General features: G+C 41.9%; 187 protein-coding genes and 3 tRNA genes (2 of these 190 running past the window's edge). 104 read left to right on the forward strand and 86 right to left on the reverse strand.

Annotated features, from left to right (window positions below; all coding sequences use genetic code 11):
* Together G4D82_RS01015 and G4D82_RS01020 are read right to left on the reverse strand one after the other, a co-directional pair.
* A protein-coding gene (locus G4D82_RS01015; RefSeq protein WP_166333508.1) for a zinc metallopeptidase crosses the window boundary here: on the reverse strand, positions 1 to 348 show its 5' portion. Its footprint begins 324 nt before the window's first position; only the first 348 of its 672 coding nucleotides appear in the window; it begins with the start codon at positions 346 to 348; its stop codon lies beyond the left edge, outside the window.
* Between the two features lie 89 nt (positions 349 to 437).
* On the reverse strand, positions 438 to 3,491 hold the full coding sequence (locus G4D82_RS01020) for a leucine--tRNA ligase (protein ID WP_166333510.1): 3,054 nt from the start codon (positions 3,489 to 3,491) through the stop codon (positions 438 to 440).
* A gap of 488 nt (positions 3,492 to 3,979) precedes the next feature.
* Between G4D82_RS01020 and G4D82_RS01025 the strand changes: the two genes are divergently transcribed.
* From G4D82_RS01025 to truB, 4 genes are all read left to right on the forward strand, one after another.
* Positions 3,980 to 4,855 (forward strand): cell division protein FtsX, encoded by an 876-nt coding sequence (locus G4D82_RS01025; RefSeq protein ID WP_166333512.1) that lies wholly within the window; start codon positions 3,980 to 3,982, stop codon positions 4,853 to 4,855.
* A gap of 13 nt (positions 4,856 to 4,868) precedes the next feature.
* Positions 4,869 to 5,117 (forward strand): DUF3098 domain-containing protein, encoded by a 249-nt coding sequence (locus tag G4D82_RS01030; RefSeq protein WP_166333515.1) that lies wholly within the window; start codon positions 4,869 to 4,871, stop codon positions 5,115 to 5,117.
* A gap of 116 nt (positions 5,118 to 5,233) precedes the next feature.
* Complete coding sequence (locus tag G4D82_RS01035; RefSeq protein ID WP_166333517.1) at positions 5,234 to 6,019, forward strand: undecaprenyl-diphosphate phosphatase; 786 nt, start codon at positions 5,234 to 5,236, stop codon at positions 6,017 to 6,019.
* Entirely contained in the window at positions 6,019 to 6,717 is a 699-nt protein-coding gene (truB, locus tag G4D82_RS01040) for a tRNA pseudouridine(55) synthase TruB (protein WP_166333519.1), read from the forward strand. Before G4D82_RS01035 ends, truB begins: the two co-directional genes overlap by 1 nt.
* On the opposite strand, the gene G4D82_RS01045 is transcribed toward truB, so the two are convergent.
* The gene (locus G4D82_RS01045) at positions 6,677 to 7,300 is read right to left on the reverse strand and encodes a thioredoxin family protein (protein ID WP_166333521.1); all 624 of its coding nucleotides are present in this window, start codon (positions 7,298 to 7,300) and stop codon (positions 6,677 to 6,679) included. The genes truB and G4D82_RS01045 overlap by 41 nt on opposite strands.
* 220 nt (positions 7,301 to 7,520) lie before the next feature.
* On the opposite strand from G4D82_RS01045, the gene pyrH reads away from it, so the two are divergent.
* From pyrH to G4D82_RS01060, 3 genes are all read left to right on the forward strand, one after another.
* Positions 7,521 to 8,228 carry a UMP kinase gene (gene pyrH / locus G4D82_RS01050; RefSeq protein ID WP_166333523.1) on the forward strand — a complete coding sequence of 236 codons (708 nt, stop codon included), beginning with the start codon at positions 7,521 to 7,523 and terminating at the stop codon, positions 8,226 to 8,228.
* Between the two features lie 83 nt (positions 8,229 to 8,311).
* Complete coding sequence (frr, locus tag G4D82_RS01055; RefSeq protein WP_166333525.1) at positions 8,312 to 8,875, forward strand: ribosome recycling factor; 564 nt, start codon at positions 8,312 to 8,314, stop codon at positions 8,873 to 8,875.
* A 97-nt stretch (positions 8,876 to 8,972) separates the two neighbouring features.
* Positions 8,973 to 11,465: a DUF5686 family protein gene (locus G4D82_RS01060; protein WP_166333527.1), complete on the forward strand. Its 2,493-nt coding sequence runs from the start codon at positions 8,973 to 8,975 to the stop codon at positions 11,463 to 11,465.
* Here G4D82_RS01060 and G4D82_RS01065 read toward each other — a convergent pair.
* Together G4D82_RS01065 and G4D82_RS01070 are read right to left on the reverse strand one after the other, a co-directional pair.
* Entirely contained in the window at positions 11,462 to 11,788 is a 327-nt protein-coding gene (locus G4D82_RS01065; RefSeq protein WP_166333529.1) for a DMT family transporter, read from the reverse strand. The genes G4D82_RS01060 and G4D82_RS01065 overlap by 4 nt on opposite strands.
* Positions 11,788 to 14,058 carry a cation:proton antiporter domain-containing protein gene (locus G4D82_RS01070; RefSeq protein ID WP_166333531.1) on the reverse strand — a complete coding sequence of 757 codons (2,271 nt, stop codon included), beginning with the start codon at positions 14,056 to 14,058 and terminating at the stop codon, positions 11,788 to 11,790. Before G4D82_RS01070 ends, G4D82_RS01065 begins: the two co-directional genes overlap by 1 nt.
* A 183-nt stretch (positions 14,059 to 14,241) precedes the next feature.
* On the opposite strand from G4D82_RS01070, the gene G4D82_RS01075 reads away from it, so the two are divergent.
* The 4 genes from G4D82_RS01075 to G4D82_RS01090 all read left to right on the forward strand — a co-directional run bounded on the left by G4D82_RS01075 (position 14,242) and on the right by G4D82_RS01090 (position 20,851).
* Entirely contained in the window at positions 14,242 to 16,617 is a 2,376-nt protein-coding gene (locus G4D82_RS01075) for an efflux RND transporter permease subunit (RefSeq protein WP_166333533.1), read from the forward strand.
* Positions 16,618 to 16,809: 192 nt separating this feature from the next.
* Positions 16,810 to 18,243, forward strand: coding sequence for an asparagine--tRNA ligase (asnS, locus tag G4D82_RS01080; protein ID WP_166333535.1), 1,434 nt, complete (start codon positions 16,810 to 16,812; stop codon positions 18,241 to 18,243).
* 524 nt (positions 18,244 to 18,767) lie between these two features.
* Entirely contained in the window at positions 18,768 to 20,231 is a 1,464-nt protein-coding gene (rpoN, locus tag G4D82_RS01085; protein ID WP_166334264.1) for an RNA polymerase factor sigma-54, read from the forward strand.
* A gap of 8 nt (positions 20,232 to 20,239) precedes the next feature.
* Positions 20,240 to 20,851, forward strand: a complete 612-nt coding sequence (locus tag G4D82_RS01090; RefSeq protein ID WP_166333537.1) for a hypothetical protein — start codon at positions 20,240 to 20,242, stop codon at positions 20,849 to 20,851.
* Here the strand turns inward: G4D82_RS01090 and G4D82_RS01095 are convergent.
* Positions 20,846 to 21,541 (reverse strand): porin family protein, encoded by a 696-nt coding sequence (locus G4D82_RS01095; protein WP_166333539.1) that lies wholly within the window; start codon positions 21,539 to 21,541, stop codon positions 20,846 to 20,848. The genes G4D82_RS01090 and G4D82_RS01095 overlap by 6 nt on opposite strands.
* Positions 21,542 to 21,649: 108 nt before the next feature.
* Here G4D82_RS01095 and G4D82_RS01100 point away from each other — a divergent pair, with 108 nt between their 5' ends.
* The 4 genes from G4D82_RS01100 (at position 21,650) to porT (ending at position 23,999) form a co-directional block, all read left to right on the forward strand.
* Positions 21,650 to 21,973 (forward strand): 2TM domain-containing protein, encoded by a 324-nt coding sequence (locus tag G4D82_RS01100; protein WP_166333541.1) that lies wholly within the window; start codon positions 21,650 to 21,652, stop codon positions 21,971 to 21,973.
* The gene (locus G4D82_RS01105; protein WP_166333543.1) at positions 21,973 to 22,458 is read left to right on the forward strand and encodes a dihydrofolate reductase; all 486 of its coding nucleotides are present in this window, start codon (positions 21,973 to 21,975) and stop codon (positions 22,456 to 22,458) included. The genes G4D82_RS01100 and G4D82_RS01105 overlap by 1 nt, the downstream gene beginning before the upstream one ends.
* A gap of 94 nt (positions 22,459 to 22,552) precedes the next feature.
* On the forward strand, positions 22,553 to 23,287 hold the full coding sequence (gene ubiE, locus G4D82_RS01110; RefSeq protein ID WP_166333545.1) for a bifunctional demethylmenaquinone methyltransferase/2-methoxy-6-polyprenyl-1,4-benzoquinol methylase UbiE: 735 nt from the start codon (positions 22,553 to 22,555) through the stop codon (positions 23,285 to 23,287).
* A gap of 7 nt (positions 23,288 to 23,294) precedes the next feature.
* Positions 23,295 to 23,999, forward strand: a complete 705-nt coding sequence (gene porT / locus G4D82_RS01115; protein ID WP_166333547.1) for a type IX secretion/gliding motility protein PorT/SprT — start codon at positions 23,295 to 23,297, stop codon at positions 23,997 to 23,999.
* On the opposite strand, the gene G4D82_RS01120 is transcribed toward porT, so the two are convergent.
* Complete coding sequence (locus G4D82_RS01120; protein ID WP_166333549.1) at positions 23,986 to 24,717, reverse strand: RNA methyltransferase; 732 nt, start codon at positions 24,715 to 24,717, stop codon at positions 23,986 to 23,988. The genes porT and G4D82_RS01120 overlap by 14 nt on opposite strands.
* A 39-nt stretch (positions 24,718 to 24,756) precedes the next feature.
* Between G4D82_RS01120 and tamL the strand changes: the two genes are divergently transcribed.
* From tamL to G4D82_RS01150, 6 genes are all read left to right on the forward strand, one after another.
* Complete coding sequence (gene tamL / locus G4D82_RS01125; protein WP_166333552.1) at positions 24,757 to 27,303, forward strand: translocation and assembly module lipoprotein TamL; 2,547 nt, start codon at positions 24,757 to 24,759, stop codon at positions 27,301 to 27,303.
* 104 nt (positions 27,304 to 27,407) lie between these two features.
* The gene (gene fbaA, locus G4D82_RS01130; protein WP_166333554.1) at positions 27,408 to 28,475 is read left to right on the forward strand and encodes a class II fructose-bisphosphate aldolase; all 1,068 of its coding nucleotides are present in this window, start codon (positions 27,408 to 27,410) and stop codon (positions 28,473 to 28,475) included.
* 37 nt (positions 28,476 to 28,512) lie between these two features.
* Positions 28,513 to 29,367, forward strand: a complete 855-nt coding sequence (gene accD / locus G4D82_RS01135; RefSeq protein ID WP_166333557.1) for an acetyl-CoA carboxylase, carboxyltransferase subunit beta — start codon at positions 28,513 to 28,515, stop codon at positions 29,365 to 29,367.
* A 144-nt stretch (positions 29,368 to 29,511) separates the two neighbouring features.
* The gene (locus tag G4D82_RS01140; RefSeq protein ID WP_166333559.1) at positions 29,512 to 30,555 is read left to right on the forward strand and encodes a T9SS type A sorting domain-containing protein; all 1,044 of its coding nucleotides are present in this window, start codon (positions 29,512 to 29,514) and stop codon (positions 30,553 to 30,555) included.
* Positions 30,556 to 30,622: 67 nt separating this feature from the next.
* Positions 30,623 to 31,984: a tail fiber domain-containing protein gene (locus G4D82_RS01145; RefSeq protein WP_166333561.1), complete on the forward strand. Its 1,362-nt coding sequence runs from the start codon at positions 30,623 to 30,625 to the stop codon at positions 31,982 to 31,984.
* Between the two features lie 5 nt (positions 31,985 to 31,989).
* Positions 31,990 to 34,062, forward strand: coding sequence for a hypothetical protein (locus tag G4D82_RS01150; protein WP_166333563.1), 2,073 nt, complete (start codon positions 31,990 to 31,992; stop codon positions 34,060 to 34,062).
* A 66-nt stretch (positions 34,063 to 34,128) separates the two neighbouring features.
* On the opposite strand, the gene G4D82_RS01155 is transcribed toward G4D82_RS01150, so the two are convergent.
* Positions 34,129 to 35,385 (reverse strand): ABC transporter permease, encoded by a 1,257-nt coding sequence (locus G4D82_RS01155; RefSeq protein WP_166333565.1) that lies wholly within the window; start codon positions 35,383 to 35,385, stop codon positions 34,129 to 34,131.
* Between the two features lie 161 nt (positions 35,386 to 35,546).
* Here G4D82_RS01155 and purH point away from each other — a divergent pair, with 161 nt between their 5' ends.
* The 6 genes from purH (at position 35,547) to rodA (ending at position 42,756) form a co-directional block, all read left to right on the forward strand.
* Positions 35,547 to 37,073 carry a bifunctional phosphoribosylaminoimidazolecarboxamide formyltransferase/IMP cyclohydrolase gene (gene purH, locus G4D82_RS01160; protein ID WP_166333567.1) on the forward strand — a complete coding sequence of 509 codons (1,527 nt, stop codon included), beginning with the start codon at positions 35,547 to 35,549 and terminating at the stop codon, positions 37,071 to 37,073.
* Between the two features lie 56 nt (positions 37,074 to 37,129).
* On the forward strand, positions 37,130 to 38,158 hold the full coding sequence (locus G4D82_RS01165) for a rod shape-determining protein (RefSeq protein WP_166333569.1): 1,029 nt from the start codon (positions 37,130 to 37,132) through the stop codon (positions 38,156 to 38,158).
* A gap of 72 nt (positions 38,159 to 38,230) precedes the next feature.
* Positions 38,231 to 39,058 carry a rod shape-determining protein MreC gene (gene mreC, locus G4D82_RS01170; protein ID WP_166333571.1) on the forward strand — a complete coding sequence of 276 codons (828 nt, stop codon included), beginning with the start codon at positions 38,231 to 38,233 and terminating at the stop codon, positions 39,056 to 39,058.
* Entirely contained in the window at positions 39,051 to 39,557 is a 507-nt protein-coding gene (locus G4D82_RS01175; protein WP_166333573.1) for a rod shape-determining protein MreD, read from the forward strand. Before mreC ends, G4D82_RS01175 begins: the two co-directional genes overlap by 8 nt.
* Positions 39,554 to 41,494 (forward strand): penicillin-binding protein 2, encoded by a 1,941-nt coding sequence (mrdA, locus tag G4D82_RS01180; protein ID WP_166333576.1) that lies wholly within the window; start codon positions 39,554 to 39,556, stop codon positions 41,492 to 41,494. The genes G4D82_RS01175 and mrdA overlap by 4 nt, the downstream gene beginning before the upstream one ends.
* Positions 41,495 to 41,499: 5 nt before the next feature.
* Positions 41,500 to 42,756: a rod shape-determining protein RodA gene (gene rodA / locus G4D82_RS01185; protein WP_166333578.1), complete on the forward strand. Its 1,257-nt coding sequence runs from the start codon at positions 41,500 to 41,502 to the stop codon at positions 42,754 to 42,756.
* Positions 42,757 to 42,832: 76 nt separating this feature from the next.
* On the opposite strand, the gene G4D82_RS01190 is transcribed toward rodA, so the two are convergent.
* Positions 42,833 to 45,055, reverse strand: a complete 2,223-nt coding sequence (locus G4D82_RS01190; RefSeq protein WP_166333580.1) for a carboxy terminal-processing peptidase — start codon at positions 45,053 to 45,055, stop codon at positions 42,833 to 42,835.
* Between the two features lie 270 nt (positions 45,056 to 45,325).
* Between G4D82_RS01190 and surE the strand changes: the two genes are divergently transcribed.
* The 5 genes from surE to G4D82_RS01215 are packed head-to-tail and all read left to right on the forward strand — an operon-like array spanning position 45,326 to position 50,264.
* Positions 45,326 to 46,108 carry a 5'/3'-nucleotidase SurE gene (gene surE, locus G4D82_RS01195; RefSeq protein ID WP_166333581.1) on the forward strand — a complete coding sequence of 261 codons (783 nt, stop codon included), beginning with the start codon at positions 45,326 to 45,328 and terminating at the stop codon, positions 46,106 to 46,108.
* A gap of 4 nt (positions 46,109 to 46,112) precedes the next feature.
* On the forward strand, positions 46,113 to 46,385 hold the full coding sequence (locus G4D82_RS01200; protein WP_166333584.1) for a hypothetical protein: 273 nt from the start codon (positions 46,113 to 46,115) through the stop codon (positions 46,383 to 46,385).
* An 11-nt stretch (positions 46,386 to 46,396) separates the two neighbouring features.
* On the forward strand, positions 46,397 to 47,518 hold the full coding sequence (gene lpxB, locus G4D82_RS01205; RefSeq protein WP_166333586.1) for a lipid-A-disaccharide synthase: 1,122 nt from the start codon (positions 46,397 to 46,399) through the stop codon (positions 47,516 to 47,518).
* Positions 47,519 to 47,549: 31 nt separating this feature from the next.
* The gene (locus G4D82_RS01210) at positions 47,550 to 48,191 is read left to right on the forward strand and encodes a C40 family peptidase (RefSeq protein WP_235924279.1); all 642 of its coding nucleotides are present in this window, start codon (positions 47,550 to 47,552) and stop codon (positions 48,189 to 48,191) included.
* 42 nt (positions 48,192 to 48,233) lie between these two features.
* Positions 48,234 to 50,264, forward strand: a complete 2,031-nt coding sequence (locus G4D82_RS01215) for a ComEC/Rec2 family competence protein (RefSeq protein ID WP_166333590.1) — start codon at positions 48,234 to 48,236, stop codon at positions 50,262 to 50,264.
* Here G4D82_RS01215 and G4D82_RS01220 read toward each other — a convergent pair whose 3' ends face one another.
* The 6 genes from G4D82_RS01220 to G4D82_RS01245 all read right to left on the reverse strand — a co-directional run bounded on the left by G4D82_RS01220 (position 50,265) and on the right by G4D82_RS01245 (position 59,079).
* Complete coding sequence (locus G4D82_RS01220) at positions 50,265 to 50,729, reverse strand: thioredoxin family protein (protein ID WP_166333592.1); 465 nt, start codon at positions 50,727 to 50,729, stop codon at positions 50,265 to 50,267.
* Positions 50,730 to 50,785: 56 nt separating this feature from the next.
* Entirely contained in the window at positions 50,786 to 52,303 is a 1,518-nt protein-coding gene (locus G4D82_RS01225; protein WP_166333594.1) for a peptide MFS transporter, read from the reverse strand.
* Positions 52,304 to 52,310: 7 nt separating this feature from the next.
* A complete protein-coding gene (locus tag G4D82_RS01230) occupies positions 52,311 to 53,969 on the reverse strand; it encodes a peptide MFS transporter (RefSeq protein ID WP_166333596.1) in 1,659 nt (552 codons plus the stop codon).
* Positions 53,970 to 53,979: 10 nt separating this feature from the next.
* Positions 53,980 to 55,656 carry a peptide MFS transporter gene (locus G4D82_RS01235; protein WP_166333598.1) on the reverse strand — a complete coding sequence of 559 codons (1,677 nt, stop codon included), beginning with the start codon at positions 55,654 to 55,656 and terminating at the stop codon, positions 53,980 to 53,982.
* Positions 55,657 to 55,693: 37 nt separating this feature from the next.
* Positions 55,694 to 57,865 (reverse strand): S9 family peptidase, encoded by a 2,172-nt coding sequence (locus G4D82_RS01240; RefSeq protein WP_166333600.1) that lies wholly within the window; start codon positions 57,863 to 57,865, stop codon positions 55,694 to 55,696.
* 134 nt (positions 57,866 to 57,999) lie between these two features.
* Entirely contained in the window at positions 58,000 to 59,079 is a 1,080-nt protein-coding gene (locus tag G4D82_RS01245; RefSeq protein WP_166333602.1) for a PA0069 family radical SAM protein, read from the reverse strand.
* Positions 59,080 to 59,222: 143 nt separating this feature from the next.
* Here G4D82_RS01245 and G4D82_RS01250 point away from each other — a divergent pair, with 143 nt between their 5' ends.
* The 3 genes from G4D82_RS01250 (at position 59,223) to G4D82_RS01260 (ending at position 63,799) form a co-directional block, all read left to right on the forward strand.
* On the forward strand, positions 59,223 to 60,545 hold the full coding sequence (locus G4D82_RS01250; protein ID WP_166333604.1) for a hydroxymethylglutaryl-CoA reductase, degradative: 1,323 nt from the start codon (positions 59,223 to 59,225) through the stop codon (positions 60,543 to 60,545).
* 92 nt (positions 60,546 to 60,637) lie between these two features.
* Positions 60,638 to 62,737: a T9SS type B sorting domain-containing protein gene (locus G4D82_RS01255; RefSeq protein WP_166333606.1), complete on the forward strand. Its 2,100-nt coding sequence runs from the start codon at positions 60,638 to 60,640 to the stop codon at positions 62,735 to 62,737.
* A gap of 150 nt (positions 62,738 to 62,887) precedes the next feature.
* Positions 62,888 to 63,799, forward strand: coding sequence for a GYDIA family GHMP kinase (locus G4D82_RS01260; protein ID WP_166333609.1), 912 nt, complete (start codon positions 62,888 to 62,890; stop codon positions 63,797 to 63,799).
* A gap of 59 nt (positions 63,800 to 63,858) precedes the next feature.
* On the opposite strand, the gene G4D82_RS01265 is transcribed toward G4D82_RS01260, so the two are convergent.
* The 6 genes from G4D82_RS01265 to G4D82_RS01290 all read right to left on the reverse strand — a co-directional run bounded on the left by G4D82_RS01265 (position 63,859) and on the right by G4D82_RS01290 (position 70,099).
* Positions 63,859 to 65,955 (reverse strand): peptidylprolyl isomerase, encoded by a 2,097-nt coding sequence (locus G4D82_RS01265; RefSeq protein ID WP_166333611.1) that lies wholly within the window; start codon positions 65,953 to 65,955, stop codon positions 63,859 to 63,861.
* 109 nt (positions 65,956 to 66,064) lie between these two features.
* Positions 66,065 to 67,324, reverse strand: coding sequence for a hemolysin family protein (locus G4D82_RS01270; protein WP_166333613.1), 1,260 nt, complete (start codon positions 67,322 to 67,324; stop codon positions 66,065 to 66,067).
* A gap of 3 nt (positions 67,325 to 67,327) precedes the next feature.
* Positions 67,328 to 67,519 (reverse strand): hypothetical protein, encoded by a 192-nt coding sequence (locus tag G4D82_RS01275; protein ID WP_166333615.1) that lies wholly within the window; start codon positions 67,517 to 67,519, stop codon positions 67,328 to 67,330.
* Between the two features lie 15 nt (positions 67,520 to 67,534).
* Complete coding sequence (lptC, locus tag G4D82_RS01280) at positions 67,535 to 68,092, reverse strand: LPS export ABC transporter periplasmic protein LptC (RefSeq protein WP_166333617.1); 558 nt, start codon at positions 68,090 to 68,092, stop codon at positions 67,535 to 67,537.
* 35 nt (positions 68,093 to 68,127) lie between these two features.
* The gene (locus G4D82_RS01285; RefSeq protein WP_166333619.1) at positions 68,128 to 69,372 is read right to left on the reverse strand and encodes a hypothetical protein; all 1,245 of its coding nucleotides are present in this window, start codon (positions 69,370 to 69,372) and stop codon (positions 68,128 to 68,130) included.
* Positions 69,365 to 70,099 (reverse strand): type III pantothenate kinase, encoded by a 735-nt coding sequence (locus tag G4D82_RS01290; protein WP_166333621.1) that lies wholly within the window; start codon positions 70,097 to 70,099, stop codon positions 69,365 to 69,367. The genes G4D82_RS01285 and G4D82_RS01290 overlap by 8 nt, the downstream gene beginning before the upstream one ends.
* Before the next feature lie 101 nt (positions 70,100 to 70,200).
* Here G4D82_RS01290 and G4D82_RS01295 point away from each other — a divergent pair.
* A tRNA-Phe gene (locus G4D82_RS01295) sits at positions 70,201 to 70,273 on the forward strand.
* 55 nt (positions 70,274 to 70,328) lie between these two features.
* Here the strand turns inward: G4D82_RS01295 and G4D82_RS01300 are convergent.
* From G4D82_RS01300 to G4D82_RS01315, 4 genes are all read right to left on the reverse strand, one after another.
* A complete protein-coding gene (locus G4D82_RS01300) occupies positions 70,329 to 71,249 on the reverse strand; it encodes a carbohydrate kinase family protein (protein WP_166333623.1) in 921 nt (306 codons plus the stop codon).
* A complete protein-coding gene (locus G4D82_RS01305) occupies positions 71,246 to 72,427 on the reverse strand; it encodes an amylo-alpha-1,6-glucosidase (RefSeq protein WP_166333625.1) in 1,182 nt (393 codons plus the stop codon). The genes G4D82_RS01300 and G4D82_RS01305 overlap by 4 nt, the downstream gene beginning before the upstream one ends.
* A complete protein-coding gene (locus tag G4D82_RS01310; protein WP_166333627.1) occupies positions 72,424 to 73,809 on the reverse strand; it encodes an MFS transporter in 1,386 nt (461 codons plus the stop codon). Before G4D82_RS01310 ends, G4D82_RS01305 begins: the two co-directional genes overlap by 4 nt.
* Before the next feature lie 82 nt (positions 73,810 to 73,891).
* On the reverse strand, positions 73,892 to 76,516 hold the full coding sequence (locus G4D82_RS01315) for a TonB-dependent receptor (RefSeq protein WP_166333630.1): 2,625 nt from the start codon (positions 76,514 to 76,516) through the stop codon (positions 73,892 to 73,894).
* Positions 76,517 to 76,663: 147 nt separating this feature from the next.
* Between G4D82_RS01315 and G4D82_RS01320 the strand changes: the two genes are divergently transcribed.
* From G4D82_RS01320 to G4D82_RS01330, 3 genes are all read left to right on the forward strand, one after another.
* Entirely contained in the window at positions 76,664 to 77,692 is a 1,029-nt protein-coding gene (locus G4D82_RS01320; RefSeq protein WP_166333632.1) for a LacI family DNA-binding transcriptional regulator, read from the forward strand.
* A gap of 162 nt (positions 77,693 to 77,854) precedes the next feature.
* The gene (locus G4D82_RS01325; protein WP_166333634.1) at positions 77,855 to 78,334 is read left to right on the forward strand and encodes a T9SS type A sorting domain-containing protein; all 480 of its coding nucleotides are present in this window, start codon (positions 77,855 to 77,857) and stop codon (positions 78,332 to 78,334) included.
* The gene (locus G4D82_RS01330) at positions 78,331 to 81,042 is read left to right on the forward strand and encodes a beta strand repeat-containing protein (protein WP_166333636.1); all 2,712 of its coding nucleotides are present in this window, start codon (positions 78,331 to 78,333) and stop codon (positions 81,040 to 81,042) included. Before G4D82_RS01325 ends, G4D82_RS01330 begins: the two co-directional genes overlap by 4 nt.
* 65 nt (positions 81,043 to 81,107) lie before the next feature.
* Here G4D82_RS01330 and G4D82_RS01335 read toward each other — a convergent pair whose 3' ends face one another.
* From G4D82_RS01335 to G4D82_RS01385, 11 genes are all read right to left on the reverse strand, one after another.
* Positions 81,108 to 81,782 carry a VanZ family protein gene (locus tag G4D82_RS01335; protein ID WP_166333638.1) on the reverse strand — a complete coding sequence of 225 codons (675 nt, stop codon included), beginning with the start codon at positions 81,780 to 81,782 and terminating at the stop codon, positions 81,108 to 81,110.
* A 45-nt stretch (positions 81,783 to 81,827) separates the two neighbouring features.
* Positions 81,828 to 82,751, reverse strand: a complete 924-nt coding sequence (gene queG, locus G4D82_RS01340; RefSeq protein ID WP_166333640.1) for a tRNA epoxyqueuosine(34) reductase QueG — start codon at positions 82,749 to 82,751, stop codon at positions 81,828 to 81,830.
* A 131-nt stretch (positions 82,752 to 82,882) separates the two neighbouring features.
* Entirely contained in the window at positions 82,883 to 83,905 is a 1,023-nt protein-coding gene (gene ruvB, locus G4D82_RS01345; protein WP_166333642.1) for a Holliday junction branch migration DNA helicase RuvB, read from the reverse strand.
* Between the two features lie 82 nt (positions 83,906 to 83,987).
* Positions 83,988 to 85,796: a cytochrome c oxidase subunit I gene (locus G4D82_RS01350; RefSeq protein WP_166333644.1), complete on the reverse strand. Its 1,809-nt coding sequence runs from the start codon at positions 85,794 to 85,796 to the stop codon at positions 83,988 to 83,990.
* Positions 85,797 to 85,825: 29 nt separating this feature from the next.
* Entirely contained in the window at positions 85,826 to 86,986 is a 1,161-nt protein-coding gene (locus G4D82_RS01355) for a cytochrome c oxidase subunit II (RefSeq protein ID WP_166333646.1), read from the reverse strand.
* A gap of 18 nt (positions 86,987 to 87,004) precedes the next feature.
* Complete coding sequence (locus G4D82_RS01360) at positions 87,005 to 88,537, reverse strand: quinol:cytochrome C oxidoreductase (protein WP_166333648.1); 1,533 nt, start codon at positions 88,535 to 88,537, stop codon at positions 87,005 to 87,007.
* 31 nt (positions 88,538 to 88,568) lie between these two features.
* Positions 88,569 to 89,111 (reverse strand): c-type cytochrome, encoded by a 543-nt coding sequence (locus G4D82_RS01365; protein ID WP_166333650.1) that lies wholly within the window; start codon positions 89,109 to 89,111, stop codon positions 88,569 to 88,571.
* Positions 89,112 to 89,115: 4 nt separating this feature from the next.
* A complete protein-coding gene (locus tag G4D82_RS01370; protein WP_166333652.1) occupies positions 89,116 to 89,643 on the reverse strand; it encodes a DUF3341 domain-containing protein in 528 nt (175 codons plus the stop codon).
* Positions 89,636 to 91,039, reverse strand: a complete 1,404-nt coding sequence (nrfD, locus tag G4D82_RS01375) for an NrfD/PsrC family molybdoenzyme membrane anchor subunit (RefSeq protein WP_166333654.1) — start codon at positions 91,037 to 91,039, stop codon at positions 89,636 to 89,638. The genes G4D82_RS01370 and nrfD overlap by 8 nt, the downstream gene beginning before the upstream one ends.
* Before the next feature lie 27 nt (positions 91,040 to 91,066).
* Complete coding sequence (locus tag G4D82_RS01380; protein WP_166333656.1) at positions 91,067 to 94,126, reverse strand: TAT-variant-translocated molybdopterin oxidoreductase; 3,060 nt, start codon at positions 94,124 to 94,126, stop codon at positions 91,067 to 91,069.
* Between the two features lie 34 nt (positions 94,127 to 94,160).
* Positions 94,161 to 95,504: a c-type cytochrome gene (locus tag G4D82_RS01385; protein ID WP_166333658.1), complete on the reverse strand. Its 1,344-nt coding sequence runs from the start codon at positions 95,502 to 95,504 to the stop codon at positions 94,161 to 94,163.
* A gap of 216 nt (positions 95,505 to 95,720) precedes the next feature.
* Here G4D82_RS01385 and G4D82_RS01390 point away from each other — a divergent pair, with 216 nt between their 5' ends.
* Positions 95,721 to 96,110, forward strand: coding sequence for an SPOR domain-containing protein (locus tag G4D82_RS01390; protein ID WP_166333660.1), 390 nt, complete (start codon positions 95,721 to 95,723; stop codon positions 96,108 to 96,110).
* 145 nt (positions 96,111 to 96,255) lie between these two features.
* Here the strand turns inward: G4D82_RS01390 and infB are convergent, their stop codons facing one another.
* The 3 genes from infB to rimP are packed head-to-tail and all read right to left on the reverse strand — an operon-like array spanning position 96,256 to position 100,712.
* Positions 96,256 to 98,943 (reverse strand): translation initiation factor IF-2, encoded by a 2,688-nt coding sequence (gene infB, locus G4D82_RS01395; protein ID WP_166333662.1) that lies wholly within the window; start codon positions 98,941 to 98,943, stop codon positions 96,256 to 96,258.
* A 45-nt stretch (positions 98,944 to 98,988) separates the two neighbouring features.
* A complete protein-coding gene (gene nusA, locus G4D82_RS01400; protein ID WP_166333665.1) occupies positions 98,989 to 100,233 on the reverse strand; it encodes a transcription termination factor NusA in 1,245 nt (414 codons plus the stop codon).
* 14 nt (positions 100,234 to 100,247) lie between these two features.
* On the reverse strand, positions 100,248 to 100,712 hold the full coding sequence (gene rimP / locus G4D82_RS01405) for a ribosome assembly cofactor RimP (RefSeq protein WP_166333667.1): 465 nt from the start codon (positions 100,710 to 100,712) through the stop codon (positions 100,248 to 100,250).
* 175 nt (positions 100,713 to 100,887) lie between these two features.
* Between rimP and G4D82_RS01410 the strand changes: the two genes are divergently transcribed.
* Positions 100,888 to 101,712 (forward strand): universal stress protein, encoded by an 825-nt coding sequence (locus tag G4D82_RS01410; protein WP_166333670.1) that lies wholly within the window; start codon positions 100,888 to 100,890, stop codon positions 101,710 to 101,712.
* 54 nt (positions 101,713 to 101,766) lie between these two features.
* On the opposite strand, the gene G4D82_RS01415 is transcribed toward G4D82_RS01410, so the two are convergent.
* Positions 101,767 to 101,837: transfer RNA gene (locus G4D82_RS01415), tRNA-Gln, on the reverse strand.
* A gap of 211 nt (positions 101,838 to 102,048) precedes the next feature.
* On the opposite strand from G4D82_RS01415, the gene G4D82_RS01420 reads away from it, so the two are divergent.
* Positions 102,049 to 105,270, forward strand: a complete 3,222-nt coding sequence (locus G4D82_RS01420; RefSeq protein ID WP_166333673.1) for a glycosyltransferase family 117 protein — start codon at positions 102,049 to 102,051, stop codon at positions 105,268 to 105,270.
* 64 nt (positions 105,271 to 105,334) lie between these two features.
* Entirely contained in the window at positions 105,335 to 105,988 is a 654-nt protein-coding gene (locus tag G4D82_RS01425) for a polysaccharide deacetylase family protein (protein ID WP_166334267.1), read from the forward strand.
* On the opposite strand, the gene G4D82_RS01430 is transcribed toward G4D82_RS01425, so the two are convergent.
* Entirely contained in the window at positions 105,985 to 106,281 is a 297-nt protein-coding gene (locus tag G4D82_RS01430) for a thioredoxin family protein (RefSeq protein ID WP_091143626.1), read from the reverse strand. The two genes, G4D82_RS01425 and G4D82_RS01430, sit on opposite strands and share 4 nt — an antisense overlap.
* Before the next feature lie 72 nt (positions 106,282 to 106,353).
* Positions 106,354 to 107,586, reverse strand: coding sequence for a metallophosphoesterase (locus tag G4D82_RS01435; protein ID WP_166333675.1), 1,233 nt, complete (start codon positions 107,584 to 107,586; stop codon positions 106,354 to 106,356).
* Between the two features lie 236 nt (positions 107,587 to 107,822).
* On the opposite strand from G4D82_RS01435, the gene G4D82_RS01440 reads away from it, so the two are divergent.
* The 5 genes from G4D82_RS01440 (at position 107,823) to polA (ending at position 118,234) form a co-directional block, all read left to right on the forward strand.
* Entirely contained in the window at positions 107,823 to 109,526 is a 1,704-nt protein-coding gene (locus G4D82_RS01440; protein WP_166333678.1) for a tetratricopeptide repeat-containing sensor histidine kinase, read from the forward strand.
* A 3-nt stretch (positions 109,527 to 109,529) separates the two neighbouring features.
* The gene (locus tag G4D82_RS01445) at positions 109,530 to 110,243 is read left to right on the forward strand and encodes a LytR/AlgR family response regulator transcription factor (protein ID WP_166333680.1); all 714 of its coding nucleotides are present in this window, start codon (positions 109,530 to 109,532) and stop codon (positions 110,241 to 110,243) included.
* Between the two features lie 104 nt (positions 110,244 to 110,347).
* On the forward strand, positions 110,348 to 110,548 hold the full coding sequence (locus tag G4D82_RS01450; RefSeq protein ID WP_166333682.1) for a hypothetical protein: 201 nt from the start codon (positions 110,348 to 110,350) through the stop codon (positions 110,546 to 110,548).
* A gap of 11 nt (positions 110,549 to 110,559) precedes the next feature.
* Positions 110,560 to 115,290 carry a tail fiber domain-containing protein gene (locus G4D82_RS01455; RefSeq protein ID WP_166333684.1) on the forward strand — a complete coding sequence of 1,577 codons (4,731 nt, stop codon included), beginning with the start codon at positions 110,560 to 110,562 and terminating at the stop codon, positions 115,288 to 115,290.
* Positions 115,291 to 115,390: 100 nt separating this feature from the next.
* Positions 115,391 to 118,234: a DNA polymerase I gene (gene polA, locus G4D82_RS01460; RefSeq protein WP_166333686.1), complete on the forward strand. Its 2,844-nt coding sequence runs from the start codon at positions 115,391 to 115,393 to the stop codon at positions 118,232 to 118,234.
* On the opposite strand, the gene G4D82_RS01465 is transcribed toward polA, so the two are convergent.
* The gene (locus G4D82_RS01465) at positions 118,231 to 120,864 is read right to left on the reverse strand and encodes a DUF5916 domain-containing protein (protein ID WP_166333688.1); all 2,634 of its coding nucleotides are present in this window, start codon (positions 120,862 to 120,864) and stop codon (positions 118,231 to 118,233) included. The genes polA and G4D82_RS01465 overlap by 4 nt on opposite strands.
* A gap of 223 nt (positions 120,865 to 121,087) precedes the next feature.
* Here G4D82_RS01465 and G4D82_RS01470 point away from each other — a divergent pair, with 223 nt between their 5' ends.
* Genes G4D82_RS01470 through G4D82_RS01495 form a run of 6 tightly spaced genes read left to right on the forward strand, consistent with a single transcriptional unit; the run spans position 121,088 to position 128,331 of the window.
* Positions 121,088 to 121,990 carry a nucleotidyltransferase domain-containing protein gene (locus G4D82_RS01470; protein ID WP_166333690.1) on the forward strand — a complete coding sequence of 301 codons (903 nt, stop codon included), beginning with the start codon at positions 121,088 to 121,090 and terminating at the stop codon, positions 121,988 to 121,990.
* Positions 121,983 to 123,443, forward strand: a complete 1,461-nt coding sequence (locus G4D82_RS01475) for a B12-binding domain-containing radical SAM protein (RefSeq protein ID WP_166333692.1) — start codon at positions 121,983 to 121,985, stop codon at positions 123,441 to 123,443. The genes G4D82_RS01470 and G4D82_RS01475 overlap by 8 nt, the downstream gene beginning before the upstream one ends.
* A complete protein-coding gene (locus tag G4D82_RS01480; protein ID WP_166333694.1) occupies positions 123,433 to 124,215 on the forward strand; it encodes a class I SAM-dependent methyltransferase in 783 nt (260 codons plus the stop codon). Before G4D82_RS01475 ends, G4D82_RS01480 begins: the two co-directional genes overlap by 11 nt.
* The gene (locus G4D82_RS01485) at positions 124,212 to 125,588 is read left to right on the forward strand and encodes a B12-binding domain-containing radical SAM protein (protein ID WP_166333696.1); all 1,377 of its coding nucleotides are present in this window, start codon (positions 124,212 to 124,214) and stop codon (positions 125,586 to 125,588) included. The genes G4D82_RS01480 and G4D82_RS01485 overlap by 4 nt, the downstream gene beginning before the upstream one ends.
* On the forward strand, positions 125,585 to 127,288 hold the full coding sequence (locus G4D82_RS01490; protein WP_166333698.1) for an ATP-binding cassette domain-containing protein: 1,704 nt from the start codon (positions 125,585 to 125,587) through the stop codon (positions 127,286 to 127,288). Before G4D82_RS01485 ends, G4D82_RS01490 begins: the two co-directional genes overlap by 4 nt.
* A gap of 5 nt (positions 127,289 to 127,293) precedes the next feature.
* Positions 127,294 to 128,331 carry a glycosyltransferase gene (locus tag G4D82_RS01495; RefSeq protein ID WP_166333700.1) on the forward strand — a complete coding sequence of 346 codons (1,038 nt, stop codon included), beginning with the start codon at positions 127,294 to 127,296 and terminating at the stop codon, positions 128,329 to 128,331.
* Here the strand turns inward: G4D82_RS01495 and G4D82_RS01500 are convergent.
* Positions 128,304 to 129,425 (reverse strand): glycosyltransferase family 4 protein, encoded by a 1,122-nt coding sequence (locus tag G4D82_RS01500; protein WP_166333702.1) that lies wholly within the window; start codon positions 129,423 to 129,425, stop codon positions 128,304 to 128,306. The two genes, G4D82_RS01495 and G4D82_RS01500, sit on opposite strands and share 28 nt — an antisense overlap.
* Before the next feature lie 74 nt (positions 129,426 to 129,499).
* On the opposite strand from G4D82_RS01500, the gene G4D82_RS01505 reads away from it, so the two are divergent.
* From G4D82_RS01505 to G4D82_RS01515, 3 genes are all read left to right on the forward strand, one after another.
* Entirely contained in the window at positions 129,500 to 130,579 is a 1,080-nt protein-coding gene (locus tag G4D82_RS01505) for a radical SAM protein (protein WP_166333705.1), read from the forward strand.
* 3 nt (positions 130,580 to 130,582) lie between these two features.
* A complete protein-coding gene (locus tag G4D82_RS01510) occupies positions 130,583 to 132,100 on the forward strand; it encodes a B12-binding domain-containing radical SAM protein (RefSeq protein WP_166333707.1) in 1,518 nt (505 codons plus the stop codon).
* Between the two features lie 98 nt (positions 132,101 to 132,198).
* Positions 132,199 to 132,858 (forward strand): methyltransferase, encoded by a 660-nt coding sequence (locus G4D82_RS01515; RefSeq protein ID WP_166333709.1) that lies wholly within the window; start codon positions 132,199 to 132,201, stop codon positions 132,856 to 132,858.
* Here G4D82_RS01515 and G4D82_RS01520 read toward each other — a convergent pair.
* Positions 132,853 to 133,878 carry a LacI family DNA-binding transcriptional regulator gene (locus tag G4D82_RS01520; protein ID WP_166333711.1) on the reverse strand — a complete coding sequence of 342 codons (1,026 nt, stop codon included), beginning with the start codon at positions 133,876 to 133,878 and terminating at the stop codon, positions 132,853 to 132,855. The two genes, G4D82_RS01515 and G4D82_RS01520, sit on opposite strands and share 6 nt — an antisense overlap.
* A 319-nt stretch (positions 133,879 to 134,197) precedes the next feature.
* Here G4D82_RS01520 and rplM point away from each other — a divergent pair, with 319 nt between their 5' ends.
* The 12 genes from rplM to G4D82_RS01580 all read left to right on the forward strand — a co-directional run bounded on the left by rplM (position 134,198) and on the right by G4D82_RS01580 (position 143,402).
* The gene (gene rplM, locus G4D82_RS01525; RefSeq protein ID WP_166333713.1) at positions 134,198 to 134,653 is read left to right on the forward strand and encodes a 50S ribosomal protein L13; all 456 of its coding nucleotides are present in this window, start codon (positions 134,198 to 134,200) and stop codon (positions 134,651 to 134,653) included.
* A complete protein-coding gene (rpsI, locus tag G4D82_RS01530; protein ID WP_166333715.1) occupies positions 134,653 to 135,039 on the forward strand; it encodes a 30S ribosomal protein S9 in 387 nt (128 codons plus the stop codon). The genes rplM and rpsI overlap by 1 nt, the downstream gene beginning before the upstream one ends.
* Before the next feature lie 190 nt (positions 135,040 to 135,229).
* Positions 135,230 to 136,045, forward strand: coding sequence for a 30S ribosomal protein S2 (gene rpsB, locus G4D82_RS01535; protein ID WP_166333717.1), 816 nt, complete (start codon positions 135,230 to 135,232; stop codon positions 136,043 to 136,045).
* A gap of 135 nt (positions 136,046 to 136,180) precedes the next feature.
* Positions 136,181 to 137,005, forward strand: coding sequence for a translation elongation factor Ts (tsf, locus tag G4D82_RS01540; RefSeq protein WP_166333719.1), 825 nt, complete (start codon positions 136,181 to 136,183; stop codon positions 137,003 to 137,005).
* 312 nt (positions 137,006 to 137,317) lie between these two features.
* Positions 137,318 to 137,896: a porin family protein gene (locus tag G4D82_RS01545; protein WP_166333721.1), complete on the forward strand. Its 579-nt coding sequence runs from the start codon at positions 137,318 to 137,320 to the stop codon at positions 137,894 to 137,896.
* Between the two features lie 11 nt (positions 137,897 to 137,907).
* Entirely contained in the window at positions 137,908 to 139,128 is a 1,221-nt protein-coding gene (locus tag G4D82_RS01550; RefSeq protein WP_166333724.1) for a hypothetical protein, read from the forward strand.
* A 19-nt stretch (positions 139,129 to 139,147) separates the two neighbouring features.
* A complete protein-coding gene (locus tag G4D82_RS01555) occupies positions 139,148 to 139,666 on the forward strand; it encodes a hypothetical protein (protein WP_166333726.1) in 519 nt (172 codons plus the stop codon).
* Between the two features lie 11 nt (positions 139,667 to 139,677).
* Positions 139,678 to 140,160, forward strand: coding sequence for a hypothetical protein (locus G4D82_RS01560; protein ID WP_166333728.1), 483 nt, complete (start codon positions 139,678 to 139,680; stop codon positions 140,158 to 140,160).
* 13 nt (positions 140,161 to 140,173) lie between these two features.
* Complete coding sequence (locus tag G4D82_RS01565) at positions 140,174 to 141,133, forward strand: DUF6175 family protein (protein ID WP_235924280.1); 960 nt, start codon at positions 140,174 to 140,176, stop codon at positions 141,131 to 141,133.
* A gap of 11 nt (positions 141,134 to 141,144) precedes the next feature.
* Entirely contained in the window at positions 141,145 to 142,116 is a 972-nt protein-coding gene (locus tag G4D82_RS01570; protein WP_166333730.1) for a hypothetical protein, read from the forward strand.
* 78 nt (positions 142,117 to 142,194) lie between these two features.
* Entirely contained in the window at positions 142,195 to 142,839 is a 645-nt protein-coding gene (locus G4D82_RS01575; RefSeq protein WP_166333732.1) for a queuosine precursor transporter, read from the forward strand.
* Positions 142,839 to 143,402 (forward strand): DNA-3-methyladenine glycosylase I, encoded by a 564-nt coding sequence (locus G4D82_RS01580; RefSeq protein WP_166333734.1) that lies wholly within the window; start codon positions 142,839 to 142,841, stop codon positions 143,400 to 143,402. The genes G4D82_RS01575 and G4D82_RS01580 overlap by 1 nt, the downstream gene beginning before the upstream one ends.
* Here G4D82_RS01580 and aat read toward each other — a convergent pair.
* The 3 genes from aat to G4D82_RS01595 form a co-directional block, all read right to left on the reverse strand.
* A complete protein-coding gene (gene aat / locus G4D82_RS01585; RefSeq protein ID WP_166333736.1) occupies positions 143,395 to 144,039 on the reverse strand; it encodes a leucyl/phenylalanyl-tRNA--protein transferase in 645 nt (214 codons plus the stop codon). The genes G4D82_RS01580 and aat overlap by 8 nt on opposite strands.
* Positions 144,040 to 144,131: 92 nt before the next feature.
* Positions 144,132 to 144,506 carry a DUF3127 domain-containing protein gene (locus G4D82_RS01590; protein WP_166333738.1) on the reverse strand — a complete coding sequence of 125 codons (375 nt, stop codon included), beginning with the start codon at positions 144,504 to 144,506 and terminating at the stop codon, positions 144,132 to 144,134.
* Positions 144,507 to 144,536: 30 nt separating this feature from the next.
* Entirely contained in the window at positions 144,537 to 145,415 is an 879-nt protein-coding gene (locus tag G4D82_RS01595; RefSeq protein WP_166333740.1) for a flavin reductase family protein, read from the reverse strand.
* Between the two features lie 341 nt (positions 145,416 to 145,756).
* Between G4D82_RS01595 and G4D82_RS01600 the strand changes: the two genes are divergently transcribed.
* Both G4D82_RS01600 and G4D82_RS01605 read left to right on the forward strand, forming a co-directional pair.
* Complete coding sequence (locus G4D82_RS01600) at positions 145,757 to 148,663, forward strand: starch-binding protein (RefSeq protein WP_166333741.1); 2,907 nt, start codon at positions 145,757 to 145,759, stop codon at positions 148,661 to 148,663.
* 123 nt (positions 148,664 to 148,786) lie between these two features.
* Positions 148,787 to 149,932 (forward strand): sensor histidine kinase, encoded by a 1,146-nt coding sequence (locus tag G4D82_RS01605; protein WP_166333743.1) that lies wholly within the window; start codon positions 148,787 to 148,789, stop codon positions 149,930 to 149,932.
* Positions 149,933 to 150,003: 71 nt separating this feature from the next.
* Here the strand turns inward: G4D82_RS01605 and G4D82_RS01610 are convergent, their stop codons facing one another.
* Entirely contained in the window at positions 150,004 to 150,393 is a 390-nt protein-coding gene (locus tag G4D82_RS01610) for an HIT family protein (RefSeq protein ID WP_166333745.1), read from the reverse strand.
* 1 nt (position 150,394) lies between these two features.
* Positions 150,395 to 150,868, reverse strand: coding sequence for a transcription elongation factor GreA (greA, locus tag G4D82_RS01615; RefSeq protein ID WP_166333747.1), 474 nt, complete (start codon positions 150,866 to 150,868; stop codon positions 150,395 to 150,397).
* 159 nt (positions 150,869 to 151,027) lie between these two features.
* On the opposite strand from greA, the gene G4D82_RS01620 reads away from it, so the two are divergent.
* Positions 151,028 to 151,456 (forward strand): hypothetical protein, encoded by a 429-nt coding sequence (locus G4D82_RS01620; RefSeq protein ID WP_166333749.1) that lies wholly within the window; start codon positions 151,028 to 151,030, stop codon positions 151,454 to 151,456.
* On the opposite strand, the gene G4D82_RS01625 is transcribed toward G4D82_RS01620, so the two are convergent.
* The 6 genes from G4D82_RS01625 to G4D82_RS01650 all read right to left on the reverse strand — a co-directional run bounded on the left by G4D82_RS01625 (position 151,453) and on the right by G4D82_RS01650 (position 158,434).
* Positions 151,453 to 153,567 (reverse strand): TonB-dependent receptor, encoded by a 2,115-nt coding sequence (locus G4D82_RS01625; protein ID WP_166334271.1) that lies wholly within the window; start codon positions 153,565 to 153,567, stop codon positions 151,453 to 151,455. The two genes, G4D82_RS01620 and G4D82_RS01625, sit on opposite strands and share 4 nt — an antisense overlap.
* Positions 153,568 to 153,972: 405 nt before the next feature.
* Positions 153,973 to 154,374: an alternative ribosome rescue aminoacyl-tRNA hydrolase ArfB gene (gene arfB, locus G4D82_RS01630; RefSeq protein WP_166333751.1), complete on the reverse strand. Its 402-nt coding sequence runs from the start codon at positions 154,372 to 154,374 to the stop codon at positions 153,973 to 153,975.
* Entirely contained in the window at positions 154,374 to 156,488 is a 2,115-nt protein-coding gene (locus G4D82_RS01635; protein ID WP_166333753.1) for a DUF4301 family protein, read from the reverse strand. Before G4D82_RS01635 ends, arfB begins: the two co-directional genes overlap by 1 nt.
* Positions 156,443 to 157,069: a nicotinamide riboside transporter PnuC gene (pnuC, locus tag G4D82_RS01640; RefSeq protein WP_166333755.1), complete on the reverse strand. Its 627-nt coding sequence runs from the start codon at positions 157,067 to 157,069 to the stop codon at positions 156,443 to 156,445. Before pnuC ends, G4D82_RS01635 begins: the two co-directional genes overlap by 46 nt.
* 3 nt (positions 157,070 to 157,072) lie before the next feature.
* Positions 157,073 to 157,789 carry a geranylgeranylglyceryl/heptaprenylglyceryl phosphate synthase gene (locus tag G4D82_RS01645; protein ID WP_166333757.1) on the reverse strand — a complete coding sequence of 239 codons (717 nt, stop codon included), beginning with the start codon at positions 157,787 to 157,789 and terminating at the stop codon, positions 157,073 to 157,075.
* A gap of 15 nt (positions 157,790 to 157,804) precedes the next feature.
* Positions 157,805 to 158,434: a 4'-phosphopantetheinyl transferase family protein gene (locus G4D82_RS01650; protein WP_166333759.1), complete on the reverse strand. Its 630-nt coding sequence runs from the start codon at positions 158,432 to 158,434 to the stop codon at positions 157,805 to 157,807.
* Positions 158,435 to 158,720: 286 nt separating this feature from the next.
* Between G4D82_RS01650 and ahcY the strand changes: the two genes are divergently transcribed.
* The 3 genes from ahcY to G4D82_RS01665 all read left to right on the forward strand — a co-directional run bounded on the left by ahcY (position 158,721) and on the right by G4D82_RS01665 (position 162,612).
* On the forward strand, positions 158,721 to 160,037 hold the full coding sequence (gene ahcY, locus G4D82_RS01655; protein WP_166333761.1) for an adenosylhomocysteinase: 1,317 nt from the start codon (positions 158,721 to 158,723) through the stop codon (positions 160,035 to 160,037).
* A gap of 78 nt (positions 160,038 to 160,115) precedes the next feature.
* Positions 160,116 to 160,520 carry a hypothetical protein gene (locus G4D82_RS01660; RefSeq protein ID WP_166333763.1) on the forward strand — a complete coding sequence of 135 codons (405 nt, stop codon included), beginning with the start codon at positions 160,116 to 160,118 and terminating at the stop codon, positions 160,518 to 160,520.
* Between the two features lie 85 nt (positions 160,521 to 160,605).
* Positions 160,606 to 162,612: an endo-beta-N-acetylglucosaminidase gene (locus tag G4D82_RS01665; protein ID WP_166333765.1), complete on the forward strand. Its 2,007-nt coding sequence runs from the start codon at positions 160,606 to 160,608 to the stop codon at positions 162,610 to 162,612.
* Positions 162,613 to 162,731: 119 nt separating this feature from the next.
* Here the strand turns inward: G4D82_RS01665 and rpmA are convergent, their stop codons facing one another.
* Together rpmA and rplU are read right to left on the reverse strand one after the other, a co-directional pair.
* Positions 162,732 to 162,992: a 50S ribosomal protein L27 gene (gene rpmA / locus G4D82_RS01670; RefSeq protein ID WP_166333767.1), complete on the reverse strand. Its 261-nt coding sequence runs from the start codon at positions 162,990 to 162,992 to the stop codon at positions 162,732 to 162,734.
* A 24-nt stretch (positions 162,993 to 163,016) separates the two neighbouring features.
* Positions 163,017 to 163,391: a 50S ribosomal protein L21 gene (gene rplU / locus G4D82_RS01675; RefSeq protein WP_166333769.1), complete on the reverse strand. Its 375-nt coding sequence runs from the start codon at positions 163,389 to 163,391 to the stop codon at positions 163,017 to 163,019.
* 341 nt (positions 163,392 to 163,732) lie between these two features.
* Between rplU and G4D82_RS01680 the strand changes: the two genes are divergently transcribed.
* Both G4D82_RS01680 and G4D82_RS01685 read left to right on the forward strand, forming a co-directional pair.
* A complete protein-coding gene (locus G4D82_RS01680; RefSeq protein WP_166333771.1) occupies positions 163,733 to 165,055 on the forward strand; it encodes a M16 family metallopeptidase in 1,323 nt (440 codons plus the stop codon).
* A gap of 6 nt (positions 165,056 to 165,061) precedes the next feature.
* Positions 165,062 to 167,101, forward strand: a complete 2,040-nt coding sequence (locus G4D82_RS01685; RefSeq protein ID WP_166333773.1) for an insulinase family protein — start codon at positions 165,062 to 165,064, stop codon at positions 167,099 to 167,101.
* A gap of 7 nt (positions 167,102 to 167,108) precedes the next feature.
* Here the strand turns inward: G4D82_RS01685 and G4D82_RS01690 are convergent, their stop codons facing one another.
* Positions 167,109 to 167,972 (reverse strand): DMT family transporter, encoded by an 864-nt coding sequence (locus G4D82_RS01690; RefSeq protein WP_166333775.1) that lies wholly within the window; start codon positions 167,970 to 167,972, stop codon positions 167,109 to 167,111.
* A gap of 129 nt (positions 167,973 to 168,101) precedes the next feature.
* Here G4D82_RS01690 and G4D82_RS01695 point away from each other — a divergent pair, with 129 nt between their 5' ends.
* The gene (locus G4D82_RS01695; protein WP_166333777.1) at positions 168,102 to 168,473 is read left to right on the forward strand and encodes a heavy-metal-associated domain-containing protein; all 372 of its coding nucleotides are present in this window, start codon (positions 168,102 to 168,104) and stop codon (positions 168,471 to 168,473) included.
* Between the two features lie 85 nt (positions 168,474 to 168,558).
* On the opposite strand, the gene gldD is transcribed toward G4D82_RS01695, so the two are convergent.
* From gldD to mutY, 4 genes are read right to left on the reverse strand one after another with little or no spacing between them, the layout of a single operon-like run.
* Positions 168,559 to 169,122, reverse strand: a complete 564-nt coding sequence (gene gldD, locus G4D82_RS01700; protein ID WP_166333779.1) for a gliding motility lipoprotein GldD — start codon at positions 169,120 to 169,122, stop codon at positions 168,559 to 168,561.
* A 3-nt stretch (positions 169,123 to 169,125) separates the two neighbouring features.
* A complete protein-coding gene (locus tag G4D82_RS01705) occupies positions 169,126 to 170,421 on the reverse strand; it encodes a gliding motility-associated protein GldE (protein ID WP_166333781.1) in 1,296 nt (431 codons plus the stop codon).
* Positions 170,422 to 170,445: 24 nt separating this feature from the next.
* Positions 170,446 to 170,865 carry a single-stranded DNA-binding protein gene (locus G4D82_RS01710; RefSeq protein ID WP_166333783.1) on the reverse strand — a complete coding sequence of 140 codons (420 nt, stop codon included), beginning with the start codon at positions 170,863 to 170,865 and terminating at the stop codon, positions 170,446 to 170,448.
* Positions 170,866 to 170,914: 49 nt separating this feature from the next.
* Positions 170,915 to 171,955 carry an A/G-specific adenine glycosylase gene (mutY, locus tag G4D82_RS01715; protein ID WP_166333785.1) on the reverse strand — a complete coding sequence of 347 codons (1,041 nt, stop codon included), beginning with the start codon at positions 171,953 to 171,955 and terminating at the stop codon, positions 170,915 to 170,917.
* A gap of 130 nt (positions 171,956 to 172,085) precedes the next feature.
* Here mutY and G4D82_RS01720 point away from each other — a divergent pair, with 130 nt between their 5' ends.
* The gene (locus G4D82_RS01720) at positions 172,086 to 172,376 is read left to right on the forward strand and encodes an HU family DNA-binding protein (protein ID WP_166333787.1); all 291 of its coding nucleotides are present in this window, start codon (positions 172,086 to 172,088) and stop codon (positions 172,374 to 172,376) included.
* A gap of 347 nt (positions 172,377 to 172,723) precedes the next feature.
* Complete coding sequence (locus G4D82_RS01725) at positions 172,724 to 174,265, forward strand: Rne/Rng family ribonuclease (protein ID WP_166333789.1); 1,542 nt, start codon at positions 172,724 to 172,726, stop codon at positions 174,263 to 174,265.
* Between the two features lie 247 nt (positions 174,266 to 174,512).
* Here the strand turns inward: G4D82_RS01725 and G4D82_RS01730 are convergent, their stop codons facing one another.
* Entirely contained in the window at positions 174,513 to 174,956 is a 444-nt protein-coding gene (locus G4D82_RS01730; RefSeq protein WP_166333791.1) for a nucleoside deaminase, read from the reverse strand.
* A 38-nt stretch (positions 174,957 to 174,994) separates the two neighbouring features.
* On the opposite strand from G4D82_RS01730, the gene G4D82_RS01735 reads away from it, so the two are divergent.
* Positions 174,995 to 176,764 (forward strand): 1-deoxy-D-xylulose-5-phosphate synthase, encoded by a 1,770-nt coding sequence (locus G4D82_RS01735; RefSeq protein WP_166333793.1) that lies wholly within the window; start codon positions 174,995 to 174,997, stop codon positions 176,762 to 176,764.
* A 54-nt stretch (positions 176,765 to 176,818) separates the two neighbouring features.
* Here G4D82_RS01735 and G4D82_RS01740 read toward each other — a convergent pair whose 3' ends face one another.
* The 6 genes from G4D82_RS01740 to G4D82_RS01765 form a co-directional block, all read right to left on the reverse strand.
* Positions 176,819 to 179,545: a T9SS-dependent M36 family metallopeptidase gene (locus G4D82_RS01740; protein WP_166333795.1), complete on the reverse strand. Its 2,727-nt coding sequence runs from the start codon at positions 179,543 to 179,545 to the stop codon at positions 176,819 to 176,821.
* Positions 179,546 to 179,622: 77 nt separating this feature from the next.
* The gene (locus tag G4D82_RS01745) at positions 179,623 to 180,966 is read right to left on the reverse strand and encodes a deoxyguanosinetriphosphate triphosphohydrolase (RefSeq protein ID WP_166333798.1); all 1,344 of its coding nucleotides are present in this window, start codon (positions 180,964 to 180,966) and stop codon (positions 179,623 to 179,625) included.
* A 249-nt stretch (positions 180,967 to 181,215) separates the two neighbouring features.
* On the reverse strand, positions 181,216 to 183,630 hold the full coding sequence (locus tag G4D82_RS01750) for a ribonucleoside-diphosphate reductase subunit alpha (protein ID WP_166333807.1): 2,415 nt from the start codon (positions 183,628 to 183,630) through the stop codon (positions 181,216 to 181,218).
* A 323-nt stretch (positions 183,631 to 183,953) separates the two neighbouring features.
* Positions 183,954 to 184,931 (reverse strand): ribonucleotide-diphosphate reductase subunit beta, encoded by a 978-nt coding sequence (locus G4D82_RS01755; protein ID WP_166333810.1) that lies wholly within the window; start codon positions 184,929 to 184,931, stop codon positions 183,954 to 183,956.
* 271 nt (positions 184,932 to 185,202) lie between these two features.
* Positions 185,203 to 185,790 carry a DUF3109 family protein gene (locus G4D82_RS01760; protein WP_166333812.1) on the reverse strand — a complete coding sequence of 196 codons (588 nt, stop codon included), beginning with the start codon at positions 185,788 to 185,790 and terminating at the stop codon, positions 185,203 to 185,205.
* A gap of 65 nt (positions 185,791 to 185,855) precedes the next feature.
* Positions 185,856 to 187,460 (reverse strand): T9SS type A sorting domain-containing protein, encoded by a 1,605-nt coding sequence (locus G4D82_RS01765; protein ID WP_166333814.1) that lies wholly within the window; start codon positions 187,458 to 187,460, stop codon positions 185,856 to 185,858.
* Positions 187,461 to 187,608: 148 nt separating this feature from the next.
* Here G4D82_RS01765 and G4D82_RS01770 point away from each other — a divergent pair, with 148 nt between their 5' ends.
* Genes G4D82_RS01770 through G4D82_RS01780 form a run of 3 tightly spaced genes read left to right on the forward strand, consistent with a single transcriptional unit; the run spans position 187,609 to position 189,036 of the window.
* Complete coding sequence (locus G4D82_RS01770; RefSeq protein ID WP_166333816.1) at positions 187,609 to 188,184, forward strand: MarC family protein; 576 nt, start codon at positions 187,609 to 187,611, stop codon at positions 188,182 to 188,184.
* Between the two features lie 36 nt (positions 188,185 to 188,220).
* Positions 188,221 to 188,421: a hypothetical protein gene (locus G4D82_RS01775; protein WP_166333818.1), complete on the forward strand. Its 201-nt coding sequence runs from the start codon at positions 188,221 to 188,223 to the stop codon at positions 188,419 to 188,421.
* Positions 188,422 to 189,036 carry an FAD-dependent oxidoreductase gene (locus G4D82_RS01780; protein ID WP_166333820.1) on the forward strand — a complete coding sequence of 205 codons (615 nt, stop codon included), beginning with the start codon at positions 188,422 to 188,424 and terminating at the stop codon, positions 189,034 to 189,036.
* Here the strand turns inward: G4D82_RS01780 and G4D82_RS01785 are convergent.
* The 3 genes from G4D82_RS01785 to G4D82_RS01795 are packed head-to-tail and all read right to left on the reverse strand — an operon-like array spanning position 189,033 to position 191,630.
* The gene (locus tag G4D82_RS01785) at positions 189,033 to 190,610 is read right to left on the reverse strand and encodes a S41 family peptidase (RefSeq protein WP_166333822.1); all 1,578 of its coding nucleotides are present in this window, start codon (positions 190,608 to 190,610) and stop codon (positions 189,033 to 189,035) included. The two genes, G4D82_RS01780 and G4D82_RS01785, sit on opposite strands and share 4 nt — an antisense overlap.
* Position 190,611: 1 nt before the next feature.
* Positions 190,612 to 191,040 (reverse strand): deoxycytidylate deaminase, encoded by a 429-nt coding sequence (locus G4D82_RS01790; protein ID WP_166333824.1) that lies wholly within the window; start codon positions 191,038 to 191,040, stop codon positions 190,612 to 190,614.
* A complete protein-coding gene (locus tag G4D82_RS01795) occupies positions 191,040 to 191,630 on the reverse strand; it encodes a HupE/UreJ family protein (protein WP_166333826.1) in 591 nt (196 codons plus the stop codon). Before G4D82_RS01795 ends, G4D82_RS01790 begins: the two co-directional genes overlap by 1 nt.
* A 169-nt stretch (positions 191,631 to 191,799) precedes the next feature.
* Here G4D82_RS01795 and G4D82_RS01800 point away from each other — a divergent pair, with 169 nt between their 5' ends.
* A complete protein-coding gene (locus tag G4D82_RS01800; protein WP_166333828.1) occupies positions 191,800 to 192,231 on the forward strand; it encodes a tellurite resistance TerB family protein in 432 nt (143 codons plus the stop codon).
* 66 nt (positions 192,232 to 192,297) lie between these two features.
* Here the strand turns inward: G4D82_RS01800 and fbp are convergent, their stop codons facing one another.
* Positions 192,298 to 193,305, reverse strand: a complete 1,008-nt coding sequence (fbp, locus tag G4D82_RS01805) for a class 1 fructose-bisphosphatase (RefSeq protein WP_166334273.1) — start codon at positions 193,303 to 193,305, stop codon at positions 192,298 to 192,300.
* 256 nt (positions 193,306 to 193,561) lie between these two features.
* Here fbp and G4D82_RS01810 point away from each other — a divergent pair, with 256 nt between their 5' ends.
* From G4D82_RS01810 to G4D82_RS01835, 6 genes are all read left to right on the forward strand, one after another.
* Entirely contained in the window at positions 193,562 to 194,035 is a 474-nt protein-coding gene (locus G4D82_RS01810; protein ID WP_166333830.1) for a GNAT family N-acetyltransferase, read from the forward strand.
* 66 nt (positions 194,036 to 194,101) lie between these two features.
* A complete protein-coding gene (locus G4D82_RS01815) occupies positions 194,102 to 195,364 on the forward strand; it encodes an aspartate kinase (RefSeq protein WP_166333832.1) in 1,263 nt (420 codons plus the stop codon).
* A 100-nt stretch (positions 195,365 to 195,464) separates the two neighbouring features.
* Positions 195,465 to 196,901 carry a T9SS type A sorting domain-containing protein gene (locus tag G4D82_RS01820; protein ID WP_166333834.1) on the forward strand — a complete coding sequence of 479 codons (1,437 nt, stop codon included), beginning with the start codon at positions 195,465 to 195,467 and terminating at the stop codon, positions 196,899 to 196,901.
* A 6-nt stretch (positions 196,902 to 196,907) separates the two neighbouring features.
* Positions 196,908 to 197,636: a T9SS type A sorting domain-containing protein gene (locus G4D82_RS01825; protein ID WP_166333837.1), complete on the forward strand. Its 729-nt coding sequence runs from the start codon at positions 196,908 to 196,910 to the stop codon at positions 197,634 to 197,636.
* Positions 197,637 to 197,756: 120 nt separating this feature from the next.
* A complete protein-coding gene (locus tag G4D82_RS01830) occupies positions 197,757 to 201,164 on the forward strand; it encodes a hypothetical protein (protein ID WP_166333839.1) in 3,408 nt (1,135 codons plus the stop codon).
* Between the two features lie 64 nt (positions 201,165 to 201,228).
* Positions 201,229 to 201,708 carry a hypothetical protein gene (locus G4D82_RS01835; RefSeq protein ID WP_166333841.1) on the forward strand — a complete coding sequence of 160 codons (480 nt, stop codon included), beginning with the start codon at positions 201,229 to 201,231 and terminating at the stop codon, positions 201,706 to 201,708.
* 61 nt (positions 201,709 to 201,769) lie between these two features.
* Here G4D82_RS01835 and G4D82_RS01840 read toward each other — a convergent pair.
* The 3 genes from G4D82_RS01840 to G4D82_RS01850 all read right to left on the reverse strand — a co-directional run bounded on the left by G4D82_RS01840 (position 201,770) and on the right by G4D82_RS01850 (position 204,011).
* Positions 201,770 to 201,843, reverse strand: a tRNA-Ala gene (locus G4D82_RS01840).
* 20 nt (positions 201,844 to 201,863) lie between these two features.
* Complete coding sequence (locus G4D82_RS01845; RefSeq protein WP_166333843.1) at positions 201,864 to 203,531, reverse strand: DUF6029 family protein; 1,668 nt, start codon at positions 203,529 to 203,531, stop codon at positions 201,864 to 201,866.
* A gap of 3 nt (positions 203,532 to 203,534) precedes the next feature.
* Entirely contained in the window at positions 203,535 to 204,011 is a 477-nt protein-coding gene (locus tag G4D82_RS01850) for a TlpA family protein disulfide reductase (protein WP_166333845.1), read from the reverse strand.
* Between the two features lie 94 nt (positions 204,012 to 204,105).
* Here G4D82_RS01850 and G4D82_RS01855 point away from each other — a divergent pair, with 94 nt between their 5' ends.
* The 3 genes from G4D82_RS01855 (at position 204,106) to G4D82_RS01865 (ending at position 206,236) form a co-directional block, all read left to right on the forward strand.
* Positions 204,106 to 204,939 (forward strand): Omp28-related outer membrane protein, encoded by an 834-nt coding sequence (locus G4D82_RS01855; protein ID WP_166333847.1) that lies wholly within the window; start codon positions 204,106 to 204,108, stop codon positions 204,937 to 204,939.
* A 76-nt stretch (positions 204,940 to 205,015) separates the two neighbouring features.
* The gene (locus G4D82_RS01860) at positions 205,016 to 205,468 is read left to right on the forward strand and encodes a 6-pyruvoyl trahydropterin synthase family protein (protein WP_166333849.1); all 453 of its coding nucleotides are present in this window, start codon (positions 205,016 to 205,018) and stop codon (positions 205,466 to 205,468) included.
* Between the two features lie 15 nt (positions 205,469 to 205,483).
* Positions 205,484 to 206,236 carry a UDP-2,3-diacylglucosamine diphosphatase gene (locus G4D82_RS01865; protein ID WP_166333851.1) on the forward strand — a complete coding sequence of 251 codons (753 nt, stop codon included), beginning with the start codon at positions 205,484 to 205,486 and terminating at the stop codon, positions 206,234 to 206,236.
* Here G4D82_RS01865 and recJ read toward each other — a convergent pair whose 3' ends face one another.
* Positions 206,237 to 207,931, reverse strand: coding sequence for a single-stranded-DNA-specific exonuclease RecJ (gene recJ, locus G4D82_RS01870; RefSeq protein ID WP_166333853.1), 1,695 nt, complete (start codon positions 207,929 to 207,931; stop codon positions 206,237 to 206,239). It abuts the gene before it with no gap.
* A 114-nt stretch (positions 207,932 to 208,045) separates the two neighbouring features.
* On the opposite strand from recJ, the gene ade reads away from it, so the two are divergent.
* Complete coding sequence (gene ade, locus G4D82_RS01875; protein WP_166333855.1) at positions 208,046 to 209,665, forward strand: adenine deaminase; 1,620 nt, start codon at positions 208,046 to 208,048, stop codon at positions 209,663 to 209,665.
* On the opposite strand, the gene G4D82_RS01880 is transcribed toward ade, so the two are convergent.
* The 3 genes from G4D82_RS01880 to G4D82_RS01890 all read right to left on the reverse strand — a co-directional run bounded on the left by G4D82_RS01880 (position 209,666) and on the right by G4D82_RS01890 (position 213,031).
* Positions 209,666 to 211,027: a TlpA family protein disulfide reductase gene (locus G4D82_RS01880; protein WP_166333857.1), complete on the reverse strand. Its 1,362-nt coding sequence runs from the start codon at positions 211,025 to 211,027 to the stop codon at positions 209,666 to 209,668.
* Positions 211,028 to 211,248: 221 nt separating this feature from the next.
* Positions 211,249 to 211,920, reverse strand: a complete 672-nt coding sequence (rsmI, locus tag G4D82_RS01885) for a 16S rRNA (cytidine(1402)-2'-O)-methyltransferase (RefSeq protein WP_166333859.1) — start codon at positions 211,918 to 211,920, stop codon at positions 211,249 to 211,251.
* Positions 211,921 to 212,008: 88 nt separating this feature from the next.
* Positions 212,009 to 213,031 (reverse strand): hypothetical protein, encoded by a 1,023-nt coding sequence (locus G4D82_RS01890; RefSeq protein WP_166333861.1) that lies wholly within the window; start codon positions 213,029 to 213,031, stop codon positions 212,009 to 212,011.
* Positions 213,032 to 213,230: 199 nt separating this feature from the next.
* Between G4D82_RS01890 and G4D82_RS01895 the strand changes: the two genes are divergently transcribed.
* The 7 genes from G4D82_RS01895 to G4D82_RS01925 all read left to right on the forward strand — a co-directional run bounded on the left by G4D82_RS01895 (position 213,231) and on the right by G4D82_RS01925 (position 221,385).
* Entirely contained in the window at positions 213,231 to 213,860 is a 630-nt protein-coding gene (locus G4D82_RS01895) for a thymidine kinase (RefSeq protein ID WP_166333863.1), read from the forward strand.
* A 2-nt stretch (positions 213,861 to 213,862) separates the two neighbouring features.
* Positions 213,863 to 216,307 (forward strand): bifunctional UDP-N-acetylmuramoyl-tripeptide:D-alanyl-D-alanine ligase/alanine racemase, encoded by a 2,445-nt coding sequence (locus G4D82_RS01900; RefSeq protein ID WP_166333865.1) that lies wholly within the window; start codon positions 213,863 to 213,865, stop codon positions 216,305 to 216,307.
* A gap of 93 nt (positions 216,308 to 216,400) precedes the next feature.
* Positions 216,401 to 216,778 carry a large conductance mechanosensitive channel protein MscL gene (gene mscL, locus G4D82_RS01905; protein WP_166333867.1) on the forward strand — a complete coding sequence of 126 codons (378 nt, stop codon included), beginning with the start codon at positions 216,401 to 216,403 and terminating at the stop codon, positions 216,776 to 216,778.
* 130 nt (positions 216,779 to 216,908) lie between these two features.
* Positions 216,909 to 217,898, forward strand: a complete 990-nt coding sequence (locus G4D82_RS01910; protein WP_166333869.1) for an aspartate-semialdehyde dehydrogenase — start codon at positions 216,909 to 216,911, stop codon at positions 217,896 to 217,898.
* A gap of 99 nt (positions 217,899 to 217,997) precedes the next feature.
* A complete protein-coding gene (locus G4D82_RS01915; protein ID WP_166333871.1) occupies positions 217,998 to 218,345 on the forward strand; it encodes a hypothetical protein in 348 nt (115 codons plus the stop codon).
* 65 nt (positions 218,346 to 218,410) lie between these two features.
* Positions 218,411 to 220,798, forward strand: coding sequence for a TonB-dependent receptor (locus G4D82_RS01920; protein ID WP_235924282.1), 2,388 nt, complete (start codon positions 218,411 to 218,413; stop codon positions 220,796 to 220,798).
* Between the two features lie 11 nt (positions 220,799 to 220,809).
* The gene (locus G4D82_RS01925) at positions 220,810 to 221,385 is read left to right on the forward strand and encodes a type 1 periplasmic binding fold superfamily protein (protein ID WP_166333873.1); all 576 of its coding nucleotides are present in this window, start codon (positions 220,810 to 220,812) and stop codon (positions 221,383 to 221,385) included.
* An 87-nt stretch (positions 221,386 to 221,472) separates the two neighbouring features.
* Here G4D82_RS01925 and G4D82_RS01930 read toward each other — a convergent pair whose 3' ends face one another.
* On the reverse strand, positions 221,473 to 222,288 hold the full coding sequence (locus G4D82_RS01930) for an SDR family NAD(P)-dependent oxidoreductase (RefSeq protein ID WP_166333875.1): 816 nt from the start codon (positions 222,286 to 222,288) through the stop codon (positions 221,473 to 221,475).
* A 179-nt stretch (positions 222,289 to 222,467) separates the two neighbouring features.
* On the opposite strand from G4D82_RS01930, the gene G4D82_RS01935 reads away from it, so the two are divergent.
* On the forward strand, positions 222,468 to 222,842 hold the full coding sequence (locus G4D82_RS01935) for a DoxX family membrane protein (protein ID WP_166333878.1): 375 nt from the start codon (positions 222,468 to 222,470) through the stop codon (positions 222,840 to 222,842).
* Between the two features lie 40 nt (positions 222,843 to 222,882).
* Here the strand turns inward: G4D82_RS01935 and mtgA are convergent, their stop codons facing one another.
* Entirely contained in the window at positions 222,883 to 223,560 is a 678-nt protein-coding gene (mtgA, locus tag G4D82_RS01940; protein ID WP_166333880.1) for a monofunctional biosynthetic peptidoglycan transglycosylase, read from the reverse strand.
* Positions 223,561 to 223,565: 5 nt separating this feature from the next.
* Positions 223,566 to 224,678: an NAD(P)/FAD-dependent oxidoreductase gene (locus G4D82_RS01945; protein ID WP_166333882.1), complete on the reverse strand. Its 1,113-nt coding sequence runs from the start codon at positions 224,676 to 224,678 to the stop codon at positions 223,566 to 223,568.
* A 234-nt stretch (positions 224,679 to 224,912) separates the two neighbouring features.
* Between G4D82_RS01945 and G4D82_RS01950 the strand changes: the two genes are divergently transcribed.
* Entirely contained in the window at positions 224,913 to 228,845 is a 3,933-nt protein-coding gene (locus G4D82_RS01950; protein WP_235924283.1) for a reprolysin-like metallopeptidase, read from the forward strand.
* Between the two features lie 186 nt (positions 228,846 to 229,031).
* Here the strand turns inward: G4D82_RS01950 and accC are convergent, their stop codons facing one another.
* Together accC and accB are read right to left on the reverse strand one after the other, a co-directional pair.
* Complete coding sequence (gene accC, locus G4D82_RS01955; RefSeq protein WP_166333885.1) at positions 229,032 to 230,378, reverse strand: acetyl-CoA carboxylase biotin carboxylase subunit; 1,347 nt, start codon at positions 230,376 to 230,378, stop codon at positions 229,032 to 229,034.
* A gap of 89 nt (positions 230,379 to 230,467) precedes the next feature.
* Positions 230,468 to 230,686: the 3' portion of an acetyl-CoA carboxylase biotin carboxyl carrier protein gene (accB, locus tag G4D82_RS01960; protein WP_166333887.1), read on the reverse strand. It continues 270 nt past the right edge of the window; the window shows 219 of its 489 coding nt (coding positions 271-489); the start codon falls outside the window, past its right edge — the gene reads right to left on this strand; its stop codon occupies positions 230,468 to 230,470.

Here is a 230,686-nt window from a genome sequence, read left to right on the forward strand (position 1 = left end):
AACCAATTTTGAACGCATCTCAAGCCAACTGTAAGCCGTGGCATGTTGTACCGCGTGACCACATTCGTGAGCCGCTACTGCAGCAGCCGCAGCATTCCGTTGGTTGTAAACGGCTTCACTCAAGTTGACTGTTTTATCGGCCGGATTGTAGTGGTCGGTGAGTTGCCCTTCGACCGAAATGACTTTCACATCGTAAATTCCGTGGTCGGCGAGCATTTTCTCGGCAATCTCTTTTCCGGACATGCCATTTTGCAATTGCAGTTTCGAATACAGTTCAAATTTGCTTTTGAGTCGGTTGCTGACCAACCAGCTCACCAACATAATCGATCCAATTAATATCCAATACATAGTTTGTTTTTTAAAATTTAAAAGTACGAATCGCTTGTCAATTTACAAGCCAATTTGATTTTTCTTAACCTTCGTGCAATTTTGTCAGGTTAACCCACCAAATTGATGATTTTACCTGGCACAATAATCACTTTATTCGGCGTTTTGCCATCGAGTTGCTTGATCGTGCGCTCGTCTTTCATCACGATTTCTTCAATCTGAGCAGCAGTTAAATCCAGTGGCAATTCTAAAGTAAAGCGCATTTTTCCGTTGAACGAAACCGGATATTCCTTGCTGCTTTCCACCAAATGTTGCGCATCGAACTCGGGAAAAGCTACTGTTGAAATTGATCCTGAATGGCCCAATTGGTTCCACAATTCTTCTGCGATGTGTGGCGCGTATGGCGAAATCAGAACCGCCAACGGTTCTAGAATCGCGCGCTCATGACAATTTTGTGCAGAAAGCTCGTTCACGCAGATCATAAACTGGCTTACTGAAGTATTGAACGAGAAATTCGAAATATCTTCATTGACCTTTTTGATGGTCTTGTGCAAAGTTTTCAAACTGTCTTTCGATGGCGCATTGTCGGTTACAATCAAACCGTTGTCGTCGAAATACAAACGCCACAGTTTTTTCAGAAACCCGAAAACGCCTGTGATTCCGGCAGTATTCCAAGGCTTGGCTTGCTCGAGCGGGCCGAGGAACATCTCGTACAAACGCAAAGTGTCGGCGCCATATTCGTTGCAGATGTCATCCGGATTAACGACATTATATTTGGATTTGGACATTTTCTCGACTTCGCGCCCTACAATGTATTTGCTGTTTTCACCCTTCAAAAAGACTGCATTTGAATACTCTTTGTATAGATTATGTTTTGTGAATTCAGTCTCGTTCAATTCGTCAGTAAGATTAACTAAGGACACATCAACATGGATTTTATCGACCTTGACGAGTATTCCGTCCATTAAAGTTTCTAAGTACGGAAATCTCTTTACTAACGCCTTTTCCAAATTGGGAAATTTCGATATTATAGTTAGTTCTCCGCTTCCAAAATCAGCATTCTGATGCATCGCATTTGAAAGAAGCGTCTTCGAAGCAAAAATATTATTGTTATAACTATCAATAAATCCCTCAATTATTCCTTTCTCCTCATTCGTAAATTCCTTGCCAATTATTTGATTAGCTACAGATTCAATAAAGTCTGAAAAACTTAATCTATATATAAAAGCGCTCATCCCTAAAATCATCCCTTGATTGATCAGCTTTTTGAACGGTTCTTCTGTTGGCGCAAAACCTTTGTCTTTCAAAAACTTGTTCCAGAAACGCGAGTACAACAAATGCCCGGTCGCGTGCTCGCTGCCGCCGATATATAGATCGACGTTTTGCCAGTAGTCAAGCGCTTTTTTGCTCGCGAATTCTTCGGTATTGTGCGCGTCCATATAACGCATCCAGTACCAAGAGCTTCCCGCCCAACCCGGCATGGTGTTGAGCTCCAAAGGAAATACGGTTTCGTGGTCAATCAAATCGTTGGAAACAACTTGATTTGCTTTGGTATCCCAAGCCCAAACGGTGGCATTTCCCAGTGGCGGCTGGCCGTCTTCGGTCGGTAAATATTTTTCTACTTCGGGCAGAACGATGGGTAAATATTGTGCCTCAATCATCTGCGGCAATCCGTTTACATAATACACCGGAAACGGTTCGCCCCAATAACGTTGGCGGGAAAATACGGCATCGCGCAAACGGTAGTTGGTTTTGCCTTTTCCATGGTGGATTTTTTCGAGTTCGGCAATGACTTTTTGCGTGGCTTCTTTGTAACCTAAGCCATTCAGGAAATCAGAATTGACGAGTTCAAAACCACCTTTTTCTCCGAAGGCGGCCTCTGAAATATCTTGATTGAATATATTCTTAATTTCAGGCATTCCGAGTTGTCCTTTGAAGAAATTCGCGAACGCATAATCGCGCTCATCACCCGCCGGTACTGCCATCACCGCTCCTGTTCCGTAACCTGCCAGCACATAATCGCCAATCCAGACCGGAATCAATTCTTTGGTAAACGGATGTTCGGCATAAGCGCCGGTAAAGACGCCGGAAATCGTTTTGACATCGGCCATGCGTTCGCGTTCGGAGCGTTTGGCGGTTTTCTCGATATACGCTTCGACTGCCGCTTTTTGCTGGTCGGTCGTGATTTGCGAAACCAATTCGTGCTCGGGCGCGAGTGTCATGAACGTCACGCCGAAAATGGTGTCAGGCCGCGTAGTGAAAACTTCGATATGACTGTAATGCTCTTTTACTTTGAACGTCACCATTGCCCCGACCGATTTCCCGATCCAATTGCGCTGGCTTTCCTTGATGCTTTCACTCCAATCGATCGTGTCGAGGCCTTGCAGCAAGCGTTCTGCGTAAGCCGAGATGCGCATGCTCCATTGGGTCATTTTTTTGCGGATCACCGGATGGCCGCCGCGTTCTGATACGCCGTTGACAATTTCGTCGTTGGCCAGTACGGTTCCGAGCGCCGGGCACCAATTGACTTCGGTTTCGGCGAGATAAGTCAAGCGGTATTGGAGCAATATTTTTTGCTTTTCTTCGTCGGTGAAAGCGTTCCATTCTGACGGAAAAAAAACAGCTACATTGTCGTCGCAAACTGCATTGACTGTGGCATTCCCGGCTTTTTCAAAAATGGAAACCAGTGTGGAAATATCTTCGGCGCGATCGGTCTCTTTGTTGTACCAGGAGTTGAACAATTGGATGAAAATCCACTGTGTATGTTTATAGTAATCGGCGTTGGAAGTGCGCACTTCGCGGTCCCAATCGAACGAAAAACCGATTTTATCGAGTTGCTCGCGGTAACGGGCGATGTTTTCCTTGGTGGTTTTGTCCGGATGTTGCCCGGTTTGGATTGCGTATTGCTCAGCCGGCAAACCAAAGCTGTCGTAGCCTTGCGGATGCAGCACATTGAAACCCTGATGGCGTTTGAAGCGCGCATAGATATCCGAAGCGATATAGCCCAGCGGATGCCCGACATGCAGACCGGCGCCCGAAGGATAAGGAAACATATCCAGCACGTAATATTTTGGTTTTTGTGAATCGTTGCTTGCGGCAAAGGTTTTTTGCTCTGCCCAGTATTGTTGCCATTTGGCTTCGATCTCGTTTGGAAAGTATTTCATTCGGGTTTAATATTGTTTTGTTTAAGGTCTCATGCAGTCGCTGTCGCTCGTGTCATTTTTTAGTGCCTGAGTGCCTGAGTTGCTGAAGTCGGTTCGCACGGTCGATGCCATTTTGTTTTCTCGCAAAGGCGCAGAGACGCAAAGTTTTTTTGTTATTAAAATTGGAATTCTGAACGGAAAGCCTAGCCCCGATAATTTGATATTAAGAGGAGAATGCCTGATGGACATCCGGTTTTACCAGAAGTCCTAGCACAAGATCCTTCAATTTTGAAAACCCAACATCAAATATTCCGGAAAGGCCTAGCCCCGATAGTAATGGAAATCCTTTTGCGGCGGGGTTCGCCGTGAAAGATTGCGATGAATAGCGGGAATAGCTTCTAAAAATCCGAACGCAAATTTACGTTTATTGACCGAACGGCAAAACTTTGGCTGGCAGAAACTGTGATTAACCAATTTCTTTTTTATTTTTACGCCAAATTACAACCGCTATGAGTTCTTCTTTTGAAAAATTTCAAAAACGCCGCTTGCTTTCTTCTTATTTTTCGGTGGTTTTGAGTATGTTTCTCGTACTTTTCCTGTTGGGCATTTTGGGTTTTTTCGTGATCAATTCGAAAAGGCTTTCGGATGATTTCAAGGAAGAAATCGTGATGACCGTATTTTTCAAAGCCGAAGCCACAGACAGCGTAACGACCGCTTTTGCGCAAGAACTCAAGGCCGCGCGTTTCGTGAAATCGAGCGAATTTGTGACCAAAGAACAAGCGGCCAAGCAACACACTGAAGTGATTGGCGAGGATTTTATGACTTTTTTGGGCGCGAATCCGCTGCTGAACTCATTCGATATTCATTTGAAAGCCGATTATATCGATACAGAAAATATCAGAAAAATTGAGAGCAGTTTCCGCACCAACGAAATGGTCGCCGACGTGGTTTATGACAAACAATTGGTGAGTTTGGTGAACGACAACATCAAGAATATCAGTATGTGGATGCTCATTATCAGCGGTATTCTGGCGCTCATTGCGATGCTGCTGATCAACAGTTCGATGCGTTTGTCTATTTATTCGCACCGCTTCATCATCAAGACGATGCAAATGGTGGGCGCGACCAAATCGTTCATCAGAAAACCATTCATCTGGCAAAGTATCAAGTTAGGTTTTATTGCAGCGGTTTTGGCGGTTTTGGCCTTGATTGGAACTTTGTTCTACGTGAATACGAATTTCCCCGGATTGCACATTATGGAAGACCAATTGCTCATCGGCGCGGTACTTTTGGGCGTTTTGTTGTTGGGCATTTTGCTGTCGTGGATTAGTACATTCTTCGCGACACAGCGCTTTTTGAATTTGAGAACCGACGATTTATACTAAAAGGATTCTAGTTATGAAAGAGAAAGAAACACAAAAACAGGAATTCCTTTTCGATAAAGGCAATTATACTATTTTACTCATTGGCATTGCCGTGATTATTTTGGGTTTTATCTTAATGTCGGGCGGCGGCAGCGACGATCCGAACGTGTTCAATGAAAGTGTTTTCGATTTCAGACGGATTCGTTTGGCGCCAACTACGGTTTTGATCGGCTTCGGCATTACCATTTATTCGATTCTAAAAAGCCCGAAGAAAAGCCAATAGTTTTTTGGATTGTAAGACGGTAAGACTATCGGACTATAAGATAAAATCTTAAAATCCTAAAATTCTACAGTCCTAAAATCCTACAATCACATAGTTCTCACCATCTAAAACCCCCAATGAATACACTCCAAGCACTCGTTCTGGCCATTATTGAAGGCATTACCGAATTTTTACCGATTTCCTCTACCGGCCACATGATTATCGCGAGTTCGTTTTTTGGAATCGAGCACGATGAATTCACCAAACTTTTTACAATCGTGATCCAGCTCGGCGCGATTTTGTCGGTCGTCGTATTGTACTTCAAACGATTCTTTCAGACGTTGGAATTTTACTTCAAGCTGTTCGTTGCGTTCCTTCCGGCGGTGGTTTTTGGTTTGTTATTTAGTAAAAAAATCGATGCTTTACTGGAAAATCCTGTAACCGTGGCCGTTTCGTTATTGCTCGGCGGGATTTTACTTTTGAAAGTAGATGATTGGTTCGGCAATTCCAAGAATACGGAAATCACTTACGCCAAAGGTTTGAAGATTGGTTTGTTTCAATGTTTGGCGATGATTCCCGGCGTGTCGAGAAGCGGTGCGAGTATCGTGGGCGGTATGTCGCAAAAACTATCGCGTACGGCAGCGGCGGAATTCTCTTTCTTTTTAGCGGTTCCGACGATGTTGGGCGCTACGGTCAAAAAATGCTACGATTATTATAAAGAAGGTTTGGTGCTTACAGACGACCAAGTGAATTTACTCATCATTGGAAACATCGTAGCTTTTATCGTTGCGCTGTTGGCCATTAAAGGTTTTATCGGCTATTTGAGCAAGAACGGCTTTCAAGTATTTGGCTATTACCGGATTATTGTCGGGGTAGTGTTGTTGCTGATTCATTTTTTTATTCACCCGCTTAGTGTAATCTGATGACGGCCGAAGATTTTCAAAACGGGCAAGTATTGCTCATCGACAAACCTTTGCATTGGACTTCTTTTCAAGCGGTCAACAAAATGAAATGGGTTTTGAAGAGCAGGCTTGGGTTGAAGAAAATCAAAATCGGACACGCGGGAACACTCGACCCTTTAGCCACCGGATTACTGCTGGTTTGCACCGGAAAATTCACCAAAAAAATACCGGAACTCCAAGGCCAAATCAAAGAATACACCGGCACTTTTTTTATCGGAGCCACCACACCATCGTATGATTTGGAAACTGAAATTGACCAAAGATTTCCTACTTCGCATCTTACGGAAGAATTGATCCACCAAACTTTGAATCATTTCCTTGGTGAAATTGACCAGAAACCACCTATTTTTTCTGCCATAAAAAAAGAAGGCGTGCGCTTATACGAACATGCGCGTGCGGGTGAAACGGTTGAAATCGCTTCGAGAAAAACTACCATCCACGAATTTGAAATCACACGCATCGCTTTGCCGGAAGTGGATTTCCGCGTGGTTTGCAGCAAAGGCACTTACATTCGCTCGCTGGCTTTTGATTTCGGGAAAGCATTGCAGTCTGGCGCGCATTTGACAGTTTTGCGCCGTACCAAGATTGGCGATTACGATGTTCGAGATGCCCAAGCAATCACGGCGTTTGAAGATTCAATTGTTCGCAGTGCAACATAAGATCGACGAGTTCTCTTTGAGTGCTCAAACCTTGATCGTGCAAATACCATAGTTGCAATTCTTTTTTGGCAGTTTCATCAATTACTCCGTATTGTTGTTTGTAGCTTTTGATTAAATCTGCAGCGCCTTTGGGTCGAGCGCCCCAGCTTCCGAGCACTTTCTCGGTGGCGGTGTCCAGCACAATCAGTTTGGGAATGGCCCTGCTGCCGTTGGTCAAGAACTGATTCATCAAGTTTTCATTCTCGTCGCGGAAAGCAATCTTTAAATGAAGGTTCGGGCTGAATTCGGCCATTTTGTTCATAATGGGCAATAGCTGCGCGGCATCGCCACACCAACCTTCGGAGAGCACTAGCCAAATGTATTGCTTCTTCAAATTCAGCAACTTCTGAATGTACTCTGGCGCAATCACCATTTTTTTGTCTAAACGGTTCATTCGGGCTTGGTTCAAGTTCGTGTAGGCGAGCAAATCTTCACTTTGGATGTTGCCTGAAACCTTGCCCTGATCAAACAATTCAGAAACGATAGCGCGGTATTTAGAATAGGAATGACTGTTGACCAAACCTTGTGCGACAGCAATTTTCATGAGCTTGAAATTAAAGCGTAAAGTTAGCGATATTAACGTCATTTAGGGCTGATTTATATCATCAGAATCACGTTAAAAATGTCTTTAATTCGGGCCATCTTTTTTTGAACGGATATTTCACGGAAAAAGAATATGACTATATTTGCACCACTTAACCACAACACAGATGACTCGAGCGCAGCGACAGCATTTGACCCTTGAAAAACAGTAAATGCGACAAATGAAATACAAAAGAATCCTCCTGAAATTAAGCGGCGAAGCACTCATGGGCGACCGTCAGTACGGAATTGACCCGGCGCGTTTGGCCGAATACGCAGACGAAATCAAGCAAATTCACGACCAAGGTGTAGAAATCGCAATTGTAATCGGAGGCGGAAATATTTTCAGAGGAGTAGCCGGCGCCAGCAACGGTATGGATCGGGTTCAAGGCGATTATATGGGGATGTTGGCCACGGTAATTAACGGAATGGCGCTCCAAGGAGCACTCGAAGACAAAGGCATGTTGACCCGTTTGCAAACGGCTTTAAAAATTGAAGCGATTGCTGAACCTTATATCAAAAGACGCGCAGTAAGACACTTGGAAAAAGGCCGTATCGTGATATTCGGAGCCGGAACCGGAAACCCGTATTTTACTACAGATACAGCGGCGGTTTTGCGCGGAATTGAAATACATGCCGATGTGATTCTAAAAGGTACAAGAGTAGATGGCGTTTACACTTCAGATCCGGAGAAAGATCCAACGGCCACCAAATTCGATTACATTTCTTTTGAAGATGTAATTAAAAAAGGCCTCAATGTAATGGACACTACCGCTTTTACTTTAAGTCAGGAAAACAAACTGCCGATTTTAGTTTTCGATATGAACCAACGCGGCAATTTGCTTAAAATCTGCAACGGAGAAAACATCGGAACTGTAGTGAATGTATAATAAAATGGATTGTAAGACTGTAAGATCACATGACTGTAAGACGTCTTGAAATCTTAAAATCCTAAAATCTTAAAATCATAAAAATGACTGAAGAAATTGAATTTATCCTAGACAGCACCAAAGAATCCATGAACGGTTCGATTGCGCATTTGGAAAAATCATTCCTGAACATCCGCGCCGGAAAAGCTTCTCCTGCCATGTTGGGCAGCGTATTTGTAGATTATTACGGATCGCAAACCCCACTGTCGCAAGTCTCGAATATCAACGTTCCCGATGCCAGAACCCTGACGATACAACCCTATGAGAAAAGCATGTTGCAACCCATTGAAAAGGCCATCATGGTCGCCAATTTAGGTTTCAACCCGATGAACAACGGCGATGTAATTATTATTACAGTTCCGCCACTAACCGAAGAACGCCGCCGCGATTTGACCAAACAAGCCAAAGCGGAAGCCGAAGATGCAAAAATCAGTATTCGCAATGCTAGAAAAGATGCCAATACGGATATCAAAAAGTTAGAAAAAGAAGGCACTTCAGAAGATATTTGCAAAAGCGCCGAAGACGAAATTCAGAACCTGACCAACGCTTTCATTAAAAAAATCGACGAGCACCTGGCCATTAAAGAAGCCGAGATTATGAAAGTTTAAGTTCTTTCGAAATCATATTCAAGAATCCGTCACGTTAAATAACAGGGCGGATTTTTTATTTGCCTATCTTTAACCCGTTTCATCCGTTCAATCTTACATGAAAAAACTCTGCTGGCTACTGTTGTTGTGCTGCTTGGTGAGCCAGGCCCAATTTCACCTCAACGGAATCGTCAAAGACAACCTGAGTGGTGCGCCGCTGGCTTTTGCATCAGTTTTTTACGCCGGAAAACAAAGCCTCTGCGATGTAGACGGAAAATTTTCAATCACTACTTCAACAAAAGCTCCAAGTTTCAAAGTAGCTTACTTAGGCTACCAATCGCTGGAAATTACTACCAACGAACTCACAAAATTCTATCCGGTTTGCTTAATGCCCGAAACTGAACGCTCCGATCGAAGTGCCAATGCTCATGGCGATGCCGCTTTGAAAATCATCCGAGAAGTGATTGCCAAAAAATCGAGAAACAACCCGTTGCAAAAACTACAAAGTTTCGAATTCAAAGCCTACAACAAACTACTGATTACCGCAAATCCGGATTCTATCGACGGTCGGATCGATACCATCGAAGTGCGCAAAGCTTTTGGAAGAAAGAAAACCAAAATCGATTCTTCAGATTACAAATTCAAGAAAATCATCACCAAACAACATTTGTTTCAAACCGAGAAAATTTCGCAATTTCAATACAACGACAAAGGCTTCAAAGAAACGGTACTCGGCTCTAAAATGGCTGGTTTCAAGAAACCCATATACGAAATACTAGCTTTCAACTTGCAGTCTTTTTCGGTGTATGACCGCCATTACGAGCTTTTTGAAACCTACTACAAAAGCCCAATTTCAAAGCACACATTCAATCAATACCGATTTAAAATCCTAGATACCGTCTCGATTCAGCAGCGTCGCACTTACGTGATTCACTTCAAAAACAAACACAACCGAAAGGCCGCCGGACTCGAAGGTTTGCTTTATGTTGACACGGAAAGTTTTGCCATCGCCAAAGCCGTGATGCGCTCTAAAGGCCTGCTGGATGTAAGTGGTACGCATGAATTTGAATATCTCGACTCTGAGAAAATCTGGTTTCCGTCTCACAAAATTTTCAAAATCGTCAAAGGAAAAAACAACTATGACATTAGGGTTTTGGGCGAAACCATTCCGCTCGACGCCGATGATGACACGCGCGATTCTAGAAAAAAAGTGGCTTCAGATTTCACTTACTTGCTTTCAGAAAGCTATTTTTCAGACATTCACTACAACCAACCGGTCAAAATCCGTAATCCTTTCTTGTCTCTTGAAGTAACTAAAGAAGCTGCGCAAAAAGACGATACCTTCTGGAACCAATACCGCAAAGATACGCTCGACACACGCAGCACCCGAACTTATATTGCACTAGACAGTTTGGTAATGAGTAAAAAAATAGAGAAACGCATTTTCGTAGGCCGCAAAGTACTCAATGGCTATGTGCCTTTCGGGCCTGTCGAACTAGATTTGCGCTCGCTGGTAAGTTTCAACAACTATGAAGGTTTTCGCTTGGGTTTGGGCGGAAAAACGAGCGAGAAATTTTCACATATTTTCAGAATCGATGGCTATACAGCTTATGGCGTGAAAGACGGACGCTATAAATACAACCTCGGTGCAGCCATACGCATCGGCAATCGTTCCGGCACCTGGATTGGCGGTGCTTATACCGATGATGTTCGCGAAATTGGTAGTACTTCATTCGCCGTAGATAAAAGGGTCTTCAAAATCTACGATCCGCGGCCCATCAACGTCAGTACTTTTTATGGCTATAACAGTTGGCGGGGTTATTTCGAAACGAAGATTATTCCGAAAACCGAAAGTATTGGGCAGCTCAACTACAGTCGCATCGATCCGAAATTCGATTATTTATATCGTGTGAACGGACGAGATTATGAAGTTTTCAACATGACTACTGCACAATTTTCGTTGCAATGGAACCCTTTCAGCGATTATATGCAAACTGAAGACGGCCGTCTGGAAGCCAAAAAAAGATTTCCAAGGTTCACTTTTCAGTACACGCAAACCGTTCCGAAATGGCTTAAGAATGATTTTGATTTTGGCAAGTTCGACTTCCGCAGCGAATATGAAAAAACGTTTATCAATGGGCAGAAAACTTCTGTATTGCTGCAAGCCGGTTTTGCTTTTGGCGATGTGCCGCTAACGCATCTATACAGTACTTCGCCCAACAGCCTGACCAACGAAAAAGTAATGCAACGCTTTACTATAGCCGGGAAAAATAGTTTCGAAACGATGTATTTCAATGAATTTTTCTCCAGCGAATATATAACCCTACAAGGCAAACACGCTTTTCGAAAGGTGCGTTTTTCAAGAAAAATAAAACCGGTTTTTGTGTTGGTAACGCGTATGGCTTGGGGCGATATGAAACAAAAAGCCCAACACCAATTTTTTGCTTACAAAACCTTAGACCAAGGTTATTTTGAGTCTGGACTTGAAATCAACCAAATTTATAGCGGATTGGGCATTGTCGGATTTTACCGTTACGGCCCGAACCAATTGCCGCGCTTTGAAGACAATTTGGCGCTGAAACTTTCCTTCGTTTGGGATTTAGGATTTTAATTGGAAACGTATTTGAGCCCAATAATCGAAGCAATCAGAGTACTCAAGAAAAAAATTCGCCAGAAAGTAGCCGGTTCTTTAAAAACGAAAACCCCGACGATAACCGTTCCTACTGCGCCAATTCCGGTCCAGACGGCATAAGCGGTACCGATGGGCAGCACTTGCGTGACTTTATAAAGCAGCGTCATACTGATGCTAAGGCACACGAAAAATCCAAACAGCCAAAGGTTAGCAATAGTTCCTGAAGTTTCTTTTGCCTTGCCCAGACAAGTAGCAAATCCGACTTCAAAGAATCCAGCGATGATCAGCAAAAGCCAATTCATTAGGGTTTGAGGATTAATACCGACGGTACGTTCGTGAGCCAAACGCTTTGTGAATCTACAAGGTTTTTCCAGCTCTCCAAACTAATAATCATCAGGTCTTGTTTAGCGAGAAATTCGCGTTTCATGATGCGGTCTTGCAGCAAACTGATGTGGTCCGGGTATTTGTCTTCAAGCGAATTAAAAGCGCTTTCTAAAACAAAATGGTTTCCGATGATACTGTTACTGTCTAGTACTGAAATCTTAGAGTTGCTGTTGTAAATCAGCTTTTGGCAATAGTCCATTAAGAAAGTATCTTCAGGGAAAAACAAAGGCACAAAAACATTTCGAACTTGTTGTAAATCTTTATCTATGAGAACCCCAAGTGGCATTTTGCTTTTCGATATAATCTGACGGGTGCGCTCATCAAACGGCGAATTCTCGAACAAACCTTCTTTACCGGTGAACTTGTCAATCAGACGGTCTGGATTAATAATTCTTGTGGTAAATCCGAGTACTTTACCGAGTAGTGTGCCTTCAAAAATCGATTTCCCCAAACCGACCAAGAGTAAATCGTAATCGCCTTGATTGGCCATATCGGCGATATCGGTTTCTATATCGACAGTGGCTTTGAAAATCGTCGTTATTTCCTGCTGCAAAGCTTTTGATTCTTCGAGAATTGGCGTGAAGCGTTTGCGTTCTTGTTCCTCTAAATTATAGGCGTGCATTTCATCACTCAATGACAAATGCATCGCAGTAATACTGGAGTTTTCTTTTTGTTTTTGTGTCAGACTGTGTGCCAACCGCAGCAATGATTTCCCTTTTTCATTGTTGCCGAAAGAAATCAAGATTTTGTATTTGTTGCCGTTTTGAATTTCGTGTTCCATGAAAGCATCCTTGCTCTTGAATACATAATTGATTAAATCGAGCGCCGGACCTGTCATGAAAGTAGTCACCAAAGCCATAATCACCATCATCGTGAAAATTTCCGAGGTCAGCACACCAAGGTCAAAACCGATGTTGAGCACCACGAGTTCCATTAGCCCGCGAGTGTTCATCAACGCTCCAATAGTCAAGCTATCTTTCCAACTCTGCCCGACGAACTTTGCCGCAATAGCACTTCCGAAGAATTTTCCGGCGACGGCTACTAATATGATAAATCCGGTAATTTTCCATAGATACGGATCATTAATCAGCCCGATTTGAGTTCGCAATCCGGTAAACACAAAGAACAACGGCAAGAGCAAAATCACCGACACATCTTCGACTTTATTAATGAAAATTGCGCGAAATTTAGCAATATCGGGCATAATCGCTCCGGTCATGAAAGCGCCGAACAACGCGTGAATGCCGATAACCTCAGTAGCATAAGCCGACATAATTAAGGTCAGAAAAAAAATAGCGACCACAGGTTTGTTGAGTTTGCTTTTGGTGCTGTACAAATCGCCTATACGCTTAAGAAAAGGCTTGACCACAAAAATCATAATCGCAACATAGGCCATGGCAAGCCCGATAATGTAGAGTGAACTCACAAACGAACCTGCTTTGACAATGGCAATAACCGCAGCCAAAATACACCAAGCAGTAATATCATCGGTCGCTGCGCAAGTAATGACAATCGTTCCTATTCGGGTTTTGTGGATGCCGCGTTCCTGAACAATTCTGGCCAATACCGGAAAAGCTGTGATGCTCATCGCGATGCCCAAAAAAAGACTGAAAGAAAGAAACTCTACACTCGCAGGAGCAAATCGGTAGTAAACAAAATAAGCCAACCCAATACCAAGGGCAAACGGAATGATAATACTGGCGTGGCTGATCACGAGTGCTTCGTTGGCTTTGTTCTTCAGTACTTTCAAATCGAGTTCCATCCCGATGACGAACATGAAAAGAATCAACCCGATTTGGCTTAGAAACTGCAAATTTCCCAAGGACGCCACCGGAAACAAAACATTGGAAAACTCTGGAAAATACATACCCAATAAGGACGGCCCTAGCACAATACCGGCAATGATTTCCCCAATAACCGTCGGTTGTCCAATCTTGCGGAACACCCAGCCAAAGAATCTGGCGACGATAATAATGGTGATAATCTGCGCCAATAAAATCGCCAGCGGATGTTGCAAGTTGTGTTGCATCGAACTCAAGAACTCCGCCCATTGCGACTTATTCGAATTCACCGAAATGATCTGTCTTCCGGATTCGAGTAATTTCCCTTGGGAAAGAATCAGGTAAATCATCACGGAAAAACCACCGGTGACTAAAACATAAAAAATAGAATTCTTAAAGTTCCTCATAAATCTGTGCAATCATACTTAGGCTTTTGTTCTAGCAAAGATGCGAATCCAAATATAGAAATTATAACCGCAAAAAAAAGCGTAACCCAAATTTAATATGGCCAAAAAAACGCATAAATCTGTGGTGTTTATCAAAGTTTTTTTCTGTGGTTTTATTTACCTTTGCGACCACTTTTAGCATTTATGAAAAACTCTATCAAAGTCGGGTTTTGGGAAAAACTCGCCCGGATTATCCTCAAGAACAGAATTGCCATTCTCGTGGCTATTGGGTTGATTACTGTGTTCTTGGGTTTTCAGTGGCGCCACCTGAGCATGACTTATACCGAGGCCAACTTGTTGCCCGAAAAACACATTGTAAACCAACAGTACGCAGATTTCTTAGGCAAATTCGGCGAAGAAGGCAATCTGATTGTCATTGGTTTTCAAGACCAACAAGTTTTTAACCCGAAAGCTTTCGCCGCTTGGGATAAGCTGATGACAGACCTTAAAAATGCGCCTGAAGTAGAGCTAGTGGTGTCGCTGAGTGATTTGAAAAAACTCGAAAAAGACACGATCGCGCAAAAATTCCAACTCGTGCCTTTGATTGATAAAAAACAAACACACGACGCGGCTTACCTACAAAAAATCAAATACGAGCTTTTCCACAACCTGCCTTTTTACGAGGGTTTGCTGTTCAATAAAAAGTCGGGCAGTATTCGGTCGGCAATTTATTTGAAGAAAAATATCGTCAACACCGAAAGGCGAAAAACATTCATTTTGCAAACCTTGGTTCCGGCCATTGACCAATTCGAGAAAACCAATAACATCGATTTAAAAGTTTCCGGTATGCCTTACATCCGGACGATTAATGCCGAAGACATGAAAGGCGAAATCGGCTTGTTTATTGGCGCGGCACTCGGTGTGGTTTCACTGATTTTCTTTTTGTTTTTCAGGTCTTGGCGCGCGACGTTTATTTCGATTTTTATCTTAATTTTTGGGGTAATGTGGTCTTTCGGGACGCTCGGATTGTTCCACTACCGGATTACCATTTTGACTGCTATCATTCCGCCGCTGATTATCGTTATCGGAATTACCAATTGCATTTTCCTGATCAACAAATACCAGCAGGAAATCAAGCTGCATAAAAATCAAGCTAAGGCTTTACAACGGGTGATTTCTAAAATCGGGGTTTCGACCCTGATGACCAACATGACCACAGCAATTGGGTTTGCCACGTTCATGATCGCCGGAAACGATTTGTTGTTCGAGTTCGGTTTGGTGACTTCGATTAACGTAATTACGGTGTATTTACTGACTTTGTTGGTGGTGCCAATCATGTACAGTTTCATGCCGATGCCCAAAGAAAAGCACTTGTACCATTTGAGCAAGAATTATATTTCGTCGCTGTTGGATTTGGTAGAGAAAATCGTAAAAACCAAGCGCACAAGAGTGTATGTTGTGTACGCGCTATTGCTAGTGTTCAGTGTAATTGGCGTTTCACAGATGAAAGTGTCGGGTAGTTTGATCGGCGAAATGCCTAAATCGGCTTCGTTTTTCAAGGATATTCTTTTTTATGAAAAGCAGTTCAGCGGTGTGATGCCACTAGAAATCATGATCGATACGCACCGTAAAAAAGGCGTGATGAAACTCTCGACCATGAAACGAATGGATGAATTGCAGGAAGCCATTTTGAAAATCCCGGAATTGTCTAAACCGGTTTCGGTGGTGAACTTGGTGAAATATTCCAAGCAGGCTTTTTACAACGGAAACCCGGAATATTACGATTTGCCGACTTCTCAGGAACAAGCGTTCATTTTGTCGTATGCGAAAAACGCCACCAAGAACACCAAGGACAACCTGATGAAAAGCTACGTCGATTCTACGGGGCAATACGCGAGAATCACGACTTTCATGAAAGACATCGGCACCGAGGAAATGGCTCGCGTGGAAAAGCAGCTCAAAACCGAAATCGAGCAGATTTTCCCGGCCGACCGTTATACGGTAACACTCACCGGAAAGGCGCTCGTATTCCAAAAAGGCACTTCGTATTTGGTGGAAAACCTCATCGAATCGTTGATTTTTGCGATTTTGTTGATTGCTGGATTGATGGCCTATTTGTTCCGTTCGGTGAAGATGGTAATGGCCTCGGTGATTACCAATGTCTTGCCGCTTTGCATTACATCAGGGCTCATGGGTTATTTCGGGATTCCGCTCAAACCCTCGACGATATTAGTGTTCAGTATTGCGTTCGGGATTTCGGTAGATAATGCGATTCAGTTTATGGCCAAGTACCGTCATGATTTGATTATGAACAAAGGCGTTGTGCTGAAATCAGTGATCAGTGCATTGCGCGAAACGGGCATCAGTACGTTTTATACTTCGGTGGTGTTGATTTTCGGTTTTGCGATTTTCACTTTGTCGAGCTTCAGTGGAACTATTGCCCTGGGCGGATTGATTTCTTGTACTTTGCTTTTCGCGATGTTTGCCAATTTGGTCGTTTTGCCTTCTTTGGTATTGACCTTTGAGAAGAAGAAGTTGAAGGTAGAAGAAATCCACGATGACGGAATCGTGAAAGATTGACGATTGCCCTAGCCCGGATAGCAGCGGCATCCTTTTGTGGTGCAGCGCCAGCGAAGCCAGAAAAGATATAGCGGATAGCCGGATCAGCTTCGAGAAAACAAAAAAAATTATATTTGCACGGTTTTAACCTCAGAACCATAGAAACTCAGAGCCTTAGAACCTAAAAATCAAAGCACCTTAGAACCTAAAAATATGAAACATACAAAAGTTAAAGACCTACTGCAGAGCAACACAACCCTTACTGAAGTGAACGCCAAAGGCTGGGTGCGTACCTTCCGCAACAACCAATTTATTGCTTTGAATGACGGTTCGACTTTGAATAATATCCAGTGCGTGGTGGATTTTGAGAACACGCCCGAGGAAACTTTGAAAAGAATTACGACCGGCGCGGCGATTTCGGTCGTTGGTGCTTTGGTGGAAAGCCAAGGTGCAGGGCAGAAATATGAAATCCAAGTTTCTAAGCTGGAGATTTTGGGCGATTCTGATGCCGAGAAATTCCCAATGCAACCCAAGAAACACTCTTTGGAATTCCTGCGTGAAAATGCGCATTTGAGGGTTCGTACCAATGCGTTCGGGGCAATCATGCGCGTGCGTTCGGTATTGGCTTTTGCGGTGCACCGTTACTTTCAGGAAAAAGGTTTCGTGTATGTGAACACGCCGATCATTACCGGCGCCGATGCAGAAGGCGCTGGGGAAATGTTTCAAGTGACTTCGTTGCCGCTCGATAATTTACCGAGAACCGAAGATGGAAGCATCAACTACCGCGAGGATTTCTTCGGAAAACACACCAATCTGACGGTTTCAGGACAGCTCGAAGGGGAAACTTTTGCGATGGCTTTAGGACAGATTTACACGTTCGGCCCAACGTTCCGCGCGGAGAATTCCAATACTTCAAGACACTTAGCCGAATTTTGGATGATTGAACCTGAAGTAGCTTTCAATGACTTGGACGACAACATGGATTTGGCTGAGGATTTCATCAAATACGTAGTGAAATATGCGGTTGAGAACTGTGCCGATGATTTGAAATTTCTCGAAGGCAGATTGGCCGACGAAGAAAAACAAAAACCGCAAGCCGAAAGAAGCGAAATGACCTTATTGGAGAAATTGCGTTTTGTGTTGGAGAACGATTTCAAACGCGTTTCTTATACCGAAGCCATTGATATCTTAAGAGATTCGACACCGAACAAAAAGAAAAAATTCAGCTACATCATTGAGCAATGGGGCGCAGATTTGCAATCTGAACATGAGCGTTTCTTGGTAGAGAAACATTTCAAATGCCCGGTAATTTTATACGACTATCCGGCTAATATCAAAGCCTTCTACATGCGACTCAACGAAGACGGCAAAACCGTACGGGCAATGGATATATTATTCCCAGGAATCGGAGAAATCGTTGGCGGTTCGCAAAGAGAAGAGCGTTATGATGTATTGGTAGAAAAAATGCGGGCTTTAGGCATTGATGAAGAAGAATTGTGGTGGTATCTCGATACGCGCCGCTTTGGGTCTGCGGTTCACTCTGGTTTTGGGTTGGGATTTGAGCGATTGGTTTTGTTTGTCACTGGAATGACGAATATTCGGGATGTGATTCCGTTTCCTAGGACGCCGATGAATGCGGAGTTTTAAAAACTTCGTTTTTGAAATACTTTAAAAGTCCAACTTCGTTGGACTTTTTTGTTCTGCTTCTTCTTCTTTGTCTTGATACAAAGAAGCAAAAATCAAGGCTAGCATAAAATCAGCTAAAAATTAAGTCCAAAACCTAAACGGAAAAAACTCGCCTTCGGCTCAAACAGTTTTCCGTTCTTAACGGTTTTGGACTTAATTTTCTTAACGCTGATTTTATGAAGGCCAAACGCGAAGACGATTTATCTAACTAGGCATTTTTTCCCTTCGCGTATCATTTTGGCGCTGCGGGCGAGCCAAAAGCTAAAATGGCATTCCGCTTTTCGGCCTTCATAAAAACAGGCGTTAAAAAAATTAAATTGGAGAGCGTTAAAAACCAGGTTCTGTTTGAGCCGAAGGTGAGTTAAGCTGGTTTAGCTTTCCAATTTAATTTTTAGCCTGTTTTTATGCGAGCCTTGATTTTTTGCTTCTTTTGTATCAAGACAAAAGAAGTCTTTGTAAATTTGACCATCAAATTAAAATACGAAATGCTCAAGCAATCCCTCAACCTCAAACTTTCCCAAAAACTCTCCCCGCAACAAATCCAGCTCATGAAGCTGATCCAGTTGCCAACGCAGGCTTTTGAGCAACGTCTGAAAGAGGAAATGAACGAAAACCCAGCACTCGAAGCCGGAAAAGAGGAAGACGAAAACTACGAGAAAGACGAATTTGACAATGAAGACGAATTCGATGATTTTGATGACAATGAAACCATCGAAGCCGAAGACATCAACATCGATGAATACCTCAGCAACGACGAAACACCCGATTATAAAACCCAAACCAACAACTATAGCGACGAAGAACGCCGTGAATCTCCGCTGGCTTCGCCGGTGAGTTTTCACCAAGATTTAATCAATCAACTGAACACTTTTATGCTCAGTGAAGAAGACCGCGAAATTGCCGAGTTCCTTGTGGGCAGTATTGACGACACGGGCTATATCCGGCGCAGCATTGCCGATATTGTAGACGATATGGCATTTACTCAGGCCATCTACACCGATGAGAAAACTGTCGAAAGAATCTTGCACATCATTCACGAACTAGAACCGGCTGGTGTGGGCGCGCGCGATTTGCAGGAATGTTTGCTCTTGCAACTCAAGCACAAAACTCCTTCGGAATATGTGGCCTTGGCAACCGACATCATCGAACACCAATTCGACGCCTTTACCAAAAAGCATTACGAAAAACTGCAACAGAAATTCAATGTTTCCAACGAACAGCTCAAGAAAGCAGTTCACGAAATAGAGAAACTGAACCCTAAACCCGGCGGTTCTTTTTCCGGGAATTCGCGCATTACCGAGAATGTGGTTCCCGATTTCACCATTCGGATTGTCGACGGTGAATTAGAATTGACCTTGAACGGCCGAAATGCCCCAACCCTTCACGTTTCGCGCGACTATCAGGAAATGTTGCAGACTTACAAAGTGTCCAAAGAAAAATCGGCGGCGCAGAAAGATGCGGTACAATTCATCAAGCAAAAACTCGATGCGGCCAAATGGTTTATCGACGCCATCCGCCAACGACAAGAAACGCTGCTGGTGACTATGACTGCAATCATGGAGTACCAAAGGGAATATTTCCTCGATGGTGAAGAAACCAAACTGCGCCCGATGATTCTTAAAGACATTGCTGACCGTGTGGGCTTGGATATTTCTACGATTTCGCGGGTAGCCAACAGCAAATATGTCGAAACGCCTTACGGAACCAAACTCATCAAAGAATTTTTCTCTGAAGCGATGAAAAACGATCAGGGCGAAGATGTTTCGACTTTGGAAATCAAGAAAATCCTCAAAAATATTCTGGAAGAAGAAGACAAACACAAACCTTATCCAGACGATCAACTCGCCGAACTACTCAAGGAAAAAGGTTATCCGATTGCCCGACGCACAATTGCCAAATACCGCGAACAGCTTGATATTCCGGTGGCGCGGCTCCGCAAAAAAATGTAACCCAACTGATGGCGCTCAAAAAAATCCTGCCGCTTTTTTCGTATTTGTTCCATCCGATATTGATTCCGCTTTTTGGGACTTTACTTTATCTGTTCGGTTACGACAATGGCTTCGCTGGTTTGGCTAAGTTCCTGATTCTGGCGCAAGTGGTGCTGATTACGATTTTGCTGCCCATTACCCTGCTCTATTTTCTGAAAATTACCGGCAAAGCAGATTCGATGATGCTTCCCGATATCAACCAGCGAAAAATTCCTTTGTTAATTCAATTGGTTTTGGTTGGCATTTTACTCTCGCGGAGTTTCACCACCGATAACGTTCCGGAATTGTTTTACTTCTTTCTGGGCGGAATGATGAGCACAACCTTGGCGCTTTTACTAGTGTTTTTAAAATTCAAAGCCAGCCTTCACATGATTGGAATTAGCGCACTTACCGCATTTGTTATTGGTATGAGTATCCACCATTTTGATCATGCCTTGTTGGAAATTTCCGGATTGTTTATCGTTAGCGGTTTGGTGGGTTCTTCGCGGTTGCAGATGAAAGCCCACAGCGGAATCGAACTCGCAATTGGCTATGCCATAGGTTTTGTTCCGCAATTGGCATTATGGGTATTTTGGTTATAAAATGTAGAACATCAGCCCAAAGTGCAAAGCGCGCAGTTTGATGCTCTGGTCTTCTACTTTCGCCGAAGATTTGAAAATCGGTAGAATTCCGTAATAGGCATAGACATTCCAACTGTTGTGTCCGGCAGCCAAATATGCTCCGGCTTGAAATTTATTGAAATCTTTGTTGTTGTAGATTCTTACCCGATACAAATCATCTTCATAAACCGATTTGTTGAATAGCAAATAACTGAATTGCAAACCAGTATAAACGCGCCAAAACTTATGACTTTCCGGGCCCGAAGTACGCCAACGGAACTCAATAGGAAAATCTATGAAAACCTGTTCAAACTTATTTTTGGAATAGCTGCCACCCAGCGCAGTCGTGCTGTAAAAAGGATCGCCATTGACCTCGGTAATGAACAGATTTTGGAAATATTTGTTGTAAGACAAACCCAGACCCGGAGCAATCGCTTTGTTGCGCTGCTTGTTAATAGGAAAATCCCGCAAAAAACCAAGTTTGAAACCCGAGGAGAATTTCTTCTGAGAAACCCCAGCCGGTGCATTAGCTAGCGTATTATAGGTAAAGGTGAAATAAAATTGGTCTTCGCGGTAGAGCGAATCGATTGCAATCATCGGTGCAGGCAATTTGGTGTCTTGAGCCCACACATTCAAAGTAATGAGAAGCAGCCCGATAAAGGAGTAACGCATCGTATCGATTTTGTGGTTTAAAGGTAAAAAAACTGTGCTAAAGTTTGATATTAAAATGTAAATTTGTGTGGCTTAACCCCAATATTATTCTTCCTAGAAAATCAATTTATGGATAAAGAGCAACAAGAACTATACGAAAACGCCCGACGCAGATTGCGCCAGAAAAAGCGGGTATATTTTCATTTTGTATTGTTGATTATTGGTAGTTTGTTTCTGTTTATTTCCAATATTTATTTGGGTTACGGATTGCCAAACCACTGGTATATTTGGGTAGTGACCTTATGGGTTTTCTTGTTTGTGCTACATTTCATTAAGGTTTTCATTACCGACCGATTCATGAACAAAGAATGGGAACACGAACAAATTGCGCGCTTGGTCGAGAAGCAACAACAGCGTATCGAAGCTTTAAAATCTAAAATCCAGAATCCGTAATGATTATCCTGATTGCGGCCGTAGCCGAGAACCTTGCCTTGGGCAAAAACAATGAATTGCTGTGGCATTTACCGGACGACTTCAAACGTTTCAAGCAACTCACCACGGGCCACTACATCATCATGGGACGAAAAACTTTTGAGAGTTTCCCCAAACCATTGCCCAACCGCACACACATTATCATTACGCGACAAAAAGATTACCTCGTTCCTGAAGGTTGCTTTGTAGTTGCTAGTTTAGCCGAAGCCTTAGCAATGGTTCCTGAAAATGAAGACACTTACGTAATTGGCGGCGGGGAAATTTACCAACTGGCTTTGCCTGAAGCAGACGCGATTGAACTCACCAAAGTCCACGCTAGTTTACCGGCGGATACTTTTTTCCCCGAGGTTGATTTGAAGCATTGGAAACTTATTGCCTCCAAGTACCATCCGAAAGACGAAAAACACCAATATGATTTCACATTCGAGACCTACCTTCGGATTTAAAAACTCCGGCAGCGATTAAAGTTTCCAGATTCTTCAGTTTATAGTATATTTGCCGCAGCTAAGCCACCTCTATCGGCTTTTCAACCTAGTATTTATGTCTGAAAAGATTACGCCATATAAATCATCCACACTCAGTAAAAAAGAGCAAGTGGCCCAAATGTTCGACAATATTTCGGGCAATTACGACGGACTGAACCGCGTGATTTCGTTTGGCATAGACATGAAATGGCGCCAGAAAGTGATTCAGCTGGTGGCCGATCAAAACCCGAAAACAGTACTCGATATTGCTACCGGAACCGGTGATTTGGCAATCCTGATGGCCGAAAAAACTAAGGCTGAGAAAATCATTGGTTTGGACATTTCAGCCGGAATGCTCGAAGTAGGCAAACAGAAAATCGCGCACAAGCAGTTGTCGGAAAAAATCGAAATGATGCTCGCCGATTCCGAAGCGATGCCTTTTCAGGACAACACTTTTGATGCGATTACCGTGGCTTTCGGCATTCGAAATTTTGAACATCTAGATCGCGGCCTGACCGAAATTTTACGGGTGTTGAAACCCGGCGGGATTTTCGTCATTCTGGAAACTTCCAACCCGACCAAAACGCCTTTCAAGCAGGGTTACGTTTTTTATACCAAGTACATTCTTCCGCTCATTGGCAAATTATTTTCTAAAGATAATTCGGCTTACGGCTACTTGTCTGAATCGGCAGCGGCATTTCCTTTTGGCGAGGCACTCAACAATATTTTGCACAAAAATGGGTTTATAGAAGCTCGGAGCGAGGCGCAAACTTTTGGCGTAGCAACGATTTATACCGCTTCGAAAAAATAATACAAGGATGAAAAAACTGCTGGCTTTGTTTCTTTTGCTTTCTGCATTTTGCACTCAGGCGCAACATGGTCGGAAGATATTTGGCAAAGACCCGATTATTCACTTGGAGAATTTTGACAAGCAGCGCGTCCATTGGGGCTATTTTCTTGGATTTAACTCTTATGACTACAAATTCGACTACAAGAAAAACGGTCCGGATATCAACGTCGACAGAACTACTGGTTTTAATGTGGGTTTGGTCGGCAATTTGAAACTGATGGAATATATCGACCTGCGTTTTGAACCCGGTTTATATTATACCCAACGCAACCTGACTTACACCACACAAGTTCGTCCGATTGACCGCGACAGAGAAGTAAACGCCACCTACATTCATTTGCCGCTGCTTTTGAAATTTTCTTCACAAAGAACAGGAAATATTCGCCCTTATTTGGTGGGCGGGCTTTCCATGAGTAAAAACCTTGGCAGCAATGAAACCTCGAACAGCGACAATTCTGAGCAAAAATTCCGGGTGAAGGAATGGACCAAAAATTATGAAATTGGTTTCGGTATTGATTTGTATCTAGAATACTTCAAGTTTTCTCCTTCGATTCGCGGTGTTTTTGGTATGGGTGATGAACTCGTGCGCGACAAAGACCCCAACAGCCCATGGACCGGCAATGTAAATTCTATGAAAACTCGGGCGGTGTTTATCAATTTTACTTTCCACTAAATCCGCGACGGAATTCACTCACTACAATCGCGGCAGCAGAAGCCACGTTGAGACTTTCGGTTTGTGAGCCAAAACGAGGAATCGCAATTTTATTTTTGGTTATTTTTCTAATCGATTGGCTAATCCCATTGGCCTCGTTGCCTAAAACAATTATGGCCTCTTCAGGCAAAGTTGCTTTATAAATGTTTTTGCCGTCCATGAAGGTGCCGTATACCGGAAGTTGGGTTTGGTTCAAAAAATCTTCTAAGTCGAGATAATGCACATGCATTCGGGCAATCGAGCCCATTGTGGCTTGCACTACTTTCGGATTGTAAAGATCGACGGTTTGTTCAGAACAAATTAATTGCGTAATACCGTACCAATCGCAAATTCTGAGAATTGTACCGAGATTGCCCGGATCGCGAACGTCGTCAAGCGCAAGCATCAGCCCTTTTTCAATTATGGGTTTGGGCTCTGGAATTTTAAAAACCGCCAAACAATTATTCGCGGCATTCAAAGCACTGATTTTCTGAAGTTCCGCAGCGGTCAACAAAGTTTTTTTATCAGAGACAACCGATTCGAAAATAGCTTCGGTGACTAGCAGTTGTACCAGCTCAAAATCGGCATCGATCAGTTCCTGAATCACTTTCTGCCCTTCGGCGACGAACATTTGGTGCAAGGCCCTGTATTTTTTTTGCTGCAAACTCGCGATTACCTTGATTTGGTTTTTGCTAACCATAGAAAAAATGTACTTTTGAAATTAAATTGTAGAGCACCCTTGAGAAACCCTTGGACAAAAATATCATTATTTCTTCTAATAGGAATCTTTCTCGCTGCCTGTAATACGCTCAAAAGGGTGCCTAAGAAAAAAAGGCTGCTGACCAAATCCGAGATTATCGTCAACGATAAGAAAGTCAACGCTGAGAATATCACTGCTCTGGTATATCAGAAACCCAACACGTCTATTGGCGGCTTTCACTTGCGCTTGCATTTATACAATCTGGCCAAACTCAACCATGATTCCATCTACAAATCGAAATTCATTAAAGATCCGGCCAAATATGCACACCAATCCAAGTGGCTTTCTGCAAAACAAGTCAACCGGTTAGGCAATTCGTTTTGGTATGCGGGCATTCACGAATTTTTGAAAACTACCGGCGAGCCACCGGTAATTCTCGATTTGAAAAGCACCGAAAAATCCAAACAGCGACTCAAAAGCCATTATTTCAACCAAGGTTATTTTAATGTCAAAGCCAATTACGAAGTCGATTCTACTTCCATCCAAAAAGCTAAAATCAAATACAATATCACCACCGGAAAGCCTTACATACTCGATACAATTCGCACTACAATTCTATCGCCAGCACTGGATTCGCTGTATAAAACCCAACAAGCTAATTCGTTTCTCAAACCCGCCAGACAATACAATATCGCTGATTTCGATAACGAGAAAAACCGCATCACAACGCATTTCAGAAACAACGGCGCGTTTTTTTTCCAGCCTACTTATGTGAATTATGCTATCGATACCTTGAACGGAAATTACAAAACCAACGTCAACATCAAGATTGACAATTATTCCTACAGTGTCGGCGATTCTATTAAAACCGAACCTTTTCAACTCTACAAAATCAGCGAGGTGAATATCTACACTGATTACAACGCCAAAGACACTTCATCGGTTTCCGAGAAGAAAACCACTTATTCTAATTTCAATCTTTATAGTAAAGGCAAACTCAAATACAAGCCTAAAGCCATTACCAATGCAGTTTTCATCAATCAGGGCAGTTACTTTTCAGACTTGCGCACTAATCTTTCCACGCGTTATCTGACCAATTTGAAAGTATTCAATTACCCGACGATTCGCTATCGGTTAAATCCGAACGACACCTTGACCGGCTCATTGATTGCCGATATTTATCTGACGCAAAAAGAGAAATACAGCTTCGGTTACGGGATTGATTTTACGCACTCGAACATCCAGGATTTTGGTATTTCCGGTAGTCTTTCCTTCGGGATCAAGAACATTTTCAACGGCGCAGAAACTTTTGAAATTGCAACTCGCGGCAACATCGGTTCGTCTAAAGATTTGGCCAATCCGGACGATCGGTTCTTCAATGTTTCGGATTATGGAGTCGACATGAAGCTCAATTTCCCTCGAATTTTCATGTTCTTCAATACCGATAAGATCATTCCCAAAAGCATGATTCCTTCTACGGCGCTCACGATGGGTTTCTCCAAACAGCGCAACATTGGGCTCGACAAGGAAAATTTCACCGGTGCGCTTACCTACAACTGGAATTTGAACCGACAGACTTCGTTCCGTTTTGATTTGTTCAATGTGCAATACGTGAAGAACATCAACCCGAACAATTATTTCAATGTGTACCAATCTTCGTTTTTGGCACTGAATAATTTGGCAATAAAGTACAATGCGAACCCGGCCTATTTCTCCGGAGGTGAACTTTTGATTCCAAACGGTGTGGAAGCTTTTATTGAAGATGTCAATTCGAATGTGATTTCCCCGACAACCGAAGATGCCAAATCCATAAGCAGTATTCTGGAACGTGCGGCCAGACTCACTGAGAACAACTTAATTTTTGCCAGCAGTTTTTCAGTTTCTAAATCGACCAAACGCGATATTTACCACGAGAATTTTCACATGTTCCGCTCGAAATTAGAATCGGCAGGAAATTTTCTGTCGCTGCTGGCGAACTTGTCTAAACAAACCGGAACCCAAGGTGTCAACCAAACGATTTTTGAAGTCGCTTATTCACAATACATCAAAGGCGAAGTGGAATATATTAAACATTGGGATTTCAAACGCGGAAAAGTACTGGCTTTCCGAAGCTTTGTCGGTTTGGCGGTGCCGTACGGAAATTCAGAAAGCGTGCCTTTCTCACGAAGCTATTTTGCCGGCGGATCCAACGATAATAGAGCTTGGCAATCTTATTCGTTAGGCCCGGGAAGAACTTCGGCGCTCAATGATTTCAACGAAGCCAATTTTAAAATTGCGACCAGTGCTGAGTTTCGCTTCAACTTTTTTGCAAAATTCAATGGTGCTTTGTTTATCGATACGGGCAATATTTGGAATATTTTCGACAATATCGAGGATGAAAAAGCCGTCTTCAGCGGAATCAAATCTCTGGGCGATACTGCGGTCGGATCGGGCTTCGGTTTGCGCTACGATTTTAGTTTTTTTGTGTTCCGATTTGACTTCGGTTTCAAGACTTATAATCCGTCGGATGAAGGCAACAAGAAATGGTTCCGAGACTACAATTTCGGACATTCGGTGCTGAACATCGGAATCAATTACCCATTCTAAAGTTAGCATCGCCTTTCGGACTTGCGCTTAAAAAAAACTCGAATTCATATTAGCCAACTACTTTAATTCTTATTTTTGTACACTTAAATTTTAAACACACAATCATGGCTCACAATATTAAACCAGGCGTAGCAACCGGCGATGCAGTTCAGGAAATTTTCCGTTATGCCAAAGAAAAAGGATTCGCGCTTCCAGCAGTAAATGTTACCGGATCCAGCACGATTAATGGCGTTTTAGAAACTGCCGCCAAACTCAAAGCACCGGTAATTATACAGTTTTCTAACGGTGGAGCAGCGTTCAATGCAGGAAAAGGATTGCCTAACACCAATGAAAAAGCAGCTATTGCCGGTGGAATCGCTGGTGCGAAACACATCCACACTTTGGCTGAGGCTTATGGCGCCACGGTAATCTTACACACCGACCACTGTGCTAAAAAATTATTGCCTTGGTTGGACGGATTGTTGGAAGCCAGTGAGAAACATTTTGCCGAAACCGGAAAACCGCTCTACAGCTCACACATGATTGATTTGTCTGAAGAGCCTATCCACGAAAATATCGAAATCTGTAAAGAATACTTGCAGCGCATGAGCAAAATGGGCATGACCCTAGAAATCGAGCTCGGGATTACCGGTGGCGAGGAAGACGGTGTGGACAATTCAGATGTAGACAGCTCAAAACTTTACACCCAACCTGAAGAAGTGGCCTACGCCTACGAAGAGTTGATGAAAGTTTCGCCAAGATTCACCATTGCGGCAGCTTTCGGAAATGTTCACGGTGTATACAAACCGGGCAACGTAAAACTGACGCCTAAAATCTTGAAAAATTCGCAGGATTTCGTGCAACAAAAATTCAATACCGAGCACAATCCGGTGGATTTTGTTTTCCATGGCGGTTCGGGTTCTACTTTAGAAGAAATCCGTGAAGCGATCAGTTATGGCGTCATCAAAATGAACATCGATACCGATTTGCAGTTTGCTTTCACTGAAGGCATCCGCGATTATATGATCAATAACATCGAATACCTTAAAACGCAGATTGGAAATCCTGAAGGCCCAGATGCGCCAAACAAAAAACATTACGATCCGAGAAAATGGGTACGCGAAGGAGAAATGACTTTCAACAAAAGATTGGAGCAAGCGTTCGCCGATTTGAATAACGTCAACACCCTATAATTATTAATTATTATTTATTAATTGTTAATTAAAAAACATGGCTTGGTTTAAAAGAACAGAAAAAGGGATTACCACCGCAACCGAAGACAAAAAAGACGTTCCGAAAGGACTTTGGTATAAATCGCCCACCGGGAAAATTGTAGATGCCGACGAACTCGAGCGCAACCTTTGGGTGAGCCCGGAAGACGACTTCCACGTTAGGATCGGAAGCGCAGAGTATTTCCAGATTTTATTCGACAACAACGAATTCAAGGAACTCGACGCCAAAATGACCTCTAAAGATCCGCTCGGTTTTGTCGATACAAAAAAGTACTCCGATCGTTTGAAAGAGGTTATGGAAAAAACCAAACTCAAAGACGCTGTGCGCACGGCTGTAGGAAAATCCAAAGGAAAAGATATCGTCATCTGCTGTATGGATTTCGCGTTCATTGGCGGATCGATGGGTGCTGTGGTGGGTGAGAAAATTGCGCGCGGAATTGATTACTCGATCAAACACAAAATTCCGTTTTTGATGATTTCCAAATCGGGCGGCGCACGTATGATGGAAGCGGCGTATTCGCTAATGCAATTAGCTAAAACCTCAGCAAAATTGGCGCAATTGGCCGAAGCCAAAATCCCTTATATTTCTCTTTGCACTGACCCGACCACCGGAGGAACCACCGCTTCTTACGCCATGTTGGGCGACGTGAATATTTCAGAACCCGGAGCACTAATCGGTTTCGCAGGGCCAAGGGTTGTAAAAGATACTACCGGGAAAGATTTGCCCGAAGGTTTCCAGACCGCAGAATTCGTTTTAGAACACGGTTTCTTGGATTTCATTACGCCAAGAAAAGAGCTCAAAGACAAAATCAACTTATATCTTGATTTGATTTTGAATGAGGAAGTGAGATAAACATACATAGCCACAAAGCTCATAAACAGAAGCTCGGGAATTGTCCCGAGTTTTTTTTGCTGTTAAAAAAAAAAAAACATAAATTATTGTTAAAACAATTCCTACCTTTAGTTTCAACAAATGCACAATCAATTCGTTACCGCCATGAAAAAAATACTCTACTTATTTATTACCATTATTTCTTATTACAATCTTTCAGCACAAAATAGAGTGTTTGACGACTCAGAAATGGTAAACTTCGACCGTCTCGACCTCAAAACAGTCGTTTCTGATTACGGCTGGCGAACCTCGCTTGGATTAGACTTTGGCACTTATTCAAATTACAGAAACGCTAGTTTTATTTTTGAGGGAGAAGTAATCAAACTGGAGAGCGAGCCAAGTAAATGGGTCAAAGGTTACGTGAAACATTATGCAAAGTTTCCTTTCAATAAACATGTTTTTCCAATTGGAGATCCTTTCGGAAGGAATTTTCTGGAAACGGACAAAGAAATTGATGGTGAAAGTGTTACTGTCGCTTGGCTTTCAAATGAATTATTGGAACTTAACGGAATGCAGCCTTTTGAGGACTTAACTCCCCCAGAAGAGGGCATCCACGACATTAATAGTTTATACGGACTAAGTAGCATCCGGAGCCCAGGGTTCTGGGATTGGCGGTCCACAAATACTGAGGGAAGCATTATAGTTAAAGTAAATACGCTTGAAAACTCTGACAATCCTGATTTAAGATTGGCAGGCTGGAAAAACAACCGATGGGAATGTTTGTGCGATGCATCCCCTCAAAACGGGATTATTTCTTGTGAAGTGGGCCCGGGTTACACCGCTTTGGCTATCGGAAAAAAAGGAAGTTTTGTGCCAAATTTAACATTTGAGGACACAAATACTAACAGCATTGTCAATGCAAAAAACAATTCAGATAATACTCTTTTTTATGTCAAGGTATATCCCAATCCCATCAAATCATGTTGCTTGACTTTAAATTACCTTATTGACTACACGGGGATTGCCAATGTTTATTTATATGACTTACTAGGAAAAGTCGTTTTGACGCAGCCCTTGCTAGTTGAACCGGGTCACAATAGTAACACTGTTGACACCTCACAACTGGCTTCCGGAGTATACCACTTGTCTTTCAAAGATGCCAATCACTCCGATTTGTTTGCCGGCAAAAAAATTATCATTCAAAATTAAACTTGCTTTGATCAACTATAAACCAAAGAGTCTCTCAAAAAGTAGCTCTAACTAAAACACATACACCATGAAAAAAACGATTTTATTTTTAGCCGCAATCTTAGGAATTGTCCGAGTATCCGCTCAGGTGAAAATTGGGGATAACCCGACCGATATCATTCCGTGCGTTCAATTACAAATCAATGGGGGTAGTTCGATGAACGATATTCGTCCTGGCAGTGACCCTAATGGTTATAGTGATTTCAACACTTTTGTTTTTTACGAAGACTTTCAAGACAATTGCGGAAATGTTGCCGGTAAAGAAAGAGGCTCCAGGGTAGGTATCGGGACTACTTTCCCTCTGGCCACGTTGGATATTGTCAGCAAAGATAGCCACAGTACAGAAATAGGGTTGAGAAATTATTCGAGAAATGGCGTTTCAAAAGCAGGTCACGATTGGGCTATTGCCAGCTTGGGCACTGAGAATGCCAATACGGCTGGGTCATTTATGCTTTGGGACAATAGCGCTTTCAATGGCAATGACTACGGAGCTAATAGATTTATAATCAATCCTTTCGGACATGTAGGCATTGGTGGAATTGAAAGTCCAACTACAAATCTTGACATTTGGAACGACGGGCAATTTAGCTCTAGAGCACAAATCGCTCTGGGAACATATGGCGGACACAAATACTTTTTAAGCTCTAACGGCACATGTTCTAGTGGTAACAATTGTGACGGGCCAAATAAGCCGAATTCATTTATGATATGGGATGGGGAAGTAAGTAAATCAAGGCTTTTCATTTCTTCTGAAGGTAAGATTGGAATCGGAAACAATAACTATGATCCAATGGCGGACTTGGATGTGATGTGTGATGGCATAGAAAAAGAACGAGCGCAATTAGGACTCAGAGCCAATGGAGGCCACAATTACTTTATCAGCAGTGAAGGGCTTTTGAATGGGGCGACGACCCCAAATCCAACTGCTGGAGGACTGGTAATCTTTGATGGTACCGAAAATCAGGGGCGGCTTTTTATAAAAGGGAACGGGAAAATCGGAATCAACAATAACTACAATCCGGCCACAGAATTAGACGTTAATGGAAGTATTACTGCCTTGGCCATTCAAGGCCCTTCAGACATTCGCTTTAAAAAGAACATCAAACCCTTAGAAAATTCATTGGAGAAAATTTCCAAACTGAAAGGACACACCTATCATTGGCGTCGCGACGAATTCCCTGACAAGAAATTCAAATCCGGCACCGATATCGGGTTGATTGCACAAGAAGTAGAGAAAGTCTATCCTGAAGTAGTCTATACGGCAGACGACGAGATGAAATCAAAATCGATTGACTACGCCAAATTGGTTCCGGCCCTGGTCGAAGCCATCAAAGAACTTCAGAAAGAAGTAGAAGAGTTAAAAAGCCAAATGCCACTTCAAAAAAGATAAAAGCCATGAAAACCAGATTTTCTCTGTTGCTTTTGCTCTTGACAAGTTGGGCCAAAGCGCAAACCATACACAACAACGTCGCGGTTCAGGATGGTTATTGGAACGATTGCGCCACTTGGAACTTTCCAAACACAATCTACAACTCGGCTCACGAAGATGATTACTATAAAACCATTCGCGCGGATAAAGTAGTCACACAAAATCTTCCGGAAGTATATGTCAAGAAGATTAATCTTTCACAGGGTTCTAAAATAATCCTTCAATCAAATAACAAGATTAAATTGCAAGGGTATAATACGACCCCCGTAACCTCCACGCCGGCCTGCCCTACTACTCCTTATTTGGATAATGTTTTTATTGATTTCAATGAGACGGTTGCCGCTAAGTCTTTATCGGGGCTTCTGCACGGATTGAGCAATTGGGAGGAAGCAAAGGAGACTAATCCGAATCTTTACAACACCTATCCGATAGAAGACGTTGAGAATAAAATCATTCCCTTAAAGCCTAAATTATTCCGTCAGGGCCGGCCACAAAAATACCAACTCGCCTATGACTTGACCAGAACCATGAACGGAAGCGTAGAATCGGTATCTGGTCGTGTTCATATGGTTCTTTCCGACAGTTGGGCTACCAGATGCTGGAATTCTACAGCGGATTCAGGTGGGTTTCGTTACGAAAATGAATTTCCAAATTGGCCAGTCGGTGGTAATCCGCAACCAGACGCACTTGAACAAGATTGCAAACACTGCTATGTTCTCAACACCGTTATTGAAAATGGTGTGCCAGTAACCTACGATTGTGGAGACTACAGTCCTTATAAAGAAGTTCCTACCACTATTATCCCCGGCCAAGACAATTACTCCCAAACTATGTACAATAATCTTTTGAACAAATGGTTCGCATGGGGAAATGAGCCGGACGCCCATGGACATTCATACAAGCCCGGCATAATCTGGGAATGTTGGAATGAGCCGGATTATTACGAATTTTGGGAGTCAAAAGATACAACTACAGATACCAACTTAGCTGTAGAACCTGACAAATGGCATATCATTGGTGGAGAAAATCTGAAATATTGGCCAGAACAGAAAAAGCAAAATTTCTTTAAGACCTACGCAATGTTTTATAACAAATTCAAAGATTTCAAAAATACTCATCCTGATGCAGAATGCGCCGGACCCAGTTTTGCTATATTCAATGAAACGCATTTTAGGGAATTTTTTGACTATTGTTTGAATCATAAAGATCAAAATGGAAATCCGGAACCACTGGAAGTCAATGTTGTCACTTGGCACGAGCTAGACTATATTCTGGATAGTAATGCCATCACACACCTCCGCGAGCACGTGTCTTTTATACGCGATAATTTTATGAACAATCCAAAATACAAGAAATTGAACATAAAGTCGATCGACATCAATGAAATTGTTGGGGAGAGTTATCGACATAATCCGGCAATTCAAGCATACTATTTGGGAGGACTCGAACAGGCAGGAGTTGATCACGCAAGCAAATCTAGTTGGCAGGTAGACCCAGACAACAGGGCTTCAGGCTTCGATAACAGATTAACCAATTTATTCAATAGAGAAGGTCAAAAAAGACCGAATTGGTGGGTTTATAAATTGTATTCAGATGGTGTGGAAAAACGGGTAAAAAGCTATAATGAAGAAATCAGAAGTATTGTTATAGCGAATAACACAAATGTTAATCCCCCGACTGAAACACATTATGCTCAAGTTTTATTCGGATACACAGATCCCGAAGGCACACGACCCTATGGCGCCTACAAAATAAACTTAAACAATCTGACTGCTATAATGCCTGGGGCAAACCAAGGCACTCATTTCAAAATCAGAATAAAAAAACTTAAAAACCCGGATGACGAAACTGAGTCAGCAGCTAATGAATATGAAAATATCCCTGAAATTGATTATCAAGATGTTTATCGCTATCCGAACACCTATACACCTACTGGAACTGGCCCTTATACAATGGATAGCGATGGCAGCATTACATTGATTGTCAAAAACATAGAAAGAGAGAACTTATACCAGATGGCCATATTTAAAGAGCCATAGCCTCTAGCAACCTAAAAAGTCCAGTAGATTAATTGCTGCGCTCAAATATAATATGCTTATTAAAAATCACATCCCCGTCCTGATCGCCTCCACCGGATCCAACCTAGAAGCCGAAATCGCCGGAAGCACGCCAGACAACAATCCGATAAAAGCCGAAAGACTGGTTCCCAAAACCACATTCCAGAAACCCAAAACGAATTCGAATTCCAGCGCGTGGGTTAAGACCAGCGAAATAATCCAGACCAAAAGCAATCCGACAATTCCACCAATCACTGAAAGTATTACAGACTCGAACAGAAACTGGAAAAGAATGAATTTGTTCTTGGCTCCAAGCGATTTCTGAATTCCGATTAAGTTGGTGCGTTCTTTCACCGAAACGAACATGATGTTGGCAATCCCGAAGCCGCCCACCAGCAGTGAAAAACCGCTGATAATCCAACCGATGACATTCATTTGACCTACTAAATTGTCAATCATATCGGTAAAACCTGACAAGATATTGATGAAGAAATTATCAATCTGGTCTGATTTCACACCGCGGAAATTACGGAGTTTTTGGGCAATCTGGGCTTTCAGCTCGTCGATATCAGTGCCTTTTTCTGGTTTGATGATGATTACCGGAAGCATCGAATCGTTCTTTTCGCCGTAGAGCCTGCGAACGAAATTGCTCGGTAGAAAAGCGGAAGTGTCATCGCCGCCGCCAATTTCAATACTAGAATCGCCTTTCTTTTTAGTCACGCCAATCACCGTAAATCGTTGGCCATAAATACGAACGGTTTTACCGATTGGATCGCTTTGGTCGAACAAACTTTTAGCTACTTCAAAACCCAACACGATTACTGGTTTTCCGGAATTGGATTCGGCTTCGTTGAAAAACCGGCCTTGTGAAAATTCCATGCGCTGGATATCAACAAATTCCGAAGTCACCGGAACCGTATTCACATCCGAAACCGATTTAGACTCAAATTTCACGCTTTCCGTTGGTGCAAAAAACTGGTAGCAAAAAAAGTCGGCATGATTCACCACCGACTTTAGATATTGATACTCTTCGTAATTCACGTTCGGAAATTGCTCCAGTTTCCATCGCGGAATATCGGTCGGGCCAAAACAAACACTGGTGAGGTACATCGTATTTTTATCGAGTGTGCTCAAATCGCTTTTGATTTTACGATCCAAAGAATCCACAGCAGCTAAAACAGCGATAATAGAAAAAATCCCGATGGTTACTCCGAGCAACGATAATAAAGTGCGGAGTTTATTGGTGCGCAGCGCATTCATGGCAAAACTGAAACTCTCTTTGAGCAATCGAAAATAGACCAACATAGCGCTTTATTTTTGTGAAGTAAAATTCAAGATTATTTCGAGAAAAACCTAATGAAAAAATATTGGCCCATTGGTGCGAATTTTTAAAATATTGTTACAACGACCTGACGGATTATCATTCCAAAAAACTACTTTTGCGCTTTGAAAAACAACACTACTACATGAGCACAACAAAAACCATCCAATCGGCACTGATTTCGGTCTTTTCTAAAGACGGTTTGGAGCCTATCGTGAGAAAACTGCACGAACAAAACGTAACAATTTACTCTACCGGCGGCACAGAAGATTTTATTAAAAACCTAGGCATTCCGGTCGTTGCTGTGGAAGACATCACTTCCTATCCGTCGATTTTGGGCGGACGAGTAAAAACTTTGCACCCCAAAATTTTCGGCGGTATTTTGAACCGTCAAGACAATCCGTCTGATGTGCAGCAAATGCAAGAATTCGACATTCCGCAAATTGATTTGGTGATTGTCGATTTGTATCCATTTGAAAAAACCGTCGCGTCTGGCGCTTCAGAAAACGAGATTATCGAGAAGATCGACATCGGTGGCATTTCTCTAATTCGGGCTGCTGCGAAGAACTTCAAAGACACTGTGATTGTGGCTTCGATGAACGAATATGGTTTATTGCTCGATTTGATTTCGTCACAAAATGGAGCGACCACACTCGAAAATAGAAGGCTTTTGGCCAGTAAGGCGTTTCATGTTTCCTCGCATTATGACACGGCAATTTTCAACTATTTTAACACCGACGATGCGATTTACAAACAAAGTATTGCTGACGGACAAGTTTTGCGTTACGGTGAAAACCCGCATCAGAAAGGCTTTTTCTTTGGCGATTTTGAGGCGATGTTCAAGAAGTTGCATGGCAAAGAACTGTCTTACAACAACCTGCTCGATGTAGATGCTGCGGTCAATTTGATTCTCGAGTTTAAAAACGACGCGCCTACTTTCGCTATTTTAAAACACAACAACGCTTGTGGCTTGGCGACAAGAAGTTCAATAAAAGAAGCTTACTTAGCGGCTTTGGCATGTGACCCGACCTCAGCTTTTGGCGGTGTTTTGATTGCCAACCAAAATATCGATAGTGCTACCGCAACTGAAATCAATGCGTTATTCTGCGAGGTAGTTATTGCTCCAGCCATTGATGCGGAAGCCATCGCCATCTTATCAGAAAAGAAAAACAGGATTATTCTGGTGCAAAATGAAGTGGATTTGCCGCAAACCCAAGTACGTACTTGCCTGAACGGATTGCTGGTGCAAGACCGAAATAACCTCACCGACAATAAAGCACATTTAAAAACCGTTACCCAAACAGCGCCGAGCGAAAGTGAAATAGAAGACTTATTGTTTGCTTCGAAAATTTGCAAAAACACCAAATCGAACACCATTGTGCTGGCCAAAAACAAAACTTTGATAGCTTCAGGAACAGGTCAAACCTCGCGCGTTGACGCTTTGAAACAAGCTATCGAAAAGGCACAAACTTTCGGTTTTGAACTGCAAGGAGCCGTCATGGCGAGCGATGCTTTTTTCCCGTTTCCGGATTGCGTGCAGATTGCCAAAGAAGCTGGCATTACGGCAGTTATCCAGCCCGGCGGCTCGATCAAAGACGAATTGAGCATTGAATATTGCAACCAAAATAAAGTTGCCATGGTATTTACAGGCACGCGTCATTTTAAACATTAATTTGTTTAACTTTGTCCGTTAAAATTATATAACCATTATAAACCCTTAAAAGACTTATGGGATTTTTTGATTTCATGACCGAGGATATCGCGATAGACCTTGGTACCGCTAATACCTTAATCATCCACAATGACAAAGTGGTCATCGACAGCCCGTCGATTGTTGCCCGAGATAGAATCACCGGTAAAATTACCCACGTCGGGAAGGAAGCCAACATGATGCAAGGTAAAACGCATGAGAATATCAAAACCATTCGTCCGCTGAAAGATGGGGTTATCGCCGATTTCGACGCTTCGGAAAAAATGATTTCGATGTTCATCAAATCGATTCCGGCACTCAAGAAAAGAATGTTCACTCCTGCCCTTCGCATGGTAGTTTGTATTCCGTCGGGAATTACAGAAGTAGAGATGCGCGCGGTAAAAGAATCCTGTGAGCGCGTTAACGGTAAAGAAGTTTATTTGATTCACGAACCTATGGCTGCTGCAATCGGTATCGGCATCGATATCATGCAACCTAAAGGAAATATGATTGTCGATATTGGTGGTGGAACTACCGAAATTGCTGTAATTGCGTTGGGCGGTATTGTTTGTGACAAATCGGTAAAAATCGCCGGTGACGTTTTCACGAACGATATTGTGTATTACATGAGAACCCAACACAACTTATTTGTTGGAGAAAGCACCGCTGAAAAAATCAAAATTACCGTTGGAGCTGCTTTGGAAGAACTTGAAACGGCACCAGACGATATGTCGGTTCAAGGTCGTGACTTGCTCACCGGTAAACCAAAACAAGTGGATGTTTCATATCGCGAAATCGCCAAAGCGCTAGACAAATCAATCCAACGTATTGAAGACGCGGTAATGGAAACCTTATCGCAAACACCGCCCGAATTGGCTGCCGATATCTACAACACCGGAATTTATTTGGCCGGTGGTGGTTCGATGCTGCGCGGTCTGGACAAGAGAATTTCTCAAAAAACAGATTTGCCTGTTTACATCGCTGAAGATCCGCTCAGAGCTGTAGTTCGCGGTACCGGAATGGCTTTAAAGAACATTCCTAAGTTCAGAAGTATCCTGATTAAATAATAGCCGGGCGCTGTACTAGTCAGCCAATCCGCCGAAACTATAAAACCGAGCTTTATATTTATACTTTAGGAAATGCAGCAAATATTCATTTTTATATTTAAAAACAGCTATCGATTGCTGTTTTTGCTGCTTTTGGTAGTATCGTTAACTTTCACGGTACAATCGCATTCCTATCACAGAAGCAAAGTAATCAGTTCAGCAAATTTTCTCAGTGGTGGTGTATACGAACAAATCAATTCGGTCAGCGAATACTTGAACTTGAAAAAACAGAACGACGAGCTGGCTCTGGAGAACGCCCGATTAAAAAGCATCATCTTCAATACGAAAGATTCTATTCCGCCTGCCCGTTTGGATTCTATTAAAGGCGTGCGTGCAGACGATATCATTGTTTCTAAAGTCATTCATAATTCCTATAGCGTTTACGAAAATTACCTCACCATTCAAGGCGGTTCCGCAAGAGGTATAAAGCCTGATATGGGCGTAATCAATAGCTCTGGAATCATCGGAATTGTAGACAAAACTTCAAAAAATTACGCCACGGTCATCAGTATCCTCAATGTCAAATCGTTAATCAACGCCAAGATAAAAAAGACCAACCACTTTGGCTCTTTGGTTTGGAACGGAAAAAGTACCGGATTTGTGCAGCTCATCGATGTACCGCGTCTGGCTTCGGTCAGGAAAGGCGACACGATTGTAACGGGCGGACAATCAGTAATCTTCCCTGAAAACATCGGAATTGGTACCATTGACAAGATTTATATCGATAATAAGACCAATTATTATACGCTGAATGTGAAGCTCTTCAACGACATGACCAATCTGGGTCATATTTACATTATCAAGAGCAAAGACCGCGACGAAATGATTCAATTACAAAAAAAACAGACTAATAATGAATAGTGCTGTATTGGTCAATATCGCCCGGTTCATACTGCTCTTAGCGGCGCAAATTCTTATTTTCAACAATATGGATTTTCTGGGTTATATTAATCCGTATCCGTACATTTTGTTTATTATTTTGTATCCAGTAAACGGAAACAAAATTGGGTTGTTACTGGCGAGTTTCTTTTTGGGATTGGTTCTCGATATGTTCTGCAATTCCGGCGGCGTTCATGCTGCAGCTTGCTTGATTTTGGCCTATTACCGACCTTATATTTTTAAATTCTCTTTTGGGTTGAGTTACGAATACCAAACCGTGAAGCTCAATGATGTACTCACACCAGAGCGTTTTTCATTTTTGCTTATCGCGGTAGTTTTACACCATTTTACTTTGTTCTTACTGGAGGTTTTTAGAATGACTTTTATTCTTGAGATTATCTTAAAAACCTTCCTCAGCACGTTGTTCACCTTACTGATGTGCATTATTATCATCTACCTAATTAAGCCCAGCAGACGATGAGAAAAGTACTATTGCCGACTGTAATCATCATAGGGACGATACTGCTGGTATTAAGGCTTTTTTACCTGCAAATCGTAGATGATTCTTTCAAACTCAAATCAGAGAACAACGCCATTAAAATCCAGTACGATTATCCGGAACGCGGTTATATTTATGACCGAAACGGTGTGCTTTTGGTGGCCAATCAGCCTTCGTACGATATCATGGTCATTCCGCGTGAGATGAAAAACATCGACACTTTAGAATTTTGTAAGTTGCTCAGCATTCAAAAGGAAGATTTCATCAGGATCGTGGCCAAAGCGAAAGTCTACAGTCCGAGGCTTCCTTCGGTATTTTTGCCGCAACTCAATAAGTTGGAATTTGCTGCTTTTCAGGAAAAAATCCGCAAGTTTCCTGGGTTCTACATTCAAAAACGTTCCTTGCGCGATTATCAGGTGAAGTTTGGTGCGAATGTTTTCGGATTCATTACCCAAGCCAATGAGCGAACCATTGCCAAAAACCCTTACTACAATAGCGGCGATTTGCTCGGAAAACAAGGAGTTGAAGAAAGTTACGAAACGGTTTTACGCGGAATTAAAGGCGTGAAATACATCCAAAAAGACAAATACAATCGTGAAATCGGTTCTTACAAAGAAGGAAAATACGACACCATCGCTGTTCAAGGAAAAGACATTCACTTAACGATAGATGCTGAATTGCAGAAATATGGCGAAGAACTCATGATTAACAAAAGAGGCGGTATTGTTGCGATTGAACCTAAAACCGGAGAAATCCTAGCTTTGGTCACTGCTCCATCGTATGACCCAGCAATTTTAGTAGGTCGTCAACGCTCAAAAAACTACACCAAACTGTATCATGATTCTATTGCCAAGCCTTTATACGACAGAGGTTTGTTGGCCGAATATCCACCGGGTTCGCCTTTTAAAATCTTGACCGGGCTTATCGCTTTGCAAGAAAAAGTAATTGATGAGAATACAACAGTATATTGCCGTCACGGATTCAGTTACGCGCGCGGGCGGTTCATGAAATGCCACTGCCATGGTGGTGCGCAGCAATTGCATCGCGGAATTTACGAATCTTGTAATGCCTATTTTGGTACGGTTTACATGAAAACCATCAACAAATATGTACGGCCCGCTGATGGTGTAGATGTTTGGAGCCGACACTTAAAAAGCTTCGGATTGGGTGAATTCATGGGTTATGATTTACCTACCGGACGACGCGGAAAAGCACCTACGTCGAAAACCTATAAACGAATTTATCCGAACGGTGGTTGGCGAAGTACCGCTATCGTGTCTAACGCAATTGGTCAAGGAGAAGTACTCATGACGCCGATACAATTGGCCAATATGATGGCAGCGGTTTCCAATCATGGGTTTTACTATACGCCGCACATCATCAAATCGATCAAAGGCGAACAAATCGACAAGAAATTCCGCACCAAACACGTCACCACTGTGGATCGCAAATATTTCCAGCCGGTCATCGACGGTTTGTTCGATGTATACAATTTGGGAACCGCACACGCTTTACAAGTTGAAGGCATCGAAATTTGTGGAAAGACCGGTACCGCCGAGAACTTTACTAAAATCAATGGCAAACGTGTCAAACTTCAAGACCACTCGATTTTTGTGGCGTTTGCCCCTAGACATAATCCGAAAATTGCCATCGCTGTTTTGGTAGAAAATGGGTATTGGGGTGCCCGTTGGGCTGGCCCCATTACGAGTTTGATGATTGAGAAATACATCAAGAAAAAAATTACGAGAACCGATCTTGAAAAACGCATGCTCGAAGGCAGTTTGCAAGGAGAATATGCCAAATACACCGGTAAAAAAGAAGTCGACAGTTTGTTGCTCAAACCAAAAGCCGAAGTCCCGAGCAATCCCGACGAAAAACTCAAAGAAGCCAAAACGCCAGAAGAAGCAACGGAAAACTAACCCAGATGAAGAACCAAAGCGTTACCAATAATCTCGATTGGATGAGTGTATTTATCTACATAGTACTGGTCATTATGGGCTGGCTCAACATCTATTCGTCGTCTTTGTCTTTGTCTGAAGATAATTCCATTCTCGACTTATCACAATTCTATGGCAAACAATTATTTAGTATCGGACTTGCAATTCCTTTGATTTTTATTGTTTTATCAGTTGAAGGAAAGTTCTACGAAAAATTCTCAGGTATTATTTATGTCATTGGTTTGTTTGCACTGGCGGGTTTGTTTGTCTTCGGAAAAACCGTTAAAGGTCAGGCCAACTGGTATTCGTTCGGCGCTTTCGGGTTACAACCTTCAGAGTTTGTAAAAGCTGCAACTTCATTGGCTTTAGCAAAATATCTTAGCGATGTGCAAGTGAATCTCAAAGACACCAACCGACAAATTCAAGCACTCGCTATTATTTTTGTACCAGTGCTGCTCATTGCGGTTCATGACCCAGGAAGTGCACTTATTTTCATGTCTCTGTTTTTTGTATTATACCGCGAAGGCTTGCCACCTTGGTATTTATGGCTTGGATTTATCGCAATTATCTTATTTGTGCTCGCGTTAGTTCTAGAGCCTTGGGCTGTTATCTTAATTGCCGCCGGAGTGACTACACTAATTTATTTCAGAAGCCGAATAGTAGACCGCAACTGGATTGCTAGTGCCATCGCAATGGTCATGATTTCAGGGTTTGTTTTCTCGGTAGATTATGTTTTCGAATCGGTTTTTAAACAACATCACCGAGATCGTTTTAATATTTTACTTGGCAAAGAAGTCGACATGAAAGGCATCGGTTACAACACCAACCAATCTGAAATTGCTATTGGTTCAGGCGGCTGGTTCGGGAAAGGTTTTCTCGAGGGTACGCAAACCAAAGGCGGCTTCGTTCCTGAGCAACACACCGATTACATTTTCACTACTGTGGGCGAAGAATGGGGTTTTTTGGGCTCACTAGCAGTAGTGGCATTATTCGTCGGACTGATTTTCCGTATTATCTATTTAGCTGAACGGCAGAAAACGAAATTCAGTCGCGTGTACGGCTATTGTGTTGCCTGTATTTTATTTATCCATTTCTTTGTTAATATTGCGATGGTGGCCGGTATCTTCCCTACAATTGGAGTTCCGTTACCTTTCTTCTCTTACGGTGGCTCCGGGCTTTGGGGTTTCACTATTTTGCTATTCATCTTCTTGAAAATGGATGCCAATAAGGTCAATGAATGGTAGTTGAGAATAACAATACTTAACATAAAAAAACCGCTGATTTATGCAACAGCGGTTTTTTTGTAGTACCAAAATCATCTTAAGATTTGACCAATTTGTCTTTTTTAATCTTGACTTCCTTCTTATCTAGCGTTTTGGGTTGCAAATCGTCAAGGATATTGATGGCTTCCTCTACATAAATATCTTTCGAAAGGCTTTCGTGCCATCTCTCGCGTTTCTCTTTTAAAGAAGCATCTGTTTTCATGAGTTCTTTCTCTTCTGCAAGCGAACTGAATGCCAACGAATTTTTGTAGTCAGCGATCGATTTGTATTTTTTTGATTTCTCCTCGATAGCTTTTTGCTCGGCCTTAAATTGATCGATGTTCAAACTATAGACATTTTCTTTATTGCGTTGATCAATCCACTGCGCATTCTCATCAATGAGTTTGAATTTTGGGTTCTCTAACACGCGTCTCTTGCTCTTATCTATGGCCACATCAAAGTTATTTTGCTTGTCCCAGAACTTAAACTGAGCGGGTTCGATTTTGTCCCAAGGCATGGCGTTGTCAATATCGCGTTCGCCCATTTTCAGGTACGCATAACGATCGGGAATCGCCACATCGCTGCTCACTCCTTCGAGTTGCGTCGAACCTCCATTAATGCGATAAAATTTCTGAGTTGTGGTTTTCAATGCGCCTAAATCACCTACACTACTTCCTCTGACAAATTGGTTCAAATCAATTACATTTTGCACGGTTCCCTTGCCATAAGATTGTTTGCTACCGATGACAATTCCGCGACGATAATCTTGAATCGCTGCAGCAAAAATTTCTGAAGCCGAAGCAGAGAAACTGTTCTGCATGACCACTAGAGGGCCATCCCATTGGATTTTCTTATCACGATCATAAAGCACTTCTTGTTTTCTGCCCGCTGATTTAATTTGCACTACCGGTCCGTCTTCAATAAACAAACCAGCAATATCGACTACCGTTTTCAATGAACCACCACCGTTATCACGCAAATCCATGATGATGCCCTGAACACCTTCTTTCTTGAGACGATCTACCTCGATAGCTACATCTTTTCCGGCATCACGGCTGTCGTTGTTCTCAAAATCGATATAGAATTTGGGCAAATAGATGATTCCGTATTTGATTCCGTTTTTCTCTACCACACTCGATTTGGCGTAAGTTTCCTCAATCTCAACAATATCGCGAATAATGGAAATGATTTTAATCGTGCCGTCTACTTTTTTCACAGTCAAACGCACTTCGGTCCCTTTTGGGCCTTTGATTTTCTTAACTACATCGTCCAGATGCATTCCAACGACTTCAACCGGTTCAGCGTTGCCTTGGGCTACTTTAATGATGATGTCGCCGGCTTCCAGTTCTTTACCGCGCCAAGCCGGGCCACCGGAAATGAGTTCAGAAATTTCGGTGTAATCGTTCTTTTTTTGCAAACGAGCACCGATGCCTTCTAATTTTCCGCTCATGCTTACGTCGAAACGCTCTTTTTCATCAGGTGGAAAATAGTTAGTGTGCGGATCAAAACGGGTCGCGATGGCATTTACATATACTGAAAACCAGTCGTTTTGGTCTAAGTCACCAATAAAATCGAAGTATTCATTAAGTGATTTCAAAGAACTTTCTCGTGTTTCTTTCTCGAGCTGTTCGAAAGATTTGGGCGCTTCGGGCTTTTCTTCGGCTTTTTTCTCCGTGGTTTTTTCTTTTGATTTTTCTTCTGGTTTGATACCATTTTTCAAATCTTCCTGCATTTTGAGCTTGTCAGTCAATGAAGAAAGCGTCGAAAGTTTGATTTGTTTGCGCCATTTGTCTTTTAATTCTGTGGCGTTTTTGGCATAAGGCAGCTTTTCGTAATCTGTGTTGAACTCTTCCTTGACCGAGTAATCGAAAGGCTGAGCAAGAATGTCTTTGTAAAAACTTTTGCTTTCATCGATGCGTTTCATCAAGCGCTCATAAGTCAGGTTGAAGAACGATAAATCTTTGTTCTTGATTTGATCGTCGAGTTGGGTTTCGTACTTCGCAAACTCGTCAATATCAGATTGGATGAAAAATCTTTTGGACGGATCTAGTGCCTCGATATAATCTTTGTAGATGCCTTTAGAAAATTGATCGTCGATAACTGCCGGATCGTAGTGCCCACGCTCAATCACGAAAGTGAGTAATTCGAGCAACATCTTGTCTTTCTCGGGATCTCCTTTGGGTTTCAATGCCGTGGTAAAAGCAAACAACCCCAATGACAGCACTAAGGTTGCCAATACTAGTTTATAATTCCTCTTCATATATTGAATTAAGGTGTTCATTAATTTTTTTGAACTAAATTACACAAAATCGTATGCGTCGCTTCGGTGTAAGGGCTAATTTTTTGTTAAAGATGCTAAAGTAACAACTTCCGGTTAAAAATGCCTATTTTTGCGACGAATTATTTGAACCGATGAAAGCTTCTTATTCATCCTAAAAACCCTAGCCCGGATAGCAGTGAAAATCCTTTTTTGCGCCCCTGATTTGTATATGTGCCACCTTGCACCGACGCAAAAAAGATTGTAACGGATAGCCGGATAAGCTTCTGAAAAATGAACAAACCTTTAATATTAATTACCAACGACGACGGCATTACAGCCCCTGGCGTTCGGGCACTGATTCAAGTCATGGCGGAAATTGGCGAAGTAGTCGTGGTAGCGCCCGACAAACCGCAAAGTGCGATGGGCCACGCCATCACGATTAACAGCACTTTATACTTGAACAAAGTGTCGGCTGCCGATGCTAAAATTCTGGAGTACAGTTGCTCGGGAACACCCGTCGATGCTGTAAAACTGGCCGTTAATGAAATTTTGCACCGCAAACCCGACTTATGCGTTTCGGGCATCAACCACGGTTCGAATTGTTCGATTAATGTGATTTATTCAGGAACGATGAGCGCGGCCGTTGAAGCGGCGATTGAAGGCATTCCGGCCATTGGTTTTTCGCTGTTGGATTACGATTGGAACGCTAACTTTGAACCGGTTAAAGGATTTGTTAGAAAAATTGCACTAGAAGTTTTAAAGAATGGTCTGCCCGTGGGCACGCTGCTCAATGTAAATTTTCCTAAACTGGAAACCAGCCAAATCAAAGGCATTAAAATTTGTCGTCAGGCCAAAGCCATGTGGGCCGAGAAATTCGACAAAAGAACCACGCCTTATGGCAAAGATTATTATTGGCTGACCGGCGAGTTTGTGAATCAGGATTCGGGCGAAGATACCGATTTTTGGGCGCTGGAAAATGGCTATGTATCGGTCGTACCGGTGCAATTCGACCTTACGGCGCACCATGCGATGCAAACTCTGAACAGTTGGAAATTAAACGATACTTCAAATTAAAACCATGAAATACCGCGATTTAATCATCGGAATGTTGCTGGCGGTTTTGGCTTCACTGCTGGGTAGTTTTATTTTTATAAAATTCGTCGCCGGACTGGATTTCGTCAGTGGCTTTATGTTTTACAAATCACATGGCTTACTCGGAAAAATTATCACTTTAGGCGCTGCGGTCAATTTGGCCTTGTTCTTTGTGCTGCTCAAAATGAATAAAGAACTCATGGCGCGCGGAGTGGTTTTGGGTATGTTTGTACTCACGATTATCACCTTGGTCATTTAAATCGATTGCCGATGAAATACTATATTATAGCCGGGGAAGCTTCAGGGGATTTACACGGATCGAACCTGATGAAAGCACTTTACCAGCAAGATCCTCAAGCCAATATCCGGTTTTGGGGTGGCGATTTGATGCAACAAGCCGGCGGCACATTAGTCAAGCATTACCGCGAACTGGCATTTATGGGTTTCATCGAAGTGCTTTTTAACTTGAAGACCATTCTGAGCAATATTAAGTTCTGCAAAAAAGACATTGCCGAGTTCCAACCCGACGCCATTATTTTCATCGACTATCCAGGTTTCAATATGCGGATTGCGAAATGGGCGAAAACCCAAGGCATTCCGACACATTATTATATCTCGCCGCAAATCTGGGCTTGGAAAGAAAACCGAATTGCTGCCGTGAAGCGCGATTTTGATTATTTGTACGTGATTTTGCCTTTTGAAAAAGCGTTTTATGAAGACAAGCACCATTTTCCGGTGAGTTTTGTCGGACATCCGTTGATTGATGCAATTCACAATCGCAAAACAGTAAGTCATTCGGAATTCATTGCTGAAAACCAACTAGAAGAAAAGCCCATCATTGCTTTGCTACCCGGAAGTCGCAAACAGGAAATCACGAAAATGTTATCAGTGATGTTAAGTGTTGTGGACGATTTCAAAGATTACCAATTCGTCATTGCCGGAGCACCGAGTCAAGAGCGCGCTTTCTACGAACCTTTTCTTGAGAACAAAAACGTGCATTTCATCGCCAATAAAACTTATGATTTGCTGAGCCATGCCAGTGCCGCTTTAGTGACTTCCGGGACGGCCACTTTGGAAACCGCTTTGTTCAAAGTGCCCGAAGTGGTTTGTTATAAAGGCAGTTGGGCATCGTATCAAATTGCCAAAAGAATTATTACCCTGAAGTACATTTCTTTGGTGAACCTCATCATGGATCGCGAAGTAGTTACTGAACTCATTCAAGACAAATGCAACACAAAAAACATCAAAACTGAATTGCAGCAACTACTTGAACCTGAATACAGAAAACAACTCATCGCGCAATACGATGCCTTGGAAGAAAAGCTTGGCGGACGTGGCGCCAGTGAGAAAACTGCAGCCCAAATTGTACGAAACCTCAAAGCCCCTCGTTAGTATATTTGCCCAACAAAATCCAAAACAAACTTTGAAACGAATATTTCCATTACTACTGTTGCTAATTCTAGCAAGCTGCAAAACGACCTCACCGATTATCACTTCTAAAGAAGAAGCGATCAAAAAAGGAGTTTACCGGGCACCCGCCAATATAAAAATTGCGGCCAAAGCCAATGCAGAACCCAAAAGCGTCGCAGCCAAAATAGAACCCAAAAAGGCGACCATTTCCGGCAATCGAATTAACGACAAAAATGACGATGACCTTGTAATCAGTGTAGATGATTCGAGTTATTTGGTGCGCCAACTCATCAATTCGGCCTCAGAACAATTGGGCGCGGGTTATCGATCGGGCGGAACCACACCGGAGGGTTATGATTGTTCAGGCTTGATTTACAGCACGTTTAAAAAATTCGACATTACCTTGCCGCGCTCCTCGGTAGATATGGCCAAAATCGGTCGCAAACTCAATGAAGACGACATTCGCAAAGGTGATTTGATTTTCTTTAAAACCAACGGAAGACGAGTCATCAATCATGTCGGAATGGTCACTGAAATTAACGAAGAGGAAATCAAGTTCATCCATTCTTCGACCCAAAAAGGGGTCATTATTTCTTCGACCAAAGAACCTTACTACGGGAAAACTTTTACCCAAGCCAATCGCATTTTAGAATAAATTTTTTGGCGCGTTAACTAAATTTCTATAATTTAGTTCATTATGAACGCCATGCAGTTCCCGCTGACCCGTGTGACAATCGGGTTCACTTTCGGGATTTTATTCGCCAATTACACTACTTTCCTTGCCACTATTGTGGGCTTTGGCTGTATTACTTTTGCATCCATTTTTTTCGCATTCGCATTTTACCGTGCCCGAAAACAATTTTTCCAAGACCATCTCTTCGGAATCGCAGTGTATTTAATGTCGTTCTGTATCGGCGCGGCAACATTGATGCTGCATTCGGCTACCTATCAGAAAAGCCATTACAGCAAATTGATTTCGGATTCAAATACTGAACATGTCGCTCAAATAGTGCTTCGAGAGCGACTAAAGCCGACCGCTTATTGCGAGCGCTATATTGCATTGGTGAACGATATCGACGGAACTGTTTCTCATGGCAAGTTACTGGTGAATTGCTATAAGAATGGCTTGAAACGTCCATTTAAAATAGGTGCCGAATTGCAAATTAGAGGCGAAATACTGCGGCCCACCGCACCACTAAATCCGGATCAATTTGATTATGGCCGATATTTGAAACAAAAGTCAATTCTGGGTCAAACTTATATCAGTTCTCAAAACATTAAAATCAATCCAAAATATTATCGCGACATTTTTTATTATGCCGATCGATTGCGGTGCATGATTCTGGACAACCTGCAAAAACACCATTTTCGTAAAACAGAACTTCATGTTCTGGCCGCACTTATTTTGGGCCAGCAGCAAGACATTGACCCTGAAGTGGTACAAGATTATCAGTTTGCCGGTGCCGTGCATATCTTGTCAGTTTCAGGTTTGCATGTCGGATTTGTGCTACTGTTCATGCAGTTTTTGCTAAAGTGGTTGCCCAACTCCAAAAGAAATTCCTATTTCAAGCTTTCTTTTACTTTGATTGCCCTATGGTCTTTTGCCATTTTAGCTGGTCTTTCGCCGTCAGTAGTGCGTTCTGCAACGATGTTTTCGTTTCTCACAATTGGTTTGCAATTGAACAGACAGACTAATGTATTGCATACGTTGATGGTTTCGCTGCTGTTGATTTTACTTTTCGAGCCATCTTTCCTTTTTGATGTTGGTTTTCAACTGAGCTATCTCGCGTTGTTTTTTATCTTGTGGTTACAGCCTTTGCTAAGTCAAATTTGGCACCCTGAGAATAAGATTGTGAACTATTTTTGGCAAATTCTGACCGTGTCATTTGCGGCACAAATTGGTACTTTGCCATTAAGCTTATACTATTTCCACCAATTCCCCGGCTTGTTTTTTATTACCAATATGGCAGTGATTCCGTTGCTCAGCATTATTATGGGATTAGGTGTTTTGTTGATGGCCATCGCAGCATTGGGTTGGGTGCCGAACCTATTGGTGCGCCTAGTGGAAAACTTGATTTGGATACTCAATAAAATCATCAGTAGCATCGCCTCGGCTGAACAGTTGGTTTGGAAAGACATTCCTTTCAATACGCTAATGACAATAAGCTCTTACTTGTTGATTATTGCGATAGCCTTAGTTGTCAAGAAATTCTCGTTTAAAACAATGGCAATGGTTTTAGTTGCGATTTTATTCTTTCAAGGAAGTTATTTTTCTTCGAGATGGCACTCGCAAGCCCATGACCAATGGATTGTTTTCAATCTTAGAAAAAAGACACTTATTATCGAGAAAAACGCTAACCAAGTAACGGCTTATACTGATGCAGATTTTACCAACAATCATCCGTTGAATAGCTATCTAACCAATCAATTCTGCCAGTTAAAAGCAAAAAAAACAATTCAAAAACTGATGCTATTTGGCCAGAAAAAAATTCTAATTGTAGATCGCTTAGGACAATACCCACAAAAAACTTCTCCTGATGTGATGTTGTTCAGGGATTCGCCACCTGTTAACCTTGAACGTGTTTTAAAAACTTGCCGACCCAAAATACTCATCGCCGATGCCAGCAACTACAAATCATACATAGCACTCTGGAAAGCCACTTGCCTTAAAGAAAAAATCCCTTTCCATGCTACTGATGAAAAGGGATTTTACAGACTTGAAAATTAATTATTTTTTGTTATTCAGGATTTGATTGGCAGTTTCCAACCACTTTGCTGGACCACCAGCTACATAACCTGTACTTCCTAGTTTTTCGAGATTGATTTTGCCGTCTTTGTTTGTTGGTGTGGCCAACCAAATTGTTGGGTATCCTCTCACTTCGAACACTTGTTGCAATTCCATATTTTGTTGCTGAATTTCTGGCAACTGTGGCGAACGGCGTGGAAAATCCAATTCAACCAACACTACATTTTCTTTGGCCCAAGCAGCAAATTCTGGTTTTTTAAGTACTTCATTTTGCAATCGGATGCACCAACCGCACCAGTCGCTTCCGGTGAAAAACAACAAGAGTGGTTTTTTGGTTTTCATGGAAACTTCTGCCGCTTTCTTGAAGTTGGTTTCCCATTTCAATTCTTGTGCCTGAACGGTCATCGATCCTACAACGAGCAGTAAGGCAATCAATATCTTTTTCATTTTTTACGATTTTAATTTTGCGCCTTTTGGCAATAATAGTGCCGAAAGTACAAATTTTATTTTACATCCTGCATTAGTTTTTTTACATAAGGCGAAATCGCAATAAGTACAATTCCGGCAATAAGTGCGTAAATTGCCAATTGTTTATAGCCATCAGCATATACGATAAGTTTTTCTGCATTGGTTGCATTTTCAGATGCACTCGCTATATTGGCGCCAAGCAATCCTGCAAAATACTGTCCGTAAGCGCTCGCTAAAAACCACATTCCCATGATTACTGCTTGGGTTTTCTGTGGTGACAATTTGGTCATAGCCGACATTCCGATGGGCGACAGGCACAACTCTCCGAAAGTGATTACAAACCATCCCAAAGTAAAGATACCAAGCGATGTAATACCTTGTTCGTTGGCAAAGAATTTTGTATAATAGAAAATATAGAATCCGCCGGCGAGAAATAAAAATCCCAATCCAAATTTTACTACGGTATTGGGTTCGATTTTCTTTTTAGCCATCCAAAGCCAAACCAATCCTACCAATGCGGCAAAACCAATTACAAAAAGTGAATTGGCCGAGTTGTTCACACCGTTTGGACTTAGCGGAACGCCAAGTACCGTATTGTTTAGGTTGTTTGCCGCAAACAGACTTAGCGAACCACCGCTTTGTTCAAAGAATGCCCAAAAGAAGATTGAAAAAATGATGAATATTAAGGCAGCCAGCAATTTCTTGTTTTCGTTGGATGAAAAGTGCTTCATCTCATAAAACAAGTAAAGAATCGATGCTGGTCCAATTACCATCATAAAATAATCGGTATATACAGTATTGGCGACCATCAGAATAATTAACGGAACAATTAGTAATGAACCGATGTAAGTAGTAATTTCCCAAAGCCTTCTTTTGGATTTTTCGATATGAGGCAATGGTGTAAGTCCGATAGGGCCTAAAGTTTTCTGCGTCTGCGTAAAAGTCAACAAACTGATAATCATTACGATTGCTGCAAAACCAAATCCTACATTCCAACGCAAATGCTCCGGAACCAATGATTGCCATAGCGAACCTTCTGCTACGGCTATACAGATGTAGCCGCCAATCAAAGCCCCAAGATTGACTCCCATGTAAAAGAAAGAAAATCCGGCATCCCGACGTGGGTCTCCATCTTTATAGAGCTGTCCGACCATCGATGAAATATTAGGCTTAAAGAAGCCGGTACCCACAATGGTAAAACCAAGTCCGATAAAAAAGAAGTTTTTAGGATCTAACGACAAAATCACACTGCCAACAATCATGAGCATGCCTCCCCAAAAAAGCGATTTCCTTAGCCCAAGGATTTTATCGGCAAACAAACCTCCGATAAAGGTGAACGCATAAACCCATGCTTGAGTCGCACCGTATTGTAAGTTCGCCACCTCTTCGTTCATGTTCAAATGACTGACCATAAAAACGACGAGCATTCCACGCATACCGTAGAAACAGAAACGTTCCCACATTTCGCTGAAGAACAAATACCAAAGTTGTTTCGGGTATTTGCCTTTAAAACTTTGAATTGCTTCAATATTGGTTGGTGTTACTTGTTCCATAATAATTTTAGTTGATTCCTTTTTCTTTCATTACCTTGTTGAGCTGTTTGAGCAAGATAAACATCAATAAGGTGGCTGATAACAACAATCCGAAATTGATCCAGAAGAAATCAGATTTGTCTTCATACGTGTCCCAAAGGCTGGCCAAAACGCCACTAAGTTTGTTTCCGATCGAAGTCGATAAAAACCAGCCGCCCATCATCAGTGAAGTAATATTTCTCGGACTGAGTTTCGAGACGACTGACAATCCCATCGGGCTTAAAAATAATTCCCCGATGGTAATCACGCCATAATTGGCCACGAGCCACCAAACGCTGACTTTCTCAGAACCGTTGCCTCCAGCTTTAACTGCGGCGACCATCACCAAAACTGATAAGGCTGAGATGAGCAGTCCGAAAGCGATTTTTGTTGGAGTAGTTGGTTCCTTTTTACGGCTGCGCAAATAAGTGAAGAATGCCACTACCAAAGGTGTGAGTAAAATCACCCAACCCGGATTAATAGATTGGCTCAAATTGGCCGACCAAGTATATATTTTTGAATTTTCTTGTGGCAGTTTGTCTTTGCGGACGTTTCTGAAATACAAAGGATAATCGACTACTTTGACTACTTTTCCATCTTTTTTCTGTATGCGGAAAGCCTCGTCATACAAAGCCACAGAATCTTTTTTGTAAGTCAGGGTATCAACTAAAACCAATTGGGAAGCCATCACTTGTGAAGTGCCTTGCATTTGGCGATCGGTATATTTATCACCCCAATTGTTGAGCGCCGATCCGTTGAGCTTGAACACCGCCCAAAATAAAATCACAACTCCAAAAATGGCTAGTAGCGCACCAATAGGCCTTTTGTCTTCGGCTTTGGCCCGAAAATACAAACTGGCATAAAACAAAATCACCGGAATACAGGCAAAAATAAAGGCATCAGTACTATCGGAACCAAAAATGGCGCAATCCGGATTGGTATCCGACTGCACCCCTTTCAAGAACCAACCGATGACACCAAAAAGTACCGACGGCAACAAAATGAAAAGCACGATTTTGTAAAAAGGCATATCGCCAGGTTGCACGCCCTTCTTTTGGGTTTTATCACCGTAATGCTTGGTTCCTAAAAGGAAAACTAATACTCCAATGATCATTCCGACACCAGCAGCCATAAAAGCATATTGCCAACCGAAAAGGATCTTGAATGCCGCTCCGAAAAAATTACAGATAAACGCTCCGACGTTGATTCCCATATAGAAAATATTGTAACCTTCGTCTTTCTTGTCTTTGTATTGCTCGTCGTTGTAGAAATTCCCGAGCAAGGTGGAAATGTTAGGCTTGAAAAATCCGTTGCCGACAATCACTAGAAACATAGCCAGATAAAGCATCGTCAAATCGTGGATGCCCATCATCATATAACCCGCGCCCATCATCAGGCCACCGATAATAATCGATTTCTTATAGCCCAGATAACGATCGGCAACCAAACCTCCGATGAAGGGTGTCAGAAAAACCAAAGCGATAAAAGTACCATAGAGGTCAGAGGCTTCTTTTTCGGTCATTGCAAAACCGGCTTCCACATCTTTGAGGTAAAGCGTGAAGATTCCGATCATTAAATAATATCCGAAACGTTCCCACATTTCGGATAAAAATAAATAAGGTAAGGCCTTAGGATGTTTGTTCCACATAACCTTTGTTTTAGCGCACGCCGTGCATCATTTTTTTGAGGAATGGTGTGAGCAGGAAAAGTACTACTGATGCAATACCGCAAAGCACTACAAATACCATAAAAAATTCGAATAAATTATGGATCTCAAAACCTGCAAAAATTGGGTTATGATCGCTAATTTGATTGTCGGCCAATAATTTGGCTTGTTCTGGAGTAAGGGTAACTGTTTTATCAAGAACGCCCTGAAGATCAATACCAAGTTCTTTTGCCTTAACGAATTTATCTCCGGTAGCTGGCATAATTGAACCTAAAGTTCCAGCCAAAGCATATCCTGAAGCGTTAGACAAGAAAAATACACCGTATAATAATGATGAGAATCGTTTTGGTGATAGTTTCCCTACGAGTGACAAACCAATCGGCGACAAACATAACTCTGCACAAGTCTGAATCAAATATAAAAGAATCAACCATTTGATTGCCAGCAAACCACTATTACCCAAATCTTTTACATTGTGCGCAATAATGAAATAACTCAGAGCAATCAGAGCCAAACCAATGGATTGTTTCATTGGCGAAATCGGCTCACGGTCTTTACTTCTAAGATAATCCCACAACATACTAAACGGAACGGCAAATGCCACTACAAACAATCCGTTGAAGATTTGCACCATCGATGGAGGCATGTTCCAACCGAAGAAATTACGATCGGTCTGGTTATCGGCAATGAAAGTTAACGAAGAACCGGCTTGTTCAAAGGCAGCCCAAAAGAAAATGATAAAGAAAGCGACAATGTAAATAACAAAAATACGGTCTCTTTCTACTTTGGTTAATGACGAATCCGAAACAATCAATCCGGCCAAAGTCAGACCGCTGGAATAGATTAAGGTATAGATTAAGTTTTGGTCAAATACAAAATGAATTACGGCGCCCAATACTAAGAACATTACACCAGCAACCATTAAGGCAGTGGAAGAAAATACGGCTTTTTGTGACTCGCCTTCTTCGAAATCAGACGCTTCATTTTTAGATGGCAAACCGCCCAAAGGACGACCTTCTGGAGAAACCACATATTTGTTTTTCAAAACGTAGAACAAAGCCGTTCCGATAAGCATCGCTACAGAAGCTGCTAAAAATCCCCATTTGAAAGCATGGATGTCGCGGATGCCGTTAGCGTCTTTCACATCGCCAATAATCGGACAAATCAATTGGCCCAAGAAAGCGCCAAGGTTAATTCCCATGTAGAAAATCGTGAATGCCGTATCGAGTTTGCTCTTCTCTTGTTTCGGGTAAAGGCTACCCACCATACTGGAAATATTCGGCTTAAAGAAACCGTTTCCAAAAATGATAATTCCCAAAGCCGACCACATTAAAGTATTGGCTAAACCTATGTTAGTACCAAAAATACTGGCACTGGCGAAAAGTAAAAACTGACCGATGGCCATCATGATTCCGCCGAGTAAAATACAGTTTCTGTTTCCAAAGAAACGGTCGGCAATGAATCCGCCCAACATTGGAGTAAGATAACAAAGTCCGAGGAAACCGCCGTAAATGAGCGATGCATCTTCTTCTTTCATCATCAGTGAATTCACTAAGAACAAAGTTAAGATGGCGCGCATTCCATAGAAATTGAAACGTTCCCACATTTCGGTTCCGAATAATACCCAAAGTCCTTTTGGATGTCCTGTTTTTACCTGAGCTTCTGTCATTTTAGTTTGGTTTTAGTTTATTTTGGTTAATCGCTAGTTAAAGGTTTTCTTTGATGAAATTCGTGATTTTATTGAAGAGTTGAATTCTGGTTTTACCTCCGAAAATACCGTGATTTTTATCCGGATAAATCTGCGAATCGAATTGTTTATTGGCTTGAATCAAGGCTTCCATCATCTGCATGGAATTCTGAACGTGCACATTGTCGTCGCCCGAACCATGAATCAGAAGGAATTTACCTTTGAGTTTATCGACATGATTAATCGGTGAATTGTCATCATAACCGCTTGGGTTTTCCTGCGGGGTTTGCATATAACGCTCGGTGTAGATACTGTCGTAAAATCTCCAGTTGGTCACCGGTGCCACAGCTACAGCCATTTTGAACGTATCGGCTCCTTTTAAAATACAATTCGAAGCCATAAAACCGCCGTAACTCCAACCCCAAATTCCGATTCGGGCCGGATCGACATATGGATAACTTCCGATGACTTTCGCGGCGTCAATTTGATCTTCGACTTCTAACTTTCCGAGTTGCTTTTGGGTGCACTTTTTAAATTCAGCTCCTTTGAAACCGGTACCGCGACCATCCACACATGCAATGATATACCCTTGTTGGGCCAGCATCGCATACCAATAATCGTCAGTTGTGTTCCATTCGTTGTTCACTTGTTGTGAGCCTGGGCCGGAATATTGGTACATCAGTACTGGATACTTTTTATTCGGATCGAAATCTTTGGGTTTGATCATCCAAGCGTTCAAAGAAATTCCCTTGGCAGTAGTGAGCACGAAAAACTCTTTCAAAGCCACGTTGTAGGTTTTGATTTTGACAGACAAAGCTTCGTTGTTCTCGATGACTTTGACTTGTTTCCCTGATTTGGATTCATTCAAAGTATAAATCGTTGGCTGGGTTGCACTCGAAAAAGTATTGATGAAATACTGGAAATTCGGACTAAAAGTAGCGGCATTGGTTCCGGTTTGAGAAGTCAAACGCAATTTGTTTTTGCCATCGGTTCCGATGCGATACACATCTCTGTTAATCGAACCGTTCTCTACTGATTGGTAATAAATGGTGTTGGTTTTCTCGTCAAGTCCGTAATAATGGGTCACTTCCCAATTGCCTTTGGTGACTTGATTTTTGAGATTCCCTAGTTTATCATACAAGTAAATGTGGTTGAAGCCGTCTTTCTCGCTGGTCCAGATGAAACTGTTGTCTTTTAAAAAAGTTAAGTTGTCGGTCACATCCACATAAGCTTTGTCTTTTTCCGTAAGTATGGCTTTGGTAGAACCACTTCCGGCAGCTACAAAAACCAGAAACAGGTTGTCTTGGTGACGGTTCAAGACTTGTACTGATACAATATTTGCATCATTGGTCCATTTGATTCTGGCTAAATAAAATTCACCATAATTACTTAGGTTAATGTCTTTGGTAGAAGCACTCGTTAGGTCATAAATATGCAAGGAAACTGTTGAGTTTTTCTCACCTGCTTTCGGATATTTGAAAGTTTCCACCGTCGGATACAAATCTTTGTGAAACATCGACATCGAGAACTCTGGTACTTGGGTTTCGTCGAAGCGGATGAAAGCAATTTTTTTACTGTCAGTGCTCCAATCGAAAGCCCTTACAAAAGAAAATTCTTCTTCGTAAACCCAATCGGTAATTCCGTTGATGATGGCGTTTTTCTTACCATCGGTAGTGATTTGCGTAGATTTTTTACTCGCAATATCATACACATATAAATTGTTTTCTTTGGCATAGGCGATTTTCTTTCCGTCGGGTGAAAAAGTGGGCTCTTGCACTTGAAAATCAAAAAGTTTAGTGAGTGTTTTCGCCGCGATATCGTAAAGGAAATAATCGGCGGTAAAAGAATGCCTGAAGATTGGGTTGGAATTGTTCGCAATCAGCATTTGCTTTTCATCCTTGCTAAAAGTATAGCTGTCAATGCCGGCAGAAAGTTCTTTGAAGTTTTTGGTATCGATGAGCGTCGAGACTTTGTTGAGTGTGGCAAAATCGTATAAATCGACTTGCATGCTTTTGGTGGCTCTGTCAAAATTGAGCACCGTGTATTGGTTGGTATTTTTCAAGGATTGTAGTTCATCCATGCCTTTGGCGCGGAAAACTCCAGAATAAATAGATTCGACGGTAATCTTTTCTTGGGCAAAAGTAGCCGCACATACAAAAAGCAAAACAGCCAACAAGCGATAGGATTTCATAGGCAAAACAAGTTATAAAAACCGTCAATTTTAGTGAAAATTTTGCACATAACGCTAGATTTTTGTGTTAAATGCAATTTTTTATAAACAAGACTTGTCCTCATTTTGTTTATTTCCGGTTGGCTACAAAAATTTTAAAAAAGCAATTGCAACTGTCCGCCTTTGTATTGTTCATAAAGCGAAGTATTTAACTTGGGAAATTGCTTGTCTTTGAAATATTTCTTTCGGGCCAATTGCACCTGCGAGCGAATCATTTGGGCCAATTCGCCTTCACCGCGCATACGTTCACCCCAACGACTGTCGTTAAGTGTTCCTCCATGGCATTGGGCAATTTGATGCAGTACTTTATCGGCTCGGTCTGGCATCGCTTTTCGAATCCAATCGGTAAAAATTTCACCAATTGCACCATTGAGCCGAACCACCGTATAGGCAACAGACAAAGCTCCTGCCTCTGAAACTGCTTGGGCTAATGGCAAAATTTCATGGCTGTTGATCCCGGGAATAATTGGAGCAAGCATTACATTAACAGGAATGCCATTTTCAGAAAGCAGCTTCACCGTTTCAATTCTTTTTTTGATAGAAGCGGTTCTAGGTTCAAGGAGTTGCCTAGTCTTTTCTGATAAGGAAGTAATTGAAATGTTCACCCCAACCAAATCGTCTTTAACGAGTGCTGAAAGTATATCGATATCTCGCGCTATCAAGGCATTTTTGGTGATAATCCCTACTGGATGACGGTACTTCAAAAAAACCTCCAAACACTTTCTGGTAATTTCAAATTTTCGTTCCGCCGGTTGATAACAATCGGTATTACCTGATAGCACAATGGTATGGGCTTTCCAATTTTTGCTTTGGAGTTTTTCTTCAAGCAATTGTGGCGCGTTTTTCTTGACCAGAATTTTCCGTTCAAAATCCAATCCGGCACTATAACCCCAATATTCATGGCTGTTGCGGGCATAACAGTAAATACAGCCATGTTCGCAACCTTGGTACATATTCATCGAATAGCCCATGCCTACATCTGGGCTATCGACTTTGTTGACGATGGTTTTGGGAAATACTTCTAAGAAACTGGTTGTATTGCTTTGAAAATCTTCTCCTTCGACAGCACAATAGTTCAAAAAATCATCTCGCCACTCCGAAGCTTCCGAGAAAAAGCGATTGGGCACATTTTTCTGCGCGCCTCTTCCTTTGATATATTGGTTTTCCTGGTTCATCACTTAGTTTTGAAAGTTAAACGATAATGTCTCGAGACAGAAATTCTTTGTGTTAAAAATGTGCCGTTGTTGATAAAATTAATCGCCAGAAAACCCAGCCTTATATTGCATGAAAAACTATATTTGCTAAAAAAGATTGCAGTATGGATCACGCCGTTTCCGGATTCTCTAAATTATCGAAAGAAGAAAAAATTCACTGGATTGCTCGCGAATATTTCTCCGGATCAGACTCGATAATTTCATTACTAAAAAACTACTGGAACACCGACAGTGCCTTGCAAAAACTCCACGATGAATTTATTGAGAACACCATTACCAACTTTTATTTGCCTTTAGGTGTCGCTCCGAATTTTGTCATTAACGGAAGAAAATATACTCTTCCGATGGCCATAGAAGAAAGTTCTGTCGTCGCAGCTGCTGCAAAATCAGCCAAATTTTGGGCTTCTCGCGGTGGTTTCAAAGCCACGGTCTTGAGCACCGAAAAAATTGGGCAAGTGCACTTCATCTTCAATGGCGATGCAAAAAAACTACAGGATTTCTTTGCACAAATCAAACCCCAACTGATTGCCGACACTGAACCAATCACTAAAAACATGCAAAAACGCGGCGGCGGAATTCTCGAAATCGAGCTGCGTAGCCAAACCCATAAACTCGCCAATTACTACCAATTACACGCTACTTTCGAGACCAAAGATTCGATGGGTGCCAACTTCATCAATTCGTGTTTGGAGCAATTTGCCAAAACTTTTAAAGCGGCTGCCCAAGAATACCAAGCATTTACTGAGGCTGAAAAAAATATCGAAATCGTCATGAGCATTCTCTCGAACTATGTTCCGAATTGCTTGGTTCGTGCAGAAGTTTCATGCCCGATTGCTGAATTGGCCGACAAAAAAATCGAAGACCCACAGCATTTCGCCGAGAAATTCATCCGTGCAGTTACAATTGCTCAGGTAGAACCGCACCGCGCCGTGACGCACAACAAAGGCATCATGAACGGCATTGACGCGGTAGTGTTGGCCACCGGAAACGACTTTCGCGCCATCGAAGCCGGAATTCATGCTTACGCCTCGAAAAACGGACATTACACCAGTTTATCGCACGCTGCAATTGAGAACGGCATTTTCAAATTCTGGATCGAAATTCCTTTGGCTTTAGGAACCGTTGGCGGGCTGACATCGTTGCATCCGCTAGTGAAATTTTCATTGGAAATGCTCGAGAAACCTTCCGCCCATGAATTGATGCAGATTGTAGCCGTAGCTGGTTTGGCGCAAAATTTCGCGGCTTTACGCTCACTCACCACGACAGGAATTCAGGAAGGGCACATGAAGATGCACCTGAACAATATCCTGAACCAATTTGAGGCCACAGCCGAAGAACGTCAGCAGATTAAAAACCATTTTAAGGATCATGTCGTATCGCATGCCGGCGTGGTTGATTTTATTAAGCATTTAAGACAAAATCTTTAGGTTAACGCAACATATTGAATATTAACCGAGGATTTGTATTATTTTCGCCCAATTAAAGCATTAGGCATTATCGTTTTATGTATCTATAAATTATGAGAATAACCCTAATATTCTTCTTTTTTTCGTTGATTCTTCATGGGCAGACGGTTAATGATACTATTGATCTGAAATCTTCCAAATCGATTTACAAACATAAGCAATTGACAAATCCGAATAGTAACTATACTTTTTGCGATGATGATTCGGATGGATTGATACCTTTTGACATCTCTCAAATCAATACTGATATTTTGAACGAGAACTCAACGCAAATAGGCTTTCAAAGTGGTATATATATTTGCACGAGTTGGTCTAATGTCTATTTGGTAGATAACGTAAGTACTTCCCCGCAAATTAATTTAGTTTGTCATGTTACATTGGGTGGTTTCGGAACAACTGATATCGCTACCAATTTAAGCCATGAATTATTCGTTTCAAAAGAAAATAGAATATACAAAATTGATGGCGTAACTTGTCAGGTACTGGAAACTTATGACTATAATATTTACGATGACTATACTATTACTTCTTTATCTTTTGATACCAGTAATAATATGTATTATGGAGGATATAATTCATCTGTATATCGTTCAAGCGGTGACTATTCGGCTTCAGAATTGTGGCATGATTTCGGTTCGGGTTCGGCGGCTGGTGATTTCGTGATTTGTAATGGGAAGATGTATATTGCATGGAAGCTTAACGGCATTTGTAGATTATATCAGGTAACAATAGATTCAAACAACAATTATATTTCACATGTCGATTTAGGGGAACTCCCAAATCCAACCTATGGACTGGCAAGTGAGTTGGGAAAACTTTATGGCGTTAATCCCGATTTTCTATATGAAATTAGCTTAAACCCTCTTAATTTCAATACGATATTAACAAACACTAGTACTGAAAATTGGTACGGTTCCGCAGGTAAAAATGAAGGCATAAGTTTCTCTGTTTCAGCTTTTGAAACGCTTTCAAATGCCCAAAACAATGTGAACCCGCTATCAAGCACATGGAGCAACACAGTTCCCGGAGGGCAAACAATATATGTTGTTATTAAAAACTTGATTACAAATCAATCACAAACAATACCTGTCGATTTAATTGTAAATTTTCCGCCAACTTATGTTATTCCGGAGCCAATAATTCATTGTTTGAATGAATTAAACCCTCAACTTTTTGATTTAAGATCAACTGAAAACTTGATCACCGGAAATCAGTCAAACCTTGTGGTCTCGTATCATAACTCGATTACTGACGCACAAAACAATAGCAATCCATTGCCCGACCAGTATACATTGGTTGGAAATAACATGGATGTTTATGTACGGGTTAACAATACTCTTACAGGGTGTTCCAGTTATTTTTCGTTTAAGATCATAGTCAATCAAGTTCCCGTATTTACACAGCCAAATGCGTTAATTTCCTGTACCAGGTCTAATCCCATTCATAGTGAGGTTGCGCTAGAAAATCAAGCAAATGTTATCTTAACCGGTTTAGATCCTGACCATTATGCTGTTCTCTTTTATCACTCAAATCAAGATGCTGTTTTAAAGACGAACCCGATTTCAATCCCTTATTTTACTGCTTTAAATCAAGAAGAAATTTTCTTTAATGTGCTGGATTTACAAACGGGCTGTTCTTCTGTTGGTAGCTTCATCAACAACGTTTATGAAGAGAATCAAAATTTTGTTGAGAGCGTACACATAGAAACATTCGATTGGACGCCGAATCAAAACGCTATTTCAGTAGCAGTTTTAGGAAATGATATTTATGAGTATTCTTTAGACGGAATATCGTATGTATCAGATGGATTGTTTGAGAATTTAATACCCGGGATATATGATGTTTACGTAAGAAATGTTTTAAACTGTGGCATTTTCTCGAAAGAAATTTATCTATTAAATTTTCCTGTTTTTTTTACACCTAATAATGATGGTTATAATGATTATTGGAATGTCAATTTTTCAAATTATGAAGCCGATATTAAAATTTATATCTATGACCGCTTCGGAATGTTAATCACGGAAGTTAATCCAAAATCTGTCGGCTGGGATGGCTCTTTAAACAACAAGCAACTTCCATCTTCTGACTATTGGTTCTTAATTAAGAGAAAAGACAAAAATGAATATCGGGGACATTTCACTTTAAAGCGTTAAATGGCTATTCTACAGAATAAATTTAAGATCAAAAAATTAAAACATTACAGGAAATTATCAACTGAAAGCCCAATCAAAATAGTCAAACTCATCTGTTTAGTTTTAAATTATGTCAATTGAAAATTTGGTGCGTTTGCATCTTTATAACAAATGAAAAAAACATTCTACAGCAACGGAAAATTACTCTTAACCAGTGAATATCTTGTGCTAGACGGAGCCAAAGCCCTAGCCTTGCCTACCAAATTCGGTCAAAACTTAACCATCGAACCCGGAAACAACAAAGAAATTCAATGGACCAGCTACGACGATGACGGCAGTTTTTGGCTCGAAGAAACTTTTGCCTTCGAAACCATCACCAATCAGGTTTTTTCAGAAAATCAGCCTGTAAAAAACATGCTCATTACTATTCTGTATGAAGCTTATCAATTGAATCCAGCTTATCTAAACGATTCCGAAGGTTATACCATTACCACCCAACTTACTTTTCCTAAATCTTGGGGTTTGGGCACTTCATCGACCTTGATCAACAACATCGCCCAATGGCTTGAAATCGATGCATACACCTTACTGGCTCGCACCTTTCTCGGCAGTGGTTACGACATCGCTTGTGCACAAAACAACTCACCGATATTATATCAGTTAGTGCAGGAGAAACCTTGGGTCGAATTGGTTGATTTCAAACCCGAATGCGCTTCGAATATTTACTTTCTGTATCTGAACCAAAAGCAGAACAGTCAAAATGCCGTGAAGGCTTATCGCAGTAAATCCAACGATTTGAAAAACTTAATTCCTATTTTCAACCAACTCACCGAAACCGTATTGCAACACCATGATTTTGAGAGTCTAAAACAAGTCATCGAACAACACGAAAAACAAATGACCGAAATACTAGATTTGCCCAGAATACAACAAGCTTTGTTTGCTGATTTTGAAGGCACGATAAAAAGTTTAGGCGCTTGGGGTGGCGATTTTGCTTTAGTGCTCTCCAGAAAAGACCCGTCGCCATATTTCATCGAAAAAGGCTACGAAACCTTACTGAGATACCAAGATATGATTTTATAAAAAATTAAAAAGCCGGTTTTAAATGACCGGCTTTTTAATTTCTATTATGTAAGGTTATCCTAGTAATTGAATCTGGCTCTGTTGTCGTCAATCTTTGCTTCTTCTTTTAAAGCACCAATCGCACGACCAGCATAACCGGCTGCTTGCGGTTTCAATTTGGCCACATATTCTTTGTGGTCTTTCAAGGCTGGTGCTTTGGTAATTACGGTAGGTTTTACCACAAACACTCCTGCGCTACCTTCAATCGGTGCCGAAACTTTATTGATTCCTGTGGCAAAAGCAGTTCCCACTACTTGTCTTTCAAAACCAGCATTAGGAATATTCGGATTCTCAAGCGTCAAATCAACCGCTTGCTGAACGGTCGAGGCAGCTGCAGTTGCAATCGCTTCCAATGAGCTTCCTTTCATTTTGGCTTTAAGCTTTTCTGCCTTTTTCTTCTTGATTAAAATATACTCAACACTTGGACGAGCATCTGCAACAGGCATCAATCCTTTTTCGTTGATTTTTTTCAATTTCACAATCACGTTGCCTAAGTTCACCACTTCGAATCGCTTAACATCGCCTACATTGGTTTCTTTTTCAAAAGCCCAACGCACTACTTGTCTTTGGTTTCCGACACTTCCAAAGCTTTCATCCATAGCCTTAACTTTAACCGATGGATTCACTGTTAGATTAGCGGCTTTAGCGGTCTTTTCGAAATCTTTTTCATTCACATCCATTTCGAATTTGACGGCTTTAGTGTAAAGTTTATCTGAAGTTGCTTCAGACGGCTCGATTTTACGAGCAATAGTGGCCAAACGAATGGCATCTTGTTTTTCAGTGACGTTAATTACGTGGAAACCAAAATCTGTTTCCACCAAACCAATAGAACCCACTGGGCTGTTGAATACATAGTCATTGAAAGGTTTCACCATTTGACCCGGTGCGAAATAACCCAAATCACCACCCTGCTGTGCAGATGAATCATCAGAATTCATCATCGCCAACATAAAGAAATTACCCGGATTGGCTTTGGCCTGCGCTAACAATTGTTCTGCTTTGGCTTTAGCCTGCTCTTTAGTTCTTTTTTCTTTTTTGTTTGGCACTTGAGTTCCCTCGTAACTAATCAAGATGTGGCTTGCTTTCGCATTGGCTCCTGCCTTTCTACCCATAACTTTTGAAATACAGTACATGTTGCCTTTCATGTAAGGCCCGTAGATTTCACCTATCGCAGTAGCGAAGAAAGGATCTGCTATTTCTGCTGGCAAATCTTTTTTGGCTACATAAGTTGAATCATAAGGTACATCTGAATTTTCATTCACGAATTCAATTGTGTTTGCAGCGCCTTTGAAACCTGGCAAAGTATCATTTTTACCCGTGGCTTGGTTGTAAACCACTCTTTGGTCTAGCAAGGCATTGATTGCTGACTTAGCTTCCGCTTCATCTTCTGGAGAAGCTTTGTCTTCAATGAGAACATACTCGATTTCGCGGCTTTCTTCGGCCTTGAATTTCTTCTCGTTTTTCTTCATGTATTCAGTGATTTCAGCATCGGTGATTTTGAAATCTGTATCTTTCAAGGTCGAATATAAAACGGCCACATAATCAAAATTGACTTTGTTGGCTTCGGCTTCATACTTGAATTTACCTTCAGCATCTGTCGTGTACATTCCGGCTTTAACCAAAGTGTTGTATACCATATATTTTGCGTTGAGTTCCGCGTCCTTTTCTTTTTGCTTTACAAACTCAGCTTGCTCAGGATTTGATTTGAAATATTCCTTGAACTTAGCCAAATCAAAGGCTCCATTGGTTTGAAACATTGGGTTCTGACCGATACTTTGGTCGTTTTTGAACACTTCCATAATGTGCTTTTCAGTCGCGCGGATACCCAACTTTTCGAATTCTGCCGTCACTAGTGCAATGGCTACTTCTTGATCCCAAACACGATTCACAGCTTGCGTAGGCGTCATACCTTGCTGTCCGCTTTTTTCGAGGTTGCTTACTTTAACCCTAAAATCTTCAAAAGCAATGTCTTGCCCGTTAACGGTTCCGATGTTCTTTGGCAAATCATTGAAACCACCTTTATTATACAAATCCTGCACGATAAAAGCCAGTAACGATAGACCAATAACGAGTATTAAGAGTAGAGAACGTTGTCTGATTTTTTGTAAAACTGCCATTTCTATTATTGTTAATTTTTAATTCAGTTTGCGAAAATACAATTATCTATTTAATAACCATAGCCGTAAGGTTATATTTTGAAAGTTTTTTCATTTTTTCCTAAAGTGGCTATTCCAGTAGGTTCATTTTAACCAATTCAATCTTCTTATTGGTAGCTTCTTCAATGGTAAAACGGATTTTATCGATGGTAATTTGCTCGCCCTTTTGCGGGATTTCTGTAGTATGATTGACAAGGTAACCTCCGAGTGTTCCGTATGAATCACTTTCGGGAATTTGGAGCTTGTAAGTTTGATTGAGGTACTCCACATCGAGCCTGGCCGAAAACAGATAAACATTCGGCTCAAGCTTTTTCTCAATGAGCTCTTCCACAGCATCGTGTTCGTCTTCTATCTCGCCGAAAAGTTCTTCCACAATATCCTCCACGGTAATCATTCCTGAGGTTCCACCATATTCGTCGAGCACTACGGCTACACTTTTACGCTTTTTGGTAAGCAAGTTCAGCACGTCTTTGATGAACATGGTCTCGGGAACAAACTCGACCGGAATTAAAACCGACTTAATGCTTCTGGGTTTTTTGAACAACTCAAACGAATGCACATAACCTAGAATGTCGTCAAGCGAATTTTGGTAAACCAACATTTTTGAATAGCCGGTTTCAATAAATTGCTCTTTGAGTACACCCATCGAATCGTGAATTTCGACCGCAGAAATTTCGGTACGCGGTGTCATAATATCACGGGCTTTGACTCCGGAAAACTCCAATGCGTTCTGAAAAATCTGGATTTCAGAATCCATCTCGTCATGATTTTCAACAGTACTGAGTTGTTGATTGATGTAATTTCCGAGTTCGCTTTTGGTGAAAAACAGCGGAATTTGGTCGTCTTCGGTTTTGAAAAAACGCTTCAGAATGAAATTAGAAATCCAAACAATGAAAGCCGCGATATAATAAAACAACAGGTAGAAAAAATAGGCCGGAAGCGCAAAAACCTTGATAAAAGTATTCGCGTAAATCTGAAAAAAAACCTTGGGCAGAAATTCAGAAGTAATCAGCACCAACAAGGTAGAAACAGTTGTTTGCAGTAAAACACTCGAGAGATTGGTGAGATTCAGCCCCAACGACTCCATCCATCGCAAGAGTAACTCGCCCATAAAAAATCCGTAAACTACCAGTACAATAGTGTTGCCGATCAGCATCGAGACAATGAACTGTGAAGGTTTTTCTGTGAGTTTGGTCAGGATTCTGGAAAGGAAATTCTGTTGTTTCTTCTCAATCTCGAGGTAAATTTTGTTCGAAGAAATAAACGCGATTTCCATCCCTGAAAACAGCGCGGCTAGGATTAGGCATAAAATGATAATCCCTATTTCCATAGTTTAGGAGTTCTTTCGGTGTTCTTCGAATTTCTTGGCAAATTTTCTTCGAAAAAAAAACATAAAAATGGCTACAACGCCAATGCCCAGATAAAACCAGTTTTGTATACCCTTTGTCAAATCGACCAAAAAGGCACCAATGAAAAACAAGCCGGCAATGAGGTAAACGTATTGGGTAAATTTTAAATAGTTCATGTAATACAATTTTGATTATTCTGCCTGATCAATCGCGCCGTTGATTCGTTGGGAATTGACGATTTTGAAATCCTTGCTAAAATCGATGCCCTCGCCAAAAGAAATGCCTTTCGGATCGGTAAATTTAAATTTTTTCTCGGTAAAAAACCATTCATTCTTCTGATCGAAATAGAGCTGCTGGGTTTCGAGCATTTGTCCGCTTTCGTTAGAAATTTTGACATTCTTCTGCAAATCAATCAAATCGGTTCCTTTGAAGGTAACGGCATATTCCGAGGTGATGAAAGTTCGTTTGCCTTTATCATCATACATGGTTACATGCACACCTTTGGGAAATTCAGTAAACGGAAACTCCACTCTAGCATAATCGAGCATTTTAGGGCTTACTAAAATCGATTTAATACGACCTGAATCAGTATATTTCAAATTGAAATCGTCTGCTTCACCGCTGGGCATGAATTCAGAGAAATTGATTTTTTGCACTTCTTTGAAATTACTTTCACAGCCTATGAGCAATCCTCCTAAAATGGCAAAAAACATAAAAAAAAGTGCCGTATGTATGGATTGGTTTTTCATCTGCGCGACATCAACTCAGGGTTGATTTTGAAACTTTAATCGTATTTTCTTTTAATAAACCAACGGTCGTTAAGCGAAACACTCAAAATTACGTTGGTATAGTTTTCTTCGATTAACAAAGCTTTGGCTGTGCCTCTTCTACCATATTCTACCCCAAGGTTCAAGTTAGAAAACGCGCCACCCAAAGGCAATCCCATACCTGCTGAAAAAGCATAGTCTCTGATGGTTTCATTGTTGATTTTCATACCAGTATCTTCATAACGAAAACCTCCACGATAAGTGATTTTCTTGAGGTAATTAGAGAACGAAGCATAGTTCGGAATATAATAACCACCTAAGCTATAACGGAAAGCATTTTTGTATTCCACGTTCTGGATGTCGTTGTAGCGGTTGCCGAATTTACTGGTTTGCTGGAAAGTGAATTCGGTTCCTAGCATCCACTTCTTAGCATGACCAGCTCCGAAACCTATAGTCGCTTTTGCCGGAAGTTTGATAGTGTTTTTACTATAAATTGGGTCGAACACATCGTAATTCTGAGGATCGAATACATCAGAATAAAGAACTGTAGAAACCACTCTGGTGTTCTTTGAAGTCAGGTTGCTTTGTGGCGATAAAATCAAGCTAGCGTATCCATCGATTTTACTGTTGATTTTGCGCTTGTACATCAAACTCAAATCAAAGTTTACTCCGGAGAGATCTGAAGTATTGACTTCTTGAGAGCCCAATTGCACTTCGGGAATTTTTTCGATACCGACCGTTTCAATGCGTCCGAAATTATATTGAAGATCGGCTCCAAGGCTAAGATTGTTGTTAATTTTATAACCAAAACCAACAAACACTTTGTTCAATCCGCCAGTAGCATTGTAGCGGTGTATAGTGCCATCCGGATCCGTATTTCTGATTCTGTAACCAACTGCTGAATAAGGTATGAGTCCAAAACCCAAACCCATTTTTTTCATAGGAATGCCTACCGCCATATAATCTAAAGTGGTCCGTTGCGCCTTTTCATTACCATAAAAAGAGTTAAGTCTGCTTGAGTTAAAAGAACCGCCTACCGTATAAGTAGTTAAATTCAAACTCGGATAGGCCGCCGGATTCTGAATATTGACATGCGTACTATCTGGAAACATCGAAATGCTTCCCATCAATCTGTTTTCGGCAGTGCCTTTGAACTTGATATCGCCAATACCGTAAAAAGAATAAGGAGAGGAAGTAGATTGTTGCGCCATCGTTACCATCGAACATAGTAATAAAAGCAGCAGATTGATTTTTTTAATCATTTTTAATCGCGTATTGAAAGGTTTTATTCAGGCTTTCCAACAGAAAATTTGAATGGGCAAAGATGGTATTTTTTAATTGCTTAGCCAAAAATTCTGCATCTCCGCCCGTTAAAATTATGATAATCTTTGGGTGATTTGCCTGATACTGTGAAATAAAACCGTCTATTTCTTGTGTAATTCCACCCACTACACCCACATGCATGGACTGTTCGGTAGTTTTTCCAATCATCGATTCTGGAACTGAAGCAGATAGCAAAGGTAATTTTGCAGTAAACTGATGCATGGCCTGATAACGCAACCGAATTCCGGGAGAAATCGCGCCACCTAAGTATTCATCTTGTTCGTTAATGAAGTCATAAGTGATGCAAGTGCCGGCATCGATGACCAAACGGGCTTGGTTGGGATATTGCAAAACAGCGCCACTGGCTAGCACCATGCGGTCGATTCCAAGGGTGTTCGGGCTTTGGTATAAATTCTCGAACGGAAAATTCGTCTGGCGGGAAATCAGGTGAATCTTGAGTCGGCCTTCAAGAAAAGTAAAGGTTGCTTCTGATGTTTCGGCGACCGAGGCCACAACCAAGTCAGTACATTTCGGATGTTGCATCAGGATAGATTCAATATTCCTCTGCCAAGCTTCTTTTGAAAATACCGAATGATAAACCATTGTATCTTGTTCAAAAACAGCTGCTTTAATTCTGGTGTTACCGATGTCGATCACTAAGCGCATAAGCCTTATTTGGTGCGGCGAAGTTACGAATAGATTTTTTTTAAATATTTGTTTTGGATAAATTAAAAATCATTCTATATTTGCAACCGCTTTAAGAGCATGGTACCTTAGCTCAGATGGTAGAGCAACGGACTGAAAATCCGTGTGTCCCTGGTTCGATCCCTGGAGGTACCACAAAAAAACCCAAAGTTTGCGCTTTGGGTTTTTTGTTTTATTTATTAGCTCAAAACTACACCATCAAACTTCTGGTGTTGTCTGGCAATCGACCTACGTTTTGTAATTTTATGCTGGCCAGTTTTTGTGCCATTGCAATAGCATCTTCCATCGATTTATTTTGCAAGCGAGCGAATAAAAATCCGGTCCAGAAAGCATCACCGGCACCAGTAGAATCTTTCACTTCTTCCAAGGGAATGGCTGCTTGGCTGTAAATTCCATGAAGCAAATCCGATACAACTACACCGTCTTTTCCTTTGGTCAAGCAAATGGTACTCACACCCAATTGATGAAAATAATCAAAAATGGCTGTTTCAGTTTTGACTTCTCCAAACAAACGCAAACAATCGTCTTCACTAACTTTGACCAACGGATTGGTCGAAAGATAATCTTTGAGCACTTGGTGTGCTTCGTATCTGTTTGGCCAAATTTTTTCCGAATAATTGATATCAATGCTCATCTGCAAACCCAATGATTTGGCTTTGTGCGCCCGATTCAAAATGGTCATCCGCGCAGGATCTTTACTCAGCGCAAAACAAGTCGTGTGAAAAATGCTGGCCTTTTCAAGTAAAGTATCCGGTAACTGGTCTTCGAGAATTTCGCGGTCTGCTTCTCGAAAAGGAATAAACTCTGGCGTTTGCGCGGAACGTGAAACAAATATTACTGAGGTTGGTAACGATAAGGATTTGCGCATATAAGCCGTACTAACCTGATTGGTTTGCAACTTCTGGTGGATGTAATCCCCGAAGCCGTCACTTCCGCTGGTGGCCACCAAAACTGAATGCAACCCCAGACGCGCCGCATTTACCGCTACGTTGGTTGGCGAACCGCCCAAAAACCTGTGAAAGTCTTTGGTTTTTTCTAGTGAAGCCATCTCGTGACCGATAAAATCAATCAGTACTTCGCCCACGCAAATGATGTCAACCGATTTGTTCATGAAAACAATAAATTAAATTTCTGATTCTGTATTTGAAAAAGCAGGATTGCGCCGGCTGCACTCCAAGCACACTGCGGTACTCCGTTGGGTTTGATGGTTTGCGAATTGAAATTCTCATAGAAAGAAAACCCTTCTTGCCCATTGGCCCGATGTATCGCCCCGAGCAATTGATCCGCCAAATCTGGCCTTCCAGCAATATACAAGGCCGCGCCTACAAACCCATTGACCATTGGCCAACTACCGCCATTATGGAATTCATAGGGCTGGTTGCGAAACTCATATTTACAATTATTCTCCAACAACAGCCAATCTGCATCGGTCGGGAAAATCGGCGGCCAAAAAGCGGGCACCAAACCCAGCGGTTGCTCTGAAATTAACTTTTCGAAATTTGCAACAATCTCGGCTTTTAGCTTCTCAGGAGCAATTCCTAGAATCAAAACCAAAGCATTGGCAAAGGCATCAAAAGGTTTTTTGTATCCTGCTGGCGTAAAACAACATGGAGCATATCCTTCAAAATGATACACTTCATAGGCTCGCGGATGAAATTTTTCTAGGTTATTCTCAGGAAAAAAATTGGCTTCAATGGCGGCAGTAACCGTTTTTATTTTTTGGGCAATCGAGTCGCTTTTTGCAAAATAGTTGTATTGCTGCAATGCCCACAATCGCAATAACTGATCGTAAAGCACATAGCCTTCAGTGATATATTCATCGGCCCAATTGCCCGAAAGCGGAACGTAAACCAAATGTTTGTTGTTGAATTCCCAAGCTTGAAGTAAGTCTAAACACTGCTCGATGGATTTTTTGTAACGGTTTATCCAAGTAGAATTGCCATTGGCATAAGCATACTGACAATGCCCAATGACATACCAAGTCACGGCATCCACGCGACCCACCAAACCGCCATAACTCACTTCAACACCCTGCTTAGAATAAGCCACATTAGAAGGAATCGTTCCGCTAACATGTTGGTGCTGGGCCAAAGTTTCAAGAGTTCGCCTAAAAGTATCAACCAAAGAAGCATCGCCCGAAGCCAAAGCGGCCAATCCGCAGATCATGCCATCACGTGCCCAAACCCTTCTATAATTTGAAATAGGTTGCGCACTCGCCAAAAAACCTTCTTCAGAAGAACAGGTTTTAAGCAAATCAATACTTTTCTGATAAGCCAACGAACTGGTCATACTACAACCTCGTTTTTATTTTTTACAGTAATCAATAGAGTAAACAATCCGCCGAGAATTAAAAAGGCACCCGCCAAGCGAATCACGTTAATTGGGTTTTGTCCGAGCCAATCAAAGACGAAAAACTGCATCGTAAAAATTTGAATCGCCATTGGAATCACAATGAACATATTGAAAATGCCCATGTAAACGCCTCTTTTTTCTTTCGGAATCGAACCCGCCAAAAGCTGATAAGGCATCGCCATCATCGAGGCCCATGAAATCCCCAAGCCGAAGGAGAACAAATAAATGGAACTCACCTGAATTGGGTCTCCAAACGGATTATATATGGAGAATAATATTGTAGAATTGTCGAGATAAGGCATCAGAAGAAGTCCGCTTCCGCCGATAAGTAAAGCCATGAAGTGAACTCCTTTGGCTCCGAATTTCTTCGCCAGCGGCACTAAAGCAAATGCCACCATAAAGCAAATAATATTGTAGGTGCCATTGAGGTTTCCCGTGAGTAATTGCGCTTCCATAAAACCTTGAGCATGCTGATTAGTGGTTTGAAATATCGACAGTGACAGACTGGATGTGATGTATTCCCAATAGCAAAACATGGCATACCAACTAAAAAATTTCACTGGAATGAGTTGTTTCATTGTCAGCGGCATGGTTTGAAATGCCACTTTGATTTCACGAAAGGTATTTCCAATTAAATTCGAAGCTGCTTTCTGTCGGGCGATTTCTTGAAGTTCTTCCTCAGTAGGCGGATATTCTTTGGTGGTCAGCACCGACAACAATACCGACACAATAGCGGCTAAAGCTCCAATGAAAAAAGCGTAATAAGTGTAAGTAGGAATGCCGTTACTCATTTTATCAGTAAAAGCCAAAACACCAAAAGCCACTAATATGGCCGGAGTGAAATTCGCCAGAGTAATGCCCAATCCGGTGAAAAAACTCTGCATTAAAAAGCCAATCGAGTGTTGTTCGCTGGGCAACTTATCGGCAATGAAAGCACGATACGGTTCCATGGCGATATTGTTGGCAGCATCTAAAATCCAGAGCAAACTCGCGGCCATCCACAAGCTGCTTGAAAAAGGCATCAGCACCAGCGCAATACTAGAGATAAATGCGCCTATTAAAAAGAACGGCTTTCTTCTTCCGAATCTGGGTGACCAAGTGCCATCACTAATAGCGCCAATAATCGGTTGCAAAACCAATCCGGTAATCGGGCCTGCCAACCAAAGCATAGGCAAAGCAGCTTCGTCAGCACCTAAATATTTATAAATGGCACTCATGTTACTTTGCTGTAAACCAAAACTGAATTGGATGCCGAAGAACCCAAAGTTCATGTTCCAGATTTGCCAAAAATTCAACTTACTTTTAGTAGGCAAACTCATGATTTAAATATTAAAAAATTCCTGCATCTCTACTTAAAGATACAGGAATTCATTATTAAAATAAACAAAACAAAATCAATTATTAGAACTTATAGGTGAGTGACATCGATACAGAACGCCCTGGAAGCGGTCTGGCACGAACATAATTTACCTGATTGTTGGTGATACTTCCTTCTTCAGCTTCTGTAATGGCTAAAGTGTCGAATAGGTTGTTTCCGGCTACATTGAGCGACAAACCTTTGGCTACCGGAACTTCTACAAATCCGTTGATAATAACAAAACCATCCATCACCAAATCATTATTGTCTTGCGCATAGGCTTTGGTTTGACCGATAAAACTCAACCCAACGGTACTTTTCTTCTGCCCAAATTTGTAGCTTGGCACAAAGTTGTACATCATTTTAGGTTGTCTTCTAGGCTCGTTGCCTTCGTTGGCGCCAGAAGTAATTTCGGCTTTGGTGTAGGTAAATCCACCACGAAAATTTAAGTTGTCCATGACGTTGTAGGAAGTTTCAAGTTCCAAACCAAATGACTTGTAGTCGTTCTCGATGATGCTGTTCGATGTCGCTTCATAACCACCTTCTTCGGTAGTCACTGCGTTGAACAAAGTCGCATAGAAATAGCCTTTGCTGAATTTTTGCTTGTAACCAATTTCTGTTTGGGTCAAGTAATCCAAAGAATTGATTTTATCGCCATCGAAATAATCTAGATTCTGAAACAAAATACGATCGGCTTTGGCTGAAGCACCGCGGCTATGACGGGCAAAAACAGACTGCTTATCGGTCAATAAATAATTCGCACCTAACGAATAAGACATATAGTTATATTCGTAATTCACGGCTTCTTCTTGAGCGGTGTTTACTGCAAAAACATTGTTTTCAGGAGCAGAAATGTTTCCGTCATTATTGATGTCGAACGCTTTGGAAGTACCACCAGCAAAAGAACCACTTACTGTCCCTTTGTCATAACGCAAACCACCTTCTAAAGACAATTTATCGGTAGCTTCAAAAGTAATATTGGCGTAAGGAGCAGAAACGTCATGCTTGGTATCGTAGTTGCGCGCTAAATTGCCCCAAAATGGAGTTCCGTAGGCATACAAACCGTTTTCAGACAAAAGGTTTCCTCCAGCATCGGTAACATTGATCAGCCTTGGATTGTCATCTGAAACTTCCTGTAGGTATGAATTCCACAACCATGACATTGAGATATTTTGGATGGATTTAAACCAACCGGCAGTAATTCCGACCTTGTCAAATTTTTTGGTCAGACGCAAATCATTCATGAAGTTATTGAAGTCATTGAGTTGGGTATCGAACATGTGAATGCGCGACACCAAACCATTAGCGGTGTTAAACGGTTGGCCGTTGTCAGCATATGTCAAAGTGGAACCTGCTCCGAAACTGGCTGCGATATTAGCCGCGGTGTCAACTTGGGCCGGAAAAGGCGCGATGAATCCACCATTATTAGCCGAATAGCGAATGTTATTGCTGACTTTCCATCCTTTATCTAAATCAAAGGAGGCACTGGCACCAATCGTTTTTGATACCGGATGCATTCCGTCAGCTACAGAAGCACGACGCAACTGACCATCAGGGCCAAGACCTACATTGTGCATCAAATAAGGAGATTGTAAAGCACCGTGTCTAGCGTCAAATCCGGAGATACTGCTCCAGTTCGGGCTAGCATTGGTTCCGGTCACTTTTACCGGCATTGGCATATAGGCAGCTGCACGGTCATTTAGGAATTTAGCATAAACAGTCACTTGCCCATTTTCGAATTCTTTGGTAAAGTTTACTTTGAATTGTCCGCCATTGTTGGCATTGAAACCTGTGGTACGAACGCCTTCGCCAGTTCTATAGAAACCTCCGGCATGAAAATACAAACCGTCGCCGATGCGTGAGCCATACTCGATATCGGTTCTAAAATTGTTGTAATCTAAACCAAAACTAGAACTCATCGAACCGCCTTCAGTTTTACCATTCTTACTGATAAAGTTGATGATTCCACCAGGTGAATTCGATGAAAGTACTGAAGCTGAACCACCGCGAATGGCCTCAATTTTAGAAATATTGCTATCAAAACGCGTGAAGATATCGGCCGTCGCAAAAGCAATATCGCCATACAAAAGCACTGGCAGACCATCTTCTTGTAATTGTAAATATTTAGAGCCGCCTGAAGAAATCGGAACCCCACGAACGGCAATGTTGGCATTCCCTTCACCTCCGGAGGATTCTGAACGAACACCTGGGATGGTTCTGAAAATTTCAGCCGTAGAACGCGGAGCGGATTGCTCTATCTGTTTTACATCTAAAGTAGTAATCGAAACACTTGATTTGATTTTTGCTCTAGGGTTAACCACACCTGTCACTACAACGTCTTCAAGCAAATTGGCATCTTCAGCCATCTTAAAGTCAAGCACTGTAGCGCCCGAAATACTCACTTCTTTCTTTTGGGTTTTATAACCGAGGTATGAGGCAATTAAAGTGACGCTTTGCTCGGATAGGCCACTAAAAGAATAACGCCCACTAGCATCTGTAGCCGTAGATTTGTTAAGATCAGATAATTGAATGTTGACCCCTGACAATGGGTTCCCGTTGCCGTCGGAAACCACACCCGAGAGCGAGGCATTTTGTGAAAAAACTCCTTGGAAACACAGCACAAAGGCTAAGAATCCGAGCGTTTTCAAAAATTGGGTAGTTTTTTTCATGGTTTAAATTGTTAGATTAATAGATTATGCGTTTATTTTTTTCGAAATTAATTTTTAATGTGTTAATTTTTAATAGATTCAAATCGAAAACGTTTTCGAAAACACCGAAAACGTTTTCGATTTGATATTTTTAGTTAAATTGCTCCTATGAAGAACATTACCTTAAAGGAAATTGCAGAAACTCTAGGCATATCCATTACCACAGTATCCAAAGCGCTCAAGAATTATCCAGACGTCAGTCCTAGAACCCGACAAGCCGTAATGAATCTGGCGCACCAACTGCAATACACTCCGAATTCGTTTGCAGTCAATCTTCGCACGCAGGAATCCAAGACTATTGGGCTGATTATTCCTGAGGTGGTGCATCATTTCTTCTCAAGTGTAATTAATGGTATTATCGCCGAGGCCGAAAAAAATGGTTATTTGGTCATTATTCTCCAATCGAATGAATCTCTCGAATTGGAAAAAAAACAAGTGGCCTTATTGTTAAGCAAGCGGGTCGATGGAATTTTGATGTCGCTCTCTAACGAATCCAACGATGACGAACACATTCGGGAAATCATTCACAAAGGAATTCCGTTCGTACAATTTGACAAGATATCCAAGCTCATCCACAGTTCTAAAGTGATTATCAATGATCAATTAGCGGCCATGCAAGCCGTACAACACTTAATTGACAACGGTTGTAAAAAAATTGCCCACATCCGCGGACCAGTAAACCCGCAAAATGCGATTGACCGTTTCTTGGGTTATAAAAAAGCGCTTGAAAAAAACACTATTCCATTCGATTCGAGTTTAGTCTATACATGCCAGCGGGTGAGTTTTGAAGAAGGTTATGCTTTTGCCGAACAAATCAAAAAAGAACATCCGGACGTTGACGGTGTTTTTGTGATTACCGATTTGGTAGCAGTTGGAGTGCTCGCTTATTTCAATGAAAACCAAATCAGAGTACCTGATGATGTAGCGGTAATTGGGTTCAGCAATTGGTTCATGTCACAGGTAATTACACCTAAACTCAGTACTGTGGATCAGCCCAGCGATGAAATGGGCACACGTGCTTTTCAACTATTGTTGGAGCAAATGATTGCACGCCGCGATCAAAAACCATTTCAAGCCCAAACTATTGAACTAAAAACGGCTGTGGTTCAGCGCGAATCTACTCGAAAAAAATCTTAATTAATTTTCTTTCTATTCTCAAGTTAGGGTTTTCTTGTCCGCACTTGTTTTACTGCCCACAACCGAAATTGGGTTTACCGCTATTTATTTGTGGTTTACCTCATTCTTTTTTTTATGCTTTTCTAAATGATTTGATTTGCATCCATTTATAAAACTAAAACTATGAAACCAATCCAAAATTTGACCTTTGTTATTTTGATGCTGCTCGGAGCGTACTCGTGGGCACAAACTGGCATCAGGGTAACTTATTACGATGGCAACATTCAAAATTTCAATGTGACCACCAGTGGAAAACTTTATTTCTCAGCAGACAATTTGTATGTAAAGGCTGATGGAGTGACTACTTCGACAACAATTCCGGTGAACATCATCCGTAAAATTACTTTCGATGGCGCTTTGGCTACAACCAATTTCGGGGAAAACGACCAAGCACTGACTTTGGCACCAAATCCGAGTGCTGATGTGATTCGCATTGGGTCTGAAAACAGAGAATCGCTCAAAACGCAAATCTATTCGCTCACCGGGCAATTGATTCTGCAAGGTGTTTACCAAGTTGGGCAAGACATCGATGTTTCTAAACTAGCCGCTGGGTTGTATTTGGTTCAAGTGAATGGTGTAACGATTAAATTCAGTAAGAAATGAGAAATTTATATCTAATCGCGGTTCTGACTTTATTGGCCCAGTTGTCATTCGGACAGCAAAAACTGCAAGTGCACCGCTCGGGTAATACCATGTATGCCAGAGAACTTTCGACGATAGACAGTATTAAACTTGACAACACTTATGCGAAGTTCAAACTCAGCGATGACAGCAACACACTCAACATCCAGAAAACACTTGTCGACAGTCTTACCTTTACTTCGAACGCGGTCAATCTAGACAAAATTTATATCATCTATAACGGAAACGACAACGCGACCATCATCAATCCGTATGCAAATTCGGGTGTGAACATTACTGCGTTGGGCGGAACTGTGGCGGTGAATGCTACTTCGGGCATCGCGAATTTACAATGCCATATTCTGGGTGCTTCTGCTAACGGAAGTCTAACTATAACTACTGATCTGCCGTTAAATTTGGTGCTGAACAACCTCACTTTGGCAAATCCGAATGGCGCGGCTTTCAACATCATCGGAGGACAAGCCATCACGATATCTTTGGCAAACGGCACTTCATCTACGCTAACTGATGGCGCTGCCGGTATACAAAACGGAACCCTTTCTTCGGACGGCCCAATTACCTTTAATGGCGGTGGAGCTTTGTCTGTGAGCGGACTAAAAAAACAAGCGATATATACCTCTTCAACAGTTATTATAAATAGTGGAACCCTTGCGATTGTTACCGCCGTTTCAGACGGTATCCATAGCGAAGGATTTGGTATTAACGGGGGAAATCTAACTATTACTGCTTTGGGTGACGGAATCGATGCGGGCGATGGAGCAATCTTGATTAGTGCCGGAACCATCGGTGTTACTTCCTCCTCAGCGGATGTCAAAGCAATGAAGACCGGAAATAATACTATCACTATCGAGGGAGGAACACTGAACTTGAATGTCTCTGGAGCACAATCCAAAGCGATTAGTGCCAAAGGCAATATTATTGTGAATAACGGAACTATCAATATTAGCCTCTCTGGCGCCACGGTGCTAGTAGCACAAGACAGTGGTTTTAATCCGTCCTATGCGACCGGTTTGAAATCTGATGCTCAAATTATTGTCACTGGCGGCGACATTATCATTCAATCTTTAGCTGGAGCCGATGGCGGGAAAGGGTTTTCATCAGATGGCGACACCAACATTTCAGGTGGAAATTTCACCATCAGTACAGCCGGAAACGGTGGAAATTATGTCAATCCGCTTGGGGCAGCCGATACCTTTTCTGTATCAGCTTTCTCTACTGATACCAACGTAAATATTTCAGGCGGAACTTTTACCCTGAACAATACCGGAAATAATGGAAAAGCCATTTCTGCAGATGTTGATGTAAACATTACAGGTAATCCGCAGATTTCAATTACCAATTCGGGAAGCGCAGGTAAAGGAATTAAAGCCAATGGCAATACTACCTTTTCTGGTGGCACAACAACCATTGCACTTTCAGGAAATATTGTTCTTGTCGCTTCTGGTAGCGGAATGAATCCTTCTTATGCAACAGGTGTGAAAGCGAATAACATTATTGTCAACAGCGGCTCCATTAACATTCAAGCTACAGCTACGGCCAAAGGTGCTAAAGGTTTTTCTGCCGATAGTAACATTACCGTCAATAATGGAAACATCACCATCAACAATGCCGGAACCGGAGCCACTTATACCAACACAACTGGTACTTTGGATTCATATTCTGCCGCAGCATTTTCTGCCGATGCTAACTTAACTATTAATGGAGGAACCGTGACTGCTAACAGTTCGGGAACGGGTGGAAAAGGATTGAAAGCAGACGGAATTATCACTATCGGTACCGCCAGCTCAAACCCAACAGTGAATTTAACTACAACCGGTGCTCGCTTTCTGGTTTCAGGATCCGATTACAACCACCCTAAAACGATTGTCGCTACTGGTGCGGTGGTGATTAACAACGGAACCACCACAATCAACTCTACCGACGACGGAGTACATTCAGACGCTTCGGTAACCATCAACGGCGGCAATCATACTATTGTGGCCAGCTCCACTACTAATGGTGTTGGTGAAGGAGTAGAAGCACCGATTATTAATTTCACTGGCGGAGTAACTAATGTAACTGCTTCTAATGACGGAATCAATGCGACTTATGGCACCGTTTCGGGAGGAACTGAATCGAATGATGGCAGCCAACTCAATATTTCGGGAGGAATTATTATTGTCGCCGGTAAAGACGCTATCGATAGCAACGGAAACATTACTATCACTGGAGGAACTACCATTGTTTGTGGCGTAACCAACAGCCCTGAAGAAGGAATGGACTTCAATGGTACTTTATTGATGAATGGCGGTGTGCTTATTTCGGCCGGATCAAACTCCAACATGACTAAGAATTTTGGGACGGCTTCTACGCAGCGATGCATGTATTTAAAATCGAGCGCGCAATTGGCAGCGACTTCCGTTTTGCATATTGAAAACGCAGCGGGCACTGAGATGGTGACGTTCAAACCTAAAAACGGGGTTTATTATTTCCATTTTTCAAGCCCGAACATCGCTGCAAGCACTAGTTATAAGGTGTATTTCGGAGGCACTTACACTGGCGGAAATTTTGTAGGAAACTCAAATGGTTGGGGTTTATATACTGGCGGAACTTATTCTTCAACTGGAGGGACTTTAAAAACCACCTTTACTACTTCTGCGACAGCTACGGTAAATACGCAGACTTTCTAAGAACCTAACTGATGCTATTGCATTACATATTGACCAAACCCGATTAGCAATAGTCGGGTTTTCTGTTAGATAGTGTATCGATCAAGGATGGAATAAAACCTAGTTTTACTCAGCAACCAGAATATAAGTATTGCTATTAAAGTTCCTACATTGTTTCTGATTAGGTCATCGGTGCTGGCGTGCCTACCTTCAATGAAATATTCTTGTATCAATTCGAGCAAAGCACCACCGAGAAGACTAGCTATAAAAGCAAACCAGTATTTACTTATCGCATTACGTTTATGAAAAAGAATAGATAACGTTAGAATCAGATAGCTCATCAAATGTGATATCTCTGAAAAGTTGTCTAAAAGATAATAGACCGAAAAAAAATTATTGATCCTCGGCGGAGTGTTTTTCATAGGTGTTTTCTTGCCATCATCGCACATGTCGCCTAACATGGGAATGCTCTGAGCAATTTTGTCGTCTATGGTTTTAATTCCACCGTCTTTATAACTGGTGGCCCAAGAAGGATTTCCATGTTTAAAATAGCAATCTACCGACGAGTATATATACTTGCCTTGTCCGTTATAGTAATAAATTGGGTCTTCATTTTTGCTTTTAAAATTATCTCCCACTTTTGGCATTTCATGATAAACCTTTTTACCGAGCGAAGATTCATACGGAATACATTCTAAAATAGCAATGACGCAATAAATAAAAACCGGATGTATAATCAGAAGAATTGTTTTGCGAAACATAAGTTACTTTTCGATTAAATTACATAATAATTCCTCGGCTGCAGATTAACTCCCAAGAAAATCTATGTTGCGTTTCAAGCCTTCAAATTTAGTGCGTTTTACGGCAGAATTTTTAAACACTTTTTGAAAAGTGTCGGCTGTAATTTCCTGCCAATCTTTTTTGGTCATCGACAATAAATCGGAATGAGGCTCAAACAAAGGTTCTTGGTGGGCTTTTGAAAACCGGTTCCACGGGCAAACCTCTTGGCAAACATCGCAACCGAAAACCCAATCGTCTAACTTTCCTTTCATCTGTAGCGGAATATTGTCTTTGAGCTCGATAGTTAAATACGAAATACATTTGCTGCCATCAACCACATAAGGTGCAATAATCGCCTGGGTTGGACACGCATCGATGCAAGCAGTACAAGAACCACAATGATCGGTAGTTGGCGCATCATAGTCGAGCGCTAAATCAAGAATTAACTCGGCGATGAAATAGTACGAGCCAACACTTTTGGTAATCAGGTTGCTGTTTTTGCCAATCCAGCCCAAACCGCTCTTGGCAGCCCAAGCTTTATCGAGTACTGGTGCAGAATCGACAAAGGCGCGCCCAGAAACTTCTCCTATGTTTTGACGAATGCTCTCGAGTAGCTCTTTGAGCTTGTCTTTAATGACAAAATGATAATCTTGTCCGTAGGCATATTTTGAAATCTTATAAGTTTCCGCCGTTTGGGTTTGTGAAGGATAATAATTTAAAAGCAATGACACCACACTTTTGGCACCATCGACAAGCAAATTGGGATTCAGGCGTTTGTCAAAATGGTTTTCCATGTAAGCCATTTGACCGTGGTGATTGTTCTCGAGCCATTGTTCTAATCGCGGGGCTTCGGCTTCCAGAAAACCTGATTTAGAAATACCGCAAGACAAAAAACCCAAGCGTGCGGCTTCGGACTTTATGAACTTGGTATGGCTTTCTTTGGTGTTCATCGCGAGGCTGTTGCGTTAGGGATTGAAGCGATTGTTTGAGCTCTTTTTGTTCAAGCGATACTGGAAAAGTTAAGAGATTGTGGTCTGAGCAAAAAAGCGAGTGCGTAAAGCCCGACCCAGCGGGAAACGCCCTAAAATAAACCGCCTTGTATATTGTTTCTAATCTTGCCTAAATGGCGATAGGCTTTCTCTGTGACTTCGCGTCCGCGTGGTGTTCTGACAATAAAACCTTCCTGAATCAGGAACGGCTCGTAGACTTCTTCGATGGTTTCGCTGCTTTCGGATACTGCTGTTGCGAGGGTAGAAAGGCCTACAGGACCGCCTTTGAATTTATCGATAACGGTGTTAAGGATTTTGTTGTCCATCTCGTCGAGCCCATGCGCATCTACATTGAGCGCTTTGAGTGCATAGCGGGATATTTCGATGTCGATCTTGCCGTTGCCTTTAATCTGGGCAAAATCTCGTACGCGGCGCAACAAGGCATTAGCGATTCTGGGTGTTCCTCTACTTCGTCCGGCGATTTCGATAGCGGCCTCCATAGTAATTGGCATTTTTAAAATACTAGCACTTCTTTGGATGATGGTGGTCAGTAGCTCGGTGGTGTAATATTGCAACCGGCTCTGAATACCAAAACGGGCGCGCATTGGAGCGGTAAGCAACCCCGAGCGCGTAGTAGCACCTACTAAGGTAAACGGATTCAAGTTGATTTGTACTGATCTTGCATTCGGCCCGGATTCGATCATGATATCAATCTTGAAATCTTCCATGGCCGAATAAAGATATTCCTCTACAATTGGGCTTAACCGGTGGATTTCATCAATAAAGAGCACATCCCTATCTTCTAGATTGGTAAGCAAACCTGCTAAATCTCCGGGTTTGTCAAGCACCGGCCCAGAAGTGATTTTGATTCCTACACCAAGTTCGTTAGCTAGAATATTGGCTAAGGTAGTTTTCCCTAATCCGGGTGGGCCGTGAAATAAGGTATGGTCGAGTGCTTCGCGGCGTAGGTTGGCCGCCTCCACGAACACTTTGAGGTTGTCTAGAATTTGATCTTGCCCCGAGAAATCATCAAAAGAAAGCGGCCTCAATTTTTTCTCAAGGTCAAGTTCTTCCGGGTTGTAACGGGAATTGGTCGGATCTAAGTGCTCGTTCATGTTGCAAATATAATCAAATAGTGAAGCGCAAATAAAAATGCCTCTCGGTCAGGAAAGGCATTCTGGTATATTTTAGAACCAATTAGTGGTGCAGTTGTTCTTCTCCGGGTTTCATCGGCACGTTCTGCGGAACAAAGTCGTCGTCGTGACCTGGCTTGCTGTAATCATAAGCCCAACGGTATACGTGAGGAATTTCTCCCGGCCAGTTTCCGTGAATGTGCTCAATTGGAGCAGTCCATTCTAGTGTATTGGATTTCCATGGGTTTTGAACTGTTTTCTTTCCGTAGAAAATACTGTAGAAGAAATTGAATAAGAACACCAATTGGAACACACCGCCCACTAAAGCGAATGTCGTAATCAAAACGTTTACATTCTGAAGATCATCAAACAATGGGAAGTTGGTGTTGGTGTAATATCGTCTTGGCAAACCTGCTAATCCGATAAAGTGCATTGGGAAAAATACGCCATAAGCACAAACCGCAGTTACCCAGAAATGGATATAGCCTAAATTCTTGTTCAGCATGCGTTTAAACATTTTTGGGAACCAATGGTAGATACCGGCGAACATTCCGTAAAGCGCCGAGATACCCATTACCAAGTGGAAGTGTGCGACAACGAAATAAGTATCGTGAACGTTGATATCCAAAGTACTGTCTCCTAGAATAATTCCTGTAAGACCTCCGGTAATGAAAGTAGAAACCAAACCTATGGAGAACAACATGGCTGGGTTCATTTGCAAATTACCTTTCCAGATAGTAGTGATATAGTTGAAAGCTTTTACAGCGGATGGAATCGCAATGAGCAACGTTGTAAAGGTGAACACCGAACCCAAGAAAGGATTCATTCCCGATAAGAACATGTGGTGGCCCCAAACGATAGTTGAAAGGAAAGCGATGGCAATAATTGACATAATCATAGCACGATATCCAAAGATAGGCTTACGGGCATTAGTAGCAATTACTTCAGAAGTGATTCCCAAAGCTGGTAACAATACGATGTATACTTCAGGGTGGCCGAGGAACCAAAACAAGTGTTCAAACAAAACTGGTGAACCGCCTTGGTAATGCAATACTTCACCAGCGATATAAATATCCGATAGGAAGAATGAAGTACCAAAACTTCTATCCATGATAAGTAATAACGCTGCCGATAACAATACTGGGAAGGAAATAACACCAATAACTGCCGTGATAAAGAAAGCCCAAATAGTCAATGGTAATCTAGTAAACGACATTCCTTTGGTTCTCAAGTTAAGTACAGTAACAATGTAGTTCAAAGAACCCAACAATGAAGAGGCAATGAAGATGGCCATCGAAACCAACCACAAAGTCATACCAGCACCTGAACCTCCAATAGCCTGCGGAAGTGCGCTCAATGGTGGGTAAATTGTCCAACCTGCAGAGGCTGGGCCTGATTCTACGAACAATGAGCAAACCATTACTACACTCGAGGTAAAAAACAACCAGTAAGACACCATATTCAAAAATCCTGAGGCCATGTCTCGGGCTCCGATTTGAAGTGGAATCAAAAGGTTACTAAAAGTACCACTCAAGGCCGCAGTCAATACGAAGAACACCATAATGGTACCGTGGATGGTCACTAAGGCCAAATACATATCATTAGTCATTACTCCGTTTGGAGCAAACTTGTCACCTAAAAAGAAGTTGAATACTTTAAATGACTCTTCTGGCCATGCTAATTGCATTCTGAAAAGCATCGACATACCTACTCCAATAATTCCCATGAAAATACCAGTGATAAGGTATTGTCTGGCAATCATTTTATGATCAATCGAAAAGATATACTTCGTGATAAAGGTATCTTTATGATGGTGTTCGTGATCATGATCATGGGCGTGGTCGTGTGCGTGATCTAGAGCTTCTGCTGACATAATATCTATACTTTATAAGTTTTCTAAATTTATTTTTTTACAACTGCAGCTATCATTTTCGCTTCGGCTGGTTTGGCAGTATCAGCAGGCTTGGAACCGGCTTCTTCAGCTGCTGGAGCGGCATTGGCAGTCTTGACTTCGTTGACGATCGTCGTTTTTTCTTTGAGCCATTTTTTGTATTCTTCAGGTGTATCTACCACAATTTTCATTTGCATGTTGTAGTGAGAAGAACCACATATTTTATTACAAAGCAATAAATAGTCAAAGGTATAGGGATCAAGTGCCGGTTGCCCATTAGCCTGCAATTCAGCACTTTTTTTAGTTCTTATTGCATTGATGTTGGCTACTTTTTCCTGCATAAAAGGCATATCACGCATTTCTGTTGTGGTATAAATCGGCGTGAATGAAAACTCTGTTACCATACCCGGCACACAGTTCATTTGTGCTCTAAAGTGCGGCATGTATGCGGAATGCAAAACATCTTGAGAACGCATTTTAAAGTGGATTTTTTTTCCTTTGGGTATGTGCAATTCGGTAGTAGCGACATCGTCTTGAGCATTTGGATCAGCCAAATCAACCCCTAAAGTGTTCACACCTTCGATGTAACGAACGTTGGCTTTACCTAGTACGTTGTCGTCACCTGCATATCGAGCCGTCCATTTGAACTGTTGGGCGTATAGTTCGATTTCGATAGTATCTTCGTCTTTATCAATAAACATGATATTGGACCAGGCATACAATCCATAAAGAATCAATCCAGCCAAAACCACCGCTGGAATAACGCTCCAGATGACTTCAAGTTTATTGTTGTCGGCAAAGTATAACGCTTTTTGGTCTTTCTTACCTCTGTATTTGAATGCAAAATAGTAGAGTAAAGCCTGAGTAACAGTCTGAACGATGAAAATCAATACCCAAGTAATGTTCATTAAGTTATCTACCATACCGCCATGCGCAGAAGCTGGAGTATGTAATGGCAAACTGCCCCATTTAATCAAACCATAAATAGTGAATATATAAATGAAAGCCAAAAAGCCAAACATTAAATATCCGTGAACATTGTTATCATTATCATCTGCAATTCCAGAATCATTTGAAGCAGCATTGATTTGCGTCAAGTCAAAGATTTTGGTTAATTGCCATAAAGCAACCGATAATAAAAATAGAACTATAATTACCAACAAACTTGTCATCTGTCTTTACTTTAAATATTAATAATGAAAATGTTTACTTTCTTCTATATAAGGATTTCTCTTCGGCAATAGTGGTGCTTTAGTCAAAGCAGAAAATACTACAAAGATGAATAATCCTAAGAAGAAGAAGACTGAACTGATTTCTGAGATTCCAATGAACCACTGATCACCGACTGTTGCTGGCATAATCATGTTGAAGAAATCAATGTAATGTCCAAGTAAAATCACGGTTCCGGCCATCACCAAAACCCAAGTGATTCGTTTAAAATCCGTATTAATGAGAATTAAAATTGGGAACACAAAGTTCATCACAACAGCACCGAAGAAAGGAAGATTGTAGTGTTCAATTCTGGTCACGAAATAAGTCACTTCTTCTGGAATATCAGCATACCAAATCAACATGAATTGAGAGAACCAAAGATACGTCCAGAAAACGCTGATACCGAACATGAACTTGGCTAAATCGTGAATATGGCTAGAATTGACATGCTCTAAATAACCTTTGCCTTTGAGGTAAATGGTAATCATGCAAATAGTGGTGATACCACTCACAAAGAAGCTCGCGAACACATACCAGCCGAACAAAGTACTGAACCAGTGCGGATCTAATGACATAATCCAATCCCATGACATGATAGACTCGGTAACGATAAAGAACACTAGGAACATCGCAGAAATGTTGAAGTTCTTTTTGTAGAAGCTATTATCGTTTGACTCATCTTGTGCCAAACAGTTCCTTCTTGAGAAATAACGGTATAAATTCCAACCCAACAAGAAAACTGCCGCGCGAATAATCCAGAAAGGGAAATTCAAATAACCTGACTTTCCTGCAATAATATGATCATAATTTGCACTTCCATGCTCTGTTACACCTTTGGCTAGCCATGGGAACATATGATTCATGTGCAATCCGCAAAGAATAAGAACTATAAAGAAAATGGTTGAACCTACTGGCAAATAAGCAGTAATTCCTTGCATCACTCTAAATAAAACTGGAGACCAACCTGCTTGAGCCACTTGTTGAATGGCATAGAAAGCTAAAACTCCCATAGTAATTAGCATGAAAAATATACAAGCAACATATAGTGCAGACCAAGGTTTGTTTTGCAATTGGTGCAAGACATGAGCCAAGTGCTCTTGATGTGCAGCATGCGCCTCAGCTTCAGAAACGGGTTTTTCCATTTTATGAACTATTGGAGCAGCAACTACTTCAACTTTTACAGTATCAACTACTTCGTTAACTGAATCCTTAACCGCGACATCATGGGTTGCAGCGTCATGAGATTCTGCTGGAGCCGCTTTAGCAGGTACTGCTGCTTTTGGTGCTTCGGCATGAATTGGTGCTTCTTCATGTGCTGGTGCTTCTGCATGTGCTGGTGCCTCACCATGAGCAGCTGACGCGTGATGGCCGCCGTGTTCGTTAGCCGCCAAGATTTTCTCGACGTCTTCATTAGTTTTAGGCGCAGTTAAAAAACCATATCCTATCCCGAGAATGCCAAGAATCATCAAGATGAAGGAGAATGTTTTTAATTTACTAGAAAATGTATACATATCTATTAAGATCAGTTTGTTCTACAATTTATTATTCGCTTTTAAGTTTCATGACATAAGCAGCCACCATCCATCTCTCGTGAGTATTTAATTGGTTGGCATACGAACCCATTGAGTTCAAACCGTAAGTTTCAACATGAAACACACTTCCTATAGTGATTGGCCTGTCTTTGTAGCTTGGCACTCCAAGGAATTTACCTTGAGTAACTAATTTTCCTTTTCCGTCTCCGGCTGTACCATGACAAATACCGCAATAAACATCATAAAGTTCTTTGGCTTTATCCATATCAATGGAAGCAGGATCAAGAGGAGATTGCAAGGAAGCTCTAGCGGCTTCTAGACCAGCCGTTGTATTGGGATACTCATATACTTCATACCCTCTATTAATAGTTCCTTCAACCGGAAGTTGTCCTTCTTTACCATTCTTGAAAGCTTTCGACTCTGAATACGTTTCATAACCTGCCGATTCATACATGTTCGGCATATACTGATAGTTAGGCTTAGAAGTATCGTGACAAGACGATACCAAAACCGCCGTACAAACTAAAAGTGCTATATTATAGATGCTTTTCATAGGACTAATCATGCTTTTCAATTACTTTAACTTCTACGGCACCTGTGCTTTCAAAAAATGAAACCAACTCCTGTTCGTTGTTGTGAACCGCTACTTCCATCAAGAAATGGTCGTCGGTGGTTCTTACATCAGGGTTTTCAGCAGATTTGAATGGCCATAAACGGCTTCTCATATAAAAAGTGATTACCATTAAGTGCGCTGCAAAGAATACTGTTTCTTCGAACATAATCGGAACAAACGCCGGCATATTCTGAATATAGCTGAAACTTGGCTTGCCACCAATGTCTTGCGGCCAATCTAGAATCATCACATAGTTCATCAAGAAAGTTCCGAAGGTCAATCCGCAAAGGCCGTATATAAAAGCACATATTGCGATTCGGGTTGGGGCAATTCCCATCGCTTTGTCCAATCCGTGAACTGGAAACGGCGTGAAAACTTCTTCAATATGGTGGTGTGCTGCCTTGGTTTTCTTAACAGCATCCATCAAAATGTCATCATCATTATAGATGGCGTGAATAACTTTATTACTCATGATGTGAATGTTTATGTGCTTCTCTTTCTCTGATATAATTTTCTCCGGTAGCTTTCAAAATCGTTTTCACCTCTGCTTGTGCAATTACCGGGAAAGTACGTGCGTACAACAAGAATAAAACGAAGAAGAAACCAATAGTGCCTATGAATATTCCTATATCAACAAATGTTGGGGAGAACATCGTCCATGAAGATGGAAGGTAATCTCTATGTAATGAGGTCACGATAATTACGAAACGCTCAAACCACATTCCTATATTTACGACAATCGAAATAACGAAAGAGAACATAATGCTCGTTCTTAATTTTTTAAACCACATGAACTGCGGAGAGAACACGTTACAAGTCATCATTGACCAATAAGCCCACCAGTAAGGTCCGGTGGCGCGGTTCAAGAAGGCATATTGCTCATACTCTACTCCTGAATACCACGCAATAAATAACTCAGTGATATAGGCTACACCCACGATAGATCCGGTAATCATGATGATGATGTTCATCAACTCGATGTGTTGGATTGTGATGTAGGCTTCTAAGTTCGACACTTTTCTCATAACAATAAGCAAAGTGTTTACCATTGCGAATCCTGAGAATACCGCTCCGGCAACGAAGTACGGTGGGAAGATGGTGGTGTGCCAACCAGGAATTACCGAAGTAGCAAAGTCCATTGATACGATAGTGTGTACAGAAAGTACCAACGGAGTTGCCAAACCTGCTAACACCAGAGAAACTTCTTCGAAACGTTGCCAATCTTTAGCACGACCCGACCATCCGAAAGAAAGAATCGAATAAATTCTTTTTTGGAAAGGATCAATAGCTCGGTCACGAATCATAGCGAAATCAGGCAACAAACCAGTCCACCAAAATACTAGTGACACAGAAAGATAAGTCGAAATCGCGAATACGTCCCAAAGTAGTGGCGAGTTGAAGTTTACCCAAAGCGAACCGAATTGGTTTGGAATAGGTAAAACCCAATAGGCTAACCAAGGACGACCCATGTGGATAATCGGGAACAAACCCGCTTGGATTACCGAGAAAATGGTCATCGCTTCCGCAGAACGGTTAATCGCCATTCTCCAGCGTTGACGGAACAGTAACAGTACTGCTGAGATAAGTGTACCAGCGTGACCGATACCTACCCACCATACGAAGTTAGTAATGTCCCATGCCCAACCTACGGTTTTATTCAATCCCCAGGTTCCGATACCCGTAGAAACGGTGTAAATGATGCAACCCAATCCCCAAAGGAAAGCGGCCAATGCAATTGAAAATACAGTCCACCATTGTTTGTTCGCTGGACCTTCAACAGGCGCTGCGACATCTACGGTGACATCATGATAAGTCTTATCACCTATAACTAAAGGTTTTCTAATACTTGAGTCGTATATATGAGACATAATCCTTTATATTGATTTTAATTTTTCTTAAGTATTTCTAACTTTCACGTGATAAAACACATTCGGCTTGGTTCCAACGTGCTCTAGTAAGTGATACATTCTTTCGTCTTCAGCAAGTGCCGCTACTTTATCAGACTTGTTGTTCACATCGCCAAAAACAATAGCGCCTGAAGAACAAGCTGCCGAACAAGCTGTCTGGAATTCGTCGGTTCTAACCTCTCGTCCTTCGCGTTTGGCATTCAAAATCGTAGCTTGGGTCATTTGGATACACAATGAACATTTTTCCATTACTCCGCGTGAACGTACATTCACGTCAGGATTCAAGACCATACGCCCTAAATCATCATTCATGTGATAGTCAAATTCTGCATTTCCGTTATAAAGGAACCAGTTGAAACGACGCACTTTATAAGGACAGTTGTTCGCACAATATCTTGTACCTACGCATCTGTTGTAAGCCATGTGGTTCTGTCCTTGACGCGAGTGCGATGTTGCCGCAACCGGACATACAGTTTCACATGGAGCGTGATTACAATGCTGACACATTACAGGTTGGAAGGCCACTTGTGGATTGTCTGCAGCTTCTTCCATTTGGCCGAATCCGCCAAGAGAACCTTTATCGCCAAACAAACCTTTGAAGCTTTCTTTCTTTTCGTTGTCGTGTGCGAAAGTATCTTCAGAAGAATAATACCTATCAATACGCAACCAATGCATATCACGGCTTCTCCTCACTTCTGATTTACCGACCACTGGAACGTTGTTCTCAGCATGGCAAGCGATAACGCAAGCTCCACAACCGGTACAAGCATTCAAGTCAATCGACATATTAAAATGATGCCCTGTAGAACGATCGAACGAAGCCCACAAATCAACCGTAGTGGCAGGAACTTCTTTGTGATCAAGGGAAACTTTAGGAACCTCATTCCACACTTCAGCCTCTTCTTTGTTGAAGATGTCCAAAGTCGTTTCTTTAATAATATCGCCGCGACCCATCAATGTCTTCTGCGACTGTACACAAGCAAATTCATGCTCACCTGCCGCCTTTTTGACCGATACCGTTTGGACATTATTGAAATTATTATAAAAAGTGTAGGCATTAACACCTACTTGCATTTCTTCTTTTAAAGCTGCTTTTTTACCGTAACCTAGAGCCAAACCAATAGTTCCTAATGCTTGTCCTGGTTGAATAATTACCGGTACGTTTTCTAGGGTTTTACCATTGACGGTAAGGGTAGCATAACTTCCGTTTAGGCCACCATCAGCAACATTATGATTCTCTAACCCGAGTTTCTCAGCGTCTACTCTAGATACTGTAGCGTAATTGTCCCATGAAACTCTTGTAATTGGATCTGGAAATTCTTGCAACCATGGGTTGTTGGCTTGCTGTCCGTCTCCGAGACCGGTTTTAGTGTAAAGCACCAACTCCATTCCTGCGCTTTTAGAACCAGCTAAAGCAGTTGCGGCAGCAGCGGCAAAACCGGAAGCATTACCAGAGGAAGCGGAAGCCGCGCCAATATAAATTCCATCATGAAGTACTTTATTCCAGCTAGAACCGGCAATGATTCCAGAAGCGTTTGCTTTAAGGTAATCATAAAAAGTACCGGAAGTGCCATTCCAAGACATCAAAGCATCTTGAAATTGCATAGTATCAAACAAAGGACGAATTGTAGGTTGAGTAATTCCATAAGCACCTTTAACGATAGAAACATCGTTCCAGGATTCTAAATAATGCGGTGCAGCAGCGGCAATTGTAGTTACCGATGCCGTTTCATCTTCTTTTAAAGAGAAAGCTACTGACAAAGCAACTTTCTTAAGTGCAGCTGCGAACTCTGCCCCATTCGGCAATGTATAAACTGGATTTACACCGCTCATAATCAAAGTATGAACGTTTCCAGCTTTCATGTCGTTTAGAAATTGAGCCACTTTCTGGTTTGACCCTTTTCTAATTTGACGCGTACCCGCAGTTGAGAAAGCTTCACTAGCTAAAGCTTGGTTGATTGCCAAAACCAACAGTTGTGCGTTAACGTCTTGAATACCCGAAACCAACACCCCCTTAGAACCGGCAGCTTTTAATTGTTGTGCCGCTTTAATCACAGCATCTTCATTATCAATTTTGGAGGTACCTACCGAAGATCCGGTAATCACGTTGTATATCTTTACTAAAGCTTGCTTTTGGCTGGCTACAGTCATTGGAATACGTTTGTCAGCAGCTGCGCCAGACAAAGTCATGTTGGCTTCCAATTGGAAGTGGCGTGACATTTTACCACTTTTTGGAATTCTTCCCTGAGCATACCCTGCATCGTAGCTGCCCCCTTGCCAATCGCCAAGAAAGTCAGCTCCTACAGAAACAATCAATGCTGCTTTGGAAAAATCGTAATCCACTAGCGCTCTTTCGCCATATACAGTCTCAAAAGCATCTAGCGCCTCAGAATCAGAAACCGCGTCGTAAATAACGTGTTTCGCATTTGGGTTTTTAGCTAAAAATTCTGAAATAAGTTTTTCTGTTGACGGACTAGCCAAAGTTCCTGTAAGCAAAACCGTTTGCTTTCCGGCAGCTTTAGCATCAGCAAGGCTCTTTTTGATTTTTGCATCAACATCTACCCAAGTAGCATTCTTACCACCAATTTTTGGTTGCTTTAATCTCAGGCTATCATACAAGGAAAGTACCGAAGCGTGGATTCTTGCATTGGCTGCAAACTTAGCTCCAGGCATAGTGTTGTTGTCAATTTTAATCGGACGACCTTCTCTTGTTTTTACCAGCAATTGTGCAAAATCGAAACCGTCAAAAACAGATGTCGCATAATAATCCGCAACACCCGGAATGATTTGCTCCGGCTGAAGCACATAAGGAATCGATTTGTGAACTGGGCCTTCGCAAGCTGCTAATGTTGCAGCAGCAGTACTGAATCCGACGTACTTTAAGAAATCACGACGTGTTGTTGAAGAAGTGGAAAGCGTTTCCGCATCACTCAAAAATTCGTTGGTTGGAATTTCTTCAACAAATTCATTATTTCTAAGTGCCTCAACAATAGAACTATTTTCGTTTAGCTCCTCAACACTTTTCCAGTATTTTTTGTTTGATGACATATTATATATAAATATTAGCTTCTTAATAAATCGATTAGTAGTGGCATTTACCGCATTCTAGACCTCCCATTTGAGCTGCGGTCAACTTATCAACACCATACTTTTTAGAAAGTTCTTCGTGAATTTTAGTGTAGTACTCATTACCTTCCATCTTAACATCGGTTTCCCTGTGGCAATTGATGCACCAACCCATTGTCAGAGGCGCAAATTGTTTCATGACTTCATAGGTCTGGACTGGCCCGTGACAAGTTTGACACTCTACACCAGCTACAGTTACGTGTTGTGAGTGATTGAAATAAACATAATCTGGAAGATTGTGAATTCGAACCCATTTCACCGGTTGTGTTTTCCCAGTATACTTTTGTGTAGATTGATCCCAACCCACAGCAGCATATAGTTTTTTGATTTCACCATCATAGAATGCTTTTGAATGGTCTGGTGTCGCGGTAGTATCCGAAACTTCCGAGATATTCTTGTGACAGTTCATACAAATATTCAACGAAGGAATTCCTGCATTTTTACTTACTCTAGCTGCAGAGTGACAGTATTTACAATCAATACCATTGCTCCCTGCGTGAATTCTGTGCGAGTAGTGAATTGGCTGGATTGGCTCATAATCTTGATCGACTCCGATTTGCATCAAATAACCGTAAACGTAATATCCACTAGCTAAAAGCAAGAAAATCGAAGCAACCAATACCAAGAACTGATTTCTAGCAAAGGCTTTCCAAATTGGCATCGAAGCCTCTTTTGTCGAAACTTCAACACCATTAGCTTTAGCAATTTTAGTTAGCACCCTATTGACCAATACCAACATCACTACCAACATCAGCATCACTACAGCCAAGGCAAACAAAATCAAGTTGTTGGAAACACCTTCCCCATTACTTTCAGCACCAGCAGAGGCACCAGCAGCAGGCAAAACTTTCGCCGGCTCAGCTTTTGGCTCGGAAGTATAAGCAAGAATGTTATCAATATCAGCCTCAGACAATTGCGGAAATGCAGTCATCACCGCATTGTTGTTCTCTGCAAAAAGCTTAACTGCAGTTGCATCTCCAGATTTAATCAACTCGGAACTGTTGTGGATCCACTTGTACAACCATGCTTTATCACGTCTGGACGCAACCCCTCTTAACGCTGGCCCAGTGGATTTTGCATCGAGCTTGTGACAAGCCGCACAATTGGTATTGAAAAGTTCTTTTCCTTTAGCAGCATCACCTCCAGCAGCAGGCGCAGCAGCATCAGCAGCAGGAGCTGTAGTTGAAGCAGGAGCAGGCGCGGGGTTTTGAGCAATAGAGGTTAAAGAGAATGTTAGCAGTATGGCTAAACTAAAAACACAAATTCTAGAAATCGAATGATGGTTACCCACTTTTTTCATATTTTGAGTGATTATCGACTGAAAATGGCGTGAAAGAAATACCAGAAATCCAGTATTTACGACACATTATTTGAAAAACTTCGACAAAAATACAATTAATGAGCTATTCTTAAAACCTTAAAATACTCTTAAATATCAATTTATATCAATTCTAAATAATGAATGTTCTTTTGTTTAATTTGAGAAATAGTACATTTGTATAAAAATCACTACTTTATGAAAATGCTAACGCTGAGAAATGCTATTTTACTGGCTTCATTTATGAGTTTGAGTTACAAAAATTTATATGCTCAAGACCAAAATTTAACTCTCATTCAAGATGAAAAATTTGAGCAATTGTTAAACGAAAAAAGAAAAATTAACAGCTCAATTACAGTAAATGATCGGTATAAAATTCAGATATATAATGGCGATAGCGAAACCGCTAAAAAAACCTTAGGCGAGTTCAGAAAAGAGTTCAAAAACTATGATGGAACCATTGTTTTTAATACGCCTACGTACAAAGTTTGGGTAGGAAATTTTAAAACGAGAATTGAATCCGAACGCAATTTGGCGGAGCTTAAAAAACGGTATCCAACCGCATTTTTAATTAAACCGAATAAATAGCCTTAGTGCCTTAGTGCCTTAGTGCCTTAGTGCCTTAGTGCCTTAGTGCCTTAGTGCCTTAGTGCCTTAGTGCCTTAGTGCAAAAATAAACAGAAACAAAAAACGTCCTTAATTAGGGACGTTTTTTTATTGATTCATACTAAGATTATTTCAGTTTTTTCTTCACTGCCACTTCTTGGAAAGCTTCGATCAAATCATTAATTTCAATATCGTTGTAACCTTTAATTTGAATACCGCAATCGTAGCCTTTAGAAACTTCTTTAACATCATCTTTAAAACGTTTCAGTGCGGCCAATTCGCCGGTGTGAACTACAACGCCATCACGGATAATTCTGATTTTTGAGGCGCGGAAAATCTTACCATCGGTCACCATACATCCGGCAATCGATCCTACTTTTGAAATCTTGAATATCTCTCTGATTTCGGCGGTACCGGTAATTTCTTCTTTCATTTCCGGGGAAAGCATTCCTTCCATCGCATCTTTCAAATCATCAATCGCATCGTAAATGATAGAGTAATTTCTGATATCGATTTCCTCTCTATCGGCCAATGCTCTGGCGCTAGTTGATGGACGTACGTTGAATCCGATGATAATCGCATCTGACGCAGAAGCTAAATTGACATCTGTTTCTGTAATTGCCCCGACTCCTTTATGGATAATATTGACTTGAATTTCCTCAGTTGATAACTTCGAAAATGAATCTGAAAGGGCTTCAACAGAACCGTCAACATCACCTTTGATAATAATATTAAGTTCTTTGAACTGACCTAAGGCAATACGTCTTCCGATTTCCGCCAAAGTAATGTGTTTTTGTGTACGAACCGATTGCTCGCGTTGCAACTGTGTGCGTTTAGCCGCAATTTGTTTGGCTTCGCGCTCGTCTTCGAATACGCTAAACTTGTCACCGGCTGTTGGTGCTCCGTCCAATCCAAGCACTGAAACCGGTGTTGACGGACCAGCTTCCTTAACCACATGACCGCGTTCGTCGTGCATGGCGCGGATTTTTCCGTGGTGTTTTCCGGCCAACATATAATCTCCGATACGCAATGTTCCGTTTTGAACGAGAATCGTCGCTACGTAGCCTTTTCCTTTATCAAGTTGTGCTTCTACTACAGTTCCTTGGGCCAAACGATCCGGATTGGCTTTCAAATCGAGAATCTCTGCCTCGAGCAAAACTTTCTCTAATAGTTCTTTCACTCCAATACCCGCTTTGGCAGAAATATCATGGGATTGAATTTTCCCGCCCCAATCTTCCACAAGCAAGTTCATTCCAGCCAGCCTTTCTTTAATCTTCTCGGGGTTGGCATTCGGTTTATCAATTTTGTTGATGGCGAAAATAATTGGAACACCTGCTGCCTGAGCGTGACTAATAGCCTCTTTGGTTTGTGGCATAATATCGTCGTCTGCGGCAATCACAATGATGGCAATATCGGTTACTTGAGCACCACGCGCACGCATCGCCGTAAAAGCTTCGTGACCCGGGGTATCCAGAAATGCTATTTTCTGACCATTATCTAAAGTGACTCCGTAAGCACCGATATGCTGGGTAATTCCACCTGATTCTCCCGCGATCACATTCTCTTTACGAATGTAATCCAGCAAAGAGGTTTTTCCGTGATCGACGTGACCCATTACGGTAACAATCGGAGCTCGGTTTACTAAATCTTCTTCGCGATCTACCTCGACCTGAATAGCATCTTCTAGCTCTGTGGAAATAAACTCTACATCAAAACCGAATTCGTCAGCAACGATAGTTAAAGTTTCAGCATCCAATCTTTGGTTCATTGTTACCATGATGCCTAGCGACATACAAGTTCCTATTACTTTGGTAATCGGCACGTCCATCATGGTGGCAATTTCACCTACGGTCACAAACTCAGTAACCTTTAGTGTTTTGCTGCCTTCTTCGATAGAGCGCTGTTCGTCTTCGGATTTCTGACGGTGGGTTTCTCTTTTATCACGACGGTATTTGGCCGCTTTTGATTTTCCGCCTTTTCCTTGAAGTTTCTCCAAGGTTTCGCGAATTTGGTTCTTCACTTCTTCTTCCGTTGGCTCCACCTTGGCTACGGCTGCCGGTCGGTTGCCTTTGTTGAAACCAGGTTTGCCGTCTCGGTTCCCCGGAGCGTTTGGTCTACCATTATTGGCTCCAGTTGCGCCGCCAGGTCTAATCTCGCCGGGTTTGGAAGGAATCCGTTTTCTTTTATTCTTGTTAATCCCTGAATTCGCATTTGGGTTTGCACCTGCTTTCGGGTCTTCTTTTTTCTTTTTAGGTTTATCGAATTGTGACAAATCAATCGTCTGACCGGTTAAGGTGGCACCGGAGAGTTTTTGGTATTGGGTTGCAATGGCCTCATCGGCGGGTGCTTCTTGAACAGTGGGTGCTTGAGTCGGAGCTTCCGCTTTTGGAGCAGGCGATTCAACAGGCTTAGTTTCAGGAGCAACATCGGTCTTTTTAGCAGTAGGTTTTGCAGCATCAAGATCGATGACACCAATTTGTTTTGGGCCAGCAACAATTGCTTTGGCCTTAATCACTTCTTGGCGTTGGCGCTCTTCATCAATTTTACGCTTGTCTTCAATTTCCTTTTCGCGTTCCAAACGCAATGCTTCTTTTTCCTTGCGCTTTTCCTCGCCTACTTCTTTGGAAGCTTCTTTGTTGCCTTTATCGCCAGCAAACTGACTTTGCAGAATGCCATATTCCAAGTCAGAAATTTTGGCGTTCGGATTGGCATCAATCATGATCCCTTTATCTTTAAGATAATCCACGGCCCTTTCCAACGAAATATTGAATTCCCTTAATACCTTGTTTATTCTTATTACTCTTTCTTCAGACATAAAATCTTTTTATTGTTACCTTATAGTTGTGTTGTTGTTGTGTATTTAGGAGTTAAACTCTTCCTTCAAAATGCGCATCACATCTAGGATGGTTTCTTCTTCAAGATCGGTTCTTCTGACCAAATCTTCGACATCTTGTTTTAGAACGCTTCTCGCTGTATCTAAACCAATTTTAGCGAATTCATCAATCACCCAGCCGTCGATTTCGTCTGAGAACTCTGTCAATTCAACATCATCCTCTTCTTCGGCGATATTACCTTCACGAATCACATCGAGTTCATAACCAGTCAGCAAACCAGCCAATTTGATGTTGTGTCCACCGCGACCAATCGCTTTGGAAACTTCTTCAAGTTTAAGGTAAACGTCTGCTCTCTTGGTTTCTTCATTGATTTTGATTGAAGATACCTTGGCAGGGCTTAGCGCTCTGGTTATAAACAATTGAATGTTGCTGGTGTAATTGATTACGTCGATATTCTCGTTGCCCAGCTCACGAACGATACCATGGATTCTCGATCCTTTCATCCCGACACAAGCACCTACGGGATCAATTCTGTCATCGTAAGAATCTACGGCTACCTTGGCTTTTTCACCCGGAATACGAACCACTTTTTTCACCATAATCAAACCGTCAAAAACTTCCGGAATTTCCTGCTCGAACAATTTCTCGAGGAATTTCTCAGAGGTTCTAGACATAATAATTTGCGGCTTGTTTCCTTTCAATTCGACGTTTTCGATAATCCCGCGAACGTTATCTCCTTTGCGGAAAAAGTCTGATGGAATTTGCTTTTCTTTCGGAAGTACAATCTCGTTGCCTTCATCATCAACCAAAATGACAACTCTCGGGCGCACGTGGTGTACTTCTGCCGTGTAGATTTCTCCAATTAAATCTTTGAACTGCTTGTACAAATTGGTATTGTCATGCTCATGAATCTTCGAAATCAGGTTCTGGCGCAAAGCCAAAATCGCACGTCTTCCGAGATCAATCAGCTTCACTTCTTCAGAAACTTCTTCGCCGATTTCAAAATCAGGTTCAATTTTGCGGGCTTCTGTTAGCGTAATTTCTTCATTTTCAAGATCAAGATCATCATCTGCTACGATGACGCGTCTTCTCCAGATTTCCATATCGCCTTTATCTGGGTTGATGATGATATCGAAATTCTCATCAGAACCGAATTTTTTCTTCAATGCATTTCGGAATACATCTTCCAAAATCGCCATAAGCGTCACACGATCAATCAGTTTGTCATCTTTAAACTCTGAAAACGACTCGATTAATGCCAAATTTTCCATGCCAACTTTTTAAATTAAAATGTTACTGTAACAATTGCTTCTTTTATCTCTGAATAAGGAATTTCCATCGTTTTCTGTACCGTTTCTTTTCCCTTTCCAATTTTTTTAGGCTCTCTGGCTTCCCAAGCTAAAGTTATAAAATTATCATTAGCCGCCACCAGTTGCGCTTCTATTGTTTGCGTAGTTAATTTCACAATCAGTGTACGCCCTATGTTTTTAATGTACTGACGAACCAGTTTGAGCGGCGAACCAACACCAACCGACGCCACTTCTAAAGAAAAATCTTGCTCTTCGCGATCTAAATTATGCTCAATGGCACGACTGATATCTATGCAATCCTGCAGTTGAACACCGTTATCTCCGTCAAGGGTTACAATAATTTTGAAAGTATCAGTAATGGTTAAGTCAATGAGAAAGATTGCTGGCTTTTCCTGCAACCCTGCCTCGAGTAATTGACTCACTTTTTCTCTAAATGTCATATCTTTTATAAAAAGAGGGAAGCATTTGCCTCCCTCATTATTTAACTATCAATAAATAACGGGGCAAATATAGTGTTTTTTTAAATCCAAAAACGATTGGTGTTTAAAAAAAATATATTACTTTTATTGTGTTAATGTATCTAACCGATTTTATAAAATTTCTTACACTTTACTTATGAAAAGAATCTTAGTTCCAACAGATTTTTCCAAGCACGCTGAATACGCTTTAAGGGTAGCAGCCCAAATTGCCAGACAAAACGATAGCGAGATTATATTACTCCATATGCTAGAATTGCCTCATCAAGCTGGAGATGCAATTGGCAGCGGCCACCAGATTCCTGAGATTATGTTTTACAAAGACCAAGCAATCAATAATCTTGAAGATTTGATGGATGCGGATTTTCTAGAAGGCCTTAACGTTTCTGAAATCATCCAATTCGAAAAAGCTTTTGAAGGAATTTTAGGCGTCAGCAAAAAAAACAACGTTGATTTAGTAGTGATGGGTTCGCACGGCACCAGTGGTTTTCAGGAAATGTTGATTGGATCTAACACCGAAAAAGTGGTGCGTTTCTCAGAAGCACCAGTTTTGGTTATCAAAAATGAGAACGAAAATTTCAAAGCAGGGAATTTTGTGTTCGCTTCTGATTTCTCTGACGAGATTAAAAAACCTTTCGCGCAACTCATTGATTTTGCCAAATCGTTCGGGTCTAATTTGAGCTTAGTGATGATCAATACGCCAAATAGCTTTAAACCGACGCACATTGCCGAGAAAATCATGACCGATTTCATGAAAGGATTTGATTATCCGAATTACACCATGCATATTTATAACGACGTAAATGTTGAGAAAGGAATCTTGAATTTCTCTAATAAAGTAAATGCTGATTTGATTGGAATGTGCACTCACGGAAGAACCGGTTTTGCACACTTCTTTAACGGCAGCATCAGTGAAGATTTAGTAAACCACGCTGTACGTCCGGTGATTACGTTTAAAATCTAAAGTAAGCTTGACCTAAAATAAAAAAGCCTCCTAGAAGTTAGGAGGCTTTTTTTGTTGGCCCACTAGGACTCGAACCTAGAAAGACGGCACCAAAAACCGTAGTGTTACCATTACACCATAGGCCAATACCATTGCTGATAAGCGAGTGCAAATTTAAAACAAATTTTATTTTTAGCAACTATTTGAAAGATTTTTATATATTTTTTTCCAAGTAAACAAAACTCCCCAACATCAAAGTAACCGATTTGCCTGATACTGTGCAGAATTTTTTGTTAATCCAACTTTCTTTCAGTAAAAAAATAGTTTCTTTGTAGCGCTTAAAAATCATACAATTCTATGACGACATTCAGTTTCAATAAATGGAACACCATCCTCGGCTGGTCGGCTTTTGCCATTGCGCTTGTCACTTATACCTTAACTGTCGAACCAACAATGAGTTTTTGGGATTGTGGAGAATATATCGCTACCGCGGCCAAACTGGAGGTAGGCCATCCGCCGGGCGCGCCCTTGTTTCAAATGATTGGGGCTTTCTTCGCCATGTTTGCTACTGAAGCAAAATATGTAGCCTTGATGGTGAATATGATGTCTGTGTTTTCAAGCGCTTTTACCATTTTATTTTTGTTCTGGACCTCGACGATTATCTTGCGCAAGATAACCGGATTAGGGCAAGACAACAATGAGAATAAAGAAATGACCAATGGCAACGCTTTGGTTATTCTAGGAAGTTCGTTCGTCGGGGCTTTGGCCTTTACTTTCTCAGACAGTTTCTGGTTCAATGCCGTGGAGGCAGAAGTTTACGCCATGGCTACTTTGCTGATTTCATTACTGTTCTGGCTTGGCCTTCGTTGGGAAGAAGACATGCTTACCCCGCGAGGCAACAAATGGCTTTTACTGATTTGTTTGGTCATTGGGCTTTCTTTTGGGGTGCACTTTATGGCTTTATTGACCGTGCCGTCCATTGGGCTGATGTATTTCTTTAAGCATTACAAAACCGTCACCATCAAAAACTTTATCGTCGCCAACTTGATTGTAGTCGCGATTTTCCTTTTTATATATAAATCTCTATTGCCGTGGACAATGGCTTTCTTCGGAAAAACCGAGATTTTCATGGTGAACAATTTGGGCCTGCCTTTCAACTCCGGAACCATTTTCGTGGCGTTGTTGTTAGTGGCCTTCTTTTATTTTGGATTGCGATACACCAAGAGCAAAGGCTTAGTGTTTTATAACACCATCATTCTTTGTATTCTTTTTATTCTGATAGGATTTTCCACCTGGATGATGCTGCCCATCCGCGCCAATGCCAATACAGTGATTAACGAAAACAAACCTTCTGATGCCGCCGAAGTTTTGGCCTATTATAATCGCGAACAATATGGCATCAACCCACTTTTTTATGGCCCACAATACACTGACACTTTTGCTGGTTTGGACGCCGAAACACCTTATTTAGACAAAGCCCCAAACTACGAACGAGATTACAAAACCGGCAAGTATGTTATTACCAACAACTATAAAAATGCCGAGCAAAACAGTGACGACAATCAAAAAGCATTTCTCCCGAGACTTTGGAGCACAGAACATGTAGAGAATTACATCAACTTCACCCGTGTGCCTGAATTTAGAATCAATCCCGAATATTCTGAAGAGAAAGAACTCGTTGATGTTATTGCCGAATTCCGGAAAGCCTACGCCGAGAAACAAATCGATACTGAAGGCTATATCACCTTTTTGAAAAGTTACGGCGAGTATCTCATCATTGAAAAACCTTCTACTTGGGACAATATCAGCTTTATGTTCGAGTACCAGTTTGGCTATATGTATTGGCGTTATTTAATGTGGAATTTCACCGGCAGACAAAACGACATTCAAGGCAAGTATGACAACCTCGACGGCAACTGGCTCAGCGGCATTCCTTTTATTGACGAGCTTCATTTGGGTTCTCAGGAAAATCTGCCGAGCGATGCCCTAAATAACAAAGGGCGCAACACCTACTACTTTTTACCTTTTATATTAGGTCTTATTGGACTCGGATACCACGCCAAAAAAGACCTCAAGAGCTTCTATGTGTTGATGGCCTTATTCCTTTTTACAGGCTTGGCACTCAAGATTTACCTCAACGAACGACCATTCGAACCTCGTGAGCGCGATTATGCTTTGGTCGGATCGTTTTATGTCTTTGCGATTTGGGTAGGCTTCGGAGTTTATTCTCTTTATGAATCCGCGAAAAGCTACTTGCAACCTAAAATTGCCGGGCCTATTGTAATTGCCGGTTCGTTACTAGCAGCTCCGGTTTTGATGGCTTCAGAGAACTGGGACGACCACGACCGCTCTCAAAAGTACACTGCGATCGCCATGGCAAAGGCTTATCTGAATTCCTGCGAGCCGAACGCCATATTATTTACCATTGGCGATAACGACACTTTCCCGCTTTGGTATGCCCAAGAAATCGAACACATCCGCACCGATGTTAAAATAGTCAACACCAGTCTTTTCATGACCGATTGGTACATCGACCAAATGAAGATGAAAACCTATGAGTCTGACGGATTAAAGATTTCCTTTACCCACGACCAATACGTCGGAGACAAACTCGATTATTCGGTACACAACCCCAAAACCGAAAGCCGTTGGAACATTAACGATTTTATCCATTTTATTGCCAGTGACGATCCGAGAACATTGATTGAAATGTCTAATGGGCAGAAGATTCATTTTTATCCGACCAATAAAATCCGCATCCCGATAGATAAAAATGTAATCATTCAAAACAAAGTGGTCAATCCGGCCCAAAACGATTCCATCGTACCTTATATTGATGTGGATATTAAAGGTCAAGCACTTTACAAAAACCGTTTGATGATGCTCGATGTCATTGCCAACAACAATTGGAAACGTCCGGTGTATTTTACCGGTGGCAGCTTCGGCGATGACGATTACCTTTGGATGAAAGATTACTTGCAACTCGACGGCATGGTGTATAAACTGATTCCGATTCGCACACCGATCCCGAAAGATGGCAGCCCGCTGGATATGGGCCAAATTGACAGCGAAAAAATGTATAACATCGTCATGAAATGGGATTGGGGTAACGGCGAACTCAAAACCGTCTACCACGATCCGGAAACTCGTAAAAACAGCATTTCGTACAGAACCAACCTCGCGCGCTTGATGGAGCAACTCATCAACGAAGGCAAAAAAGACAAAGCGAAAAAAGTCATCGATTTGGCTATGGAAAAAATGCCGGTACAGTACTACGGTTATTATTCTTTGCTTGATCCGTTTGCAGGCGGTTACTACGAAATTGGCGAGAAGCAAAAAGCGCGTCAGTTGCTCGAAGAACTAATGACCAAATACAAAGAAAACCTGACTTTCTATAAAGGTTTAAAATCGTCCGAGCAAAGCAATTTAGTGATTGACATTATTACCGATATTGAACGTTACCGCGGTTTACTCGAAGTAATGAAAGACCGTGGCGATATCGAATTTTACAACAAAAACAGGCCGATATTCAACAGTTACAACAAGATGTTTGAGCGTTTCGGCCGGGATTTCGAGTAATAAAAAAACAGATTTATAAAATAAAGTAGTGCTTTTGAAGTGCTACTTTTTTGTTTGGCTCCGCATGAAATGGTATTGGATTAAAACTTCGTGGCTCATAAAAAAAATCTTCCCTAAGTATACTTGGGGTTTTCCGCCCATGGAGAGAATAGTCTACCTGACTTTCGACGACGGCCCGACACCGGAAATCACGCCGTGGGTTTTGGATCAGTTGCAACAGTTCGATGCCAAAGCGACTTTTTTCTGCATCGGTGACAATATTAAGAAACATCCGGATGTTTTTCAACAAATCATTCAAAACCAGCATTCGGTAGGCAATCACACCTTCAATCACCTCAACGGCTGGAAAACCCAAACTGACCAATATCTAAAAAATGTCATGGCTTGCGCGAAAACTATCGAAGCAGCTTCTCAACAACCATCAACCATCAACAGTCAACCGCTTTTCCGACCACCTTACGGTAAAATAAAAAAGTCCCAAGCGAAAGAGCTCTTAAGTAGCGGTTATCAAATTATAATGTGGGATGTTTTAAGCGCTGATTTCGATGGAAGAGTAAGTCCTGAAAAATGCTTGGAAAATGTTTTGAGAAATATTCGCCCGGGAAGCATCGTTGTTTTTCACGATAGCGTCAAAGCTTTTAAAAATTTGCAATATGCTTTGCCCAGAACTTTGGCGTTCCTAAAAGAACAAAAATATCAATGTGAGGGAATCGTTTAGATTTGTTCCTGAACCAAACCGATAATGGTATTGGCGTCCAATTCACCGGATTGTCTCCAAATCATTTGACCTTCTTTGTAAATCATTAAAGTGGGCAGGCCTTTGATACGAAGTGCGTCAGCCAATTCCTGATTTTTATCTACATCGATTTTGATTACTTTCGCTTTATCGCCCAACGCCGCCGCCACATCGCGAATGACCGGATGCATCGACACGGAGGATTCGTTCCACTCTGTGTAAAAGTCAATTAACACCGGAACTTGAGCATTGATAAGTTCTCCAAATTTTGACATAAGGGCAAAAATTTTAATTTCTAATCGCTTGTAATTAACATATTACGTTACAAAAGTAGCGTTTTAAACGAATTATGCTAATTTTTCGCCTTTTTTTAGTTGAATGACCGTTATTTCGGGCATAATGCCAACTCTGCCAGGATACGCGTGAAAACCAAAGCCTCGATTCACATATACGTAACGCCCGAATTCTTCATATAAACCAGCCCATTGCTTGTACATATATTGGGCAAAACTCCACTTGAAAAAACCCGGAATCTCTATGCCAAACTGCATACCGTGCGTATGTCCTGACAAGGTCAAATGAAAGTTTTTGTCGTGATTTTTCACTTCATGTTCCCAATGGCTCGGATCATGGCTCATCAGGATTTTAAAATCTTTATTCTTAAGGTTTTGAGCCGCTTTGTTCAAATCGCCGGCTTGTTTGAAGTTTTTGCCCCAATTCTCCACGCCCACTAGCGCAATCTTATCGTCTCCTTTTTCAATAAAAGTATGTTCGTTGAGCAGCAGTTTGAAACCAATTTGTCGGTGCAAGTCTTTGATTTCTTCAAAGTTTTTGTCTTTCTCACCTTGCGTTGGCCAAGTCACATACTCGCCATAATCGTGATTGCCCAACACAGAGTATTTTCCGTATTTGTATGGTTTGATTCTATTGAAAACATCTATCCACGGATGCATTTCCTTGGCGTGTGTATTGACGATGTCTCCAGTAAACAAAATCATGTCGGCTTCTTGCTCGTTGATTAAATCGATGGCATAATTGATTTTCTCCGGATTGTCGAAACTACCGCTGTGGATATCCGAAATATGGGTAAAAGTAAATCCGTCAAAAGCATCGGGCAAGTCTGGAAAAAAAACCTGCTGTCGAATCACTTTGAAGTTATATTTCCCGATAGTCATCCCATAAATCAATGACAAAAACGGAACCGCCGCCAAACCAAGCCCAATCTGGCTCACGAATTTTCTTCTCGATGGCAAAAACTCTTGGTTGTCATGATTAATAAAATAATTGATGCCGCCCATCAAAACACGATAAACGTCTTCGCCAAGCATGACCAAAGTAATCACGATTTTCGGAATATAAACCAACAGCAACAAGCCTAAAGTAAACAAAGTCTGCTTGGTCTGCCCAACGGAACGATCGAATTGCGTAAACGAAAAAACAATGAAAACCAATGCTATCAAACTAATCAATGCATAGGCAATCAGCATCCATTTGGGTTTAATCAAGGTTTTAAAGGCTTGAAAAGCGTAGAGTTCCACTACCAACAATACGGCAAAAAGGAACAGAAGGCGAAAGAGCATTTTTAGAAATTTTCGTCAAATTAACAAAGAATGTCGGCATAGATAGCCATCTGTTATTAAAAATTTAACTTGTGTTATTGTGGGTTTAAATTCAAGTTATTTCATTACAATGATGACCTATTAAAATATTCCATCTGATTTGATATGCATCGGAAAGCATACCGTCTTCAAACTTTAATTTACCTGAAAAGTTCCGAATTTTTTTTAGCTTTAGCCCAAACTACATCACGCGAACAATGCTTTACAAAAAAACCTGCTTTGTCTTTCTTTTGATCGCGATGCCTCTTTGGAGCCAAAACATTCAGGAGAATTTTAACCGAACGCTCAACAAGGCCAAACTTTACACCGAAAAAGACAATGACAGCGCCTTTTTGTATCTCAAAAATTCAAGAGACTATCTCGCTAATCATTCTCTAGGGATTATCAGCGAAGTAAAACTACTAGAAGCTGAAGGCGACTACTACAGCTTGGTCAAGAGCAACTATAATCTAGCCACTGAAAAATATCTACAAGGAATTAAACTCTGCGAAACCCATAAGCTTTCATACACCAATACCTTGTATCATGCATTGGGCGTACTTTTTCATGTTACCGACAATTATCAAAAAGCAAAATACTACTACAACAAATCCATTTTGCTCTCTAAACAACAAAAAGATACGTTTTTCATCTTGCGCAGTAGTATCAACTTGGCTTCTGTTTATTCGTCACTTGGCAATTACAAAAAGGCTGAAAATTTATACAAAAATGCGCTAACTTATCCCGCTCCATATAAAATTCGGAGCACTCTACTAGCCAATTTGGGCAACATGAAAATTCGAGAGAAAAAATATGACGAAGCGGTCGAGGTGCTCAAGCAAGTAGTGGCAGTATCTGAACCAGACGCCATCGATTTGTCGTTCTATTTGGATGCCAAGTCGCTGGCTCGTGAGTTTTCTGGAGCCGATACCATTATGAAAAAAGCAGACAAAATCTTTGAACAAACTGCTGATTTGCGCGATAAGAGCATTCTTTTGAAATCCATGGGCAATATGGAGCATCGTATGGGCAATTTAGAAAAAGCAGTAGCATACAAAGACCAATACATAGTGCTTTATGACAGCTTAAAAGCCAAACAACGCGACGAAGTAGTTTATGAAATGGAGTCAAAATACCAAACCGAGAAAAAGCAACAAGAACTTTTGCAAAAAGAAAAAGAAAAAACACAATTACTCTATCTGGTTTTTGCAGCGATGGCAATGGTGCTGATGTTGAGTTATTTGGTTTGGGATAACATGCGCAAAAAAAGGAAACTCACCTATCAAAAGCAACTTTTAGAAACAGCTGTAGACGAAAAAAACATTTTGCTCAAAGAAACGCATCATCGCGTGAAAAACAGTTTTCAAATTGTATCAAGTTTGCTGTATTTGCAGTCTGAAAATATGAAAGATAAGGAAGCGGCTCTGGCAGTAAAAGAAGCGCAAAACAGGGTCAAATCAATGGTGCTGATTCATCAAAAACTTTACAGCAAAGACCAACTCATCGGCATTGACTCTAAAGAATACATGGAAGACTTAGTGCGTGACATTATCGAGAACCAAACCGATTCAATTGCCAACTTAGAAACCAAAGTCACAGCAGAAAGCGCCATTTTTGCCATCGACACCATCACGCCTTTGGGTTTAATCATCAATGAACTCATCACCAATTGCATCAAACATGCTTTTACAAAAAATCATCCGAATCCAACCATCGCATTGCGATTTGAAAAAAAAGGGGAAATCTACACGCTCCAAGTTACTGACAACGGTATTGGGCTGAGTGAAACCACTTCTGAAAATTCATTCGGACTCAAACTCATTGCAGCACTTGCCAAAAAACTCAAAGCCAAGTATAGTTTTGAAAATAATGCCGGAACTCATTTTTATATGGAAATCTATAAATTTGAACAAATGCAGTAACCTATGAGCGCCAAAATTTATATTCTTGAAGACGAACCGCTAATTGCCGAAACTATTCGTACAGCGCTGATTAAGGCAGGATACGAAATTATTGGAATGACCGACAATGGCAAAGAAGCTTTATTTGACATCGAGCAAGACGAACCCGATTTAGTGCTGGTTGACATTACCTTAGACGGAAAAATGGACGGCATTGAAATGATCGAACATCTACAAAAGAAAGCAAATATTCCGTTTATTTATCTGACTTCGCATTCAGATGACTTGACTTTAGAAAGAGCCAAAAAAACCGAGCCAGACGGCTATATTGTCAAGCCTTTTAATGAAAACACGCTCAAAACCAATATTGAACTGGCTTTGTATAAAAACAAAATGAACAGACAATCTGTATCGGCCAACGAAGAATTTGATTCTTTTTTTGTCAAGAACAAAGGCGAACTCATCAAAATTGAAATGGAAAACATCCTTTGTTTGGAAGCCTTTGACAATTATTGCTATCTGCATACCGCCGAACAAAAACACCTGATCAGTCACACGCTCAAAAGCCTTGAGGAGAAACTTCCATCACATCGTTTTATTCGAGTACACCGATCTTTTATCATCAACATTGCCAAAATCAAATCACTTCATGATGGTTATGTTTTTATAGACAAACACAAAATTCCTATCAGTAATTCCAATAAAGATGAACTCATGAAGCACATCCATTTGCTTTAAAATGGTTCACCCCAAAAACAGCTGATTTCACTTAATTTTTTGCTTGGTTCACCAAATAACTCAATGGTGAATGCTATTGCTGCGGTACTTTTAAAACAAAAAACATGTTGCAAAAGTCATCGTTGTCCAAAATTGTATTGCCCACTCCGCAAGAAGGTTGGTTTTTACTGACCATTACCAATCAAGAATCTCAAACCGTTTTTGCCGATTCTATTTGTTCGCAAAATCAAAAAATTGTGTTGCGCGGTTTCTCGGCAAAACAACACCACTTTTCGCTAACTCCCATTTTAAATAACATTCAATAATTCTTTAAGCCATGAAAAAAATATTGCTGCTATTGATATTCATGAGTTTACAATTGCACGCGCAAGTAGGCGTGAATACGACCAACCCTGATCCGTCATCAATGCTCGACGTTTCGGCAACCAATAAAGGTGTTTTGGTGCCTAGAGTGAGTTTGGCTAACGTCACAACAACAATGTTAGACGGAACCAACACAGCCGCAACAGGGTTATTAATTTGGAACACCAATGCCGCAACAGTGGGCGGAAACGGAGTTGGCTTTTACTTTTTTAACGGTACACAATGGATGCCGATTACGCAATCAAATTCATCAGATCATGACATTTATGAGGTAGGCGGAACTACGGCTCCCGACAATATTTCAGACAACAAATACACACAAGGCACTTTGACCATCGGAACCAACACGGCTGCAACTGGAGTTTTAGATGTGGATAATGCAACCAAGACAACGAGTGTTGACATCAACAATACTTTTGCCACCAATCCGACCGGAATTGACTTAAACTTAACTTCCAATGCAGCCGGAAAAACCGGTGTTAAAACCCAATTCAACGGTACTGCGGCTACAGGAACTAATTCGTTCATTCAAAATACGGATAATATGGTGGGCAATACCAACCGAACAGCTATTAACAACGATTTTAGCGGAACTTCATCCAGTATTTCCACTTCAATTACTGGTTTGAAAAACGACTTCAAAAGCACTTCAAATTATTATGCTGTTTTATATGGCGTAAACAATTCATTTGCCTCAACCACCAATGCTTGGGGCTACGGAATGTTAAATTCGTTCACTAATGGTGGAACAACACCTTCTTATGGAGTTGTGAACGGTTTTAACGGAACTAGTACCGGAAGTGCTACTGGAATTCTGAATTCTTCGAACAATTATAATGGTTCCGTAACCGGTATGGAAAACAGTTTCTCAGGAACCGGAAACGGCATTCATTACGGCATCAGCAATTCTTTAACCGGAACCGGAACTGGTGATAAATACGGCATTTATAATTATATCCCCAACACTGCCGGCGGAACACATTATGGATTGTATTCGAATGTATTAAAAGCCGGAAGTTATGCGGGCTACTTTTTAGGAAATGTAGCTATCGGAACCACTGCATTAAATAATTATATTTTGCCGGCTTCACGTGGCACCAACGGTCAAATCATGCAAACAGATGGCAGTGGGAATGTATCATGGGCTACTCCGGTGAATACCGATACCGATAACCAACAGATTGATGTATTAACATTAACCGGCGACACTTTAAACATTTCACTACAAGACGATGGAATTCCTACTCAAACTTTGAACTTAGCCGCTATTGACAATCAGGGCACAGATGTGTTCAGTTTGACTGGAACGACTTTAAACTTATCATTACAGAATGATGGCGTAGCTACCCAAACCGTAAATCTAGCCTCTATCGATACCGATAATCAACAAATTGATGTACTCACTTTGACGGGAGACACTTTAAATATTTCATTGCAAGACGATGGAGTAGCTTCGCAAACCGTTGATTTGTCTAGTCTCAGAGACGCTGACTGGTTCGAAGTTGGCGGAACTAATCCGCCTTATTCTATTCTTGACAATAAATTCACTCTGGGGAATGTATCAATCGGCAAAACAACCGCAGCTGTGGGGACGTTAGATGTTGATGCTTCTCTTAAAAATATCACTTTATCTTTATCTAATACGAATACTAATTTAGGCCCTAAACAAGGAATCCAAAATAGTGTAACGGTAGGTTCATTCAATGATTACTCTTATGGCATCTCTAACTCGGTTGCTGGAAATGCAGACTTTAAATACGGTATTTACAACTCAATAAGCGGAGCCTATTCAGGTGGCATCCTTGAATATGGATTGGCAAATATTCATACCAGTAACGGTCCTGTAAATAGTATTGCTTTATACAACTCATTCAATCCAAGCGCAACTCATACTGGACTTTACACAGGCTTATTTAACTCAGTAGAGGGAACTAATCATACAGGTGGATTTTTAGGCGTATCTAACATTGCAAATCAATCTACATTTAACCAAGTATATGGTATGAATAACTCACTTGGTGGTGGTGGCACAGGTGCTCGATTTGGTGTTTATAATAATATGAATGGAACTTCAACTGGAGAGATAATTGGCATAGAAACAAACATCTCAGCGACAGGTACGGGAAATAAGTTTGGGGAACGAATAACAATTACAAACACCTCACCTGGAAATCACTATGGTATTTATTCAAACGTAACCAAAGTGGGTAGTTATGCTGGCTATTTCTTAGGAAATGTTTCCATCGGAACAACTGCCGGTAATAGTTATATCTTACCCGCTTCACGTGGCACCAACGGCCAAATCATGCAAACCGACGGCAGCGGAAATGTGTCTTGGGTAAATCCTGTAGTTGACACCGACACAGATGATCAAACCACCGATGTGTTCAGTTTAACGGGAACCACTTTAAATCTTTCACTCCAAAACGATGGCGTAGCTACGCAAACCGTTGATTTATCTTCATTAAAAGACGCCGATTGGTACGAAGTAGGCGGTACCAATTCACCCGATGCTATCACAGATAACAAATTCACTTTAGGTGATATTTCAATAGGCAAAATAACGGCTGCCAACGGAAAATTAGACGTTGATGCTGGGCTTAAAAACGTTACGACTTCTTTTACGAATAATAATGCTACAACAGGTTCAAAATATGGAATACAAAATAATGTAACAGTAGGCACCAACAATAACTTCTCTTACGGCATCTCAAACACAGTGTCCGGGAATGCCGATTTTAAATACGGGATATCCAATACGCTTGCTGGAGCTGTTACCGGAAGTACCTTTGAATACGGCTTAGTCAATAATTTCTTGAGCAGCGGAGCGGTAAATGGTTTTGGAGTATTCAACTTATTCAATCCTGCTTCAACAAATTCAGGAAGTTATACAGGTTTGTACAATGAAACATCAGGCACCAATCACACTGGAGCTTTTACAGGAGTAAATAATATTGCTTCAAATACATCCGCAAATCCAATGACCGGAATATCCAATACGCTTTCAGGTGCAGGTGCAGGAGTTCGTACAGGTGTAAACAATTTTATTTCAGGTGGAACATTGGGTAATAGTTATGGTGTAAATAATACCATCACTTCTGGTGGTGGAACTAAATATGGTGTTTATTCTAATTTGAATGCTCAAGGCGTGAAATATGGCGTATACAATGACTTGATTTCGTCAGCTGGTGGTAGCGCTATTTCTTATGGTGTATATAACAAAGTGAATAATACAGGCGGAACTATTGGTGCACACTATGGTGTATTTAACGAAATGCTAGCCTTTGACAATCAATACGGAAATTACACTACAATGCCTAATGGAAGTGCTTACGCTCAATACGGAAATTATGTCACTATTTCGGGTGCGGGAACAGGAAGCCGATATGGTTTTTATACTACAATAAGCCCTTTTGCAGGTGGCACACACTATGGTATTTATTCAGACGCTACTAAAGCAGGGAGTTATGCCGGTTATTTCTTGGGAAATGTTTCTATTGGAACATCCACATTTAATAATTACATCCTACCTGCTTCCAGAGGAACGAACGGTCAAATCATGCAAACCGATGGCTTAGGAAATGTATCTTGGGCAAATTTACCAACCTATACCGACACCGATGATCAAGGCACCGATGTATTCAGTCTAACTGGAAATACATTGAATCTTTCATTACAAAATGATGGCGTGGCTACCCAAACGGTAGACTTATCATCACTTTCTAACGATTGGAAACTAACAGGAAATGCTGGAACAACACCTGGAGTCCATTTCATCGGTACTACAGACGCACAAGATTTGGAATTCAAAACAAACAACTTTACCAAATTAACTTTGACGCAAAAAGGACAGTTGGCCATTACCAATACTGGAGGATCTGTTTTCGTTGGGAGCGGTGCTGGAGATGCCGACGATTTATCGTTGAATCAAAATACTTTCATTGGCACTGTCAGTGGTGAAAACACAAGTACTGGTAATGCAAATGTTGCAGTAGGTCACAACTCGTTAAATGATAATACCATCGGGTTTGGAAATACAGCCATCGGAACCAATGCATTAAATGTGAACGTTGACGGTAACAACAATACCGGCTTGGGACGTGGAGCCAATCTTTCTACTACCAACTTATCCAATGCCACTGCAATAGGCTTCAATTCAACAGTCAACGCTTCTAACAAAATTCGCCTAGGAAATACTGCAATAACAGTGATTGAAGGACAAGTAGCTTATACCAATCCGTCGGATGCCCGTTTTAAATTCGATGTAAAAGAAAACGTTCCAGGATTGGATTTCATCAAAAAGCTAAAACCGGTAACGTATCATTTCGACACCAAAAAATTTGACGAGCATTTAAATAAAAATCGCAACAAAAGCGAAGTCGCTGAAGAAGATTTTTCAAAATCTACTGCCATCGTTCGCACAGGTTTCTTGGCGCAAGAGGTAGAGAAAATCTGCAACGATTTAGGGTATAATTTTGATGGTTTACATATTCCGGATGCCAATAACCCAACTGATAATTACGGCATCGCTTACAGTCAATTTATCATGCCAATTGTTAAAGCGGTTCAGGAACAACAAGTTATTATTGAAAACCAAAAAGCCGAATTAACACAGCTCAAATCTCAGCTTGACCAACTCAAATCACTCGAGCAAAGATTAGAAGCCTTAGAAAAAAGCCGCTAGTTTTAAGTTGCCAAATATAATCGCAAAAGAGTGCTCATTTTTGAAGCGCTCTTTTTTATTTTAGCCCATTAAGTTTACTATTTTTGGAAAAAAGAAATCCATGTCACAAAAACGCCTTTTCCTGCTCGATGCTTATGCCTTGATTTTTCGGGGTTATTTCGCTTTTATCAAAAACCCCAGAATCAACTCCAAAGGCATGGATACTTCGGCCATTTTGGGTTTTATGAACTCACTCATGGATGTCATCAGACGCGAGAAACCCGATCATTTAGCAGTAGCTTTTGACAAAGGCGGAAGTGATTACCGATACGAACTTTACCAAGAATATAAAGCCCACCGCGACGAAACGCCCGAAGCGATTAAAATTGCAGTGCCTTACATTCAGCAATTCTTGCAGGCGATGCACATTCCGATTATCGAGAAAGCCGGTTACGAAGCCGACGATCTCATCGGGACGTTATCCAAACAAGCCGAGAAAGAAGGTTACCAAGTTTTTATGGTTACGCCCGATAAAGACTATGCGCAATTGGTTTCAGAGAATATTTTTATGTATAAACCACCGCGTTCGGGCAATGACATTGAAATTTGGGGTGTGCCCGAAGTTTTAGAAAAATTCGAAATTGAGCGTCCCGAACAAGTGATTGACTTTCTGGGCATGATGGGCGATTCTGCCGACAACATTCCCGGCTTTCCTGGCGTGGGCGAAGTGACTGCAAAAAAACTCATTAAAGAGTTCGGCTCGATGGAAAACCTACTGGAGAACACCGACAAACTCAAAGGCGCACTCAAAGACAAAATCGAAAACAACAAAGAACTTGGACTACTCTCTAAAAAATTAGCGCGGATTCTTCTGGATTGTCCGGTTACTTTCAATGCCGATGATTACGAGCTCTCTAAACCCGATATTGAAAAAACCGATGCACTCTTTGTTGAACTGGAATTCCGTCAGATGAAAACCCAATTCGACAAACTTTTCGGCAGCGGTCAGGAATATGATCAAATCGACACCAATGGCAATACTGAGGCTACGCCAGCCAAGAAAGTGATCAAAAAAACCAGCGATGAACAGTTCGATCTTTTTGGTTTTTCGGATGAAGATACTTCGGTAGAAAAAACAAACTCCTTTTACGCGACTTTAGAAAACACTGAGCATTTCTACCAAATTGTTCAGGGTGATTTACCCGTCAAACTGCTTCTTCAGAACCTGATGAACCAAGCTTCAGTTTGTTTTGATACCGAAACCACCGGCATCGATGCTTTACACGCAGAACTGGTCGGAATGTCATTCGCCTACGAAAAAGGAAAAGCGTTCTACGTTCCGTTTGCAGAAGACCAAACGCAAGCACAAGAATTGGTGGACAAGTTCAAACCGTTCTTCGAAAATGAATCGATTGAGAAAATTGGCCAAAACATCAAATACGATTTAAAAATCCTTTCCAATTACGGAGTGTCAATCAAAGGCAAACTGTTCGATACCATGATTGCGCATTACCTGATTAACCCCGACATGCGCCACAACATGGACGTACTTTCGGAAACTTATCTCAAATATTCCCCAAAATCGATTGAAGATTTAATAGGAAAAAAAGGCAAGAACCAAAAGTCGATGCGCGAGGTGCCGCTGGAAGACATTAAGGAATATGCCGCTGAAGATGCCGATGTAACTTGGCAACTCAAACAGAATTTCAGCCCCATACTTGAGAAAGCCGAAACCAAGAAATTGTTCGACGAAATCGAAATCCCTTTAATTCCGGTCTTGGCCGCAATGGAAACCGAAGGCATCAACCTCGACGTGCCCTATTTGAAGCAGATGGCGTCTGATATGCAAAAAGACATTCTGGCTTTCGAACAGAAAATTTATGAAACTGCCGGCGAGCAATTCAACTTGGCCTCTCCGAAACAACTCGGCGATATTTTATTTGAGAAACTTAAGATTGGCGGCAACAAACAAAAGAAAACCAAAACAGGGCAATACGCTACAGGCGAAGAAGTCTTGGGTGAGCTGGCCAACGAACACCCGATTGTGAAAGACATTCTCGAATGGCGCCAAATGGTGAAATTGCAAAGCACTTACATCGAAGCTTTACCGATGCAAGTCAACCCAAAAACCGGCCGCGTGCATACCGATTATATGCAAACCGTAGCGGCTACCGGCCGATTGAGTTCAAACAATCCGAACTTGCAGAACATTCCGATTCGCACCGAAAGAGGCCGATTGATTCGCAAAGCTTTTATTGCACGCGATGAGCAATATACTTTACTTTCTGCGGATTATTCCCAAATCGAGCTGCGGATTATTGCGGCGCTCAGTGGCGAGGAAAACATGATTGCGGCTTTCCAGAACAAGGAAGACATTCACCGAAGTACCGCTGCCAAAGTATTCAACGTGCCTTTGGAAGAAGTCACTAAAGAGCAACGCAGTAACGCCAAAACCGTCAATTTCGGAATTATTTACGGTGTTTCTGCTTTCGGTCTGAGCAACCAAACTTCGCTTTCCAGAAAAGAAAGTGCCGAACTCATCGATGCATATTATGCGACTTATCCGAAACTAAAATCATACATGGCTAACCAAGTGAATTTTGCCCGCGAGAACGGTTATGTACAAACGATTTCCGGAAGAAGACGTTATCTGAAAGATATCAACTCAGCCAATTTTGTAGTCAAAGGCGGTGCCGAACGAAATGCGGTGAATGCCCCGATTCAAGGAAGTGCGGCCGATATCATCAAAATAGCGATGATCAACATCCACCAAAAACTAACTTCAGAAAATTGGAAATCCAAAATGCTATTGCAAGTCCATGACGAATTGGTGTTCGATGTGCATTTATCGGAACTCGAACAAATCCAACCGATGATCAAACACGAAATGGAAAACGCCTTTTCTATGGCCGTTCCTTTAGAAGTCGAAATCGGATTTGGCCACAATTGGCTTGCGGCACACTAAAATACAAAACGATAAGTCGCTTTTAGCAGGAAAATATTCTCGGGCCTGCGCTGAAACAGTTGCTCATTGAGGCCGCTGAACAAATCGTCGCGCGTGTTGGCCTGGCCGAAAATTCCTTGTGACCATACCAGAAAAATTTCTGAGCCGGGAATATACTCCCAACGCAATACCAAGTTAGAATTGAAAGAAACCTGTGAAAAATCGGGGTTCACAAAACTATATTCCGCATTGCCATCGGTATTTTCATCTACCGAATATTGGTTGCTCGCGGCGTCAAAGCTAATTTGATCCGGACGATAAAATGTTACCCTATCTTGATAATACTCCGCACGTGCATCGCTTACGTAATTGAACGATTTATAAGTGCCTTTCGAGATAAACGGCTGCCCGTAATACTGAATGGTCAGGTTCGGATTGATACAATAGTTCATTCGCAAAGTGGCGCTTAAGGTTTGCTGCGAAAGTGCTGCAGTCACGTATCTTCTAGTATCGCCATAACCAGCATCAGGAACAAATTGTGTTTTGCTTTTGTTGATTTGAAAGTTCGGACTTAAAGAAATTGTTAGCGCATTCATCGGCTGATAGGTGATGCCAGCGTCATATTCTAAATAAGAAAACGAACTGTTCCGACCTTCAGAATGATAAATCCCGCCATAAAAACTCACTTTCTTGCGCGAATCGGAATTGAAGTTCACAAACTTGAAAAACTCTTCCGAAAACCTAAAACGCGGGCCGCCTTGCAAGACTGTGTTGGAGTAAATCCGAGGTTTGTAAACCAGTTGTCCATTCACATTCCAGTTGCTTTTTAGATTGATTTCGTGTGTAAGTGAATACTGCATGCGGTTGTAATTGCCCTGAAAGTCATAACTCGAAAACTGCTCAAATCGCGTGAACATTTTGCGATAAATGCCCGCTGGCTTCAAGGTTTGATAAGTCAGAATTCCGTACTGTCGAATTTCATCAGCTTGTCTTAAAAACCCAACATCATTGACTTCCAACTCAGGCGAACGCCACATCATAATCCAGTTGTAACGCCAATGTCCGACACTTGATTTTCCGGCTTCGAGTCTGCCGCCGGTTCCGGTGAGCGAGGTTCGGTTGGCATCTACGGCAACATGATCGGCATCCACTCGCTGAAATAAATGTGTAAGGTTGGTTTGTGTTCTGCGGATGGCCTCTTGGCTACCTTGAACATGGCTGGCGATAATATTCCCCGCGAAATAATACTTACGGTTTTTCCAATTGTGCTGAAAATCAACACCGCCAGTATAAGCTGATTTTCTCAAAAAATCCAATTCATCGTCCTGAAGCCTTCGGTGGGTCGCGGTGAACATTCCACCGATAAAACTGTTGCGGTTATTGAAATCTTTCTGCGCCCGAGCGACCATATAATTAGTTAGTGGCTCGACGATTTCCTTTCTTCGTTCACCTTGGTTATCGACCTCGGCAAATTCCTTATCGGTGACACTTTCCAATAAACCCAGTGACCAGCCATTTTTTGTTTTCCCGCTAAATTTTGCCGCGCCGAGAATGGTCGTATTGACCGGAAGATCAACATACTCTCCGGCACTTGTACTGGGATAACCCTGCGGATTTCTTCCGATGCGCCTGGAATAGAATAAATTGTCCGATCCATCGGCAAAACGAAAATTAAAAATGTTTTTGTTCTCTACGAAAAACGGACGGCGTTCTTCAAAAAATATCTGAAAACCATCGAGCGCAATGGCAGCAGGATCGGCTTCAACTTGCCCAAAATCTGGGTTAATGGTTAGATCTAAAGTCAAATCGTTAGTGATTCCGATTTTTGCATCGAGCCCACCGTTAATTTTTGTGTCTTTCCCATCACGGAACGGATTGCCTTCTTCTTTAGGATAACTGTTGAGTTGCGAGGCAAAAAAAGGTTGAATTTCAAGTTGGCGTTGCGGCTCAATATCTTTCAAACCGCGCAGCTCTCCAAATTCGGAAACCCAACCCGGTGCATCGAGCGGAATGCGTTGCCAGGTCGAACGTTCTTCAGCACGAAAATAACGGCGTTGTACCTGAATGCCCCAAACTTGTTCTTTATCGTTACTGAATTTAAGTTGACTAAAAGGAATTTTTACTTCGGCTGTCCAGCCCAACTCATCGATGTTGGTTTTCAGATACCAAATTGGGTTCCAGCTTCCGTCCCAATTGTTGCCGTTGTTAGAGATAAACTCGTCGCCTTTGACGCCCGAAACCGAAGAAGTGAAAGAGAAGCCCGAGCGTTTGTCGTGGTAACTATCGATGTTTATTTCGACCCAATCGCCTTCAAAACCATCGCGTCGAGACATTCGCTTGACGATACCATCCGGATCTTTGTCAAAACAACGAAAACCTATATAAAGGTATTTTTTGTCGTAAATAATTTTGAATTGAGTTTGCTCGGTAGGCGCTGTATTTTCATCGGGTTCGCGCTCTATGAAATCAGTTGACCAATCTACAATATCCCAACATTTGTCGTTGAGTTTACCGTCGAGCAAGGGCGCCTCTTGGTTGAGAAGTTCTTTAGTGGTATAAGTTTTCTTAGGGATAATTGCCTTCTCTTGCGAATAAAAATTCTGGCAGAAGAAAAGAGTACAGACAAAAAAGATTGATTTGATGATTGGCATGCTGGGATTTTAAATTGTTGAAATAGACCTACGATTCATTTTGATGTTACACTTCTTGTATTTTTTTAACTAATGCCTCTAACGGTTTTAAACCAATAAGTAAAGCTGATGATTTTTTAGTCAAAAAGCACCTATTTTAAGTAGACAAACGGTGAACATTGGCTAAATGCTTGATTTTATTCAAATTCTATTGTCTAATTTTACTTCGCTAAACAAAACCGCCTTGGAAACACTTAAGACCATATTGTACTTTTCGATTTTCAAATATCCGCTGAAAAAAGAGGAAATCCACAGTTACACCAATCACATTGATATGGCGCAAACCGAGGCGGAACTCCAATCACTTGTCGCCGATAAAATCCTGATGCAGGTTGACGATTTCTACGTATACGGCAGCGATTTGGATTGTGTTCCGAGAAGGCTCAAAGGCAATGTGATGGCCCAAAAAGCAATAGTGATTGCCCAACGAAAAGCCGCTCTAATTGCAAAATTCCCTTTCGTGGAAGCTGTGGGCATTTCTGGCTCGCTCTCGAAAGGTTATTACGACAAAGATAGTGATATCGACTTTTTTGTGGTAACCCGGCCAAACAAACTCTGGATTTGCCGAACATTTTTAATTCTGTATAAGAAAATATTTCTGTTGAATTCGCGCAAGTACTTCTGTGTGAATTATTTCATTTCGTCGGCACAACTGAAAATTTCCGAACAAAACCGATTCACTGCTACCGAAATCAAAACATTAATCCCATTGCAAGGCGATATCACATTTGCGAAATTCTATGCGGAAAACAATTGGGTCAACGATTATTTCCAATCATTCCGACCAGACTTAAAACAAGTGGCGCGCATTAAGAAGCCTTATTTCACGGCTGTTTTGGAGTTGTTGCTAAACAATTTCGTCGGACACGGCATTGATTATATCTTTCGCTGTCTGACTTTGTTCCGCTGGCACGCCAAATTTGATTATCTGGCCGACGAAGATTTCCGCGTAGCACTCAAATCGACCAAAAACGTTTCAAAACACCACCCGTCGAATTTCCAAAAAAAAGTTCTCTTATCTTTGAATGCCAAACTCGAGGAAGTACGGCTTAAATTCAATTTGGCTTTACCCAAAGAACATGTCTGAGATTCTTTTTTCGCATTCCTATTATTATAAGCTTGACCCGAAGCAATGGAAAAACAAGATGCCTTTTCCGCCTTTGGGGACTTTATATAGCGCTGCCCTATTGCGGGAAAATGGGTTTTCGGTGGATCTTTTTGACACGAATTTAATTGACAGCCCGAGCCAAATCATTCCGGTGCTTGAGCAAACTTCGCCCAGATATTTGGTGATTTACGACGACGGTTTCAACTACCTCACCAAAATGTGTCTAACCAACATGCGCGAGGCTTGCTTTGAAATGATTGCGCTGGCAAAAAAACGAGATTGTACGGTCATAGTTTGCAGTTCAGACGCGACAGATCATTACGAAAAATACTTGCAAAAAGAAGCCGATTTCATCATTCAAGGAGAAGGCGAACAGACGTTGTTAACGCTCATACAAAATATTGAAAACCAACAACCTACTGATGCTGTTGCCGGAATTTGTTATCAAAAAAACAATCAAGTGTTCCGAAATGCCAAACGCGAGGTAATGCAAGATTTAGACAGTTTGCCACAACCCGCTTGGGATTTGGTCAACATCGATTCTTACAAAAACATCTGGAAACAAAGCGGAACTGAATTTACGCTCAACATCGCCACCACGCGCGGCTGCCCATACAAGTGCAACTGGTGTGCTAAACCGATTTACGGCAACCGATACAACGCTCATTCTCCGGCATACATCGCTGCGCAAATCGAATACCTGCAAAACTATTTCGGGGTGAAACGCTTTTGGATGTGCGACGATATTTTCGGGCTCAAACCCCGTTGGGTGCAGGAGTTCAAGCAGGAACTCAACAAACGTGATTTGAAAATCCGGTATTTCATCCAGAGCCGCGTGGATTTATTGCTCAAGGAAGACACCATTGATGCGCTCGCCGAATCTGGTCTTGAAGAAGTTTGGGTTGGAGCCGAAAGTGCTTCGCAGCCAATTCTTGACGCCATGGACAAAGGCACTAAGGTTGAAGAAATTTATAAAGCCACCGAACTGCTCAAAGCAAAAAATATCAAAGTGGCTTTCTTTCTGCAATTTGGCTACTTGGGCGAAACTAAAAAAGACATTCGCAAAACCATCGCGATGGTCAAGCAACTCCAACCAGACAACATCGGGATTTCAGTTTCTTACCCTTTGCCGGGTACGGTTTTTTACGAAAAAGTCAAAGACGATTTAAAACTCAAGGCGAACTGGTCGGATTCCGACGATTTTGAGATGATGTTTCGCGGCAGTTACAATTCCGATTTCTATCGCAAGCTACAACGTTTCGTGCATAAAGAATTTCGCAAATCACAAGGCATTGCTTACTTGAAAACTGTTTTGCGAAATCCCATGCAGCTAGAGGCCAAAAAGCTACTCTCTATTTTAAAACTGGGTTATTACATCCCGAGCGTTTTCTGGCAAGCCCAAACTTTAAAAATCTACCGCGATGAAAGGTAATTTTGATACTGCGGCTAGCAATTACGACGCTTCGTTTACCTATTCCATCATCGGGAAATTGCAGCGCGATTTGGTTTACAAACAGTTGTTATTGCTGCTATCTAATAGCGAAATTAATTCGATTTTAGAAGTGAATTGCGGCACCGGAACCGACGCGCTCTGGCTGGCAGAAAAAGGCTATCGAGTCAACGCTACTGATGTTTCGGCTCAAATGATTGCCACTGCCAAAAGAAAAGAAAATCCCAACGGCGTAGTCTTCCAAACGGCCGACATTAATAATATTGAGCAGCACTTTGCCACCGAGAAATTTGATTTGATTTTTTCCAATTTCGGCGGATTGAACTGCGTGTCGGAAATGGAACTGCGCTTTTTCTTCAAAAACGCCGCCAATCTTCTGACTGAAAAAGGACAGTTGGTTTTGGTGATAATGCCCAGAGACACCATTTGGGAGCAACTTTATTTTATGGTGAAAGCCAAATTCAGTAAGGCATTCCGCCGGCATCAAGAAAGCGTGCAAGCCAATGTAGACGGCGAAAAAATAACTACTTATTACTATAACCCAAAAGAAGTCTTACCTTTAGCTGATCGTTATTTCAAGCTCAAGCAACTAAACCCGATTGGCTTTTTTGTGCCGCCTTCTTATTTGGAGCCGTTTTTCAAAAATAAGCCGCGTCTGATTGGCTTATTGTCGCGTTTGGAAAAAAAAATTACCCGATTTTCATTCTTGGCGAAATGTGCCGATCATTACCTAATCGTCTTCGATAAAAAATGAGTATTCTGCTGACCCATGCTTATTATCTGTCTTCTGATGTGAAAGAACAGAAAATCATGAAACCCTATCCGCCATTGGGTTTGCTCTATGTATCGGGTTATTTGATTAGTAAAAATGTGGCAAATAATGTTTTCGATTCGACGTTTTACACCAAAGCGCAACAGCTCGATTTTATCCTTGAAAAAAAACCGCAAATCATCGCGATTTATACCAATTTGATGACTAAAATCGAAGTTGTATCGCTAATTAAAATCCTGAAAACCGAACCGTCTTACGGATTTCCAAAAATCATCCTTGGTGGCCCCGATGTCACTTATAATATTGAGAATTACCTCAACACCGGAGCAGATTTTCTGGTGATTGGCGAAGGTGAAGAAACCACTTATGAACTGTATCAAGCCATCGTCGGTCAAGGTGATTTCGACTCCATCAACGGAATCGCTTTCCGCAGAAATGGAAATACTGTTCAAACTCCGGCGCGAACCAAATTCCGCGAACTCGACCAACTGCCGCTTCCAAACCGCGACGCTATTCCAAACGAAAAATACCTGCAAACTTGGAAACAAAACCACGGCGAAAGCTCGATGACGATTTCTACCCAACGTGGTTGCCCCTACACTTGCAAATGGTGCAGCACCGCGGTTTACGGACAAAGTTATCGTAGGCGTCCGGCACAACTTGTCGCCCAAGAGATGAAGATGCTCAAAGAAAAATACAACCCAGACGCGATTTGGTTTGTCGACGATGTATTTACCATCAGTCACAAATGGCTCACAGCTTTTCATGAAGAAGTGGTCAAACAAAACGCGCAAATCAGGTTTGAATGCATCACTCGGGCCGAACGTTTGAACGAAGAAATCTTGAGATTGCTCAAAGAAGCAGGCTGTTTCCGGATTTGGATTGGCGCCGAGAGCGGTTCGCAGAAAATTATCGATCTGATGGACCGTCGCGTTGACATTCACCATGTAAAAAAAATGATCCAGCAAACCAACGCATTGGGCATCGAAACCGGCACTTTTATTATGGTAGGTTATCCGGGCGAAACCGAAGAAGATATCCATGAAACCATTCAATATTTAAAGGAAGCCAACCCAACGCAATACACGATTACCGTAGCTTATCCGATCAGAGGCACTGCGCTGTATAGCGAAATTGAAAACGATATTACTGTAAAACCCGACTGGCAAAATTCAACCGACAGGCAGATCGATTTCAAGAGGAAATATCCCCGAAAATATTACGATTATGCCGTAAAAAAAGTCGTCAATGAAGTGGAATCGTACCGCGAGTTAAAAAAGGGCAACACCATCAAGGCTTTGAAACTAAAAACCAAATCGATTCTGGCCGGCGGATTAATGAAAGTGAACCGATGAGTCTCAAGACCACATACCAACAAATAAAAGCGATTATTCCTGAAGTTGAATTTCAGCAGTTGCTTGGCTTTGTTGGCCAAAGCATTTTGTTTGGCATTTTAGATTTAATTTCTATTGCCTATTTGATTCCCGCTGTCTTGCTGCTCCTTGATAAAAATAAATTGCTCCTCTATTTTGAAAGAAACCATATTGACACCACTTACTTAGATTCGAATAATTTAATCATTGGTGTTTTTGTGTTGGTGTTTCTCTTTGTTGTAAAAAACCTGATGCAAACTCGGTTCAATGTCCGGCTTTATGATTTTTTATACGGCCTTTCACACCGCCTTTCCATGGCAGTTCTTGAGCGCTATCTCGGTGGCGATTATCTGAATTTTCAGCAACAGAATAAAGGAACTGTAATTCAACATGTGACGCGTGTTGCCAATGATTTTTCGTGCAGTTTAATCGCTTCTATGGTGTATCTGATTTCTGAAAGCTTTACTTTTTTGGTCATTCTTCTTGCGCTGTTGGTGCTTTATTTCAAGCTCACAATCATGGCCTTGGTTGCTCTAGGTGCTTTTGCGTTTTGGATCTACCGCATTAAAAAACAACAAATGAAGCTTATCGATGAAACCTTCAAATCTGAATATGCGAAATCCAATGCGGAACTACTCAATATTCTCGACGGTTTTATTGAAATCAAAAGCAGTGGAAACCAAAAGGAATTTCTGGATCGATTCAAAATACACAACAAAGCCTTGAATCAAGTCACGAGTTTACTCACTTCTTCCTCGAGCAATTACTCTAAATTCTTGGAGCTTTTTCTAATCATATCCATAGCCGGATTGATTTTTTATCATTTACTTTCTGGACATAGCACCGAAAATTTCTTACTTATTTCGGTTTTGGCGGCATTGAGTATCAAGATTGTTCCGTCTTTGAGCAAAATATTAAATTCACTCACCATGATTCGTTCGCATTGGTATTCGATTGATTTGTTACAGGATATTTACCAAAGTGAATCCAGACCCAAGGTACATACTGAATTTAAAACGACATTGGAATTCCGTAATATCGATTTTGAGTACCAGCAGCAAACGCCGATTTTTAAAAATCTCCACTTCACCATTGAACGCGGTAAAGTCATTGGCATCAAAGGATTAACCGGCTCTGGGAAAACTACTTTTTTGCATATCGCCGCTGGTTTACTTGTGCCTCAAAACGGAGAAATTATCTTAGATGGAGAAAAGCTCGAGAAGAATCATTTCTTCCCATTTGTAAGTTATCTGGCGCAGCAGCCTTTTTTGTTCAACGGTACTTTACTGGAAAACATTATGATGCGCCAAAATGAAAAACCCAATGTGAAACATCTGGATACCCTGTTGGAAAATCTAGAATTGAAAACGCTGGTGGATGAATTGCCTCAAGGTTTGCAGACTATAATTACACACAACACGCCTAAATTATCAGGTGGACAAAAACAACGATTGGCATTGCTTCGTGCCTTATATCACAAACCGACATTGCTCATTCTCGACGAAGCCACCAACCAGCAAAATGAAGCCTTGGAAAACCGTATCCATCAATTCCTACGAAAAATTGTCACTCAGGAAAACATGGCCATCTTAGCCGTTTCGCATCAGTCGGATATCGATTTGTTTTGCGATAGGGTTTATGTACTCGAAAAAAACAATCTTACCCTTGCGGGCGCAAACTAAAAGCCATGAAAAAACTATTGCTCGTTAGCCCGAGTTTTCCAAAAGATGTTTCTGACAGCTATGTGATTCCTTTTCTACAGCACGTATTTCTTGCGTTTAAAGAAAAATATCCTGAGCTCGAACTGACTATAGTGGCAATCCACAAACCGATAAGCGAGAACTATCTTTGGCATGGAATCAGGGTCATTCCTCTTAAAGGCAATAACGTTAAACATCCTTGGAAGCTGGTCTTTCTTTGCAGGGCATTTTTCAAGCTATATAGATTAATAAGCAAAGAAAAGTTCGATGGCATTTTGAATTTCTGGTATAACGATTTTAGCATTTTTACCCATGCAATTCATTCGAATACTTTCACATGGATGTTGGGCCAAGATGTACGCAAAAGCAATGTTTATTTGCGTATGTTCCAACCCAATCCAAATAATATCATGGCATTATCTGAGTTTAACAATAACGTACTGTTTGAAACTGCGAAAATTCGGGCACACAAAGTCATTCCGATAGCCATCAACGAGAAACTGTTTCCCGAACTCAATCGCGGCACACGCAATATTCAGGTTTTTGGAGCAGGAAACCTGAACAGTGTTAAAAATTATCGTTTGTTTCTTGAAATCATTCTAGAACTGAAAAGTACCTTTCCCAATATCAAAACAGAGATTGCCGGTATGGGCGAAGAAGAATCGAGTCTCAAAGATTTTGTCAAAGCCAATCAACTGGAGCACAACGTCACTTTTCTGGGCATGATTTCGCATCAAGCTACTTTGGAAAAAATGAATGACTCATTGGTTTTTTTACACCCTTCGACTTTTGAAGGTGGCCCAGTCGTTTATTTTGAAGCACTCTACAGCGGATGCCAGCTTGTAGGGATGTTGCCGATGATGGATAAGACTCTTGAGAACTTTCACTGCCACCAGAGCAAAACAGATATTGTCAATAAGATAAAGCACTTGCTAAAAACCCCGATACCAGCCAAAAGAGTGACTTATTACCCGATGGATTACGTATGTCAGGAAATTTACGAACTGTATTTCAAATCAGAATGAAGTTGATGAATCGCTTGAGATGTTTTTTTACCTATGGCCTGAAAAGAAAGCCTTTCCATGAAGACTTCGCGGGTTTTCATCCGTTCGGGTTCGAGCTCGATTCGGGCTGATTCGACTAATTTCTGTGTTAGGTCTGTGGGGCTTCCGGTGTTGAACATTTTCCCTACGGCACCTGCTTGGGTCATATACAGAAATGAAGGAATGTTGGTTACTATAGGAACACAGCCACACGCCATTGCTTCAGCCATTGCCAAACCACTTCCTTCAGAGTGCGAGCAAGCCACAAAAAAATCGGCGGCATTGTACCATGGTTCTAGTTTAGGATTGTCAATTTTTCCTTTGAGAAAAACCACGAATTCCAATTGGTTTTGAGTAATGAAGGTTTCTACTTGAGATAGCAAATCCGTTTTGCTATAAAAAAGATATAACTCGAAGTCATGCCCTTGGTTACGGAACAGTCGAAAAGCTTCTAATAGACACAGTGGATCTTTATTAGAGTCAAGGTTTCCGACCCAAATAAAAATAGTTTTATCTGCCGATAGTCCTAGTGTTTTTCTAGCTGCGGTTTTATCTGAAAGTACAAACGAAGTGGAGCATTCCATAATTTCAAAAACCGAATCTGTTGTGGAAATAATTTTTTTCTGAATAAAAGGTTGGGCTTGAGCTCGGTTGACAAATAGGTAGCCATCTGCCTGAGAATAGGCCAAACGTTGAATAAAAGATTTTAATTTGTTTTTAGACGGATTACCAGCATGATGCTGCACCATCCACTTAAATTGCTTGCCCAGAAGAAGCTTGAACAACAAAAACCTAAAAGGAAATGAAAATCCGTGAAACAAAACCACGGCTGGTTTTCGAGAATTTAAAAACCGTAACAGCTGTATGAGATCATTAAAACGGTAGCGATAAAGACGATATGCACCCACCGTTTCAGAGGCATTTCCAAAACGGATAATCGCAACCTCTATGTTCTTGTCTAGAAATGGAAGATACCCCAATGAGTGCGGTGTCAGATCAATTTCTTGCCCAACAGAAGTTATGTTTCTATTGTAAACAGAAAGATCAATGAAGTTCACAAGCGAGGAGTCAGGCATGGTCAAATTTAAAAAAAATAATCAAAATGCCTATTTTTGCTGGAAGGGCGTAAGAATCAATTCAAGATAAAACGATGGTCGAAAGAATTTTAAAATACACCAATAAGAAAGTGCTGCCACAACACTATTTTTTCTCACCCGAATGGATTGTTTTGGGAGTCAACAATACCTGTAATCTGCACTGCAAAATGTGTGATGTAGGTACTCAAAGCCTCGACACCAACTTTGCCACCAATTTAGTAGGAACCACACCGCTGAATATGCCGATGGAACTCTTTGAGAAGATTGCCGACCAAACTGCACAGTATTTCCCAAAGGCTAAAATCGGGTTTGCTTTTACAGAACCACTCGCCTATCCGGGCATTATCAAAGCTGTAGAATATGCTACCCAAAAAAAACTATACACTGCCATTACCACCAATGCGTTATTGTTACCCAATAAAGCCGAAGCATTGGTGAGGGCAGGGCTCAGCGAAATCTATGTGTCGCTCGACGGATTGGAAACCACCCACAACATGATTCGCGGTAACGAGAAATCCTTTCAAAAAGCACTAGAAGGCGTTCGGAAGTTATTTTCTTTGCCCAATCCGCCGAAAGTGTCAATTGTGAGTGTAATTACCGAATGGAATGTTGCCAACTTGAAAGAATTTGCTAATTATTTCAAAGACTTGCCGCTGCACGAAATTGTATTCATGCACACCATATTCGGGGAGCCTGCTATCGCCATTACCCATAATAAAATTTGGGGCAAAACTTATCCTGCGACAGAATCCAATTTAGACGAAGTAACACTTAACAATATGGATCTACCGCTGCTTCTGGAACAGATTCAAAAAATCCGCAGCGAGAATTACCCGTTCAAAATCTATTTTTCTCCAGAAATCCACGATCTAAAAAATCTGGAAACATACTACCACCAATCAGGGATCATTCTGGGCAAAAGATGTGAAGCGGTTTACTCGAGCATCATGATCAAATCCGACGGATCTACTATTCCCGCACACGGCAGGTGCTATAATTTGCAAGTGGGCAATATTTACGAGACTTCACTAAAAGAAATTTGGAATTCTAATGTATTTGGAAAATTTCGCAAAGACCTTCGCGATGCCGGTGGTTTTCTTCCGGCTTGTAGCCGTTGTTGTAGCGCATTTTAAGTTATGAATAAAATTATTCTGTTCAATCCGAAAAGTGCCAACGCGAAGCACCGTATTCCGAACTCGATTTTGCAAGTCGGCGCTTCGATCCATGGAAAATACGAGTATGTTTTTGTTGACGGAAATCTGGAAAAAAATCCTTGGGAAATCATAGAAAATTATCTCAAAAGTGGCGAGTTTAAATACTTTGGTGCTACGGTTATGCCCGGACCTCAATTAAGACAAGCCATTCCCTTTACCAAAAAAATCAAAGAAAAATACCCAGAAATTGTGACTGTTTGGGGCGGCTACTTTGCCTCGAACCAATACAAAGTGGCTCTGGATTCGGGCTATGTGGATTACATTATCAATGGCCCCGGAGACAATACTTTTCCCGAACTCATCAAAACCTTGGAAGCAGATCAAATGCCTACTCTGATTGGCATTAAAAATTTAATCTTCAAAAACAGCTCTGGTGAAATTGTGAAAACTGCCGTCGAAGCTTTGCTCGATCAAGATACTTTACCGAGATTTCCGTATGACTATCTCAACACATTTTATCCGGTAAAGAACTATCTCGCCAAAACCTTCATGGGTAATACAACTTTGTCCTATCATTCCAGTATGGGCTGCCCTTTTTCGTGCTCTTTCTGCGCCGTGGTGCCAATTTACAACGCCAAATGGAAGGGCATGTCAGCCTCGCGGATTTATGAAGATGTGAAATATTTCAAGAAAAAATACAACATTGACGCAATCGAATTCCACGACAATAATTTTTTCACCGCTAAAAAAAGAGTGCTTGAATTCTCGGAACTCATCATCAATGACAACATCAGCTATTGGGGTGAAGGCCGTATTGACACCATTAATATGTACAGCGATGAAGATTTGAAACTCATGCGTAAAGCCGGTTGCAAAATGATTTTCTTAGGTGCCGAAACCGGAAACGACGCCGTGCTGAAACAAATGAACAAAGGCGGCACCCAAACCGGACAAATGATTAAGGATTTTGTCTTGCGCATGAAAAACGCCGACATCATTCCCGAATTGTCTTTTGTACTCGGCATGCCGGCCAAAACCGAAAAAGAAGTGTATCAGCAGATTTTGTGGGACATCAACTTTATTCGGGAAATCAAAGCCATTAACCCCAGCGCGGAAATCATCATTTACCTTTACAGCCCAGTACCGACTGAAGGCTCGGAATTGTACCTGCAGATCATCGATGCCGGCTTCTCATTTCCGAAACACTTGGAAGATTGGATCTCGCCGAGTTGGGAAAATTTCGATTTGCGCAAAAATCCGCTCACGCCTTGGCTCAAACCTTATATGATTGACACTATTCGGAATTTTGAGACGGTGCTTAACGGTTATTATCCGACAGTATCTGATTTCAGGATTCGCGGGTATAAGCGACAACTGTTGAAAACAATTTCTAGTTTGCGCTACCAAACCGGAATATATCATTATCCATACGAAATCAAAGCGCTACTCAAACTCTGGAAATACCGCCAACCGGAAATTGAAGGGTTCTATTCAGAATAATGCCCTAGCCCCGATGGCAGCGGCATCCTTTTGCAGAGCGGGAGCGGCGCAAAAGATATAGCGTACAGCGGGATCGGCTTCTAAGAAAAAAATAAAAAATGAGAGCAGTCATCAAACGAATTCTAAGCCCGTTTTTGAAAAAAGCCAGTGCGGTGTATTTGGCCCAACCGAGGAAATATGCTTATAAGAATCTCTCGGTCGTGGTCGCGCCGAGCGTGTTTCCGCCGTTTATCACTATTAGTACTAAGTTGCTATTGGAATTCATCGAAACCCTGCCGCTTCAAAACAAAACATTGCTGGAACTCGGCTGTGGTTGCGGAATCATTTCAGTGTTGGCTGCTCAGAAAGGGGCCAATGTTACCGCGACCGATATTAATGATGTGGCTTTGACTGCCTTGGAAAAAAATGCGACCGACAACCAAGTTTCAATAGATATTATAAAATCGGATCTATTCGAAAAACTGCACGAAAAAACGTTTGACTACATTATTATCAATCCGCCTTACTACCCGAAAAGGCCAAATTCCGTAGCGGAAAATGCTTGGTTCTGCGGGGAGAATTTTGAGTATTTTGAAGCCTTGTTTGCGCAGCTGGTTGATTTTCTAATTGCTGAAAATAAAACTTATATGATTCTCTCTGAAGATTGTGAACTCGAAACCATAAAGAAAATCGGGCTGAAAAACCAAATCCATTTCAATCTTGTCCTGGAGAAAAAAGTCGCATTAGAATCGAACTATATTTTTGAGTTGAAGTTATAACTTCCGCGTCGATTCACGCTGGCGCAATTCTGTTTTCACTACCGTAGTTTCATAGTGCACGGTATCGGTTTCCTCATTTTGCAATCTTTGAATCAGCAATTGGGTCGCGGCCTGGCCAATCTCTGGGCCGTGTTGGCTGACAGTCGACAAACTCGGGGTCAATCTTCTGGACCAAACCCCATCAGCAAAACCGATGATCGAGATTTCTTCGGGTACTTTCAGTCCTTTTTTGAGCGCCATTTTCATTGCTGTCACTGAAGCGTGTTCGTCAAGGGCAAATATGGCATCGATTTTCTGAGAATCGAATACGGCCTGGGCTTTGTCGTTGAACTCTGTTTCAGAATCTGTGCGCACTATAATAGTAGGATTGGTTTTCATACCGGCAGCTTCGATGGCTTTGAAATAACCGTCGGCCCTGAGTTTGCCCACGCTCAAATTGTCAATTGCCGAAAACAGTGCAATGTTTTTACAGCCAGTTTTAATTAAATGTTCGGTGGCATTCTGAGCCGAATCAAAATCATCCACGATGACTTTGTCACAAGCCACCTCTTCTGAAATCCGGTCGAACATCACGATCGGCGTGCCACTGTTGATGATTTCATTGAAATGTGCATACTGCCCGAGCTTCTGCGCTTCTTCGGAAATCGAAAGGATGAAACCATCAATGGTGCCATTGTTGAGCACTTCGAGCGTGCTGATTTCCTTTTGCAAAGATTCGTTCGAGATACAAGTAATCACGTTATAGCCATTTTCTTCGGCGACTTTCTCGATGCCGGTAAATACTTTGGCAAAAAACGGGTTCAATATATTAGGTAGGATTACGCCAATGGTTTTGGTCTTGCGGTTTTTGAGGTTCAGGCCGATGACATTGGGCTTGTAATTCTTAAGCTTGGCATATTCGCGGATTTTGATCTTGGTCTGCTCGCTAATCTCCGGGCTGTCGTTGAGCGCTTTGGAAACCGTCGAAACCGACACGTGCAATTCTTTGGCAATTTGTTTTAAAGTGGCTTTGGCTTTCATCGGGCTGTAGTTTTGAGTCGTAAAAGTAGTAAAACAATTTCTTTTTTTCAGAAGCTGTTTCCCGCCATCCGCTATATCTTTTTTGTTTGTCGGGATGCCGTTTGGATTTTAAAAATCCATCAAAACAAAAAAGGATGCCGCTACTGTCGGGGCTAGGGCAGCTGCCTAAACAAGCACTATCGGTTTCATTTCCACCAAAATAAATCACCCGAAAAAAAACCTTAAAATAATCTTTTACAGCCGTTTGGATTTAAAATAAATTAGTGTACTTTTGCAACCCCTTTATTGGGGATGGAATGTTTAATTTAAAATAATTATTGTGGACGCAATTAGTTACAAGACAATTTCAGCCAACAAAGCCACCATTAATAAGGAGTGGGTTGTTGTTGACGCTGAAGGTCATAACTTGGGCCGCCTTGCTTCAAAAGTCGCTATGATCTTGAGAGGAAAGTACAAGCCGAGTTATACCCCGCACGTAGACTGTGGCGATAACGTGATCGTTATCAACTCAGAGAAAATCAACCTTACAGGTACCAAACTAGACGACAAAATTTACATGCGTCATACCGGTTACCCAGGAGGACAAAGAACCCTTACTGCTAAAGTAATGCAAGCCAAAAACCCTGCATTGTTGGTAGAAAAAGCTGTAAAAGGAATGTTGCCAAAAAACAAATTGGGCGCTGAACTTTTCAGAAACCTGAATGTTGTTGTTGGTTCAGAGCACAAACACGGCGCTCAAAAACCAAAAACTGTTAACCTAAACGATCTTAAGTAATGGCAGTAATTCACAAAATCGGTAGAAGAAAAACCGCTGTGGCACGTGTTTACGTTTCAGAAGGAACAGGTAAAATCACGGTCAACAAAAAAGAATTCGCAACCTATTTCCCAACCGCTACTTTACAGTACAAAGTAATGCAGCCGCTTCAAATGACGGACAATGCAACTAGCTTCGACGTAAAAGTAAACGTATACGGAGGTGGTTCAAACGGTCAGGCAGAAGCTGTTCGTATGGCTTTGTCTCGCGCAATGTGCGAAGCAGGCGAAGGCAACAGAGCGATCTTGAAACCAGAAGGTTTATTAACCAGAGACCCGAGAATGGTTGAACGTAAGAAGTTCGGTCAGAAAAAAGCTCGTAAGAGATTCCAGTTCTCTAAACGTTAATATGGCCTGTCTTGTCTATTGTGGGCAAGACATCAGATTAAAAAATTTAATAACAAGTTATTGTTGACCCGTTTGGGGTATTAGTTTAGCATCTAAATGAAGCCGACTGCAAAAAAGCTAACAGCCAACCGCTGACAGCTAACAGCTAACAGGAACATTGCTAATTCAACAGAACGTAAACTAGTAAAAAATGTCACAAAAAGTAGAAGTAAAAGAATTACTGGAAGCAGGTGTTCACTTCGGACACATGACCAGAAAATGGAACCCGAACATGGCGCCTTACATTTACATGGAGCGCAACGGAATCCACATCATCAATTTATACAAAACTGCTGCTAAAATCGAAGAAGCGAACGAAGCTTTGAAGAAAATCGCAGCCTCTGGTAGAAAAATCCTTTTCGTTGCTACCAAAAAACAAGCAAAAGACATCGTTGCTGAAAAAGCAAAATCTGCCAACATGCCATACATCACTGAAAGATGGCCAGGCGGAATGTTGACCAACTTCGTTACGATCCGTAAAGCTGTGAAGAAAATGGCTTCTATCGATAAAATGAAGAAAGACGGCACATTCAACACGCTTTCTAAGAAAGAGAAATTGCAGATCGATCGTCTTCGTGCGAAATTAGAGAAAAACTTAGGCTCAATTGCCGATATGTCAAGACTTCCTGCGGCTTTGTTCGTGGTTGACATCATGGCCGAGCACATCGCTATAAAAGAAGCTCAAAAATTAAACATTCCAGTTTTTGCAATGGTCGATACTAACTCAGATCCACGTGAGGTAGATTATGTGATCCCTGCTAATGACGACGCTTCTAAATCTATCGATAAAATCCTTTCATTGGTAACTGCTGCGGTAATCGACGGTCTTTCAAACAGAAACACCGACGCCATCGCTGAAGAAGCCGATGTTGAGGAAAACGAAGTTGTTGAAACTCCAGCAGTAGAAGAAGTAGTAGCTGAAGTAGCTGCTCCTGAAGTAGACGCTGAAGAGAAAACAGAAGAGTAAAACAATCAAATTCCGATAGGTAAATTCCAAATTCCAAAAAATCAGAATTGATGATTTATTAAACTTGGAATTTGGGATTTGCAGATTGGAATTTCTTTTTTTGAATCAATTTTAAATCCTAATAAAAAATAAACAATGGCAACAATTACTGCTGCAGACGTAAATAAATTAAGAACCATCACCGGAGCCGGAATGATGGATTGCAAAAAAGCATTAGTAGAAGCAGACGGAGATTTCGATCTAGCGATTGAAAACCTACGCAAAAAAGGACAAAAAGTAGCCGCCAACCGTTCTGACCGTGAGTCAACTGAAGGTGCTGCTATTGCTGTGGTAAGCGCAGATAAAAAAGAAGGTGTAGTCATCACTTTGAACTGCGAAACTGACTTCGTTGGGAAAAACGAAGGTTTCGTGAAATTGGCTACCGATTTGGCGAACTTGGCTTTGAACTACAACTCTAAAGACGAATTATTAGCTGCTGATTTCAACGGAATCTCGGTTTCAGAGAAATTGATCGAGCAAACCGGAGTTATTGGTGAGAAAATCGAAATCGGTTCTTTCGAAAGATTGTCTGGTGAATTCGTAGGTTCTTACATCCACGCAGGAAACAAAATCGCTACTTTGACAGCGCTTTCTGCCAATGTAGCCGGTGCTGAAGAAGCTGCTAGAAACGTAGCGATGCAAGCTGCCGCGATGAACCCAATTGCTTTGAACGAAGCTGGTGTTGATGCTTCAATCATCGAGAAAGAAATCGAAATCGCCAAAGAACAATTGCGCGCCGAAGGAAAACCAGAAGCCATGTTAGACAACATCGCCAAAGGTAAAATCCAACGTTTCTACAAAGACAACACTTTGGTAAACCAAGATTACATCAAAGACGGTGCGATGAGCGTTGCTGCATACGTAAAATCTGTAGATGGCGGTTTAACCGTAACTGGTTTCAGAAGAGTAGCTTTAGGTTAATCCCTGAACTTTATACCAACAAAAGGCTGTTTCATTCGAAGCGGCCTTTTTCATTTTCTGAACCATTACAATCGAAATTTAAAGTCAGCAGTATTGATGCTACAAACATTAAAAAAAAAACTAGAAAGTACTCAAAAAAGCCGTTTTTCGATTCACGCTTTTTGCGAACTGACTCATTATTTTCCGCATGCTTATTACGTATAAATACTGCATTTTTAGAATTAATTGCGTATGTAAAAAAAAAATGATAAACTTGTTTGTTCTATCTAAAAAAGGACTTCTTGTAATATTAAATCAAAACAAAAAACGAACATGAAAAAAACAATTATTTTACTATTTGCCTTTTGCTCGGTCTTGGTGGTGAATGCGCAAAAAAACAAGCGTGAGGAAGGCATTAAACTCGGCATCAAAGGTGGTTTGAACATAGCCAACGTTATGGGCGATGTGGAAGATGTAGCCATTAGAACCAGTGTCAACATTGGTCTTGTTGCGGAAATTATAGTTAATGACAAATTCTCGCTCCAGCCAGAATTACTTTACTCAGGGCAAGGAGCCAGCGCCACATTTGACGGTGGAGGAAGATACAAATTAGATTATGTGTTGCTTCCTGTTATGGCCAAATTTCCAATTGCAAATCATTTAAGTTTAGAAGCAGGTCCGCAATTAGGATTCTTAGTTTCGGGGAAATATAAAGACAACAATTCAAACACTACTATTGACGACGTAAAAACCATGGATTTTGGTTTGGGTGCTGGTTTAGAATATGAATTGAACAACGGTGTTTTCTTTCAAGGAAGATATGTTTTAGGTCTAACAGATACCGGATTAGCTGGCGATAACAACAGAGCTAGCAACGCAGTAATTCAATTATCTGTTGGAATTCAATTTTAAAGAACCCTTTGATGAAAAAAAACATACTCTTTTTGGTTGCGGCTTTGGCTTGCATGACCACTATCACAGCCCAAACCGAAGCCACTAATCCAATTACCAAATACCGAAGAAGTTCGCTTTACACCTTGATGATTGATGACCAAAGCAGGCCATATGCGAACGTCATCCGTGCCTCTTTTGAAAAAGGTCCGATACCCGAAAAATTCAACGATCACAACCTTGGCAATCGGGTCATTTCCACCAGCAATGCCAAAGACGAATCGGGGAACATTACTACTTTTCTTGAAAATAATCATGTGGCTCGTGATGTGGTTGCCAAATGGTTCAATCGTTCGGCCAAAGGCGGTTTCAATATGGATTTGATTGCCAAGCGCGGTTCTTATGACGCTTCTGCGCTAGATATTGCCAAAGCCAAAGCCAGCCAAAGAGGTCTGGAAGCTGTAGCCGATGCCGGTGAAGAATTGATTAAAAACACTTTTATTCTTGTGAACGATTATAACTATGTTTCTAAAGAAGAAGTGGCAAAAAAAGTAGGCGGCTGGCTCGATAAAATTGGGAATGTTGCTGCTTCAGCCGGGTTAGGCGATGTAGCCGCTACCACAACACTTACCTCAGGAGCCGTGAAAGTAGCCGGTAAAGGATATGTTGTTAAAACCAACGCTTACCTATACCGATTGGTTTGGAACGAGGAGGTGGCAGCCATTTTCTACAACGATTATTGGGCGGATGACAAAACCATAACTCCAGAAAGAAAAAAAGCTTTTGAAGAATCTAACATTTTTAAATTCGAATTAATTGGTTCCGATACTTCATGGGCGGATGTGCAATCGACGGTTTTTACTAAAAAAACAGAAGAAGAACTGATTGAAAAAGCCACTATCAAGGCCATCGATGCGGTCATTGTTAAACTTCAGAAAAACCACGACGAGTTCAAAACCAAAACCCCTTTGTATACCGGCGAACCCAATATTTCAGCCAAAATTGGTTTGAAAGAAGGTGTCTCTGATAAATCTAAATTTGATGTATTAGAACAGCGTCAGAACAAAGACGGAAAAACGGAATATGTGGTAGTAGGCTCATTAAAAGTAGACGACAGCCAACCGATCTGGGACAACCGTTACGGCGCTGATGAAGAAAATCCCGACAGCAAAGTAGACCGTACCTATTTCAAAAAAACCGGCGGAAAAGACTTCTATCCAGGCATGCTCATCGTTCAAAAGAAAGGAAAATAATCACTTAAAACCACATAAAATGAAAACAAAACAAATATTGACACTAGTGCTTTTGGTACTGACTAATGCTATTTTCGCACAATCAGGGAAACAGAAAAAAGCAGACAAAGCTACTCGTGAATGGCGTTATGAAATCGAATGCGCCGGAATCGGAAAAGACGGTACATACTTAATCAAAGTGTGGTCGTATTCTAAAAAAGCCGACATCGCAATTACTCAAGCTAAGAAGAACGCTATCCACGGAGTAATCTTCAAAGGATTTTCAGGTGGCGGACAAGGCTGTACTTCACAAAGAGCTTTAGCAACCAACCCGAATATCGAGGAAGAAAAAGCAGATTTCTTCGAACCATTCTTTGAGGAAGGCGGAAAATACATGAAATACGTTTCTGAATCATCAGACGGCAACGTAGGTGCAGACGACCGTGTAAAAGTCGGCAAGGAGTATAAAGTCGGTGTTATCGTTTCTGTGCAGAAAGATGCTTTGCGCAAAGACCTAGAAGCAGCCGGAGTTATAAGAGGATTATCATCTGGATTTTAAAAAATAACATTATGAAAATTAGAATAGCACTTTTAGCTTTATTATTGTCGGTTCCGGCGATTCAAGCGCAGAAAAAACTGGCTGGAAATTACGGCTATAAAACCGAATGTATGGGTATTGAAGGCGACGGATCAGCTACCGTGAAAGCATGGGGCAACGGAAGAAACCGCTCCGATGCTGTGGAGCAAGCCAAGAAAAACGCCGTTCGTGATGTGATTTTTACCGGATTGCTGGAAGGCAAGCAAGATTGTAAACAAAAGCCTTTGATTTTCGAAGTCAACGCCGAAGAGAAATATGAAGATTATTTCAATAAATTTTTTGCTGACGGCGGCGAATTCAAGAACTACATCTCACTTCGCGATGAAAGAATCCTAGACAAACTTGACCGTGACCGCAAAAGAGGCCGTGGCAGCGTCACCAACGGATTGATCTTAAGAGTACTCCGTTCAGAACTGAAAGCAAAACTCATTGCTGACGGTATTATCAAACAATAATTAAGCTATTAAAATGATGAAAAATCGATTCCATAAAAGCATTTTTACCCTTTTGGCTTTATTTGCCTTGAACTTTGTTTCAGCGCAAGCCAAAAAACCCACAATCATGGTGGTGCCTAGTGAAGTTTGGTGCAATACCAACGGCTACATGACGACTTACAACAATCAGGGCACGCCAACCAAAATTCCTGATTTCAAAAAAGCCTTTCAAGAAAATGCTAATTTATTGCAAGTAGTGGCCAAGATCAACACATTGATGATGGATCGCGGATTTCCATTGAAAGACATGTCATCAGCCATTAAAACCTTAGAATCCGAGAGTGCTGAAAACGCCATGATGAGTTCAAAATCGGGTGCAGGAATCTCTGAAAGCCCAATTGATCGCTTGAAAAAAGTCGCCAAAGCAGATATCATTATGGAACTCACTTGGACGGTAAACACCACTGGCCCAAAAAAATCAATCACCTATACTTTAAGAGGATTGGACGCCTATACTGACAAACAAGTGGCCGGAGCTACCGGAACGGGCGCGCCTTCTTTTTCTGCGGAATTACCTGTCTTGCTCGAAGAAGCTGTATTGGCTAACATCGATGGATTCAACGCCCAATTACAAGCCCATTTTGACGATATGTTCGCCAATGGTCGTGAAATTATCGTGAGAATCAAAAAATTCGATTCATGGCCAGACGATCTTGAAAAAGAATTTGACGGTAAAGAATTGGGAACTGTCATCGAAGACTGGATGACCGCCAACACTGTTAAAGGAAGATACAGCTTAAGCGATTCTACTGAAAGCATGCAATTGTATGAGCAAGTGCGTATTCCATTGTATGATGCTACCGGAAAAGCTACTGACGCAAGAGGTTTCTTAAAAGGTTTGCAGACTTTCTTGAAAGGTGCACCTTACAACATCACCAACAAATTAACCATGAAAGGTTTAGGACAAGCAGTGATTGTCTTAGGCGAAAAATAAAATCTACACATATGAAAAATTTAATCAGTAAAATAGCCTGCGGTGTTGCTCTATTTGGGTTTTCAACTATGGCAATTGCGCAGGAATCTTCAACGAGTGCTGCTGCATTAGGACGTGTGGCCATCACGGCTTACGTTCCAGATCAGTTGGAAGGCTTACCGGCTGGAGCAGCCAATATGCTCGCTAACAAACTCAACCAGATTGTTTCTGCCAACGGAATTTCTGGCGGGGCCAACACCAGATTCATCATCACTCCAGACATTGATGTGGCAACTAAAGACTTACTCGCGACAGCACCACCAATGACGGCGTTAACATTGAACGTAAATCTATATATTGGTGATGGGGTTGATGGAAAGAAATATTCCTCTCAAACAGTTACAGTCAAAGGAGTTGGTACCAACGAGACCAAAGCCTACATGGATGCTCTTAAAAACATCAAACCCAACGACGCCGGTATTCAGAGTTTTGTGTCGGGAGCGAAAACCAAAATCATCAACTACTACAACGAGAGATGTGGTCAAATCATCAACGAAGCAAAATCTTTAGAAGCCCTATCGAACTTTGAAGGCGCACTAATGAAACTGACTTCAATTCCTGAAGAAGCTACAGAATGCTACAACAAAAGCATGGCAGCTGCCGTTCCGGTTTGGAAAAAATTCATCGAACGCAATTGCAAAATCAAAATGAGCGAAGCCAACACCAAATGGAACGCCAACCAAAGTTGGGAAACCGCTAATGAAGTTGGAGCCATTTTAAGTACGATTGATCCAGAGGCATCTTGCTACAAAGAAGCTAAAGCCTTGAACGACAAAATCGGAAAAAGAGTACTGGAAATCGATAAAAGAGAATGGAACTACAAGATGGAAATTGATGTTAATCTGGAAAGAGACCGAATCAAAGCCATCCGCGATATTGGTGTAGCCTACGGAAACGGGCAACCGAAAAGCATCGCATACAACATCATTGGTTGGGGACGCTAATAATCCTATACCTTAAAAATAAACCTCGATTCCAGCAATCGGGGTTTTTTTATGTCAAATCTTTACTTAAATTTAGCCATGTTTAAATCCAAAAAAGACACCGTTTATGTCGTGCTTGCAGGCATTTTCATCACCAACGCTGTTGTGGCCGAGCTCATTGGAGGTAAATTGATTTATGTAGGCGATGCCGTAATGAGCGTAGGAATTCTGCCTTGGCCGATTGTTTTTATCACCACTGATTTGATCAACGAGTACTTTGGCGAAAAAGGCGTTCGCAAGCTCTCCTTGATCACGGCTTGTTTGATTGCGTATTGTTTCGTTTTGCTTTATGGCGCGCTGCAGATTCCGGCCGTTAGTGGTCCGAACTTAGTGACTGATGCTCAATTTCACGCCGTATTTGGACAGAGTATGTGGATTATCATTGGAAGTATCACCGCCTTTTTGGTTTCGCAACTCATTGATGTAACGATATTCCATTTTGTAAAGAATAGAACTGGCAATCGAATGATTTGGCTCAGAAGTACTGGTTCAACAGTAATTTCCCAACTTTTTGACAGTTTTATCGTGCTCGGGATCGCGTTTTGGATGACCGGAAAAATGACCACTGCAGTCTTTATCTTATCCGCATTTACGGGTTATTTCGTTAAACTCATCATCGCCATATTACTCACGCCGCTGATTTATCTCGGACATTATTTAATCGAAAAATACATTCACAACTAATGGAAAACAAAATTCGCTGCGCCTGGTGCGAAAAAGACGATTTCTACCGCGATTATCACGATAACGAATGGGGCAACCCAGTTTATGATGACGACAAATTGTTTGAATTTCTTGTGTTGGAAACTTTTCAGGCCGGACTGAGTTGGTATACCATTTTAAAAAAACGCGAAAATTTCCGCAAAGCCTTTGATCATTTCGATTATAAGAAAGTGGCACAATACAACGAAGATAAAATCCAAGAACTACTGCAAAACGAAGGGATCATCAGAAACCAACTCAAAATTAGAGGCACCATTGCCAATGCTGTTGCGTTTATGAAAGTACAGCAGGAATTCGGCAGTTTCTCCAAATACATTTGGGGTTTTGTAGACGGCAAACCTATAGACAACAAACACCGAGACTTGATTAGCATTCAAGCCACGACGCCTTTGTCGGATACCATCAGCAAAGATTTGAAAAAACGTGGTTTTAAATTCGTTGGTTCTACGGTAGTCTATGCGCATATGCAAGCTACCGGCATGGTCAACGATCACGTAGCGGATTGCTGGAAAAGGGCTAAATAGTTTCTCGATTTAAAATCTTCATAAAAGCAGCGCGCGGAATTTCGCGACAACCCAAACTTTCGAGATGTTCGTTGTAAACTTGTGCGTCAAGCAATAAATAGCCTTTTTCGTTTAGCGATTGCACTAAACTCAGAAAAGCCACCTTGGATGCATTTGACACCAATGAAAACATACTTTCTCCGCAAAAAACATGGCCCAAGTCGATGCCGTATAAACCCCCAACGAGTTCTTGATTTTGCCATACTTCAACTGATTTGGCGTGACCGAGTTCGTGCAATTTCAAATACGCTTCAATCATCGAATCGGTAATCCAAGTGCCGGTTTGGCCCTCGCGTTTTACTTTTTGGCAATGCGTGATTACTGCTCTAAAATTGTGGTTGAAAGTCACGGTGAAAATGCCTCGATTAAGAATATTGCGCAGGCTTTTCGAAGCTTTGAATTCTTGCGGAAACAACACCATTCGTTGCGGTGGCGACCACCATAAAATCGGATCATCGGCTTCAAACCATGGAAATATTCCGCTGCGATAAGCCAACAGCAAGCGCTCAGGGGAAAGATTGCCACCAAAAGCCAGAATTCCTTCAGGTGAAGCCAATTCGACAGGCGGAAAATAGAGTTCATCAGTGATATGGTACATTAGCTTCAATAAAATTGAGACAAAAAAAATCAGAAACTAGAACTGTCTAACTCCTGATTTTTTATGTATGTTTTTGCTTTACAAAGCCTTTATTAGAAAGGCAGGTCATCGTGCTCTTCTTCGGTAAAGCTAGGAGCGGGTTCAAAAGCGGGAGCGGCCGGCATTTGTGCTATTGGCTGCGGTGCTTCTGCTTGTAGTTTGCCGATTCTCCAACCTTGAATAGTGTTGAAGTAAACCGCTTCTCCTTGAGGATTGATCCACTCGCGGCCGCGTAAATTAATATCCACTTTGACTACATCACCTACTGCATAACCGTTAAGCAACTCACACTTGTCTTGAACGAATTGCACCAAAATGTGCTGCGGATATTGCTCGTCTGTGGTAACAACCACATCTCTTTTTCTGAATCCTGAAGCGCCTACTTCTTTGGTGGCGTCAATCATTTTAATTTTCCCTGTTACTTCCATCTTCTGTTTTTTTTATGTGTGATTATTTTTTTAAATGCTCGGAGCCAAAAGAATTTTCCAAGCGGCTGAAATTTCCTGACGACTTAAATACTCTTTTGCCTTGCGGTGTATTTTGACCTGATCATCAGCACTCAAGAGCGCCTTGGCCTCGAAATTTTCTTTTACAAATATACTGACTTCTTCGGGCGTGGGCAAGGCTTCAATATTGCCCAACATGCCCAAATCATTGCCATCAAAAACCTCGCTATGGCGAATGAAATCTGGAATGGCATCCACGCCGATTCCCAAGTTGGCTATTGGTTTTGGAACTTCGAACAAACCTTGATTGCTGCGCGAATACCAGTTGTTTCCCAAACGGGCGACCAAATCGATCTTGTGTTGGTCGATCATGCCGTTGGCGTCGAGGATTTTTTCGTCAATATGGATTTTGACTACTTCGCAGATAACTAAATTTCCTGCACCACCTTCTGTGCCCAAAGCAATGATTTGATTGACTTTACATTCGAACTGTACTGGTGATTCTTTGACTCGATAAGGTTTTACAAGGTCTGATGGAATTTGAGTCAGCCCTGATTTGACAAACTCGTTGACTCCATCAGCATATTCCGTGCTGGACAAAGAAGCTTGTTGCACCAAATCATAATTCACAATGTTGATGACGACTTCTTTGGTAGCTTCTGCATTCATTAACGTGTGCTTGGTAGTATTGTCGCGTACTCTTCTGGCAGGTGAAAAAATCAGAATTGGCGGATTGGAGCTGAAAACGTTGAAAAAACTGAACGGCGACAAATTGGGTTTCCCTGTGGTGCTAATGGTACTAGCAAAAGCTATCGGACGTGGTGCTATTGCACTTTGCAAATAGGCTTGTAGTTTTAAAGGCGTCAGGTTTTTGGGTTCGAGGCTCAGCATAATTGAAGGCGTTTGCACAAAAATAACGAATCACTAAACACCTTATAAAACGCTGTTAATAAGATGCTGTTTTTTTTGAAAAGTATTTTGATGGTTGCAGCGCCAGCCCTAGCCCTGATGGCAGCGGCATCCTTTTGCGCGATTTTTCTTCGTGCAAAAGATAGAGCGGACAGCAGGAATCAGCTTCAAAAAACAACAAAATATTTATCAACAATTCTCATTACTATAACGTTTTAGTTGCTGTATTGTAAAAAACTTTATGAGGTTATACGAGTATTTCGCAATAAAGTCTGAATTTAATTTATAATTTCATAAAATATAAAACTCTAAAAACCAATTCAATGAAAACAAAGCTCACGCGCATCCACATCGTTTTTGCGCTGGTTGGCTGGTGCTTTTTCGGCGCTACTCAAGCCAGTGCCCAATCGGCAGCAAACGTCAATGACATCATGCTACAAGCTTTTGGCTGGGATGTACACACCCAATCATCGGTTGCCAATGAGGGCGGATTATATAATTATCTCAAGAACCGTTCGGCTGGTTATGCGGCTTCTGGGTTCAATGTAATTTGGTTGCCACCACCGAGCAAGTCTACCGGTGGCGTAGGTTATATTCCAACGGAACTTTTTAATTTCAGTCAAACCGTTTATGGATCTGAAGCGCAACTCCGAGCCATGCTTACTGCTTTCAATGGCAGTTCGCCACGAATTCATCCGATGGCTGATATTGTGGTAAACCATCGAGGCGGAACCACTAATTGGACAGATTTTACCAACCCTACTTGGGATTGCCATTCGATTACCAATAACGACGAGGCGAATTATGTAGCCATTACCGGTGTTCGCCCTTGTGGAAATGCCGATACTGGTGAAGACTTCAACGGTGCACGCGATTTAGACCACACCAATTTACAAGTGCAAAACGGCGTGAAAGAATACTTAACGCGACTCAAAGGGCTCGGTTTTGACAGTTGGCGTTGGGATGTAGCCAAAGGGTTTTCAGCTGGCTATTTCGGAGATTACATTAATGCATCTGCGCCTTATGCTTCAGTAGGCGAATATTGGGACGGAAATGTAAACGCCCTCAAATCATGGATCAACGGCACCGGAAATCGTTCTGCTGCTTTTGACTTTGCTTTATATTACAACGCTTTGCAACCGGCAATCAACAATGGAAATTATGCCGCACTTGCTGGAAATCCGGGCTTGGCTGGACAGTTTGGTTATGCTGACAAAGCTGTGACTTTCATTGATAACCACGATACATTTGTAAAACCAGGTAGCTTTGTGAGCAGCGATAATATCATGAAAGGCTATGCTTTTATCTTAACGCATCCGGGCATGCCCTGTGTCTTCTTTCCACATTACAATGGCGGTACCTATAGCAAAGACGGAGTAACGGTGACTTATACAAATAATAAAGTTGCGATAGACAAGCTCATGGCCATTCGAAGAAACAATGGGATTAATGCTTACAGCTCAGTGGTGGTTTCTAACTCAGGTTCGTTTTATTCGGCCACGATTGACAACAAAGTAGTGGTGAAAATTGGCCCGGGTTTGTGGAATCCGGGAACCGGTTGGGTTTTGAAAACTTCGGGAACTGATTATGCCGTTTGGGAAAGAGAATCTGTAACCGATGTTCCGAGTTTGACCGTAGCGCCGGCTGGAGGAAGTTTCGTCAGCGGCACGACGACAAATGTAGTATTAACCGCGAACAACAGCAGCTCGACTATATACTATACCCTTGACGGATCGACCCCAACAACGGCTTCGGCATCGGCTGTAGGAACCAAATCCCTAGTGATTACGGCAACCACGACTGTGAAAGCTTTTGTTCGAAATACGGCGGGCGCTTCCTCTGCAATAAATACCCAAGTCTACACTTTTAGCACTCCGCCTACTTTTACAGTCTACTTCAAAAAACCGGCAGCATGGAATTCGGCAGTAAAAATTTATTATTGGAATGTCACCGGAACGGCTCCGGCAGCAGCTTGGCCAGGAGTCGCAATGACTTTAGATTGTGGTAGTTGGTACAAATTTACTTTCCCTGCCACTGTGAGCGCTTCGAGTATTATTTTTAACGACGGTACTTCGCAAACCCCAGACTTAACCGCCACAGCAGGAATTCGCTATTATGACAATGCTTGGCTGGCTTCAGAACCGGCGAACCGTTGCCCTGTAGCTGCACCGGTATTATCCGTATCACAAGCGGGCGGCACATTCACTAGTGGCACTTCGATAAATGTCTCTTTGACGGCCAACGTCAGTACTTTTACCATTTATTACACGCTCGACGGATCGACGCCTACCACTGCCTCGCCATCGGCTATCGGTACCAAAGCACTTTCAATTACCAGCAACACGACACTAAAAGCTTTTGTTCGAAATACTGCCGGAGTGAACTCTGCCATCAGAACTGAAGTTTATAATTTTTCAGCACCAACTACTTTTACGGTTTATTTCAAAAAGCCGAGCAATTGGGGCAATGCGGTAAAAATTTATTATTGGAATGTGACCGGAACCGCAACAGCAGTGACTTGGCCCGGCGTGGCGATGACCCAAGATTGTGGCAGTTGGTACAAATATACTTTCCCTGCAACGGTCAGTGCTTCGAGTTTAATTTTTAACGATGGTAGTTTGCAAACTGCAGATTTAGCGGCCGCGGCAGGAATCCGCTATTATGACAATGCTTGGTTGGCTTCGGAACCAGTGAACCGTTGTCCGGCATCGATGACAGTGTATTTCAAGCCGCCGACTAGTTGGACCACCGCACCCAAAATTCACTATTGGAACGCTCTGCCGACAGGAAGTGCCGCCAACACCACTTGGCCCGGAATGACCATGAATGCTGATGTGAACGGATTTTATAAATACACTATTGTGGGGCCGACTTCGGTGAACATTGTCTTTAACAACGGTAATAGCGGTACGGGAAATCAAACTGCTGACTTGCTCAACAAAACTAACGGCTTCTCGTATACTTGGGGTGCAGCCGCGAGAATGAGTGACGAAAATACGAGTGATGCAGCCGCCACGGTTTATCCTAATCCGGTGATCGATTGGCTACAAATTGAAACAAAAGCGGCTATATCTAATTTCAAATTGCTGAACCTTCAAGGTGCAATTTTAAAACAAGGGCAAACCGGAGAAAATTCGATTCAAATGTCCGATTTGACTTCTGGAATTTATTTCTTACAAATACAGTATGAAGACGGTCGCGAAGAAGTGCAAAAAGTCATGAAAAAATAACTCAAACCTACCCTATTGAATCAAAGCCCGAGCAAAAATCCGTTTGGGCTTTGCGCTTTTTGACCGAGTTGATTTTTGCGCTCAAGCCAATTATTTCTCTATATTTATGGCTCAAATTGACTTATGGAATTTTCGACCCGAAAAAACATCACACGCTGGATTCTGATTGCTGCTTCTTTTGTAATCGTGACGATGATTCTATGGAATACTTATACCTTTTTCCAGATTTTCAAAGACGAAGAGCGTGTGAAAATGGAGCATTGGGCCGAAGCGCAGAAAATGCTTAATAACGCTGATGTAGATACCGATATTGAATTGCCACTGAAAATCATTCAAAATGCAACTATTCCTATTGTCTTGACCGAGCACAACAAAGTTCTCAATACGAAAAATATCGACGAGAGTATTGAAAAAGATTCCTTGAGAATTAAAGAATTAATTGCTAAACTCAAAAACCAAAACGACCCAATTGCCATCGAATATACTCCAGGGAAATTTCAGTACTTGTATTACGGCGACTCTTCTTTGTTGAACAAACTCAAATATTATCCGATTGCGCTGGTTTTGATTATTGTACTTTTCGGCGCCTTGGTTTACAATTTTTACCGAAGCACCAAAATGGCCACGCAAAATAAACTTTGGGCAGGAATGGCAAAGGAAACCGCACACCAAATTGGAACACCTTTATCTTCACTGGTGGGCTGGCTTGAAATCATGAAACTCGACAACCTCGACCCGGCAACGGTAACAGAGATTGAAAAAGACATCAACCGCTTGCAAACCATCGCCGATCGTTTTTCTAAAATTGGCTCGGAACCAATTCTGGAGAAACGCGACATCATTAAGGAAACTCAGGATTCTTACGATTATTTGCAGGCTCGGTTTTCTAAGCAGATTGTCTTTTCATTCAAAGCACCTAAGAAGCCGATTGTGGTTTCGCTAAATCCGGCCTTACACAGTTGGACTATAGAAAACTTAGTCAAGAACGCCATCGACGCCATGAGAGGCAAAGGCAAACTTTCTGTAATAATTGAAGACGACGGAAAATTCGTAAAAATTAAAGTAACTGATACGGGAAAAGGCATTCCCAAAAATCAGTTCAAAAGCGTTTTCGAGCCAGGATTTACCACCAAAAAACGCGGTTGGGGCTTGGGTTTATCGCTAACCAAACGAATCGTTGAAGAATACCACAAAGGCAAAATCAAAGTGCTGCATTCTGAGGTCAACAAAGGAACTACTATGCAGGTGAGTTTTACAAAATCGGGATAGATATAAACACAGATTCCACAGATTTACACAAATTTTCTCTGTGCAAATCCGCGGAATCTGTGCTTACTTTTTTACAAGTTCGATTGGATATTTTTCGCTAAAGTCTCGAATTCTTCTGGGGTTAATTTCACTTTATTCTGAAAGCGCATTTCGTCCATTTCGTTGAGTGGAATTAAATGCACATGCGCGTGAGGAACCTCTAGCCCAATCACCGCCATGCCAATTCTTTTGCAAGGAACGGTTTTTTCTAGTCCCGCAGCTACTTTCTTGGCGAATTGCATCAAACCCAAATATGCCTCGTTTTCCATGTCAAAAAGCTTATCGACTTCCTGTTTCGGGATGCAAAGCGTGTGGCCTTTCGCGTTTGGATTTACATCTAAAAACGCCAAATAATGCTCATCTTCGGCTACTTTATAGCACGGGATTTCGCCTTGTACGATTTTGGTGAAAATACTAGCCATTTTATCTGGAGATTTCGAGCACTTCGAATTTCAAAACACCGTTAGGCACCGTGATTTCAGCCACATCGCCTACAGATTTACCAAGTAAACCCTTGCCAATTGGCGAAGTAACCGAGATTTTGCCTGATTTGAGGTCGGCTTCGCTTTCAGCCACGAGCGTATATTTCATCTCGACGCCGTTGAGTTGGTTTTTAATCTTTACGTTGGAAAGCACTAAAGCCTTAGACAAATCGAGTTGCGACTCATCAATCAAGCGGGCGTTGGCATGCACTTCTTCTAGTTTGGCAATGCGCATCTCAAGCAAACCTTGGGCTTCTTTGGCCGCATCGTATTCGGCATTCTCAGACAAATCGCCTTTGTCTCGGGCATCAGCTATATCTTGCGACGCTTTCGGACGCGCCACATTTTTCAAATAATCTAATTCTTCTCTTAGTTTTTTTAATCCTTCTGCTGTGTAATAAGATACTGCACTCATAATTTCCGTCATTTATATAAATAGAAAAAATCCCTTGTTACGGGATTCCTCGCGGCAAAGATAACATAATTTACTATAGATAATTCTATGTTAATCACTGCCAAGCCAAATTTAATTAATTTATATTTGACAACGTTATTATTTCTGATTTTTTTATCGATGCGAAAATACCTCATATTCCTACTATCGATGGTTTTGCTGATGGCTTGTGAAAAAGATTCCGGGCGAACTTACACCAATCCGTATTTGCCCAACTACAGCTTTTCAGCCACGTTGAATTTGAACTTGCCTTCCTATGTGGGATTGCGCTCAAACGGAAATCCGATTGCTTTTACTGTTGATGGCGACATTCATATCGTGATGATTAAAGTCGGCGGAACCGATTACAGGGCTTGGAACGGCAACTGCCCCAACCAAACCCCGACGGCTTGTTCAAAACTTTCGATTCAATCTGGAATTGCCAAATGCAGCTGCGAAGATGGGTATCGGTACAGCTTATACGATGGCATAGCACCCAACGCCCAATATACTATGGTCGCTTATCGCGTGGAGGTCATCAACAGTTCTACAGTTCGGGTTTACAATTAAAAACCCAAAGTTAAACCCACTAAAAAATTCACACCGGCTTGTGGGTAATAGTACGGATAAATGTCATACATGTATCCGTTGGAAATGTATTTTTTATCCAAAACATTGTTGACCAAACCATTAATTACTATCGATTTGAAAACAGCTTTGGGCTTGATTTCGTAAGATAAATTCAAGTCATGAACCGAATAATCGGGCAGTTTTGCAGCTGGTGATTCAATGTTATTTAAGTATTGCTCACCAACGAACTTAAACAACCACGAAATTTTCAAAGGCGCTATAGGCTGATAAGTGAGCTGATTTGCTGCAACGATATTGGGTGAATAGGCAATATTCCTGGTTCCGACGTTTTCACCATTCACTTGTAAATCGACATTTTTATTCTGGCTCAAACTAATATTGGGGCTCGTCGTGAGTTTTTTACCCAAAGTCATCGCCGCTTCGATTTCAATTCCGAGGCGGTAGCTTTTCTCGCTGTTGGAACGGATTGGATTGCCCACATCGTCAAGGTTTCCGGTCAAGATCAATTGGTCTTTATAGGCCATATAATAAAGGTTCGCGCTAAGTTTGAATTTCTCAGAATCATGCCGCCAACCCAATTCGTAATCATCGAGTTGCTCCGGCTTCGGATTCCCACTTTCGTAGTCGGTACGGTTCGGTTCTCGATGAGCTTTGGCATACGACACATAAGCGGTATTTTTTTGGTTTAAACTGTAAGTAAGACCTGCTTTCGGATTGAAAAAACCAAATCGCTCGTATACCAACTGCGGCTGCACTCCGTCGGCGTTGTATGTGACACTTCTGAATTGCAAATCGCCAAACAAGCCCAATTTTGACGTGAGTTGATAGTTGACCTTGGCAAAAGCGGTCGCATCAGTCTTGGTAGCGCGGTCGTCATAATAGCGGTATTGTGGATCTAAAACCAGATTGGTCGAGGTTCGGATAATTTTGCCGAAATGACTTCCGAGGTATTGGTTCCAGCTTCCGCCCAGAATAATATCGAATTTTTCATTCTTGTAATTTCCGGAGAAAGTGGTACCGAAAAAATCATTGTCGAGCCATTTTCGATTGACCAAATCGGCTTCGGTGGTGCTATTGGCGACTAAACCATAATCTGACAAAGTCGCGTCTTCTTTGAAATTCTCGTAATAACCATTGCCTTTGGTATAATGCAAAGCGGCTTGCGTGCTGAAATGCTCGGTATACTGCTGGCTCCAATGTAATTGAAAATGATGTTGCTGGTAGTGGTCGATTTGATTGGCGTAAAAGCGCTCGTTGCCCTCATCATCAAAATAAGAACCTGCAGAATTATAAGTTGGGTCGGATTTGTAAGTATCGGCATCTATCCCGTTCCAAGATTGGTAGGTTTTTTCGACACCGCCAAACAGTAGCGCTTTAATAAGCGTTTTTTTGTCAAGATAAGCCGACTGCAAAAAATAGGATTTCAAATCTGAAGCAGCGCGGTCGACGTATCCGTGAGAATTGATACTGGAGACGCGTCCGGACATTTCAAAATGGTCATTAAGTAGTCCGGAAGTAAATTTAAGTGTGTGTTTGTGCGTATCGAAACTGCCGTAAGTATTGGTAATTTCACCTTGGCTTTTCTTACTTACTGCGTCGGTTTGCAAATTCAGGCTCGCGCCAAAAGCACCGGAACCGTTGGTGGAAGTTCCCACTCCGCGCTGCAATTGAACGCTTTGCACCGATGAAGCAAAATCGGGCATATTGACCCAAAATGTACCGTGACTTTCTGAATCGTTGTAGGGAACACCGTTAATAGTAACATTGATACGCGTTGCATCGGAACCGCGTACTCGAATGCCGGTATAGCCCACGCCATTACCCGCATCTGACGTCGTGACTACCGAAGGCAAGAAATTGAGCAAAATGGGAATGTCTTGGCCTAAATTGCGCGAGGCTAATGCTTCTTTGGAAACATTGCTGAAACTCACTGGGGTTTTCTTTTGCGCGCGTGTGGCTTTGATTAAAACCTCATCGAGTGCTTGGACTTGGGTAGTGTCGGTTTTTTGTTGCTGGGCAACCGCCTGCATGGTCAAGAGTAAACTGGTGGCTAGCACTATAACCGCGTGAGGGATGGCAGCAGAAATCATGGCGCCGAAGCTGAGTGCGCGAGGCGAAGGCGACTTATTGGCGCGAACAGCCCGGCCCACAGGGACACGCCCAAAATGAAATTGGATTTTTTTTGAGTCTGACAGACTCCGTGCGAATAAAGTTTTCATCCGTAAAAGTTTTACGAATAAAAGGGGTAATTATTCTGGTTATGTATAATTGATGTTTCTGGCTTTGCGTAGCATTCCGTCGCGAATTATGGAAAAGTAGCACGGCCAACGCACCACCTGGCTCCTTCGCTAAAAATGTCCACCGGACATTTTTTTTACGCTCGGCCCTCCCTTGGCAGCATTACCTGCCCAGGTTCTTTGGGTATAATCTCAGCTCGTGATTTAGAGCACCCCTTTGAGACGCGGCAAATGTAATTAATAATTAATAATGAATAATTAATAATTGGGCTTTTTTCGCGATTGCTTGATTTCAGATGCGTTGCGTTTGTCTTTGATGCGTTTCTCGATAGCTGCTCTAGGTATTTTTGTTGCCTTTCTGGTTTTGGGCACCACCAGCGCCATTTTGAGGATTTCAAAAAAACGTTGCGTAACCAGCTTTTTGTTTTTGAGTTGGCTGCGGTCTTCTTCGCCGTTCAAAATCAGTAGCGAATCGGTGGTTAAGCGACTGTTCAGCTTTGATTTGAGCCTAGCTTTTTCTTCATCGGACAAACCTTGTGAGGCGTTTACGTCGAAAGTGAGCACTACTTTCGAGGCTACTTTATTGACATTTTGCCCGCCGGAACCTGAACTGCGGACTGCCTTATACTGTAATTCTGAAGTAATTTTATCGGTGTCCATTATTGGGGTTGGTGTGCCGCTTTAAGCAAATCGTTGACGGTTTTTACCGGATTGAAAGTGATTAGCGGCACTTCGACAAAAATGGTGATCCATTTAGCCATCGCGCCGTTCCACAAACCGGGCAGTTCGTAGGCTTTAAGTTCTCGACCGTTTTTGTTTTTATCGACAATAAAGCCGCTGTTGTGATCTACAAATTCGTTCAGATCAAATTTACCGCCTTGGAAATCTTTGATGCCACAAACCAAATCGACCGGATTGAAATGCGTCGAATCTTTCAAAATTTGCAATTGCTGCGGATTGTTCAAATCAATTTGTGAAGTTTCAATAATCTGTAATGATTCATGGCCTTTGATATCGCGAACCCAAAACGGACCGCCGCCGGGTTCTCCTTCGTTTTTGACCATGCCGCAAACCCGAATCGGACGATGCAACACTTCTTTGATGTATAGAATTTTGTGCTCTATAGTATACTTTGAAAAGTCATCAATAACGGCAATATTAAGGTTCTTTTGCGCGAAATCTATAATGTTCGGAATCTCACTTTCAGCCAATAATCCGTTTTCAATTTGCTGCAAAATACCAAAAACACGTTCTTGCAACTCGAGCAGAATTCCAGCCAATGCCTTTTTATACAAAGTGATGGTCTCGATGTGGTTTTGGATGACATTGTCGATATTTTTAATAAAAATGACGTCGGCATCCATCTGGTTTAGGTTGTCAATGAGCGCGCCATGACCGGCCGGACGAAAAACAAGCCTTCCGGATTCGTTTCTAAACGGCGTATTATCGAGCCCGACAGCGATGGTATCAGTAGAAGGATTTTGAAACGAAAATGTAATGTTGATTTTGGTTTGGGTTTTCTGCTCGACCTTGCGGATTTCATTTTCAATAATCTTCTCAAACTGCGATTGGTGGATATCGGAAATCGTGAAATGCAAATTGGCCACGTCTTGCGCACTGGCATACAAAGCACTCTCGTTGAGATGTTCTTCAATTGGTGTGGCTGTATGCGTCGGGTATTTGTGAAAGGGCAAAATCGCTTTGGGCTTGTTGCTAAAATTGAAATATTCTGGATCGAGCAATAGCTTTATAAAATAGTAGTGCTTTTTATCGGCTTCCCAAGATTTGTAATCCGAATGCAGTTCGCGCAAGATGGAATCAATAGTATCGTAAAACGGAAACTTATCAATACCTGTTAAAAAAACCGTCAAACTTGCAGCATTCTTTTTATTGATATAACTGTTGATCGTGTCGTTCTGCGGATCAAACTCATTGAGAAACTCGTTCAAGAACTTAAACATTCTACTGGCTGCTCCGGAGGCCGGAACAAACTTGAGCAATTTGAGGGCTGTTTTTCTTCGGTCGAAATAATTAGAAAAATCGCGAAAAACAACCTCGTCTAGTTTTACAATACCGTCGTTTACTTGGGCAGGACGAACTAAAACCGCCTTTGAAATACCATATCGGAACAGCTCTAAATGATGATTGATATGCGACAACTGAATGCCTTTTTTGTACACTTGCACGAAATCATGCGAATTCAAGCCCATACGTTTGGCTTCTTCAAGAGCGGCAATAATTTTAACGGCCTTGTCAAATCGTTCTTGCGCATTGCCTGTTAAGGTAATATAAGGTTTGTCAAGGTCGATGAGTGCTTGTCTGAAAATTGCGAAAGATTGATCCCGACCCTCAGGTGCATCGCGCAAATCGTCTTTCTCCCAAGGCACATCGATATCGGTTAAGAAAAACAAATCGTATTTATGCTTGCGCGCAGCCTTCTCTAGAGCCGGATCGCAAAAATTGTAATAGATTTCAGAGAATACCTTAGTCACTAGCAAACAAGTATCGCAAAACAAATATTTATTCGCAGTCAGCAAGGCTTCATTTTCCAGACGGGTTTGACCAATTGCTATTGGAATCAAGTCGTCTGGGTCACAAGTTTGCTGGTAGTCGTCCCATTTTTTCTGAAGATAATCTCTAGCATATTCTGGTGCCCAAGCGGTTTGAAAATGCTCGGCAAGTTGTTTGGCCAGTGTTGTTTTTCCGGTAGATTCCGGACCGAACAACGCTATTTTTGAGATGATGGTATGTTGTTGCTTAAGATTTTCTTCCATTCTAAATAAGCCGAAACGGCCAAAATTGTAAAAATTAAATATTGTAAGGCCAGCATTCCTAGTCCGCGGTAAGCATAAAGCGGCGTTACAATTACATCACCTATGATCCAGAGCGTCCAGTTATCAATTTTCTTGAGCGCCATATACCACATGGCCGTAAAAAAAAGACCGGATGCAAAAATATCAATATAGTTGTCTTCTTTGATCGTATTGCCAAAGATTTTATAGATACCGAAAACTACGAAAATCGTCATAAAGAACAATAGCGTGCCAATAACTTTTTCACGCTGAGTAGTCCGGGTGATTTGCAGGTCGTTGTTGGTTTTGCCTTGCGCCCACTTGTACCAGCCGTAGAGGCTCATCACCGAAAAATAAGCATTAACCATCATATCGCCCAGATAACCCGCTTCCCATAAAAGATAAGTCGTAATGACCGTAGCAATTAATCCGGTCGGGTAAACCCATATATTTTCCTTTTTGGCGAACCACACACTTAAAATACCAAACAGAAACGCTGTGAATTCGAGCCAGATTTGCATCAAACTAGCGTCTTTATAGGTGTGGAATAAAAAATCGAGCATGGTTTAGGAATTAAAAAAATCGTTGTCGTTTTCAAACGCAGTTCCGATAACTACCATATCTGCTCCTGCCTCATGTGCTTTTTGAATACCTTGTATACTGCGAATGCCGCCGCCAACAATCAGTGGTATTTGCGTGTTCTTACTTACGGTTTGAATAATTGTTGTTGGAATCGGATTTTTCGCACCACTGCCAGCTTCGAGGTAAATTAGCTTCTTTCCGAGCATTTCACCAGCTTGTGCGGTGTGCAAAATGGCTTCTATATCAGATTGGTCCATCGGCTGGGTTTGGCTCACTCGCGCAACAGCTGTCTGATGACCGCTTTCAATGAGCAAATAAGCCGTTGGGATAATTTCGAGCTTGGTTTTCTTGAGCTTCGGAACCGCCGCCACCTGATGCCCTATGAGATAATCAGGATTTCTTCCCGAGAGCAAAGAAAGTAACAAAATAGCATCTGCCTTGTCGCAAATTTGAGAAGAATCCCCTGGAAAAAGCACTATCGGCAAATTGCAATTTTCTTTAATCTGAATAATTAACTCCTCTAGAATATCTGTTTTTACTATACTGCCGCCGACAAAAATATGGGTAGCCGGCGATTGGTTGATTTTCTGTAGTAGCAAATCCAAAGCGTCCAAATTGATTTTGTCGGGATCGAGCAGAATGGCTAACAATTTCTGGCTTTGTGTTTTGGCTTTGAGTATTTCGTTGTAGAGATTTTTCATGTTTCGCTGGGACGATTATTTTTCAAAAGCATAAACTAACGTAAAATTTTCGACTTCTTCGAAAAACAATTCATAGGTGATTTTATTGCCGGCAAAATTCAAAACGGCTGTAGTTTTTTTCGAAGCAAGATCAAAAGCAGCCACTTCGATGTGGTTGTTGAAACTGATACCGACTTCGTTTCGGATTTTGAAAATCGCTTCCTTAGCCCCCCAAATGATTGTAAGTTTTCGGATGTAATCTGCACTTTCCGGATTTAAAAATCGTAATTCTCTTTCTGCAAATTTGAATCCGATAACCGCTATTTTCTCGCGCTGCATTTCTAGGTCGATGCCTACGTTGCGGTGGGTGATGATGATACTGGAAAATTCGTGGGAATGTGATATGGAAATGTGTTTGCCGTCGTCGAAATACGGTTTGCCGAATGGGTCATAATGTAAATTAAAATCGGTGTAGCCAGCGGTTTGAAGCAATTTGCGGACGCTTAGAAAACCGCGCTGGTGTTGTTCAGACTTCATGCTTTGCAAGCGCTGAAGGCTTTTGTCTTTCAGAGTAACCTCGTCTAGTAATTGGCTAAGTGGCTCGGTGATTTTCCAGAGGTAGATCGTGGTTTGCGCGTCGGGTTGGATGATTTGATGCAGCGGCATTTTAGTTCGTGGTTGATAGTTGGTGGTTGATGGATGCCTTTCGTTGCGAAAACGTCTGGTTTCCCTACAACCCTAGCCCTGATAGTAGCGGCTATCCTTTTGCGGCGGGGTTCGCCGTAAAAGATAATAGCGGATAGCAGGTTCTCGGCTCCTGAATCTTATTATTTTATTGATTTTTAAAATCTTAGGACGCTAAACAACTTATAATTATTAACAAATACTTTTTTAATCTTGGGTTATTGTCTAAATTTGCGCTCAAAATTTAAATAACACAAATATACTATAAATGAGTACGACAACTATGCCTTATGTGGCTTACAAAGTAAAAGACATTTCTCTGGCGGCTTGGGGAAGAAAAGAAATTGAATTGGCCGAAGCTGAAATGCCGGGATTGATGGCACTTCGCAAAGAATATGGCGCTTCACAACCACTGAAAGGCGCGCGCATTGCCGGTTGTTTGCACATGACCATTCAGACGGCGGTTTTGATTGAAACCTTAATCGCTTTAGGCGCTGAAGTAACTTGGTCTTCTTGCAATATTTTCTCAACACAAGATCAGGCTGCTGCTGCGATTGCTGCGGCCGGAATTCAGGTGTACGCCTGGAAAGGTTTGAACGAAGAGGATTTTGACTGGTGTATCGAGCAGACTTTGTTCTTTGGTGAAGACAGAAAACCGCTCAATATGATTTTGGATGACGGAGGCGATTTGACCAATATGGTTTTTGACCGCTACCCAGAATTGGTGGCAGGAATCAGAGGTTTGTCTGAAGAAACTACTACCGGTGTTCACAGATTGTACGAAAGAATGAAAAACGGAACTTTGGTGATGCCGGCAATCAACGTAAACGATTCGGTAACCAAGTCTAAATTTGATAACAAATACGGTTGTAAAGAATCGGCTGTAGATGCTATCCGTCGTGCTACCGATGTGATGTTGGCCGGAAAAAGAGTAGTAGTTTGCGGATACGGCGACGTGGGTAAAGGTACTGCGGCTTCTTTCCGTGGCGCGGGTTCGATTGTTACGGTTACTGAAATCGACCCGATCTGTGCTTTGCAAGCGGCGATGGACGGTTTTGAAGTAAAAAGATTAGACACTGTGGTAGCCAACGCAGATATCGTCATCACCACTACTGGAAACAAAGACATCGTTTTGGGCAGCCACTTCGAGAAAATGAAAGACAAAACCATCGTGTGCAACATCGGTCACTTCGACAACGAGATCGACATGGCTTGGCTCAATAAAAACCACGGTGCGTCTAAAGTAGAAATCAAACCGCAAGTAGACAAATATACCATCAACGGGAAAGACATTATCATCTTGGCTGAAGGTCGTTTGGTGAACTTAGGTTGCGCAACCGGTCACCCAAGTTTTGTAATGAGTAACTCGTTTACCAACCAGACTTTGGCGCAGATTGAATTGTGGAACCACAGCGACAAATACAACAACGAAGTATACATGTTGCCAAAACACTTAGATGAAAAAGTAGCTGCTCTACACCTAGAGAAATTAGGCGTTGAGTTGGAAACCTTGAGAGAAGACCAAGCGGCTTACATCGGTGTGGAAGTCAAAGGGCCTTTTAAGCCTGAGTATTACAGATACTAAGAGTTAATTAATAATTAGACCCTCGTTTTTTCGGCGAGGGTTTTTTTATAACTTTCGCTTCCACTAAACAGAAATTTTATGAGAACAAACCTAAGAACTTTAGCAATCGCAGTAGTTGGAACCTTGACTCTGATTTGCTGCAAGAAAGAAACCGTTGAAACCACAACCACAAATCAGATCGATTCAGATACCGTAGTGACCACAACCACAGAAACCACTTCAATCAGCCCCAATGTAGAAACCGATTCCATCAAGGCCCGTTGGGAAAAAGCCAAAGCCGACCTTAAAGCGGCGATAGAAAAAGGTGATAAAAAGGCTGAAGCCGCGGCTCAAAAAACTGCCGATGAAGCAGAAGCTGCCTGGAACAAACTCAAGGCTAATGTAAAAGAAACCTCCGAGGAAGTAAAAGCAGATCTCGACAAGGCTGGAAAAGATGCCAAGGAAAAGTACAATGAGGCTTTAGAGAAAGCCAAGGCAAAATAAGTTCAGGACCGCTTCGCAAGAGGCGGTTTTTCTTTTATATTTACGAGCCTGACCGATTCATTATCAGGTAACAAACACCATATCTATGAAAAAAATTACTTTATTGGCCTTGCTGTTGCTCAAATTCATTGCTTCGGCTCAAATTGTCAATACCGCACCCTATATTTTAACGATAGACGAGCTCAAAGCATGGACGCCAACAGGCGCCACGGCTTCCGACAATTTAATTTCAACCGTTCCCCTCGCTACGCGATTCATCAACACCGCAACCCAAACCAATCCGGCGTTGTCGAATGACATGAAAATCGCTTATTTGCCCGACGGCATGAACAATTTCGGGAATTATTACGGTGAGCAAAGTCAGTTTAACCTATACAATTTTACGCATTGGCAATACATTGACAAATTGGTTTGGTTTGGAGGCACTGCTTCTCAAACTGTACAATTGCCTTCCTCGCCTTGGGCCAACGCCGCGCATAAAAATGGAGTGAAAGTTTTTGGTAATGTCTTTTTTGCTCCGACGGCATTTGGCGGTTCCACCGCCACACTGACCAATTTTCTGGAACAAGACGGAAGCGGCAATTTTGTTGTGATTCCCAAAATGATTGCGATGATGCAACACTATAATTTCGACGGTTGGTTCATCAATCAAGAAACCGCCACTAATGCTACCACTGCTGGGTTAATGCATGATTTCGTAAGAGATTTGAGCGCACAGGCTGAATCGTTGGGTAAAGAAGTCATGTGGTACGATGCGATGCGACTCAATGGCGTAGTAGGTTGGCAGAATAGGCTTAATGCCGTGAATAGTCCATTTGTACAAGACGATGCTGATTTGGATGGCTCCTTCGAAACTCGTGTCAGCAGCAATATCTTTATCAACTTTTTTTGGAGCAGCAATGCCTTTCCGACAGCTTCCAGAACCAGGGCACAGTTAATCGGAAGATCTCAGTTCGATGTTTTTACTGGCGTGGATATTTGGCCCGGCCGCAACCAAGGTAATTTCGAAACGTCAGGCAATACATTTATGACCAACCTGCACGAGAATGCAACTACACCTTACACATCACTAGGGATTTTTGCTCCGAACTGCGTTTACAACAATTCGACTTTTTCTAATTTCAACAACGACCCTGCCGATTACGCTTCGTTTTACAATGCCGAAAACCATTTGTTTTCTGGCGACGACAACAACCCGGCGAATGTCGATGCAACCGGATTCAAAGGGCTGTGCAACTGGATTCCGGAAGCTTCGGTGATCAATACATTGCCTTTCAACACCGATTTCTGCACAGGGCACGGGCTTAAAAAGTTCGCCAATGGTACACAAATCAGCTCCGATTCCTGGCACGATATGAATGCCCAAGACATTCTCCCTACGTGGCAATGGGCTTTTTCGCAAAACAACACGCTGACGGCCAATTGGGATTTTACCGACGCGTATTCCAAAGGAAATTCGATAAAGATTACCGGAAACCTTCCGACCAGCCAAGCTATCGATCTGCCCTTGTATCAAACCAAACTTTCGATTGGCGAAGGCATTTTCAGATTCAACATCGCCTACAAAAATGCGAATCCCAATGATTCGAAAATGAAGTTATTTCTCATATTCACAGACGAACCCGGCCAAAAATATGAATTCCCGATTACCTATCTGGTTGGTTTGTCCAATAATTGGTCTGCCGGTGAAACAGTCATCGGTTCAGAATACTCCACCCGCGAAATCGCCGTGATTGGCCTGCGTTTCGAAACCGACGAGGCTGTGGCGGGATACAGCATCAATGTCGGTGAAATCTCGATTGAGAATGTGGTTTTAGGAATCGACAACTATATCAGAAGCAATAATTTCGTTACCGTAAGCTATCCGGCAGCAGACAAAAACATCGTCTTCAACCTCAACTGGCCCGCGACAAAAGAACTACAATATGTGGTAAGTGACCTGCAAGGAAAAGTCGTCACAAAAAATACGATTTCGCTCCATGGCCCGATGAGCTATCCGTTTCCAACTGGCGATTTAGCTGCCGGAACCTACATCGTGAAATTCACCGACGCAAGCAACCACTTCGAAACACGAAAGATTATCATAAAATAAATAACACAGATTGCACAGATTACCACAGATTAAATCCGTGCAATTTGTGATAATCTGTGTTCAATAAAAAAACCCGACTCAATGAATCGGGTTTTCTATATAGGATTTAAATCCGGTTCTTATGCTTCGAACGGAAGAATAGAAACGTATGATTTGTTATCCGCTTTTTTCTGGAACTTTACAATCCCGTCCACTTTTGCGTGCAATGTGTGGTCTTTGCTGATGTAAACGTTTTGTCCTGGGTTGTGCTTAGAACCTCTTTGTCTTACGATGATGTTCCCGGCAATAGCAGCTTGTCCACCAAAAATCTTAACACCTAAACGTTTCGATTCTGATTCTCTACCATTCTTGGAACTACCGACACCTTTCTTGTGAGCCATGACGTATTAGTTTTTTAAGATTAATTATTCTTCAGTTTTTGCTTCAGTGGCCTCCGCTTTCTTGGCAGGAGCTTTTTTCTTAGCGCCAGTAGCACTGATGCCTTCAATCACGATTTGCGTCAAAGACTGTCTGTGACCGTTTCTTTTTTTGAATCCTTTTCTTCTTTTTTTCTTGAAAACGATTACTTTGTCTCCTTTTAAATGCTGGAGTACTTTGGCTTCTACTGAAGCACCTTCTATAGCCGGGGCGCCTAAAGTTACGTTGCCGTTATCGTCTAGTAAAAGAACTTTGTCAAAAGAAACTTTTGAACCTTCTTCGTTAGCCAAACGGTGCACATAAACCTTCAAGTCTTTGCTTACTTTAAATTGTTGCCCTGCTATCTCTACGATTGCGTACATAACAATGTGGTTTTATTTGTTTATAAAATGAGCGCAAATATACAACTAAATCCCATCGGTGCAACCTCTTGCAGAAATTTTTTGTAAAATATCCGGATTGGGCAGATTTTTCTTTGGGCGTTGCCTGCGGCCGGGCTGTACGCACTCGCTTTTGGGCTCCGCTGCGCTGCGCCCAAAGAGCTCAAACAATGCTGCCATCCCTAACGCATCACTTCCTCATCCGGTACTTTCACATGTGAAAAACAATTCTTCACTCCATCCATTTTTCCATTTCAACTAAAAAACTACTTTTGGTGAAACTTTCGGCCCAGTTCCGATACCAACACCGAAACTTTTTCTGCATGAAAAAAACACTGTTCACCCTTTGCACTTTAGCCCTTGCCCATTTGGCTTGCGCTCAAAAAGTCACTTTTGAAGAATTCGCCCTCGACAATGGCCTGCACGTCATTTTGCACAAAGACACTTCGGCTCCGGTAGTGGTAACATCGGTAATGTACCACGTCGGCACCAAAAACGAAAACCCGAACCGTACCGGATTTGCGCATTTCTTTGAGCATCTTTTATTCGAAGGCACCAAAAACATCGGTCGCGGCGAGTGGATGAAAATCGTCTCGGGCAACGGTGGCAACAACAACGCAAACACTTCGGTAGACCGCACTTATTACTACGAAGTCTTCCCGTCGAACAACCTCGAACTTGGCCTTTGGATGGAAGCCGAACGCATGTTGCACCCAGTCATCAACCAAATCGGCGTCGATACACAGAAGGAAGTCGTCAAGGAAGAAAAACGCCTCAAGGTAGACAATCAGCCTTATGGTAATGTTATTAAGGAAGTCAAGAGCCATCTGTTTTTCAAACATCCTTACCGCTGGGACATTGACGGCGCTATGGAAGACATCAACGCCGCCACCCTAGAAGAATTCCAAGCGTTTTTCAAAAAATTCTATTTGCCCAACAATGCGGTTTTGGTCGTAGCGGGAAATATCGATGTCGCGCAAACCAAACAATGGGTCAAGAAATATTTCAATCCGATTAAAAAAGGGCCAACTCCGGAGAAAATCAACATCACCGAAGCGCCAATTACCGAAACCTTACGCGCCCGATACGAAGATCCGAACATTCAAATTCCCGGCATAGTAGCAGCTTACCGTACACCATCGATGAAAACCCGCGATGCCAGAGTGTTGGAATTGATTTCTACGATTCTCAGCGACGGTAAAAGTTCGAGGTTGTACAAGAAAATTGTCGATGATAAAAAAATGGCTTTGCAAGTGGGCGCCTTCAGTTTGAGCCAAGAAGATTATGGCGCGTACGTACTTTATGGCTTGCCACTAGGCGAAAATACAACCGAAAGCATCTTAAAAGAAATGGACGAGGAAATCGTGAAGTTGCAAACCGAACTCATCTCTGAACGCGATTATCAGAAACTACAGAATACCATCGAAAATGATTTCGTGAATAACAATGCCTCTTTAGAAGGAGTTGCAGAAAGCCTCGCTACTTATTATTTGCTGCACGGCGACGTGAACCTGATCAATACCGACATGGACCAGTACCGCTCGATTACCCGTGAAGAAATTCGCGATGTGGCCAAAAAATACCTCAACCCGAACCAGCGACTGTTGCTCGATTATGTTCCGGCCAAAGAAAATCTCAAAAATTAAAACCACATGAAAAACATATTTTTAGCCATCGTTTGTTTGTTGGGTTTGAATTTATTTGCCCAAAATGACGCACAACCCAAATCCGGGCCGTCGCCTACCGTTAATATTGGCAAACCCCAATATTTTGAATTGGTCAACGGTTTAAAAGTCATGGTCGTAGAAAACCACAAACTGCCACGGGTAGCCTTTCATCTTACTCTCGACAATCCGCCTTATCTGGAAGGAAACAAAAAAGGTGTAGCTAATTTGACAAGTGCTTTAATGGGCAGCGGCAGTGAAACAATTACCAAAGCGGCCTTCGACGAGGAAATCGACTTTTTAGGCGCCGACATTCATTTTAGCAACAGCGGTGCGAGCGCATCTGGTTTGTCGAAATATTCCAAAAGGATTCTCGAGCTTATGGCTGAAGGCGCTCTGCATACGGTCTTTACCCAAACTGAATTCGATAAGGAAAAATCCAAACTCATCGAAAGCCTCAAAGCCACCGAGAAAAGCGTTCCTGGAGTTTCGCGCCGTGTAGAAAACTTGCTCAGTTACGGAAAAAGCCATCCGTTTGGCGAATTCATGACCGAGGCTACAATCAACAACATCACTTTGAATGACGTTATCTTGAATTACAATACTTATTTTGTTCCTGAAAATGCGTATTTGGTTGTCGTCGGCGATGTGGATTTTCACACCCTCAAGCCTCAAATCGAAACTTTATTCGGGCCTTGGCTCAAAGCTTCCGCCCCGAACAATACTTACACTTCCCCTAAAGACTTGCAATACACCCAAATCGCTTTTGTAGATATGCCCAATGCGGTACAATCTGAAATTTCGGTCATGAACCCGGCGCTACTGAAGATGTCAGACAAAGACTATTTCGCAGTCATCGTGGCCAACCAAATTCTCGGCGGGGATTACAACAGCTATCTGATGTCGAACCTGCGCGAGAAACACGGTTGGACATACGGAGCCGGTTCAAATCTTTCTGCAAGTAAGTACCCTACACGTTTTATTGCTTATTCACAAGTGCGTAATGCCGTTACCGACAGCGCCGTGGTGGAAACCTTGAACGAAATCAAACGCATCCGTACTCAGAAAGTAACAGACACCGAGCTAAAAAACGTGAAGGCCAGTTATATTGGGCAGTTTGTAATGGACACCGAAAAGCCGCAAGCCATTGCAGGTTATGCTTTAAGAATCAAAACACAACAACTTCCGGAAGATTTTTATGAGAACTACATCAAGAACATTAACGCAGTAACCGCAGAAGATGTTCAGCGAGTGGCCAACCAATATTTTCATCCTGAAACGGCCCGCATTCTAGTAGTCGGCAAAGGCGAAGAAATTTTACCCTCCTTAGAGAAACTCAAAATTCCGATTTTCTATTTCGACAAATATGGCGCGCCCACCGAAAAGCCCAATTACAAAAGAGCAGTTCCAACTGGGGCTACGGCAAAATCAGTTATAGAGAAATACATAGAAGCCATCGGCGGAGAAAAAGCGCTTCGCAACGTCAAATCCATCGTGACGATTTCCTCAGGAACCATTCAAGGCGCACCGGTAGAATTGACTTCAAAAACCACCGCAAGCCACAAACAAATGCGCGAGATTAAAGTCATGGGCATGTCGATGATGAAACAAGTGGTGAATGATAAAATCGCCTATGTCATACAGCAAGGCCAACGCAAGGAAATCACTGGAGAAGATTTGAAACAAATGCGTCAGCGCGCTGTGCCTTTCGACGAACTGGAGCTGCTCAATCAGACTGGTTTGACCTTAGAAGGAATCGAAGTTTACAACGACGCTGATACTTATATTCTTAAAGACGAACATTCTAAATATTATTATGATGTGAAATCCGGACTCAAAGTGGCAGAAACCAAAAGCGCAGAAATGGGCGGGCAGCAATTGTCACTGACGACCAGTTTCAGCGATTATCGTGAAATCAATGGTATCAAAATCCCTTATGTGACCAACTTGAACATCGGTATGGAAATTCTACTCACGACCACCGACGTGAAAATCAACGAGAACATTCCCGATGCGGAATTCGAATGATCAAGTTTTATTTCTTACTCGAAAGATATACTCCTATAAGAATGATAACCGCGCCGATACACTGAACAAGCGTTAGAAACTCTCCGTCGAGTACGCCCCAAAAGAAAGCTACTATCGGAATCAGATAAGTGACCGTGGTAGCAAAAACAGGCGACGAGAGATGAATCAACCGGTAAAAAAGAAGGTTGGCTACACCAGTTCCCACAACGCCAAGTATCAGAATAAAATAGGCCGAATGCTGCACCGGCGCTCGATCGATAATACTGAAAAAACCTGAACAGTACAGAATGATAGCCGCAGGAACCGACATCACCAAAAAGTTTCCGGTACTGATGCTGAGCGGACTTAAATCGGATAAATATTTTTTAATCAGATTCACGTTGATGCCGTAACAAACCGCGCCCAATATGGCAAAACCGGCATAGAAATAATTCTGGCTCGGATGGTTCGCCGCACCATTAAGAATCAAAACAGCCGTGCCGACAAACCCGATAATTACGCCTAAAACCTGAGCGCGTTTGTATTCGAGCTTGAATATCAGCAAACCTAAAATCAAGGCATTGAGCGGTGTTAAGGAATTCAAGATTGAAGTAATGGAACTTTCGATATTGGTTTCAGCCAAGGCAAACAAATAGGCAGGCATAAAAGTGCCAAACAAAGCAGTCAGGGCAATGAACTTCCATTTGTGCAACGGAATATTGGGTAGCGTTCTAAAACCAATCAACAACAAAAACAAAGCAGCAAAAATAATTCGGAGTGATCCCAACTGCATCGGGTTCAAGCCCACCAAGCCTTTCTTGATTAGAATGAAAGAGCTGCCCCAAATTAAGGCCAAAACTGCAAGTAAAATCCATTTGAGTTGCCGCGCCATTTTATCTTAATAGTTAGTTAAGAGGCCAAAGTTTGTAATAATTTTATGAAATGTCGCATCTTTTTTTGGTTATTTTTGCTGCAGTTTCTCAGTAGAAAATGTTCTAATTGTTCATTAAAAATCCCCATCATGACTATTTCAAAATTACTTTTAGCCGCTTCGATTACCGGAATATCCCTGATAAGCTGTAAACAAACCGCCAGCGCACCGCCAGTCGATGACAAAGTGGCTACGGTTAAACACACCATTAATCCTGAAAAAGTACAAACCGCATCTTTTACTATCACTGGAATGACCTGCGCCATCGGTTGTGCCAAAACCATTGAAGAAAAATTAACCGATACTGACGGCGTACAAAAAGCCACGGTAGATTTCGACAAAAAACTCGCTACGGTGGCCTATGACTCCTCATTGCAAAACCCAGAAAGTCTGACCAAAATTGTAGAATCTGCAGCAGACGGAAAGACCTATAAGGTTTCTGATATGATTGCCTCAAAGTAAAATTTACAGAGAAAAAGAAGCAAGAGCCAAGAAGCAAGATGTAATATTCTTAGCTCTTGGCTCTTTCCTCTTTAAAAAACCGACTTTACTTCCAACGCAAACTTTCCATGAGCCGTTGCATATCGTTTTTCACGTAGCTCGCTGCCGGCATCACCGAATCGAAATTGGGTTTGGCGTAGAAATAAACCGAGCAATCCAGAAAATGCTTCACGCTATCGGTCACGTAAAACTGTGCATTGGTAGCTGCATTGCCATTAACGCGATAGAACATTCCGTATACTTTGTTTTGAGAGTTGACAAACGGTTGCTCTGAAATATCATCGGCTTTAATTACGTGCTCATAAGTAAGCTTCTGGGCGTCGCGCAGTAATACATTGATGTTGTTGTTTACCGGTTTGTAACTCAAATAAATCGTCGCTTTCATCTTCGGATAGTCGATGGTGAAATTGCAACCGGGTTTCCCTTTGATAATCGCTTGGGCATTCATATCGAAAGTAAACGGGCAATCATTCTCAAAATGAGCATATTCAGCTTCCGGATAGTCGAGCCGCAATTGGCTTGAAGGCTTTGGCAGCACATCATCCTTACAACTTACCGCTGCAAAACACAAAATACAAAGTAAAATAACGGGCAAAGTTTTTAGATTCATGGCTTATTCAATAGTGACTTTTATTTGTTTGATGCGTTTCTTATCGACGGCTTCAACGGTAAAACGGTAATGGTCGAAATAAATTTTCTGCGCCTTTCGAGGGAAATTACCCAAAACTTCTAGAAGAAAACCCGCCAAGGTTTCCGCTTCGCCTTTCCTTTCCTCGAAAACAGCTTCTTCAGCGCCCATAATTCGGTAAAAATCCTTGAGGTTGATTTTGCCTTCGAAAAGGAAATTCTTATCGTCAATCTGCGAATAATTGATGTTCTCGTCATCAAACTCGTCGCTGATATCACCCACAATTTCTTCAATCACATCTTCAAGGGAAACCAGTCCGGAAGTGCCGCCATATTCATCTACCACAATTGCCAGATGGCTTTTCATACTTTGGAAATCCTTGAGCAAATTGTCTAGTTTTTTATTTTCAGGAACGAAGAACGGCTCGCGCATTAGGGTTTTCCAGTCGAACTCTTTTTTATGGATGTGCGGAATTAAATCTTTTACAAACAATACGCCTTCCACTTGATCGATATTGTCTCGATAAACCGGAATCCTGGAATAGCCTTTCTCGGAAATCTTAGGCAAAATCTCGGCAAAAGACTCATCGATTGCTATTGAAAAAATATCAATTCTTGGGCTCATGACTTGCTTGGTATCGGTATTCCCAAACGACACAATGCCTTCCAAGATTTTCTGTTCCTGATGTGAAGTATCTTCTGGCGAAGTTAGTTCTAAGGCCTGTGAGAGCTGATCGACCGAAAAATTGCTTTTCTGTTTGCCGAGCTTCTGGTGTAGATAGACCGAAATGGCACGCATGGGCAAACTAATTGGCGAAAGCAAAGCATCGAGCACCGACAACGGATAAGCAAAAAACCTCGCAAACTTGACGTTGTTGCGGTTGGCATATACTTTCGGAATCACTTCTCCGAACAATAAAATCAGAAAAGTTACCAGAATAACCTCGATAATGAATTTAAGCAGCGGCGAATCGATCGCTTCGAACCAATCTTTGCCTACAACCGAAAACAGAATTACTACGCAGATGTTGATAAAATTATTGGCTACCAACAAAGTAGCGAGCAATTTTTTAGGTTTCTCGAGCAGGGTTTGAATGAGTCGGGCTTTCTCCGGATGATGGGCCGCGCACTGATTCAAATCATTGGGTGTGAGCGAAAAAAAAGCAACTTCCGCGGCAGAAACCATTGCAGAACACAACAGCAGCACAAATATCCCCATAAGACCAAAAAGCAGATTGGAATCGATGGTAGAAATTAAACTGAAACTGGGTTCCGGGTCCAAATTTTGGGCGATTGGTTATACAATTTAGAACGGCATATCGTTCTCTGGCATTGGGGTTTGGTTGGCGTCGTAACTCGGGGCAGCATTGCGGCTAGATTCGATTTCCTTTTTCACGTTTAGAAAAGTGAATTCGGTGACTTGGATTTCGGTAGTGTATTTGGTTACGCCGTCTTCGGTTTGCCATTGGCGCGATTTGATTCGGCCTTCGACGTAGATTTTATCACCTTTGGAAAGATATTTTTCGCAGATTTCGGCGGCCTTGTTACGTACTACCAAATTGTGCCATTCGGTAGAGGTAATTTTCTCGTTGGTGGATTTGTTGATGTAGGTTTCGTTCGTGGCCAGTGGGAATCGACCGATGCAGTTTCCGCCGTCGAAATAATGCATTTTGACATCTTCGCCTAGGTGGCCGATTAACATGACTTTGTTTAAGGTACCGCTCATTTTATTTTGGGATATTGTAATTTATCCAAATGTAGTAAAATTTTAAAAACTACATCCAATCGTTTTTTATAAAATTAAATATCACTATTGGAAAAGGAAGCTCAAGCAAAGAACCATAATCTGTAGCCTCGGGAAGTTTGCCTTCGACTTTGACCTTGATGAATTTAATATGTAAGTGACGGTGTGTCAGCTTGTGGATGATGCTTTTCGTATGAGCTTCAGCGACAGAGATGATTGGGTTTTCAACCCAGTTATTAGCACGCAGCAATTCAACAAAATCATCTAGACCTATTTCAGTTTCAGTTTCAATTAGCGGAAATTCGTACAAATTATGCCAGATTCCTTTCTCGACACGTTTGTTAACCATAGTATGGTGCTGCTGATCTAAGAAAACCACATAATTAAAGTAGCGATGAATAATCTTTGTCTTTTTGGATTTTACCGGCAGCAGGTTTACTTTATTTTTCTGAATCGCAAAACAACTCGAACTTAAGGGACAAATGCTACAATCGGGACTTTTCGGCACACACTGCAAAGCGCCAAATTCCATAATCGATTGATTAAAAATCGCTGCTTGGTGTTTGGACATTAGTTCTTTTGCTAAGGCGGCAAACTCTTTTTTTGCTCCGGCAGACGATATATCGGTTTCAATACCAAAATAACGGGAAAGCACTCTAAAGACATTTCCATCGACCACCGGAACTGGTTCGTCAAAGGAAAATGAAGCGATGGCTGCAGCAGTATATTCGCCGATTCCTTTTAATTGAATAAGCTCTTTATAGGTAGAAGGAAATCTACCATCAAACTGAAAAGCGACTTCCTTGGCCGTTTGGTGCAAATTCCTCGCTCGTGAATAATAACCCAAGCCTTGCCAGAGTTTCAAAACTTGTTCCTCGTGAGCTTGAGCCAAATCAAATACGGTTGGAAAAGCTTCTGTAAATGCTTTATAGTAAGGTAACCCTTGCGCTACGCGGGTTTGTTGCAGCATGATTTCCGAAAGCCAAATCAAGTACGGATTTCTGGTATAGCGCCAGGGCAAATCGCGCTTGTTTTGCTCATACCAACGGATTATTGAAGTGGCAAAATCCATGTTTAATTTTTGGTTCACAAAACTATAAGATTATGTAATTAAATTTTAATCATTTAGGTTGATTATTTGTTTTTTAAATTCCTATATTTGCAACCTCAAAAAAATCAAAAATTATTAAACAAGAAAGAAAATGACGAAAGCAGATATCGTAGCGAAAATTTCAGAAAAGTTAGGTCTTGAAAAAGGAGACGTTCAAGCCACTGTAGAATCTTTTATGGAAGAAGTAAAAACTTCACTAGAAACAGGAGATAATGTTTATTTGAGAGGTTTTGGTAGCTTCATCATCAAGACTAGAGCTGAGAAAACTGGAAGAAATATCTCTAAAAACACGACTATCAAAATCCCTGCTCACAACATTCCGGCATTCAAACCTGCGAAAGTATTTGTTGAAGGAGTAAAAACGAATAACGAAGCAAAATAAAAATATTTATTAATCAAAATCACCGACTCTATGCCAAGTGGTAAAAAAAGAAAAAGACATAAGGTAGCGACGCACAAGAGAAAAAAACGTGCAAGAGCTAACCGTCACAAGAAGAAAAAGTAGTCTCACCACTACTTTTTTCTTTTTAACGTTCATTGAAATCGAATTTGGCCACTGCCTAACAGTGCTGCTAAATTCACCGGGTAAACAAATACCTGTTTAAAATATTGTTTAATCCATCCTTACTTCAAGCAACAAGCAATAAGCAATAAGCATTAGGCCATTCAATTGAGCTTACAGCTTACGGCATACGGCTTACAGCTTCCCGTACGGATAAAAACTTACAGATGAATAAAGAATTAATCATCCGATCTAGTTCTGACGCTGTAGATTTTGCCTTATTAAAAGATGGAAAACTCATTGAATTACACAAAGAACAAGAAGCCAGCAACTTTCAGGTAGGCGATATATTTATTGCTAAAATCAGAAAGCCGGTTGCTGGGCTAAATGCCGCGTTTGTTAACGTAGGCTTCGAGAAAGATGCGTTTTTGCATTACCACGACCTTGGGCCCAATCTTGCTTCCCAACTGAAATTCATAAAACTTGTAAGCACAGGTAAAATAAAAGATTTCTCCCTAAAGAACTTTCAGTTTGAAAAAGAGATTGATAAGAATGGCGCCATAGCCGACGTGCTTAGTGTCAATCAATCCGTTTTAGTACAAGTAGTTAAGGAACCGATATCGACCAAAGGCCCAAGAATCAGCTCAGAGCTTTCCTTGGCCGGACGTTTTATCGTACTGGTTCCGTTCTCAGACCGCGTTTCTGTATCGCAGAAAATCGCAGAAAAGAGCGAAAAAGACCGACTTAAGAAACTCGTACAAACCATCAGACCAAAAGGATTCGGCATCATTGTGCGTACAGTGGCCGAAGGCAAAAAAACAGCCGAAATAGAAAAAGATTTGCAGAACCTGCTCAGCCGGTGGAATGCAATGTGTAAAAAAATACCAACTGCCCATCATCCGTCCAAGGTACTCGGAGAGCTCAATCGGGCTTCCTCTATCTTGCGGGATGTATTCAACGATACCTTCAGTGGTATTTACATCGATGATGAGGAGTTGTATCAAGAAACCAAGGACTATGTGCAGGAAATCGCACCGTCCAAACAATCAATTGTCAAGTTCTACCAATCGCGCGACACGCCGATTTTCGAGAAATACAATATCGAAAGACAGATCAAAACCTCGTTCGGCAAAACCGTATCGATGGCCAAAGGCGCTTATCTGATTATTGAGCATACCGAAGCATTGCACGTTATCGATGTCAATTCGGGCAACCGCTCCAACAAAGCGACCAATCAGGAAGACACCGCGCTTGAAGTCAATATGATTGCAGCGGCCGAAATCGCCAGACAATTACGCCTTCGCGACATGGGCGGCATCATCGTGATTGATTTCATCGATATGCAAAATCCCGACAACCGCAAAGTGCTTTTTGACCGATTGCGAGACGAAATGAGCGACGATAAAGCCAAGCATAAAATCTTGCCACCGAGCAAATTTGGGCTCGTGCAAATTACCAGACAAAGGGTGCGCCCGGAAGTCAACATTAAAACCAGGGAAGAAGATCCGAGCGGAAACGGCGAAATCGAAGCGCCAATCCAAATCATCGACAAGATCAATTTCGACCTAGAAAGAATACTCAAAATCCACAAAAGTGTCGTACTCAATGTACATCCGTTTGTGGCTGCCTACCTCAGTAAAGGTTTTCCATCCTTGCGCCAGAAGTGGTTTCTCGAGCACAAGAAATGGGTGAAAATCATACCGCGTGATGCTTACACGTTCCTCGAATACCATTTCTACGACAAAGAAGGAAATCGCATTCGGGATTAAAAATAAAAACCGCCTTTCACAACGATTGGCGGTTTTTTTATGTCTTTTTTTTTTAGAAGCTGATCCGGCTATCCGTTACAATCTTTTTTGTTTATCATCTTCCGGTTGCCAACGAACTTTTCGCAAACAAAAAAGGATTTCCACTGCTATCCGGGCTAGGGCATTTGGGCCCAAAAAAATATATCGGAAACAAAGAACTCAGGTTAATCCACAATCAAATAATTCGTGCTAATTCGTGTTCATCCATTCACTTCCTTCTTTGCGCGAAAAACCGCAACATCAAATCCGCCGCCTGATCGGCCATCACACCAGAAACCACTACAGTTTTCGGATGCAATTGCGTGCCCATCACCGTAAAACCGCGTTGCGCATCCGAAGCGCCATACACAATTTTAGAAATCTGGCTCCAATACAAAGCACCGGCACACATCTGGCATGGCTCCAAAGTCACATACAAAGTGCAATCCTTAAGATACTTTCCACCTAGAAAATTCGCTGCAGCCGTGATCGATTGCATTTCCGCATGCGCCGTGACGTCATTGAGCATTTCGGTTAGATTATGCGAACGAGCAATCACTTTATTGTCAATCACGATAACAGCGCCTACTGGAATCTCCCCTTTCTCGAAAGCGGTTTCGGCTTCCTGCAAGGCCTTTTTCATGAAGTAAGCGTCGTTGAAAATGTTTTCCATGCCACAAAAATAGGGATTCAATTTCTTACCTTTGCTTCATGCCTGTAAAATTGCTTCCACAGATTCAAAACCCTGCAGATTTGCGCCGTTTGACCGAAGAACAACTTCCCGAACTGGCTCAAGAACTGCGCGATTTTATCATCGATATCGTTTCTGTAAAAGAAGGGCATCTTGGAGCAAGTTTGGGCGTAGTCGAACTCACCATTGCCCTGCATTACGTTTTCAATACGCCGGAAGATTTGTTAGTTTGGGATGTCGGGCACCAAGCCTACGGACACAAAATACTGACCGACCGCCGAGAAAAATTCGATACCAACCGTCAACTTGGCGGGATTTCAGGTTTTCCTAAAAGAAGTGAAAGCGTATATGATACCTTCGGCGTCGGACATTCCTCAACAGCGATTTCAGCAGCCTTGGGTATGGCTTTGGCCTCTCAATTAAAAGGCGATTTTGACAAACACCATATTGCCTTAGTAGGCGACGCTTCGATTGCTTCAGGAATGGCTTTCGAAGGCTTGAACCACGCTGGCGTCACTGACGCTAATTTGCTTGTTATCCTGAATGACAATGCGATTGGCATTGATCCAAGTGTCGGCGCTTTGAAGAATTATTTTACGGCCGTTAAGGAAGGCAAAAACCCTCGGCAGAACAACATGATCAAATCACTGAATTTTGATTACTCAGGCCCTATTGACGGACATGATATCTTCAGCATTATAAAAGAACTTAAGCGTTTGAAAAAAGTCAAAGGACCGAAATTCCTTCATTTGCTGACCACCAAAGGCAAAGGACTACAACAGGCCGAAGAAAACCAAGTGAAATACCACGCCCCGGGAAAGTTTGACAAAGCTACCGGCGAAATCCTTCTAAAATCCGAAGAGAACTTGCCTCCGAAATACCAGGATGTTTTCGGTTTAACGTTGGTCGAATTGGCGCAAAAGAATCCAAAAATTGTAGGCATCACCCCGGCTATGCCCACGGGTTGTTCTTTAAAATACATGATGGATGCTTTTCCAGAACGGGCGCTCGATGTTGGGATTGCCGAACAACACGCGGTGACTTTATCGGCAGGAATGGCCACACAAGGCATGGTAGTTTTTTGCAACATTTACTCTACCTTTTTGCAAAGAGCCTACGACCAAGTAATCCACGACGTTGCGCTACAGAATTTGCCTGTTATTTTCTGCCTGGACCGCGCAGGATTGGTGGGCGAAGACGGAGCCACACACCACGGCGTTTTTGACATTGCCTATTTACGCTGTATCCCGAACATGATTGTCTATGCTCCGAAAGACGAAATCGCGCTGCGGAACATACTTTACACCGCACAATTGGGACTAGAACATCCTATCGCTATCCGTTATCCACGAGGCCGTGGCATCCATACTGATTGGCAAAAACCGTTTGAAAAAATTGAAATAGGAAAAAGTTATTGTCTAAAGCCAGGAACGAAAATAGCAGTTTTAAGTTGCGGCACCATTGGTAATAATGTAATCGAAGCATTGTCTGTAATGGCCAATGCGCAACACATAGCCCACTATGATTTTGGCTTTGTAAAACCCTTAGACGAACCTTTGCTGCACGAAATATTCAAAAGCTTCCTGCAAATCATTACCGTTGAAGATGGCGTTATTAAAGGCGGTTTCGGAAGCGCCATTAACGAATTTGCACAACAGCATCGCTACACCGCCACCATCCAAACTTTAGGCATTCCCGATATCTTTATTGAACACGGATCGGTTCCGGAATTGCAAAAAATCTGTGGAATTGACACTGAAAGTTTGGTTGCTATTTTCAAGCAAGCGTAAAAAAAATCCAAACCTTTCGATTTGGATTTTTCTTAATCAATTAGAAGCGAATTTCTAATTTTTGATGATTTTTTCTGTGTAATTCAAACGATCGCCTGTTACCTTCATGATGTAAACACCTTTCTGTAAAGAACTAATGTTGATCGATTTTTCATTGTTGAACTTGTCATCAGTCTGGTTGTAAACGGAACGCCCGTTGAGATCAACAATCTGAATGCTCACTTTTCCCGCATACTGATTCACATGAACATTGACTGTTCCTGAAGTTGGATTTGGAAATACTCTCACGGCCGCAGGTTGGTCAAAGCCTACTGTAGCCAGCGAAGTAAAATCTTCTACCTGGTCGTTACAATCATTGGCACTACCAGAAGATGCGTTCAATCCCATTCCTCTTCTGCGGAAAACCTCAGCTATTAAGTTGTAATTGGCTCCGCCTGTAATCGCTTGATCTGCTGCAAACAAGTTGTTTCTTCCAGTAATGATACTAGTCTGACCACAAGTTTCTAATTTCAAGGCATCCAATACTAATTGCATTACCTTGTTGTTTCCTCCTGTTCCATTGTAAATATCTGGATCAAAACCATATTGCCCGATATACGCCCAAGTCAAATCCCAAAGTACCGATGCCCATACATCGCCTACATTATACCTGTAATAGGTATCTGCTGGATCTGTCGGAATCGGAATATTAGAGTTTGCAAACGTCAATGGATTAATAGACATATCAGTAGAATAAGGATAATCAGCACCATAAGGTAAAGTTCCTCTTAAACCACCACCATCATTCGGTTGATTAATGGCATACGTTCCTATTGGTTTTGGATCTGCCCCTGAGTCGCCAGCTTTGATTTGCATCATCAACGAAAACCAGTCAGACCAACCTTCTCCCATTTGCTCGTAGTTGCCCATACAACCTGACAAACCTCCACCTACTAAACGGTTAGAAATTCCATGACCATATTCGTGGGAAATAATTCCGTTATCGAAACTACCATCAGCATACAAATATAAGTCTGAAGGCACTTCAATTTTAATATTAACGGTTCCGGTTGCCATCTCGGCCAAAAGCAAATCCGCTTTTTCTTTTGAAATAAAAATCGCAGGAATAGTGATGCCTAACAAACCTGTAGAACTCATTTGAAGACGAACTGGATTATTGACTACAGTATCATAAACTACTGCCGCCAAAGCGCCTGCGTCTTGAGCATTTTTCACTTTATTTGAGAAATTACAATTTCCTCTTCTAATTAAGGCAATCTTACCACTTAAATCAAACACATTAGACGCCGGGATACAGGCATTGTGAATACTGATTGGATTGGTATTCGGATTTGGGTCATTGGTGTAGTGCACCAAATCTGCTGTAATACCATTAGGTGCAACCGGCACCGGAATTCTATCAGTTCCTTCAAATACATTAGTCGTAGCACTCATTGGGCCAGCAATGCTAGAAGGCGAATTGATTTGAATAAAGTTTGTTGGAGGCGCTCCCTCGGTCCACATGAACATTTGGATTCTTGGTCTTACTCCATCGTTAGTTGGGGTAAAGTTAGCGTTGTTGTTGGTTGGAGTAGTTTGTGAATAACCATCCTGAGAATCTGCCTGAACGACATCTCCTGTTGTAGTAACTGCTCCTCCTCTACCATAGTTTTGTTGCTGATAATTCCCGTTAGCTTCATCGAAACCATAGTTATACCAAACGTCATGCATGATGTTGGTCATGTAAAACAAGTTGGTAGTAGATGCCGAAGTGTATGCGGTCGGTTGTTGGGTTTGCGAAACACCGTTCACATATGGAAAGTCAAAAATCAATGAAGCGCCTCCATCAGGACGTAAACCGGTTCCGTTGTCTCCATTGGCATCTTCTTGTGCCCAAATGTTGTTCCCTCTTGTATAAGTGAATATTAATCCAGCAGTTGTTCCTGTTAAGGTATTTGCATTATGCCACCCTCTTGGAGAAGCGGTCAAATTCGCGTAAGGATTTACTAACTCAAAAGGACTATGGTTTGGGCTTACATAGTTGTAAGGAATTACACGATAGGTCCCGGGGTTTTCCAGAGCTGAAAGACTAGTACTTTTACCTCCAAACAATACGTCTGAAAAATCAAACTTTGATTTTGTGCCTTCCTTTTCTCCACAATAGTCATGACTTTCATGCTTTTTACCAAAAGCACAGCTGATTGTGAGATCTTTTTGCTCTAGAACATTCCCATTCAATGCATCAATTTTAATATCCCAGTAGTATTTACCGTCTGGAGCGTAGAACTGATAACCCCATGCCAATTTCAATTTAGAATCAGAAGTAGGCAAATAGGCCAATTTAGCAACAATAGGATCCTCGTGCGTTCCGTCGGAAATGGTAAATTTCTTACCATCTGGAGATTCTAAAATTGAGAAATTAGGCAAAGAATATCCTAATGCAGTATACGCCTTATTTAAGGCCTCAATCACTGACAAAGACGGAGAAGTAGCATTCACCTTCTGCGCCATGTTAGGCTGGAAGTTACTCCCTACTTTAATTACCTCTCCATTCTTAATGGCGATGGTCGACTGTCCGTTAAAAACATCAATGCCATTGTATCTTTGAACTACATAGCAACTAGTTATTTGCGTTCCTTTTCCTTGAAACTCGTTGATAATGCTCAAATCCGAAATGTCTTGAGTACTCAATCCCCATTGTGCACGATGGGTTTCTAAATAATTTTGTATCGTCTTCTTATTGGCTTGTGAAAAACCTATGAAAGAACACAATACAGCGGTTAATAGTGTAATTTTTTTCATAATTTTTTTGTGTTTTGGAAAACAAACTTAATCCAATTTTTTTAATATTTCAAAATTAAAACTAAAACATTAACAGTCTACTGTTTAAAACCGATAATGTTCTGATAATATAGCAAGGCATTACCATCGGTAAGCAGCGAAATAAAGTGGCAAATATGTAGCAAACGGTCGTATAGACTTTCTTTCTCAAAATGGTGCTTTTCAGGCAAAGTCTTCAGTAATAATTTGTCATAATTGGTTGCTCTGCCCTCGAATTGGTTATTGTAAGCAGTGATAAACTTATCGAGTAAAGTATTGATAATCTGATAGCCTTTCAGTTCTTTGTCGATGACCTCACGGCTCTGGTAAATGTTCTTCACACTGAGGGAAATAATATCGTCCATCTGTACTTTGTACTTGCTTTTGTCGGTGAGCGCATACGGAAATTTTCCTTGCAAAATCGCTTCTTCATTTTCGATGAAAACCCGAACCGCGTCATTAATCAAATTCCCGATAGCCAGTGCACGCAAATAACTGATGCGGTCTTCTCGCGTAGTGAGCGTTTTGTATTTCGCTGTATCGATGGTGTCTTTGACAAGTTTAATTAGGTACTCGAGCGCGTAATCCTCCGAAACCAAACCTAAGTTGATGCCGTCTTCAAAATCGATAATCGTGTAGCAGATATCGTCGGCAGCTTCTACCAGATACGCCAGCGGATGCCTTTCAAAACCAATGTCATTACCAGTTTTATTTGGAATCAGCCCGAGTTCTGAAGCAACTTCTGCAAAGAATTCTTTATCGGCTTGGAAGAAACCGTACTTCTTATCAGAAATATTTTTAGTTGGTTTTTTCGGAAGGCTTTCTTTTGGATATTTGATGAACGCGCCTAAGGTAGCGTACGAAATCCTGAGTCCGCCTTCAATGCCCGGACGGCTGCCGGTAAGCACTGAAAACCCGTTGGCGTTGCCTTCAAAATCGATCAAGTCTTGCCATTGCTTTTCGGTGAGCTGGTCTTTGAACCGCAAGCCTTTACCGATCGAAAAATATTCGCCGATGGCTTTTTCACCAGAATGCCCGAACGGCGGATTCCCGATATCGTGCGCGAGTGAAGCCGCAGCCACAATCGCCCCGAAGTCGTTCATATGGAAACCATGCACTTCGCTCAGGTACGGATACTTCTCGATGATTTTCTTGCCAACCAACCTGCCAAGCGAACGCCCGACGACCGAAACTTCCAGACTATGCGTAAGCCGCGTGTGCACGAAATCGGTTTTGGAAAGCGGAATCACTTGTGTTTTGTCTTGCAGGCTTCGGAACGCCGAGGAAAAGATAATGCGGTCATAATCGACTTCGAAGCCCAGGCGCGTATCGTCTTGCTCTTTGCGCAAACGTTTGCTAGTGTCGCCTTGTCGTTTGAGTGATAAAAGTTGTTCCCAGTTCATTGATGAATTTTTAGATTATTAGATTTTAAGACAGTAAGATTACAGGACAAAGATGTATCTCAAAATCGTACAGTCCTAAAGTCTTAAAGTCTTACAGTCCCCAATCCCTAGCCCTGATCGCAGCGACATCCTTTTACGTAGCCTTAACGAAGTAAAAGATACAGCGAAGAGCAGGTTCTCGGCTCCTGAAAAAAATAAAACAGCTACCCAAAGATAGCTGTTTAATCAGGATAGTAATCGTCCCAGTAATTACGATCCACACATTTCGCAGTCGTCCGGCCCTGCGTTTCGGGCGCGTTCGATCATAGCTGCAAAATCTTCTGCCGACATTTCTCCGGTTTCGTTCGGCTCGGCTACCTCAACGGCGACGGCTTCTGAAATTGGTTCGGCTTTTTTATCGTTGTTCAGTGTAAACTTGATGGCGTCTACCGCTGACTTGGTTCTTAGGTAATACATTCCTGTTTTAAGGCCCGACTGCCAAGCGTAGAAGTGCATCGAGGTCAGTTTGGCATAGTTCGCGTCTTGCATGAACAAATTCAGCGATTGCGACTGGTCGATGAAATAACCTCTGTGGCGCGACATGTCGATGATGTCTTTCATAGACATTTCCCAAACGGTTTTGTATAGTTCTTTAAGGTCTGCCGGAATGCCGTCGATGTTCTGCACCGAACCGTTGTGGCGCATGATTTCCTGCTTGATTTCCTCGTTCCACAAACCGCGCTGCACCAAATCTTCGAGCAAGTGTTTGTTCACGACGATGAACTCGCCGGATAAAACCCTTCTGGTGTAAATGTTTGAAGTGTAAGGCTCGAATGCTTCGTTGTTTCCTAAAATTTGTGAAGTGGACGCAGTCGGCATCGGTGCTACCAGAAGCGAGTTTCTAACGCCGTGCGCCATGACTTCTTTTCTGAGCGAAGCCCAATCCCAACGACCGGAAAGCTCTTCGTCTTTGAGGCCCCAAAGGTTGTGCTGGAATTCTCCTTGCGAGATCGGCGAACCCTTGAATGATGAGTAAGGTCCTTCTTCTTTGGCCATTTCCATCGAAGCGGTGACGGCAGCAAAGTATAAGGTTTCGAAAATATCCTGGTTAAGTTTTTTGGCTTCATCGCTAGTGAACGGCATGCGCAACAAAATGAACGCATCGGCCAAACCTTGAACGCCCAATCCTACCGGACGGTGGCGCATATTCGAGTTTTCGGCTTCTTTAACCGGATAGTAATTTCGGTCTATGACTTTATTGAGGTTTCTGGTCACGCGCTTGGTCACGTTGAACAGCAACTCGTGGTTGAATGCGCCATTCTCAACAAACATTGGAAGCGAGATCGAAGCCAAGTTACAAACTGCAATTTCGTCATCAGAAGTATACTCCATGATTTCGGTGCACAGGTTCGACGAGCGGATCGTTCCTAAATTTTTCTGGTTTGATTTTCTGTTCGCCGCATCTTTGTAAAGCATGTAAGGCGTTCCGGTCTCAATTTGTGACTCGAGAATTTTCTCCCACAATTCGCGCGCTTTGATCGTTTTTCTTCCTTTGCCAGCGGCTTCGTATCCGGTGTAAAGTTTATCGAATTCTTCTCCGTAAACATCGTACAACCCCGGGCATTCATTCGGGCACATCAAGGTCCAGGTGGAATCTTCCTGTACGCGCTTCATGAACAAGTCGCAGGTCCACATCGCGAAGAACAAATCACGCGCACGCATTTCCTCTTTTCCGGTGTTCTTTTTCAAATCGAGAAAATCGAACACATCGGCGTGCCAAGGCTCGAGGTAAATCGCGAAACTTCCCTTTCTCTTGCCGCCGCCTTGGTCTACGTAACGGGCCGTGTCGTTGAATACACGCAACATCGGGACAATTCCGTTCGAAGTTCCGTTCGTGCCGCGGATGTATGAACCTGTTGCTCTCACATTGTGGATAGAAAGTCCAATTCCTCCGGCCGATTGCGAGATTTTTGCCGTGTTTTTAAGTGTGTCGTAGATACCGTCGATACTGTCGTCTTTCATTGAAAGCAAGAAACATGAAGACATTTGCGGCTTCGGTGTTCCTGCGTTGAAAAGTGTCGGCGTAGCGTGCGTGAAGAATTTCTTCGACATCAAGTCGTAAGTTTCGATTACCGCATCCAAATCATCTAAGTGGATTCCAACAGAAACCCTCATCAACATGTGCTGCGGGCGCTCTACGATTTTACCATTGATCTTCAAAAGGTAAGAACGCTCTAAAGTTTTAAAACCGAAATAATCGTAATTGAAATCGCGGTTATAAATCACGTGGGAATCCAGAAATTCAGCATTGGCTTGAATCACCCTGTGCACTTCATCTGAAAGCAACGGCGATTGTTTCCCGGTTCTCGGGTTCACGTAATGGTACATTTCGTTCATCGTTTCTGAGAACGACTTGGTGGTATTTTTATGCAAATTCGAAATCGCGATGCGCGCGGCCAACTGGGCATAATCTGGGTGTGCAATGGTCATCGACGCAGCGGTTTCGGCAGCGAGGTTGTCTAATTCAGAAGTGGTCACGCCGTCGTACAATCCCTCAATAACGCGCATGGCTACTTTTACGGCATCAACCAAATCGTTGAGACCATAACATAATTTCTTGATTCTGTCCGTGATTTTGTCGAACATGACCGGCTCTTTGTGGCCGTCTCTTTTTACTACATACATAGAGTTAGGTTTTAGTGGAGCAGCAAATCCCTTCACTGGCCCGGGTATTTGTAATTGATTTTTTTTGGAAGCTGTTCCCGCTGTTCGCTGTATCTTTTGCTTTTTAAAGAAAAAACCAAAAGGATGCCGCTGCCATCGGGGCTAGGCAATCCGGAGTTTAGGCGTGTAGATTTTGGATTGGCGTGTAAGTAAAAATGTCGATTTTGTTATATCTTGCAAAGACGCAAAGGCGCCAATAAAAAACTTTAAAGACTATTGAACTTTGAGGCTCTGCGTCTTTACTTCGTCAGTTCGCTCCGCTCGGGTGCGAGAGAACATTTTTTCTAAAAATCAGCGTCAAATGAAATCTTTTGGGCGTCAGAATCGGTATTCATCACTCCGGCTTTCTGATATTCGGCCACGCGTTTTTCGAAGAAATTGGTTTTGCCCTGAAGCGAAATCATGTCCATAAAATCAAACGGGTTCGAAGCGTTGTATTCTCTAGTACAACCCAATTCAACCAACAAACGATCTGCAACAAACTCGAGGTATTGCGTCATCAGTGTCGCATTCATTCCTATCAAGCTCACCGGCAAAGATTCGGTAATGAATTCGCGCTCGATGTTGAGCGCATCTACGATGATTTCCTTGATTCTAGCTTTTGGCACTTTGTTGACCAAATGGTGATTGTGCAAATGCACAGCAAAATCGCAATGCACACCTTCGTCCCTAGAAATCAGTTCGTTAGAGAAAGTCAAGCCCGGCATCAATCCTCTTTTCTTGAGCCAGAAAATCGAACAAAATGCGCCCGAAAAGAAAATACCTTCTACAGCAGCAAAAGCAATCAATCTTTCAGCAAAAGAATCCGACTCAATCCAACGCAAAGCCCAATCTGCTTTTTTCTTGATGGCCGGAAACACTTCAATCGCATGAAACAACTCGTTCTTTTCGGCTTCGTCTTTCACGTAGGTATCAATCAACAGCGAGTAGGTTTCGCTGTGGATATTCTCCATCATGATCTGAAACCCGTAGAAAAATTTAGCTTCGGCGTATTGCACCTCGTTCACAAAATTCTCCGCGAGATTCTCGTTGACGATACCATCAGATGCGGCAAAAAAGGCAAGTATGTGTTTGATAAAATACTTTTCGTCGGCGTTGAGCTTGTTGTTCCAATCAGATAAGTCTTGGTGAAGGTCAATTTCTTCAGCAGTCCAGAAACTGGCTTCCATTTTTTTATACCATTCCCAAATGTCGTGGTGTTTGATCGGGAATATCACAAAACGGTTCTTGTTTTCTTGAAGAATGGGTTCTATAACTGACATGGTGTTTGTGTGATTTTTGTGAGAATTTAACATCAAAAAAACGCTGCTTTTTGACTGCTACAAAGATGGCGTTTTGTCTCGGATAATGAAAGTCAAACTTATCCACAATCGGTTCTAGTTTTTAACAAAAACTCATTTTAACACGTTTTTTCACTCGCTTTTTAAACTCCTGAAAAACAGTTATTTAAAAATAAAATAAATAAAAAAGCGCCTGTTTTTGGCGCATTCAGAAGTATTGTTGTGCAGGCATAATTTTGCTATTAAGGCAGCATTAGCGCCTACGGTTCGAGGGATTTTTTTTGAGTTCTTCGGCTACTTTTTCAAGCTCTGCATACCAGTCTTCCCCAAAGCGCCGAATGAGTGCTTCCTTGACAAATTTATAGACGGGAACTTGTAGTTCTTTACCAAGAGAACAAGCGTCATCGCAAATCTCCCAACGGTCATAATTTACCGCAGCAAACTCAGTAAAATCCTTAACTCGAATGGGATACAAATGACAAGACACCGGCTTTTTCCAATTCACAACACCTTGATTATAGGCTTGCTCGATTCCGCATAGGGCTGTTTTTCCGTCGAAGATGACATAAGCACAGTCTTTCTCGTCGATTAGTGGCGTTTCAAAATCCTTGTCTGTGCCGATTCTCCAAGTGCCTTGCGCTTCAATTGCGGCAATCCCTTCTGGGCGTAAAAAAGGTTTTATTTTGGGGTAGATATCTTCTAAAATTTGCGTTTCTTCTTTACTTAAAGGAGCTCCGGCATCGCCATCAATACAACAAGCGCCGTGGCAGGCCGAAAGATTGCACACAAACTCTTTTTCTAAAATGTCTTCAGAGACGATGGTTTTTCCGAGTTGAAACATGCGGCAAAGATACTTCAACTTTCATAATGCCAAAGCAAAACAAGTAAATTAACAGCTAATTAATTTTAACGAGAAATGAGGATTTTGTGAACCGATCTAAGCCCATTGCTGTTTTCCAAATGGATGAAATACAGGCCAGAGGAAACATGCTCCACATTCATTGTTTTAATGTCCGTCGCAACCCACTGGCTGATCAGAGCACATCGAATATCGAAAAGGCCTGCTTTGACAATGGCGGTTTGCGAAGATAAACTAATGCTGTTTTGCGCAGGATTTGGAGCAAGAGTTATCATTGGCTGATCGAATCCAAGTACAGCAAAACTACCTTCTGCGCCATAAACCGATGAAAAATATTGCGTATTGTCGAAAGGCCCAGATTTTACACTTGTGATGAACTTGTAAGGAAGCCCGGGAAATGTACTCAGATAACCTGCTGTTGCTTCATTCAGCGATAGCAAAACAGTTCCGTCTTCTTTTACCAAATTGGTATGATAATGACCTCCATCAAGCGTGTTGGAATTAATCGTGTAAGCCACCTCAAGTTGGTTGTCCTGATCTATTATATTTTCTGAAACCGAAACGTTGGTAATGGTTTCATCGAGACTGGACACAGCAACCGGAATGGTTTTCCACAAGGTGTGATCGCTGTTATAAACTTCAATCTGGTCGGCTGCATAGTTGTAATTATCGATATAGTATTTTTCACCGGAATTGTCAAGATTTATTCTTTTCAATGTGCCTGAGTAGCTATGCTCTAAGTTAAAATCCGAAACTGAATATACCTCTGTGCGATAACTCACTATCACATCATCCTGAGAAACATCTGCAAATAATTTGGTCGACATTCCGTTCACCGCATTGACCCACATGTCTCTGACATCGGCAAAGGTCTTAAGTATCGTTCCGTTTTCATTGATTATACTGGCCGGTAGCGGCGGTTGAGTTACCAATGGCAAATAATAGCCATAGCCTAATTCAATCAGATTATCATCATTGATTTGCTTTTCAGACAGAAAATAAAGCCTCGAGAAACTGTAGCCTTGAGGCTTTATGAGCGGAATACTTTTCCAAAAAGAATAATCTGCGTTGTAAAGGTTTACGATTCCACTACCACGGTCAAAAACGCAGTATTTTTCACCCGAAACCTCAAGCCGCAACCTTTGGATATCATAATAATTCGCTTGAAAATAATGTTCCGGGAAAAAATCCGGAGCCGAGTAAACCGTCAGGCCCGACGCAGATGCGGCTAGCACCTTCACCTGAAGCCCACCGGTTTCATCCACATGCAGGTAACTACAGTTATCAACGCTTTTAAGCACCGCACCCGATTCGTCAACAATCTTACTTTGCGGAGACAAAGGAGACGAAGCATAAGAGGTGTAAGAAATCTCAATAGCGTCGTCAGGGTTAATTTTCGTTTGAGAAACATGCGTTACAGCAACGTCGTAAGGATTGGGCAATGTAGATATTGGAACGGTTTTCCAAAGTGAATAATCTGCGTTATAAAAAACAATCGCACTATTGGCCTTGTCATACAGATAATATTTTTCACCTGAATTTTCCAATACAACCCTTGAAACTACACCATCGTAAAAAGTATGTTCATGTCCGATCTGGCAAAAAGACAAAGCGCTAAAGAAAAGAAAAGGAACGAGTAATATTTTTTTCATAAGCCTGCGGATGGTTTTAAATCATAAATATATATAAAATTAACTGCATGTACTACATCCGGAAGAAAAGTTAATCCTTTCAAAATTAACCTCGTTTTGGCATTTGCCCGCTGTAGATTGAATACTTTTGCCAAGAAAAACAACCTATATGAATTTCGATTTAAGAGAAATTGCCACAGTCAGCATGGTGCTTTTTGCAGTTATTGATATCGTCGGAACTATTCCGATTGTCGTCGACTTGCGCAACAAACACGGCCACATCGAATCTGAAAAAGCGACTTTAGCGGCGGCAGTAATCATGATTACATTCCTTTTTGTTGGCGAAGGTTTATTGAAATTAATTGGGATTGATGTGCATTCCTTTGCTGTGGCGGGTTCATTCGTTTTGTTTTTCATTGCCTTGGAAATGATTCTGGGCATCCGGATTTACCGCGACACCGAAGCGAGCTCTGCCTCTATAGTTCCGTTGGCTTTCCCTTTGATTGCCGGCGCGGGCACGATGACCACTTTGCTTTCTTTGCGTTCGCAGTTTTACACTGAAAATATTTTAGTGGCTATTTTGTTGAATATTGTCTTAGTATATGGCGTTTTGAAATCGTCGGCCAAAATCGAAAAAATGCTCGGCCAAACCGGTCTGGGCGTGATTCGGAAAACCTTTGGCGTGGTGCTTTTGGCCATTGCTGTTAAGCTTTTTGCCTCAAATGTCAAAGGCTTGTTTGTTTAATTGATTTGTATTATTTTTCACCCAAATTTCAACCACATGAAAATTTTTACTACGATATTGGTGGTAATCGCCATAGCCTTAATTGTCTTCAATATTACTTTGCTGGATTTTGACCATCTGTTCGAAGGCAATAGCGTCGTTGCTCTAATTGGGATTGTCGCTTCGATTTGCGCGGTTTGCATTTTGCTAATTTTTCGGATGTCGAAGATGATTGTCGAAAAAACCAAAGACCAATAAATGACATTCGACGTCTTAATTATCGGAGGCGGCGTGGCAGGCGTTTCTTGTGCACTCGTCTTGGGTTCTGCCCATAAAAAGCCATTTGTTACCGATAAAAAAATCGGCCTGATTGCCCACCAAAAAACTTCATCTTTACAGGAAGCCTTATTTAATAACGCCTACGGAATAACACCCGGAACGCTCGGCGCTGATTTATTGACCCATAGCCTAGAGCAATTGTCCGACTTATACCCGCACGTTCGTCAAATCGAAAATGAAAAAGTAATACGGATTGAAGGGGATTTTCCTGAATTTAATGTGGTTACCAATAAAAACACTTACGTTGCAAAAACCATTGTAGTGGCTATTGGCTATTCTAACACTTTTGATATTCAAGGATTGATGGACTTCGTTGCGCCGCATCCGAAAGCGGTGAAAGAAAAACAACGCATTTTCCTTCGCAATGATGACCACAAAGTAGCCGACGGAATTTACGCCGCCGGAACACTCGCCGGTTGGCGCAGTCAGCTCTCAATTGCAGCCGGAAGCGGAGCCGCCGTAGCCACCGATATTCTGACTTTATGGAACGACGGCATCGATTCGCAAAGCCACGACAGCATCAAGAAAGTTTAAGATTTTAGTGCGGCCTGCACCATCGGATCTTCTTTAAGGACAATTTCGTAGAACTTTTGCTCGCCGTATAATTGCGAGGCAAACTCAGCCGTCAGATATCTTTTTACCAACATTTTATTACTCGAAAGATTTAACTTCACGCCGCTGGAAGTAAGGTATTGTTGCAAATGATCGAAATACAAATCGGTCGACTTCATCTTGGTAAGAAATTCTGGATACGACATTCCTTTGAACGTTTCGCGGTATTTGTCGAGTTGTTCAAAAACAAAATGATTGACAATGCCCGACTGTTCCATGACATAAACAATCGCCGCTTCACCGGACTTGCCCTCCATGGGAACAAAAACATCAGGCACAATACCGCCGCCACCGTATACAATTTTCCCTTTCGGGGTTTTGAATTTTAAAGTATCTGCGATTTTGATGCTGTCTTTTTTATACAACTCGCCATTTTCGAACCGTTTGGAAAATTCATTTTCGTAAGCCGCTTCATCGCCTTTGACGTAGGGTTTCTGAATTGACCTTCCCGTCGGAGTGAAATACCTGGCAATTGTTAATCTAACTGCAGAGCCATCGTCGAAGTTCATCTCGCGTTGTACCAAACCTTTGCCGAAAGAACGACGGCCGATTATGGTTCCGCGATCATTGTCTTGAATCGCTCCGGCTAAGATTTCACTGGCAGACGCCGAGCTTTCATCAATTAATATGGCTACTTTTCCGGTTTCAAATTCACCTTTTGCAGTAGCGTAGGTTTTCTCGACTTGTCCTTTTTTGTTCTTCATATAAACGATGAGTTGCTTTTGCTTTAAAAACTCATCGGCAATTTTGGTCGCCATTTCTACATAACCACCACCGTTTTCGCGCACATCGACTATTAGTGACATTGCTCCTTTTTTCTTCAAATCGAGCAATCCTTTTTTGAATTCGTCATAAGTGGTTTCTGCAAAACGATTGATTTTGATATAACCTGTATTGGCATTGAGCATCAAAGCAGCATCAACACTTTTAATCGGAACCACTTCCCGCGCCACTTTCACTTTAAATTTCTTGTGCTGGCTTTTGCGGTACACGGTCAACTCCACTACAGAACCTTCTTCGCCTTTGAGTTTAGAAAACAACGTATCCGAAGGCAATTTTCGTCCGTAAAGTTGGGTTTTACCTGCGTACAAAATCCGGTCACCAGGCTCGATTCCTGCTTTTGCGGATGGCCCGTTCTCAAGTGGCTTTACTACGGCAACTGTATCTTTATACATATAGAAATTCACCCCGATACCTACGAAATTACCTTTCATGCTTTCGGCCTCATCGCTTTGGATACTCGGCGGCAAGTACATCGAATGCGGATCGAGTTGCGCCAAGATATTGGTAACGGTCAAATCGACAATAGAGTCAGTATTGACCTGATCGACATATTCGTTGTCAATAAAATCGATAAGTTTGTTGAGCTTATTTCTAGAATGATTTTGCGAAAAACTGGGCCGGTCTACCGGAAAATTGAGCATGCCGCCCAGCAGTACCCCAACGGCCAGCATCAAAAAAAGCAGCAACGGCAAGTAAACAGAACCCTTTTTCATTTTAATCCAAATCTTCAATTTGTTCGACCATGACACCAGCTTTTCTCAAAAAATCAACACCAGTCGTATCGCGGTAACCTAATTGGTAAACGACTCTTTTTATCCCGGATTGGTGAATGAGTTTGCTGCATTCCTTACACGGGGAAAGCGTAATATATAAAGTAGCGCCTTCGCAGCTTTGAGTAGAACGCGCGACCTTCAAAATAGCATTGGCCTCGGCGTGCAAAACATACCAATTGGTGAGTCCTTGCTCGTCTTCACAGCAATTCTCGAATCCGGTGGGCGTGCCGTTGTACCCGTCGGAAATAATCATTCGGTCTCGAACGATAATAGCACCTACTTTCTTGCGCTTGCAATAAGACAATTGGCTCCATTCGTTGGCGATTCTCAGATACGCCTTATCATATTTGTTAAGTTTGATAGATTCCATCAATTCCAAATTTCATTTTGTATAATCATCGGCACTACCACACCGATTATAAAAGCAGAGGTGACGATAGTACAATCGCGCTTATTGAACCTGAAAAATGTTTGCGCCGTGTAAAGCAGCGTCAATACTCCCAATACAATAAGGGCTTGTGACAACTCAATGCCTAGCGCAAATTCGAGCAAAGGTACTATTTTGTCTGAAGCGCTGCCGGGCAATAGGGTTTTAAAATAATTCGAAAAACCCAAGCCGTGAATGATGCCAAAAAACAAGGTAATTAAAACCACCACATTGTTTGAGTCGCTTTTGGCGGTTTTTCCGGCTATAAAAAAGTTCGAAACTGCCGTGATAAAAATAGTAATTGGAATAAGCAATTCTACCAGTTGCGGTTTAATCATCATGATTTCAAAAACCGATGCGACGAGCGCCAAAGTATGACCTGTTGAGAAAACGGTGACCAATACCAGCAGCTTTTTCCAATCTTTGAAGGTATGTGGAACAGCCAAGGCAACTAAAAACAACAAATGGTCATAACAGTTGAGGTTCAGTACGTGCCGAAAACCGATTTCGAGATAAATCCAAAAGTCTGACATTTGCGTTGTTGTTTATGATTCAAGGCGTGTAAACTTACAACTAATTTCAATAGGTAAATCCTTCCGAAATCATAAAAACCAAGTCCGAAAAATAAATTAAATCGAGCCGAAAACCTGACTTGAATACGAAAAAATAAATTTATATTTGCAGCAAATTAAACCTCTTAATATGTCAATCTCCGATTTATTCGATAGCGAATTCAAATCCCGCAACAAAGGGCACTTTTCTGCTATAGCGCGTGTTGCTTTGGCCGATGGAAACGTTTCTGAACAAGAAAAAGAATTCTTAAACAAGTTGGCCAACCGCTTGGAAATTTCAGCTTCGGAATACGAAGAAATTATTGAAAACCCACTAAAATATCCTATCAATCCGCCTTACCTCTACACCCAACGTCTGGAGCGTTTGTACGATTTAGCACGCATGGTGCATGTTGATCACCAATTGGGCGACAAGCAAGACAAACTATTGCGCAAATTCGGAATTGCACTTGGGTTTACGCCAAGCAATGTGAATTACATCGTAGACAAAGCACTTTCTTTGGTCGACAAAAGAGTAGACTCTGACACCTTTGTTTACGAAATGCAAAACATGAACAAATAAAAGCTTTTGATACCAAATAAAAATCCTGCCCAAACCGAGCAGGATTTTTTTATGCTTGAACCGAAGTTATTGAGCAGTTCGCATGAACTCCTCGGCTTTCTCAACCATGTTCAGGCTGCCGCAGAAAAATGGCACGCGTTGGTGCAACTCGGTCGGTTGGATCTCCATGATGCGACCGAAACCATCTGAGGCTTTTCCGCCGGCTTGTTCGGCAATGAATGCCATTGGGTTGCATTCGTAAAGCAGACGCAATTTCCCTTTGGGTGCTTTGGAGCTCGTCGGGTAAATGTAGATTCCGCCTTTGATCATGTTGCGGTGAATGTCTGACACCAAGCTGCCGATGTATCTGGAAGTGTAAGGGCGATCACCTTCTTCGAGCTGGCAATATTTGATATAATTTTTTACGCCTTGTGGGAAATGTACGTAATTGCCTTCATTAATGGAGTAAATAGTGCCGTCTTTAGAAAATTGCATGTTCGGATGCGATAGATAAAAAGTACCGATAGCCGGATTCAAAGTAAATCCGTTTACGCCGTGACCTGTGGTGTACACGAGCATGGTTGAAGTTCCGTAAATCACGTAACCGGCAGCGACTTGATTGACTCCTGGTTGCAGGAAATCTTCTAAAGTAACCGGTGTTCCTACTGGTGTGATGCGGCGATACACAGAGAAAATTGTACCTACAGGAACATTTACGTCGATATTAGAAGAGCCATCGAGCGGATCCATCAAAACGACGTATTTGTTATTGTGGCTTTTATCGGAACCGCTCACCGTGATAAAGTCGTCGTTCTCCTCGGAAGCGATACCACAAACAATTTCGCGGTTGATTAAGGTTTGGATGAAGATTTCATTGGCATAGACATCGAGTTTCTGCTGGTCTTCGCCTTGGATATTTTGTTCTCCTGCTGCGCCGATGATGTCGACCAAACCGGCTTTGTTGACTTTGTAATTGACCACCTTAGCAGCCAATCGGATGGAGTTGATGATGCGGGAAAGTTCACCTGAGGAATACTGAAAAGCATTCTGGTTCTCTATGATAAATTCCCCTAGTGTTTTGTTGCGTTCTTCCATGGCGAAATCGTTGTAGTTAGTGGTGCAAATATAGCGGGAAATTCGAATAATCGATTTCAAAATTTTCATATTTATAAACGCGTTTGCAATTCGTGTTGGAGTGCATTAAAATTCGTTGTTTTCTCTATATTTGTTTTTGGAAACCTGTGCCCTAGCCCTGATGGCAGCGGCATCCTTTTGCGGGAATTTGCTCAACCAAAACCCGATAGTAACTTCGCAAAAGATATAGCGGACAGCAGGAAACAGCTTCAAAAAAATGATTATAAGAAAAGGCCAAAAACATGACATGCCCGCCGTGCTGGAACTCATCCGGGAACTTGCCGTATTTGAAAAAGAACCCGATGCTGTAGTAGTAACGGTTCCTGATTTAGAGCGCGACGGCTTTGGTGATAAGCCTTTATTTCACACTTTTGTGGCTGAGTTAAACAGAGCAATTGTGGGCGTGGCCTTGTATTATTACCGCTATTCAACTTGGAAAGGCAAAACCATCCATTTGGAAGATTTGATTGTGAAAGAGAAAATGCGCGGCTCGGGAATTGGTTTTAAATTGTATGCCGAGGTCATTGCCCAAGGGAAAAGAGACGGCGTTCGCAGAATAGAATGGGCTGTGCTAGAATGGAATACACCTGCTATTGACTTTTACAAAAAATCAGGCGCGAAAGTGCTCGACGATTGGCGTGTGGCTCAGATGGATGAGCATGGAATCGAGAAATTTACGAATACAAAATAAAATCAAAAACAAAGAAATAAGAAAAATCTTGGTTCTTTGCTCTTGGCTCTAAAAAACCCTAATAAAATGAGAGTTTTCAAATTTGGCGGCGCTTCGGTGAAAGACGCAGCAGGAATCAACAATGTTTTCGATGTTTTGCAAAAAGTGGGCTACGACGATGTGTTGCTCGTGGTTTCGGCCATGGGAAAAACCACTAACGCGCTCGAAGTGGTGGTGAAAGATTATTTCGATAAATCGGCCGCCTTAAAAGCCTCGGTGCAGGAAGTAAGAAAATACCACAACCAGATTCTGTTGGATTTGTTCGAAGACGAAAGACACCCGGTGTTCAAAGCTGTGAACGATTTGTTTGCCGAACTTGATTACTTTCTCGGGCACAACAAATCGCCGAATTACAATTTTGTGTACGACCAGATTGTGAGTTTCGGTGAATTGGTTTCCACGACGATTCTCTCGTATTATATGAACCACCGCGGAATTAAAACCCATTGGATTGATGTGCGCCAGTTCATTAAAACCGATGCCACTTATCGCGACGCCGAAGTGAACTGGGAACTCACGCAAAAGAACATTTCCAAGGGAATCAAAAAGAAAACATTGCACATTACCCAAGGATTTTTAGGTTCGGATGAAAACGGCTTTACCACTACCTTAGGCCGTGAAGGCTCGGATTATACGGCAGCAATTTTCGCATATTGTCTCGGCGCAGAAAGCGTTACGATTTGGAAAGACGTACCCGGTGTGATGAACGCCGATCCGCGTTATTTTGAAAACGCCACTTTGCTGAACCAGATTTCCTACCGCGAAGCCATCGAATTGGCTTTTTACGGGGCGAGTGTGATACATCCGAAAACGTTACAACCATTGCAGCGAAAGGAAATTCCGTTGTTTGTAAAATCTTTTGTGGAGCCTTTATTGCCCGGCACCAGCGTTTCTAAAGGCGCTGATTTAGAGCCATATCTGCCTTGTTTCATCGTCAAAAAAAACCAACTTTTAATTTCGCTATCCTCGATTGACTTTTCGTTTATCATGGAAGAAAACATCAGCGAGATTTTTGCACTCTTGCACCAATTCAAGATGAAAGTGAGCCTGATTCAGAACTCGGCGATTAGTTTTTCGGTCTGTATTGAAGACAAATTCGGGAACTTTAACGAACTCAAAAACAAACTTTCGAAAAAATTCAAAGTGGCTTATAATGAGAACGTTTCACTTTACACCATCAGACATTTCAATGAAAAGGCGGCGGAAATGGTGCAAGAAAACAAAACCGTGTTACTCAAACAAAGCAGTCGTGAAACGATGCAGGTAGTGACCAAAGAAATCACTAGCTAATTTTTTTAGTGCGAAAGCAATTTTTATTTCATTATCTATCAAATTATTGCTAATATTGCTTCGCACAATTAACTTCTAACCAACCCTTTAATTTTAGCTCATGAAAAAAATTACTCTTTTGTTGGCGCTTGTAGCCTTGTCATTCCAAAGCAAAGCCCAAATCGCTCCGGGAAGTGTAGCTCCGGATTTTACCGTAACCGACATTAACGGGAATACGCATCACTTGGCAGATTATATCGCTGCCGGTAAAACAGTTATCATGGACATTTCCGCTACTTGGTGTGGCCCATGCTGGAATTTCCATAATTCTAAAGCTTTAGAAGATATTTATAATTCTTACGGACAAGGCGGTTCTAGCGAAGTGGTCGTGCTTTTCGTGGAAGGCGACGGAACTACTGGAGAGGATGACCTCTACGGACAGACTCCTGCTTCCAGAGGTAACTGGGTAGAACATACACCTTATCCAATTCTAGACGCTTCTAGCATCAGTGATTTGTATCAGATTACTTATTTCCCGACTTTGTTCAGAATTTGCCCTGACGGTTTGGTTTCTGAAATTAGCGCCGGAACTGCCAGTTCTATCAGAACAAGTATTAATGCTAACTGCGGCACGTTGACCGGAACCCAAAACAACGTGGGTTCTTTAGAAAATACGAACTCATTTTGTTCTGCTAACGGAAACGCTGTTGCCAAAATCAGAAACTATGGAGAAAATTCCATTACTGCTGCTACGCTTAACTTAAAAGAAGACGGTAATGTCGTGGCCACGAAAAACTTTTCTGGTTTAATGCCAAGATTTACCACCAGAACAGTAACCTTTGACACTTATGCTTACAATCCTGATGCAGATTATTCTGTTGAAGTGGTATCGGCCAACAGTGCTACTCCATTCAATGCAAATATTACTTCTGCCGAAATGGGCGTAAGTATCGCAGTACAAGCACCAACAGACGTTGTGGTTAAAATATACACCGACAATTATCCTACAGAAATTTCATGGAACATTAAAAACAGTGCGGGAACTATTGTTGCCAATGGCGGTCCGTATACTGGAAATGCCAACGGCGGTGGCGCAGATGCTAATACAGTTAAAACACACAACGTAAGTTTGCCTTCTAATGAGTGCTATACTATTAACTTGTTAGATTCTTACGGCGACGGCTGGACTTATGGTGCCACGCAACACGGAGTGGAAGTTTACGACAACAGCAACAATGCAATTTACAGCTATTTGAGTGGTAATTTCACTTCTAGTTTGCCGTTATCAAATGCTTTAACCACAACCGCTTTGGCTAACGAAACTTTTGAAGCAACAACCTTGAGAGTATTTCCAAATCCAACTAGCGGTATGATTAACATCAATACTGAAGAAACGGTGACCGTGAATATCATCGATGTAACTGGAAAAGTAATCTTGACTGCAAACAACGTAACAAAAGATAAAAATATCGATTTGTCAGGTTTCCAAAAAGGAATGTATCTTGCGAAAATCGTTAGCGCTAACGGTACTACCACTGAAAAAATCATTTTAAAATAATTCACAATGAAAAGTTTATTTCTTTCCATCATCGGTTTGGCTTCGTTTATAGCCACAGCGCAAATGTCGCTTAAAAAGCTAGATGGAACCCCAATCAACGATGGTGATGTATTCACTTTTGATACTGCTGAAGAGCCCGGTTCCTACATGGGAATTAAGATTTTCAACAATTCTGACAACGACATCAATATCAAAGTAAAAGTGCTCAGTATTGAAAATTCAACCGGAACCAACTTGCAATTGTGCGTCGGTAATGTTTGTTTGAGTACCATTACAGCAGGAAGTTCGTATCCTAATTTTCCAGCAGTGATTGAAGCCAACGGACAAAACGGAGATTTCGACCACTTCCTAAACCTAAATTCTGGGATTAACCCGGCTTTGCCCGTGGAATACGGTTTGAAATTCTTCCAAGTAGATGAAAACGGTGTAGAAACAGGTAATTCCGTTTCTTTCACTTACCGTTTTGTTTCGGCTTTAGGCGTTTCTGACTTTAACAACTTGGCGCAAACTGGTGTGACTTTGAAATCTAATGTGGTTGCATCGGAAATCGAAATGGACTTAGCCAAAAACGTTCAATACGATTTGTATGATGTTTCCGGAAAATCAATCTTGCACCAAAATGCTACCACTGGGGAGCACCGTGTGGATGTTTCTAATTTGAACGCCGGAGTTTATATCTTATATTTCCAAAATGACCTTGGGCAGAAATCATCAGCCAGAATCATTAAGAAATAAACTAATAAAATTCTTTATCAAAACCGTCTGATTCCTCAGGCGGTTTTTTTATTGCCTATACCTCACATTCAAAATACCACAAAAACACACTACTTTTGAGGTCAATCCGTTATAGCCTTTATGTTTAAAAAAATCCTTTTCGGTTTACTGCTATTAGGCTATGGCTTACAAGCCCAGGAAATCCAAACACCCTATCGGGCCAAGAAAATTGTTGCCACACGCGACACCATTAGGATTGATTCGGTCAGCGTGAATTCAAGTTTTTTTAAACTGCTTGACACCCAATCAAAACCAATCGACACCGCTTATTACCAAGTGAATTTCGAGAAAGGAATTTTAGTTTTTAAAGACAACTATCCGTTCAATAGTGATACACTAACGATTCGATTTTTGAAATTTCCAAAAGCCTTAACCAAAGTTTACAGTATTTATGACCCAAACCGAGTAGTAAAATCCGAAACCGGACAATATGGTCTTTATCAAGTGTCGCGCGATCCGTTCAAAAAATTTGTTCCATTTGAAGGATTAAACACTTCTGGAAGCATTACTCGAGGTATTACAGTAGGCAACAATCAAAATGCGGTGGTCAACTCCAATCTGGATTTGCAGATTACCGGAAAAATTTCAGACAAAGTCAGTTTGCGCGCTTCCATCCAAGACAATAATATTCCTTTGCAAGACAGCGGTTATTCGCAAAAACTGGACGAATTCGACCAGATTTTTATTGAACTTTTCTCAGACAAATGGAGTATCCGCGCCGGTGATTTGTTTCTAGAGAATCGCCAATCCCGATTTCTCAACTTCAATAAAAAAGTTCAAGGTCTATCAACTAATTTTAATTTCGGCAACCAAGGCAACAAGACCAACGTATTTGCTTCGGCGGCTCTGGTTCGCGGGCAATATGCCCGAAGCAACTTCATCGGCCAAGAAGGCAACCAAGGCCCATATAAACTTAAAGGTTCGAGCGGTGAATTGTTTATTTTAGTGGTTTCTGGTTCGGAGCGGGTATATGTAAATGGCATTCTGCTCAAACGTGGTGAAAACAATGATTATGTAATTGATTACAACGCCGGAGAGATTACTTTCACTTCCCTATTTCCGATTACCTCCGAGATGCGAATTTCCATTGAATACCAGTTTTCAGACAGAAATTACAGTCGCTTTGTGACGTATTTTGGAGCTTCGCACGAGCAGGATTCTTGGAGCATTGGCACCAACGTGTATTCAGAAAGTGATCTCAAAAACCAGCCTTTACAGCAAAACCTTTCTGCAGAGCAAGCGCAAATATTGGTCAATGCCGGAGATGATTCGAATTCGATGGTGGCTCCTTCAGCTTATCAAGACGATTATTCCGAGAACAAAATTTTGTATGAAAAAGTCATTCAAGATGGTGTAGCAACTTTCGTTTACTCGAATGATCCGACTGCGGTTCTGTATAATGTGAAGTTTAGTTTCGTTGGAGAAAAACAAGGGAACTACCAACTTTCTAACAGTGCTGCTGTTGGGAAAATTTATAAATATATCCAGCCAGTTAACGGAGAAAAGCAAGGTAGCTACGAACCTATTATTCGTTTGATTGCGCCGACTAAAATTCAAATTGCAACCGTTTTTGGAAAATACGCGACTTCTGAAAAAACCTACTTAGACTTTGAAGCTGCATTGAGTAACAACGATTTGAATTTATTTTCTTCATTGGACGACAAAGACAACCAAGGCGTGGCAGGAAAAGTCAATACACGTCAACGGCTACTGACCAAAAAATGGGAAATCGACGCTTTTGCCAATTATCAGTTTGTGCAGAAAGAATTCCGCACCATTGAACGTTTGTATAACATCGAGTTTGACCGCGATTGGAACCTTTCTTTGGCCACAGGCAATCAGAGTCTTTTGGTCGCTGGACTTGAGTTTAAATTGCCGAAAAAAGGAAATTTGACCTATCAACTAGAAAACCTCAACTTCTCTGAAAGCTTCAATGGCAACCGTCACAGCATGGTTGGCAATTTCGTACTCAATCATTGGAACATCCATCATAAAAGCAGCTTGATGACCAGCAATGGAACCGCTTCGACTTCGCGCTTTTTAAGAAACCAATCGGTAGTGAAATACAATTTCAAGAAAAATTGGGTAGGTTCCTCACTGCGGTTAGAAAACAACCAAGAACGCAATAAAGAAACCAATTTGCTCAATACTCTTAGCCAACGATTTACTGAATACGGTGCGCTTCTGGGTCGTGGTGACAGTACGAAAGTTTATGCTGAATTGGGCTATCTGCATCGTTTCAACGACAGTTTGCAAAACGGAAAACTCCAGCGCGTGAATGTTTCCCAATCGTATTACCTAAAATCGAAATTAATTCAGAACCAAAAAAGTGATTTAGCGGTTTACCTCAACTATAGAAATTTAAAATACGAAGACCCCAATCGCCAAAACGAACCTTCACTAAATTCAAGAATCTTATATAACGATCGCTTTTTCAACCAGTTTGTGCAAACTACAACAGCTTATGAAACCAATTCAGGTCAAATCGCGCAACAGGAATTTACTTATCTCGAGGTCGATGCCGGAAAAGGAGTGTATGCTTGGATTGATTACAACAACAACGGCATTCAGGAATTGCAGGAATTTGAAATTGCCCCTTTTCCGGACCAAGCCAAGTATGTTCGGGTGTTTTTACCCAACCAGATTTTCATCAAAACCCATCAAAATAAATTCTCTGAATCTTTAACGCTCAACCCCAGTCAATGGCAGAACAAAACCGGTTTACGAAAGATTTTGTCGCATTTTTATAACCAAACTTCTTTTCTGATTGACCGCAAACTCAAACGCGACGGCAACAATTTCGACTTGAATCCGTTCAGCTCAACTAAAGAAAATTTATTGGGCTTGAGCACGAGTTATCGCAACAGTTTGTTTTTCAATCGCGGCAAGCAAAGCCATTCGGTAACTTATACTTATCTGAACAACAAAACAAAAAACCTCTTGTCGGTAGGTTCTCAAGAAAGTAAAAACAGTTCCCATCAGTTACAGTATGTGCATCTGTATCGAAAATCGTGGTTGTTCGAACTTTCGGGAAAAACCTTAAAATCGAATGCTGTGACCGAAACTTATGCTTCAAGAAATTACATTATAAAAGGCTACCAAATCGCACCAAAGATTGCCTATTTGTTCTCTGAAAATGCCAGTTGGGATATTTTCTATGAATATCAAGACAAGCAAAACAAAATTGCTGATTTCGAAACCTTGAAACAAACCCGCTTAGGCACTTCGTTTACTTATTCCAGCACTAAGAAATTGACCATGAATGGAGAGTTCTCATTGTACGAGAATGAGTTCGTTGGAAATGCGTTAACTCCGGTGGCTTTTCAAATGCTGGAAGGTTTACAGCCTGGACAAAATACCACATGGCGATTGCTAATTCAGAAAAACCTGACGGATTATCTCGATATTAATATCAATTACCAAGGCCGAAAAAGCGAAAACAGCCAGACCATTCACAACGGCAATATTCAATTGCGAGCTTACTTTTAAATTTTGGTTGCGAGTAAGAATATATTTTCTACCTTTATTTAACGTATAACTTAATTTTTTACCCATGAAGAAAATACTCGTATTGTGTTTGCTTTTCGTATTCTCGACCAGTTTCTACGCTCAGGAAACCAAAGCAAAAAAGAAAGCCAAAACGGAAAAAGCAGCCGAGGCCAAAGAAAAAGCTAAAGCCAAAAAAGAAGCCGCTAAAGAGAAAAAGGAAAAAGCTGAAGCTAAGAAAGAAAAGGCTGAAACCAAAGTTAAAAAGGCAACAGAGAAAGCTGAAAAAAAAGTAGAAAAGGCCAAAGAGGTCACTAAAAAAACTACCGAAAAAGCAGCAGACAAAACCAAGAAAACAACTGAAAAAGCCAAAGAATCGGCTACAAAAAAAGCGGCAAAAGTGCGTGAAACCAACGAAAAAGCACCAAGAGTAGCCGACAAAGTGACCGGCACATACAACGGTAAAAAAGTTTATACCGGGCCAAGAGGAGGAAGATATTATATCAATTCCAACGGGAACAAGACTTATATTTCTGACGACAAATAATTCAAGAAAGAAATTCTAAAAAAACAAAAAACTCCAAGTTAAATTACTTGGAGTTTTTTTGTGGAGAATACCGGATTCGAACCGGTCACCTCTTGCCTGCCAGGCAAGCGCTCTAGCCAAATGAGCTAATCCCCCGTTTCGCCGTGGCAAATATATTAAAAAGTTGTATTTAACGACAAAGAAATTCCGGAACTTTCTGGAACAAATCGGCAAACACCACCTACACAGACCAAACCGCCTCTTTGGCGTCCGTAGTTTAGGGCAATGCGCGTTGATTTTTGCCTGAAGGCTCCACCCACATTATAGTAATGGTTTCTAAGTTCCGGATCATCATTCCCGTAATTATACATGTCGGCTATAAAAAAAGAGTATTTTGAATTCAAGTTGAACTCAATTGTTGAAGCCGTCCAGTTTTTTTTGTCGGTATCGGCCCACATGTGTTCACTCACTATGCGAATCGATTTGTTATCAGTAAACTTGTATGTTGCTTCTGCACCCAAAATATTAGTATTAACAACATCAAAAGTTTCTTCGATGAGTTTTTTGTTATAATACTGATTGATATAAGAAAAAGCTGTTTGCCATTTCGGACTTATTTTTTTTGTGATTTCGATGTTGTAATCCGAGAAGTACTTTCTGCCGAAACCAAGAAAATCGGTTTGATAATCTTTATTTGGCAAATAGAACTTCCCGCCAAGCGCATTCCAATTCGAAATATTGACTGCGACTTTTGTTCCGTACTTTCCGCCGAAAGCGGTTTGCTTTTTAAAATTGTAGAACACATCGATTTGCCCACCGATTTCGCCGGTTTTCAATAAGCTTTCATCGGATAACAATACATTGGGCTGCGATTGATAAACATAAATATTCGCTAAATTGTAGTGGTGCTGCTTGGTCAAGCTCGGAATGAAATTCATGATCCGGTCGTTAAAGGCATTCCCTTTGGCATTACGCTCTGAGAAAAAACCCATGTTTTCAAGTCTTCTAAAAGTTCCATCAAGTCCAAATCCCTTGGTAGAATAACCCATATTGACCAATAAAGCGCTGCCTGGCTTAATAAAATCATGCGCAATCTGTTCTTTTACTTCGACTATAGCATCTTTAGATTTGATATTATATTCCGATGAAAAGTAAAACCCTTGATGGTTAAAATCTACTCTTGCGGCATAACCACTAGTGAGGCTGTTGTATTTCGGATTGACAATAGCACTTTTTTCTTCACGTCCTACGTAGGTAAAGCCCAACGACCATTCAGTAGTTTCGAAATGGAACAAATCCGAGAGTACGATTTCTGCATCGGTACCATAAATCTCGCCTTCACTGATATCAAAACCGGTGCGTTGACGTCCGTAAATTCCTTTGATTGTAAAGAATGGGGCTGGTTTGAAAATCACTCTTGCTCCGCGCAAAGCATTATTAATGCCCAAGGCACGATCTTCCCAGCTGCGATAAAGCAAACCACTACCGAATTGCTCATAAAAGTAACCGCCTGTAATGTCGATTTTTTCGTTTTTATATTGGATGAAATAAGTCGCTACATCCGTTTTGTCATACTTCGGATTGTAGTTCAATAGCGCTTGGTCTTCGTAGGATTCGGCTTGAATACCAGCTGTCCAGTTTTTAAATTTGGTGTTCAGGAATAGATAATTGTTCGAACGCAAAGGAACCTCAGGATGATCCACTCCCAGCGGTTTGTCGTTCAAATACCATTGCGAATTCGACTCAAATCCGCCGTAAAATTGAATTTTGTCTTTTGGCTTTACTTCTTGCGAATGGGAGTAGATTCCGAAAAAAACTGCTAAAACAAGGATGCTGTTTTTCATGCATTATAAGGTTTTGAGTTTTTCCAGCAATTCTTTCTCGTTCCCGGGAACATATCCGTTTTGGATATGAACGATTTCGCCATTCTTGACTACAATCGTATAGGGAATATTCACAATAGACATCGCACGCTTGAAATCTTGGTTGGTATCGAGCAAGACCTGATAGTCCCAGCCTTTGCCATTAATGAGCGGCTTCACTCTTTTCTGAGTTCGGGTATCATCTGTTGAAATGGCAATCACTTCAAAATTGACCGATTTTTTCCAATCTTCCTGCACCTCATTGAGTTCGTCAAGTTCGCTAATACAAGGCGTACACCAAGTAGCCCAAAACGAGAATACATAGAGTTTGTCTTTTTCGGCAAAATTGTTTTTTAAAGAAATTGATTTGCCTTCAAGGTTGTTAAGGCTTAAATCAGGAATTTGCTTTTGAGCGGAAACCGTCCATCCGACAAAAAGCAACAGTAAGCAGAATTTATTCATAATTGCGTTGTTTTGACTGCAAATAAATAAATTATAATCATGAAAATAAAATATAATTTGCTTTATTTGCAATGTAAAATTCAATTCTGGCGCTATGAAAAAATCCGCACTGTTAGGGCTGCTTTTAATCCCTATATTGTTGCTTTCTTGCAGCAAAACTGAAATGATTTATGCCCCAATCGAGGTAGATGATCGCGTAGATGCCGAACCCATCTCAGGCTTGTTTCAGAAAAACATGCTCATCGAAGATTACACAGGAACTTGGTGTGGCAACTGTACGCGTGTTTCTGAAGCCATAGAAAGAGTAAAAGAACAGACAGATCGTTCAGTAACCATTGCCATTCACAACGGACTGGATCCTTATCATTTTGCCGCCATTGGCCCTTTACAAGATTTGGTTTCGCCAGGCCGCGACTTAGAATTGCCCATTTCTCGCTTGAACCGAACCATTGTTTGGACCAGCCCAGAACCAGATCATGTGCAACAAGCCGTCAATCTGACCAGCAACAATTGCGGTTTAGGATTGGCGATGAAATCCATAGTGGCTGACGGCAATATTGAGTTAGATGTAAATATAAAATTCGCTCAGAATTACGAAAACGTAAAATTGGTAGTTTGTCTTCTTGAAAATCATTTACTGTATCGCCAGACAAACTATTTCTCAGCCTACGGACCGGTTCCTTACATTCAAGGTTTCGAACACAACCACGTTTTGCGTGCTTCTTTAACACCATTGCTCGGTGAGGGTTTATCAGGCACTAATTTCAACCAAACCGTATCAAAGCGTTTCTCGGTTCCAGTACCGGCAAATGTTTCCAATTTAGAAAACATTAGTTTTGTCGCTTTTGTGGTCGATAGTAATAATACCGTAATCAATGTCCGTGAAGCGGAAATCAACCAAGAACAAGTCTTCGAACAGAACCCGTAAAACTTATCAAATCAAGTCGCTTTAATAGCGGCTTTTTTATTGTAAACTAGTTACCTTTGTCATAAATTTTCACTGCATGAGCAACATCAGGATTACTAAAGAATTCAGCTTCGAAACCGGCCATGCACTTTATGGCTATGACGGCAAATGCAAAAACGTTCACGGACACAGTTATAAGCTCTCAGTCACGGTGATTGGAGTGCCTATTTCCGATAAAACGAATGTGAAATACGGCATGGTCATCGACTTCTCGGATTTGAAAAAAATAGTCACCGAAGAAATCGTAGACCACTTTGACCACGCGACGGTTTTCAACCAAACCACGCCACACATCGAATTAGCCAATGAACTCAAAAACCGTGGGCATCACGTGATTTTAGTAGATTACCAGCCCACCAGCGAGAACATGGTGACCGATTTCGCTAATAAAATTCAAAAACGACTTCCCGATGCCATTCGGTTGCATTCGCTCAAATTGCAAGAAACGGACAGCTCTTATGCAGAATGGTATGCCAGCGACAATGCCTAACTTACGCTCTGATTGATGAACCACAAAAAAATATACTTCGCTTCAGACCAACATTTGGGTGCGCCGACAGCAGAATTGAGTTTTCCCAGAGAACAAAAGTTCGTGGCTTGGCTGGATACTATTAAAGCCGATGCTGAAGCTATTTTTTTATTGGGTGACCTGTTCGACTTCTGGTTCGAATACAAAAAAGTAGTCCCAAAAGGATTTGTTCGTGTTTTGGGCAAACTCGCTGAAATTCGCGATAGTGGCGTCCCTATTTATTTTTTTGTCGGCAATCACGATTTGTGGATGTCAGATTATTTCGAAAAAGAACTCAACATTCCGGTTTTTCACGACAATCAGGAATACACTTTTTCCGGGAAAACATTTCTCATCGGCCACGGCGACGGCAAAGGTCCGGGCGACAAAGGCTACAAACGCATGAAAAAAGTTTTTACCAACCCGCTTTCGAAATGGGTTTTTCGTTGGTTGCATCCCGATGTTGGGGTTTCATTGGCGCAATATCTTTCGGTCAAAAACAAACTGATTTCAGGCGAAGCTGATGTAAAATTCCTCGGAGAAGACAACGAATGGCTCATTCAATACGCCAAGCGAAAACTACAGACCAAACACTACGACTACTTGATTTTTGGACACCGTCATTTACCGATGATGATTAAAATCGGTGAGGGTTCGCACTATGTCAATCTCGGGGATTGGATTGGTTATTTCACTTACGGGGTGTTCGACGGCGAGCACTTTGAACTCAAGACTTTTGAGCCCCGATAGTTAATCGGCTCGAATGTCTTTCATCCTGAGCTGCACTGAAACATTGCCGTTCCACTCATTTTCGTCTATACAATAAACCGCTTCGAAAGGCTTTTTGTTTTTAACGTATTCTATTTTATCTGCCAAACCGAAACCTACCGCCGGAAATCCATCGGAATTTTTTTGTTTGACAAACAACTTCAAGTGTGTTTCGTCGCTTCCGATTTTCTTAGCATAGCCGGTATCAAATAGCTCGCGTGTTAGAAAAACTGGGGTGCGGTTCTGTGGCCCGAAAGGTTCGAACTGTTTCAAGAGCCGCGTGAGTTTTGGTGTGATTTGATCCAACGAAATCTCGGCATCCACTTCAATTTCTTCGGTTAATAATTCCGGTGCAATCGTTTCCCGAACCACACGCTCAAAAGTGTCTTTAAATTGCTCATACCGCTCTGGTCTCAACGTCATTCCGGCCGCATACATGTGTCCGCCGAACTGTTCTAAGCAATCCGAACAAGCTTCCAGTGCAGTATAAATATCAAAGCCTGAAACCGATCGCGCTGAAGCAGCATACTTTTCGCCGCTTTTGGTAAAAACAATAGTCGGGCGGTAATAATTCTCAATCAATCTAGAAGCGACGATTCCAATGACGCCTTTGTGCCAATCTTCCTGAAAAACCACTGTCGTAAAGCGTTCGTGTTCGTTGTTGTCTTGAACTTGTTTCAAGGCCGCTTGTGTTATTTGTTTGTCGAGGTCTTTTCGATCGGTATTGTATTTTTCTATTTCCGAAGCGAATGCTTTGGCTTGATCTAAGTTGAACTCGGTGAGCAGTTCTACCGCATGATTGCCGTGTTTGATTCGTCCTGCGGCATTGATTCTGGGCGCGATAATAAATACTACATCGGTAATGGTCAGTGCATTTTTCTTGATGGTATTCACTAAAGCTGCTATTCCGGGCCTTGGCGAAGTATTGATGATCTGCAATCCGAAATGGGCCAAAACCCGATTCTCGCCGGTCATCGGAACAATATCGGCGGCAATCGCAGTGGCTACCAAATCCAGATAAGGAACCAAATCGTCAATGGTTTGGTTTCGGTTGGCACCTAGCGCCTGAACGAGTTTAAAACCAACGCCGCAGCCGCAAAGTTCGTCGTACGGATAAAGGCAATCGTCACGTTTCGGATCGAGGATGGCCACCGCTTCGGGCAAAATAGTTCCGGGCCGGTGGTGATCGCAGATGATAAAATCGATGCTTTTGGTTTTGGCATAAGCCACATGATCAACAGATTTAATACCGCAATCCAGCGCAATAATGAGTGAAAAACCATTGTCGTCGGCAAAGTCAATTCCTTGATAGGAAACGCCGTAACCTTCGTCATAACGGTCGGGAATATAAGTAGCGATATTGGGGTAAATGGTTTTCAGGTAAGAAGAAACCAGTGCCACAGCAGTAGTTCCATCTACGTCGTAATCGCCAAAAACGAGAATATTCTCTTGATTTTCGATAGCCGATTCAATTCGCGCGACAGCCTTGTCCATGTCTTTCATCAGATACGGATCGTGCAAATCATCTAAATTAGGGCGAAAAAAAGCTTTGGCTTGTTCGAAAGTTTCGACGCCACGCTGCAAGAGTAAAGTGGCAATCATCTCATCGACATTTAAAACACTTTGAAGGTGCTTCACCTTGTCGGAATCCGGTTTTTTTTTGAGTGTCCAGCGCATAAGATAAATTTTGTTTGGTGTATAAATAATGCTTTTGTTTTCCAAATGTAGCAAAAAACTATTGGTTTGCTTGGAAAAAAATTCGTTTCTTGTGGGAATCAAAATCCAGCGACCATGCACATCCAAGGACAAATTGTCGACATCCAAAATCGGCGAATTTACAGCGGGGAAATCTCCATCGAAAACGGAAAGATCCAATCCATTACAGAAAAACAACACGACAACAAAACATTCATTCTGCCGGGTTTCATCGATTCGCATATCCATATTGAAAGTTCGATGCTCGTACCCTCAGAATTTGCCCGGATTGCGGTTTTGCACGGTACGGTCGGCACCATTTCCGATCCGCATGAAATTGCCAATGTGCTCGGGAAAGATGGCGTTTACTACATGATTGAAAATGGGCAGCAAGTGCCTTTGAAGTTCCATTTTGGTGCACCTTCTTGTGTGCCGGCCACTTCCTTTGAAACGGCTGGTGCGGTCATCGATTCGGATGGAATTAAGGAACTCATGGCGCATCCAGAGATTTATTATTTGGCTGAAATGATGAATTATCCGGGCGTACTGTTCAACGATGCTGAAGTTTTGAAAAAAATCGAGTGGGCGAAACATTTTGGAAAACCGGTTGACGGCCATGCTCCGGGTTTGCGCGGCGAGGCGGTAAAAAAATACATCAGCGCCGGAATTTCGACCGATCACGAGTGTTTCACTTTTGAGGAAGCGCAGGAAAAATTGTCTTTGGGCATGAAAGTGCTGATTCGTGAAGGTAGTGCTGCCAAAAATTTTGAAGCGTTAATCGATTTGTTGCCTGAACATTTTGAAAATATGATGTTTTGCTCAGACGACAAACATCCGGACGATCTAATTGTAAGCCATATCAACGCTTTGTGTGCACGCGCTGTGGCTAAAGGAATCGATGTTTTCAAAGTATTGCAAGCGGCCTGCATTAATCCGGTGAAGCATTACAAAATGAAAGTCGGTTTGTTGCAAGAAAACGATCCGGCAGATTTTATTGTCGTAGAAGATTTAAAAAACTTCAAAGTAGTACAAACTTACATCAACGGCGAGTTGGTAGCCGAAAACGGGAAGTCGTTTGTGCAGGCCATTAACTTTGAAACCCCGAACAATTTCAATACTTCGAAAAAAACTGTCGCCGATTTTGAAATCGCAGCAAGCGCTACAAAAATCCGTGTTATTGAAGCACTTGAAGGCCAACTCATCACCAACGAAATCCATGCTGAGGCTTTGCTTTCAGAAGGAAAATTGGTGAGCGACATTGGGAATGATATTCTGAAAATCGCCGTGGTAAACCGTTACCAAAATGCCCCAGTTGCGGTGGCTTTCATCAAAAATTTCGGTTTGAAAAAAGGCGCGATTGCTTCCTCGGTAGCGCACGATTGTCATAATATAGTAGTGGTAGGCACTTCGGACGAGGAAATTTGCAAGGCCGTGAACGTTCTTATTGAAAACACCGGCGGCATCTGTGCTGTGAATGGCAACGAAATTAAATCGCTGGCGCTTCCTGTGGCCGGAATCATGAGCGACAAAGACGGCTGGGAAACCGGTAAACGCTATCAGGAAATCGACGCCATGGCCAAATCCTTAGGCAGCACTCTGAAGGCTCCGTTCATGACCTTATCTTTTATGGCGTTGCTGGTGATTCCTGATTTGAAACTCTCTGACAAAGGTTTGTTCAGCGGAAAATCATTTGAATTTGTGAACCTGCAAGTCTGATTACTGAAACCACTTAGGCAATTCCGTCAGTACCGATTTGGCGTCCATGCGCGAGACAATCTTTCCTTTGTTGTCAATTAAAATGAAATACGGCAACGAATTCACACTGTGTTCTCCGAAATGGCGGTTGGTGGGTTCATCCATAACGTTGGTCCATTCGGGCGAGGTGTATTTTGTCAGAAAAGCGGTCCAGTCGGCATCGGCGGTTTTAGCGGCAACGGTATAGATTTTCAACCCTTTGTTTTTGTATTGTTCCCCAATCGGAATGAGTTTGGGCAAGGTTTCTTGGCAATGCGAGCAACCCGGGCTGAAAAAAGTGAGCAAAGTGTAGTTTGAAGATTCTACAATCGGTTGGAGTTCCTGCGCTTTTCCTTGAACGTCGTTGAGTTTCATGTTTGTAAACGGTGCACCTACCATACTTTTCGCCAACATGTCTAACTTGGCTTGTACTACTGTATGCAGCATTTGGGAAGGATGGGCTTTGTACCAGTTAATGTAACCATTTATCAAATCTTGGCGTTTGTTTTTGGAAAACGCTTCAAAGAGAACATGTTGGAGTCTTTTGGCAGCGGTTGGGTTTTTAGATGCGATAGTCAATAAATTCTCAAAAGGCGCAAACGAAGCCTTCTTTTTGCCGTCTATGAAATGCAGATAATCTTCTAGAAGATAGCTTGGCAATGGGGAATTATAAAATTTTTGATCGCCGAAGACAGCGCGTTGGAGATAGTTCGCGCCGAGCGTTTCTAATGATTCCAAGTCTTTTTCTGCAAGGCGGTCAAACGAAGCAATTTGCCGAGCGGTGTATGTTTGCGGATACTGCTTAATGAATTGCACCAAGTTTTTCTGGTAATCGCGCCATTGGTTGGCAAAACCTTGAAAAAGCAAATCTTCAGACAAATCCTTGTCTTTATACACTTCTAAATCTTTGTTGAGTTGCTCGCGCAAGGCCAAATATTGTTGATAGGCTTTGTTTTCTGTGGAACCGATCACTTTCACCGGAGCCAATACATTTTTGCTACAACCCAATTCGATTTTATACAGGGTTTCCTTGGGGCTAACCATAAAATATTCTGTGTAGCCGCCTTTTTTGAAATAAAACAATCCCGGTTCCTTGAGCATATAACTGGCCGAGAATTCGCCTTTGGCATTCACGTTCATCGCCTGCACATCGGTATCTGATCCGTGAAAATCGCCGAAAGTCACGTCGGGCGGTTTGGGGCATTCCTCAAGAAGTTTTCCAAGGATTTGAATACGGAAAGCAGCGTCGTTCGGCTTGGCTTTCGGTTTAGCAGTTTTGGGTTTGCCTTGCGAGAAAACACTCAATGAGCAAAGGACAACGAATAACAGAAGTAGCTTTTTCAAAATGTTTGGTTTTAAGGAAACTGATTTGCTATTGATGGAGAACAAAAATAAAACTTTTAGCGAGATGTTGAACCTTTCCAAAAGCTGCGTTAGTGACAGTAGTGGAAATCTTTTGCGCAGCGACAGCGGAGCAAAAATTGTAGCGGATGGCACGGCCCGAAGGGAAACGCCCAAAAAACTAACCCAGTAATCTTGACTCTTGCAGCGAAGCGGTCATTTCTCTATTTTCTACCTCCAACTACTACGACAATCTCACCTTTAGGCGGCTTCTGCTCAAAATGCGATAACACTTCCTGGGCCTTTCCGCGTACATTTTCTTCGTGGAGTTTCGATAACTCGCGCGACACACAAACCGGTCGTTCGGCGCCAAAATACTGAACAAATTCTGCCAAGGTTTTCACAAGTTTGTGTGGCGACACATAGAAAATCATGGTTCGGGTTTCTTCGGCCAAAGCTAAAAATCGCGTTTGACGGCCTTTCTTTTCAGGCAAAAATCCTTCGAACACGAAACGGTCGTTGGGTAAACCGCTATTGACTAGCGCAGGCACGAAAGCAGTGGCTCCGGGCAAACATTCGACGGTAATATTGTTTTCGACACAAGCCCTGGTGAGCAAAAATCCCGGATCGGAAATCGCGGGCGTACCGGCATCGGAAATCAGCGCAATGGTTTCTCCGGCCTTCAACCTAGAAATGAGATTCTCTACGGTTTTGTGTTCGTTGTGCATGTGGTGGCTGTGCATGTGTGTGGCGATGTCAAAATGCTTGAGCAGCTTACCGCTGGTGCGCGTGTCTTCGGCCAGGATTAAGTCGGCTTCTTTCAAGACGCGGATCGCGCGAAACGTCATGTCTTCGAGGTTGCCGATTGGCGTGGGAACGATGTAGAGTTTTGACATAAACAGCCTCTTTATAAAACACAGATTTCACAGATTAGCACAGATTTTATCAGCGTAATTTGTGAAACTTGTGTTGTTTTTTGCAATGCTATGAAAAGCGCTTCTCGATAATTTCCATGAAACGTTCGGCGTATTCGTCTTTGCCTTCCCAGTTGTTATAGTCGGGCTTGACCATATTGTCAATGAAATCTTTGGCTTCTGAAAAAGTGCCGAAAGTCATCAGTTGCGAAAGCACGCGGTTATAATCTTCGCTCGAATTGGCGAACAAATGCGTCATAAAAGCGATTCGGTCGTTCAAGCCAATGATGATGCCTTTAGACATGCGGTCGTTGAGCGAAATGCCTTGGTCTTTGTTGAGCGAAATCACTGGTGCGGCATCGTTGTAGCTTCTGCCAATCGGAATCACGTTTTCTTTGGTATTTTCTTTGGCGAGCTCTTCCGGCTTCACAAAAACCGGATCTTTATAGTTCGGGCCTAATAAATCGTCAAAAGTAATCTGCGGAGAAACGTTCTTGATTTCCTTTTTGATTTCCTCAGCGATTTCTTCGTCTTTAGTATCAAAGGCAAGTTCAAAGGCAGGTTTGAAAGTGTTGTCTTGGGCAGCCACTGGAGTTGCTTCTTCTTCCTTGATAGCTTCCTCGGTGGTTTCTTCTGAGACGGTCTCGGCTTCTTCTGCCGGTTCTTCGCTCGATGCAATTTCCGGCTCGACTTCCTTTTCTGGTTCTTCGATGGTTTCCGGTGCCGTTTCTGCTTCCGCCTCTGGTTCAATGGCTTCAGGTTGGTGTTCTTCTGCTACGGCTTTTTCTTCATCGGCCTCAGACTGCTCAGGTGCTACTTCGATTTCTGGGGTATCGGTAATATTTTGTTCCGTTGAAGCCACTTGTGGTTCTTCTTCTTTGGATTCGAAAGCAGTCTCTATTTTATCTTCAATTTCAGCGCGACCGATGGTAGGTTTGGCCTCTGCAAAATGGTTTTCTACGAACTGAAGTAAGGTAAGTTTCTCGTAAAGATTTTGCGCTTCTTGTTGCAGTTGGTGCAGTTCTGATTTGTTTTTAAGCTTTAAGATCCGGTGCGCGATGCTGATCAATTCGGCTTCCAACTTTTTTTTCATAACGTACTGAATTACCTGGATTGGGGATTGTTTTTAGGCTATTGGACTTATTTTGGCTTTTATTTTTCGTCGAATGCAGAAGCTTCCTTAAATAAAATTTTCTACTTTTGACAACGGCGTAAATATACTACTTTATATCAGTTATTGATGCGGCAAAGTAATAAAATCTATTCATCTCTAGCGCAAGAAAAAACACAAAATGTTTCTCGAAAATACAGTCAATCATAAAGAACAGTTTGGATGGATAGAAGTGATCTGCGGATCAATGTTCTCAGGTAAAACAGAAGAGCTAATCCGGAGGCTCAAACGCGCACAATTCGCCAAACAAAAGGTCGAAATCTTCAAACCCTCAATCGACACCCGTTATGACGAGGAAATGGTCGTTTCGCACAACAAAAACGAAATCCGCTCCACACCAGTTCCGGCCGCTGCAAACATTGCTATTTTAGCCCAAGGCTGCGATGTAGTAGGCATTGACGAAGCGCAATTCTTCGATGATGAGATCGTGAAGATTTGTAATGATTTGGCCAACTCCGGAATCCGCGTCATTGTAGCGGGTTTAGATATGGATTTCAAAGGCAATCCGTTTGGTCCCATGCCCGCACTGATGGCCACTGCAGAATATGTCACCAAAGTACACGCCGTTTGCACCCGCACCGGAAACCTTGCCAATTATAGCTACCGCAAAACCGACAATGACAACCTCGTTTTGCTCGGGGAAACCGAAGAATACGAACCGCTGAGCCGCGCTGCCTATTACGAAGCCATGCGCAAAGGTCAAGAAGAACCGGAAACAGCAAGCGCCAAAACCCGAAAAAACCTCCAGTAGCTTTGGTCTTATCCATCAAAAATATTGCTCCGATTCTTCAGGCCCAATGGGCAGGTAAGCATCCGAGTACTTTAATCGAAAATATTGCCATCGACAGCCGCTCGCTACAAAATGGCGCGCAAACGCTTTTTTTTGCGATTGTTGGGCCCAATAACGACGCGCACGACTACATCGGGGAACTGCTCGAGAAAGGCGTTCGCAATTTTGTGGTCACGCACATTCCCGAAGGATTTCAAGACCAAGCCAACTTTTTAGTAGTCAAAAATACGCTACATGCGTTGCAGAAATTCGCCACACACCACCGCAACCAATTCGATTTTCCGGTCATCGGCATTACCGGCAGCAACGGTAAAACCATTGTGAAGGAATGGCTTAATTTTTTGCTGAGTCCGGATTACAATATCATCCGCAGCCCAAAAAGTTATAACTCGCAAGTAGGTGTTCCGCTTTCGGTGATGGCGATCAATGAGCAGCACAACCTCGGAATTTTCGAAGCCGGGATTTCGACCGTCGATGAAATGGACAAACTCGAGAAAATCATTAGTCCGAGCATCGGCATCCTGACCAATATTGGTTCGGCTCATGACGAAGGGTTTGCGAACATTGGTGAAAAAATCAAAGAAAAAGTGCGTCTTTTCCAGCACGCCAAAGTGCTCATTTACAATAAAAACAAAACTGTTGAAGCTTTCCTTAACCCAAAAGTAGCAAGGTTTTCATGGAGCTTCAAAGAGGAATCGGCCAATGTGTTCATCTCCAAAAAATCGGTGCTGGACAAAACAGTTCTCAAAATCCGGCAGGAAAGCGGAAGTTTTGAAATCAAGATTCCGTTTCAAGACGATGCTTCGATTGAAAATGCCATTCATTGCATGATGGTCATGTTGCATTTTGGCTATGACCACACCACTATCGAGCGGAGAATGGAATTGCTTTATCCGGTCGAAATGCGGCTGAAAGTTAAGAACGGTATCAACAATACGATGCTCATCGATGACAGTTATAGCTCGGATTTTCAATCGCTTAAAATCGCGCTTGATTTTCTGGAAAGCCAGAAGCAGCACAAGAAGAAATCACTGATCTTGTCTGATATTTTCCAAAGTGGGCTTTCTGATGACGAACTGTACTCGAAAGTCTCGCAGATGGTGATTTCCAATAAAATCCAACGAGTGATTGGCATCGGCAAGACCATTACCAAGTTCAAAAACAAATTCCTGAACTGCGTTACTTTTACCGATACCGAAGCGTTCATCCAGGAAATTGATCATTTGAATTTAGCTAACGAAACCATTCTAATCAAAGGCGCACGGAGTTTCAACTTCGAGAAAATCGTACACGCGCTGGAAGAAAAAACGCACGAAACCGTTCTGGAAATCAACCTCAACGCCATCAGCCACAACCTGAGTTTTTTCAAATCGAAGCTCAAGGCCAAAACCAAAATGATGGTGATGGTGAAAGCTTTCGGTTACGGAAACGGTGGTTTTGAAATTGCCAAACTGCTCGAACACCACAAAGTGGATTACCTCGGAGTAGCTTTTGCCGATGAAGGCATTTCGCTCAAGAATGACGGCATCAAACTGCCAATTATGGTACTCAATCCTGAATCAACGAGTTTTTCGGCCATCATCCAACACCAACTAGAACCCGAAATTTACAGTCTCAAAGGATTAAATGCCTTTCTAAAAATAGCCGAGCAACAGAAACTCAAGAATTACCCGATTCACATTAAACTCGACACAGGCATGCACCGCTTGGGTTTTGAAGAAGAACAATTGCCTGAACTCATCACGCGGCTCCGTGACAACAAAACGGTTTTGGTCAAAAGCATTCTCTCGCACATGGCCACTAGCGATGATTTACAACATCACGATTTTGCATTGGAACAAATTGCTTTGTTTGAAAAATTGTCCTCGACACTAATTCAGGAACTCAAAATCAAACCGATTCGCCATATTTTAAATACTTCGGGTATCAGCAATTACCCAAAGGCGCAATACGACATGGTGCGATTAGGCATCGGGCTTTACGGCATTTCGAATGATCCGGAAGAGCAGCATTATCTAGAAAATGTGGGGACACTCAAATCGGTGATTTCACAAATCCGAACCATAGATACTGGGGAAAGTGTAGGCTATGGCAGAAGGTTCGTGGCCGAGAAAACGACCAAAGTAGCGACGGTTCCCATTGGTTACGCCGACGGAATTTCGCGGCATTGGGGCAATGGCGTAGGTTATGTAACCATCCACAATCAACCGGCAAGAATTTTAGGCAGTGTTTGCATGGACATGCTGATGGTGGATGTAACCGACATCGCTTGTTTTGAAGGCGATCCGGTGATTATCTTCGGTGAAAACCCTACGGTGATTTATATGGCGCAGCAACTGCAAACCATTCCTTATGAAATTCTGACAAGCATTTCTCAGCGCGTGAAAAGAATTTTTTATAGAGAATAATTGATTCTTTTTACAAAATCGTTGCGCGTTATTAAAAATTATATTTAATTTCGACCAACTAAAACCAATTTTTTAACTAAAACTTTTTTTGATATGGGAATGATTTCAGAATTTAAAGACTTTATTGCGAAAGGCAATGCGATGGATTTGGCCGTCGGAGTAATCATCGGTGGCGCGTTCGGTGCTATCGTGAATTCATTGGTTTCCGATGTGATTACACCAGCACTTTTGAATCCGGCACTAAAAGCAGCTCAAGTAGAAAACTTGGCAGAGCTCAAAACCGAAGGCGGAATTCTCTACGGAAAATTCTTGGCTGCGGTGATTAGTTTCTTGGTGATTGCTTTCGTGATTTTCCTGATGGTGAAGGCCATCAACAGCATGAAAAAGAAAGAAGCGCCTGCACCTGCTGCACCAGCCGGGCCAACTCAAGAAGAATTGCTTACCCAAATTCGCGACTTATTGAAAAAATAGTACCGCTACACACTTATTCTAACTTAAACCATTCGTTCGCTCGGATGGTTTTTCTTTTTTATAGAAGGCGCTTGCAAGTAAATTTCTCGTTACTTTTGTGCTTTAAAATTCAACCCTAAATACAAAAAATATGAAAGTTGCTGTTGTTGGCGCTACCGGAATGGTCGGCGAAGTGATGTTGCAGGTTTTGGCAGAGAGAAATTTCCCGGTTACCGAACTGATTCCTGTAGCTTCGGAAAAATCAGTCGGAAAGGAAATCGAGTTCCAAGGAAAAAACTATAAAGTAGTCGGAATGCAAACTGCCGTTGATATGAAAGCAGATATTGCTTTGTTCTCGGCCGGTGGGCAAACCTCACTGGATTGGGCACCTAAATTCGCAGCCGCCGGAACAACCGTTATCGACAATTCATCTGCATGGAGAATGGATCCGAGCAAAAAATTGGTGGTTCCTGAAATCAATGCAAATTTACTGACCAAAGACGATAAAATCATCGCCAACCCCAACTGTTCGACGATTCAGATGGTTTTGGTCTTGGCGCCTTTGCACAAAAAATACAACATCAAGCGCGTGATTGTTTCCACTTACCAGTCTATTACCGGAACTGGTGTGAAAGCGGTGAAGCAACTCGAAAATGAATACGCCGGTGTTCAGGGTGAAATGGCCTACAAATATCCCATCCATAGAAATGCGATTCCGCAATGCGATGTTTTTGAAGACAACGGCTACACCAAAGAAGAAATGAAACTCGTGCGCGAGACCCAAAAAATTATTGGCGACAACAATATTAAAGTGACTGCAACAGCCGTCCGCGTTCCTATTGTGGGCGGGCATAGTGAAGCCGTCAACGTGGCTTTTGAGCATGATTTTGATGTGAATGAAGTTCGTCAAATTTTGCACAATACTTCAGGGGTTGTCGTGCAAGACAATATCGATACATTTACCTATCCGATGCCGATGTATGCACAAGGAAAAAATGAAGTGTTTGTAGGTCGTATCCGCCGTGATGAAAGCCAAGCCAACACTTTGAATATGTGGATTGTGGCCGATAATTTGCGTAAAGGCGCCGCCACTAACACGATTCAAATTGCCGAATATCTGGTTGCGAACAATTTGGTATAGATTCTTTTTAGCAAAATCAACTTAGTCTGTGGGTTATAACTTTTTATTTTTTTGTTAAAACCCACAGACTTCTTTTTTAAGTTGGTACTTTTGTCAGGCATGAAGAAAAAATACGTCATTGTCAATTTAGCGTTAATGGTTGCCGTGTTGTTTACAATGCTGGTGCAATCATTACACTCTTTTGAGCATTTGCGCCAACTTCTTCAGGAAAAGGAATGCCATCACAAGTATACCGGCAAAACCGAAATCTCGCACCAGCACCATCCTTTTGACCATTGCTTTGTATGCGAATTTACTTTCGGGAGCTATCTCTCTAGTGGCTTTTTAGGATACAAAACCATAGAAAAACAAACTCCGAATTTATACTCTTCTTTCTTCCCGCAAGCTATTGTATTGTCTTTTAAGGGAAGTCTTTTTGCCCTTAGGGCACCGCCAGCAGTAGTTTAAAATGACTTAAACCACAATCCTCATTCGCTTGAGGATATTTCTGTGTTTAGAATATTTTGAACAAGATGCAAAAGAAAACCACACTAGTATTTTTCTTCTGGATGTTTGTTGTAAGTTCTTATGGGCAACATTCGATTTCAGGAAAAATAACCACTAAAGATAAGCTTCCCATCAGTGGAAGTCACATCCATATTGGCAAGAAAAAAGTCACTTCTGACTCGCAAGGCAACTACCTCGTGGGCCCACTTCCTTCGGGAAAGCTGAGCGTACATATTTCCTATTTGGGCTTTCAACCTATTGACACTTTGGTGGTTTTGAACTACAACTTGGTGCTAGATTTCGAGCTCAAGGAAAGCGTCGAACAACTAGGAGAAGTGATGGTTAAGCAAGGAAAAAATACGCTCAACAAATCGGTTTTGGAACAAAAAATCAAGACAGAAACACTTGAAAAATACAGTAACCAATCATTGGGCGATGCTTTGAAAGAGATTGCAGGAGTAAGTAGCTTAAAAACCGGTAATGCCATCGTCAAACCCATCATCAACGGCCTTTATGGAAGCCGCGTACCTATCATCAACAATAATGTTCGTTTGGAAGACCAACAATGGGGCACCGAACACGCTCCGAATCTAGACATCAACGGCGCAGGAAAAGTAACGGTGATTAAGGGCGCTTCTGGTTTACAATACGGCGGTGATGCTGTTGGCGGATTGGTTATCATTGAACCTCTTGTTGTTAAAAAAGACACCCTTTTTGGCAAAACCATTTTCAATTTCGACTCTAACGGAAGAGGCGGCTCGGCCAACACCAGTATTCACAATGCAAAACTGCTTGGGTGGAGTTACAACTTCTTGGGAACCTTCAAATATATGGGCGACAGATCGGCTCCTGACTATAACTTATCTAACACCGGCAACAGAGAAACCAACTTTAGCGCTGCGGTTAAATTTAGTCAGAACAAATATGACTTTGAAACTTCCTATAGTTTTTTTAAAGCAACTATCGGAATATTGAGCGCATCGCATATCGGAAATGCATACGACTTGTATCAGTCAATCAACAACCAAATTCCGGCAGAGATTCATCCGTTTTCATATACTATCAATAGTCCGAGGCAAGAAGTGCAGCACCATATCGCAAAACTGAATTTCAATTACCGCTGGAATGAAATCTCGAGTATCGCAGTTCAATATGCCTTTCAGTACAACCGCCGTTTAGAGTTTGATATTCGCCGAGGCAGCTTTGCCAATACGGCAGCCCTAGATTTAGATTTAAAAACCCATTCGATATTGATTGATTACAAGAAAAACAGTCACGACTGGACTATCAAATCGGGAGCAAATGGTGCTTATCAAACCAACTTCGCCAATCCATCAACCGGAATCAGGCCTTTAATTCCGAATTATAGTAAATATGACTTGGGTGTTTATGGTTTGGTCGCGCATCATTTTTCGAATCAATTTACACTAGAATCTGGGCTACGTTATGATTTCTCTAAACTTGATGCCACAAAATACTATTATAAATCCCGCTGGAACGAAAGAGGTTATGATGAGTTGTTTCCCGAATTTATTGTAAGCGATTATGGTGGCACCCAGTGGCTGACAGAGCCTGAATTTAGTTTTCACAACATCTCGGCAAGCTTAGGCTTTCACAGTGCTTTTGAAGACAATCTGGATTGGTTTTTCAACATTAGTTTGGCCAATAGAAACCCCAATCCTTCTGAGCTTTTCAGCGATGGTTTGCACCACTCTACCGGAATAATTGAATTGGGCGACTTGGCTTTAAAAAAGGAACAATCGATTAAAGTAGCCACTACAGTTCAAAAGCAATGGACTGCTTTTTCGGTAGAAATAAATCCTTATTTAAGCAATATAAAGGACTATATGTTTTTGAAGCCCATCGGTTTTGAGAACACCATCAGAGGAACATTTCCGGTTTGGGAATACCAGCAAACACAAGCGATCATTTCTGGCATCGATCTTCAAACGCATTGGAAAATAGGCAATCATTGGCAAGATTTTTTTTCCCTTTCATATGTCAACGGTCGCGATTTGAGCAATCAAATTCCTTTAATCGATATTCCGCCTTTGAGCATCAACCACAAAATTCAGTTTTCCAAGAAACAGTGGTTCGACTTATTGCTGGAATTAAAAAACGAAGTCGTGTTTTATCAGAATCGGTTTCCAATGAACAATTTCACCACCGATATCATTGTCAACAATGAATTTGTTCCCGTGCTGGTTGATATTAGCACGCCACCGCCAGGTTATCAATTGTGGCATTTTTATTCTGAAATCAAATTCAAATCACTTTCAAAAATAAAAACCACTTTAGCATTTTCTGTTCAAAATATTTTAAACACCAACTACCGAGATTATTTAAACCGTCAACGCTTTTACGCAGACGAAATCGGCAGAAACTTTCAAGTACAATTAAAATTTAATTATTAAAAGACAATATCATGAAAACTTTAAAATCCCTAGCATTCTTATTATCAGTTGCAACAATATTTACTTCATGTAGTAGTGACAACGATTCTTCTCCGGTTAATGAAGAAGAACTCATCACCACCATCACTGTCGTTTATACTCCTGAAGGCGGCGGATCGACCATTACATTGGAGTCAAAAGATTTAGACGGCGACGGACCTGATGCACCCGTGATTTCGGTTTCAGGCCCATTCGCTCAAAATACCACTTATCAAGGTGTAGTAAGTTTTAAAAACGAGTCTGTCAACCCTGCGGAAGATATTACTGAAGAAATCGTTAATGAAGCTGAAGACCATCAGATTTTCTACCAAAAAACCGGAACGCTGAACAACTTCACCTACGCCAGCGATGCCGAGAACTTAGATGCTAACGGGAAACCTATCGGGTTAAAAAGTGTTTTTACTACCACCAATTCTGCAAGCGGTACTCTAAAAATAACATTGATTCATTTGCCTAACAAATCGGCTGCTGGTGTTTCTGACGGAGACATTACCAATGCTGGTGGAAGCCCAGACGCTGAAGCCATATTTAATATTACAGTAAATTAATTCACTGTTCTATCTCATAGAAAGGCTATTCTGAAAAGGATAGCTTTTTTTATGCTTGTCAAAAAAATCCACTTAGACTAAGAGCCGTCAACTAGCGATAAATTTCCGGATGATTCGATTGAACAACCGATAACCTAATCGGGCGCGCAAGATTTTCATTGCCTGAGCATCAAAACCAATAGAGTATCTTCTGAAACTTTGCTGCGGATTTTCGGCAATTTCTAGTAATTTATGGGTGATTTTTCTCGTAAGATTTTTGTTCTTAGCACTTTTCTCTTGCAAGGTTTGGGTGATTTTTTCCATCAAACGGTTGTAAGAAGCGATACTGGAAACATCTGATTTTGCGGCGTTATTTTGGAAATTAGTAGGAGCATTACCAAACTGCACGGTCGCTACTGAAATATTGAAATCCAGCAGTTCGTAGGCCATACATTCTGAAAAACTCTCCACAGCTTGTTTGGTGGAATGGTAAAAACTGCCCAGCGGCAAATTGACCAAACCGGCAATTGAAGAAATATTGATAATCTGACCACAACCCTGTTCTCTGAAAATTGGAATAAAAGCGCGCGCCATCTTCACCACACCAAGCCAATTAATACTGACGATTCTCTCAAGGTTTTGATCATCTGAAAGCTCTACAAAACTGCGGTACCCAACGCCAGCATTGTTAATCAATACATCGATTGTAGGGAAAGTCTGAAGAATAGCTCTCTTGGCTTTTTCAATGCTTTCAGTACAGGTAACATCAAGCTCATAACAGGAAATGTTTGGCACTTCTTTAATTGAATGACTTTCATCCAATGCTATCATCGTGGCGATAACCTGCCAGCCATTGTTTGCAAAATGCAATGCTGTTGCCTTGCCGATGCCACTAGAAGCACCTGTAATTAAAACCGTTTTCATACATTGGAATCAGGTCGCGAATATAGGATAATTTCAAAATCGAAAGCGGAAACTTTAATATAGAGATATCAACAATTAATTAAGAAAAAATATTAATTATTATTTGTTCAAGCTGTTTTTTAAAGAAAACAAATGATTACTTTAGGATTTAAATTATCGTTTAACCAATTCGTAAGTTTATGAATTCACAGTTTACTACACTTGTTCGCATTACACTAGGGATTTTGCTGGTTGTTTTCGGCAGCAATAAATTCTTGCATTTTATTCCGATGCCACCGCCTACTGGTTCTGCTGCGGATTTTATGAATTCATTGGGCGCTACCGGTTATATTTTTCCTGTTGTAGGAATTTTGGAAGTACTTATCGGAGCGATGTTACTCTTGAAAAGGTGGGTAGCCTTTGCCTTAATATTACTCGCCCCGATTTCCATTAACATTTTGCTTTTTCATTTGTTTTTGGACATTCCCGGGTTGGGCGCAGCATTAGTCGTAGCACTGCTCAACGGCATTCTGATTTACAAACATTGGAAACAGTATACGCCGCTGTTCCAATAAGAAATTAAAAAACGCCTAATGATTTGTTAGGCGTTTTTATTTAATACTCCAGCTTTACTGCACGCATATTCCTGAGGATTCGACCCTTTCGCCGCTCGGTATAGGCAGAGGAATTGGTCGCTTTGAATTTTCGCGGATTCGGAAGTATGGCAGCTATTCCGGCCGCTTCTCTGGCAGACAAAGCTACAGCACTTTCTCTGTACCAATATTTAGATGCGGCTTCTATACCATATACCCCGTCGCCCATTTCGATGCTGTTCAGATAAACTTCCATGATGCGCTCTTTACCCCAAACGAGTTCTATGAGAACCGTAAAGTAGGCTTCAAGACCTTTGCGGAGATAACTGCGCCCTTGCCAGAGAAAAACGTTTTTGGCGGTTTGCTGAGAAATCGTGCTTCCGCCACGGAGTTTTTTCCCTTTTTCGTTGCTTTTCATTGCCTTTTCAATGGCTTTGAAATCGAATCCGTGATGGGTTAGAAAATTCGCATCCTCACTAGCAATCACCGCCTTTTGCATGTTGGTGGAGATTTCTTCAATCGGCACCCAATCATGGCTACAAACCATCTCTTTGTTGTCTAGTTTGTTTTCAATCGCTCGAATGACCATCAATGGTGTAGAAGGAATCGGCACCCATTTAAAAATTAAAACCGAAAGCACCGAAATCACAAAAAACCACAACAAGACTTTTCCAGCGATGCGTACTAACTTTTTTATCATATCCTTTAAATTAAATCTGCCAATTCAGCACCGATTAAACTGCCAATTGCTACGCCCATGCCTCCGAGTCTTACACCACAATATACACGATCGGACAATTGTGTTACAACAGGATTTTTACTCGAGCCCAAACCCATAATACCACTCCAACGATGCTCAATTTTGAATTCGGTTTCGGGTAGAATAACTTCTTTTAAAAGCTGCTCCAATCGGTGTTGTATCGGCTCGGTTTGTCCGAACTCGGTGGTTGTTTCACCTTGAAAATCTAGGTTTCGTCCACCGCCCAGTAAAATTCTGTTGCCGATATTCCTGAAATAATAGTAGCCTCGATCAATGTGGAAAGTTCCTTTAATATCCAAACCTTCAATGGGTTCAGTGATTAAAACTTGCGCGCGAGCCGGTTTTACTTCTTGATGAATGATTTGTGAGGCAAAACCATTAGTGGCAAACAGCAGTTTTTTGGTGCTAAAACTAAAATCGTCTATAGCAACAGTAACACCATCTTGCGTTTCATGATAGGCCGTCACAGTTTGCTTGTTCAAGATTAAAATGTCTTTGGAAACCACCTCTTTGAGCAAAGCTTGCATTGTATTTCCAGTATCGATTTGCGCTTCGAACGGATTAAAAATTAAATATTCTTCGATGCCTCGAAAGTGAAAACGATCGATTTCCTTGGCAAATACTTCAGTTTTAAAAATCGGTTTTAGAATTTCATTGATGAAGGGCAATTTCTGCAGACATTCTTGATAAAACAATTCATCTTCTTTCAGGAACAATTCATATCCGCCATAAGGCTTATAATCTATAGAGGCATCACCCAAACGTTTGCGCAGTATTTGCAAGCCATTCCAACGCTTTTGCACTAATTGAATGATTTCTTCTTCTGAGTGGTTTTTTAAGTCATCGAGAATCTCCGAAACACTTCCAAAACATGCGAAACCAGCATTTTTGGTACTCGCCCCTTGCGGCAGAACGCCTTTCTCCAAGATTAGAATTTTACTTTCTGGAAAACGCTCACGCAACCTCAGAGCCGCATGCAAGCCGACAATACCGCTGCCGACAATGGTATAGTCAACATTAGTGAACCAATTTTTGATTTCCCAGTAGCTTAAATCCATGTTCATAATTTCTATAAAAGTAGTTTTTATCTGTTTCAAATGTAAATCGGATATAGTAATTCTTGCAATTTTAAACACCCAATTTCATTAATTGTAAGAAAACATTTTAAAACATAGAAAATCCGCATTTATTTTTCTAAATTCTTGCTTAATTGTTCATAACCTCTTGTGTTTATCGATTAATGGTATAAAAATAATTCTACATTTGAAGCCGATTTAACCAAAATTCAAATTATGAAAAACAGATTACTCTCGATTGCTATGATGGCGATCACGAGCTTTTCCTTTGCCCAAGCCGGAAAAGCAGTATGGAAAGCTACTGCCAAAGACCCAAACGCAGTAACTTTTGCAAACAAGCAAAGTATCTTAAGCCCCAGGTTGTTCACATTAGACATCAACCAGCTCAAACAAACCCTGAACAGCGCACCTAAGAGGTTTGCATCTAACGTCCAATCAAATGTGGTGGTTGCCTTCCCGAATGCGCAAGGTCAAATGGAAAGTTTCCGCGTGAAAGAATCCTCAAATATGGACCCTGAACTTGCAGCACGTTACCCTGACATTAAATCTTATATCGGGCAAGGTATTGAAAATCCTGGCTCAAGTATTTACTTCAGTATATCTCCACTCGGATTACAAACCATGGTGATTAAAGCAGATCAATCGGCGGAATTCATAGAACCTTATACAACTGATTTGAGCAGTTATGCCGTTTATAGAAAGTCTGATAAAGCGGCTTCATTAGACCGTTTTGAGTGCCGTATGATTGATGTGGTTCACGATGAAATCAGAACCGAAGCAGCTCGCCCAAATGCGGATGATGCCACCTTGAGAACTTTCCGTTTGGCTATGTCTGTAACAGGAGAATATACTGCTTATTTTGGCGGAACCAAGGCACTTGCTTTAGCGGCAATCAACAATACGATGACGCGCGTCAATGGTGTTTTTGAAAAAGATTTCGGAGCCAGAATGGTTTTGATTGCTAACACGGATACCGTAATTTACACCACAGCTTCCTCAGACCCTTATTCTGCAGCGGCTACTGGAGCCAATGGCGCATGGAACCAAGAATTGCAAACTACCCTAACCAATAATATCGGCAACGCCAATTATGATGTAGGACATTTGTTCGGAGCTTCTGGAGGTGGTGGTAACGCTGGCTGTATTGGTTGTATTTGTACCAATCCTACTGCTTCGGTTCCGCTAGGTAAAGGAAGTGGATTTACTTCTCCGGCTGATGGTATTCCGTCGGGAGATAATTTCGATATCGATTATGTTGCACATGAGTTAGGTCATCAATTCGGTGCCAATCATACTTTTACGCACAGCAACGAAGGCACAGGTGTTCAGATGGAGCCTGGAAGCGGTTCGACCATTATGGGTTATGCCGGAATTACTTCGGTTGATGTTCAACCACACTCGGACCCTTATTTCCACGCGATAAGCATCCAGCAAGTCACTAACAATATCAAAGCTAAAACTTGTTCAGTAAACACTGCCACAGGAAATGCTATCCCGACGGCTAATGCAGGTTTAGATTATACCATACCGAAGAGTACGCCTTTCATGTTGACCGGAACTGCAACCGATGCTAATGGTGATATCTTAAATTATGCTTGGGAACAAATGGACGCACAAAGTAATGCCACTGCGCCCAGCGCAACCAAAACCAGCGGAGTAAACTTCAGATCGTATAACCCAACGACTTCACCAACTAGATATCTTCCAAGAATGGCTTCAGTTTTAACTGGCGCTACCACAACTGCTGGAAGCGAGCTGACCGTTGAAGCATTACCTTCTGTTGCTAGAACCATGAATTTCAGATTTACCGTTCGCGACAACCGCGCCGGAGGACCAGCCAACAATAGTGACGACATGATTGTAACGGTAAACGCCACAGCAGGACCATTCAGCGTAAGTTCGCCAAACACCGCAGTTTCTTATGCCGGAAACAGCACCCAAACAATTACATGGGCAGTTGCAGGAACAACGGCAAACGGAGTTAACTGTGCCAATGTTGACATCTTGTTATCGACAGATGGCGGAAACACATGGAACATGCTTTTGGCTGCAACACCGAATGACGGAACTCAAGCAGTGACTATTCCTAACACACCAGGAACCACCAACCGTATCATGGTAAAAGGAACCAACCATATTTTCTTTGACGTATCCAATTCGAACTTTACCATCACTGCTGGGTCAACCGATACTGTAGCCCCAACGGCCCCAACTTTAGCAGCTTCAGGCACGACCCAAACTACTACTTCATTGTCTTGGTCTGGTGCCACTGACAACGTAGCGGTAATCGGATATGACGTCTATAAAGATGGTGTTTTATTGGGCTCAACAGCATCGACTTCTTATGCTGTAAGTGGCTTAACTGCTTCTACTACGTACGTATTTACCGTAAAAGCTAAAGATGCTGCCGGAAATGTTTCGGCGGCGAGCAATGCGGTTTCAGTGACCACTTTAGCACCAATTGTAGACACGACTGCCCCATCGGCTCCGACTAATTTAGCTGCGGCCGGAACAACAGCGACCGCTACCAACTTGAGCTGGACAGCTTCAACAGATAACGTCGGTGTGACTGGTTATGATGTTTATCAAAACAGCGTTTTCAGAGCGACAGTAACTACAACATCATATGCTGCGACTGGTCTGACTGCGGCTACTGCTTATTCGTTTTATGTGATTGCTAAAGATGCTGCCGGAAATAGTTCTGTGGCGAGCAACACGGTAAATGTGACAACTTTAACAGCTTCTTTGAACTATTGCGCATCACAAGGCAACAGTACGGCAGATGAGAAGATTGGTAAAGTCGTTTTCGGAACCATCAACAACACCTCAACCGGAACAGCCGGTTATGAGAATTTTACAGCTATTGCAACCAACGCAACGCGCGGATCTGCTTATACTATTACAATTACTCCAAGCTGGACTTCAAGCACTTACGCTGAAGGATATGCAGTGTTTATCGACTACAACCAAGATGGCGATTTCACTGATGCAGGAGAAACCGTCTGGACTAAAACTGCTTCAACAACAACACCTGTTAGCGGATCAATCACAATTCCTGCGACGGCAACATTAGGGGCAACTAGAATGCGAGTTTCGATGAAATATAATGCTGTTCCTACTTCTTGTGAAACTTTCTCATATGGACAAGTAGAAGATTATACAGTAAACATTCAAGCCGGTGTTCCGGATACCGTTGCTCCTTCTGCGCCAACAAACCTAACTGCATCGGGAACAACAGCCACGACGACTAATTTGAGCTGGACTGCGGCTACAGACAATGTGGGTATAAGCGGCTACGATGTATATCAGAACGGTGTTTTCAGAGCTAGCGCCACAACCAATTCGTACGCGGTGACCGGTTTAACTGCTGCAACCACTTATTCCTTTTATATCATTGCAAAAGATGCTGCAGGAAACAGTTCAACTGCGAGCAACACGGCAAACGTAACTACGTTGACTACGACAGTAAGCTACTGTACTTCGCAAGGCAACAGCACTGCCGATGAAAGAATCGGAAAAGTTGTTTTAGGCACCATCAATAACACGTCAACCGGAACGACTGGTTACGAAAACTTTACCTCGCTATCAACCAACGCGACAAGAGGAACCGCTTACACTATTACGATTACTCCAAGCTGGACCAGTACCGTTTATTCAGAAGGTTACGCGGTATTTATAGATTACAATAAAGATGGTGATTTTGCCGATGCCGGAGAAACTGTTTGGACTAAAACCGCGTCTAAAACGACACCTGTTAGCGGAACATTTACAATTCCGGCTACTGCTACTTTAGGTGCTACCAGAATGCGTGTATCGATGAAATACAATGGAGTGCCAACAGCTTGTGAAGCTTTTTCATACGGACAAGTAGAAGATTATACTATCAACATTACTTCGACCGCGAGAGAAGTCGAAAATAATAGCGCGTTGACAGTACAAGTTTATCCAAACCCAGTAAGTGGCAATGAACTACATGTTTCAGGGGTTGAAAATGCGAGCTATAGAGTGTTTTCGCTTCTAGGACAAGAAATGGCTAAAGGCTTTATCGTAGAGGAAACTATCCCGGTTTCGAATATCGCCGCCGGAACCTATTTGCTAGAAGTGACCAGCAACGGACAATCCGTAGTAAAACGCTTTATTAAAAAATAATTCAAAACCCAATTTTTATAGAAAGGCCACTTCATTTAATGGAGTGGCTTTTTGTTTTTGGACAAATAATATCCGAGCGCTTTTTGAATCTCAGCTCCTCTTGAAAATATTAATCAAATTCCATCTGAATTAAAGCCATAAAAAAAGCCCCACCATGAAAGTGAGGCTTTTTAATCATAATCTTTATTATTCTGTATCGTTCATTTTGAAAGATTCCATGAACTTGGTTGTATAGTTTCCAGCGACATAATCCGGCTCGTCCATTAATTGGCGGTGGAACGGAATGGTGGTTTTTACGCCTTCAATGTAAAACTCGTCTAAAGCGCGCTTCATTTTGTTAATGGCTTCTTCACGAGTTTGTGCCGTTGTAATGAGTTTGGCAATCATCGAATCGTAGTTAGGCGGAATTGTATAGCCTGCGTATACGTGCGTATCCAAACGAACCCCATGGCCTCCCGGCGCGTGCAATACCGTAATTTTTCCTGGTGATGGCCTGAAATCATTATATGGATCTTCAGCGTTGATGCGACATTCAATCGAGTGCAATTGTGGTAAATAATTTTTTCCAGAAATCGGAATACCGGCGGCCACCAAAATTTGTTCGCGAATCAAGTCGTAATCAATGACTTGTTCGGTAATCGGATGCTCAACTTGGATTCTTGTATTCATCTCCATGAAGTAGAAGTTGCGGTGTTTATCAACCAAAAATTCCACTGTTCCAGCGCCCTCATATTTGATGTATTCTGCAGCTTTTACAGCTGCTTCACCCATACGCGTGCGCAAATCATCGGTCATGAACGGCGACGGTGTTTCTTCAGTCAGTTTTTGGTGACGGCGTTGTACCGAACAATCTCTTTCTGATAAGTGACAAGCTTTTCCGTATGCATCACCCACAACTTGAATTTCAATATGACGTGGCTCTTCGATAAGTTTTTCCATGTACATTCCATCGTTACCAAAGGCAGCACCGGCTTCCATTCTGGCGCTTTCCCAAGCTTTTTGAAGGTCCTCGGCTTTCCAAACGGCGCGCATTCCTTTTCCGCCACCTCCGGCAGTAGCCTTGAGCATTACCGGATAACCCATTTCTTTGGCAATTTTAGCGGCTTCTTCAAAAGATTCCAAAATACCATCAGAACCCGGAACACAAGGAACACCTGCCGCTTTCATGGTAGCTTTTGCAGTGGCCTTATCTCCCATTTTTTCAATCATTTCCGGAGAAGCACCAATGAATTTGATACCGTGCTCTTGACAGATTTTCGAGAACTTAGCGTTTTCAGATAAAAACCCATAACCTGGATGGATAGCATCGGCATTGGTAATTTCGGCTGCAGCAATAATGTTTGACATCTTTAAGTACGAAAGATTACTCGGCGGCGGCCCAATACAAACGGCTTCGTCGGCAAACTTTACGTGAAGGCTTTCTGCATCAGCAGTAGAATAAACCGCTACGGTTTTGATTCCCATCTCACGGCAAGTACGAATCACACGCAATGCTATTTCGCCTCGGTTCGCGATTAATATTTTTTTAAACATCTCTATATAATTTTAAATGTTGAATTATAAATTTTAAATTCTTCGAATAACTAAAAATATAGCATTCAAAATTTAGCATTTAAAATAATTTATGATGGATCAACTAAGAATAAAGGCTGGTCGAATTCTACTGGTGACATATCGTCAACTAAAATCTTGACAATTTTTCCAGCAACTTCAGATTCAATTTCGTTGAAAAGTTTCATTGCTTCAATCACGCATAGTACGTCTCCTTTGGAAATTGTGGCGCCTACTTCCACAAAAACGGGCTTGTCTGGTGCTGGTTTTCTGTAGAATGTTCCGATAAT

Origin of the sequence: Flavobacterium lotistagni (genome assembly GCF_011392125.1) — a bacterium.
Classification (GTDB): domain Bacteria; phylum Bacteroidota; class Bacteroidia; order Flavobacteriales; family Flavobacteriaceae; genus Flavobacterium; species Flavobacterium lotistagni.

Excerpts from the sequence above, each read along its gene's own strand:
- G4D82_RS01020 (WP_166333510.1), bottom strand. The coding sequence starts at position 3,491 with ATGAAATACTTTCCAAACGAGATCGAAGCCAAATGGCAACAATACTGG.
- G4D82_RS01025 (WP_166333512.1), top strand. The coding sequence starts at position 3,980 with ATGAGTTCTTCTTTTGAAAAATTTCAAAAACGCCGCTTGCTTTCTTCT.
- G4D82_RS01030 (WP_166333515.1), top strand. The coding sequence starts at position 4,869 with ATGAAAGAGAAAGAAACACAAAAACAGGAATTCCTTTTCGATAAAGGC.
- G4D82_RS01035 (WP_166333517.1), top strand. The coding sequence starts at position 5,234 with ATGAATACACTCCAAGCACTCGTTCTGGCCATTATTGAAGGCATTACC.
- truB (WP_166333519.1), top strand. The coding sequence starts at position 6,019 with ATGACGGCCGAAGATTTTCAAAACGGGCAAGTATTGCTCATCGACAAA.
- G4D82_RS01045 (WP_166333521.1), bottom strand. The coding sequence starts at position 7,300 with ATGAAAATTGCTGTCGCACAAGGTTTGGTCAACAGTCATTCCTATTCT.
- pyrH (WP_166333523.1), top strand. The coding sequence starts at position 7,521 with ATGAAATACAAAAGAATCCTCCTGAAATTAAGCGGCGAAGCACTCATG.
- frr (WP_166333525.1), top strand. The coding sequence starts at position 8,312 with ATGACTGAAGAAATTGAATTTATCCTAGACAGCACCAAAGAATCCATG.
- G4D82_RS01060 (WP_166333527.1), top strand. The coding sequence starts at position 8,973 with ATGAAAAAACTCTGCTGGCTACTGTTGTTGTGCTGCTTGGTGAGCCAG.
- G4D82_RS01065 (WP_166333529.1), bottom strand. The coding sequence starts at position 11,788 with ATGAATTGGCTTTTGCTGATCATCGCTGGATTCTTTGAAGTCGGATTT.
- G4D82_RS01070 (WP_166333531.1), bottom strand. The coding sequence starts at position 14,058 with ATGAGGAACTTTAAGAATTCTATTTTTTATGTTTTAGTCACCGGTGGT.
- G4D82_RS01075 (WP_166333533.1), top strand. The coding sequence starts at position 14,242 with ATGAAAAACTCTATCAAAGTCGGGTTTTGGGAAAAACTCGCCCGGATT.
- asnS (WP_166333535.1), top strand. The coding sequence starts at position 16,810 with ATGAAACATACAAAAGTTAAAGACCTACTGCAGAGCAACACAACCCTT.
- rpoN (WP_166334264.1), top strand. The coding sequence starts at position 18,768 with ATGCTCAAGCAATCCCTCAACCTCAAACTTTCCCAAAAACTCTCCCCG.
- G4D82_RS01090 (WP_166333537.1), top strand. The coding sequence starts at position 20,240 with ATGGCGCTCAAAAAAATCCTGCCGCTTTTTTCGTATTTGTTCCATCCG.
- G4D82_RS01095 (WP_166333539.1), bottom strand. The coding sequence starts at position 21,541 with ATGCGTTACTCCTTTATCGGGCTGCTTCTCATTACTTTGAATGTGTGG.
- G4D82_RS01100 (WP_166333541.1), top strand. The coding sequence starts at position 21,650 with ATGGATAAAGAGCAACAAGAACTATACGAAAACGCCCGACGCAGATTG.
- G4D82_RS01105 (WP_166333543.1), top strand. The coding sequence starts at position 21,973 with ATGATTATCCTGATTGCGGCCGTAGCCGAGAACCTTGCCTTGGGCAAA.
- ubiE (WP_166333545.1), top strand. The coding sequence starts at position 22,553 with ATGTCTGAAAAGATTACGCCATATAAATCATCCACACTCAGTAAAAAA.
- porT (WP_166333547.1), top strand. The coding sequence starts at position 23,295 with ATGAAAAAACTGCTGGCTTTGTTTCTTTTGCTTTCTGCATTTTGCACT.
- G4D82_RS01120 (WP_166333549.1), bottom strand. The coding sequence starts at position 24,717 with ATGGTTAGCAAAAACCAAATCAAGGTAATCGCGAGTTTGCAGCAAAAA.
- fbaA (WP_166333554.1), top strand. The coding sequence starts at position 27,408 with ATGGCTCACAATATTAAACCAGGCGTAGCAACCGGCGATGCAGTTCAG.
- accD (WP_166333557.1), top strand. The coding sequence starts at position 28,513 with ATGGCTTGGTTTAAAAGAACAGAAAAAGGGATTACCACCGCAACCGAA.
- G4D82_RS01140 (WP_166333559.1), top strand. The coding sequence starts at position 29,512 with ATGAAAAAAATACTCTACTTATTTATTACCATTATTTCTTATTACAAT.
- G4D82_RS01145 (WP_166333561.1), top strand. The coding sequence starts at position 30,623 with ATGAAAAAAACGATTTTATTTTTAGCCGCAATCTTAGGAATTGTCCGA.
- G4D82_RS01150 (WP_166333563.1), top strand. The coding sequence starts at position 31,990 with ATGAAAACCAGATTTTCTCTGTTGCTTTTGCTCTTGACAAGTTGGGCC.
- G4D82_RS01155 (WP_166333565.1), bottom strand. The coding sequence starts at position 35,385 with ATGTTGGTCTATTTTCGATTGCTCAAAGAGAGTTTCAGTTTTGCCATG.
- purH (WP_166333567.1), top strand. The coding sequence starts at position 35,547 with ATGAGCACAACAAAAACCATCCAATCGGCACTGATTTCGGTCTTTTCT.
- G4D82_RS01165 (WP_166333569.1), top strand. The coding sequence starts at position 37,130 with ATGGGATTTTTTGATTTCATGACCGAGGATATCGCGATAGACCTTGGT.
- mreC (WP_166333571.1), top strand. The coding sequence starts at position 38,231 with ATGCAGCAAATATTCATTTTTATATTTAAAAACAGCTATCGATTGCTG.
- G4D82_RS01175 (WP_166333573.1), top strand. The coding sequence starts at position 39,051 with ATGAATAGTGCTGTATTGGTCAATATCGCCCGGTTCATACTGCTCTTA.
- mrdA (WP_166333576.1), top strand. The coding sequence starts at position 39,554 with ATGAGAAAAGTACTATTGCCGACTGTAATCATCATAGGGACGATACTG.
- rodA (WP_166333578.1), top strand. The coding sequence starts at position 41,500 with ATGAAGAACCAAAGCGTTACCAATAATCTCGATTGGATGAGTGTATTT.
- G4D82_RS01190 (WP_166333580.1), bottom strand. The coding sequence starts at position 45,055 with ATGAACACCTTAATTCAATATATGAAGAGGAATTATAAACTAGTATTG.
- surE (WP_166333581.1), top strand. The coding sequence starts at position 45,326 with ATGAACAAACCTTTAATATTAATTACCAACGACGACGGCATTACAGCC.
- G4D82_RS01200 (WP_166333584.1), top strand. The coding sequence starts at position 46,113 with ATGAAATACCGCGATTTAATCATCGGAATGTTGCTGGCGGTTTTGGCT.
- lpxB (WP_166333586.1), top strand. The coding sequence starts at position 46,397 with ATGAAATACTATATTATAGCCGGGGAAGCTTCAGGGGATTTACACGGA.
- G4D82_RS01215 (WP_166333590.1), top strand. The coding sequence starts at position 48,234 with ATGAACGCCATGCAGTTCCCGCTGACCCGTGTGACAATCGGGTTCACT.
- G4D82_RS01220 (WP_166333592.1), bottom strand. The coding sequence starts at position 50,729 with ATGAAAAAGATATTGATTGCCTTACTGCTCGTTGTAGGATCGATGACC.
- G4D82_RS01225 (WP_166333594.1), bottom strand. The coding sequence starts at position 52,303 with ATGGAACAAGTAACACCAACCAATATTGAAGCAATTCAAAGTTTTAAA.
- G4D82_RS01230 (WP_166333596.1), bottom strand. The coding sequence starts at position 53,969 with ATGTGGAACAAACATCCTAAGGCCTTACCTTATTTATTTTTATCCGAA.
- G4D82_RS01235 (WP_166333598.1), bottom strand. The coding sequence starts at position 55,656 with ATGACAGAAGCTCAGGTAAAAACAGGACATCCAAAAGGACTTTGGGTA.
- G4D82_RS01240 (WP_166333600.1), bottom strand. The coding sequence starts at position 57,865 with ATGAAATCCTATCGCTTGTTGGCTGTTTTGCTTTTTGTATGTGCGGCT.
- G4D82_RS01245 (WP_166333602.1), bottom strand. The coding sequence starts at position 59,079 with ATGAACCAGGAAAACCAATATATCAAAGGAAGAGGCGCGCAGAAAAAT.
- G4D82_RS01250 (WP_166333604.1), top strand. The coding sequence starts at position 59,223 with ATGGATCACGCCGTTTCCGGATTCTCTAAATTATCGAAAGAAGAAAAA.
- G4D82_RS01255 (WP_166333606.1), top strand. The coding sequence starts at position 60,638 with ATGAGAATAACCCTAATATTCTTCTTTTTTTCGTTGATTCTTCATGGG.
- G4D82_RS01260 (WP_166333609.1), top strand. The coding sequence starts at position 62,888 with ATGAAAAAAACATTCTACAGCAACGGAAAATTACTCTTAACCAGTGAA.
- G4D82_RS01265 (WP_166333611.1), bottom strand. The coding sequence starts at position 65,955 with ATGGCAGTTTTACAAAAAATCAGACAACGTTCTCTACTCTTAATACTC.
- G4D82_RS01270 (WP_166333613.1), bottom strand. The coding sequence starts at position 67,324 with ATGGAAATAGGGATTATCATTTTATGCCTAATCCTAGCCGCGCTGTTT.
- G4D82_RS01275 (WP_166333615.1), bottom strand. The coding sequence starts at position 67,519 with ATGAACTATTTAAAATTTACCCAATACGTTTACCTCATTGCCGGCTTG.
- lptC (WP_166333617.1), bottom strand. The coding sequence starts at position 68,092 with ATGAAAAACCAATCCATACATACGGCACTTTTTTTTATGTTTTTTGCC.
- G4D82_RS01285 (WP_166333619.1), bottom strand. The coding sequence starts at position 69,372 with ATGATTAAAAAAATCAATCTGCTGCTTTTATTACTATGTTCGATGGTA.
- G4D82_RS01290 (WP_166333621.1), bottom strand. The coding sequence starts at position 70,099 with ATGCGCTTAGTGATCGACATCGGTAACACCAGAATTAAAGCAGCTGTT.
- G4D82_RS01300 (WP_166333623.1), bottom strand. The coding sequence starts at position 71,249 with ATGAACAAATCGGTTGACATCATTTGCGTGGGCGAAGTACTGATTGAT.
- G4D82_RS01305 (WP_166333625.1), bottom strand. The coding sequence starts at position 72,427 with ATGACCAGTTCGTTGGCTTATCAGAAAAGTATTGATTTGCTTAAAACC.
- G4D82_RS01310 (WP_166333627.1), bottom strand. The coding sequence starts at position 73,809 with ATGAGTTTGCCTACTAAAAGTAAGTTGAATTTTTGGCAAATCTGGAAC.
- G4D82_RS01315 (WP_166333630.1), bottom strand. The coding sequence starts at position 76,516 with ATGAAAAAAACTACCCAATTTTTGAAAACGCTCGGATTCTTAGCCTTT.
- G4D82_RS01320 (WP_166333632.1), top strand. The coding sequence starts at position 76,664 with ATGAAGAACATTACCTTAAAGGAAATTGCAGAAACTCTAGGCATATCC.
- G4D82_RS01325 (WP_166333634.1), top strand. The coding sequence starts at position 77,855 with ATGAAACCAATCCAAAATTTGACCTTTGTTATTTTGATGCTGCTCGGA.
- G4D82_RS01330 (WP_166333636.1), top strand. The coding sequence starts at position 78,331 with ATGAGAAATTTATATCTAATCGCGGTTCTGACTTTATTGGCCCAGTTG.
- G4D82_RS01335 (WP_166333638.1), bottom strand. The coding sequence starts at position 81,782 with ATGTTTCGCAAAACAATTCTTCTGATTATACATCCGGTTTTTATTTAT.
- queG (WP_166333640.1), bottom strand. The coding sequence starts at position 82,751 with ATGAACACCAAAGAAAGCCATACCAAGTTCATAAAGTCCGAAGCCGCA.
- ruvB (WP_166333642.1), bottom strand. The coding sequence starts at position 83,905 with ATGAACGAGCACTTAGATCCGACCAATTCCCGTTACAACCCGGAAGAA.
- G4D82_RS01350 (WP_166333644.1), bottom strand. The coding sequence starts at position 85,796 with ATGTCAGCAGAAGCTCTAGATCACGCACACGACCACGCCCATGATCAT.
- G4D82_RS01355 (WP_166333646.1), bottom strand. The coding sequence starts at position 86,986 with ATGACAAGTTTGTTGGTAATTATAGTTCTATTTTTATTATCGGTTGCT.
- G4D82_RS01360 (WP_166333648.1), bottom strand. The coding sequence starts at position 88,537 with ATGTATACATTTTCTAGTAAATTAAAAACATTCTCCTTCATCTTGATG.
- G4D82_RS01365 (WP_166333650.1), bottom strand. The coding sequence starts at position 89,111 with ATGAAAAGCATCTATAATATAGCACTTTTAGTTTGTACGGCGGTTTTG.
- G4D82_RS01370 (WP_166333652.1), bottom strand. The coding sequence starts at position 89,643 with ATGAGTAATAAAGTTATTCACGCCATCTATAATGATGATGACATTTTG.
- nrfD (WP_166333654.1), bottom strand. The coding sequence starts at position 91,039 with ATGTCTCATATATACGACTCAAGTATTAGAAAACCTTTAGTTATAGGT.
- G4D82_RS01380 (WP_166333656.1), bottom strand. The coding sequence starts at position 94,126 with ATGTCATCAAACAAAAAATACTGGAAAAGTGTTGAGGAGCTAAACGAA.
- G4D82_RS01385 (WP_166333658.1), bottom strand. The coding sequence starts at position 95,504 with ATGAAAAAAGTGGGTAACCATCATTCGATTTCTAGAATTTGTGTTTTT.
- G4D82_RS01390 (WP_166333660.1), top strand. The coding sequence starts at position 95,721 with ATGAAAATGCTAACGCTGAGAAATGCTATTTTACTGGCTTCATTTATG.
- infB (WP_166333662.1), bottom strand. The coding sequence starts at position 98,943 with ATGTCTGAAGAAAGAGTAATAAGAATAAACAAGGTATTAAGGGAATTC.
- nusA (WP_166333665.1), bottom strand. The coding sequence starts at position 100,233 with ATGGAAAATTTGGCATTAATCGAGTCGTTTTCAGAGTTTAAAGATGAC.
- rimP (WP_166333667.1), bottom strand. The coding sequence starts at position 100,712 with ATGACATTTAGAGAAAAAGTGAGTCAATTACTCGAGGCAGGGTTGCAG.
- G4D82_RS01410 (WP_166333670.1), top strand. The coding sequence starts at position 100,888 with ATGAAAAGAATCTTAGTTCCAACAGATTTTTCCAAGCACGCTGAATAC.
- G4D82_RS01420 (WP_166333673.1), top strand. The coding sequence starts at position 102,049 with ATGACGACATTCAGTTTCAATAAATGGAACACCATCCTCGGCTGGTCG.
- G4D82_RS01425 (WP_166334267.1), top strand. The coding sequence starts at position 105,335 with ATGAAATGGTATTGGATTAAAACTTCGTGGCTCATAAAAAAAATCTTC.
- G4D82_RS01430 (WP_091143626.1), bottom strand. The coding sequence starts at position 106,281 with ATGTCAAAATTTGGAGAACTTATCAATGCTCAAGTTCCGGTGTTAATT.
- G4D82_RS01435 (WP_166333675.1), bottom strand. The coding sequence starts at position 107,586 with ATGCTCTTTCGCCTTCTGTTCCTTTTTGCCGTATTGTTGGTAGTGGAA.
- G4D82_RS01440 (WP_166333678.1), top strand. The coding sequence starts at position 107,823 with ATGCTTTACAAAAAAACCTGCTTTGTCTTTCTTTTGATCGCGATGCCT.
- G4D82_RS01445 (WP_166333680.1), top strand. The coding sequence starts at position 109,530 with ATGAGCGCCAAAATTTATATTCTTGAAGACGAACCGCTAATTGCCGAA.
- G4D82_RS01450 (WP_166333682.1), top strand. The coding sequence starts at position 110,348 with ATGTTGCAAAAGTCATCGTTGTCCAAAATTGTATTGCCCACTCCGCAA.
- G4D82_RS01455 (WP_166333684.1), top strand. The coding sequence starts at position 110,560 with ATGAAAAAAATATTGCTGCTATTGATATTCATGAGTTTACAATTGCAC.
- polA (WP_166333686.1), top strand. The coding sequence starts at position 115,391 with ATGTCACAAAAACGCCTTTTCCTGCTCGATGCTTATGCCTTGATTTTT.
- G4D82_RS01465 (WP_166333688.1), bottom strand. The coding sequence starts at position 120,864 with ATGCCAATCATCAAATCAATCTTTTTTGTCTGTACTCTTTTCTTCTGC.
- G4D82_RS01475 (WP_166333692.1), top strand. The coding sequence starts at position 121,983 with ATGTCTGAGATTCTTTTTTCGCATTCCTATTATTATAAGCTTGACCCG.
- G4D82_RS01480 (WP_166333694.1), top strand. The coding sequence starts at position 123,433 with ATGAAAGGTAATTTTGATACTGCGGCTAGCAATTACGACGCTTCGTTT.
- G4D82_RS01485 (WP_166333696.1), top strand. The coding sequence starts at position 124,212 with ATGAGTATTCTGCTGACCCATGCTTATTATCTGTCTTCTGATGTGAAA.
- G4D82_RS01490 (WP_166333698.1), top strand. The coding sequence starts at position 125,585 with ATGAGTCTCAAGACCACATACCAACAAATAAAAGCGATTATTCCTGAA.
- G4D82_RS01495 (WP_166333700.1), top strand. The coding sequence starts at position 127,294 with ATGAAAAAACTATTGCTCGTTAGCCCGAGTTTTCCAAAAGATGTTTCT.
- G4D82_RS01500 (WP_166333702.1), bottom strand. The coding sequence starts at position 129,425 with ATGCCTGACTCCTCGCTTGTGAACTTCATTGATCTTTCTGTTTACAAT.
- G4D82_RS01505 (WP_166333705.1), top strand. The coding sequence starts at position 129,500 with ATGGTCGAAAGAATTTTAAAATACACCAATAAGAAAGTGCTGCCACAA.
- G4D82_RS01510 (WP_166333707.1), top strand. The coding sequence starts at position 130,583 with ATGAATAAAATTATTCTGTTCAATCCGAAAAGTGCCAACGCGAAGCAC.
- G4D82_RS01515 (WP_166333709.1), top strand. The coding sequence starts at position 132,199 with ATGAGAGCAGTCATCAAACGAATTCTAAGCCCGTTTTTGAAAAAAGCC.
- G4D82_RS01520 (WP_166333711.1), bottom strand. The coding sequence starts at position 133,878 with ATGAAAGCCAAAGCCACTTTAAAACAAATTGCCAAAGAATTGCACGTG.
- rpsI (WP_166333715.1), top strand. The coding sequence starts at position 134,653 with ATGGCAGTAATTCACAAAATCGGTAGAAGAAAAACCGCTGTGGCACGT.
- rpsB (WP_166333717.1), top strand. The coding sequence starts at position 135,230 with ATGTCACAAAAAGTAGAAGTAAAAGAATTACTGGAAGCAGGTGTTCAC.
- tsf (WP_166333719.1), top strand. The coding sequence starts at position 136,181 with ATGGCAACAATTACTGCTGCAGACGTAAATAAATTAAGAACCATCACC.
- G4D82_RS01545 (WP_166333721.1), top strand. The coding sequence starts at position 137,318 with ATGAAAAAAACAATTATTTTACTATTTGCCTTTTGCTCGGTCTTGGTG.
- G4D82_RS01550 (WP_166333724.1), top strand. The coding sequence starts at position 137,908 with ATGAAAAAAAACATACTCTTTTTGGTTGCGGCTTTGGCTTGCATGACC.
- G4D82_RS01555 (WP_166333726.1), top strand. The coding sequence starts at position 139,148 with ATGAAAACAAAACAAATATTGACACTAGTGCTTTTGGTACTGACTAAT.
- G4D82_RS01560 (WP_166333728.1), top strand. The coding sequence starts at position 139,678 with ATGAAAATTAGAATAGCACTTTTAGCTTTATTATTGTCGGTTCCGGCG.
- G4D82_RS01565 (WP_235924280.1), top strand. The coding sequence starts at position 140,174 with ATGATGAAAAATCGATTCCATAAAAGCATTTTTACCCTTTTGGCTTTA.
- G4D82_RS01570 (WP_166333730.1), top strand. The coding sequence starts at position 141,145 with ATGAAAAATTTAATCAGTAAAATAGCCTGCGGTGTTGCTCTATTTGGG.
- G4D82_RS01575 (WP_166333732.1), top strand. The coding sequence starts at position 142,195 with ATGTTTAAATCCAAAAAAGACACCGTTTATGTCGTGCTTGCAGGCATT.
- G4D82_RS01580 (WP_166333734.1), top strand. The coding sequence starts at position 142,839 with ATGGAAAACAAAATTCGCTGCGCCTGGTGCGAAAAAGACGATTTCTAC.
- aat (WP_166333736.1), bottom strand. The coding sequence starts at position 144,039 with ATGTACCATATCACTGATGAACTCTATTTTCCGCCTGTCGAATTGGCT.
- G4D82_RS01590 (WP_166333738.1), bottom strand. The coding sequence starts at position 144,506 with ATGGAAGTAACAGGGAAAATTAAAATGATTGACGCCACCAAAGAAGTA.
- G4D82_RS01595 (WP_166333740.1), bottom strand. The coding sequence starts at position 145,415 with ATGCTGAGCCTCGAACCCAAAAACCTGACGCCTTTAAAACTACAAGCC.
- G4D82_RS01600 (WP_166333741.1), top strand. The coding sequence starts at position 145,757 with ATGAAAACAAAGCTCACGCGCATCCACATCGTTTTTGCGCTGGTTGGC.
- G4D82_RS01605 (WP_166333743.1), top strand. The coding sequence starts at position 148,787 with ATGGAATTTTCGACCCGAAAAAACATCACACGCTGGATTCTGATTGCT.
- G4D82_RS01610 (WP_166333745.1), bottom strand. The coding sequence starts at position 150,393 with ATGGCTAGTATTTTCACCAAAATCGTACAAGGCGAAATCCCGTGCTAT.
- greA (WP_166333747.1), bottom strand. The coding sequence starts at position 150,868 with ATGAGTGCAGTATCTTATTACACAGCAGAAGGATTAAAAAAACTAAGA.
- G4D82_RS01620 (WP_166333749.1), top strand. The coding sequence starts at position 151,028 with ATGCGAAAATACCTCATATTCCTACTATCGATGGTTTTGCTGATGGCT.
- G4D82_RS01625 (WP_166334271.1), bottom strand. The coding sequence starts at position 153,567 with ATGATTTCTGCTGCCATCCCTCACGCGGTTATAGTGCTAGCCACCAGT.
- arfB (WP_166333751.1), bottom strand. The coding sequence starts at position 154,374 with ATGGACACCGATAAAATTACTTCAGAATTACAGTATAAGGCAGTCCGC.
- G4D82_RS01635 (WP_166333753.1), bottom strand. The coding sequence starts at position 156,488 with ATGGAAGAAAATCTTAAGCAACAACATACCATCATCTCAAAAATAGCG.
- pnuC (WP_166333755.1), bottom strand. The coding sequence starts at position 157,069 with ATGCTCGATTTTTTATTCCACACCTATAAAGACGCTAGTTTGATGCAA.
- G4D82_RS01645 (WP_166333757.1), bottom strand. The coding sequence starts at position 157,789 with ATGAAAAATCTCTACAACGAAATACTCAAAGCCAAAACACAAAGCCAG.
- G4D82_RS01650 (WP_166333759.1), bottom strand. The coding sequence starts at position 158,434 with ATGCCGCTGCATCAAATCATCCAACCCGACGCGCAAACCACGATCTAC.
- ahcY (WP_166333761.1), top strand. The coding sequence starts at position 158,721 with ATGAGTACGACAACTATGCCTTATGTGGCTTACAAAGTAAAAGACATT.
- G4D82_RS01660 (WP_166333763.1), top strand. The coding sequence starts at position 160,116 with ATGAGAACAAACCTAAGAACTTTAGCAATCGCAGTAGTTGGAACCTTG.
- G4D82_RS01665 (WP_166333765.1), top strand. The coding sequence starts at position 160,606 with ATGAAAAAAATTACTTTATTGGCCTTGCTGTTGCTCAAATTCATTGCT.
- rpmA (WP_166333767.1), bottom strand. The coding sequence starts at position 162,992 with ATGGCTCACAAGAAAGGTGTCGGTAGTTCCAAGAATGGTAGAGAATCA.
- rplU (WP_166333769.1), bottom strand. The coding sequence starts at position 163,391 with ATGTACGCAATCGTAGAGATAGCAGGGCAACAATTTAAAGTAAGCAAA.
- G4D82_RS01680 (WP_166333771.1), top strand. The coding sequence starts at position 163,733 with ATGAAAAAAACACTGTTCACCCTTTGCACTTTAGCCCTTGCCCATTTG.
- G4D82_RS01685 (WP_166333773.1), top strand. The coding sequence starts at position 165,062 with ATGAAAAACATATTTTTAGCCATCGTTTGTTTGTTGGGTTTGAATTTA.
- G4D82_RS01690 (WP_166333775.1), bottom strand. The coding sequence starts at position 167,972 with ATGGCGCGGCAACTCAAATGGATTTTACTTGCAGTTTTGGCCTTAATT.
- G4D82_RS01695 (WP_166333777.1), top strand. The coding sequence starts at position 168,102 with ATGACTATTTCAAAATTACTTTTAGCCGCTTCGATTACCGGAATATCC.
- gldD (WP_166333779.1), bottom strand. The coding sequence starts at position 169,122 with ATGAATCTAAAAACTTTGCCCGTTATTTTACTTTGTATTTTGTGTTTT.
- G4D82_RS01710 (WP_166333783.1), bottom strand. The coding sequence starts at position 170,865 with ATGAGCGGTACCTTAAACAAAGTCATGTTAATCGGCCACCTAGGCGAA.
- mutY (WP_166333785.1), bottom strand. The coding sequence starts at position 171,955 with ATGGATTTTGCCACTTCAATAATCCGTTGGTATGAGCAAAACAAGCGC.
- G4D82_RS01720 (WP_166333787.1), top strand. The coding sequence starts at position 172,086 with ATGACGAAAGCAGATATCGTAGCGAAAATTTCAGAAAAGTTAGGTCTT.
- G4D82_RS01725 (WP_166333789.1), top strand. The coding sequence starts at position 172,724 with ATGAATAAAGAATTAATCATCCGATCTAGTTCTGACGCTGTAGATTTT.
- G4D82_RS01730 (WP_166333791.1), bottom strand. The coding sequence starts at position 174,956 with ATGGAAAACATTTTCAACGACGCTTACTTCATGAAAAAGGCCTTGCAG.
- G4D82_RS01735 (WP_166333793.1), top strand. The coding sequence starts at position 174,995 with ATGCCTGTAAAATTGCTTCCACAGATTCAAAACCCTGCAGATTTGCGC.
- G4D82_RS01740 (WP_166333795.1), bottom strand. The coding sequence starts at position 179,545 with ATGAAAAAAATTACACTATTAACCGCTGTATTGTGTTCTTTCATAGGT.
- G4D82_RS01745 (WP_166333798.1), bottom strand. The coding sequence starts at position 180,966 with ATGAACTGGGAACAACTTTTATCACTCAAACGACAAGGCGACACTAGC.
- G4D82_RS01750 (WP_166333807.1), bottom strand. The coding sequence starts at position 183,630 with ATGTATGTAGTAAAAAGAGACGGCCACAAAGAGCCGGTCATGTTCGAC.
- G4D82_RS01755 (WP_166333810.1), bottom strand. The coding sequence starts at position 184,931 with ATGTCAGTTATAGAACCCATTCTTCAAGAAAACAAGAACCGTTTTGTG.
- G4D82_RS01760 (WP_166333812.1), bottom strand. The coding sequence starts at position 185,790 with ATGTTTCAACTCGGAAAAACCATCGTCTCTGAAGACATTTTAGAAAAA.
- G4D82_RS01765 (WP_166333814.1), bottom strand. The coding sequence starts at position 187,460 with ATGAAAAAAATATTACTCGTTCCTTTTCTTTTCTTTAGCGCTTTGTCT.
- G4D82_RS01770 (WP_166333816.1), top strand. The coding sequence starts at position 187,609 with ATGAATTTCGATTTAAGAGAAATTGCCACAGTCAGCATGGTGCTTTTT.
- G4D82_RS01775 (WP_166333818.1), top strand. The coding sequence starts at position 188,221 with ATGAAAATTTTTACTACGATATTGGTGGTAATCGCCATAGCCTTAATT.
- G4D82_RS01780 (WP_166333820.1), top strand. The coding sequence starts at position 188,422 with ATGACATTCGACGTCTTAATTATCGGAGGCGGCGTGGCAGGCGTTTCT.
- G4D82_RS01785 (WP_166333822.1), bottom strand. The coding sequence starts at position 190,610 with ATGAAAAAGGGTTCTGTTTACTTGCCGTTGCTGCTTTTTTTGATGCTG.
- G4D82_RS01790 (WP_166333824.1), bottom strand. The coding sequence starts at position 191,040 with ATGGAATCTATCAAACTTAACAAATATGATAAGGCGTATCTGAGAATC.
- G4D82_RS01795 (WP_166333826.1), bottom strand. The coding sequence starts at position 191,630 with ATGTCAGACTTTTGGATTTATCTCGAAATCGGTTTTCGGCACGTACTG.
- G4D82_RS01800 (WP_166333828.1), top strand. The coding sequence starts at position 191,800 with ATGTCAATCTCCGATTTATTCGATAGCGAATTCAAATCCCGCAACAAA.
- fbp (WP_166334273.1), bottom strand. The coding sequence starts at position 193,305 with ATGGAAGAACGCAACAAAACACTAGGGGAATTTATCATAGAGAACCAG.
- G4D82_RS01810 (WP_166333830.1), top strand. The coding sequence starts at position 193,562 with ATGATTATAAGAAAAGGCCAAAAACATGACATGCCCGCCGTGCTGGAA.
- G4D82_RS01815 (WP_166333832.1), top strand. The coding sequence starts at position 194,102 with ATGAGAGTTTTCAAATTTGGCGGCGCTTCGGTGAAAGACGCAGCAGGA.
- G4D82_RS01820 (WP_166333834.1), top strand. The coding sequence starts at position 195,465 with ATGAAAAAAATTACTCTTTTGTTGGCGCTTGTAGCCTTGTCATTCCAA.
- G4D82_RS01825 (WP_166333837.1), top strand. The coding sequence starts at position 196,908 with ATGAAAAGTTTATTTCTTTCCATCATCGGTTTGGCTTCGTTTATAGCC.
- G4D82_RS01830 (WP_166333839.1), top strand. The coding sequence starts at position 197,757 with ATGTTTAAAAAAATCCTTTTCGGTTTACTGCTATTAGGCTATGGCTTA.
- G4D82_RS01835 (WP_166333841.1), top strand. The coding sequence starts at position 201,229 with ATGAAGAAAATACTCGTATTGTGTTTGCTTTTCGTATTCTCGACCAGT.
- G4D82_RS01845 (WP_166333843.1), bottom strand. The coding sequence starts at position 203,531 with ATGAAAAACAGCATCCTTGTTTTAGCAGTTTTTTTCGGAATCTACTCC.
- G4D82_RS01850 (WP_166333845.1), bottom strand. The coding sequence starts at position 204,011 with ATGAATAAATTCTGCTTACTGTTGCTTTTTGTCGGATGGACGGTTTCC.
- G4D82_RS01855 (WP_166333847.1), top strand. The coding sequence starts at position 204,106 with ATGAAAAAATCCGCACTGTTAGGGCTGCTTTTAATCCCTATATTGTTG.
- G4D82_RS01860 (WP_166333849.1), top strand. The coding sequence starts at position 205,016 with ATGAGCAACATCAGGATTACTAAAGAATTCAGCTTCGAAACCGGCCAT.
- G4D82_RS01865 (WP_166333851.1), top strand. The coding sequence starts at position 205,484 with ATGAACCACAAAAAAATATACTTCGCTTCAGACCAACATTTGGGTGCG.
- recJ (WP_166333853.1), bottom strand. The coding sequence starts at position 207,931 with ATGCGCTGGACACTCAAAAAAAAACCGGATTCCGACAAGGTGAAGCAC.
- ade (WP_166333855.1), top strand. The coding sequence starts at position 208,046 with ATGCACATCCAAGGACAAATTGTCGACATCCAAAATCGGCGAATTTAC.
- rsmI (WP_166333859.1), bottom strand. The coding sequence starts at position 211,920 with ATGTCAAAACTCTACATCGTTCCCACGCCAATCGGCAACCTCGAAGAC.
- G4D82_RS01890 (WP_166333861.1), bottom strand. The coding sequence starts at position 213,031 with ATGAAAAAAAAGTTGGAAGCCGAATTGATCAGCATCGCGCACCGGATC.
- G4D82_RS01895 (WP_166333863.1), top strand. The coding sequence starts at position 213,231 with ATGTTTCTCGAAAATACAGTCAATCATAAAGAACAGTTTGGATGGATA.
- mscL (WP_166333867.1), top strand. The coding sequence starts at position 216,401 with ATGGGAATGATTTCAGAATTTAAAGACTTTATTGCGAAAGGCAATGCG.
- G4D82_RS01910 (WP_166333869.1), top strand. The coding sequence starts at position 216,909 with ATGAAAGTTGCTGTTGTTGGCGCTACCGGAATGGTCGGCGAAGTGATG.
- G4D82_RS01915 (WP_166333871.1), top strand. The coding sequence starts at position 217,998 with ATGAAGAAAAAATACGTCATTGTCAATTTAGCGTTAATGGTTGCCGTG.
- G4D82_RS01920 (WP_235924282.1), top strand. The coding sequence starts at position 218,411 with ATGCAAAAGAAAACCACACTAGTATTTTTCTTCTGGATGTTTGTTGTA.
- G4D82_RS01925 (WP_166333873.1), top strand. The coding sequence starts at position 220,810 with ATGAAAACTTTAAAATCCCTAGCATTCTTATTATCAGTTGCAACAATA.
- G4D82_RS01930 (WP_166333875.1), bottom strand. The coding sequence starts at position 222,288 with ATGAAAACGGTTTTAATTACAGGTGCTTCTAGTGGCATCGGCAAGGCA.
- G4D82_RS01935 (WP_166333878.1), top strand. The coding sequence starts at position 222,468 with ATGAATTCACAGTTTACTACACTTGTTCGCATTACACTAGGGATTTTG.
- mtgA (WP_166333880.1), bottom strand. The coding sequence starts at position 223,560 with ATGATAAAAAAGTTAGTACGCATCGCTGGAAAAGTCTTGTTGTGGTTT.
- G4D82_RS01945 (WP_166333882.1), bottom strand. The coding sequence starts at position 224,678 with ATGGATTTAAGCTACTGGGAAATCAAAAATTGGTTCACTAATGTTGAC.
- G4D82_RS01950 (WP_235924283.1), top strand. The coding sequence starts at position 224,913 with ATGAAAAACAGATTACTCTCGATTGCTATGATGGCGATCACGAGCTTT.
- accC (WP_166333885.1), bottom strand. The coding sequence starts at position 230,378 with ATGTTTAAAAAAATATTAATCGCGAACCGAGGCGAAATAGCATTGCGT.